This window comes from Rhodococcoides kroppenstedtii, assembly GCF_900111805.1.
Classification (GTDB): domain Bacteria; phylum Actinomycetota; class Actinomycetes; order Mycobacteriales; family Mycobacteriaceae; genus Rhodococcoides; species Rhodococcoides kroppenstedtii.
In genome coordinates this window covers 115343-291167 of record NZ_FOJN01000005.1, presented here as the reverse complement: position 1 = coordinate 291167, position 175825 = coordinate 115343, and the positions used below count along the sequence as shown (strand labels likewise).

The 175825-nt window shown below is 70.9% G+C and carries 166 protein-coding genes, 4 tRNA genes and 3 pseudogenes (1 of these 173 only partly in view); 109 read left to right on the top strand and 64 right to left on the bottom strand.

Annotation, left to right across the window (positions count from 1 at the left end; genetic code table 11):
• Positions 1-146: 146 nt before the first annotated feature.
• Both BMZ18_RS08550 and BMZ18_RS08545 read right to left on the bottom strand, forming a co-directional pair.
• Complete coding sequence (locus BMZ18_RS08550; RefSeq protein WP_068365453.1) at positions 147-794, bottom strand: thioredoxin-like domain-containing protein; 648 nt, start codon at positions 792-794, stop codon at positions 147-149.
• A 5-nt stretch (positions 795-799) separates the two neighbouring features.
• Positions 800-1591 carry a trans-aconitate 2-methyltransferase gene (locus BMZ18_RS08545; RefSeq protein ID WP_068365449.1) on the bottom strand — a complete coding sequence of 264 codons (792 nt, stop codon included), beginning with the start codon at positions 1589-1591 and terminating at the stop codon, positions 800-802.
• 74 nt (positions 1592-1665) lie between these two features.
• On the opposite strand from BMZ18_RS08545, the gene BMZ18_RS08540 reads away from it, so the two are divergent.
• The 5 genes from BMZ18_RS08540 to BMZ18_RS08520 are packed head-to-tail and all read left to right on the top strand — an operon-like array spanning position 1666 to position 7357.
• Positions 1666-2550: a DMT family transporter gene (locus BMZ18_RS08540; RefSeq protein ID WP_068365448.1), complete on the top strand. Its 885-nt coding sequence runs from the start codon at positions 1666-1668 to the stop codon at positions 2548-2550.
• Complete coding sequence (locus BMZ18_RS08535; RefSeq protein ID WP_068365447.1) at positions 2543-3766, top strand: winged helix-turn-helix domain-containing protein; 1224 nt, start codon at positions 2543-2545, stop codon at positions 3764-3766. Before BMZ18_RS08540 ends, BMZ18_RS08535 begins: the two co-directional genes overlap by 8 nt.
• Before the next feature lie 9 nt (positions 3767-3775).
• Positions 3776-4522 carry an FAD-dependent thymidylate synthase gene (gene thyX / locus BMZ18_RS08530; RefSeq protein WP_068100768.1) on the top strand — a complete coding sequence of 249 codons (747 nt, stop codon included), beginning with the start codon at positions 3776-3778 and terminating at the stop codon, positions 4520-4522.
• A gap of 40 nt (positions 4523-4562) precedes the next feature.
• Complete coding sequence (gene dapA, locus BMZ18_RS08525) at positions 4563-5513, top strand: 4-hydroxy-tetrahydrodipicolinate synthase (RefSeq protein ID WP_074922085.1); 951 nt, start codon at positions 4563-4565, stop codon at positions 5511-5513.
• The gene (locus tag BMZ18_RS08520; RefSeq protein ID WP_068365446.1) at positions 5510-7357 is read left to right on the top strand and encodes a ribonuclease J; all 1848 of its coding nucleotides are present in this window, start codon (positions 5510-5512) and stop codon (positions 7355-7357) included. Before dapA ends, BMZ18_RS08520 begins: the two co-directional genes overlap by 4 nt.
• A gap of 30 nt (positions 7358-7387) precedes the next feature.
• On the opposite strand, the gene BMZ18_RS08515 is transcribed toward BMZ18_RS08520, so the two are convergent.
• Entirely contained in the window at positions 7388-8164 is a 777-nt protein-coding gene (locus BMZ18_RS08515) for a sulfite exporter TauE/SafE family protein (protein WP_068365445.1), read from the bottom strand.
• A 36-nt stretch (positions 8165-8200) separates the two neighbouring features.
• Between BMZ18_RS08515 and BMZ18_RS08510 the strand changes: the two genes are divergently transcribed.
• From BMZ18_RS08510 to BMZ18_RS08500, 3 genes are all read left to right on the top strand, one after another.
• The gene (locus BMZ18_RS08510) at positions 8201-8821 is read left to right on the top strand and encodes a TIGR03085 family metal-binding protein (protein WP_068365444.1); all 621 of its coding nucleotides are present in this window, start codon (positions 8201-8203) and stop codon (positions 8819-8821) included.
• A gap of 60 nt (positions 8822-8881) precedes the next feature.
• Entirely contained in the window at positions 8882-11629 is a 2748-nt protein-coding gene (locus BMZ18_RS08505) for a DNA translocase FtsK (protein ID WP_170851470.1), read from the top strand.
• A gap of 273 nt (positions 11630-11902) precedes the next feature.
• Entirely contained in the window at positions 11903-12949 is a 1047-nt protein-coding gene (locus BMZ18_RS08500; RefSeq protein WP_082833807.1) for a TerC family protein, read from the top strand.
• A 61-nt stretch (positions 12950-13010) separates the two neighbouring features.
• Here BMZ18_RS08500 and BMZ18_RS08495 read toward each other — a convergent pair whose 3' ends face one another.
• Complete coding sequence (locus tag BMZ18_RS08495; protein WP_068365443.1) at positions 13011-13292, bottom strand: YciI family protein; 282 nt, start codon at positions 13290-13292, stop codon at positions 13011-13013.
• 52 nt (positions 13293-13344) lie between these two features.
• Positions 13345-13908 (bottom strand): amino-acid N-acetyltransferase, encoded by a 564-nt coding sequence (locus tag BMZ18_RS08490; RefSeq protein ID WP_206028145.1) that lies wholly within the window; start codon positions 13906-13908, stop codon positions 13345-13347.
• Positions 13909-14096: 188 nt separating this feature from the next.
• On the opposite strand from BMZ18_RS08490, the gene pgsA (BMZ18_RS08485) reads away from it, so the two are divergent.
• The 9 genes from pgsA (BMZ18_RS08485) to BMZ18_RS08445 all read left to right on the top strand — a co-directional run bounded on the left by pgsA (BMZ18_RS08485) (position 14097) and on the right by BMZ18_RS08445 (position 20625).
• On the top strand, positions 14097-14690 hold the full coding sequence (pgsA, locus tag BMZ18_RS08485) for a CDP-diacylglycerol--glycerol-3-phosphate 3-phosphatidyltransferase (protein WP_068100778.1): 594 nt from the start codon (positions 14097-14099) through the stop codon (positions 14688-14690).
• Between the two features lie 239 nt (positions 14691-14929).
• On the top strand, positions 14930-15265 hold the full coding sequence (locus BMZ18_RS08480) for a helix-turn-helix domain-containing protein (RefSeq protein ID WP_068100780.1): 336 nt from the start codon (positions 14930-14932) through the stop codon (positions 15263-15265).
• 162 nt (positions 15266-15427) lie between these two features.
• On the top strand, positions 15428-16243 hold the full coding sequence (locus tag BMZ18_RS08475; protein ID WP_068100782.1) for a PspA/IM30 family protein: 816 nt from the start codon (positions 15428-15430) through the stop codon (positions 16241-16243).
• A gap of 17 nt (positions 16244-16260) precedes the next feature.
• Complete coding sequence (gene pspM, locus BMZ18_RS08470; protein ID WP_068365442.1) at positions 16261-17031, top strand: phage shock envelope stress response protein PspM; 771 nt, start codon at positions 16261-16263, stop codon at positions 17029-17031.
• Between the two features lie 164 nt (positions 17032-17195).
• A complete protein-coding gene (locus tag BMZ18_RS08465; protein ID WP_068365451.1) occupies positions 17196-17381 on the top strand; it encodes a hypothetical protein in 186 nt (61 codons plus the stop codon).
• Positions 17382-17439: 58 nt separating this feature from the next.
• Positions 17440-18621, top strand: coding sequence for a glycosyltransferase (locus BMZ18_RS08460; protein WP_068365441.1), 1182 nt, complete (start codon positions 17440-17442; stop codon positions 18619-18621).
• Between the two features lie 71 nt (positions 18622-18692).
• Entirely contained in the window at positions 18693-18887 is a 195-nt protein-coding gene (locus tag BMZ18_RS08455; protein ID WP_068100788.1) for a DUF3046 domain-containing protein, read from the top strand.
• A 161-nt stretch (positions 18888-19048) separates the two neighbouring features.
• A complete protein-coding gene (recA, locus tag BMZ18_RS08450; protein ID WP_068100790.1) occupies positions 19049-20092 on the top strand; it encodes a recombinase RecA in 1044 nt (347 codons plus the stop codon).
• A gap of 2 nt (positions 20093-20094) precedes the next feature.
• The gene (locus BMZ18_RS08445; protein ID WP_068365440.1) at positions 20095-20625 is read left to right on the top strand and encodes a regulatory protein RecX; all 531 of its coding nucleotides are present in this window, start codon (positions 20095-20097) and stop codon (positions 20623-20625) included.
• A 19-nt stretch (positions 20626-20644) separates the two neighbouring features.
• On the opposite strand, the gene BMZ18_RS08440 is transcribed toward BMZ18_RS08445, so the two are convergent.
• From BMZ18_RS08440 to gluA, 4 genes are all read right to left on the bottom strand, one after another.
• Complete coding sequence (locus BMZ18_RS08440) at positions 20645-21574, bottom strand: amino acid ABC transporter permease (RefSeq protein WP_068100794.1); 930 nt, start codon at positions 21572-21574, stop codon at positions 20645-20647.
• Positions 21571-22251: an amino acid ABC transporter permease gene (locus tag BMZ18_RS08435; protein ID WP_068100796.1), complete on the bottom strand. Its 681-nt coding sequence runs from the start codon at positions 22249-22251 to the stop codon at positions 21571-21573. Before BMZ18_RS08435 ends, BMZ18_RS08440 begins: the two co-directional genes overlap by 4 nt.
• 105 nt (positions 22252-22356) lie before the next feature.
• Positions 22357-23190 carry a glutamate ABC transporter substrate-binding protein gene (locus BMZ18_RS08430; RefSeq protein ID WP_068365439.1) on the bottom strand — a complete coding sequence of 278 codons (834 nt, stop codon included), beginning with the start codon at positions 23188-23190 and terminating at the stop codon, positions 22357-22359.
• Between the two features lie 34 nt (positions 23191-23224).
• Positions 23225-23953, bottom strand: a complete 729-nt coding sequence (gene gluA, locus BMZ18_RS08425) for a glutamate ABC transporter ATP-binding protein GluA (RefSeq protein ID WP_139203890.1) — start codon at positions 23951-23953, stop codon at positions 23225-23227.
• A 193-nt stretch (positions 23954-24146) separates the two neighbouring features.
• Between gluA and miaB the strand changes: the two genes are divergently transcribed.
• Together miaB and BMZ18_RS08415 are read left to right on the top strand one after the other, a co-directional pair.
• Positions 24147-25679 (top strand): tRNA (N6-isopentenyl adenosine(37)-C2)-methylthiotransferase MiaB, encoded by a 1533-nt coding sequence (gene miaB / locus BMZ18_RS08420; RefSeq protein ID WP_068365437.1) that lies wholly within the window; start codon positions 24147-24149, stop codon positions 25677-25679.
• Positions 25667-26308 (top strand): Rv2732c family membrane protein, encoded by a 642-nt coding sequence (locus tag BMZ18_RS08415; protein ID WP_068365436.1) that lies wholly within the window; start codon positions 25667-25669, stop codon positions 26306-26308. Before miaB ends, BMZ18_RS08415 begins: the two co-directional genes overlap by 13 nt.
• Before the next feature lie 13 nt (positions 26309-26321).
• Here BMZ18_RS08415 and BMZ18_RS08410 read toward each other — a convergent pair whose 3' ends face one another.
• A complete protein-coding gene (locus tag BMZ18_RS08410; RefSeq protein ID WP_074922091.1) occupies positions 26322-27734 on the bottom strand; it encodes a DUF349 domain-containing protein in 1413 nt (470 codons plus the stop codon).
• A 130-nt stretch (positions 27735-27864) separates the two neighbouring features.
• Between BMZ18_RS08410 and BMZ18_RS08405 the strand changes: the two genes are divergently transcribed.
• The 6 genes from BMZ18_RS08405 to BMZ18_RS08380 all read left to right on the top strand — a co-directional run bounded on the left by BMZ18_RS08405 (position 27865) and on the right by BMZ18_RS08380 (position 33843).
• Entirely contained in the window at positions 27865-28578 is a 714-nt protein-coding gene (locus BMZ18_RS08405; protein WP_068366029.1) for a class III extradiol ring-cleavage dioxygenase family protein, read from the top strand.
• Positions 28575-29498, top strand: a complete 924-nt coding sequence (gene miaA / locus BMZ18_RS08400) for a tRNA (adenosine(37)-N6)-dimethylallyltransferase MiaA (protein WP_139203888.1) — start codon at positions 28575-28577, stop codon at positions 29496-29498. Before BMZ18_RS08405 ends, miaA begins: the two co-directional genes overlap by 4 nt.
• Positions 29495-30349 (top strand): TrmH family RNA methyltransferase, encoded by an 855-nt coding sequence (locus tag BMZ18_RS08395; RefSeq protein WP_068366035.1) that lies wholly within the window; start codon positions 29495-29497, stop codon positions 30347-30349. Before miaA ends, BMZ18_RS08395 begins: the two co-directional genes overlap by 4 nt.
• Positions 30350-30357: 8 nt before the next feature.
• Positions 30358-31248: a diaminopimelate epimerase gene (gene dapF, locus BMZ18_RS08390; RefSeq protein ID WP_068366050.1), complete on the top strand. Its 891-nt coding sequence runs from the start codon at positions 30358-30360 to the stop codon at positions 31246-31248.
• Positions 31249-31328: 80 nt separating this feature from the next.
• A complete protein-coding gene (hflX, locus tag BMZ18_RS08385; protein ID WP_068366036.1) occupies positions 31329-32786 on the top strand; it encodes a GTPase HflX in 1458 nt (485 codons plus the stop codon).
• Entirely contained in the window at positions 32779-33843 is a 1065-nt protein-coding gene (locus BMZ18_RS08380; RefSeq protein ID WP_068366037.1) for a YjiK family protein, read from the top strand. Before hflX ends, BMZ18_RS08380 begins: the two co-directional genes overlap by 8 nt.
• A gap of 77 nt (positions 33844-33920) precedes the next feature.
• On the opposite strand, the gene BMZ18_RS08375 is transcribed toward BMZ18_RS08380, so the two are convergent.
• From BMZ18_RS08375 to BMZ18_RS08360, 4 genes are read right to left on the bottom strand one after another with little or no spacing between them, the layout of a single operon-like run.
• The gene (locus BMZ18_RS08375) at positions 33921-34178 is read right to left on the bottom strand and encodes an HPr family phosphocarrier protein (protein WP_068100811.1); all 258 of its coding nucleotides are present in this window, start codon (positions 34176-34178) and stop codon (positions 33921-33923) included.
• Between the two features lie 50 nt (positions 34179-34228).
• Positions 34229-36313 carry a PTS fructose transporter subunit IIABC gene (locus BMZ18_RS08370; protein ID WP_170851469.1) on the bottom strand — a complete coding sequence of 695 codons (2085 nt, stop codon included), beginning with the start codon at positions 36311-36313 and terminating at the stop codon, positions 34229-34231.
• A gap of 4 nt (positions 36314-36317) precedes the next feature.
• Positions 36318-37313 (bottom strand): 1-phosphofructokinase family hexose kinase, encoded by a 996-nt coding sequence (locus BMZ18_RS08365; RefSeq protein WP_068366041.1) that lies wholly within the window; start codon positions 37311-37313, stop codon positions 36318-36320.
• Entirely contained in the window at positions 37310-38077 is a 768-nt protein-coding gene (locus tag BMZ18_RS08360; RefSeq protein ID WP_068105554.1) for a DeoR/GlpR family DNA-binding transcription regulator, read from the bottom strand. Before BMZ18_RS08360 ends, BMZ18_RS08365 begins: the two co-directional genes overlap by 4 nt.
• A gap of 195 nt (positions 38078-38272) precedes the next feature.
• Here BMZ18_RS08360 and BMZ18_RS08355 point away from each other — a divergent pair, with 195 nt between their 5' ends.
• The 3 genes from BMZ18_RS08355 (at position 38273) to BMZ18_RS08345 (ending at position 42614) form a co-directional block, all read left to right on the top strand.
• Positions 38273-39967: a putative PEP-binding protein gene (locus BMZ18_RS08355; protein WP_068366042.1), complete on the top strand. Its 1695-nt coding sequence runs from the start codon at positions 38273-38275 to the stop codon at positions 39965-39967.
• Positions 39968-40001: 34 nt separating this feature from the next.
• Complete coding sequence (locus BMZ18_RS08350; RefSeq protein ID WP_068366043.1) at positions 40002-41294, top strand: uracil-xanthine permease family protein; 1293 nt, start codon at positions 40002-40004, stop codon at positions 41292-41294.
• A gap of 177 nt (positions 41295-41471) precedes the next feature.
• Positions 41472-42614 (top strand): acyl-CoA dehydrogenase family protein, encoded by a 1143-nt coding sequence (locus BMZ18_RS08345; RefSeq protein WP_068100821.1) that lies wholly within the window; start codon positions 41472-41474, stop codon positions 42612-42614.
• A 68-nt stretch (positions 42615-42682) separates the two neighbouring features.
• On the opposite strand, the gene lexA is transcribed toward BMZ18_RS08345, so the two are convergent.
• The gene (gene lexA, locus BMZ18_RS08340) at positions 42683-43402 is read right to left on the bottom strand and encodes a transcriptional repressor LexA (RefSeq protein ID WP_068100823.1); all 720 of its coding nucleotides are present in this window, start codon (positions 43400-43402) and stop codon (positions 42683-42685) included.
• A 306-nt stretch (positions 43403-43708) separates the two neighbouring features.
• Between lexA and BMZ18_RS08335 the strand changes: the two genes are divergently transcribed.
• On the top strand, positions 43709-44122 hold the full coding sequence (locus BMZ18_RS08335) for a hypothetical protein (protein ID WP_139203878.1): 414 nt from the start codon (positions 43709-43711) through the stop codon (positions 44120-44122).
• 107 nt (positions 44123-44229) lie between these two features.
• Entirely contained in the window at positions 44230-44706 is a 477-nt protein-coding gene (nrdR, locus tag BMZ18_RS08330; protein WP_068366046.1) for a transcriptional regulator NrdR, read from the top strand.
• Between the two features lie 7 nt (positions 44707-44713).
• On the opposite strand, the gene hrpA is transcribed toward nrdR, so the two are convergent.
• Positions 44714-48640 (bottom strand): ATP-dependent RNA helicase HrpA, encoded by a 3927-nt coding sequence (gene hrpA / locus BMZ18_RS08325; RefSeq protein WP_068366048.1) that lies wholly within the window; start codon positions 48638-48640, stop codon positions 44714-44716.
• Here hrpA and BMZ18_RS08320 point away from each other — a divergent pair.
• Together BMZ18_RS08320 and BMZ18_RS08315 are read left to right on the top strand one after the other, a co-directional pair.
• Positions 48639-49928 carry an aminotransferase family protein gene (locus BMZ18_RS08320; RefSeq protein ID WP_074922083.1) on the top strand — a complete coding sequence of 430 codons (1290 nt, stop codon included), beginning with the start codon at positions 48639-48641 and terminating at the stop codon, positions 49926-49928. The genes hrpA and BMZ18_RS08320 overlap by 2 nt on opposite strands.
• An 89-nt stretch (positions 49929-50017) precedes the next feature.
• Positions 50018-50590, top strand: coding sequence for a dihydrofolate reductase family protein (locus tag BMZ18_RS08315; RefSeq protein WP_074922081.1), 573 nt, complete (start codon positions 50018-50020; stop codon positions 50588-50590).
• Here BMZ18_RS08315 and BMZ18_RS08310 read toward each other — a convergent pair.
• A complete protein-coding gene (locus BMZ18_RS08310; RefSeq protein ID WP_074922080.1) occupies positions 50559-50798 on the bottom strand; it encodes a hypothetical protein in 240 nt (79 codons plus the stop codon). The genes BMZ18_RS08315 and BMZ18_RS08310 overlap by 32 nt on opposite strands.
• A 33-nt stretch (positions 50799-50831) precedes the next feature.
• On the opposite strand from BMZ18_RS08310, the gene BMZ18_RS08305 reads away from it, so the two are divergent.
• Positions 50832-51524, top strand: a complete 693-nt coding sequence (locus BMZ18_RS08305) for a hypothetical protein (protein WP_068366295.1) — start codon at positions 50832-50834, stop codon at positions 51522-51524.
• 322 nt (positions 51525-51846) lie between these two features.
• Here BMZ18_RS08305 and BMZ18_RS19135 read toward each other — a convergent pair whose 3' ends face one another.
• From BMZ18_RS19135 to BMZ18_RS08275, 5 genes are all read right to left on the bottom strand, one after another.
• Positions 51847-52542, bottom strand: coding sequence for a DUF4352 domain-containing protein (locus tag BMZ18_RS19135; protein ID WP_082895274.1), 696 nt, complete (start codon positions 52540-52542; stop codon positions 51847-51849).
• Between the two features lie 409 nt (positions 52543-52951).
• Positions 52952-53638 carry a PhzF family protein gene (locus tag BMZ18_RS08290; RefSeq protein ID WP_068366301.1) on the bottom strand — a complete coding sequence of 229 codons (687 nt, stop codon included), beginning with the start codon at positions 53636-53638 and terminating at the stop codon, positions 52952-52954.
• 31 nt (positions 53639-53669) lie between these two features.
• Positions 53670-56168, bottom strand: coding sequence for a DEAD/DEAH box helicase (locus BMZ18_RS08285; protein ID WP_068366313.1), 2499 nt, complete (start codon positions 56166-56168; stop codon positions 53670-53672).
• A 9-nt stretch (positions 56169-56177) separates the two neighbouring features.
• Positions 56178-57215 (bottom strand): alpha/beta fold hydrolase, encoded by a 1038-nt coding sequence (locus BMZ18_RS08280; protein WP_068366304.1) that lies wholly within the window; start codon positions 57213-57215, stop codon positions 56178-56180.
• A 103-nt stretch (positions 57216-57318) separates the two neighbouring features.
• Positions 57319-58269 carry a proteasome assembly chaperone family protein gene (locus BMZ18_RS08275; RefSeq protein WP_068100840.1) on the bottom strand — a complete coding sequence of 317 codons (951 nt, stop codon included), beginning with the start codon at positions 58267-58269 and terminating at the stop codon, positions 57319-57321.
• Between the two features lie 274 nt (positions 58270-58543).
• Here BMZ18_RS08275 and BMZ18_RS08270 point away from each other — a divergent pair, with 274 nt between their 5' ends.
• From BMZ18_RS08270 to BMZ18_RS08255, 4 genes are all read left to right on the top strand, one after another.
• Positions 58544-59629, top strand: a complete 1086-nt coding sequence (locus tag BMZ18_RS08270; RefSeq protein WP_068100842.1) for an S-(hydroxymethyl)mycothiol dehydrogenase — start codon at positions 58544-58546, stop codon at positions 59627-59629.
• A complete protein-coding gene (locus BMZ18_RS08265; RefSeq protein WP_068366307.1) occupies positions 59626-60258 on the top strand; it encodes an MBL fold metallo-hydrolase in 633 nt (210 codons plus the stop codon). The genes BMZ18_RS08270 and BMZ18_RS08265 overlap by 4 nt, the downstream gene beginning before the upstream one ends.
• 129 nt (positions 60259-60387) lie before the next feature.
• Complete coding sequence (locus tag BMZ18_RS08260; RefSeq protein WP_244516458.1) at positions 60388-61161, top strand: sensor domain-containing protein; 774 nt, start codon at positions 60388-60390, stop codon at positions 61159-61161.
• A gap of 10 nt (positions 61162-61171) precedes the next feature.
• Positions 61172-61930: a trimeric intracellular cation channel family protein gene (locus BMZ18_RS08255; RefSeq protein WP_068366310.1), complete on the top strand. Its 759-nt coding sequence runs from the start codon at positions 61172-61174 to the stop codon at positions 61928-61930.
• Here BMZ18_RS08255 and dtd read toward each other — a convergent pair.
• A pseudogene (gene dtd, locus BMZ18_RS08250) lies at positions 61914-62333 on the bottom strand (D-aminoacyl-tRNA deacylase); the annotation flags it as partial. The gene BMZ18_RS08255 and the pseudogene dtd sit on opposite strands and share 17 nt — an antisense overlap.
• Positions 62334-62478: 145 nt before the next feature.
• On the opposite strand from dtd, the gene BMZ18_RS08245 reads away from it, so the two are divergent.
• Entirely contained in the window at positions 62479-63546 is a 1068-nt protein-coding gene (locus BMZ18_RS08245; RefSeq protein ID WP_169817769.1) for a DUF4192 domain-containing protein, read from the top strand.
• A 2-nt stretch (positions 63547-63548) separates the two neighbouring features.
• Here the strand turns inward: BMZ18_RS08245 and galE are convergent, their stop codons facing one another.
• Together galE and BMZ18_RS08235 are read right to left on the bottom strand one after the other, a co-directional pair.
• Entirely contained in the window at positions 63549-64535 is a 987-nt protein-coding gene (gene galE, locus BMZ18_RS08240) for a UDP-glucose 4-epimerase GalE (RefSeq protein ID WP_074922078.1), read from the bottom strand.
• Positions 64536-64566: 31 nt separating this feature from the next.
• A complete protein-coding gene (locus BMZ18_RS08235; RefSeq protein WP_068105572.1) occupies positions 64567-65253 on the bottom strand; it encodes an iron-dependent transcriptional repressor DtxR in 687 nt (228 codons plus the stop codon).
• A gap of 93 nt (positions 65254-65346) precedes the next feature.
• Between BMZ18_RS08235 and BMZ18_RS08230 the strand changes: the two genes are divergently transcribed.
• Entirely contained in the window at positions 65347-66588 is a 1242-nt protein-coding gene (locus tag BMZ18_RS08230) for an acetoin utilization protein AcuC (RefSeq protein ID WP_068362222.1), read from the top strand.
• Entirely contained in the window at positions 66581-69301 is a 2721-nt protein-coding gene (locus tag BMZ18_RS08225; RefSeq protein WP_371828491.1) for a bifunctional acetate--CoA ligase family protein/GNAT family N-acetyltransferase, read from the top strand. The genes BMZ18_RS08230 and BMZ18_RS08225 overlap by 8 nt, the downstream gene beginning before the upstream one ends.
• 54 nt (positions 69302-69355) lie before the next feature.
• Here the strand turns inward: BMZ18_RS08225 and BMZ18_RS08220 are convergent, their stop codons facing one another.
• The 3 genes from BMZ18_RS08220 to BMZ18_RS08210 form a co-directional block, all read right to left on the bottom strand.
• Positions 69356-70324 carry a sigma-70 family RNA polymerase sigma factor gene (locus tag BMZ18_RS08220; RefSeq protein ID WP_068362221.1) on the bottom strand — a complete coding sequence of 323 codons (969 nt, stop codon included), beginning with the start codon at positions 70322-70324 and terminating at the stop codon, positions 69356-69358.
• Between the two features lie 150 nt (positions 70325-70474).
• The gene (locus tag BMZ18_RS08215) at positions 70475-71983 is read right to left on the bottom strand and encodes a DUF7782 domain-containing protein (RefSeq protein ID WP_068362292.1); all 1509 of its coding nucleotides are present in this window, start codon (positions 71981-71983) and stop codon (positions 70475-70477) included.
• A gap of 82 nt (positions 71984-72065) precedes the next feature.
• Complete coding sequence (locus BMZ18_RS08210) at positions 72066-72506, bottom strand: DUF3099 domain-containing protein (RefSeq protein WP_082833811.1); 441 nt, start codon at positions 72504-72506, stop codon at positions 72066-72068.
• A 93-nt stretch (positions 72507-72599) separates the two neighbouring features.
• Between BMZ18_RS08210 and BMZ18_RS08205 the strand changes: the two genes are divergently transcribed.
• A complete protein-coding gene (locus BMZ18_RS08205) occupies positions 72600-72839 on the top strand; it encodes a DUF3039 domain-containing protein (protein WP_068150753.1) in 240 nt (79 codons plus the stop codon).
• On the opposite strand, the gene BMZ18_RS08200 is transcribed toward BMZ18_RS08205, so the two are convergent.
• Positions 72812-73930 (bottom strand): YihY/virulence factor BrkB family protein, encoded by a 1119-nt coding sequence (locus tag BMZ18_RS08200; RefSeq protein WP_082894969.1) that lies wholly within the window; start codon positions 73928-73930, stop codon positions 72812-72814. The two genes, BMZ18_RS08205 and BMZ18_RS08200, sit on opposite strands and share 28 nt — an antisense overlap.
• Positions 73931-74169: 239 nt before the next feature.
• Here BMZ18_RS08200 and BMZ18_RS08195 point away from each other — a divergent pair, with 239 nt between their 5' ends.
• A complete protein-coding gene (locus BMZ18_RS08195; protein WP_068362220.1) occupies positions 74170-75912 on the top strand; it encodes a DEAD/DEAH box helicase in 1743 nt (580 codons plus the stop codon).
• 98 nt (positions 75913-76010) lie between these two features.
• Here BMZ18_RS08195 and BMZ18_RS08190 read toward each other — a convergent pair whose 3' ends face one another.
• On the bottom strand, positions 76011-76205 hold the full coding sequence (locus tag BMZ18_RS08190) for a DUF7455 domain-containing protein (RefSeq protein ID WP_068362285.1): 195 nt from the start codon (positions 76203-76205) through the stop codon (positions 76011-76013).
• 251 nt (positions 76206-76456) lie between these two features.
• On the opposite strand from BMZ18_RS08190, the gene BMZ18_RS08185 reads away from it, so the two are divergent.
• Complete coding sequence (locus tag BMZ18_RS08185) at positions 76457-77371, top strand: EamA family transporter (protein WP_068362217.1); 915 nt, start codon at positions 76457-76459, stop codon at positions 77369-77371.
• Positions 77368-77703, top strand: a complete 336-nt coding sequence (locus BMZ18_RS08180; RefSeq protein WP_068362216.1) for a DUF952 domain-containing protein — start codon at positions 77368-77370, stop codon at positions 77701-77703. The genes BMZ18_RS08185 and BMZ18_RS08180 overlap by 4 nt, the downstream gene beginning before the upstream one ends.
• A gap of 22 nt (positions 77704-77725) precedes the next feature.
• Here the strand turns inward: BMZ18_RS08180 and BMZ18_RS08175 are convergent, their stop codons facing one another.
• Together BMZ18_RS08175 and ppgK are read right to left on the bottom strand one after the other, a co-directional pair.
• Positions 77726-79066 (bottom strand): RNA polymerase sigma factor, encoded by a 1341-nt coding sequence (locus BMZ18_RS08175; RefSeq protein WP_068362215.1) that lies wholly within the window; start codon positions 79064-79066, stop codon positions 77726-77728.
• Between the two features lie 175 nt (positions 79067-79241).
• Complete coding sequence (gene ppgK, locus BMZ18_RS08170; protein ID WP_082833813.1) at positions 79242-80054, bottom strand: polyphosphate--glucose phosphotransferase; 813 nt, start codon at positions 80052-80054, stop codon at positions 79242-79244.
• Between the two features lie 118 nt (positions 80055-80172).
• Here ppgK and BMZ18_RS08165 point away from each other — a divergent pair, with 118 nt between their 5' ends.
• A complete protein-coding gene (locus tag BMZ18_RS08165; protein WP_371828490.1) occupies positions 80173-81090 on the top strand; it encodes an inositol monophosphatase family protein in 918 nt (305 codons plus the stop codon).
• Between the two features lie 33 nt (positions 81091-81123).
• On the opposite strand, the gene cei is transcribed toward BMZ18_RS08165, so the two are convergent.
• Entirely contained in the window at positions 81124-81804 is a 681-nt protein-coding gene (gene cei / locus BMZ18_RS08160; RefSeq protein ID WP_068362212.1) for an envelope integrity protein Cei, read from the bottom strand.
• A 533-nt stretch (positions 81805-82337) separates the two neighbouring features.
• On the opposite strand from cei, the gene BMZ18_RS08155 reads away from it, so the two are divergent.
• Positions 82338-82640, top strand: coding sequence for a DUF4193 domain-containing protein (locus BMZ18_RS08155; protein ID WP_068100871.1), 303 nt, complete (start codon positions 82338-82340; stop codon positions 82638-82640).
• A 129-nt stretch (positions 82641-82769) separates the two neighbouring features.
• Here the strand turns inward: BMZ18_RS08155 and BMZ18_RS08150 are convergent, their stop codons facing one another.
• Positions 82770-83273 carry a DUF3093 domain-containing protein gene (locus BMZ18_RS08150; protein WP_068105582.1) on the bottom strand — a complete coding sequence of 168 codons (504 nt, stop codon included), beginning with the start codon at positions 83271-83273 and terminating at the stop codon, positions 82770-82772.
• A 68-nt stretch (positions 83274-83341) separates the two neighbouring features.
• Here BMZ18_RS08150 and dut point away from each other — a divergent pair, with 68 nt between their 5' ends.
• Both dut and BMZ18_RS08140 read left to right on the top strand, forming a co-directional pair.
• A complete protein-coding gene (gene dut / locus BMZ18_RS08145) occupies positions 83342-83893 on the top strand; it encodes a dUTP diphosphatase (RefSeq protein WP_082894966.1) in 552 nt (183 codons plus the stop codon).
• A gap of 2 nt (positions 83894-83895) precedes the next feature.
• Entirely contained in the window at positions 83896-84756 is an 861-nt protein-coding gene (locus tag BMZ18_RS08140; RefSeq protein ID WP_068362209.1) for a DUF3710 domain-containing protein, read from the top strand.
• Positions 84757-84771: 15 nt separating this feature from the next.
• Here BMZ18_RS08140 and BMZ18_RS08135 read toward each other — a convergent pair whose 3' ends face one another.
• Positions 84772-85506: an alpha/beta fold hydrolase gene (locus BMZ18_RS08135; RefSeq protein WP_068362280.1), complete on the bottom strand. Its 735-nt coding sequence runs from the start codon at positions 85504-85506 to the stop codon at positions 84772-84774.
• A gap of 159 nt (positions 85507-85665) precedes the next feature.
• Between BMZ18_RS08135 and BMZ18_RS08130 the strand changes: the two genes are divergently transcribed.
• Together BMZ18_RS08130 and BMZ18_RS08125 are read left to right on the top strand one after the other, a co-directional pair.
• Positions 85666-86043: an OB-fold nucleic acid binding domain-containing protein gene (locus BMZ18_RS08130; RefSeq protein ID WP_068100877.1), complete on the top strand. Its 378-nt coding sequence runs from the start codon at positions 85666-85668 to the stop codon at positions 86041-86043.
• Between the two features lie 53 nt (positions 86044-86096).
• On the top strand, positions 86097-86792 hold the full coding sequence (locus tag BMZ18_RS08125) for a DUF3159 domain-containing protein (RefSeq protein WP_068100879.1): 696 nt from the start codon (positions 86097-86099) through the stop codon (positions 86790-86792).
• On the opposite strand, the gene BMZ18_RS08120 is transcribed toward BMZ18_RS08125, so the two are convergent.
• Both BMZ18_RS08120 and BMZ18_RS08115 read right to left on the bottom strand, forming a co-directional pair.
• The gene (locus BMZ18_RS08120; RefSeq protein WP_068100881.1) at positions 86760-87425 is read right to left on the bottom strand and encodes a potassium channel family protein; all 666 of its coding nucleotides are present in this window, start codon (positions 87423-87425) and stop codon (positions 86760-86762) included. The genes BMZ18_RS08125 and BMZ18_RS08120 overlap by 33 nt on opposite strands.
• A 46-nt stretch (positions 87426-87471) precedes the next feature.
• Positions 87472-88134, bottom strand: a complete 663-nt coding sequence (locus tag BMZ18_RS08115; RefSeq protein WP_068100883.1) for a potassium channel family protein — start codon at positions 88132-88134, stop codon at positions 87472-87474.
• Positions 88135-88241: 107 nt separating this feature from the next.
• Between BMZ18_RS08115 and BMZ18_RS08110 the strand changes: the two genes are divergently transcribed.
• Positions 88242-90251: an APC family permease gene (locus BMZ18_RS08110; protein WP_068362206.1), complete on the top strand. Its 2010-nt coding sequence runs from the start codon at positions 88242-88244 to the stop codon at positions 90249-90251.
• Positions 90248-91504 carry a class I SAM-dependent RNA methyltransferase gene (locus BMZ18_RS08105; RefSeq protein ID WP_068362203.1) on the top strand — a complete coding sequence of 419 codons (1257 nt, stop codon included), beginning with the start codon at positions 90248-90250 and terminating at the stop codon, positions 91502-91504. The genes BMZ18_RS08110 and BMZ18_RS08105 overlap by 4 nt, the downstream gene beginning before the upstream one ends.
• A gap of 6 nt (positions 91505-91510) precedes the next feature.
• Here the strand turns inward: BMZ18_RS08105 and BMZ18_RS08100 are convergent, their stop codons facing one another.
• On the bottom strand, positions 91511-92353 hold the full coding sequence (locus tag BMZ18_RS08100) for an ABC transporter permease (protein WP_068362200.1): 843 nt from the start codon (positions 92351-92353) through the stop codon (positions 91511-91513).
• A gap of 2 nt (positions 92354-92355) precedes the next feature.
• Positions 92356-93360, bottom strand: coding sequence for an ATP-binding cassette domain-containing protein (locus tag BMZ18_RS08095; protein ID WP_068362197.1), 1005 nt, complete (start codon positions 93358-93360; stop codon positions 92356-92358).
• 291 nt (positions 93361-93651) lie between these two features.
• Here BMZ18_RS08095 and BMZ18_RS08090 point away from each other — a divergent pair, with 291 nt between their 5' ends.
• The gene (locus BMZ18_RS08090) at positions 93652-94314 is read left to right on the top strand and encodes a sigma-70 family RNA polymerase sigma factor (protein WP_068362278.1); all 663 of its coding nucleotides are present in this window, start codon (positions 93652-93654) and stop codon (positions 94312-94314) included.
• 52 nt (positions 94315-94366) lie between these two features.
• Entirely contained in the window at positions 94367-95146 is a 780-nt protein-coding gene (locus BMZ18_RS08085; RefSeq protein WP_082894964.1) for an anti-sigma factor, read from the top strand.
• A gap of 14 nt (positions 95147-95160) precedes the next feature.
• Here the strand turns inward: BMZ18_RS08085 and glsA are convergent, their stop codons facing one another.
• On the bottom strand, positions 95161-96987 hold the full coding sequence (gene glsA, locus BMZ18_RS08080; RefSeq protein ID WP_068362192.1) for a glutaminase A: 1827 nt from the start codon (positions 96985-96987) through the stop codon (positions 95161-95163).
• A 130-nt stretch (positions 96988-97117) separates the two neighbouring features.
• Between glsA and dxs the strand changes: the two genes are divergently transcribed.
• Complete coding sequence (dxs, locus tag BMZ18_RS08075) at positions 97118-99007, top strand: 1-deoxy-D-xylulose-5-phosphate synthase (RefSeq protein ID WP_074922075.1); 1890 nt, start codon at positions 97118-97120, stop codon at positions 99005-99007.
• 23 nt (positions 99008-99030) lie between these two features.
• Here the strand turns inward: dxs and BMZ18_RS08070 are convergent, their stop codons facing one another.
• The 5 genes from BMZ18_RS08070 to BMZ18_RS08050 all read right to left on the bottom strand — a co-directional run bounded on the left by BMZ18_RS08070 (position 99031) and on the right by BMZ18_RS08050 (position 105680).
• On the bottom strand, positions 99031-100044 hold the full coding sequence (locus BMZ18_RS08070; RefSeq protein WP_068362189.1) for an iron-siderophore ABC transporter substrate-binding protein: 1014 nt from the start codon (positions 100042-100044) through the stop codon (positions 99031-99033).
• 320 nt (positions 100045-100364) lie between these two features.
• The gene (locus BMZ18_RS08065) at positions 100365-102503 is read right to left on the bottom strand and encodes a 3-hydroxyacyl-CoA dehydrogenase NAD-binding domain-containing protein (RefSeq protein ID WP_068362273.1); all 2139 of its coding nucleotides are present in this window, start codon (positions 102501-102503) and stop codon (positions 100365-100367) included.
• Positions 102504-102508: 5 nt separating this feature from the next.
• Positions 102509-103732: a thiolase family protein gene (locus tag BMZ18_RS08060; RefSeq protein WP_068362186.1), complete on the bottom strand. Its 1224-nt coding sequence runs from the start codon at positions 103730-103732 to the stop codon at positions 102509-102511.
• Positions 103733-103810: 78 nt separating this feature from the next.
• Complete coding sequence (locus tag BMZ18_RS08055; RefSeq protein WP_371828489.1) at positions 103811-105127, bottom strand: HRDC domain-containing protein; 1317 nt, start codon at positions 105125-105127, stop codon at positions 103811-103813.
• 1 nt (position 105128) lies between these two features.
• On the bottom strand, positions 105129-105680 hold the full coding sequence (locus tag BMZ18_RS08050) for a DUF3000 domain-containing protein (protein WP_206027527.1): 552 nt from the start codon (positions 105678-105680) through the stop codon (positions 105129-105131).
• 133 nt (positions 105681-105813) lie between these two features.
• Here BMZ18_RS08050 and hemE point away from each other — a divergent pair, with 133 nt between their 5' ends.
• Together hemE and BMZ18_RS20035 are read left to right on the top strand one after the other, a co-directional pair.
• Positions 105814-106896, top strand: a complete 1083-nt coding sequence (gene hemE / locus BMZ18_RS20040; protein ID WP_068362183.1) for a uroporphyrinogen decarboxylase — start codon at positions 105814-105816, stop codon at positions 106894-106896.
• Complete coding sequence (locus tag BMZ18_RS20035; RefSeq protein WP_068362181.1) at positions 106893-108254, top strand: protoporphyrinogen oxidase; 1362 nt, start codon at positions 106893-106895, stop codon at positions 108252-108254. The genes hemE and BMZ18_RS20035 overlap by 4 nt, the downstream gene beginning before the upstream one ends.
• Before the next feature lie 8 nt (positions 108255-108262).
• Here the strand turns inward: BMZ18_RS20035 and BMZ18_RS08035 are convergent, their stop codons facing one another.
• Positions 108263-109186 (bottom strand): ABC transporter substrate-binding protein, encoded by a 924-nt coding sequence (locus BMZ18_RS08035; protein ID WP_068362265.1) that lies wholly within the window; start codon positions 109184-109186, stop codon positions 108263-108265.
• A 119-nt stretch (positions 109187-109305) separates the two neighbouring features.
• Between BMZ18_RS08035 and hemQ the strand changes: the two genes are divergently transcribed.
• From hemQ to BMZ18_RS08020, 3 genes are all read left to right on the top strand, one after another.
• A complete protein-coding gene (gene hemQ / locus BMZ18_RS08030; RefSeq protein WP_068362178.1) occupies positions 109306-110001 on the top strand; it encodes a hydrogen peroxide-dependent heme synthase in 696 nt (231 codons plus the stop codon).
• Complete coding sequence (locus BMZ18_RS08025) at positions 109998-110696, top strand: HAD family hydrolase (RefSeq protein ID WP_068100913.1); 699 nt, start codon at positions 109998-110000, stop codon at positions 110694-110696. Before hemQ ends, BMZ18_RS08025 begins: the two co-directional genes overlap by 4 nt.
• 68 nt (positions 110697-110764) lie before the next feature.
• Positions 110765-113053, top strand: coding sequence for a molybdopterin-dependent oxidoreductase (locus tag BMZ18_RS08020; protein ID WP_068362175.1), 2289 nt, complete (start codon positions 110765-110767; stop codon positions 113051-113053).
• On the opposite strand, the gene BMZ18_RS08015 is transcribed toward BMZ18_RS08020, so the two are convergent.
• The 5 genes from BMZ18_RS08015 to BMZ18_RS07995 are packed head-to-tail and all read right to left on the bottom strand — an operon-like array spanning position 113044 to position 117671.
• Positions 113044-113502 (bottom strand): MaoC family dehydratase, encoded by a 459-nt coding sequence (locus BMZ18_RS08015; protein ID WP_068100920.1) that lies wholly within the window; start codon positions 113500-113502, stop codon positions 113044-113046. The genes BMZ18_RS08020 and BMZ18_RS08015 overlap by 10 nt on opposite strands.
• A 36-nt stretch (positions 113503-113538) precedes the next feature.
• Complete coding sequence (gene msrB, locus BMZ18_RS08010; RefSeq protein WP_068100923.1) at positions 113539-113973, bottom strand: peptide-methionine (R)-S-oxide reductase MsrB; 435 nt, start codon at positions 113971-113973, stop codon at positions 113539-113541.
• A gap of 9 nt (positions 113974-113982) precedes the next feature.
• Positions 113983-115281, bottom strand: a complete 1299-nt coding sequence (locus tag BMZ18_RS08005) for a glycosyltransferase family 87 protein (protein ID WP_082894962.1) — start codon at positions 115279-115281, stop codon at positions 113983-113985.
• A gap of 21 nt (positions 115282-115302) precedes the next feature.
• A complete protein-coding gene (locus BMZ18_RS08000) occupies positions 115303-116883 on the bottom strand; it encodes an alpha/beta hydrolase (protein WP_068362259.1) in 1581 nt (526 codons plus the stop codon).
• Positions 116884-116912: 29 nt separating this feature from the next.
• On the bottom strand, positions 116913-117671 hold the full coding sequence (locus tag BMZ18_RS07995; protein WP_082894961.1) for a pyrimidine reductase family protein: 759 nt from the start codon (positions 117669-117671) through the stop codon (positions 116913-116915).
• A gap of 26 nt (positions 117672-117697) precedes the next feature.
• Between BMZ18_RS07995 and zapE the strand changes: the two genes are divergently transcribed.
• Positions 117698-118708 carry a cell division protein ZapE gene (gene zapE / locus BMZ18_RS07990; protein ID WP_068100929.1) on the top strand — a complete coding sequence of 337 codons (1011 nt, stop codon included), beginning with the start codon at positions 117698-117700 and terminating at the stop codon, positions 118706-118708.
• A 15-nt stretch (positions 118709-118723) separates the two neighbouring features.
• On the opposite strand, the gene BMZ18_RS07985 is transcribed toward zapE, so the two are convergent.
• Together BMZ18_RS07985 and BMZ18_RS07980 are read right to left on the bottom strand one after the other, a co-directional pair.
• The gene (locus tag BMZ18_RS07985; RefSeq protein ID WP_068362172.1) at positions 118724-119260 is read right to left on the bottom strand and encodes a GNAT family N-acetyltransferase; all 537 of its coding nucleotides are present in this window, start codon (positions 119258-119260) and stop codon (positions 118724-118726) included.
• Positions 119257-119580: a hypothetical protein gene (locus tag BMZ18_RS07980; protein ID WP_139203876.1), complete on the bottom strand. Its 324-nt coding sequence runs from the start codon at positions 119578-119580 to the stop codon at positions 119257-119259. The genes BMZ18_RS07985 and BMZ18_RS07980 overlap by 4 nt, the downstream gene beginning before the upstream one ends.
• Before the next feature lie 139 nt (positions 119581-119719).
• Between BMZ18_RS07980 and BMZ18_RS07975 the strand changes: the two genes are divergently transcribed.
• On the top strand, positions 119720-119959 hold the full coding sequence (locus BMZ18_RS07975) for a hypothetical protein (protein WP_068362165.1): 240 nt from the start codon (positions 119720-119722) through the stop codon (positions 119957-119959).
• A gap of 82 nt (positions 119960-120041) precedes the next feature.
• On the opposite strand, the gene BMZ18_RS07970 is transcribed toward BMZ18_RS07975, so the two are convergent.
• The 3 genes from BMZ18_RS07970 to BMZ18_RS07960 form a co-directional block, all read right to left on the bottom strand.
• Positions 120042-120116, bottom strand: a tRNA-Val gene (locus BMZ18_RS07970).
• Between the two features lie 30 nt (positions 120117-120146).
• Positions 120147-120217 (bottom strand) — tRNA-Cys (locus BMZ18_RS07965).
• Between the two features lie 40 nt (positions 120218-120257).
• Positions 120258-120330 (bottom strand) — tRNA-Gly (locus BMZ18_RS07960).
• A 244-nt stretch (positions 120331-120574) separates the two neighbouring features.
• Here BMZ18_RS07960 and BMZ18_RS07955 point away from each other — a divergent pair.
• From BMZ18_RS07955 to pdxS, 10 genes are all read left to right on the top strand, one after another.
• Positions 120575-120646 (top strand) — tRNA-Val (locus BMZ18_RS07955).
• A gap of 78 nt (positions 120647-120724) precedes the next feature.
• Entirely contained in the window at positions 120725-121174 is a 450-nt protein-coding gene (locus BMZ18_RS07950; protein WP_068362162.1) for a TIGR02611 family protein, read from the top strand.
• A complete protein-coding gene (locus BMZ18_RS07945; protein WP_068362160.1) occupies positions 121153-121905 on the top strand; it encodes a hypothetical protein in 753 nt (250 codons plus the stop codon). The genes BMZ18_RS07950 and BMZ18_RS07945 overlap by 22 nt, the downstream gene beginning before the upstream one ends.
• Before the next feature lie 109 nt (positions 121906-122014).
• On the top strand, positions 122015-124084 hold the full coding sequence (thrS, locus tag BMZ18_RS07940) for a threonine--tRNA ligase (protein ID WP_068362157.1): 2070 nt from the start codon (positions 122015-122017) through the stop codon (positions 124082-124084).
• On the top strand, positions 124045-124629 hold the full coding sequence (locus BMZ18_RS07935; RefSeq protein WP_082894972.1) for an ATP adenylyltransferase: 585 nt from the start codon (positions 124045-124047) through the stop codon (positions 124627-124629). Before thrS ends, BMZ18_RS07935 begins: the two co-directional genes overlap by 40 nt.
• A gap of 4 nt (positions 124630-124633) precedes the next feature.
• Positions 124634-125314, top strand: a complete 681-nt coding sequence (gene pgsA / locus BMZ18_RS07930; protein WP_068100955.1) for a phosphatidylinositol phosphate synthase — start codon at positions 124634-124636, stop codon at positions 125312-125314.
• Positions 125311-126222 (top strand): phosphatidylinositol mannoside acyltransferase, encoded by a 912-nt coding sequence (locus BMZ18_RS07925; RefSeq protein ID WP_068362151.1) that lies wholly within the window; start codon positions 125311-125313, stop codon positions 126220-126222. The genes pgsA (BMZ18_RS07930) and BMZ18_RS07925 overlap by 4 nt, the downstream gene beginning before the upstream one ends.
• Positions 126219-127343 (top strand): glycosyltransferase family 4 protein, encoded by a 1125-nt coding sequence (locus BMZ18_RS07920; RefSeq protein WP_068362148.1) that lies wholly within the window; start codon positions 126219-126221, stop codon positions 127341-127343. The genes BMZ18_RS07925 and BMZ18_RS07920 overlap by 4 nt, the downstream gene beginning before the upstream one ends.
• The gene (locus tag BMZ18_RS07915) at positions 127340-128353 is read left to right on the top strand and encodes an NUDIX hydrolase (RefSeq protein WP_068362145.1); all 1014 of its coding nucleotides are present in this window, start codon (positions 127340-127342) and stop codon (positions 128351-128353) included. Before BMZ18_RS07920 ends, BMZ18_RS07915 begins: the two co-directional genes overlap by 4 nt.
• Before the next feature lie 116 nt (positions 128354-128469).
• Positions 128470-129405, top strand: a complete 936-nt coding sequence (pdxS, locus tag BMZ18_RS07910; protein WP_074922073.1) for a pyridoxal 5'-phosphate synthase lyase subunit PdxS — start codon at positions 128470-128472, stop codon at positions 129403-129405.
• A 9-nt stretch (positions 129406-129414) separates the two neighbouring features.
• Here pdxS and BMZ18_RS07905 read toward each other — a convergent pair whose 3' ends face one another.
• Positions 129415-130026, bottom strand: a complete 612-nt coding sequence (locus BMZ18_RS07905; RefSeq protein ID WP_068362142.1) for a nucleoside/nucleotide kinase family protein — start codon at positions 130024-130026, stop codon at positions 129415-129417.
• Between the two features lie 97 nt (positions 130027-130123).
• On the opposite strand from BMZ18_RS07905, the gene BMZ18_RS07900 reads away from it, so the two are divergent.
• From BMZ18_RS07900 to BMZ18_RS07845, 12 genes are all read left to right on the top strand, one after another.
• Positions 130124-130975, top strand: a complete 852-nt coding sequence (locus tag BMZ18_RS07900) for an acyl-CoA thioesterase (protein WP_068362139.1) — start codon at positions 130124-130126, stop codon at positions 130973-130975.
• Positions 130972-131637 (top strand): pyridoxal 5'-phosphate synthase glutaminase subunit PdxT, encoded by a 666-nt coding sequence (gene pdxT / locus BMZ18_RS07895; RefSeq protein ID WP_068362136.1) that lies wholly within the window; start codon positions 130972-130974, stop codon positions 131635-131637. Before BMZ18_RS07900 ends, pdxT begins: the two co-directional genes overlap by 4 nt.
• 41 nt (positions 131638-131678) lie before the next feature.
• Positions 131679-132434, top strand: a complete 756-nt coding sequence (locus BMZ18_RS07890) for a YebC/PmpR family DNA-binding transcriptional regulator (RefSeq protein WP_068100974.1) — start codon at positions 131679-131681, stop codon at positions 132432-132434.
• A gap of 113 nt (positions 132435-132547) precedes the next feature.
• Entirely contained in the window at positions 132548-133144 is a 597-nt protein-coding gene (gene ruvC / locus BMZ18_RS07885; protein WP_068100976.1) for a crossover junction endodeoxyribonuclease RuvC, read from the top strand.
• Positions 133145-133744, top strand: coding sequence for a Holliday junction branch migration protein RuvA (gene ruvA, locus BMZ18_RS07880; RefSeq protein WP_068362133.1), 600 nt, complete (start codon positions 133145-133147; stop codon positions 133742-133744).
• The gene (gene ruvB / locus BMZ18_RS07875; RefSeq protein ID WP_068362130.1) at positions 133741-134826 is read left to right on the top strand and encodes a Holliday junction branch migration DNA helicase RuvB; all 1086 of its coding nucleotides are present in this window, start codon (positions 133741-133743) and stop codon (positions 134824-134826) included. Before ruvA ends, ruvB begins: the two co-directional genes overlap by 4 nt.
• 107 nt (positions 134827-134933) lie before the next feature.
• Entirely contained in the window at positions 134934-135326 is a 393-nt protein-coding gene (gene yajC, locus BMZ18_RS19130) for a preprotein translocase subunit YajC (RefSeq protein WP_082833819.1), read from the top strand.
• 155 nt (positions 135327-135481) lie between these two features.
• Positions 135482-137269 carry a protein translocase subunit SecD gene (gene secD / locus BMZ18_RS07865; RefSeq protein WP_170851468.1) on the top strand — a complete coding sequence of 596 codons (1788 nt, stop codon included), beginning with the start codon at positions 135482-135484 and terminating at the stop codon, positions 137267-137269.
• Between the two features lie 3 nt (positions 137270-137272).
• The gene (gene secF, locus BMZ18_RS07860; RefSeq protein ID WP_074922072.1) at positions 137273-138544 is read left to right on the top strand and encodes a protein translocase subunit SecF; all 1272 of its coding nucleotides are present in this window, start codon (positions 137273-137275) and stop codon (positions 138542-138544) included.
• Between the two features lies 1 nt (position 138545).
• Positions 138546-140237 carry an ABC transporter substrate-binding protein gene (locus BMZ18_RS07855; RefSeq protein ID WP_068362127.1) on the top strand — a complete coding sequence of 564 codons (1692 nt, stop codon included), beginning with the start codon at positions 138546-138548 and terminating at the stop codon, positions 140235-140237.
• Positions 140234-140776, top strand: a complete 543-nt coding sequence (locus BMZ18_RS07850; RefSeq protein WP_068362125.1) for an adenine phosphoribosyltransferase — start codon at positions 140234-140236, stop codon at positions 140774-140776. Before BMZ18_RS07855 ends, BMZ18_RS07850 begins: the two co-directional genes overlap by 4 nt.
• Positions 140777-140821: 45 nt before the next feature.
• Entirely contained in the window at positions 140822-143218 is a 2397-nt protein-coding gene (locus tag BMZ18_RS07845; RefSeq protein WP_068362244.1) for a RelA/SpoT family protein, read from the top strand.
• Positions 143219-143222: 4 nt separating this feature from the next.
• Here BMZ18_RS07845 and BMZ18_RS07840 read toward each other — a convergent pair whose 3' ends face one another.
• A complete protein-coding gene (locus BMZ18_RS07840; protein WP_074922071.1) occupies positions 143223-143501 on the bottom strand; it encodes a helix-turn-helix domain-containing protein in 279 nt (92 codons plus the stop codon).
• Here BMZ18_RS07840 and BMZ18_RS07835 point away from each other — a divergent pair.
• Positions 143440-143847 (top strand): annotated as a pseudogene (locus BMZ18_RS07835) (M24 family metallopeptidase); the annotation flags it as partial. The gene BMZ18_RS07840 and the pseudogene BMZ18_RS07835 sit on opposite strands and share 62 nt — an antisense overlap.
• 33 nt (positions 143848-143880) lie before the next feature.
• Here the strand turns inward: BMZ18_RS07835 and BMZ18_RS07830 are convergent.
• Positions 143881-144747 carry a peptidylprolyl isomerase gene (locus tag BMZ18_RS07830; protein WP_068100992.1) on the bottom strand — a complete coding sequence of 289 codons (867 nt, stop codon included), beginning with the start codon at positions 144745-144747 and terminating at the stop codon, positions 143881-143883.
• Positions 144748-144882: 135 nt separating this feature from the next.
• Here BMZ18_RS07830 and BMZ18_RS07825 point away from each other — a divergent pair, with 135 nt between their 5' ends.
• Genes BMZ18_RS07825 through BMZ18_RS07815 form a run of 3 tightly spaced genes read left to right on the top strand, consistent with a single transcriptional unit; the run spans position 144883 to position 147519 of the window.
• Positions 144883-145554, top strand: coding sequence for an MBL fold metallo-hydrolase (locus BMZ18_RS07825; RefSeq protein ID WP_068100994.1), 672 nt, complete (start codon positions 144883-144885; stop codon positions 145552-145554).
• Between the two features lie 52 nt (positions 145555-145606).
• Complete coding sequence (gene hisS / locus BMZ18_RS07820) at positions 145607-146887, top strand: histidine--tRNA ligase (RefSeq protein WP_068362123.1); 1281 nt, start codon at positions 145607-145609, stop codon at positions 146885-146887.
• Between the two features lie 5 nt (positions 146888-146892).
• On the top strand, positions 146893-147519 hold the full coding sequence (locus BMZ18_RS07815; protein ID WP_068362120.1) for a hypothetical protein: 627 nt from the start codon (positions 146893-146895) through the stop codon (positions 147517-147519).
• A gap of 29 nt (positions 147520-147548) precedes the next feature.
• Here BMZ18_RS07815 and BMZ18_RS19125 read toward each other — a convergent pair whose 3' ends face one another.
• On the bottom strand, positions 147549-148043 hold the full coding sequence (locus tag BMZ18_RS19125) for a DUF3237 family protein (protein WP_068362117.1): 495 nt from the start codon (positions 148041-148043) through the stop codon (positions 147549-147551).
• Positions 148040-149299: an FAD-binding domain-containing protein gene (locus BMZ18_RS07805; RefSeq protein ID WP_068362115.1), complete on the bottom strand. Its 1260-nt coding sequence runs from the start codon at positions 149297-149299 to the stop codon at positions 148040-148042. The genes BMZ18_RS19125 and BMZ18_RS07805 overlap by 4 nt, the downstream gene beginning before the upstream one ends.
• Before the next feature lie 109 nt (positions 149300-149408).
• Between BMZ18_RS07805 and BMZ18_RS07800 the strand changes: the two genes are divergently transcribed.
• Positions 149409-150440 carry an Rv2578c family radical SAM protein gene (locus tag BMZ18_RS07800; protein WP_068101004.1) on the top strand — a complete coding sequence of 344 codons (1032 nt, stop codon included), beginning with the start codon at positions 149409-149411 and terminating at the stop codon, positions 150438-150440.
• A 10-nt stretch (positions 150441-150450) separates the two neighbouring features.
• On the opposite strand, the gene BMZ18_RS07795 is transcribed toward BMZ18_RS07800, so the two are convergent.
• Positions 150451-151287, bottom strand: coding sequence for an MBL fold metallo-hydrolase (locus BMZ18_RS07795; RefSeq protein ID WP_082894959.1), 837 nt, complete (start codon positions 151285-151287; stop codon positions 150451-150453).
• Complete coding sequence (gene ypfJ, locus BMZ18_RS07790; protein ID WP_068362113.1) at positions 151284-152201, bottom strand: KPN_02809 family neutral zinc metallopeptidase; 918 nt, start codon at positions 152199-152201, stop codon at positions 151284-151286. Before ypfJ ends, BMZ18_RS07795 begins: the two co-directional genes overlap by 4 nt.
• 146 nt (positions 152202-152347) lie before the next feature.
• Between ypfJ and aspS the strand changes: the two genes are divergently transcribed.
• The 15 genes and pseudogenes from aspS to aroB all read left to right on the top strand — a co-directional run bounded on the left by aspS (position 152348) and on the right by aroB (position 171244).
• Positions 152348-154162, top strand: a complete 1815-nt coding sequence (gene aspS / locus BMZ18_RS07785; RefSeq protein WP_068362110.1) for an aspartate--tRNA ligase — start codon at positions 152348-152350, stop codon at positions 154160-154162.
• A gap of 8 nt (positions 154163-154170) precedes the next feature.
• Positions 154171-155091, top strand: coding sequence for a DUF389 domain-containing protein (locus BMZ18_RS07780; protein WP_068362106.1), 921 nt, complete (start codon positions 154171-154173; stop codon positions 155089-155091).
• A 9-nt stretch (positions 155092-155100) separates the two neighbouring features.
• On the top strand, positions 155101-155859 hold the full coding sequence (locus BMZ18_RS07775) for a 1-acyl-sn-glycerol-3-phosphate acyltransferase (protein WP_068362103.1): 759 nt from the start codon (positions 155101-155103) through the stop codon (positions 155857-155859).
• A 25-nt stretch (positions 155860-155884) separates the two neighbouring features.
• Complete coding sequence (locus tag BMZ18_RS07770) at positions 155885-158332, top strand: circularly permuted type 2 ATP-grasp protein (protein WP_068362100.1); 2448 nt, start codon at positions 155885-155887, stop codon at positions 158330-158332.
• Positions 158329-159267, top strand: a complete 939-nt coding sequence (locus BMZ18_RS07765) for a transglutaminase family protein (RefSeq protein ID WP_068362097.1) — start codon at positions 158329-158331, stop codon at positions 159265-159267. The genes BMZ18_RS07770 and BMZ18_RS07765 overlap by 4 nt, the downstream gene beginning before the upstream one ends.
• Before the next feature lie 178 nt (positions 159268-159445).
• The gene (locus BMZ18_RS07760; RefSeq protein ID WP_068362238.1) at positions 159446-160609 is read left to right on the top strand and encodes a phosphotransferase family protein; all 1164 of its coding nucleotides are present in this window, start codon (positions 159446-159448) and stop codon (positions 160607-160609) included.
• Between the two features lie 89 nt (positions 160610-160698).
• Positions 160699-162012 (top strand): replication-associated recombination protein A, encoded by a 1314-nt coding sequence (locus tag BMZ18_RS07755; RefSeq protein WP_244516461.1) that lies wholly within the window; start codon positions 160699-160701, stop codon positions 162010-162012.
• A gap of 10 nt (positions 162013-162022) precedes the next feature.
• The gene (gene alaS / locus BMZ18_RS07750) at positions 162023-164689 is read left to right on the top strand and encodes an alanine--tRNA ligase (RefSeq protein WP_068362236.1); all 2667 of its coding nucleotides are present in this window, start codon (positions 162023-162025) and stop codon (positions 164687-164689) included.
• Between the two features lie 2 nt (positions 164690-164691).
• Positions 164692-165267, top strand: coding sequence for a Holliday junction resolvase RuvX (gene ruvX, locus BMZ18_RS07745; protein ID WP_068362094.1), 576 nt, complete (start codon positions 164692-164694; stop codon positions 165265-165267).
• A gap of 48 nt (positions 165268-165315) precedes the next feature.
• Entirely contained in the window at positions 165316-166629 is a 1314-nt protein-coding gene (locus tag BMZ18_RS07740) for an endolytic transglycosylase MltG (protein WP_068362091.1), read from the top strand.
• Positions 166630-166645: 16 nt separating this feature from the next.
• On the top strand, positions 166646-167476 hold the full coding sequence (locus BMZ18_RS07735; RefSeq protein ID WP_068362228.1) for a shikimate dehydrogenase: 831 nt from the start codon (positions 166646-166648) through the stop codon (positions 167474-167476).
• An 82-nt stretch (positions 167477-167558) separates the two neighbouring features.
• Positions 167559-168143 carry a prepilin peptidase gene (locus BMZ18_RS07730; RefSeq protein ID WP_082894958.1) on the top strand — a complete coding sequence of 195 codons (585 nt, stop codon included), beginning with the start codon at positions 167559-167561 and terminating at the stop codon, positions 168141-168143.
• A gap of 13 nt (positions 168144-168156) precedes the next feature.
• Positions 168157-169344, top strand: a complete 1188-nt coding sequence (gene aroC / locus BMZ18_RS07725; protein WP_068105626.1) for a chorismate synthase — start codon at positions 168157-168159, stop codon at positions 169342-169344.
• Positions 169341-169889: pseudogene (locus BMZ18_RS07720) on the top strand (shikimate kinase); the annotation flags it as partial. The gene aroC and the pseudogene BMZ18_RS07720, both read left to right, overlap by 4 nt.
• A gap of 191 nt (positions 169890-170080) precedes the next feature.
• Positions 170081-171244: a 3-dehydroquinate synthase gene (aroB, locus tag BMZ18_RS07715; protein ID WP_068101023.1), complete on the top strand. Its 1164-nt coding sequence runs from the start codon at positions 170081-170083 to the stop codon at positions 171242-171244.
• A gap of 4 nt (positions 171245-171248) precedes the next feature.
• On the opposite strand, the gene BMZ18_RS07710 is transcribed toward aroB, so the two are convergent.
• Positions 171249-171785, bottom strand: a complete 537-nt coding sequence (locus BMZ18_RS07710) for a B-4DMT family transporter (RefSeq protein ID WP_074922070.1) — start codon at positions 171783-171785, stop codon at positions 171249-171251.
• A 91-nt stretch (positions 171786-171876) separates the two neighbouring features.
• Between BMZ18_RS07710 and BMZ18_RS07705 the strand changes: the two genes are divergently transcribed.
• The 5 genes from BMZ18_RS07705 to BMZ18_RS07685 all read left to right on the top strand — a co-directional run.
• A complete protein-coding gene (locus BMZ18_RS07705) occupies positions 171877-172971 on the top strand; it encodes a M24 family metallopeptidase (protein WP_068362087.1) in 1095 nt (364 codons plus the stop codon).
• Positions 172972-173085: 114 nt separating this feature from the next.
• Complete coding sequence (efp, locus tag BMZ18_RS07700) at positions 173086-173649, top strand: elongation factor P (protein ID WP_068101031.1); 564 nt, start codon at positions 173086-173088, stop codon at positions 173647-173649.
• The gene (gene nusB / locus BMZ18_RS07695) at positions 173650-174234 is read left to right on the top strand and encodes a transcription antitermination factor NusB (protein WP_068362083.1); all 585 of its coding nucleotides are present in this window, start codon (positions 173650-173652) and stop codon (positions 174232-174234) included.
• Between the two features lie 100 nt (positions 174235-174334).
• Positions 174335-174937 carry a bifunctional pyr operon transcriptional regulator/uracil phosphoribosyltransferase PyrR gene (gene pyrR, locus BMZ18_RS07690; protein WP_068362080.1) on the top strand — a complete coding sequence of 201 codons (603 nt, stop codon included), beginning with the start codon at positions 174335-174337 and terminating at the stop codon, positions 174935-174937.
• Positions 174934-175825 carry the 5' portion of an aspartate carbamoyltransferase catalytic subunit gene (locus BMZ18_RS07685; RefSeq protein ID WP_068362077.1) on the top strand. It continues 53 nt past the right edge of the window, so the window shows 892 of its 945 coding nt (coding positions 1-892); the start codon lies at positions 174934-174936; the stop codon falls past the right edge of the window. The genes pyrR and BMZ18_RS07685 overlap by 4 nt, the downstream gene beginning before the upstream one ends.

Here is a 175825-nt window from a genome sequence, read left to right as displayed (position 1 = left end):
GGAACCGTCGAATGTCGTTCGGCGACAACCCGTCACCGGCAAGCAGTTGGTCCACGTGAATCCCCCCGAATTCGTGTCACCGACACCATGACACAAGGGTCCGACACGAAAATTTCGTCGACCGGTCGATCTGGACGCCGACGGCCCTACTCCGGCACCGTCAACGGCGAGTCCGGATCGGCCGGCTCCGCGACGAAGGGCGGCGGGTCGGTCGGGTCGAAGGAGCTCGGGAGGGTGGCGCAGGTGGCGCCGGGCTCGGGAAAGGTGTTCGGGTTCAGACGAAGTGCGCTGACGAATCGGTCGATGCGCTCGTCGTCGGTGTCGTCGACCTGGAGCCGGTGACCCCAGGACTGCAGGGAGATCGGTCGGTCCAACCCCGGATAGGGGGAGAGCATCGTGTACGGCACCCCGTCGACGCGTCGAGCCAGGTCGGCCACGGCGTCGTCACCCAGGGACTCGGGGTCGTAGGCAATCCAGACGGCCCCGTGCTCGAGCGAATGCACCATGTTCTCCGTGCGCACCGGAACGGAGTAGACCACCCCGGTGCAGGTGGCCCACGCACCGTCGTGCCGACCGCCCATCGGTGGTGAATAGGTGTACGCGACACGGTAGTTCGGCAGCACGTGCAGGGCGGGCGGATACTCCACCACCTCGATTCCGTCCAGCGCCAGAGACGGGTCCGGATTGTCGGCGGTCGGGACCCACGCGTCGGGAACCGCCCGGCCGGCCACCTCGGACCCGCACGCCGTCGAGGCGAGCAGGGTGACGGCCAGGAGCGCAGCGGCGCGGTGCATGCCGTTCACCCTGCCAGGTCGGTCGCCCCGGAGGCGGCACCGACCGTGGCGACGCAGAACACTCGACGGAACGGGAAGAGGGTGACCCCGTCGGGTCCCGCCGGATACGCCTCGCGCAGCCGCGCCGCCAGCTCCGCCTCGAACGCTCGCTGCCCGTCGTCGAGCGCGTCGAACACCGGGGTCAGGGCGGTGCCCCGCATCCAGTCGAGCACCGGGTCGGTACCGGAGAGCCGGTGCACGTAGGTGGTCTCCCACGCGTCGACGGCGCATCCGTGCGCAGCGAGGAGCGTGGCGTAGTCGCTCGGGTCGTCCACGGCGTCGTCGTGACGCAGCAGGCCGACGGGGAGCCGATCGACCCACGGGGCGGAGCCGGCGACCTCGCGGAGAGCGCGGTGCGACGGCGCCCCGAAGTTGCCCGGCATCTGCACGGCGATCACGGCGCCGCGGGGGAGTGCGCGGGCCCACGCGGCGAGGAGCTCCCGGTGCTCCGGAACCCACTGCAGGAGTGCGTTGCTCACCACGAGGTCCGTGTCCTCCGCGGGCGTCCAGTCGCGCACGTCGCCCTGCTCGGCCGCGAGCCCGTTGCGGCGTGCGGCGGAGACCATCTCGGCGGACGAGTCGAGGGCGTCGAGCGCAGCGTCCGGCCAGCGATCCGAGAGCAACCGGGTCGAATTTCCGGGCCCGCATCCGAGGTCGACGATCCTGCGCGGCGCGTCGAGGTCCACCCGCGCGACGAGGTCGACGAACGGTCGATGACGATGGTCGGCGTACTGCAGGTACTGCGACGGGTTCCACATGGGCACCTCCGTGGGGTCGATCCACCCTTGCAGTACGAGCGTACTGTAAACCACGGTTCGGAAGGAGGCGTTCGGTGACGACGTCCGGAGTGCCGGCGCTGGTGACGGCCGGCCTGCTGTGGGGCACCGGCGGCGTGCTCGGGACCGCCTTCGGCTCCGCCGCCGGGCTGCCGCCCACTGCGGTCGCGGCCTGCCGCCTGGGCGGCGGCGGGCTTCTCCTGGTGGCCTACGCGATCGCCGGTGGGACCGGACGTCCCACGGGCGCTCCTGCGCTCCGACGCATCGCGGTCATCGGCGTCCTTGCCGCCGTGTTCCAAGGTGCGTACTTCGTCGCCACCTCCCTCCTGGGCGTGGCCGCGGCAACCCTCATCGCCATCGGTTCGGCGCCGGTGGTGTGCGTCGCCGTGGAATCGGTCGGTGCCCGACGACGTCCCGACCCGGTCGCGGTGCGCACCGTGGCGGTCGGGCTCGTGGGCCTGGTGTTCCTGGTGGGGGCGCCCCCCGACGTGGCGGCGGGCACCGCGCTGCTCGGGGCGCTGACGGCGTTGCTGTCGGGGTCGTCGTTCGCCGCGATCACGCTGGTGGGTCGACGCCCGGTGGTCGGGCTGTCCGAATCCGCGATGACCGGATGGTCGTTCCTGCTGGGCGGGTCTCTGCTCGTAGTGGGATTCACGATGGCCGGGGGCTCACCCACCCCGACCGTCACCGCCGCGAGCATCGCGTTGCTGGTGGCCCTGGCGGTGTTTCCCACGGCCGCCGCCTACACGTTCTGGTTCCGCGGCCTCCGTACGTCCCCCGCGTCCACGGCCGCCGTGATCGGGTTGCTCGAACCCCTCACGGGTACGGTCCTCGCCATGATCGTGCTGGGCGAACGACTGACGGTGGTCGGCCTGATAGGAGCCGCGCTGTTGTTGGTGGCCGTCGTCGACACGAGCCGTCCGCGGACCGTCCGTGCGTGAGCTTCCGGCCGCGACCGCCCGGCGGATCGCGGTGGCGGCGCAGGGATTCGGCCGGCTGAAGCCCACGTCGTCCGGCCGGCGCGCCGTGTCGTCGGTGCTCGCCACGACCCGGCTGTTGCAGATCGATTCCGTCGCGGCCGCCGTTCGGGCGCACTACGCGCCCGTGTTCAGTCGCGTCGGCTCCTACGACCGAGCGGCTCTGGACCGCGCGGCCTGGTCCGACACCGCGCGTTCACCACGTCTGATGGTCGAGTACTGGGCGCACGAAGCCGCGTTCGTCCCCGTCGAGGACTGGCCGTTGTTGCGGTGGCGAATGGATCGCTACATCCACGGTCGGTGGGGCGGTGCGCGGGATGTCGCCGAGCGACACCCGCGGTTGGTCGACGACGTGCTGGACGCGATCCGTGACGGCGGCCCTGCCACGGCGCGCGAACTCGAGGTGGCCCTGGACCGGCGGCGGCCCGGTCCGAAGGGCCCGTGGTGGGACCACAGCGACGTCAAGGTGGTGTGCGAGCAGCTCTTCGCCAGTGGCGTTCTCACGGTGCCGCGGCGAACCAAGTTCGCTCGGGTCTACGACCTGACCGAGCGCGTCCTCCCGCCGGACGTCGCGTCGCACCGCATTCCCGAGGACGACGCGGTACGTCGTCTCGTCGAGCAGTCCGCCGCGGCGATGGGCGTCGCGACCGCCGCCGACCTGCGCGACTACTACCGGCTCTCCGCGGCGCAGACTTCTCGCGCGCTGGCCGAGCTCGTCGAGGCGGGCCGCGTGGTGCCGACGACGGTCGCGGGCTGGAAGGACCCGGCCTACCTCCATGTCGATGTACGCCGACCCCGCACTGTCGACGCGGCGGCCCTGCTGTGCCCGTTCGACCCGCTGATCTTCGGCCGCGCCCGCACGGAGCGGGTGTTCGATTTCCACTACCGCATCGAGATCTACACCCCCGAGGCGCAGCGACGGTACGGCTACTACGTGTTCCCGTTCCTGCTCGGAGACGAGCTGGTCGCGCGCGTCGACCTCCGTGTGGATCGAGCCGCGGGGTTGCTGACCGTCCCCGGCGCGTTCAGCGAGGACTCGGTCGACGCGCAGGGTCGACGCGGCGAGGTCGCGGCGGCCCTGGCGGGCTCGGTGCGCGCGATGGCGGAGTGGTTGGACGTCGACGTCGCCGTGGGTGAGCGCGGCGACCTGGCCGGCGATCTGCGCGTCGCCGTCTCCTAGGCTCGGCGGGTGCACACCGCTCCGCTGTCCGTCTCGCTGATCGCGCTCACCGATTTCGTCCGACCCGACGACGTGCCGTGGGAGACGGACGCCGAGGGCGGCGAGGCGCTGGTCGAGTTCGCCGGGCGGGCCTGCTATCAGAGCTGGGACAAGCCGAATCCGCGCACGGCCACCAATGCCGGCTACCTACGTCACCTGTTGGCGGTGGGCAACTTCTCGGTGCTCGAGCACGCCACCGCGAGTTTCTACGTCACCGGCATCTCGCGTTCCTGCAGCCACGAGCTGATCCGGCACCGCCACTTCTCGTTCTCGCAGCTCTCGCAACGCTCGGTCAGCGAACGCGACGCGCGCATGGTCGTGCCGCCCGCCATCGACGCGGACGAGACCCTCCGTGACCTCTTCCGCGAGGCGACGGACGAGTCGCGCGCGGCCTACGACCGGTTGCTCACCGCCCTCGAGGCCGCGGCCGGGCCGGACGCACCTGCCGTCGTCGCCGGCAAGCAGGCGCGCCAGGCCGCGCGGTCGGTGCTGCCCAACGCCGTCGAGACCCGTGTGGTGGTGACCGGAAATTTCCGCTCGTGGCGCCACTTCGTCACCATGCGCGCGACCGAGCACGCCGATCTGGAAATCCGCCGACTCGCCGTCGCCTGCCTGCGCCGACTCGCCGAGGTGGCGCCCGCCGTCTTCGGTGACTTCGAGATCCGGACGCTGCCGGACGGAACCGAGGTGGCGCGCTCGTCGTACCCGGGGGAGTGAGGGACGGAACCGCCCCGGTCGGCGGGTAATCTTCCGGACCATGATCACCGGTGACCCCGCCACGGCTGCGGGAACTGTGCGCCCCGACCACACGACCGTCGCCGCGGGTCCGAAGTTGCCGTTCGGTGCCGTCTCCGTCGCGATGGTGACACCGTTCACACCGGCCGGCGCGCTCGACATCGACACCGCCGTGTCCCTGGCCGCCCACCTCGTCGACTCCGGCTGCGACGGTTTGGTGATCTCGGGTACCACCGGTGAGTCGCCCACCACCTCCGATCGTGAGAAGGCCGACCTGCTCCGCGCCGTCGTCGACGCCGTCGGCGACCGTGCCCGCATCGTCGCCGGAGCCGGGACCAACGACACCGCTCACAGCGTCGCGCAGGCCCGCCTGGCCGCGGAGTCCGGCGCCCACGGTCTGCTCGTCGTCACGCCCTACTACTCGCGGCCCCCGCAGGCGGGTCTGCACGCCCACTTCGCGACCGTCGCCAACGCGACCGATCTGCCCGTGATGCTCTACGACATCCCGCCGCGGTCGGTGGTGCCCATCGAGAGCGACACCCTGCGACGCCTCGCCGAGCACCCGAACATCCTCGCGGTCAAGGACGCCAAGGGCGACCTGGCCGCCGGCGCCGAACTCATCGCGGAGACCGGCCTGCAGTACTTCTCCGGCGACGACCCGCTGAACCTCCCGTGGCTCAGCGTCGGCGCGGTCGGATTCGTCAGTGTCATCGGCCATCTCGTCCCCGGACCGCTGCGTGATCTGCACGCCGCGTGGGCCGCCGGAGACGTGGCCACCGCGCAGCGGATCAACCTCCGTCTGCTCCCCATCGTCCGATCGGTCGCGCGACTCGGCGGCGTCACCGCGTCCAAGGCCGGGCTTCGCCTCGTCGGCATCGACGTCGGTGATCCACGCCTGCCGCAGGTCGCGCCGACCACCGAACAGATCGACGCGCTCGTCGTCGATCTCCAGCACGCAGGAGTTCTCACATGACCCGACCGCCCCGGCGGCGATCCGCCTCTCGACGCGCCGGCCCGCCGGCGCCGCCGACGGCACCCCCCGCGTCCCGGCCGGCGGCGTCCGCGCCGCGCGTCCCGCAGAACTCTGCTGCGACGCAGCGGCCGGATTCGCGCAGCACGGTCGACCACAGCGGCCGCCTCGGCACCCCGCCCAAGGCCCCCAAGAAGGGTCTGCGCGTCGTGGCCCTCGGCGGCATCGGCGAGATCGGCCGCAACATGACGGTCTTCGAGCACCAGGGCAAGTTGCTCATCGTCGACTGCGGTGTGCTGTTCCCCGAGGATCAGCAGCCCGGTGTCGATCTCATCCTTCCCGACTTCCGGCACATCGAGAACCGGATGGACGACGTGGTCGCCCTCGTGCTCACCCACGGGCACGAGGACCACATCGGAGCCGTCCCGTTCCTGCTGCGCCTGCGGCCCGACATCCCGGTGATCGGCGCGAAGTTCACCCTCGCGCTGCTCGCCGCAAAGTGCCGCGAGCATCGGCAGCGGCCCAACCTCGTGGAGGTTCGCGAGGGCGATTCCACCCAGCACGGGCCGTTCGAGCTGGAGTACTTCGCGGTCAATCACTCGATTCCCGACGCCCTGGCCGTCGCCATCCGCACCGACGCGGGCGTGGCGCTGCACACCGGCGACATCAAGCTCGACCAGCTTCCCCTCGACGGCCGGCTCACCGACCTCGGCGGATTCGCTCGCCTCGGCGACGAGGGCGTCGACCTGTTCCTGGTCGACTCCACCAACGCCGAGGTGCCGGGCTTCGTGACCCCCGAGCGCGAGATCGGCGGCGTTCTGGACACGGTGATCGGCAAGGCGAAGAACCGCGTCATCGTGGCGTCGTTCGCCTCGCACGTGCACCGCATCCAGCAGGTCATCGACGTCGCCGCCCGGTACGGCCGCAAGGTCGCCTTCGTGGGCCGCTCCATGGTGCGCAACATGGCGATCGCGCAGGAACTCGGCTACCTGACGTTGCCGGACGGCGTCGAGGTCGACATGGACACCGCCACCAAGCTGCCCGACGACAGACTGGTGCTGATCTCCACCGGTTCGCAGGGCGAACCGCTCTCGGCGCTGTCCCGCATGGCGCGCGGTGAGCACCGTCAGATCAACGTGCGCGCCGACGACCTCGTGGTGCTGGCCTCGTCCCTCATCCCCGGCAACGAGAACTCCGTGTTCGCCGTCGTGAACGGTCTGGCCAAGCGCGGCGCCAAGGTGATCACGCAGCAGAGCGCCAAGGTTCACGTCTCCGGCCACGCGTCGGCCGGCGAACTGCTCTACCTCTACAACGCGGTGCGGCCGACCAACGCGATGCCGGTCCACGGCGAATGGCGGCATCTGCGGGCCAACGCGGCACTCGCCGCCGCGACGGGCGTCCCGGAGGACCGCATCGTTCTCGCGGAGGACGGCGTCGTCGTCGACATGGTCGACGGGCTGGCGAAGGTCGTCGGTCAGGTCCCCGTCGGCCACGTCTACGTGGACGGGCTCTCGGTCGGCGACGTGGGCGACTCGACGCTCTCCGATCGTCTGGTCCTCGGCGAAGGCGGGTTCATCGCCATCACCATGGCGGTCGACTCGGCCACCGGTCGGTCGGCCGGAACCCCGGAGGTCTCCGGGCGCGGCTTCTCCGACGACCCGGCCGCCCTCGAGGAGGCCGCGAAGTTGGTCGAGGCCGAGCTGGTGCGTCTCGCGGGCGAGGGTGTCAAGGACACGCATCGCATCGCGCAGGCCGTCCGCCGAGTCGTCGGGCGTTGGGTGGCGGACAAGTACCGTCGTCGCCCCATGATCGTGCCGACGGTTCTCGAGGTGAACACCGACCAGTGACGCCGGGTCGGGTGGGGCTCGGGCGCTCTCTCAGGATGCGAGGAGCCGCCAGAGTCCCACCAACCCGATCGCGACGATGCACAGTCGCAGGGCGGTGGGGGAGAGACGTCGGCCGTACTTGGCCCCGACCACTCCGCCGACCAACGAGCTGACGGCGATGAGTCCCGCTGCGGCCCAACTGATTCGGTCGAACGCGAGCAGTGTGAAGGACAGCGCGGCGACGATGTTGACCACCAGCGACAGCAGGTTCTTCGCGGCGTTCATCCGCTGCATGCTCTCCGGGAGCAGCGCACCCATCACGCCCATCAGCAGAATGCCCTGGGCGGCGGTGAAGTAGCCGCCGTAGACGCCGACGGCGAACGTGCCGACGATCAGGAGCCCGAACCGTCCCCGGCCGAGGCCGGTCTCGGTGCTGCGCTCGGACCGCTGTTGGGCCCACCGCTGGATACGGGGGCCGGCCAGCACGAGCACCAACGCCAGGATCAGCAACACCGGGACCACGGCGGTGAACGTCTTCTCGGGCAGGTGACGCAACAACCACGCGCCGAGAATTCCGCCGAGCAGCGATCCGGGCAGCTGCCACTTCAGCCGACCCCACTGGCCCTTCAGTTCTTCCCGATAGCCCCAGGTTCCGGAGGCCGATCCCGCCACGAGGCCGATGGCGTTGCTCATGGTCGCGGTCACCGGCGGGTAGCCGAACGCGATGAGCGTCGGGAAGGTGACCAGCGTTCCGGACCCCACGATGGCGTTGATCGCGCCCGCCGCGAAGCCCGCCAGGAGGATCAGGACGATTTCGGTGACCGGCACGACTGGGACGCTACGACACGGCTAGATTCGTCTCGCATGAGCCTTGCCCGCGACGAACGCCTCCGCCTGGTCGACACCATGAGCTCGGCCGGCCCCGACGCCCCGACCCTGTGCGGGGAGTGGACGGTGCGCGATCTCGCCGCCCACCTCGTCGTCCGCGAGCGTCGGCCGGATGCGTCCGTCGGGATCCTCCTTCCGCCCCTGGCCGGCTACACGCAGTCGGTGCAGGACGGCGTCGCGACGCGGCCGTTCGACGAATTGCTCGACGACGTGCGGTCGGGTCCGCCGATCTGGTCGCCGTTCAAGGTGCTCGATCCCGTGGCCAACCTCGGCGAGATGTTCGTCCACCACGAGGACGTGCGGCGGGGGGACGGCGTCGCGACGCCCCGCGACCTCGACCCCCGGCTCGAGAAGGCCCTGTGGGGGCTCGGCGGCCTGATGGGGCGCAAGGCGTACCGGTCGGCCCCGGTGACCGTGGTGTGGGAGTCGCCGGAGTTCGGGACGCGCTCGTTCGGATCCAGGTCGCGTCGGGTGATCCTGCGCGGACCGGCGTCCGAACTGGCTCTGCATGCCTTCGGTCGCGACGCCGTCGCGCTGGATTTCGACGGGGACGAGGCCGACGTCGCCGCGGTGAAGGCGCTCGACCGGTCGTTCTGACGGCATGGTGCTCGTGTTGCGGATGGTCCTGGTGAGGTTCGACCGACTAACCTGAGCGGTATGGCAGGCAAGACGAGTACGCGCGCGTCCCGATCCGGTACGACCGGATCGTCCCGGTCGACCGCCGCGCGCGGCGGGTCGGGCGGCCGCACCGTCACCACTCCCCGCAAGCCGACCGCTCCGCGCAAGGCCGCCGGGTCGAGCAGAGCCGGTGGCTCCAGCAAGGGGACCGGTTCACGCAAGCCCGCCGCGTCCCGCGGCGGTGCCGGTCGCGCACCCGCACGCAGGACCAACTCCGGCTCGTCGGCCGGCGGCAACGCCGCCCGTGCCGTCGGTCGCGGGATCGCGTCCGGATGGGCCCTCGCCGCCAAGGGCGTCGGCGCGACCACCCGCACCGTCGGCCGCGCCGGCGACATCGAACACGGTCACCGCCGTGACGGCCTCGCGCTGGGCGCCCTGGCGATCAGCGTCGTGGTCGCGGCCGGGCTGTGGTTCTCCGCCGGCGGGCCGGTGGGGGAGTGGATCGAGATCGGCCTGCGCGCGGTGGTCGGCAGCGCGGCGATGGTGCTCCCGCTGCTCGGCGTCACCCTCGCCGTCGCGCTCATGCGGACGGAGCCGAAGCCCGACGACCGGCCCCGACTGATTCTCGGCTCGCTGCTGGTGGGCCTGCCGCTGCTGGGCCTGTGGCACCTCGGCGCGGGCTCGCCGACGGACGCCGACGGGCGTGCGTCCGGCGGCGGTGTCCTCGGATTCGTCGTGGGCGGCCCGCTGGCCGACGGAGTGACCGTGTGGTTGGCGGTCCCGCTTCTCCTGCTCGCGATCCTGTTCGGCGTTCTCCTGCTCACCGGAACGACGGTGCGGGACGTACCTGCTCGCCTGCGGTCGCTCTTCGGGACCGCGAGCGGCGGCGAGGAGTACGACGACTACGCGGCCGACGGTTTTTACGGCGACGATCCCTACGGCGACGATCCGTACGGTGCGGCGTCGTACGGCACCGACCCGTATGCGGCACCGAGCGCGTACGGCGATCCGCTCGACGTCGCGACGCGCTTCGATCTCGACGAGCCCGCCGCGCCCGGGCCGACACGTCGTCGGCGCACCCCGTCCCGGTCCGTCGAGACGCCCGCCGATGCCGCCCCGGACACCGGGGCGCCGGACGAGAGCGCCACCGAGTACGTCCCCGTCACTCCGCCCGCGCGTCGCCGTGCGGCGGCGACGGCGAAGCCCGACCCGGTCCCCACGCCCGATCCGTCCGACGCAGCCGGCCCGGCCGATTCCGACGCGGACCGGATGGTCGTCGACCGGGTGGTGGACGGCGACTACGTGTTGCCGTCGCTGTCGCTGCTGGTCGAGGGCGACCCGCCGAAGACGCGGAGTCAGGCCAACGACGCGATGATCGAGGCGATCTCCGAGGTCCTCGAGCAGTTCAAGATCGACGCCGCGGTCACCGGATTCACCCGCGGGCCGACCGTGACCCGCTACGAGGTGGAGCTGGGTCCGGGCGTGAAGGTGGAGAAGATCACCGCCCTCGCGCGCAACATCGCCTACGCGGTGGCCACGGACAACGTGCGTCTGCTGGCGCCCATCCCCGGCAAGTCCGCCGTGGGCATCGAGGTGCCGAACTCCGACCGCGAGATGGTGCGCCTGTCCGACGTGCTCACCGCGCCCAGCACCCGGAAGGATCACCACCCGCTGGTGATCGGGCTGGGGAAGGACATCGAGGGCGACTTCGTCAGCGCCAACCTGGCCAAGATGCCCCACCTGTTGGTGGCCGGGTCGACGGGCTCGGGCAAGTCGTCCTTCGTCAACTCGATGCTGGTGTCGCTGCTCGCTCGGGCGACGCCCGAGGAAGTGCGAATGATCCTCATCGACCCGAAGATGGTCGAGCTGACGCCCTACGAGGGCATCCCGCACCTCATCACCCCGATCATCACGCAGCCGAAGAAGGCGGCGGCCGCGCTCGCGTGGCTGGTCGAGGAGATGGAGCAGCGCTACCAGGACATGCAGGCCAACCGCGTACGCCATGTCGACGACTTCAACAAGAAGGTGCGGTCCGGCGAGATCACGGCTCCACTGGGCAGCGAGCGGGTCTACAAGCCCTACCCGTACATCCTGGCGATCGTCGACGAGCTGGCGGACCTCATGATGACCGCGCCTCGAGACGTCGAGGAAGCGATCGTGCGCATCACGCAGAAGGCGCGTGCCGCGGGTATCCACCTGGTGCTCGCGACGCAGCGTCCCTCGGTGGACGTCGTCACCGGTCTGATCAAGACCAACGTGCCGTCGCGTCTGGCCTTTGCCACGTCGTCGCTCACGGACTCGCGGGTCATCCTCGATCAGCAGGGGGCCGAGAAGCTCATCGGTATGGGCGACGCGCTGTTCCTGCCGATGGGGGCGGGCAAGCCGACCCGCCTGCAGGGCGCCTTCATCACCGACGAGGAGATCACCGCCGTCGTCGACGCCGCCAAGAACCAGGCGGAGCCGGAGTACACCGAGGGCGTCACCACGCAGAAGGCCGCGGAGAAGAAGGACGTCGACGCCGACATCGGCGACGATCTCGACGTGCTGCTGCAGGCCATCGAACTGGTGGTCACCAGCCAGTTCGGCTCCACGTCGATGTTGCAGCGCAAGCTGCGCGTCGGCTTCGCCAAGGCGGGCCGGCTCATGGACCTCATGGAGACGCGGGGCGTCGTGGGGCCGAGCGAGGGCTCGAAGGCCCGCGACGTTCTGGTGAAGCCGGACGAGCTCGACGGACTGCTGTGGTCGATCAAGGGCGGCGACCCCGCGGAGGGTGGAGACGACGAGTAGGCCGGTGGCCGACGGCTTTCCGTGACGCTGATCTCATTGCGCTTCTTTACGGGCGTTTTACCGTCTGTCGATGACTCGTTGGGTCGCTCCACACCGTCTCTGTGGCATCATTGTCAGCGGAGGGGAGTATCCCCAACTCGCGACGGACCCGTCAGCACGATCGAGCCCTGACTCGATCCGGGTCCCCGGTCGACGTGCGCTGTACCCAACGGCGACGATGCGACGGGAGAGACCTCCGGAGCCCAACGCTGGCCTACCGGAGGTAGCGAGTACATGAACGTGTCCACCACCGTTTGGATCGTCACCTGTGTGGTGATCCTCGGTCTCTTCGTCTTCGACTTCTTCGCCCACGTGCGCACGCCGCACGAGCCGACGTTCAAGGAATCGGCCACCTGGTCCGCGGTCTACATCGGACTCGCCGTCGTCTTCGGCGGCATCGTGTTCTGGCAGTACGGGTCGACCTACGGCGGCGAGTACTTCGCGGGATACATCACCGAGAAGGCCCTGAGCGTCGACAACCTGTTCGTCTTCCTCATCATCATGACGACCTTCTCGGTCCCGCGGCAGTACCAGCAGAAGGTACTGCTCATCGGCATCGTGATGGCGTTGGTTATGCGCGGCGGCTTCATCGCCCTCGGCGCCGCGGCGATCAACAACTTCAGCTGGGTCTTCTACCTTTTCGGTGCCTTCCTCATCTACACGGCCTACAAGTTGATCAAGGAGGCCGGCCACGAGGAGGAGAACGAGGTCGAGCAAGAGACCAAGATCATGCGCTTGGTCAAGAAGGTGCTCCCCACCACGGAGGAGTACCACGGTGACCGCCTGACGGTGAAGATCGACGGCAAGCGCGTGGTCACCCCGATGTTGATGGCGCTCGTGGTCATCGGCTTCACCGACATCCTCTTCGCGCTCGACTCGATCCCGGCCATCTACGGCCTCACCACCGAGCCGTACATCGTCTTCACCGCCAACGCGTTCGCCCTGATGGGTCTGCGTCAGCTGTACTTCCTCATCGGCGGACTGCTCGACCGCCTGGTCTACCTGTCCTACGGCCTCTCGCTGGTGCTCGCGTTCATCGGCGTCAAGCTCGTCCTGCACGCCCTGCACGAGAACGAGCTGGGCTTCATCAACGGCGGCGAGCACGTCGCGGTCCCCGAGATCACCACGGGCCTCTCGCTCAGCGTCATCGTCGGCATCCTGGCCGTGACCACGGTCGCCAGCCTGATCAAGACGCGCGGGAAGTCGGCGGAGGACGTCGACAAGGCCGCGACGGTCGACGCCGGCACCGCGTCCGAGATCGATCGGGACTCCACGCGCTGATCCGACCCCGGACAGCACACGGCCCGGCGGAGCACCTCCGCCGGGCCGTGTCGCGTCCGGATCAGGCCAGGGCGCCGAGAACCGGCTTCCACTCCTGCACCGCGATCGCCTCGACGAGCTCGTCGCGGACGAACGGATCGTCGGCGAACAGGTCGCGCACGTCGGCCTCGTCCGTTCCCTGCGCGACGATGGTGGCGCCGCTGTCGTCGGGGTACGGACCCGCGGTCACCACGCGGTCCTGCGCGATCTGCTCCCGCAGCCAGTCCCGGTGCTCGGCGCGCACGCGGTCGCGGCCTTCGGCGGTGCTGGGCGAGTAGGTGTAGTGGACGAGGAAGTGCGGCACGGGGGCTCCGTTCGGGTCGAGTGTGTCGGTCCGGTGTGGCGGTTCTTACGAATCAAAGCGTCAACAGCATGCGCGTGTTGCCCAGGGTGTTCGGCTTGACGTAGCTGAGGTCGAGGAACTCGGCGACACCGGTGTCGTAGGACCGGCACATCTCGGCGTAGACCTCCGCGGTGACCGGGGTGCCCTCGATCTCGGAGAAGCCGTGTCGCGCGAAGAAGGACACCTCGAAGGTGAGGACGAACAGTCGCGACAACTGCAGTTCGCGGGCCACGTCGATCAGGGTGGTGACCACCAGATGACCGACGCCGTGGCCCTTGACGGCGGGGTCCACGGCCACCGTGCGGATCTCGCCGAGATCGGCCCAGAGCACGTGCAGCGCGCCGCATCCCGCCACGACGCCGTCGACCTCGGCGACCCAGAACTCCTGCACCGCCTCGTAGAGCGTGACCAGGTTCTTCTCCAGCAGGATGCGACCGGCGTAGATGTCGATCAACCGCTTGATGTCGGGGATGTCCGAGGTCCGCGCACGGCGAATGCGGACTCGCTCCGTGGACGGCGACGCCGGGTCGGGCGTGTCGTGGCCGACGCCGGGGTCCGGATCGAGCTCGGATGTCATGGGGGAGACAGTAGTGCCCGGCGGTACCGATATTGTGAGCCTGTGCCCAGTGCCGCAGCGTTGTCGCCACCCCGCCGAGCGGGCTGCCCGACGTGAGCGCGGAGTTCGACACTTCGCCGGGCGCGCCGGGTGGCAGTGTCCCGGGAGGGCACGGCGGAGGCAGCGCCGCCGCTCCTCGAGAGGACGGCGTGGCCACGGCCGGTGCGGTCCGTCCGGCGCCGCTGCTGAACATCGCCAACGTGCTGACCGTGCTGCGCATCCTGCTGGTCCCGGTGTTTCTCTGGGCCCTCTTCGTCGACGGCGGACAGAGCGTCGGGTGGCGGTGGGCGGCGTTCGCCGTGTTCGCCATCGCCGCCATCACCGATCGCATCGACGGCCAGCTCGCCCGCAAGCACGGTCTGGTGACGGACTTCGGGAAGATGGCCGACCCGATCGCGGACAAGGCCCTCATCGGTGCGGCCCTGGTGGGGCTCTCCATGCTGGGCGTGCTGCCGTGGTGGATCACGGTGGTGATCGGTGTCCGCGAGGTCGGGATCACGCTCCTGCGGTTCGCCGTGCTGCGGCACGGCGTCATCCCGGCCGGTCGCGGCGGGAAGCTGAAGACCCTGGTGCAGGGTGTCGCCATCGGGCTCTACGTGATGCCCCTGCCGGCCGCCGTGGTGCCGGCGGCCATGGCGCTCATGTGGGCCGCGCTGATTCTCACCGTCGTCACCGGGGTGGACTACGTCGTGTCGGCGATGCGGCCGCGGGTCGCCGGTGCGGCCGACGCGCGCGCGACGTGACCGACACCGTCCGCTCGACACGGTGGTGGTGGCGTTAGGGTCGATCACCCGGCGCGAGTGGGGTGCGTTCACCCCGGCAGGGCTGGGTAACCGAATTGTCGAGGGGAGTCGGGAACCCTTCGGTCGGTGTCGGCGTTGGACGAAGAACGGGATTGTTCGGTCGAGGCGGTGACGCTCTCGATCCGGCGGCGGTCGACGCCTCCGGCAGTCCCACCGCACGAGAAACGAGGAGAGGCCACATGATGCTTCTGCGTGAGGCACTCGGCGACAGTCTTCGCCGCACTCGGGTCGCACAGAGCCGCACGCTGCGTGAGGTCTCCACCACGGCCAGGGTGAGTCTCGGGTACCTGTCCGAGGTCGAGCGGGGCCGCAAGGAAGCGTCGAGCGAGCTGCTCAACGCGATCTGCGAGGCGCTCGACGTTCCCCTGTCCGACGTGCTGTCGGACGTCAGCGTGGCGCTGGCTCCCGCGCCCGCCGAGGATCGGGCCGTCACGGCCGCACCCGGGGTGCGGGTGGACGACGGCACTCGGGTCGTCATTCCGGCACCGACCGCGCGGGCACTCGCGGCGGCATGACGTGCCGCGCGGCCGCCCGGGTTCGGTAAGCGGACCGCGGGTGAGACCCGAAGGTTCGAAATCGGGCGGCGCGCGTGGAACGATGGTCGATGAACAGCGGCCGGTGACCGTCGCCGGCCGGGTCGCGTAGCGGCGGATTCCACATGGAGGCAGGAAGAACCGATGGCCAATCCTTTCGTCAAGGGCTGGAAGTATCTGATGGCCCTGTTCAACTCGAAGATCGACGAGAAGGCGGACCCGCAGGTCCAGATCCAGCAGGCCATCGAGGACGCCCAGCGTCAGCACCAGGCCCTCTCGCAGCAGGCGGCCTCGGTGATCGGCAACCAGCGCCAGCTGGAGATGAAGCTCAGCCGCCAGCTCGACGAGGTGGAGAAGCTCAACGCCAACGCGCGCCAGGCCGTGACTCTGGCCGACCAGGCCAATGCCGCCGGTGACACCGAGAAGGCAGTGCAGTACACCAATGCGGCCGAAGCCTTCGCAGCGCAGCTGGTCACCGCCGAGCAGGGCGTCGAGGATCTCAAGGTTCTGCACGATCAGGCTCTGCAGGCCGCCAGCCAGGCCAAGAAGGCCGTCGAGCAGAACGCGATGACGCTGCAGGCCAAGGTCGCCGAGCGCACCAAGCTGCTCAGCCAGCTCGAGCAGGCCAAGATGCAGGAGCGCGTCTCGGAGAGCCTTCGGTCGATGGACTCCACTCTGTCGGCCCCCGGCAACACGCCGAGCCTCGACGCCGTGCGGGACAAGATCGAGCGCCGGTACGCCAACGCCCTCGGGTCCGCCGAGCTGGCGCAGAACTCCGTGCAGGGCCGCATGATGGAGGTCCAGCAGGCGAGCGTCCAGATGGCCGGCCACAGCCGTCTCGAGCAGATTCGCGCGTCCATGAAGGGCGACGCGATCACGTCCGGGCCCACCGCCGATCCTGCCGCCGCACCGAAGAATCTGTCGCCGCAGGCGAATCCGGAACGGCCGCAGGCCAACTGACCGCCGGACCGAACGTCATGCGAGATCGACTCCAGGGCCGCGCCGTCACCGTGGCGCGGGCGGCGGGCCCCCTGATCGAGTCCGCTCGCACGTGGAACGATCCCCGGCGGCGTGCCGAGCGCAAGATCCGCCGGACCCGACGCCGCGCCACGTTCTTCGGTGCGGCGTCGGGGTCCAGCGCCGTCGGTACCGCCATGGTGGCGGTCGCCGCTGCCCCCGAGTGGGTGATCGTCGGCGGCGCCGGTGCCACCGCGCTCCTGGCCGTGCCGTCGGTGGCGGCACTGGCGGCCTACCGCCGACTACGCGGCGAGTTGTTGCCGGCTGCGCGGCCCGCGCCGCGCACCCTGCCTCCCTACGGATCGGCGGCCCGTGAGCCGATCGATCGGTTGCGTCGGTCCGAACAGAGCCTGCACGAATTGCTCGGCATCGTGTCCCGGTCGGGAACGGTGGCCGAGGACGACGTGCAGGACACCTCCCGTATCGCTGCGGCGGCTGCCGCGTCGCTGACCGCTGCTGCGGACGATGTCGTGGCCATGGAGCGGGCCGCCGAGGGCAGCGAGGCCGCCGCCGCGCACCTGCGCTCCGCCATCGCGTCCACCGCCGCCCGGCTCCGTGACGGTGTGGAGCAGTACGACGGGTTGGTCGCCGCCGCGGCCCTGTTGACCGCCCCGGCGTCCGGATCGGCCGCCGGCCCGGCGTCACGACGTGACGCGCTGCAGTTCGCCACGGACCGGCTCGAAGGGTGGGCGTACGGCCTGGACCGGCTGGACCGATCGAACCGTCCCTGACCTCGGGGCCGGACCCCGGCCGCGTCGTCACCGGGATGGGTGACCACCCTGAGTTCCACCCTGAAATCGCTGTTCGGAGGGGGTTTTCGCACCCGACGTCTGCCACGATCGAGTGCAGGTGATCGGCGAGTAGCGTCCGACGCCGACGACGAGAGGTGGACGTCATGTTCTGGAAGATTCTCGCGGCGATCGTGCTGGTCTGGCTGGCCGTGGTGATCCTGGGCGCCGTGCTGAAGGCACTCTTCCCGCTCCTGGCACTCGCGGTGGTCGGTGCCGGTCTGTACTTCCTCTACCGGTCGATGACGGGGGAGAAGGACCGGACCGACAAGACCGTCGACTCCGTGTTCTGACGCCTCGCTGTTCCGACGGCTCGCGGTTCCGACGGCCCCGGCTGGCTACGCTGACCCGGTGCGAGTGGTGCTGATCGCCGGCCCCGACGCCGGTCACGCGTTTCCGGTGATGGCCCTCGCCGAGCGGTTCCGCTCCGCGGGTGACGAGGCCGTGGTCCTCACCGGCGAGCGGTGGTGGCAGGCGGGCCGTGCGGCGGGACTCGACGTGCGCCCCCTGCCCGGTCTGGAACCGCGGCCGGAGGACGACGACGCCGATGCCGGTCAGCGCATCCACGGCCGTGCAGCCCACATGTCGACGCAGGTGATGCCGGTGCTGACCGACCTCGCACCCGACCTGGTGGTAGCGGACGTGCTGACCGCCGGCGGCGGCATGGCCGCCGAGCGGTGCGGGATTCCGTGGGTGGAGCTCTCGCCGCATCCGCTCTACCGCCCGTCTCGCTCCCTGCCTCCGCTCGGCAGCGGTCTGGCGCCGGGGTCGGGGGTGCGCGGGCGTATGCGGGACGGCGTGATGCGTCGACTCACGGCTCGCTCGGTGCGAGCCGGGACGGCGCAGCGGTCGGCGGCGCGGATCTCGGTGGGACTGCCGGCGCTCGATCCCGGGCCGGCTCGGCGACTGATTGCGACGATCCCCGCGTTGGAGGTGCCGCGGGTCGACTGGCCGTCGGAGGCGCGCCTGGTCGGCGCGTTGCTGTGGGAGCCCACCGACACCGTGCTCGACCTGCCGCCGGGGAACGAGCCGTTGGTGGTCGTCGCTCCCTCCACGGCCGCGACCGGTGAGGCGTCCACGGTGGACGTGGCGCTGTCGGCGGCGGCCCGGTCGAGGGCGTCGGGACTGCCGGTGCGGGTGGCGATCAGCGCGCTCGAGGTGCCGGGGCGGCAGGGGGATGCCCTGCCGTCCTGGGCGGTTGCCGGCTCGGGTCGGCAGGACGTCCTCCTGCGCTCGGCGTCGGCGGTGGTGTGCGGTGGTGGCCATGGAATGTTGGCGAAGACCCTGTCGTCGGGAGTCCCCGCGGTGACGGTGCCCGGCGGCGGCGATCAATGGGAACTGGCGAATCGCGCGGCGCGGCAGGGCAGTTCGATTCCGGTGTCCCCGCCCGACGTCGATGCGCTGGCTCGGGCGTTGGCGCGCGTGCTGCGGGAACCGTCCTTCCGCCGAGCCGCGCGGCGCGCGGCGGCCGGAGCCGACGCGGTCCGCGATCCCGTGGCCGTCTGTCGGAGTGTGCTCGCCGGTCGTGCGTGAGTCGGGCTCGGGCGATCCGGGCCAGGGCGCGCGGATGTGTTCGGCGCTCGTTCCCCGGGTACGGTGAGACGGTGCGTCTGACCGAATTCCACGACCTCGTCGCCGAACAGTTCGGCACGGTGTACGGCGATTCCATCCTGGTCGACCACGTGGTGCTGTCCCTCGGCAATCGCACCGCGGCCGACGCCATCGAGGCGGGGGAGGACCCCAAGGACGTCTGGCGCGCACTCTGCGCCGAGTTCGACGTGCCGCGTTCGCGGTGGTGACCGCCTCCGGTCCGGCGTGTCGCCTGTCCGTCGAACAGGTGTTCGCTTAGAGTAGGTCCCAGTGACGACGTGGATCGGCTCGCCGAGCGGTTCTTGTCGGTGCCCCCCTCTACCTTGTCGACAGACATGCAGGGGACGAGAACGTCGAGAAGGAGACCATCATGGCGGCAGCAGCGTACGACAGGGACAAGGCCCTCGATCTGGCACTCGCGCAGATCGACAAGAACTTCGGCAAGGGCTCGGTGATGCGCCTCGGGGACGAGGCTCGCGCACCGATCGCCGTCATTCCGACCGGCTCCATCGCGCTGGACGTGGCGCTGGGTATCGGCGGTCTGCCGCGCGGCCGGGTCATCGAGATCTACGGACCGGAGTCCTCGGGTAAGACCACCGTGGCTCTGCACGCGGTGGCCAACGCGCAGGCCGCCGGCGGCATCGCGGCGTTCATCGACGCCGAGCACGCGCTCGATCCGGACTACGCCGCGAAGCTCGGCGTGGACACCGACGCGCTGCTGGTCTCCCAGCCGGACACCGGTGAGCAGGCCCTCGAGATCGCGGACATGCTGATCCGTTCGGGCGCACTCGACATCCTCGTGGTCGACTCGGTGGCCGCCCTCGTGCCGCGCGCGGAGATCGAGGGCGAGATGGGTGACAGCCACGTGGGTCTGCAGGCGCGCCTCATGAGCCAGGCACTCCGCAAGATCACCGGTGCGATGAACAACTCCGGCACCACCGTGATCTTCATCAACCAGCTGCGCGAGAAGATCGGCGTCATGTTCGGCTCGCCGGAGACCACCACGGGTGGTAAGGCGTTGAAGTTCTACGCCTCCGTACGCATGGACATCCGCCGCATCGAAACGCTGAAGGACGGCACGGACGCGGTGGGCAACCGGACCCGCGTCAAGGTGGTCAAGAACAAGGTGTCGCCGCCCTTCAAGCAGGCGGAGTTCGACATCCTGTACGGCAAGGGCATCAGCAAGGAGGGCTCGCTGATCGACATGGGCGTGGAGCACGGTTTCGTGCGCAAGTCCGGCTCGTGGTTCACCTACGAGGGCGATCAGCTCGGCCAGGGCAAGGAGAACGCCCGCAAGTTCCTGCTCGAGAACACCGACATCCGTGACGAGATCGAGAAGAAGATCAAGGAGAAGCTCGGTATCGGTGCCGACGTCCGCACCTCCGACGAGGCTGCGGCGCCCGTCGAGTTCTGACGATGACCGGTGACGGCGGCGCGGGCGGGGGCACCGCGGAGCAGGCACGTGATGCTGCTCTGCGGTTGCTCACCGACCGGGCTCGGAGCCGCCATGAGCTGACCACGCGGCTGACCGACAAGGGGTTCGCCCCGGCGGTCACCGCGTCGGTGCTCGACCGGCTGACCGAACTCGGTCTCGTGGACGATCGCGATTTCGCCCATCAGTGGGTCAGGTCGCGGCACGCGTACTCCGGCCGCGGCAAGCAGGCGCTGCGAAACGAGTTGCGCACCAAGGGCATCGATCCCGCGGTGGCCGCCGAAGCGCTGGAGACCATCGACCCCGAGGACGAGCGGGACCGCGCGCGCGAGCTGGTGGTGAAGAAGCTGCGGTCACCGTCGGTGCGCGCGACAGCGTCGACCGACCGGGACAAGGTGCTGCGGTCGCTCGTGGGCATGTTGGCACGGCGGGGGTTTCCGCAGGGCATGGCGTTCGAGATCGCCAAGAGCGAGCTCGAGGCCGTCGGTGCGGACACCGACGGCCTCGAGAACTGACGCAGTTCTGGGCGCAGACCTACGTGCTCAGGCCCTGCTGGGTCGCATCACCGGCCAGCACCACGCCGGTGCTCTTCTTGCCACGTCGCAGTCGCTTCTCCAGGGCGGTGGCCAGGTAGGTGAGCAGCGAGTTCAGTGCGATCATGATGATGGCCACGATGATGAGGGCCGGCAGGTAGTTGCCGTAGAAGGCGCCCACCTGCTGCCCGGACCGCACCACCTCGACATAGCCGATGATGTAGCCGAGCGCCGAGTCCTTCAAGGCCACCACCATCTGGGACACGATGGCGGGGAGCATGGCCGTCACCGCCTGGGGCAACAGGATCATCCGCATGATCTGGCCCTTGCGCAGGCCGATGGCCTTGGCCGCCTCGGTCTGCCCCTTGGGCAGCGAGTTGATGCCGGACCGCACGATCTCCGCGATCACCGAGCCGTTGTAGAGCGTCAGGCCCGTGACCACCGCCGCCAAGGCGAGGTACCGCGACTTGAACACGGCGTACTCGGCGTAGAACTGGTACAGGAAGATCATGAGGATGAGCACCGGGATGGCGCGGAACAGCTCCACGACGAATCCGGCGATCACCCGCACGGGCTTGTGGTCGGACAATCGTGCGATGCCCAGCACCGCACCGAGTATCAGCGCGAACACGATCGACAGGCCGGCCGCGACGATGGTGCCCTGGATGCCCGGGATCAGATACGTGGTCCAGGTGGTGGATTCCGTGAACGGCTCCCACTTGGCCGACGTCAGCTGACCCTTCTCGTCGAACTTCACGTAGACGAAGTACGCACCGAACAGCAGCACCGCCAGCACGACACCGGACAGGATGTTGTTGCGGACCTTGGCCTTCGGGCCCGGCGCGTCGTAGAGGACGGTGGCGCGGTCGGCGGGTGCCTTCCGGGACTTCGGCGCGTCGGCGCCGGGCGTGGGAGTCTGCACCGTGGTCATCGGGCCACCGCCAATCGGTTGGACAGCCAGCCGAAGAACAGGCCGGTGGGAAGGGTGAGGATCACGAAGCCGAGCGCGAAGATGCCGCCGACCACGAAGATGGCGGCCTCGTTCTCGATCATCTCCCGCATGAGAATCGCGGCTTCGAGCACACCGATGGCCGCGGCCACCGTGGTGTTCTTGGTGAGCGCGATCAAGACGCTGCCCAGGGGCGCGATGACCACGCGGAACGCCTGCGGCAGCACCACGTAGCGCACGTTCTGGGAGAACGTCAGGCCCAGCGACCGACCGGCCTCGGCCTGGCCGACGGGCACGGTGTTGATGCCGGACCGCAACGACTCGCACACGAAGGAGGCCGTGTAGACGCTGAGACCCAGCACGGCGAGCCGGAAGTTGTTGTCGGCCTGACCCGTCGGCGACTGCTGATCCGCGAGCGCGACGCCGAGGGTCTGGAAGAGGCCGAACGAGCAGAACAGCAGGATCAGCGTGAGCGGGGTGTTCCGGAAGATGGTGACGTACGTGGCGCCGATCCACCGTGCGACGGGCACGGGGGAGACCCGCATGGCCGCGAGAATCGTGCCGAGAATCAGCGCGCCGATCGCGGAGAGCACGGCCAGCTTGATCGTCATCCAGAAGGCGTCGAGCAGTTGGGGTGCGTAATCAAGGAAGATGTCCACCGACGACTCCTCGGGGGTGGGGACGATGTGCAGGGGGCGAGCCGACGCGCCGAGCGGGCGGTTCGACTGGTGCGAACCGCCCGCTCGGCGTCGATCGGGACTCGATCAGTAGCGGTCGACGGTCGGCTGTGCGGGCAGCGGGTAGCCGGACGCGCCGACGGTGTCCTCGAAGGCCTTCTGCCACGAGCCGTCGGCGATCATCGCGTCGATGGCGTCGTTGATCTTGGCGCGGGTCTCGTCGTCACCCTTGGCCAGGCCGATGCCGTAGCGCTCCTCGGTGAACGGCTCGCCGACCACCTTGAGCTCGCCCGGGTACTGCGCGGCGTAGCCGGCCAGGATGATGTCGTCCGTGGTCACGGCGTCGACGGCACCGTTGCGCAGCGCCTCGACGCACGCGGAGTAGGTGTCGAACTCCTGCAGCTGCACGTCCTGTGCGTACTGGTCCTTGACCTTCTGCGCGGGGGTGGAACCGGACACCGAGCACAGACGCTTGCCGCCGTTGAGCGAGTCCGGGCCCGTGATGTCGGTGTTCGAGGAGCTCACCAGGAGCGATTGGCCGGCGACGAAGTACGGACCGGCGAAGTCGACCTTCTCCTTGCGGGCATCGGTGATGGAGTAGGTGGCCACGATGTAGTCGACCTCGCCGTTCTCGATCAGCGTCTCGCGCTGCGCCGAGGGCGACTCCTTGAACGTGATGTTCTCGGGGGTCACGCCGAGCTTGCCGGCGACGTACTTGGCCACCTCGACGTCGAAGCCGCTGAAGGAGCCGTCGGGGTTGCGCAGGCCCAGGCCGGGCTGGTCGAACTTGATGCCGACGGTGAGGTTGCCGCTCTCCGCGCTCTGCGAGGCGCTGGTGGCCTCGTCGCCGCCGCAGGCGGTGGCGGCGAAGGCGACGGCGAGAACCGCGGCGGCGGCGCGGGCGGTACGGGTGAAACGCATCGAATGTCCTCCGATAAGTGGGTGAGTGGAAGCGTCAGTGACTGAGGATCTTGCCCAGGAAGTCCTTGGCGCGATCGGATTTCGGTGCGGTGAAGAAGGTTTCGGGATCGGTGTCCTCGACGATCTGACCGTCGGCCATGAAGATCACGCGGTCCCCGGCGCGGCGGGCGAAGCCCATCTCGTGGGTGACCACGACCATGGTCATGCCCTCCTTGGCCAGCGAGGTCATGACGTCGAGCACCTCGTTGACCATCTCGGGGTCGAGCGCGGACGTCGGCTCGTCGAAGAGCATGACCTTCGGGTTCATCGCGAGGGCGCGGGCGATGGCGACGCGTTGCTGCTGGCCGCCCGAGAGCTGGGCCGGGTACTTGTCGGCCTGGTTGGCGATGCCGACGCGCTCGAGCAGGCGCTGCGCGGTCTGCTCCGCCTCCTCCTTCTTCGTCTTTCGGACCTTGGTCGGTCCGAGCATGACGTTCTCACGAATCGTCTTGTGCGCGAACAGGTTGAAGGATTGAAAGACCATGCCGACGTCGGCACGCAGGGCGGCGAGCGCCTTGCCCTCCGACGGCAGGGGATTGCCGTCGACGGCGATGGTGCCTTCGTCGACGGGCTCGAGGCGGTTGATGGTGCGGCAGAGCGTGGACTTGCCGGAGCCGGACGGGCCGAGGACGATCACGACCTGTCCGGCGGGAACGTCGAGTTCGATGTCCCGGAGCACGTGCAAGTCGCCGAAGTGCTTCTGCACTCCGTGCATCGCGATCATGGGGGCGGTGGACGAGCCGGACACGCGCTCGCCGTCGGGGTGGGTCATGGCGATGACCCTAGAGGTAGTTTTCCCCGCCACTGTCCGTTTTCGTGGTGGGTCGGCAGTTATGTAATGGAAACTTTACCGCCCCCGGAATCCCCTCCCGGGCGCTCCGACGGACCGTTCTCGTGGTCGCCGTACCCTGGAGGCCGTGGACACGATCGACCTTCCGACCCGGGCAGAGGGGGCGCGGACCTACCAGGTGCGCACTTTCGGATGCCAGATGAACGTGCACGACTCCGAGCGCCTCGCCGGGCTGCTGGAGGACGCGGGCTACGTCCCGGCCGCCGCGGGCGACTCCGCGGACCTGGTGGTCTTCAACACCTGCGCCGTGCGGGAGAACGCCGACAACAAGCTCTACGGCAACCTCGGCCAGCTCCGGCCCGCCAAGGACGCCGACCCGTCGATGCAGATCGCCGTGGGGGGATGCCTGGCCCAGAAGGACCGCGACGTCGTGGTGCAGAAGGCGCCCTGGGTCGACGTGGTGTTCGGCACGCACAACCTCGGGTCGCTCCCGGCGCTGCTCGATCGCGCCCGGCACAACAGGCGTGCCGAGGTCGAGATCCTCGACTCGCTCGACGCGTTCCCCTCGACGCTGCCGGCCAAGCGCGACTCGGCCTACGCGGGGTGGGTCTCGATCTCCGTCGGCTGCAACAACACCTGCACGTTCTGCATCGTCCCGGCGCTGCGCGGCAAGGAAGTCGACCGGCGCCCCGGCGACGTGCTCGCGGAGGTGCAGGCGTTGGTGAACGAGGGCGTACTCGAGGTGACGCTGCTCGGGCAGAACGTCAACGCCTACGGCGCGTCGTTCGCCGATCCGGACACCCCTCGCGACCGCGGGGCGTTCGCCGCCCTCCTGCGGGCGTGCGGAACCATCGAGGGCCTCGAACGGGTGCGCTTCACCTCGCCGCACCCCGCCGAGTTCACCGACGACGTCATCGACGCCATGGCCGCCACCCCGAACGTCTGCCCGACGCTGCACATGCCGCTCCAGTCCGGGTCCGACCGCATCCTGCGGGCCATGCGGCGGTCCTACCGCCGCGAGAAGTTCCTCGGCATCCTCGACCGGGTGCGCGCCGCCATCCCGCACGCGGCGATCACCACCGACATCATCGTCGGCTTCCCCGGTGAGACGGAGGAGGACTTCCAGGACACCCTCGACGTCGTCCGGCGCGCGCGCTTCGTCAGCGCGTACACCTTCCAGTACTCGATCCGGCCGGGGACTCCCGCCGCCGAGATGGCCGATCAGGTGCCCAAGGCCGTCGTCCAGGAACGCTACGAGCGCCTCATCGCCCTCCAGGAGGAGATCGCGCTCGAGGAGAACCGCCGCGTCGTCGGAACCGAGGTCGAGTTGCTCGTCGCTGCGGACGCCGGCCGCAAGAACGCGGTGACCGAACGCATGAGCGGACGGTCCCGGGACGGTCGCCTGGTTCACTTCCGACCCGAGGGAGCGGTGGACGGCACCGTGCGTCCCGGCGACGTCGTCACCACCCGCGTCACCGACGCCAAGCCTTACCACCTCGTCGCCGACACCCCGGTGCTGACGCATCGGCGCACCGTGGCGGGCGACCGTCACGAACGCGGACTGCGACCGACCACCGCGCCGGTGGGAGTGGGCCTCGGCCTGCCCCGCATCGGCGCCCCGGCTCCCGAGCCGGCCCCGACGATGGGATGTGCACTGTGACCGAACCGAACGAACCGGACCGGGAGCGGTCGGAGCCGATGGACCGCGAGCGGTCGGCGGCCGACCTCGCCGCCGCCGAACGCCGCATCTCCGGACGCATCGATCCCGGTATCCGGGCCGTCGTGGTCGCCGCCGCCGTCCTGCTGCTCCTGCTCACGTTCGCGCTGCCGCACAGCGGCGCGGCGAACGGGTGGGACGTCGTCGCGTTCGACGAGGACGCCGCCGCGGAATCGATCGCGCTGCCGTCCCGGATCTTCGTGTGGTTGGCGCTCGTGTTCGCCGTCGGAGTCTCCGCGCTCGCGCTGGTGACCCAGCGGTGGGCACTCGCGTGGATCGCCCTCTACGGCAGCGGCGTGGCGTCGGTGCTCGGGATGCTGGCGATCTGGTCCCGCCAGACCGTCCCGTCGAACCTCAGCGGCGCCGGCCCCGGCATCGGCCTGATCGTCGGGTGGCTGCTGGTCCTCGTGCTGGCGTTCCATTGGTTCAAGGTGGTGTGGAACCGCTCCACACAGCAGTGGGCGGCCGCCTCGGCGCGCCGGGACGCGGCCATTCTCGACGAGGCCGCACGCGAGACCGTGCTCGATCGGACCCGCCGCGACGGACGTCGGAACGCCCGCCGCGACGGCTGAGTCGACCGTTCGATCAGCGCTCCTCGAGGGCGCCCTGAGCGGCATCCGCCCACTCACGCCACTGCTGCGCCTGCGCGCGGTACTTCTCGGCGTCCTTGGTCTTGCCCGCCGCGTCGGCCTTCCGTGCCTGGTCCTCGAACTGCTCCACGCGCTCACGGAACTGGGCGGCGCGGGCCATCGCCTCGGGGTCGGTGCGGCGCCACTCGGAATCGGCCGCGTCGCGCACCCTCTTCTCGATCGCTCGCAGCTTGCCCTCGAGGTCGCCCATGCGCTCCCGCGGCACCTTGCCCGCAGCGTCCCACTTGTCCTGCAGCGTGCGCAGGGCGGTGCGCGCCCCCTCGAGGTCGGCGGCCGGGTCGATGGACGGCCCGTACTGCTCGAGCAGCTGTTCCTTCACGCGCGCGTTCTCCTCGAACTCGGCGTTCTGCTCGGACTGCGCGGCGTTGCGCGCCGCGAAGAACACGTCCTGCGCGCCCTTGAACTTCTGCCACAGAACGTCGTCGGCATCGCGGGGTGCGCGCCCGGCGGCCTTCCACTCCGTCAGCAGATCGCGGAAGACGTGCGCCGTCTCGACCCAGTCGGTGGAGGAGGACAGAGCCTCGGCGCGAGCGACCAGCTCCTCCTTGCGCACCTTCGCCGCTCCGCGTTCGCGGTCGAGATCGGCGAAGTGGGCACCGCGACGTCGGTTGAAGGCCTCGCGCGCCTTGGAGTAGCGCTTCCACAACGCGTCGTCCACCTTGCGATCGACGCCGCGGATGGTCTTCCACTCGTCGAGGATCGCGCGGAGTCGGTCGCCCGCCGCCTTCCACTGCGTCGATTCGGCACCGATCTCCTCGGCCTCCGCCGCCAGGGCCTCCTTGCGCGCCGTCGCCTCCGATCGCTGTGCGTCGCGGGTACGACGATGCTCGGCGGCGACCTCGTCGGAATGGTCGATGACGGCGCGAAGCCGCGCCGCGAGAGAGTCGACGTCACCGATCACCGCTGCGGTCGGCAGCGTCTCCGCGAGCGCGACGGCGGCGGCCTTGGTCTTCTTGGCGTCCCCCGCGCCGGAATTGAGCCGAGCTTCGAGCAGGGCGACCTCCGTCGCGAGATCGTCGTACCGACGTCCGAAGTGCGCGAGGCCTTCCGCGGCATCGCCGGCCTGCCACGAGCCGATCACGCGCTCGCCGTCGGCGGTTCGTACCCACGCGGTGCCGTCGTCGTCGACGCGGCCCCACTCGGATGGGTCGGTGACCACGGGAACGATCGCATGGGGATGGGACTCGTGCGCGGCCTCGGCGGGTGCGGCGGCGGACGGAGAGACGGGCGACGGGGCGGGCGGTCGGTGTCCGGGCACGGGGCCCGGGCGAGGGCCCGGACGGGGGCCGGGACGGGGAGCGGCGGTGCCGGTGGTGTCGGTGTCGCTGCTGCTCTCGCGGTCGGTCATGGTCGCTCCGTCTCTGCCGCGCGTCACGGCTGCCTGATCGTTGTCGAGCCCATTCAACCCCCTCCCGCCGCCCGCGACCATCGAAACCCGTGCGGCGAGGCTCCCGGGTGGTCTCGACTACCGTGGCGGCGTGCTGTCCGCCGTCGCCTTCGTTCCCTCGCCGCCGCTGCTGGTTCCGGAACTGATGGGCGCGGCGAGCGACGAGGTGACCGAGCTGCGGGACGCCGCGCTCGGCGTGGTGCGTGACCTGGCCGACCGCAGCGACGTCCTGCTCGCGGTGGGTGTCGACACGCACGCGGGACTGCTGCGCTCGGTGGTGGGGACGTACGCGGGCTGGGGCGTCGACGTGGTCGTACGGACCGCGCCGGACGCAGACGGCCCACCGGATCCGGAGCTCCCCCTGGCCGCGTCGACCGTCGGCTGGCTGCGGGAGCGGGCCGCGCCGACGAGCGCGATCGACGTGATGCTGGTCGCGGTCGATGCAGATGCGGATGCCTGCGCGTCCGTCGCCCGGGACATCGGGGACCGACTGAGCGGGTCGGACCGGGTGGGCCTGCTCGTCGTCGCGGACGGCGCGACCACACTGACCGCCGGGGCGCCGGGAGCGTTCGACGACCGCGCCGAGGGCGTCCAACAGCGAGTCGACGACGCCCTCGCGGCCGTGGACACCGCGGCGCTCCGATCGCTCGATCCGGCCCTGTGCGCCGAGCTGGGTGTCTCGGGACGCGCGGCCTGGCAGGTGGCGGCGGCGGTGGCCGACGCGTCGGGACGACGGTTCACCGGGCGGACGTGGTACCGCGCGGCGCCGTACGGCGTCGGCTACACGGTGGGGACGTGGACGTGACCGGCGCGTCGGTGCCCGTCGCCGTCGTCGGTCCTACGGCCACGGGAAAGTCCGCGCTCGCGCTGGACCTGGCGGAGCGGTTCGGCGGCGACATCGTCAACGTCGACGCGATGCAGCAGTACCGCGGTATGGACATCGGGACGGCCAAGACCCCGGTGGACGAACGGCGGGGTATCCCGCATCACCGCCTCGACGTCCTGGACGTGACCGAGACGGCCACGGTCGCCGCGTACCAGGAGGCAGCGGTGGCGGAGATCGACGAGGTGCTCGCGTCGGGTCGGCGCCCGGTGATCGTCGGCGGCTCGATGATGTACGTGCAGGCTCTGCTGGACGACTGGCGGTTCCCGGCCACCGATCCGGACGTGCGGGCCCGCTGGGAGTCCCGGTTGGCGGCCGACGGCGTTGCCGCGCTGCACGGCGAACTCGCGCGGCGCGATCCCGCCGCCGCCGAGTCGATCCTCCCGACGGACGGTCGACGCATCGTCCGTGCGCTCGAGGTGGTCGAGCTCACCGGGCAGCCCTTCGCGGCGTCGGCACCCACCATCGGGGAGCCGCGGTGGGGGACCGTCGTGCTCGGGATCGACCGCGACACCGACGAGCTGGACGCCCGCATCGACGCCCGCACCGACGCGATGTTCGCCGACGGGTTCGTGACGGAGGTGACCGCGTTGATCGAGAGCGGCCTGCGCGACGGGGTCACCGCCCGCCGCGCGATCGGCTACGCCCAGGTGCTGCAGTACCTCGACGGGGATATCGACCGCGCGCGGGCGCGCGAACTGACCGCCGCGGCTACACGGCGCTACGTCCGTCGTCAACGGTCGTGGTTCGCGCGGGACCCCCGCATCACCTGGCTGCGCGGGGAGGACCCCGACCTGCTCGGCCGGGCACTCGCCGCCGTCGCGGACGGAGAGCAGACGTGAGCCGCGTGCTGAGCCGGAACGCGCGGTTCCAGCAGTGGCAGTCGTACCTCACCACGCGCGCCAAACGGACCAAGACCGGGTTGTTCGTCGTGCAGGGCGTACGGCCGGTGTCGATGGCGCTGGGCCGCGGCTGGCCCGTCGAGGCGGTCCTCGTCCGCAGCGAGGGTGCGTTGTCGACGTGGGCGGGCGACGCCGCCGAGCAGGGCCGTCGGTCGGGTGCGGAGATCGTGTCCGTGGCGCCGGACCTCATGGCCGAGCTGGGGGAGCGTGCCGACCAGCCGCCCGAGGTGCTCCTGGTCGCGCGCACGCGGCTGCTGGACCTCACCGACTGGACTCCCGACGCACCGGCGCCGGTGATCGTCGTCGTCGACCGGCCGTCGTCACCGGGCAATCTCGGGACGCTGATCCGGTCCGCCGACGCGTTCGGAGCATCCGCCGTCGTCGTGACCGGACACGCCGCGGACCCCTTCGACCCGGTGGCCGTACGGGCCACCACCGGATCGCTGTTCGGCATCCCCGTGGCCGCCGCGGCCGGGCCGACGGACGTGCTGGCCGTGGTCGAGCGGCTCCGCGCGGCCGGGACCGAGACCACCGTCGTCGGCACCGACGAGACCGGTGACCGCGTGATCGACGAGCACGATTTCCGGACGGGGACCGTGCTGGTCGTCGGCAACGAGACCCGCGGCATGTCCGCGGCCTGGCGGGAGGCGTGCGACGTCACCGTCTCCATCCCGATCGGGGGGACGGCCAGTTCGCTGGGCGCACCGTCCGCCGGGGCGGTGGGACTCTACGAGATCGCCCGTCAGCGTCGACCGGGTCAGCGTTCGGTCGTGGGAGACTCGTCGTCATGACCACCGGCATCGCCTTCGCGAAGGGCCACGGCACCGAGAACGACTTCGTCGTGCTGGAGGACCCCGACGCGCGGCTCGACCTCACCGAGGAGCGGGTGCAGACGCTGTGCGATCGCCGCGCGGGCCTCGGCGCGGACGGCGTGCTGCGCGTCGCCACCGCCGGCGCCCTGCGCGAGCGCGGGGTGCTGAGCGCGCTGCCGGACGGGGTCGCCGCCGACGACTGGTTCATGGACTACCGCAACGCCGACGGGTCCGTCGCGGAGATGTGCGGCAACGGAGTCCGAGTGTTCGCGCACTACGTGCGCTCCGCCGGGCTGTCGGCCGCGGACCGCTTCGTCGTCGGATCGCGGGCCGGCGCCCGCCCGGTGATCGTGCACGACGTGGGCGACACCGACGCGCAGGTGACGGTCGACATGGGTCCCGTGCGCATCACCGAGGCGTCGTCCGCGGTGCTGGGTGGGCGCCGCTGGAGCGGAACGGGCATCGACGTCGGCAATCCGCACCTGGCGTGCGTGTCGACCGACCTCGACGCCGACGGACTGGCCGCGCTGGACCTGTCACGGGCGCCCGAGTACGACCACGCGGTGTTCCCGCACGGCGTGAACGTCGAGTTCGTCACCGCCGCGCGGGCGGATCGTGTCCACATGCGGGTGTTCGAACGCGGTGTCGGGGAGACCCGCTCCTGCGGGACCGGGACCGTCGCCGCGGCCGCCGCCGCCCTGCGAGCCGACGGGCGCACCGACGGCGAGCTGACCGTCACCGTGCCCGGCGGCGACGTCGTCGTCCGGGTCGCCGACGGCCGCGCGACGCTGCGCGGACCGTCGGTACTGCTCGCCTCGGGGACGGTGTCCGCCTCCTGGTGGGCCGGGCTCGAGTCCCGCGCGGCGCACGCGTCGTAGCGTGCCGGTGACCGACGCCGTCCGTGTCACACCGAAATGCCCGTGCACACGGCGCTGCGTTCGTGGATCATGGACGACGTATGACGACAACGAATGCACATCCCACGCGCAGCGAGACTCCACGCGCCGACGCGGACGAGGCACACGAGAACACCTGGTCCACCGGCGAGATGCAGCTCGAGGACCGGAGCGCACTCCGGCGCGTCGCCGGTCTGTCCACCGAGCTCACCGACATCACCGAGGTCGAGTACCGGCAGTTGCGCCTCGAGCGCGTCGTGCTGGTGGGGGTCTGGACCTCCGGATCCGCCGAGGAGGCGGAGTCCTCGATGACCGAACTCGCGGCGCTCGCCGAGACCGCGGGATCCGAGGTCCTCGAGGGCCTCGTCCAGCGGCGCGATCGGCCCGACGCGTCCACTTACATCGGCTCCGGCAAGGCGAAGGAACTGCGCGAGGTGGTGATCGCCACCGGTGCGGACACCGTCATCTGCGACGGTGAACTGACCCCGGCGCAGCTGACGGCGCTGGAGAAGATCGTCAAGGTCAAGGTGATCGACCGCACCGCCCTGATCCTCGACATCTTCGCCCAGCACGCCTCGTCCCGTGAGGGCAAGGCGCAGGTCGCCCTGGCCCAGATGGAGTACATGCTCCCGCGGCTGCGCGGCTGGGGCGAGTCGATGTCCCGGCAGGCCGGTGGCCGCGCCGGCAGCAACGGCGGTGTGGGTCTGCGTGGTCCCGGTGAGACGAAGATCGAGACCGATCGCCGTCGCATCCGCGAGCGGATGGCCAAGCTCCGCCGCGAGATTCGCGGCATGAAGCAGGCGCGCGACACCAAGCGCGAGCGGCGACTGCAGGGCAACGTGCCGTCCGTCGCGATCGTCGGATACACCAACGCCGGCAAGTCCAGCCTGCTCAACGCCCTGACCGGATCGGGCGTGCTGGTGCAGAACGCACTGTTCGCGACGCTGGATCCGACCACGCGCAAGGCCACGCTGGACGACGGCCGCGAGTGCGTGCTCACCGACACCGTCGGTTTCGTGCGTCACCTGCCGACGCAGCTGGTCGAGGCCTTCCGGTCGACGCTCGAGGAAGTGGTGGACGGCGACCTGCTCATGCACGTGGTCGACGGGTCCGACGCCCTGCCGATCGGGCAGATCGAGGCGGTCCGCGAGGTGATCGTCGAGGTGATCCGCGAACAGAACGCGGCCGCGCCCGAGGAACTGATCGTGGTCAACAAGATCGACGCCGCCGACCCGGTGACGCTCACACAACTGCGCGGCCTGCTGCCCGGTGCGGTCTTCGTCTCCGCGAAGACCGGCGAGGGCATCGACGAGCTGCGGACTCGCCTCGGCGAACTCGTGCGTCCGCCGGAGGTGTCCGTCAGCGTGCTGGTGCCCTACGACCGCGGAGACCTGGTGTCGCGCATCCACGCGGACGGTCGGATCGCGTCGACGTCGCACGAGTCGGGCGGCACGCGGATCGACGCGACGGTACCCACCGCGCTGGCGTCGCAGCTCGCTCGATACGCCCACAGTGCGTAGGGCGGCGCTGCCCGTCGCGGTCGCGGTGGGAGCCGCGGTGCTCGCGCCGGGCATTGCTGTGGCGCAGGGCGAGGCTGCGGCGCAGGGCGAGGCTGCGGCGCAGGGCGAGGTGTACTGCACGCCCACCGATCCCGGTCTGGCCGAGCTTTCCGGCCTCACCGTGATCGGGGAGACGGTATACGCCATCGGGGACAGCGGGGCGGACGACCGTGTGGCGCAATTGGATCCGTCCTGCGCCGTCACACGGTGGATCCCGAACCCCGTCGACCCCTACGACGTCGAGGATCTCGCGTCCGTCGACGGTCGGCTCGTTCTCGCCGACATCGGCGACAACGACCGCCGACGCGACACGGTGGGCCTGGTCCGCCTCGACCCCGAGACCGGGGCGGGCGACCTGGCGCGGCTGACGTACCCGGACGGGGCGCACGACGCCGAAGCGCTGCTGATCGGCGGCGACGGACGCCCGGTGATCGTCACGAAGGACGGTGCCGGCAGCGGCGTCTACTCCACCGACGTCGCCGTCGCGGACCTACCGAGTCCGGGACCCACCGCGCTGCGGCGGGTGGCCGAGTTCGTTCCCGACGACACCGGGACCGCCGGTGGGCCGCCCTTGCTCGCCGGGTCGAGTCTGGTGACCGGCGGCGCCGTCACCGCGGACGGAACGCTCGCGGCGCTGCGGACCTACACCGACGTCTACCTGTGGTCGGTCTCGGACGGCGACGTCGCCGGTGCGCTGGGCCGGCCCGCGGACCGAGTGGTCGCCGCTCCCGCTCGGCCCCAGGGCGAGGCCGCGGCGTTCACCGCCGAGGGGGATCTGCTGCTGGCCTCCGAGCAGGGCCTCGATCCGGCGGCCCCGCTGCCGCCCGTCGACGTCCTGCGCGCGGCCGACATCGCACCGGCCCGGACGTCGGATCCGACGCCCGTGGCCGACACCGAGGAGGCCCCGGCCGAGCCGACGTCGTCGATTCTCGTGCCGCTCGTCGTGGCCGCGGCGTCGGTGCTGGTGATCGTCGGGGTCACCGCCCTGCTCGTCGTGCGGGTGTTCCGCCGCCGCTGATCGGACCCGCAACGCAGAAATCGGGTGCAGTAACCCACCGTGACGGTGGGTTACTGCACCCGATTCTTCTCGGACGGTCAGGCGTCGAGGTCGGAGGCGACCAGCGCCGCGATCTTGTCGACGGTGGCCTGATCGTCGGCGGTGACGGTGACCTCGGTGCCCTTGGTCGCGCCGAGGGTCATGATCATCAGCGCGGACCCGCCGTCCACGGGCTCGGCGTCCGCGACCTCGAGCGTGACGTCCACGCCGGAGTCGGCGACCGCTTCGGCGATCACGGCGGCGGGGCGGGCGTGCAGGCCGATGGCGGATCCGACGGCGACGGTGGTGCTGGGCATGAACTGCTCCTCGTGTGTCGTGCGTGTGATGGGGTCGATCGTGTCAGGAATCAGGCTGCGACGGCGACGCGATCGTCGACCAGCTCGGAATCCTTCTTACCGGCGAACTGCTTGGCGGTGGTGACCAGCACGGCGGACACCACGGCACCGATGGCCAACGCGAGGAGGAACAGCAGGATGTTGTTCATCGCGAAGGCGACGAAGATGCCGCCGTGGGGGGCGCTGAGGGTGACCCCGAAGGCCATGATCAGCGCGCCGGTCACCGCACCACCGGCCATCATCGACGGGATGACGCGGAGCGGGTCGGTAGCCGCGAACGGGATGGCACCCTCGGAGATGAACGCCGAACCCAGCAGCCAAGCGGCCTTGCCGTTCTCGCGCTCGGCGGCGCTGTAGAGCTTCGGGCGCAGCACCGTCGAGGAGATGGCCATGGCCAGCGGGGGCACCATGCCGGCGGCCATGACCGCGGCCATGATGCGCAGCGACGCCTCGTTGTCGATGGCGAGGCCCGCGGTGGCGAAGGCGTAGGCGGCCTTGTTGACCGGGCCACCGAGGTCGAAGCACATCATCAGGCCGAGGATGATGCCGAGGATGATGACGGACGAGCCGGACAGGCCGTTGAGCCAGTTGGTGAGGCCGGAGGTGATGGCGGCCAGCGGACGGCCGAGCACCAGGAACATCAGGCCGCCGACCACGAGGGTCGCGCCGAGCGGGATGATGACGACGGGCATGAGGCCGCGCAGCCACGACGGCACGGAGATGCGGCTGATCCACAGGGCGACGAAGCCGGCGATGAGGCCGCCGACCAGACCGCCGATGAAGCCCGCGCCGACCAGGACGGCCACGGCACCGGCGGTGAAGCCGGGTGCGATGCCGGGTCGATCGGCGATGGCGAAGGCGATGTAGCCCGCCAGCGCCGGGACGAGGAACGAGAACGCCAGACTGCCGAGCTGGAACAGGACCGCGCCGAGGTAGGTCGCGAGACCCCCGTCCGGCAGGTTCTGCAGGCTGTTGTTCAGGACGACGTCCTCGGCGACCTCGGTGATCTGGTAGCCGCCGAGCAGGAAGCCGAGCGCGATGAGCAGACCGCCCGCCGCGACGAACGGGATCATGTAGCTCACGCCGGTCAGCAGGATCTGACGCAGGCGCGTGCCCCAGCCGAGGCCACCGGTGGACGCGGCGGCGCCCGCGGCGGGAGCGGAGCCCGACACGCGGGCCGCCGACGGATCGTCACCGGCACGCAGGGCCTCGGCGACCATCGTGTCGGGCTCGTTGATGGCGCGCTTGACGCCGGACTCGATCACCGGCTTGCCGGCGAAGCGCTCGCGGCCCTTGACGCCCACGTCGGTCGCGAAGATGACGGCGGTGGCCGAGGCGATCAGCTGCGGATCGAGGGCGGTGGAGCCCGACGAGCCCTGGGTCTCGACGTGCACGGTGACGCCGGCGCGGTCGCCGGCATCCTTCAGCGAGTCGGCCGCCATGTAGGTGTGGGCGATACCCGTGGGGCACGCGGTGATGGCGACGATGTGCTTCGGCGCCGACGACGACGTCGCGGCGGCGGTGTCGGGGGTCCCGGACTTCGCCGTGCTCACCGGGGTGGAGGCTGCGGTGGCCGAGGCGGCGGACGCGGCGGTGGCCGTGGAGGTGCCGGCCGGCTTGGGGGCGAGCACGTCCTGGACGAGCGTCACCACCTCGGCCGGGGTGCGGGCCTCGCGCAGCGAGGTCACGAAGGCCGGCTTGACCAGCGCACGGGCGAGCGAGGAGAGCAGCTTCATGTGCTCGGCCCCGGCGCCCTCGGGGGCCGCGATGAGGAAGACCAGGTCGGCATCGCCGTCGGGGGCGCCGAAGTCGACCTTCGGCGACACCCGGGCGAACCCGAGGGACGCGGTGGTGACCGCGGCCGATCGGCAGTGCGGGATGGCGATGCCGCCGGGCAGTCCGGTCGCCGACTGCGCCTCGCGCGCCAGGGCGGCGTCGAGCAACGCGGCGGAGTCGGTGGCTCGACCGGCGTCGGCGAGGACACCGGCCAGCCGCTCGATGACGGCGTTCTTGTCGGCACCGAGATCGGCGTCGAGAAGAATCAGATCCTCCGCGATGATGCCGGGTGCATCCGTGGTGGGAGTGGACATGTTCATTTCCTCAGGAGGTGTGTCGAGCGAGGGTGGACGAGCCGGGCAGGGAAAGCGATCGAACGGGAACGGCGTCGACGTGGACGTCGGTGGGAGTGGGGAGGCGGGTGCCGGGCAGAGCGGCGGCTGCCGATCCGTAGGCGACGGCCCGGGCGAGTCGCCCGGCACCGTCCGCACCGTCGAGGTCGGCCAGCACGTACCCGGCCAGGGACGAATCGCCCGCGCCGACGGTGCTGCGCGGGGTGATCGGGGGAGGGGTGGCGAACCAGGCGCCCGTCGCGGTGACCAGGACGGCACCGGAGGCGCCCAGGGTCGCGAGCACGGCGCCGACGCCGCGGTCGACGAGAATCCGGGCGGCCTCGACCGTGGGCATCGGATCGCCCTGTGCTGCAGCGTGTTCGAGGACCTCGCCGTCGCGTCCGGTGAGCTGTCCGAGCTCCTCGGCGTTCGGCTTGATCAGGTCCGGCGCGGTCCGCGGGAAGCCTGCCGCGAGTGCGAGCAGGGGAGCGTCCGAGGTGTCCACGGCGACGCGCGCCGACGTCTCGCGTACCGCCGCCACCAGGTCGCCGTACCACCCCGCGCCGACGCCGGGCGGGACCGAACCGGACAGCACGACCCACTGGGCGCGCTGCGCGAGTTCGCGCACCGAGGCGGTGAGACCGGCGACGGTCTCGGGGGCGAGCGCCGTGCCGGGCTCGTTGATCTTGGTGGTGGTGCCGTCGGGTTCGCTCACGGTGAGATTGGTGCGAGCGAGACCCGTCGTCGGGACGGCGTGGTAGCGCACGCCCAGGGCGCCGAGCGCCCCGAGCAGGGGGTCCGAGCCGGTTCCGGGCAGTACGGCGGTGCACGGCCGGCCGGCGGCGGTGAGGACGCGGGCGACGTTGACACCCTTGCCGCCGGGATCGGTGGTCGTGGTGGTGGCGCGATGGACGGCGCCGCGCTGGAGCGCCGCGTCGAGCGTGACGGTGCGGTCCATGCTGGGGTTGGCCGTCAGGGTGAGGATCATGCGACCACCACCTCCAATCCGTGTTGCTGCAGACGGGTGCAGTCGGCATCGGTGATGCCGTCGTCGGTGACCAGGACGTCGACGCCGTCGAGTGCGGCGAAGGACATGAAGTACTCGAGGCCGATCTTGGCGGAGTCCGCGACCACGACCACGCGGTCGGCGGCGGCGGCCATGGCGCGCTTGACCGCGGCTTCCTCGGTGTCCGGGGTGGACAGGCCGTGGGCGACGCTGAGGGCGTTGGTGCCGAGGAAGGCGACGTCGACGCGCAGGGTCGTGAAGGTACGCACCGCGTCCTCACCGACCGTCGCCTGCGTGACGCCGCGGACGCGCCCGCCGGCGAGGTGGAGCGACAAGGACGGGACCGTGGCGAGGCGCTGGGCGATGGGCAGGGAGTTGGTCACGACGGTGAGTTCGACGTCGACCGGGACCAGTGCGGCGAGGCGTCCGGTGGTGGTGCCGGCGTCGAGCGCCACGCTGCCGCCGGCGTCGGGAAGGAACCGGACGGCCGCGGCCGCGATGCGGTCCTTCTCCTGTGTCCGCGTGTGCTCGCGTTCGGCCAGGCCCTTCTCGACGGTCGCGATGGTGGTGACGGGAACGGCGCCGCCGTGGACCCGGCGCACGACGCCCATGCGATCGAGCGCAGCCAGATCGCGCCGCACGGTCTCGGTGGTCACGCCGAAGGTGTCCGCGAGGTCGGCGACGGATACGCGACCGCGCTGGCCGATGAGGCCCGCGATGGCGTTCTGCCGCTCTTCCGCGTACATGGTCGTGGTCACCTCCGCCCCTCCGATCCGTGGGTTTGTTGTTGGTTTATGTTGTTTTACGCCCGTCTTTGTTGACATGTCAAGAGGTTCGCGTAATCTCGATCACACCAGTCGCGAGCCGAGACGCGACGCACACAGGTTTCGACGGTGTTCGTCCACGGCAACAGCACACAGACACACAGCAGGAGGAACGACATGACGGGATCCACCACCGTGACCGACTCGCGGACCGACGCGCGCACGCTCCACGGGACCCCCGTCGTTCCCGGCGTCGGGTACGGGCCCGTCGTCCGCCCCGCCCCACGCCCGACTCGCCCCGAAGCGCCGCGCGAGATCGGCGAGGACGCCCGCGAGGCCGAGGTGGAGCGTTTCCGCGCCGCGGCGAAGGCCGTCGGCGCCCGTCTGCAAGCCCGCGCCGCGCTCGCGACCGGCTCCGCGTCCGAGGTCCTCGCCGCCAACGCGGCCATGGCCGAGGACCGCGGCTGGCTCGGCGCCGGCACCAAGACGATCAAGGGCGGCGCCGACGCCGCCTATGCGGCCGTGGCCGCCACCGACCAGTTCGTCGCGATGTTCGCGAAGCTCGGTGGGCGCATGGCCGAGCGCATCACCGACCTCATGGACATCTGCGACCGCGTACTCGCCGAGCTCTCCGGCCTGCCCGAGCCCGGGGTGCCCACGCCCGCGCAGCCGTCCGTGCTGCTCGCCGAGGACCTCGCCCCCGCCGACACCGCCGGCCTCGACCCGACGCTCGTCGTCGCGCTGGCCACCTCGCTCGGCGGCCCCACCAGCCACACCGCGATCATCGCCCGGCAACTGGGCATTCCCTGCGTCGTCGCGGTGGCCGGCCTCGACGACGTCGCTGCCGACACCGCGATCATGGTGGACGGCACCACCGGACTCCTCTCGGTCGATCCCGACGCCGACGAGGCCCGTCGCGCCGTCGACGAGTCCGCCGCCCACCTCGCCCGCGTAGCCGAGTGGACGGGCCCGGGCCGGACGTCCGACGGCCACCACGTCGACATCCTCGCCAACGTGCAGGACGGTGCCGGTGCCCGCGCGGCCCGCACGACCGCCGCGGACGGGGTGGGTCTGTTCCGCACCGAGCTGAGCTTCCTCGACCGCGACGTCGAACCGACCGTCGCCGAGCAGGCCGACATCTACGGCGAGGTGCTCACCGCGTTCGAAGGCCACAAGGTCGTCGTCCGCACGCTCGACGCCGGATCCGACAAGCCACTGCGTTTCGCCACCCATCCCGACGAGGCCAACCCGGCGCTCGGCGTGCGCGGTATTCGCATCGCCGCCGCCGACCGCGGCATCCTGCATCGCCAGCTCGACGCCATCGCCGCCGCCGCCGAGGCCACGTCGTCGTCGCCGTGGGTGATGGCCCCCATGATCGCGACCGCCGACGAAGCGAAGGCCTTCGCCGCGGACGTGCGCGAGCGCGGTCTGACCCCCGGCGTGATGATCGAGGTCCCCGCGGCCGCGCTGCTCGCCGACCGCATCCTCGAGCACGTCGACTTCCTGTCGATCGGCACCAACGATCTCGCGCAGTACACGATGGCCGCCGACCGGATGTCCGCCGACCTCGCCGCCCTGACCGACCCGTGGCAGCCCGCGGTGCTCGCTCTCGTCGCCCGCGCCGCCGAGGCCGGAGCTGCCGCGGGCAAGCCGGTGGGCGTCTGCGGTGAGGCCGCCGCGGACCCGCTGCTCGCCTGCGTCCTGGTCGGGTTCGGCGTCACCAGCCTGTCGGCGGCGTCGGCCGCGGTGGCCGGAGTCGGTGCTCGGCTGGGGCAGGTCACGCTCGAACAGTGCCGCGAGGCCGCCCGCGCGGTCCTCGGCACCGCAGGACCCCTGGAGGCGCGGGAGGCGGCGTCGGCCGTCCTGGGCTGAGCCCGGGGGCCGGTCCGTGTCATCATGACGACTCGTGACCGCACCCCGCGCCTCGTCGCGCTCCCGCCTCGTCCCCCGGTGGACCCTGCACGGTGACGGCCGGAGCGTGGCCGCCGACGGTGTCGTCGCCCCCGACGAACGTCTGTCCTGGCCGCGCACCGTCGGCATCGGCATGCAGCACGTCGTCGCGATGTTCGGTGCGACGCTGCTCGTGCCGACCATCACCGGCTTCCCGGTCACCACGACGCTGTTCTTCTCCGGCCTCGGCACCGCGCTGTTCCTGCTGATCACGCGGGGCCGGGTACCGAGCTACCTCGGCTCGTCGTTCGCCTTCATCGCGCCGCTCGCCGCCACCGCGGGCGACGGTCCGGCGGCCCAGCTCGGTGCCGTGCTGGTCGTCGGTGTCGCTCTCGCCGCCGTCGGCGTGCTGGTCAAGGTGGCCGGGAGTCGTGCGCTCGACGCCGCCATGCCGCCCCTGGTCACCGGCGCCATCGTCGCGCTGATCGGACTCAACCTCGCCGGCACCGCCGTGACCTCCTACGAGTCGCAGCCGCTGGTCGCCACCGTCACGCTCGTGGCGATCCTGCTGGTCACCGTCGCTGTCCCCGGCCTGATCGGGCGGCTCGGCATCCTGGTCGGCGTCGTCGTCGGCTGGGTCTTCGGCGCACTGACCGGCGCGCTCGATCCGGCCCGTGTCGACGCGCTGCAAGAGGCCGCGTGGGTCGGTGTCCCGACGTTCACCGGGCCGTCGTTCCAGCTCTCCGCCGTGCTGGTCGCTCTGCCCGTCGTCGTGGTCCTGGTCGCCGAGAACGTCGGTCACGTCAAGGCGGTCGCCGCCATGACCGGCCGCTCGCTGGACGACGTCGCCGGCGACGCCCTCGTGGCCGACGGGGTCGCCACCGCGCTCGCCGGCGCCGGCGGTGGTTCGGGCACCACGACCTACGCCGAGAACATCGGCGTCATGGCCGCCACCCGCGTGTACTCGACGGCCGCTTACTGGGTCGCGGCCGCGACGGCGCTGGTCCTGGCGTTCTCGCCGAAGTTCGGCGCACTGGTCTTCACCGTGCCCGGCGGCGTCATCGGTGGCGCGACCCTGGTGCTCTACGGGCTCATCGGACTGCTCGGCGTGCGGATCTGGCAGGAGGCGAACGTCGACTTCACCCGGCCCGTCAACCTCATGGTCGCCGCGGCCGCGCTGGTCGCCGGGATCGGCGATCTGACGCTGACCATCGGGTCCGTCGAGCTCGGCGGCATCGTCTGGGGGTCGGTGGGGATCCTGGTGGGCTACCCGATCCTGCGGGCGTCGGCGGGGCGCACCGCTCGCTGAGTCGCCGCGCCGTCCGCCGTCACGCCGATCGGGTGCAGTGAGCGGTGCTGTACGCCGTCCACTGCACCGGATCGGATCGGGTCGGGGGTGGTCACCGAACGCGCTCGCACAGGTCATCGACGCCCTTCGTGCTCCGACCTACCGTGAAGTGGTAACTCACGTCACACGAGGAGAGTCATGAAGCGCACGTTGTTCGAGCCCGAGCACGATCTGTTCCGCAGCTCGTACAAGAAGTTCCTCGAGCAGCACGTCGCACCGCATCACGCGGAGTGGGAAGAGCAGAACATCGTCGACCGCGGCGTGTGGGTCGAGGCCGGCAAGCAGGGCTTCCTGGGCATGGCCGTGCCGGAGGAGTACGGCGGCGGCGGCGTGAAGGACTTCCGCTACAACGCGATCGTCACCGAGGAGACCACGTTCGGCGGCTACAGCGGCATCGGGTTCACCCTGCACAACGACGTCGTCGCGCCCTACCTGATCGAGCTCACCAACGAGGAGCAGAAGCAGCGCTGGCTGCCCGGATTCTGCTCGGGCGAGCTCATCACCGCCATCGCGATGACCGAGCCCGGCACCGGCAGCGACCTGCAGGGCATCAAGACGCGCGCCGTCCGCGACGGTGACGACTGGGTGCTCAACGGCTCGAAGACGTTCATTACCAACGGCATCAACGCCGATCTGGTCCTCGTCGTGGCCTGCACCGATCCCGAGAAGGGCGCCCAGGGATTCAGCATCTTCGGCGTCGAGCGCGACATGCCCGGGTTCGAGCGGGGCCGCAACCTCGACAAGATCGGCATGAAGGCCCAGGACACGGCCGAGCTCAGCTTCACCGACGTCCGGGTGCCGGCGGCGAACATGCTGGGCGAGGAGGGGATGGGCTTCATCTACCTCATGCAGAACCTTCCGCAGGAGCGGCTGTCCATCGCCGTGGTCGCGGCCGCTGCCATCGAACGCTCGATCGAGATGACGGTGCAGTACTGCAAGGACCGCAAGGCGTTCGGCAAGCCGATCGGGAAGTTCCAGAACACCCGGTTCGTCCTGGCCGAGTGCGCCACCGAGGCCACAGCTGTCCGCATCATGGTGGACAAGTACATCGAGCAGCTCAACGCGGGCGAGCTCACCGTGCAGGAAGCCGCCATGGCCAAGTGGTGGACCACGGAGAACCAGGTCAAGATCATCGACCGGTGCCTGCAGCTCCACGGTGGATACGGCTACATGAAGGAATACCCGATCGCCAAGGCGTACATGGACTCTCGCGTGCAGACCATCTACGGCGGCACCACGGAGATCATGAAGGAGATCATCGGGCGCGGCCTGGATCTCTGACCCTCGCGGACGAACGATGAGAGCCGGCACCGAGAACGGTGCCGGCTCTCGCCGTCGTCGGGGGACGATCAGAGCTTGCGCATCACGGTGACGACCTTGCCGAGGATCACGGCGTCGTTGCCGGGAATGGGTTCGAAGAGCGGGTTGTGGGGGAGCAGCCACACGTCACCGCCGGTGCGCTTGAACGTCTTGACCGTGGCCTCGCCGTCGATCATGGCGGCGACGATGTCTCCGTTGTCCGCGACGTTCTGCTGCCGGACGACCACCCAGTCACCGTCGCAGATGGCCGCGTCGATCATGGACTCGCCGACCACCCGCAGCAGGAAGAGCGAACCGGAGCCGACCAGCTCGCGCGGGAGGGGGAACACCTCTTCGACGGCTTGCTCGGCCAGGATGGGACCGCCGGCTGCGATGCGCCCGAGAACCGGGACGAAGGTGGGCGCGGGCAGGGCGTCCGACTCGGCGCCGGCGTCGCGGGCGGCGGGCTCGACGGTGGGGGCGTCGCCCGTCGAGGCCACCTCGTCCGGCCGTCCGTTCTCGCCCGGCAGGCGGACGTCGACCGCGCGGGGCCGGTTCGGGTCGCGGCGCAGGAAGCCCTTCTTCTCCAGTGTCCGCAGTTGGTGGGCGACCGAGGAGGTCGAGGTCAGGCCCACGGCGTCGCCGATCTCGCGGATGCTCGGCGGGTAACCACGCTCGGTGACGGAGGCCCGGATGACCTCGAGAACGCGACGTTGCCGCTCGGTCAGGCCGGAATCGGTACTCGTGGCGGACGAGCTCTCGTCGGTCATGCTGTGAACCTCCATCGGTGGCCGGCCCGGGGCGGGCGGGTGCTGCTGGGCGCGCCGGACGGTGGTGCGGATGGGGCGTCTGGTGCCCCGGTGTCCGATGCGACGTCGTGAGTAGAAGTTAGACCGGATTCGACCGGTGATCAAACACCTGTTCGATCCGTGTCGCGATTTCGTGGACTGTGTCGGACCGCCCTGCTATACATCGAACATGCGTTCCTTCGAACGCGTGGTCGAACGGAACGGCCGAACGCCGGTGGGCGTTCAGCTCGCCGGGGTACCACCGCCTACCCACGAGGAGTGGTTGTCGTGATCAGTACCGAACTGCAGACCGTTCGCGGCGCTCGAGTCGGAGCGACCTCTCGCCCGTCCGTCGATCGCTGGACCTGCGACGACGAGTCCTACTGGGGTTCCGTGGCCACGGCCGAGCGCGTCGCGGCCCCCGCGCCGCGTCGGTCTGCTCCCGTACGCCGTCGTGCCGTCTCGCGCGACGTGCGTCGCCCGCACGCCGGCGCGGTCGAGTACGTCGGCCACTCGGTCGGGGTGTCGCGTGCACCGCACGTGTCTCGGCCGGTCCGGGGTCTCGCGTCGGTCGCCGCTGTGGTTCTGGTCACAGCGGCAACGGCCCTCGGGCTCGTCGGAGTGGCCAACCTGCGGGCCGCCGACGTTCCGCCGCAGCCGACCGTCGTGGAGCAGCTCGACCTCGGCGTGTCCCCGCGCTGATCGATCGTGGCACGGCCCTCGGTAGGCTGGTGCGCGGCGTCGGCGACGACGTCGCACCGTCCGTACGGAACGGAATCGTCCCGTGAGCACCGAGGGGTCACCGCCACATGCACTGCCCGTTCTGCCGTCACCCCGACTCGCGCGTGGTCGATTCTCGTGAGGCGGACGAGGGGCAGGCGATCCGCCGTCGGCGGTCGTGTCCCGAGTGCGGTCGCCGGTTCACCACCGTCGAGACGGCGGTGCTGTCCGTGGTCAAGCGGAGCGGCGTCAGCGAACCCTTCAGTCGTGACAAGGTGATCAAGGGTGTGCGTCGCGCGTGCCAGGGCCGCGACGTCGACAACGATGCTCTCGTCCTCCTCGCGCAGCAGGTCGAGGACACCGTCCGCGCCTCGGGCTCCGCGGAGATCCCCAGCAACGAGGTCGGACTCGCCATCCTCGGTCCGCTGCGCGACCTGGACGAGGTGGCCTACCTGCGTTTCGCGTCGGTCTACCGCTCGTTCAGCAGCGCCGAGGACTTCGAACGCGAGATCGACGAACTTCGCCGGCATCAGCGGGGCGAGGACACGGTGCCGAGCACGGCCTGAGCCGACGTCAGCGCCGCGCCGTGCGCACGGCGTCGATTGCTTTCAGGACCCGTTTCTCGGACACCGGGTAGGCAGTGCCGAGGGCCTGCGCGAACAGGTTGACCCGCAGTTCCTCGATCATCCACGCGATCTCCCGCACGTCGTCACCGGATCGGCGGGCGGACGGCAGGCTCTGGAGGAGTGCGTCGTACGCGGCGTAGACACGATCGAGGGCGTCCATACCCGCAGCGTCTCGGGTCGCGCTCGACGGCAGCGCGTCCAGCCGACGCCGCGCAGCCTTGAGGTAGCGCGGCAGATGGGGCAGGTGCGCCGTGCCCGTCTCGAAGACGAAGCCAGGGAAGATCAGGGCGTCCAGTTGCGCCCGCACGTCCTCGGCAGGGTCGCCGCTCGATCCCTCGAGTGCCAGTCGGACCGCTGTGGCCGCCGCGAGGACGGGTTCGACCAGCCGCAGGACCGCGGCCGTCCGTGACGCGAGGTCACGGCGGACGGCCGACTCGAGGGCGGCGAACGCGTCCGGCGAGGACACGGGACCGCCGTGCGCGGACATCAGATCGTCGACGGCCAACGCGCGACAATCGTCGAGCAGGGCCTCGATGCTGCCGTGCGGGTTCTGGCCGAGGTGCAGCCGCGCCGCCGGTGAGCGACCGGCCAGGAGGGACTTTGTCGAGACCGGGATCGCGTCGAGCAGCAGCCGCCGCGTCCCCTCCCGCATGGCCGCACGCTGTTCGGCCGCCGACCCGAGCACGCGGACGGCCACACCACCGCTCTCTGCCACCAGCGCCGGGTAGCCGGTGACGGCGCGGCCCTGCACGGTCCGGGTCACCGTCGGCTCCAGAGTGCCGATCGTCTCGGACGTCCACCGGCGGACGGGGCCCTTCTCGGTGTCCTTGGCCGCCGCCGACACGGCGGTGGCCGCGGCGCGTCCCAGCCTGGCCTTCAATGCCGACAACGACGGTCCGCGGCCCAGCTCGGTGGTGCCGTCGACGATCCGGAACGTCATCCGCAGGTGCCGGGGCAGCGCGTCGGGGGAGAAGTCCTCGGCCGCGATCGGGACACCACCCATGCGGGTGAGCTCGCGCGAGAGCGCCGTCGTGAGCGGTTCGGTGCGAGGTCGCATGGCGGCGACGGCGGCCGCGGCGTGATCGGGCGCGGGAACCACGGTGCGGCGCAGGTCCTTCGGCAGCGTCTTGATCAGCGCGGTGACGAGATCGAGGCGCATGCCGGGGACCAGCCAGTCGAAGCCGACGTCGGCGACCTGCGGCAACTGGTCGACCGGGATGTGGACGGTCACGCCGTCGTCGTCTCGGCCCGGCTCGAACTGATAGGTCAACGGGAACTGCCGCTCGCCCTGGCGCCACGCGTCGGGGAAGTCGCCGCCGGTGACCGCGGCGGCAGCCGGAGTGACGACGGTCGCGCGGTCGAAGTCGAGCAGGTCCGGCGTCGCGCGGGACGCCTTCTTCCACCACCGATCGAAGTGACGCGCAGAGACCACGTCGGCGGGCACGCGCTCGTCGTAGAACGCGTACAGGGCGTCGTCGTCGACCACGATGTCGCGGCGTCGGGCCCGCGACTCCAATTCCTCGGCGTCACTGCGCAATTGCTGATTGTGATGGAAGAAGCGGTGGTGGGTGCGCCACTCACCATGGACGAGGGCGTGACGCAGGAACAGATCCCGCGAGACCTCCGCGTCGATCGACCCGTAGGACACCGGCCGCTTGGCCACCAGCGGGACGCCGTACAGCGTCACGCGCTCGTACGCCACGGCGGCTTCGCGCTTGGTGGACCAGTGCGGTTCGGAGTACTGCCGCTTGAGCAGGTGGGGGGCGAGTTTCTCCGCCCACTCGGGCTCGATGCGCGCGGCCATGCGCGCCCAGAGCCGGCTGGTCTCCACCAGCTCGGCCGCCATCACCCACCGCGGTGGCTTCTTCGACAGCGACGAGCCGGGGAAGATCGCGAAGGTCGAGCCGCGTGCCCCGAGGAAGTCGCGCTTGTCGCCCTCCCGTAATCCGATGTGCGACAACAGGCCCGACAGCAGCGCCTGATGGATCGTGGCGTCCGACGCCGGGGTGTGCGCGTCGTGATCGGGCACGGTCCACCCCATGCCGCGGGCGATCTGCCGGAGCTGGCCGTGCAGGTCCTGCCACTCGCGAATGCGCAGGTAGTGCAGGAACTCGGTGCGACACAGCCGCCGGAACTGGTTGGAGGACAACGCCCGTCGCTGCTTGCCGAGGTAGGTCCAGAGTTCCCGGAGGGCGAGGAAGTCCGACCCCTCGACCGCGAAGCGCCGGTGCATCTCGTCGGCCGCCTGCTGGTGCTCGGCAGGACGCTCGCGCACGTCCTGGATGGACAGCGCTGCCACGATGACCAGCATCTCCGGAAGGCATCCGGAGCGGTGGGCTTCCACCAGCATGCGCGCCATCCGCGGATCGACCGGGAGGCCGGCGAGCTCGCGTCCGAGGGCGGTCAACCGCGGCCCGTCGTGGTCACCGGCATGCGGTGCGGTGTCCAGCGCGCCGAGTTCGGTGAGCAGTCCGAGCCCGTCCCGCACGCTGCGCGGGTCCGGCGGTTCGACGAACGGGAACTTTTCCACGGCCCCGAGGCCGAGCGAGGCCATCTGCAGGATGACCGACGCCAGGTTGGTCCGCAGGATCTCCGGGTCGGTGAAGTCCGGACGCGCGTCGAAGTCCTCCTCCGAGTACAACCGGATGCAGATGCCGTCGGCGACGCGGCCGCAGCGTCCTGCGCGCTGGCGGGCCGAGGCCTTCGAGATCGGCTCGATGGGAAGCCGTTGCACCTTCGTGCGCAGCGAGTACCGGGAGATGCGCGCGGTGCCGGGGTCGACGACGTAGCGGATGCCGGGGACGGTGAGGGACGTCTCGGCGACGTTGGTGGCCAGGACGATGCGCCGACCGGAGTGGCGCTCGAACACGCGATGCTGCTCGGCGGCGGACAACCGGGCGTAGAGCGGGAGCACCTCGACGCCGCGCAGGCGACGGTCCTTCAACGCGTCGGCGGTGTCACGGATCTCGCGCTCGCCGGAGAGGAAGACGAGGATGTCGCCCTCGGGCTCGCGCAGCAGTTCGTCGACGGCGTCGCACGTGGCGTCGACGGGGTCGCGATCGACGGTCTCGTCCTCACGGTCGACGGTGAGAGGGCGATAGCGCATCTCGACCGGGAAGGTGCGCCCGGAGACCTCGACGATGGGCGCGTCCCGGCCGTCGACCGCGAAATGCCGGGCGAACCGCTCGGGGTCGATGGTCGCCGACGTCACGATCACCTTGAGCTCGGGGCGCTGAGGGAGCAGGCGAGCCAGGTAGCCCAGGAGGAAGTCGATGTTGAGGCTGCGTTCGTGTGCCTCGTCGATGATGATCGTGTCGTATCGACGCAGCATGCGGTCCCGCTGGATCTCCGCGAGCAGGATGCCGTCCGTCATGAGCTTGATCAACGTGTCGTCGCTCGAGCGATCGGTGAACCGGACGGTGTAGCCGACGGCGTCGCCGATCTCCTGGCCCAGTTCCTCCGCGATTCGCTCGGCGACCGTCCGAGCGGCGAGACGACGCGGCTGCGTGTGGCCGATGGTGCCGAGCACGCCGCGGCCCAGTTCCAGACAGATCTTGGGAATCTGCGTCGTCTTGCCGGAGCCGGTCTCGCCTGCGACGATCACCACCTGGTTCTCGGCGATGGCGGCGGCGATGTCCTCGCGCCGGGCCGTGACCGGCAGGAACTCCGGGTACTCGAGCGCGGGGACGGCGGCACGCCGGTTCCGTACCCGCACCTCGGCGCGATCGATGTCGGCGGAGATCTTCGCGAGGTCCTCGGGTCGCCGACTGCGTCCGAGACGCCGACCGAGGCGATGGGCGTCGGTATGGGTGAGTCCGGCGAGGCGCGCGGTGAGGTCACTGCGCGTGGGGGAGGTGGAGGCAGGTGTCGACATGGCTGAGTCCAGCGTATCGGGCCGGTCTACGCTGACCGACGTGACCGATCACAGCTCAGCGTTCTGGCACGGCTTCTCCGACATGCACGCGGTCGAGTCGGGCGGGCGCTTCGTCGTCGCTCGGGGCGAGGGCGCGCGGATATGGGACACGGACGGTCGCGAGTACCTCGACGGCACCGCCGGACTGTGGTTCACCAACGTCGGCCACGGCCGGACCGAGATCGCGGACGCCGTCGCCCGACAGCTGAGCACCCTCGCGCACTACTCGACCTTCGGCGACGTCACCCCCGACGTGACGCTCGAGCTCGCGGATCGTCTGGCCGAGATCGCGCCGGTGCCGGGCAGCAAGATCTTCTTCACCTCGGGCGGATCGGACTCGATCGACACCGCGGCGAAGCTGGCGCGCCGGTACTGGCACCAGGTCGGCCGACCGGGCAAGTCGGTGGTGGTCGGTCGACAGAAGGCGTATCACGGCATGCACGTCGCCGGCACCGCGCTGTCCGGACTTCCGCTCAACCGGGAGAACTACGGCGAGCTCATGACCGACGCCCGCACCGTGGCGTGGGACGACGCCAAGGAACTGCTGGCGCTCATCGAGAAAGAGGGCGCCGACACCATCGCGGCGTTCTTCGCGGAGCCGATCATCGGCGCCGGTGGCGTCTACCTCCCGCCCGCGGGCTACCTCCACGAGGTGCGGCAGATCTGCCGCGACCACGACATCCTGTTCGTCGCCGACGAGGTGGTGACGGGCTTCGGACGCATCGGCGATGCCTGGTTCGCCTCGTCGAAGTTCGAGCTCGAGCCCGATCTGGTGACCACCGCCAAGGGTCTGACCTCGGGCTACGTGCCCATGGGCGCGGTGTTCGTGGCACCCTGGATCGCGGCGCCGTTCTACGAGGGCGGCTCGTGGTGGCGGCACGGCTACACGTACGGCGGACACGCGGGCGCGGCGGCCGCGGCCCTCGCCAACCTCGACATCATCGTCCGCGAAGATCTCCTGTCGCATGCGTCGCGGCTGGAGGCGTCGCTGCATCGGCATCTCGCGCCGCTCGCCGAGCACGACCTGGTCGGTGAAGTGCGGAGCGGCATGGGCGCCGTCGCCGCCGTGCAGTTCGCGGACCCGACGTACGCCATGCCGTTCGTGAAGACCCTGCGCCGCGAGGGTGTCTCGGCGCGGGCGGCGGGCAACGGTGCCATTCAGTTCTCGCCGGCGTTCGTCATGACCGACGAGCAGGTGGAGCAGATGGCCGCGGCCACCGCGCGCGCACTGGACGCCACGGTCGGCTGAGCGTGCCCGGAGCGGGCGAAAAGTCGTCGCGCCGCCGTCGGTCGATCTCGTAGCGTGGCGGGCCCACCCCGGTCGAGAGAGGTTCGCCAGTGCGAGAACTGATCTACTACGTCGCCACGAGTCTCGACGGGTTCATCGCCGCCCCCGACGGCACGTGGAGTGCATTCGCCGACGAGGGCGACCACATGGCGGTGGTGGTCGACGAATACGCGGACATGCTGCCCGATCACGTCCGCAGGGCGCTCGGCGTCACCGCCGACCCCACGCTCGTCGACACGGTGATCATGGGGTGGAACACGTACACCCCGGCGCTCGACGCGGGCATCGACAGCCCGTATCCGCACTTGCGGCAGATCGTCGCGTCCCGTTCGCGGCTGTCGACTTCGCCCGACGTCGCGGTGACGGCCGACCCCGTGGCGACGGTGCGGAATCTCCGCGGCGACGGGGGTGGGGGCATCTATCTGGCGGGTGGGGGAGCGCTCGCGGGGACGCTGATCGACGAGATCGATCGCCTGATCCTGAAGCTGAATCCGGTGGTGCTGGGGAAGGGAATGCCGCTGTTCGGTGGGGCGTCCTACGCCGATCGGCGGTTCCGGCCGACCCGCACGCGCACGTTCGATTCGGGGGTCGTCATCGCCGAGTACGTCCGCGCCGACGTGTGACAGGGTCGTCCGACGCCGCGGAGGTGGCCACCGCCAGTCGCTGGTGGAGCCGCTCGCGGATCTCGTCGGGCTCGTAGTCCCGACGCCGTCGCTCCGACCGTGCGACGACGACGCCCGTGGCGGCGACACCGACGGCGCCCGCGAGACCGGCGAACTTCAGCCAGGTCCGTGGTGAACCGAACCGGGACGATCCGCGAGACGAGCGCATGGTCGCACCCTAGCGGCCACTAGGCTTCCCTGCGTGAATGCCTCGGGACCGTCGTCGGTGGATCTGGATACGGCCGTGGACCTGACCCGAACGGGCGACCTGTGGATCTTCCGTGGCCGCTCGGCTGCGGACCGCGCAATTCAGACCCTCACCAACAGTCCGGTGAACCACGTGGGCATGGCCGTCGTCCTCGACGATCTGCCGCCGCTGATGTGGCACGCGGAATTGGGACAGTCCCTGCCGGACATGTGGACCGGGAAGCACCAGCGCGGCGTGCAACTGCACGATCTGCGGGCTGCCGTGGAGCAGTGGGGGCGTCGCTACGACCAGCGGGCGTGGTTCCGCCAATTGCAGACACCGGTCACGCGGGCGCAGGAGGACGCGCTCATGCGAACGATCGCGCGCCTGGACGGCACCGCGTTCCCCACGACGGCGAAGCTCGCCGGGCGGTGGTTCGCCGGTCGCCTCCCGGCCGTGGGCCGCGGGGACGATCGCGGCCTCGAGACGATGTACTGCGCAGAGGTGGTGGCCATGACCTACGAGGCCATGGGTCTGCTCACCGCGCGAGAATCGCCGACGCCGCTTAAACCCTTCGACAAGTTGGGCCTGAAACCGCCTCGGCGGCGGGCGAACTGGTACGACCCCGGCCGCTTCTGGAGCGGGGATCACCTGCCGTTGGCCGAGGGCGTGACCCTGGGCCGCGAGATCGCGGTGAGGTTCGACTAGACCGGCTGTGATTCCTCGTCGGGCACCGACCGTGTGTTCTCGGCGACCACCCGACCGCCGAGGTCGATCCACCCGTCGTCGCCGAGGGTGGTGATCAGCTGCGATCCGCGGCCCTGCTCGATGGCCAGGTCAACGTCGACGGTCGAGAGTGGCTCGATCTCGAACCCCGGCGCGCAGTCGGCACGCGCACGGACTGACGTCTAAGGCCTGCACCGCGGCTTCCCGGTGCGGATCTGTTGCAAAAGTCGTTACCGACCCCGCACCGGAACCGAAGCAAGTAGCTCAGGTCGCATCACGCCGCGAACACTGCGCTCAGAAAAACCTACCGTAGTGGGACCTTTACGCCGCCAGAGAAGACCGAGTCGTGCAGTTCCAGGTAGTCAGGAACGGCACCGCTCAAGACGAACGTGATCGCACCGGAGACGGACTGCCCGGGGTTGAGGTCCGCGAAAGCGAGATCCGAATCCCACTCGAACTCGGGTTCAAACCGCCGCTGCTGGACGTCGTACAGATATTGAGCCGAAATGGCGAACGACTGGGGCCGGTCTCCAATATTGGTGACTGTCAGCTGAGCTGTCTCGCCGTCCCATGCCGTGACGAGAAATTCAAATTTGCCGTCACGCACGGCTTCTCCGATACCCGCTTGAGATGGAGCATCTCTGGTCGGTTGCGCTGGCGGCACTTGCTGTTCCGCAGGCGCGACCGGGACTGGTGTAGGCCTGACTGACGGCGCGGTTATCGAGCGAGTGGACGATGTGGGGGCATTGTAAGGGTAACCCTGTACATTGTTGCTCCGAGTCCCCTCATCGCTCGCCGTTCCACCTATGGCCGCGAACAGAAACACCACGGCGGCTGCGACCCCACAGACGATCCACGTGACCCGTTTGGTCTTGTCCGGCGAAGCGCTGACGGTCATGGAATCTTTGTTTCGTGTTTGCGGCGTCCATTGCCTTCCATCCCAGAAGCGGTTGAGCTTGGGATCGACGGGATCGGGGAACCAGCCGGGCGGACTAGACACGACGTATGTCTATCAGACGGCCGGCGTTGTTACCCACGTTTCGCTGCCGACCGCTCGGACGAGAATGGACAACAAAGCATGTTTGTATTACGGCGCTTTCGTGGGTGTCCGTGGGTTTGCTTGGAGAAGGAGGGAGCCACGAGGGACTTGCCCCTTTCGGTTGACGCGTCGGGTTGAGCTAACCCGGCTGTGGTGCTCGGTGATACCTGGCACCGATCTGCGGTCCGTCGGGTGGACCATCGATAGCCGAAGGTCGAACTCACGCGAGCTTGATCGCCCCATCGGGCTGAGGGAGGCGTATACGTGAGAGACGGGTACCTCTCGGTTCTCGGTGCGGTTGTGGTGATTGCACCGACACGAAAGGTTTTAGCTATCGTCGTCGCCGCGCCGTCCCTAGTGTTCTTAGACCCTAGAGCTCGAGCTTGCGTGACGCGTCCGCGACCACCCGACCGCCGAGGTCGATCCACCCGTCGTCGCCGAGGGTGGTGATCAGCTGCGATCCGCGGCCCTGCTCGATGGCCAGGCTTCGTCCGAGGTGGGCGGTGATGCGCAACGCGGCCGCGCCCGTCGCCTCGTCCTCCGCGATACCCATGTCGGGAGCGAACATTCGAGATCGGATGCGCCCGGCCGACTCGTCGATCCACGCCCAGACGTAGTGGTGGCCGTCCGTGTAGCGGGTGGGATCGACGGCCAGAACGGCGTCGACGGTCGAGAGCTGCTCGATCTCGAACTCCGGTGCCCAGTCGGCACGCGCACGGACCGACACCTCGTCGCCGTCGATGCGGACCGCGACCGAACCGGCGGGCACGTCGAGGGCGGTGACGGGCGTTCCGCGCCGCGCGAGCCAGGCCGCCGTCCCCACCGTCGGGTGTCCCGCGAAGGGCAGTTCCGCGGCGGGGGTGTGGATGCGGACGGCCGTCGACTCGGTTGGCTCACCCGGCACGTCCACGAACACCGTCTCGCTGTAGTTCAGGCGACGAGCCAACTCCTGCCGGTCCGAGGCCGGCACGGCGGCGGCATCGACGATGCCCAGCGGGTTGCCGTGACGGCCCTCGGAATCGGTGAACACCCGAACCACGTGGACCTCGATCGCCATGGTGCGATGCTAGGTCCGGGCTCGGCCCGACTCAACCGGCCCGCACGACCATGTCCTCGAACACGACCTCGCCGGTCGCGTCCGATTCGGGCACGTCGACGAGGGCGATCAGGGCCCAGCCGTGGTCGCCCTCGGGATCGTCGATCACCTGCCGCGCCGTCGTGCCGTCGGCGTCGGTTACGAGCGAGAACAGTTGCGGGCCGCGGGCATTCGGGCCCGTTCCGATCTCGCCGTACTCGGCGAAGTACTCCTCGAGATCGTCGGCCCAATCGACGTCGTCCCCGAGTTCGTCCAGGTCGGACCAGCGTCGGCGCGCTGCGAGGTCGATGCGCTTGAAGAGGGCGTTGCGAATCATTACCCGGAACGCACGCGCGTTCGCCGAGATCGGTTTGGGGGTGTCGGCGCCGTACGGCACCACCGGTGCGTCGCCGTCCGTCGGCTGCGGGTCGGTGAGGTTCTCCCACTCGTCGAGCAGGCTGGAATCGACCTGGCGGACCGTCTCGCCGAGCCACTCGGTGATGTCGTGCACCTCGTCGGACCGGACCTCCGGCGGCACGGTCTGACGTAGCGCGCGGTACGCGTCGGCGAGGTAACGCAGGACGGAACCCTCGGAGCGGGAAAGGCCGTATCGGGAGATGACGTCGGAGAACGTCATGGCGCGCTCGACCATCTCACGCACCACGGATTTCGGGGACAGCGCGAACTCCGACAGCCAGGGATGGCCGGCGCGATAGACCTCGAACGCCGGACGTAGCACGTCGTCGAGCGGCTTGGGCCAGGTGATCTCCTCGAGGAGCTCCATCCGCTCCTCGTATTCGAGGCCGTCCGCCTTCATCTGGGCAACGGCCTCACCGCGCGCCGCGTGCTGCTGCGCCCAGAGAATCTGGCGCGGATCGTCGAGCGTCGCCTCGATGACGGAGACGACGTCGAGGGCATAGGTGGGCTGTTCGCGGTCCAGCAGTTCGAACGCGGCCAGCGCGAACGTCGACAGCGGTTGGTTCAGCGCGAAGTCGCGCTGAAGGTCCACGGTGAGGCGGGCCCGCCGACCCTCGTCGTCCGGCTCGTCGAGTTGCTCGACGATGCCGGCGTCCCGCAGCCCGCGGTAGAGCCGCACCGCCTGGAGAATGTGTCGGCGCTGCGCTGCGCGCGTCTCGTGGTTGTCCTCGAGGAGATGCCGCATGGCGTCGAAACAGCTTCCGGGCCGGGCGATCACGTTCAGCAGCATCGAGTTGTTCACCCGGAACCGTGACACGAGCGGCTCGGGACTCGCGGCGACCAAACGCTCGAAACTCGGCTTGCCCCAGGAGACGAACCCCTCGGGAGCCTTCTTGCGCTGAATCCGCTTGAGCTTCTTCGGGTCGTCGCCCGCCTTCGCCACCAGGCGCGCGTTCTCGATGTCGTGCTCGGGCGCCTGCACCATCACCGTGCCGAGCGTGTCGTACCCGGCCCGACCGGCGCGACCGGCGATCTGGTGGAACTCGCGCGCCCGCAGCTGACGGGTCCGAACGCCGTCGTACTTGGTCAGACCGGTGAGAAGCACCGTGCGAATCGGCACGTTGATGCCGACACCGAGGGTGTCCGTTCCGCAGATCACGGCGAGCAGACCGTCCTGCGCGAGCTTCTCGACCAGCCGCCGGTACCGGGGAAGCATGCCGGCGTGGTGCACGCCGATGCCGTGACGCACCAAGCGGGACAGCGTCTTTCCGAACCCCGTGGTGAATCGGAACCCACCGATGGCCTCGGCGATCGCGGCCTTGGTCTCCTTGGTCGAGACCTGGATCGACGTCAGTGCCTGGGCGCGCTCGAGAGCCGCCGCCTGCGTGAAGTGGACGACGTAGACGGGCGCGAGGTGCGTCGACACCAGTTCCTCGATGGTCTCGACGATCGGGGTGAGGCGGTACGAGAACACCAGGGGGACAGGCCGTTCGGATCCCTCGACGACGGAGGTCGGCCGACCGGTCCGTCGGGTGAGATCGTCGCGGAAGAAGGACACGTCGCCGAGCGTGGCCGACATGAGCAGAAACTGGGCGTGGGGGAGTTCGAGCAGCGGGACCTGCCACGCCCATCCGCGGTCGGGCTCGGAGTAGTAGTGGAACTCGTCCATGATCACCTGGCCGATGGAGGAGTCGGCTCCCTCGCGCAGCGCCATGTTGGCCACGATCTCGGCGGTGGCGCACACGATCGGGGCGGAGGCGTTCACGGCCGCGTCGCCGGTGATCATGCCGACGTTCTCCGCGCCGAAGATCTCGCACAGGGCGAAGAACTTCTCGCTGACCAAGGCCTTGATGGGCGCGGTGTAGAACGATCGGACGCCCGCCGCCAACGCGGCGACGTGCGCGGCCACGGCCACCATGGACTTCCCGGATCCGGTCGGGGTGGCGAGCACGACGTTGTTGCCCGAGACCAGTTCGATCACGGCCTCGTCCTGCAGCGGGTAGAGCTCGAGTCCGCGATCGGCGACCCAGGTGGTGAAGGCGTCGTACACCTCGTCTGCCGACGCGGAGCGGGGCACCATCTCGGTCAACAGCATCACTACAGGCTACGTAGCGGACCTCTCGTCCGAACCCATGGCACCCAGCACGGCCTGGCGGGTGGCCGGGCTGCCCGTGATCGTCGCCTCGCCGACTCCCTCGACGAGCAGTCTGCGCCACCGGGTCTCGTCGAAAACGAGGGGTGTCGTCGTGGCGACGAAGTCCTCCAGGACGCGGAGGAACCGCATCGGATCGTCCCGGTGCGGGAAGTGGCCCGCGCCGCGGAAGACGTCGAGGCGCGAGCCGGGCATCGCCGCGTGCGCGAGCGTGGCGTGGTCGACCGGGATGACCGTGTCGTGCTCGCCCCACACCAGCTGCACCGGCAGGTTCTCGGTGAGGTAGCACCGGTCGAGCATCGTGACGGCCTGGCCGCGCCAGTCGACCACGGCGCGCAGGGTCTTCCGATAGGCGTCGTACGCCGTGGAATCCAGCAGATTGGTGACCACACGCAGCAGGTCGGGCGTGTCGTGGAGCGCGGGGCCGGGGTGCAACGGTGTGCCGTCGAGGCGCTGGATCGCGGACCCGACCACCCGCAGGGTCTGTATCGCGCCGGGCAGCCGCAGCAGCTTGAAGACTTCGTTGACCACGGGGACCGACATGAGCCGCAGGGCGGGGTGGACGTCCTTGGTGACGCCGCCGGCCGACACCAGGACCAACCGTTGCACCATCTGCGGGTACTGGTACGCGAACTGCATGGCCACCCCACCACCCAGCGAGTGGCCCACCACGGTCACGGCGTCGATGCCCAAGGTGACCAGCAGATCGCGGAGGCCGTTGGCGTACGCGGCGACGGAGTAGTCCGCCCGCGGCTTGTCCGACAGTCCGTGACCGAGCAGGTCGGGCGCGATCACGGTGTGCGACGCCGCGAGGTGGGGGATGAGCTCGAGCCAGGTCTCGGAGCTGTCGCCGATGCCGTGGACGAGCAGCAGCGCCGGACCCTCGCCGGCCATCCGGAAGGCGCGGCGGTAGCCGTGCACCGTGCGGTGATGGAGGGTCGGCCGGGAGTCCGGCACGGGCCGCAGGGCGCGAGTGCGTGAGGCCGTCATGAGTCGTCGCTCCTCACAGATGGATCGGGCGACGCGTGCGCGTCGACCGGTCCAGTGTGGTCGGGGTGTGTGACGGTCACGCTACGTGGATGTGACGGCTCCGTCAGGCCCGGTCGTCGGGGTCGGTGCTGTCCTCGTCGAGCCCGGTCTGCTCGGCCAGGAACCGCTCGAACTCGGCACCGAGTTCGTCGCCGCTGGGCAGTTCCTCGTCCGAGGCCAGCAGCGTGGACTTCTGTTCCTGGGCGGTGACGAAGGTGTCGTACTGACGCTCGAGCGCTGCGACCACCGACCCGACCTCCGGGTTGCCCTCGACGTGCTCGTCCACCTGCTCCCGCACGCGGGCCGCAGCCGTGGTCAGCGCGGCGAGGGGCAGTTCCAGGTCGGCGGCGTCGGCCACCAGTTCCAGCAACTTCTCCGCGGCGCTGGGGTAGGCGGTCTGCGCGAGGTAGTGCGGGACGTGCACCGAGAAGCCCATGGACTCGTGTCCGTGCTGTGCCATCCGGTACTCGAGCAACGACGACGCGCTGCCCGGCACCTGCAGTTCGCCCGACCACTTGTGGTGATCGCCGACCAACTCGGAGTCGGAGGAGTGCGCCGTGACGCCGAGAGGGCGGGTGTGCGGGACGGCCATGGGTATGGAGTTGAGGCCGATCGTCCGCCGCACGCCCAGCTGCTCGGCCAGCAGCCGCACGGCGGTGGTGAACTTCTCCCACTTCAGATCCGGCTCGAGTCCGGACAGGAGAAGGAACGGCGTGCCGACCCCGTCCTGGACGGCGTAGAGATTGAGCACGGGCTCCTCGTAGTCGGAGAAGTGGTCCGCCTTGAACGTCATCATGGGCCGCCGGGAGCGGTAGTCCAGCAACTCGTCGATGTCGAACGCCGCCACGAGTTCCGTCTCGAGCGTCTCGCGCAGATGTGCCGTCGCCAGCTTCACGGCGTGTCCCGCATCGGAGTAGCCCTCGAGACCGTGCACGAGGACCGGGCCGAGGCCGTCCTCCGAGAGCACGCGCGGCGCCGGAAACTCGAGCTCGTACATTCCGGATTTCTCGTCCATGCCGTGTCCTCCCTCGTCGCGCCGATGCCGCCTTGACGGCTTCTGGTCGATTACCCAGTTTTCCACAGCGCGACGCGCTCACTTGCCGTCGTTCGTCGACGGTCCAACATCGCGTCGCGGCCCGGCATTCCCCGTGTACGCCGCGAGGATGCCTCGGACCCCGCCATGCCCGTATTCGCATGGATGCACCGATAGGGTCGACAACGCGCGCCGCGGTCCGTCGCGGGCGCACCGACCTCGGGACCGACGGACACACGACCGACAGGAGACTCACATGCCACAGCACGTCCGCGGCGTCGTCGCACGGAGCAAGGGCGCCCCGGTGACCACCGAGACCGTCGTCGTCCCCGACCCCGGGCCCAACGACGTGGTGGTGGCGATCCAGGCGTGCGGCGTGTGCCACACCGATCTCCACTACCGCGAGGGCGGCATCAACGACGAGTTCCCGTTCCTGCTCGGTCACGAGGCCGCCGGTGTGGTCGAGACCGTCGGGGACGACGTCACCCACGTCGCGCCCGGGGACTTCGTGGTGCTCAACTGGCGCGCCGTGTGCGGCCAGTGTCGGGCCTGCAAGCGCGGTGAACCGTGGTACTGCTTCGACACCCACAACGCCTCGAAGAAGATGACTCTGGAGGACGGCACCGAACTCACCCCGGCGCTCGGCATCGGAGCGTTCGCGGACAAGACGCTCGTCCACGAGGGTCAGTGCACGAAGGTCGATCCCGACGCCGACCCGGCCGTGGTCGGATTGCTCGGCTGCGGCGTGATGGCCGGTCTCGGCGCCGCGATGAACACCGGCAACGTCGGTCGCGGTGACTCCGTCGCGGTCATCGGATGCGGCGGCGTCGGCGACGCCGCGATCGCCGGCGCCCGCCTCGCCGGAGCGGGCACCATCATCGCGGTCGACCGGGACAAGGGAAAGCTGGACTGGGCCACCGAGCTCGGCGCCACCCACACCGTCGACGCGTCGTCGGTCGACGCCGTCGAGGCCGTCCAGGAGCTGACCGGCGGCCACGGCGCGGACGTCGTGATCGACGCCGTCGGTCGCCCCGAGACGTGGAAGCAGGCGTTCTACGCACGCGATCTGGCCGGCACCGTGGTGCTCGTCGGCGTGCCGACTCCGGACATGACCGTGGAGATGCCGCTCATCGACTTCTTCTCCCGCGGCGGGTCGCTCAAGTCCTCCTGGTACGGCGACTGCCTGCCCGAGCGCGACTTCCCGATGCTGGTCGACCTCTACCGGCAGGGCCGACTGCCCCTGGAGAAGTTCGTCACCGAGCGCATCGGTCTGGGGGACGTCGAGGCGGCTTTCGACGCCGCAGCGGCGGGCCGCGTCCTGCGATCGGTGGTGGTCCTGTGAGCGGCGACCTGCGCGTCGATCGCGTCGTCACGTCCGGAACCTTCGCTCTCGACGGCGGGGAATGGGACGTCGACAACAACATCTGGCTCGTGGGGGACGACTCGGAGGTGGTGATCGTCGACGCCGCGCACGATGCCGACCCCATCGTCGACGCCGTCGCCGGCCGAACCGTCGTCGCGGTGATCTGCACCCACGGTCACAACGATCACGTGACCGTCGCCCCGGAACTGGCGCGGCGTCTGGACGCGCCGATCCTGCTCCACCCGGCCGACGACGTGCTGTGGGAGCAGACCCACCCGGGCGTCGGCCACCGGGACCTCGCCGACGGCGACTCGATCGCCGTGGCGGGCACGACCGTGCAGGTGCTGCACACCCCGGGCCACTCGCCGGGGTCCTCGTGCCTGTACCTCCCCGAGGCCGGGGAACTCTTCAGCGGCGACACTCTGTTCTCCGGTGGCCCGGGAGCCACCGGCCGCTCCTACTCCGACTTCCCGACGATCATCGGGAGCATCCGTGAGCGGCTGTTCGCGCTGCCGCCGGAGACGACGGTGCGCACCGGGCACGGCGACGGCACCACCATCGGGACGGAGTCGCCGCACCTCGAGGAGTGGATCGCCCGCGGCTCCTGACCGGGGCCGGCGAGCCGCATAACGAACCGGACACCCCGCGGTGTGGGCGGGGTCGGCCGAGTGGTGCTCTGTGCGATGCTCGCCGGACCACCGGGCTGCGGCCGCACCCGGGCGAGGCGAGATGAGGACATGATGCTGCTGCGCAGGACCCGACTCGGAATCGCAGGATGCCTGGGAGCCGGTGCCGTTCTGCTCACCACGGCCTGCGGTGGCAGCACCGTCGAGGGCGTGCCCGAGGCCGCCGGGACCACCGCGCCGCCGGCGACGAGCTCGACGACGACGTCGGTGCCCCCCACGACGACGGGCGACAGCGCGACCCCGACGTCGAGCGCGGCCGCGTCGGCGCTCGCGGCCCTCACCCTCGATCCGTCGGTGTTCCCCGCCGCCTACCAGGCGGTGGTGTTGCCCCCGCAGGCGGTGGCGCAGGCCGCTCAGGACCTCGACGGCGTCGCCTCCGGCGCGTCGGTGGACCCGGCCGGGTGCAAGCCCGACCGGCCGACGGCCGATCCGGACGCGACGTCGCTGGTGGTCGGCACCGACCCGGTGAACCGCGCGACGGTGTCGGTGGAACTCGCCCGGGTGGACGACACGCTCGACTCCCTGCGCTCGCGGACCGAGGAATGCGGCACCGTCCGCACGACGGCCGGCGGGGTCACCGCGGAGGTGGTCAGCGAGCTGGTGCCGCCGCCGCCCCTCGGTGTGGACGACACGCTGGCCGTTCGCCGCACCGTCTCCTCCGGCGGCGGGGCGGACGAGATCACCCAGTCGATGCTCTCGCTCGTCGGGCAGGTCGACGACGTCCGCGTCACCGCCACGTACATGTCGTTCGGCGCGGGGGAGCCCGACACCGCGACGCTGGATCTGGTGTTCCGCGAGGCGGTGCAGAAGGTCAAGAACGGCTGATCGTGCGCCGATGTTCGATTTCGTGATCGGGACGGCGGATCTGTTCCGGGTCCTCGACCTCACCGGCGTGGTGGCCAACGCGCTGCTCGGTGGAGCGGTGGCCCGGGCCATGCGCTTCGACCTGGTCGGATTCTCGGTTCTCGCCGTGGTGTCCGGGCTCGGCGGCGGCATCATCCGTGACACGTTGCTGCAGGCCGGTCCGCCGGTCGCCCTCACCGACTACCGGTACCTGACCGCCGCGTTGCTCGGAGCGTTGGTCGCCTTCGCCGTGCGGTTCGAAGGACGCGGCTGGGACCGCATCTTCCCGTACGTCGATGCCCTCGCGCTCGGCTGCTGGGCGGCGGCCGGGGCTCAGAAGACCCTGGGCGTGGGGTTGGGGTGGCTGCCCGCGATCGGGCTCGGCGCCGTGACCGCCGTGGGCGGGGGAGCGGTCCGTGACATCGCCGTCGGCCGCGTCCCCGCCATCTTCGGCGGCAACACTCTCTACGCCACCTGCGCGCTGGCCGGCAGTGCGACCCTGGTGGTGGTCCAGTCCCTGATCGGCACCGACGCGGGCCTGGTGGCGGGCACGGTGGTGGGGGCCTCGCTGTGCGTGGTCGCACGGTGGCGCGGCTGGATGCTCCCCGAAGGAGTGTCCTGGTCCAGGCTGCCGAAGCCGACGCTGCCGCTCACCGCGCGGCGTCGGCGGGTGTCGACCCGCCGCCGGGCGCGCTCGACGACGGTCCGGCGGTGGTGGATCCGAATCCGGGGCTCTCGACGATCACGGTGACCGGTCCGTCGTTCACCGACTCCACCGCCATGTGAGCACCGAACACGCCGGTCGCGACGGTGATTTCCCGGGCGCGCAGGGTGTCCACCACGGCGCGGACCAGCGGCTCGGCGACGGGACCGGGCGCCGCCCCGTTCCAGGAGGGGCGTCGGCCCTTCCGCGTGTCGCCGTAGAGGGTGAACTGCGAGACCACGAGCACACCCGCGTCGGGAACCTCGGACACGGACCGCTCGTCCGGGAGGATCCGCAGCTCGGCGATCTTGCGGGAGACGTGCTCGACGTCGGTCGGCCCGTCGGACGGCGCGACTCCCAGCAGCACGAGAACGCCCGGACCGATCTCTCCGACCACGCGGGCGTTGACCCGCACCCTCGCGGACGAGACCCGTTGCAGCACTGCACGCATGGTGACGATGGTGGCACGTCGCACGGTGCCCCCTCGGACCGGTGTTCTCCCCGGGGCCCCGGCCATCCACAGGTTGGTTCGGGGCGACCCGTCGGCCCAGGTCACGCGGCGAGGGCGGTCGGCGGCGCGGCGCAGAGTGCGGCGTGTGACCAGACATCCGTACGCCGCCCACCGCCGTGACGACCACCCGCTCGACCCACCGCTGCGCGCCACCGTGGCCACGGTGGGCGACCTCCTCGCCGCCGTGCCCGCCCTGCTGGGCTTCGTGCCCGAGCACTCCATCGTCCTGATCTGCCTCTCGCGGGGGTCGACGACGACGGTGCGCATGACCGTGCGGCAGGACCTGCCGGACCCACCCGCGACGGGGGAGGTGTTCCACGCCATCGAGCGCTGCGCGCAGGTCTGCGACCGCGAGGCCTACGACGCGATCGTCGCGGTGCTCGTCGTCGGTGACCGCGCCCCGGCGCAGTTCGACTCGCTCGCGGACGACCTGCACGAGGTGTTCGACGCCCTCGACATCGAGGTCCTCGGCGTCCACGTGGTGCCGACGATCACGGCCGACGCCCCCTGGTCGAGCCTCGGCGGTGACGACCGCCACGGATCGTTGCCGGATCCGCTCACGTCGGCGGTCGCGGCGTCGACCGTCGTGAGCGGCCGCCCGATCCGGTCCTCCCGATCCGATCTGCTGACCGTTCTCGCCCCGGCGTCCGTCGACGACTGCGCGCGCTTCGAGCGGCACTGCGCCGAGGTCGCCGAGATCCTCGCGCCGCTGACGCCCGGAGAGCTACTGGCCGAGGTGGTCGACGACGTCGAGCTCCTCGATCTGTCCGGTGAGCTCGACTCCGTGTCGGCGGCGCGGGCGATGGCGGGTCTCGCGGTGCTGTCCATCCGAGACGCGCTGCTCGGACTCGCCGGCACTCGCCTGGACGCGACCGCGGGTGCGCTGTGGGTGGAATTGACCCGCCGGACGTCCGGCCCGCAGCGAGCGGCACCCGCCACGATGGTGGCCGTGTGGTTCTACCTGCGCGGAGACGGGCCGATGGCCGGGACGGCGCTCGAGGTCGCGCTGGCGGCCGACCCCGGGTACCGGCTGGCCGTACTGCTCGACGCCGCCCTGCAGAACGGTCTCGGCCCGGCCGTCGTGACCGACCTCGTGGACTCCGCCCGTGCCGTCGCGACGGGGCTCGGCGTGCGGCTGCCCGCCGACGGGTGAGGTCAGCCCCGACGCGCGGAGTGCGCGCGGTCGCCCAGGGAGAGCAGGAACTCCCACGCGTCGGCGACGATCGTGTCGAGGTCGGTGAGCTCGGGCGACCAGCCCAGCTCGTCGATCGCCTTCGCGCTCGAGGCGACGAGCACCGCGGGATCGCCGGGGCGACGCGGCGAATCCACCACCGGGATGTCCCGACCGGTGACCCGGCGGCAGGATTCGATCACCTCGCGGACCGAGAAGCCGGCGCCGCTGCCCAGGTTGAAGATCCGGTGCTGTCCGGGAATGCTCCGGTCGATCGCGCGCAGGTGCGCATCCGCGAGATCCCGCACGTGGATGTAGTCGCGGACCGCGGTGCCGTCGGGCGTGGGCCAGTCGGTGCCGAAGACCGAGATCGACGCACGGTGGCCGGCCGCGACCTGCAGCACCAGCGGGATGAGGTGGGTTTCCACCACGCGGTTCTCGCCGAGCCCGCCATGAGCGCCCGCGACGTTGAAGTAGCGCAGGCTGGTCGCCCCGAAGCCGTGCGCTGCGGTGTATCCCGTGATGGCGTGATCGATGGCCAGCTTGCTCGCGCCGTAGGGGTTGGTGGGGCGGGTGGGGAAGTCCTCGGTGATCGGGGTGCGCTCGGGCTCGCCGTAGGTCGCGGCGGTGGAGGAGAAGACCAGACGGGGAATGCCGTGCGCGACGACGGCGTCGAGCAGCGCCAACGCGGTACCGACGTTGCCGCGCCAGTACTTCTCCGGCTGCTCCACCGATTCGCCGACCAGCGACTGGGCGGCGAAATGCAGCACGCCGTCCACGCCGGCGCCCGCCAGGACGTCGTCGATGCAGTCGGCCACCGGGCCCTCGACGAACGTCGTGCCCTCGGGCACGCCGTCGCGATTGCCGGTGGTGAGGTCGTCGATCACGACCACCTCGTGACCGGAGTCCACCAGCACTCTCGCGCACACGGAACCGACATAACCGGCGCCGCCGGTCACCACGTACTTCACGGGACTCCTCGGATGATCTCGACCCGGACGGTCAGATGGTCTTGACCTGGACGGCGTGGGCCATCTCGACGGACAGGTCCACGTCGTCGTGCCCCGGCACCGTGATGGTCACCGCGCCCGGCTTCGGGCACACCGTCACGCGTGCGTCCGGCACGACACCGGCGTCCCGCAGCCGCGCGATCGTGTCCGGGTCCGACTGCACGTACTCGGCCAGACGCCGCACCACGACCGCCGTCGGCGTACCGGCCGGCAGGTCGGACAGCCGCACCAGATCCTCGACCGGGGTGCTGGGCCGCGACGAGCCGAGCTGGTCCAGGCCGGGGATGGGGTTGCCGTACGGAGAGGTGGTGGGGTTGTCCAGCACCTCGACCAGGCGCCGTTCGACTTCCTCGCTCATCACGTGTTCCCACCGGCAGGCCTCGGCGTGCACGTCCTCCCACCGCAGACCGATCACGTCGACCAGCAGGCGCTCGGCCAGCCGGTGCTTGCGCATCACCGCGACCGCGAGCTCGCGGCCCTTCTCGGTGAGCTGCAGATGGCGGTCACCGGCGACGAGCAACAGACCGTCCCGCTCCATGCGGGCGACGGTCTGGCTCACCGTGGGGCCCGACTGCTCGAGGCGCTCGGCGATCCGCGCCCGCAGCGGGACCACGCCTTCCTCTTCCAGGTCGTAGATGGTCCGGAGATACATCTCCGTGGTGTCCACCAAATCCTTCACAATCACACCCTTCGTCTTCTGTAATTCTACCGGTAGGGAATCGACGTCGTGGGTCGGCCGCGTCGGACAGATCGGACACGTAGGTTGAACGTCATGACCGTGCCGTCGACCACACCCGCGCTCGTCTGGAGTGCGGATTACCTCAAGTACCGGTGGAGCGACGACCACCCGATGAACCCCACTCGGCTGGCCCTCACGATGGACCTCGCGACCACGCTGGGTCTGCTCGACGACGCGGACACGGTACCGCCCCTTGCGGCCAGCGACGAGGATCTGCTGCGGGTGCACACGTCGTCCTACGTCCGCGCGGTCAAGCGCGCACCCGTCGACCTGCCGCTTGGCTCCCGCGCCACCGAACCCGTGCACGGACTCGGGTCGGAGGACAACCCGGTGTTCACGGACATGCACGAGGCGAGCGCCGTCGTCGCCGGCGGCACGCTCACCGCGGCGCGGGCCATCGCGTCGGGTTCCTCGCGCCGTGCCGTCAGCATCGGGGGTGGCATGCATCACGCCATGGCCGACTGGGCATCGGGCTTCTGCGTCTACAACGACGCGGCCATCGCCATCTCGTGGCTGCTCGACAACGGGTACGACCGCATCGCGTACATCGACGTCGACGCCCACCACGGGGACGGCGTCCAGGCCGCGTTCCTCGACGACCCTCGCGTGATGACGGTCTCGGTGCATCAGCATCCCGCGACGCTCTGGCCGAACACGGGCTGGTCCACCGAGGCGGGGTCGGGCCTCGCCGAGGGCACGGTGGTCAACGTGCCGGTGCTGCCCGGAACGGGGGACCGGCTGTGGCTGCGGGCCTTCCACGCCGTGGTCCCCGGGGCAGTGGCGGCGTTCCGACCCCAGATCCTGGTGAGTCAGTGCGGCGTGGACTCGCACCGGGAGGATCCCCTCGCCGATCTCGGCCTGACCGTCGACGGCCAGCGAGCGGCGTTCCTCGCCATGCGCGACCTGGCCGACCGGGTCTGCGAGGGCCGATGGCTCGCCGTCGGCGGAGGTGGTTACGGGCTCGTCCGCGTGGTGCCGCGGGCCTGGACGCACCTCATCGCCGCGGTGCTCGACCGCGACGTCGACCCGTCGACCGCACTGCCCGACGAGTGGCGCGAGCGCGTGCGCGGCGCCGCCCCCAGCATCGATCTGCCGTCCACCATGAGCGACGACGGCGACGTCGACTACGCACCCTGGGACGGCCCCGGCGGATCGCCCGCCTCCGGTGTCGCCACGGTGGACCGCGCGATCGAGCGCGTCGACACCGCGATCATCGCGACGCGTCGGGCGGTCTACCCCGCCCTCGGACTCGACCCGGAGGATCCTCGTGACTGACGAGACCGCGGACGCGGCCTCCCCGGCCGGCGAACCGCCGCTGTCGGAGGCCAAGGCACGCGAACGGGAGCAGGCGGAGAACTACCCGAAGCACTGGTCCGCCGACGTGCTCGCCAGCGACGGGCGCGTGGTGCACCTGCGGCCGATCGTGCCGTCGGACGCCGACGCGATCGTCGCTTTCCACGGCAAACTCAGCGAGCGCACCCGATACCTGCGCTACTTCGGTCCGTACCCGACCATGCCGCAGCGTGACGTCGTCAATTTCACGACCGTCGACCACTCGTCGCGGGTGGCGTTCGTCGCCACTCTGGGTGACGAGATCATCGCGGTCGGTCGCTACGAGCGTCTCCCGGACGGCGACGGCAACTCCGCCGAGGTGGCCTTCGTGGTCGCCGACCACCACCAGGGCCGCGGTCTCGGGCCGATCCTGCTCGAGCACCTCGCCGGGGCCGCGGCGGAGAACGGTGTCCGCCGCTTCGTCGCGGAGGTCCTCGCGGAGAACCGCAACATGGTGACGGTGTTCCGGCAGGCGGGCTACCAGGTGAGCCGCACGTTCGACGGCGGCGTGCTCAACCTCGACTTCGACATCGACCCCACCGACGCGCTGGTGCAGGTGCGCAACTCTCGGGAGCGGGCGGCGGAGGCGCGCAGCGTCCGCAACGTGCTCTCACCGCGGTCGGTCGCCGTGATCGGTGCCTCCACCGACCCCGAGAAGGTCGGCAACGCGGTACTGACCAACCTGCTGCGCGCGTCCTTCACCGGCCCGGTCTACCCGGTCAACGCCGAGCACACGTCGGTGCGCGGAGTCCGCGCCTACGCCAGCGTGTCCGACATCCCCGACGAGGTGGACCTCGCCGTCGCGGCGGTGCCGTCCGCCCAGATCGACGCCGTCCTCGACGACTGCCTGGCCAAGGGCGTGCGGTCGCTCGTCGTGGTGTCCTCCGGATTCGGCGAGACGGGGGAGGAGGGCCGGGCCAACGAGCGGCGGCTGGTGCGGGCGGCGCGCGCCCACGGCATGCGGCTGGTCGGACCCAACGCCCTCGGCGTCGCCAACCTCGACCCCGCCGTCTCGTTGAACGCCACGCTCGCCCCGGTGCTGCCGGGGCGAGGTCGGGTGGGGTTCTTCTGTCAGTCCGGCGCGCTCGGTATCGCGATCCTGTCCCAGGCCTCGAAGCGGTTGCTCGGACTCTCGACCTTCGTCTCCGCCGGCAACCGCGCGGACCTGTCCGGCAACGACCTGCTGCAGTACTGGGACCAGGACGAGAACACCGACGTGGTGCTGCTCTACCTCGAGAGCTTCGGCAACGCACGCAAGTTCTGGCGGATCGCGCGGCGCGTGGCGCGCACCAAGCCGATCGTGGCCGTCAAGAGCGGGCGCGGGGCGGTGCCGCCGGCCCTGGCCACGGGCTCGGACGTCGACGACACCGTCGTCCGCGCGCTGTTCGAGCAGGCCGGGGTCATCCAGGTCGACTCGATCACCGAGCTGTTCGACTGTGCCGTCCTGCTCGGATACCAGCCCCTCCCCGCAGGTCCGCGCGTCGCGGTGGTGGGCAACTCGACTGCGCTCGGAGTGCTGGCCGTCGATGCCGCGCGGGACAACGGCCTGCGGGCCGACGCCCCGGTCGACGTGGGCGCGCAGGCGACGCCGGAGGACTTCGCCGCCGCGGTGACCTGCGCGATGGACTCGCCGGAGGTCGACGCCGTGCTCGCCGTGTTCGTCCCGCCGGTCGCCGTACGTGTCGAGTCCTACGCCGAAGCCCTCGGCGGCGCGGTCCGCGGCCGTGACAAGCCGGTGCTCACCACGTTCCTCGCGGCCGAGGGCATTCCCGATCTGCTCGCCGTGCGCGACGACGACGGCAACCTCGTGCGCGGCTCGGTGCCGTCCTACCCGGATCCGGCGCGGGCGGTGCTCGCGCTCACCCGAGCCTGGCGGTACGCCGCGCGCCTCGGTCGGCCGGTCGACGACGTCACCCGGCCGGGCGGGATCGACACCGACTCTGCTCGGGCCCTCGTCTCGGGATGGATGGAGCGCAGCCCGGAGGGGCGGTGGCTGTCCGACGAGGAGGCCACGCAGTTGCTCGAGTGCTACGGGATCTCCGTGGCGGCGTTTCGCACGGTCACCGACGAGTCCGAAGCCGTCGCGGCGGCCGAGGAGCTGGGCGGACCCGTCGCGGTCAAGGCGACCGGCGAGCAGTGGCGACACCGCCCCGACCTGTCCGGGGTGCGCCTCGACGTCGTGGGCGCCGGCGCCGTGGGCCGGGCGTACCGCGACCTCTTCGCGGTGTCCGGCAACCCGGTCATGGTCGTCCAACGCATGGCGACCAAGGGGATCGGCTGCGTGGTCCGCGTGCAGGACGACCCGTCGTTCGGTGCGGTGGTGTCCTTCGGGCTGTCCGGCGCCCTGCCCGACCTGCTCGGCGATCGCGCGTACCGCGTGCTGCCGCTCGCGCCGCGCGACGCGGCGGAGCTGATCGAGTCCCCGCGCTCGGCGCCCATGCTCTCCGGCTACCGCACGGCGTCACCGGTCAACAAGAACGCTCTTATCGACCTGGTGCTGCGGGTCTCGACCCTGGCCGACGACCTCCCGGAGGTCCGGCACCTCATCTGCGACCCGGTGCTCGCGTCGGCCACGGGGGCGGACACCACCGACGCCCGCATCCGGATCGGCCCGGAACCGATGCAGGCCGATTTCGGACCGCGCCGCCTGCGCTGACCGCATACGACAGTGCCCCGGGCGGAAGCCCGGGGCACTGTCGTATGCGGTTCGTCAGCTGGCGTAGGACCGCAGCCGCTCGGCGCGGTCGCCCTGGCGCAGCTTGCCCATGACCTCGCGCTCGATCTGGCGCACCCGCTCGCGGGACAGTCCGAACAGCTTGCCGATCTGATCGAGGGTGCGCGGCTGACCGTCGTCCAGGCCGTAGCGCAGGCGGATGACCTGCTGCTCCCGCTCGTCGAGGGTGGCCAACACGCTGCGCACATCCGTGTGCAGCAGACCGGCGATGACGGCGTTCTCGGCGGAGGTGGCCTCCGAGTCCTCGATGAAGTCACCCAAAGGCGCTTCCTCGTCGCTGCCGACCGGCATGTCGAGGCTCACCGGGTCCCGGCTGTGATCGAGCAGATCGGCGATCTTCTCGACCGGGATGCCCGACTCCTCGGCCAGCTCGTCGTCCGTGGCCTCGCGACCGAGCTGCTGATGCAGTTCGCGCTTGATCCGGGCGAGCTTGTTGACCTGTTCGACGAGGTGGACGGGCAGGCGGATGGTGCGGCTCTGATCGGCCATGCCGCGGGTGATGGCCTGACGGATCCACCAGGTGGCGTAGGTCGAGAACTTGAAACCCTTGGCGTAGTCGAACTTCTCCATCGCCCGGATCAGTCCGAGGTTTCCCTCCTGGATGAGATCGAGCAACGGCATGCCGCGGCCGGTGTAGCGCTTGGCCAGGGACACGACGAGTCGCAGATTGGCCTCGAGCAGGTGTGCCCGGGCCGAGCGACCCTCGCGGACGATCGTGGCCAGGTCACGCTTCTTGGCGGCCGTGAGGCGTTTGCCGGTGGCGAGAACGTGGGCGGCATAGAGCCCCGCCTCGATCTTCTTGGCCAGCTCGACTTCCTCGGCAGCGGTGAGCAGTGCGGTGCGGCCGATACCGTTCAGGTAGACGCGCACGAGGTCCGCAGCCGGGCTCTGGGCATCGAGATCGGCTTCGCTCGGGCGCGGACGAACGGTGGTGGGGCTGGTCATGACGTGCCTCCTGATCGGTGGTGTCTCACCCGCTTCAACGTCGAGACACCTCCCGAAAGTTCCCACCGCGGCCGACCGTCAAACCATCTGGCCTGCGGATTCGCACCTCTCGCCCTGAGAAGTTGCTGAGAGAAAGGATCGGGCTCGCCGTCAGTGCGGTCGCGGGGAACCGGCCGGGCGCACGAGCCCGTGCACCACCAGTGCGGACACCAGAGCGACCGCGCCCGGCATCAGTTCCTCGGAGTCGACACCGCGCGCCGCGGCCAGGAGTTCCACCACGTCGGCCAGCGGCAGACCGTCCGCCCGCAGGCCGGCAAGCACCGCCGCACCGTCCGCGTCGATCTCGTGCTGCCAGGCCGGCCCGTCGCCGCGGTGGACCCGACGGACCACCGTCGACCACCCACCCTCGGGGTCGGGCAGGGCGACGTCCTCGTACGCGGTGGCCGGATGCACCGCATATCGCTCCTCGGCCACGTCGTGGGTGCGGAGCCAGTCGAGTCGGTCGAACACGTCGAGGGCCTCGTCGCCCAAGGGGTCTTCGAGGCCGTGGCGCAGATCCTCCGCGAGCACGGCCGTCGGTCGATCGGTCCGCCGCAGGTACACGAAGCCGAAGCCGACTCCGGTGACGTCGGCGTCCTCGAGGCGGGCGAGCCACCGCTCGGCCAGCGCGTCCGCCGCCGGTGTCCGGGGGTCGAGCCCGCCGTCGCGCAGCCAGGTCCCCACGTGCAGGGCGGGATCGGCGACGTCGCGTTGCACGATCCACGCGTCCACCCCGTGATCGGGCAGCCACGACGCGACTCGGGAGCGCCAGTCCTCCCCGTCGACGTGGATCCAGGCAGCGAGCAGGGTGGCGGTCCCGCCGAGTTCGAGGTGATCCGGCGCGGTGGACACGACCACTCGACTGGCCCCGTCGAGGTCGAGCCCGGAGTCGCGGTAGGAGTGGGTCACGTCCCCGGTGCCCACGACGAACGGGGGGTTGGCGACGATGCGGTCGAAGCGGCGGCCGGCCACCGGGTCGAACCACGGCCCCGCCATCACCTCGACCTCGAGGTCGTTCAGCGCCGCCGTCACGCGCGCCAGCACCACGGCCCGCGCGGACAGATCGGTGGCGGTGACCCGAGCGGCGTAGGCGCACGCGTGCACGGCCTGCACGCCGCATCCGGTGCCGAGATCGAGCAGCGTCACCGGCCCGTCGGTGCGCGTGGGGGTCGCCCGTACCAGGGACAGGGACGCGTGGCCGACGCCGAGCACGTGGTCCGCGCCGATGGCCACCTCGCGGGTGCTGCCGTCGATGTCCGAGACCACCCAGCGATTCCCGTCGCCGAGGTCGAGCGGCCGGACGTCGAGGAGAGTGCGGACGACCGAGCCGCTCGGGCGCGCGAGCAGTCCGGCGCGCTCGGCGTCGTCCGGGTCGACCGGTGCCAGTGCGGTCCGCGCCGCCTCGACGTCGACGTCGTCGGCCAGGAGAAACAGACGTACCAGAGCGCCGAGGTCACCCAACGTTCGGCAGCGGCGTCGTACCGGGGTCGGTTCACCTCGACCCAGCGCGTCGTGCACCTCGGTGCCCAATGCCGCCAGGATGCCGTCGGCCGTGAAGCCGACACGCTCGAATGCCTCGCGCAGCGGGGGCGCGAGGCGCAGGAGTGCGGACTCGTCGATCGGTGGGGAGTCGGCGGGACGCGTCGGGTCTGGTCCGGTCACGCGGTCGAGCGTAGCCAGGGTGCCGGACGCCGGACTTCGCTCAGGTGCCGACGGGTCCCGGCCGCTTCGCCGTGACCGCCGCGCGGGTCGCGGCCTCGGCAGTCGGCGTGTCGTCCACGTCCGCGTCGACCGTCACCACCGGGTGAGCGGACGACTCGATCGCCGTCGTGTTCTGCGCGCGCCAGCCGTACCGGCTGGGCTCGTCGTCGGAGCGCGGCGGGCGGTCGTTCGCGATCAGCACCGCCATCCACGGCAGCGGGATCGACGCGCCGACGATCGCCATCGCGATCCACGGGTTCTGCCACGCGGCGTACGCGAGCGCCGCGAGGACCAGCGCCGGGATGCGGAACGACATGATGAAGAGGTATTTGCGGACACGCGCGCGGTGTTGCTCCTCGACCGACGTGTGTGCCTCGGTGATCAGAACCGCCCGGCGAACGTCCTCTCGGGCGGACTGGCGTGAGGTGCCGTCTTGTGCCATGACTCCACTGTGTCACTGTTGAACGAACTGTGCAGTAATCCTGGTCGTGACATGTCCGACGCCGCCGTCGGGAACAACCGTCATAATCGAAGGATGAGCAGCACGCAGACCATCGAACGGCCCGACGTCACCACCGACGAGACCACCGACGACGACACTCCCAAGTTCTTCCACTACGTCAAGAAGAACAAGATCGCCGAGAGCGCGGTCATGGGCACGCACGTCGTCGCGCTGTGCGGGGAGGTCTTCCCGGTGACGAAGTCGGCCAAGCCCGGATCGCCGGTGTGCCCGGAGTGCAAGAAGGTCTACGACGGCTTGCGCAAGGGTGACTGAGCCGAGTCCGGCCGTGGTGATCCGGCCGTGTCCGGCCGGTTACCTCGGCCGTCCTGGCGACCGAGCCTGACGGGTCCGGTCGCCAGCCGCCCGAGGGCGCCGGTGGCCGGCTCGACGGCCTTGGTGTTCACCCAGTCCTTCACCTGCTCGAGCCGCGAGGCGCGGGCGGGCCAGAACTCCTGGACGGTCGCGTTGAACTCCGCGCCGAGGACCACGGCGAAGCCGAGGAAGAACGTGAAGAGCAGGAAGGCGATCGGCGTGGCCAGCGCGCCGTAGGTGTACCCCGTTCCGGTCACCCAGGACAGGTAGCCGCGCAGCACCGCGCTGGCGACCATGAAGAACACGCCGGCGAGCAACGCGCCGCCGAGCAGTCGATGCCACGGCAGCGAGGTGTGCAGCGCCACCTTGTAGAGCGTGGTCAGTCCGACGATGAGCAACAGACCCACGCCGGGGTAGTAGGCGACGTCGATGACGGTGGACCCGATCTCGTACCAGGACGACGGGAGCACGCGGCCGATCATCGACGGCCCGAGGGCGACGAGGGGCAGCACGAACACCGCCACGATCAGGAAACCCACGTAGAGGAGCAGGGCGAAGATGCGCTGCCACACGGGATTGCGCGCGTCCTGCTGCCCGTGCGCGGCGACTATCGAGTCCACGAACGTGGAGATCGCCGACGATCCCGCCCAGAGCGAGAGCAGGAAACCCACCGAGACCACCGGCCCGTGGCCGCTCGCGAGGATGTCCCGGACCGTCGGGCCGATGATTTCGTCCACGACGTTGTCGCTGAACAGCGTGCTGCTGAAGGTGAGAATCTTCGACTCGATGATGTCGAGGGTGTCCGGACCGAACCACGCCGCCACGGACGTGAGGCTGCCGAGCAGGGCCAGGATCAGCGGCGGCAGCGACAGCGTCTGCCAGAACGCGGCCGTCGCGGACTCGGAGAAGATCGAGTCGTCCCACGCCTTGCTCGCGGTGCGTGCGACGACCCGCCACGCCGTCGTCAGCGGCCGACCCGGTACCGGTCCGCGGGCGTCGGCCGTCGGCGTCTCGGGCGAGTCGGTCGGGTTCGGGTTCTCGGGCGCGGACATGGTTCTTCCAGCATGACGGACGGCGCCGAGAGATGCGGCGGTGCCGGGCGGCGTGTCACCGCGTCCTGGGGATTGGTCGGTCCGTCGCGCGGGCGGCTAGGGTTGCCCGCGGTGTGCAGGAGAGCGGTGTGTGCGAGCGGTGGGGACGAAGCGAGTGAGCCGGACGGGAGTTCCATGCCACGGACGGAGGGAGTTCTCGTGAGGCCGTTCGCCCCGTCGACCCGAGCCGGGGTGGGCCGATGACGGCCGGTGTCGACGACACGCCGCGCGGCGCCACCGGGGTGACTCTTCCCCCGCTGCGAGCCTGGCAGCGACGGGCCCTGACCAAGTATCTGTCCGCGGGTCCGCGCGACTTCCTGGCCGTCGCGACGCCGGGCGCGGGCAAGACCACCTTCGCGTTGCGCGTCGCCCTGGAGTTGCTCGGTGACCGCACCGTGGATCGAGTCACGGTGGTCGCCCCGACCGAGCACCTCAAGCATCAGTGGGCGGAGGCGGCGGCCCGCGTGGGTCTGGCGTTCGACTCCCGCTTCTCCAACAGCACGGGGTCGACGTCGGCGGACTACCACGGCATCGTCGTCACCTACGCCCAGGTGGCATCGCATCCGGCCCGGCACCGGGTCCGCACCGAGTCCTACCGCACGCTCGTCATCCTCGACGAGATCCACCACGGCGGTGACGCCAAGAGCTGGGGCGAGGGCATCCGGGAGGCCTACGGCGACGCGACGCGGCGTCTGGCGCTGACCGGAACGCCGTTCCGCAGCGACGACAGTCCGATCCCGTTCGTGTCCTACGAGCCCGACGAGGAAGGCCTGCCGCGCTCGCGACCGGACCACAGCTACGGCTACGCCGACGCGTTGGCGGACGGCGTCGTGCGTCCCGTGGTGTTCCTGGCGTATTCGGGGGAGGCGCGGTGGCGTAACAGTGCCGGCGACGAGTTCTCCGCGCGGCTCGGGGAGCCGCTGAGCGCCGAGCAGACCGCGCGGGCGTGGCGGACGGCGTTGGATCCGTCGGGGGAGTGGGTGCCGTCGGTGCTGACGGCCGCCAACACTCGCCTTCACCAGTTGCGCGCCGGCGGGATTCCCGACGCGGGCGGCCTCGTCATCGCCTCGGACCAGACCACGGCACGGGCCTACGCGGGCACCCTCGAGGCGTTGACCGGGGAGACGCCCACGCTGGTGCTGTCCGACGACCCGACCTCGTCGTCACGCATCGCCGAGTTCGGCGCCGGTACGTCGGCGTGGATGGTGGCGGTGCGCATGGTGTCCGAGGGTGTCGACGTGCCGCGTCTGGCCGTCGGCGTCTATGCGACCAGCGCTTCGACGCCGCTGTACTTCGCGCAGGCGATCGGGCGGTTCGTGCGGTCACGCCGCAAGGGCGAGACCGCGAGCGTCTTCCTGCCCTCCGTCCCGGTGCTGCTGGACCTCGCGAGCAAGCTCGAGGCTCAGCGAGACCACGTCATCGGCAAGCCGCACCGCGAGAAGGACGGTCTCGACGACGACCTGCTGGCGGACGCGAACCAGCAGAAGGACGAGCCCGGCGAGGAGGAGAAGGCGTTCACCGCGCTGGGCGCCGACGCCGAACTCGACCAGGTGATCTTCGACGGGTCGTCGTTCGGGACGGCGACGTTCTCGGGCAGCGACGAGGAGGCCGACTATTTGGGTCTGCCCGGTCTGCTGGACGGGGACCAGATGCGTGCTCTGCTGCGCAAGCGCCAGAGCGACCAACTCGCGGCGCCCAGTCCCACCCCGCCCCCGGCGCCGACTCCGGCTGCGCCCGCGGGTGCCGGACGGGCGGGGGACGCCGGAAAGCTGGCTGACCTCCGGAAGGAGCTGAACTCGCTGGTGGCGATGCAGCACCACCGCACCGGCAAGGCGCACGGCATCATCCACGGCGAGCTGCGGCGCACCTGCGGCGGACCGCCGACAGCCATAGCGACGGCCGAGCAACTCGCCGAGCGCATCGCCGCCCTGCGGTCCTGGTGACGCCGGCCCGGTGGATCGGCCGTGCCCGCGTCACACACGACGACGGCGGGCGACCACCTGAGGTGGTCGCCCGCCGTCGGGTCGGAGTAGTCGGGGCCTCAGGCCATCGCGTCGGCGTCGGAGACGATCGTCGCGTTCATCTCGCGGAGACGGTCTTCGTGCTCGTTGGCGTGGTGGCGGCAGAACAGGAGCTCACCGCCGGTGGCGAGGACGGCGCGCACCCGTGCGCCTGCGCCACAGCGGTCGCATCGGTCCGCCGCTGTGAGGGTCGTGTCTGTCATCAATCCGGGCATGACGCCTCCGTACTGACCGCGACTCACGGTCCTGGGATCGGTCCTCCGCGCCGGTGCGACGCGGTTCGTTCACTCTGTCAGACGTATAGCCGTCGTGCCTTGTTCCCACGCAGGACACGATGTGTTGTCACTAACACGAAACATGCTGGCCAGGGCCTCGGGGGCGGAGACGTTCGCTGAGGGCAGAACGTCGTGGCGGGGCTCGGACCCTCGACGACGGCCGGCCGCAGCTCCTCGCTAGCGTTCTCGGCGTGGCCCCCGACGAGACGCGCTCCGCGCCGCGCACCTTCCCCGGATGGGCGGTTCCGGGGGTCTTCGTCGTCGGTGCTGTGGCGCAGTACCTCGGCGCCGCCGTGGGTGTCTTCCTGTTCGACACGACGTCCCCGACGACGGTCGCCTGGCTTCGCGCCGCCGGCGCCGCCGTCGTCCTGCTCGCGTGGCGGCGTCCGTGGCGCATGCGGTGGACCCGACGATCGGTGATCGCCGCGACCGGCTTCGGCGTGGTGACCGTGGCCATGAATCTCGCGTTCTACGAGGCGATCGCCCGCATCCCGCTCGGGACGGCCGTGGCCATCGAATTCCTCGGACCGGTCGCGGTGGCCGCCCTGGGATCGCGACGTCCGCGGGATGTCCTCGCGCTCCTCCTGGTGGTCACGGGAGTGGCGCTGGCCGCGGGAGCGACCGGTGACGTCGGCGCCGTGGGAGTGGCCTTCGCGCTGGGCGCCGCCGCGCTCTGGGCCGCCTACGTGGTGCTCGGCACGGTGGTCGCCGACGCCGGGCGGGGGCTGGATTCCTTGGCCGTGGGCATGGGCGCCGCGGCGCTGGTCCTCGCCCCGATCGGACTCACCCCACAGCTGCTGGAGAATCCGAGCGTCTTCGCCCACCCCGCGACGTGGCTCCTGGGCCTGTGCATCGGACTGCTGTCGTCGGTGGTGCCCTACGCGCTCGATCAGGTCGTCCTGCGCTCGGTCGGCCGGGCGCGCTTCGCCCTCCTGCTGGCCCTGCTCCCCACCACGGCGACGGTGGTCGGGTTCCTGGTACTCCGTCAGCTCCCCACCGCGGGCGAGGCACTGGGCATCGCCTTCGTCGTCGTCGCGGTGGCACTCGGGGGCGTCGAGCGGCGACCCCGTCCGGATCTCGAACCCGCACCGAAAGGACGGACATGACGGATCTTCTGCACCTGTGCAGCGAGCAGGACTGGGCGACGTATCGCGCGGCCGGGGAGATCGTGCCGCCGTCTCTGACGACGGACGGATTCGTCCACCTCTCGACGCCGGAGCAGGTTCACCTGCCGGCGAACCGGCTCTTCCGGGGACGCACGGACCTCGTGGTTCTGCACGTGGATCCCGAGGCGCTGCCCGGCGAGGTGCGGTGGGAGCCGGGTGTGCCCGGCGATCCCGCGTCGATGCGCTTCCCGCACCACTACGCGGCGATTCCGGTGAGCGCCGTGCGCCGGGTGGAACCGTGTCCACCCGGCGACGACGGGCTGTTCGGCTGACGCCGAGAGGTGACTCAGGCGGTCAGTCCAGGTAGTCGCGCAGTACCTGGGACCGGCTGGGGTGGCGCAGCTTGGACATCGTCTTGGACTCGATCTGACGGATGCGCTCGCGCGTGACGCCGTAGACCTGGCCGATCTCGTCGAGTGTGCGCGGTTGACCGTCGGTGAGGCCGAAACGCAGACGGACCACACCGGCCTCGCGCTCGGACAGGGTCTCGAGCACGGACTGCAACTGGTCCTGCAGCAACGTGAAGGACACGGCGTCGACGGCGACCACGGCCTCCGAGTCCTCGATGAAGTCACCGAGCTGGCTGTCGCCCTCGTCACCGATGGTCTGGTCGAGCGAGATCGGCTCACGCGCGTACTGCTGGATCTCCAGCACCTTCTCCGGCGTGATGTCCATTTCCTTCGCCAGCTCCTCCGGCGTGGGCTCGCGGCCCAGGTCCTGGAGCAGCTCGCGCTGGATGCGGCCGAGCTTGTTGATGACCTCGACCATGTGCACGGGGATGCGAATGGTGCGGGCCTGGTCGGCCATCGCGCGCGTGATGGCCTGCCGGATCCACCACGTGGCGTACGTGGAGAACTTGTAGCCCTTGGTGTAGTCGAACTTCTCGACCGCGCGGATCAGACCCAGGTTGCCTTCCTGGATGAGGTCGAGGAAGGCCATGCCGCGGCCCGTGTAGCGCTTGGCCAGCGAGACCACGAGGCGGAGGTTCGCCTCCAACAGGTGGTTCTTGGCGCGGTTGCCGTCGCGGCAGATCCAATTCATGTCCCGGCGCTGCGCGACGGGGAGCTTCTCGCCCTTCTCGGCGGACTCGGCCATCAACTGCGTGGCGTACAGGCCCGCCTCGATGCGCTTGGCCAGTTCCACCTCCTCCTCGGCGTTGAGGAGGGCGACCTTGCCGATCTGCTTGAGGTAGGCACGGACCGAGTCGGCCGACGCGGTGAGCTCGGCGTCCTTGCGGGCCTGCCGCAGAGCCTCCGACTCCTCCTCGTCCCACACGAAGTCGCCGGAAGCCTTGTCCTCCGCGGTGGGCTCCGCCGTGGCGTCGTCCTCACCGTCCTCACCGACGGCGACGACCTCGACCACGTCGGACTCGGCGCCGAGCTCGCCTTCCGGAACGTCGAGATCGGCGATGTCGCCGGGGTTCTCGTCGGCGTCATCAACCGCGGGCGACGTGGCCTTCTTGGCCGGAGCCTTCTTCGCCGCCGTCTTCTTGGCAGCGGCGCCGCGCGGGGCGGCCTTCTTGGCGGGAGCCTTACGAGCCGCCTTCTTGGCGGGAGCCTTCGCAGGTGCGGCGACCGCAGCGTCCGCGGTGTCGGTCGCGGTCTCTACGGTCTGACGAATGTCGGTGGCTGCCACGTACGCCCTTTCGTGACGGTGTCGTGCGGCGTCACGCCAGAGTGTTCTTCCGGCGGAGAGGTCTGTCGGATTTCCCGGCATCGCAGCCGGGGCGTGGACCATTGTAACGACCGCGCGGGCGGTTCGAGACCGCGCGAGTCGAGCGGGCCGGTCCGACCGACCGGACCCCGCCGTGTCAGGGGGCGACGCGGGACGTCGAGGCAAGGGCCGCCCCGACGATGCCCGCCGTGTTGCGCAGGGTGGCGGGTTGGACGGGCGTGCGATTGGTCAGCAGCGGGATCCACTTCTCGGCCTTGCGGCTGATGCCCCCGCCGGCGATGAACAGGTCGGGCCAGAAGAGGTCCTCGATGCGTTCCAGCACGCGGGAGACCTCCTTGGCCCACTGCTTGTAGGAGAGGTCGTTCTCCTCCTTGATTCGCGACGCGGCGCGGTGCTCGGCCTCCTTGCCGTCGACCTCCATGTGCCCGAGTTCGGTGTTGGGCAACAGGACGCCGTTCTGCAGGATGGCCGAGCCGATTCCGGTGCCGAACGTGAGCAGGATGACCACGCCCTTGGTGTCCCGGCCACCGCCGAACTTGTCCTCGGCGATACCGGCGGCGTCCGCGTCGTTGAGCACGGTGACGTTGCGCCCGCCGAGGTGCTCGGCGAAGAGGGCACCGGCGTCCGTGCCGATCCAGGCCCGATCGACGTTCGCGGCCGTCCGCGCGACGCCGCCCGTCACGACGCAGGGCAGGGTGATGCCGACGTCCCCGGTCCAGTCGAAGTGATCGACGATGGCGCGGACCGTCTCCGCCACGGCCTGCGGCGTGGACGGCTGCGGGGTCTCGATCTTGTGCCGTTCGCCGATCAGCTCGCCGGTGGCCAGGTCGACGATGCCGCCCTTCACGCCGCTGCCGCCGACGTCGACGCCGAACCCCCGGCCCGACGGGGCGGTGCCGGTCCGGTCGGCGATGGACACGGGTCCGGGATCGGTGGGGCCGTTCGACATGCGTGCATCCTCCTCGGGCAGCGGGCGAGCGGAACCTGGCGCTCGCGGATCACCCTAGTTGCTCGGGACGGCCCGGGACGGGGCGGCGCGTCGGTCCGCGATGTGGTCGGATTGGGAGGTGACATCGTCGAGGGAAACCCCGCTGCCCGCCGACCGTTCTCGTGCCGACGACGACCCGGAGTCGCTGCAGCGCATCGCCGTCGACGTCGCGCGCGAGGCCGGTCGACACATCGCACGCCGCCGACCCGAGGTCTTCGGGCGCGGCGGCGCCCCGTCCGTGGCGGACGCCGTGCAGTCCAAGTCCACGCCCACCGACCCGGTCACCGTGGTGGACACCGAGACCGAGCACGTGGTGCGGGAGCGACTCGCCGAGCGACGGCCGAACGACGACGTGTTGGGCGAGGAAGGCGGGGGAGCGAGGCAGGCACCGTCGGGGGTGCGCTGGGTGGTCGACCCCATCGACGGCACCGTGAACTTCCTCTACGGCCTGCCCGCCTACGCGGTCTCGGTCGCCGCGCAGGTGGACGGTCGGTCCGTCGCGGGCGCCGTCGAGGACGTCGTCCGACGCCGGACGTACGCTGCCCGACTCGGCGGCGGCGCGTGGGTCAGCGACGACGGCGGGGAGTGGATCCGCCTGTCCGTCCGAGACGTCGACGACGTGTCGATGGCGTTGGTGGCCACCGGGTTCGGCTACGGCGCGGCCCGTCGCCGCCGCCAGGGCGAGGTGGTGGGCGCCCTGCTGCCGCAGGTCCGCGACCTGCGCCGGGTGGGCTCGGCGGCGCTCGACCTGTGCATGGTCGCGGAGGGGCAGGTGGACGCCCACTTCGAACACGGCCTCTCGCCCTGGGACTGGGCGGCCGGCGCGCTGATCGCGGCGGAGGCGGGTGCGCGGGTGCGCACCCCGTCGCCGCACTCGCGCAGCAGCGACGGCGAGGTCACCGTGGCGGCGGCGCCGGGTGTGGCCGACGCGTTCTCGGCCCTGCTGGACAGCCTCGGAGCCTTGGGTCCCATTCCGGACGGCGCCGGCGCGCAGTAGTCGTCTCGGCGCAGTCGTCGCGGCGACGCCGTCTCAGCAGTCGACGGTGCGCGCCGCCTGCAACAGGTCGAGGTCGAGGGCCGGTGCGGGCTGACCGGGCGGCACCTCGGCGAGCGTGCGGACCACTTCCTCGGCGTCCGTGTTGGGTTGCAGCGCACGGAAATTGGTGCCGAGCGCGAGATCGACCGTGTCGTCCGCGCGGTCGTCGCGCACGAATTCCGCGCACGGCGCGACGAGCGCGACGGTGCCGGCCGCGGCGACGCCGGCCTCCCCGAACCTGATCTGCGCGATGCACTGCATGTTCTGATCGACGTACACCGGGTCGTTGCCCACCTGGACGTCGGGAGCGCTGGCGTAGCCGTAGTTGTTCAGATCCGCCGCGATCTCGGCGGCCTGGCCGCCCTGACCGTTGGCGTTGAACACCCGCACCCTCGTGGCCGCGAGCGGGAGCGGCTGGGACTCGTCGACGACTCCGGCGTCGACCACCTCGCCCAGCGCGGCCGCCGTCGGTGCCGTCGGATCGGACGGCGGCTGGGGCGCGTTGCACGCCACCGCCTCGGTACCCGTCTCGGTGGCCGTCAGTACTCGCACCCACACCGCGGCGCCGGCCAGGGCAAGCACCACCAGCACGATCAGAATCGGAGCCGGGCGACGGCGGCGGAACGGCCGGCCGCGATCGTCGGTGGACGATCCCCCGGTGATGTACGAAACCACGTTGGCGGCTGCCCTTCCGTCGTCGGTCCCCGCCCGGGGCAGGTCCCGGAGGCGCCGGACCGGCGGGGTGTCGCGCTCACTGTAGTGGCCGCTGTCGCCCGACAGGGCGCAGGATCGCGCCCGGCGCCCGACAGGGCGCAGGATCGCGCCCGGCGCCCGACAGGGCGCAGGATGGCGCGGTGCTTTCGATCCGGTCGGGCGTCGGCTATTGTCTGGCGGCCCGGCCAGGAATGGCCGGCCCGCCCGCGCCATCGGCGGCGCAGGTCATCCGCAGCGGCCTCGGCTGCGAATGGACGTCGGACACGTTGCCCGAAGGGGCGGGAACGACCTATCGGGAACAACTCGACCCGAATGGCTGTTCGGCCACGAACACCGTTCGGAAGCACCGCGTGCGGTGCGACCGAGGATGTAGGAACGCGAGGAACGAGTTCGTCGAACAAGAAGCGGTCGACGTCTTGCACATCCCCCACGAAGGCGATCGAGAGGATCGGGGCACCCATCCCGGTCCTGCAGGAAGGTAAGGGGACACGGTCATGGCTACCGATTACGACGCACCACGGCGTACCGAATCCGACGACGTGTCGGAGGACTCGCTGGAAGAACTGAAGGCACGACGCAACGAGGCGCAGTCCTCCGTCGTCGACATCGACGAGACCGACACCGCGGAGTCGTTCGAACTGCCCGGCGCCGATCTCTCGGGCGAGGAACTCTCCGTCCGGGTTGTCCCGAAGCAGGCGGACGAGTTCACGTGTTCGAGCTGCTTCCTCGTTCATCATCGGTCGCGACTGGCCGAGGAGAACGGAGGCGCTCCGATCTGCCGCGACTGTGCAGCCTGATCGCCGGCGCGGCGGGCCGGCCTGATCGAGCCGTCTCGATCCGCAGGAATCACGTACCGGGCACCCGACCACGTCGGGTGCCCGTTGTCGTGTCGCGGGCGTGTCTTGCGGGGGACGGCGCGGGCGAGCTCAGCTGCCGTGGACGAGGGCCGCGACGACGTCGTCCGGACGGCGGCTGCTGACCAGCCAGTAGGGCGTCGGATCGTCCTCGTCGTCGAGGACCACCAGAACCATCGTCTTCACCCAGGACCGGTTGAGGACGAACGCCGCGGGATCGAGCTGACGGCCCAGTGCCGCGCTCTTCGCCGACGCAGGGACGGCGGCCGCCCGCGAGACGACGGAGGCCGGCAGGGTGGCCTTGCCCGCGAGCAGGTACCGCTCGCCGTCGCGCTCCACCACGCGCACGCGGGTGCGCCCCAGGCGCGCGACGATCCACACCGCGAACGGCACGAGGACCAGGTACGGCAGCCAGGCCGGGATGCCGGGCGATCCCAGGTGCACCTCGGCGGAAAGGATCGCGGCGACGCCGACACCGGCGAACCAGTACCAGAGCGGGACGCCGAGCCGCTCGTCGTGCAGGACGGTCTCGGCCGTGCCCGCCCGGTTCGGACGCTGCGTGTCGTTCTCTCCCACGGTCACCAGGGTAGTGCGTGCGGTGCGACGGTCCGCCGCGTGCGGGTTGCCGGGTAACGTCGTCGACCGTGACCGACCCCCATTCCGGACCCGACGACGGCGCATGGTCCGTGTCGTTTCGCCGGCTCGATCCGTCCGTCCCCGTTCCCACGCGCGCGCACGCGGGGGACGCCGGCGTGGACCTCACCGCCACCGAGGACGTCGTGATCGACCCGGGCGCGCGGGTACTGGTGGGAACCGGGATCGCCGTCGCGTTGCCCGTGGGAACGGTGGGGTTGATCCACCCTCGGTCGGGCCTCGCAGCGCGGACGGGACTGTCGGTGGTGAACACCCCGGGCACGATCGACGCGGGTTATCGCGGCGAGATCAAGGTATGTCTGATCAACCACGACAGGTCGACGCCCATCGAGTTGCGACGCGGCGATCGGGTGGCGCAGTTGGTGGTGCAGCGGGTGGAGTTGCCCCGATTCGTCGAGGTGGACACCCTGGACGAGACGACGCGCGGTCACGGCGGGTACGGCTCGAGCGGCGGTCATGCAGCGCTGGGTGATGCGCCGACGGTCCAGCGGACGTCGACACCCGGGGACGGCCCCGCCGCGAGCGCGAGCGAGAAGGAGTGAGCATGTTCGGCAGGAAGAAGAAGCGGGACCCGCACGACGAGGAGGCCGCGGCGGACGCGACGTCTCTCGCACCGGAGTCCGACGACCCGGGTCCCGACGCGAGTGGATCCGACGACGTCGATGCTGCCGACGGGACCGTCGATCCCGACAGCGGCCCGTGGTCCATCGAGGATCGTGAGGGCGAGCGCGAGGAGATCGCGCAGGGTCGCCTCGACCTCGGCTCGGTGTTGTTGCCTCTTCCGGCGGGCGGGCAGCTGCAGGTCGAGATGACGCAGCAGGGCACGCCGCAGGCGGTGCACATCGTCACCCAGCACGGGCGGATCACGGTGGCGGCGTTCGCGGCGCCGAAGTCGCCCGGGCAGTGGCGGGAGGTGGCCACGGAACTGGCCGACACCCTGCGGCGGGACAACGCGACGGTGTCGGTCGAGAGCGGACCGTTCGGACGCGAGGTGGTGGGTCTGACCGCCGGCGGCGAACTCCGTTTCATCGGGGTCGACGGGTACCGCTGGATGATTCGCGGGGTCGCGACGGGTCCGGCGGGGTCCGTCGGTGCCGAGTCGCCGTTGGTCCAGCAGGCGCGTGCGGTCGTGGCGGGCACCATCGTGGATCGGGGATCCGATCCGCACCCGGTGCGCACTCCGCTGCCGGTCACGCTCCCACAGGCGCTCGCGCAGCAGCTCGCGGCGGCGCAGCAGCAACAGCAGGCAGCGGCCCGGCAACAGGCCGCCCAGCAAGCGGCCGCCCAGCAGCAAGCAGCAGCTCAGCACCAGGCGGCCGGCCCGCAGCAGCCGTCCACCGAGGACCCGAACGCCGGTGGTGGTCGACGCGGCCCGTCCGGGTCGGCGATGCAGCAACTGGGCTGACCGGCCGCCGCCTCCTCAGGCGGACGCCTCGGACAGGACGGCCACGGCGTCCCGGGCGCACCGTCCGAGCACGGCGCTGTCCCGGCCGACCTCGTCGAGCGTCGTCGTCGTGATCGCGCCGCGCCGCGCCGCGGCCGTCCACGCCCGGGCGACCGACACCGGATGGACGGGATCGCCGTCGACCCCGACGACGGCCACCGGGACGTCGAGTGCCGCAAGATCGCTCGTCGTGGGCGACGGGTAGGCGGCCGCCTCGTCGAGGGCGTCCGGGAGCGCCGGCCACTGCGACCGCCAGGACGGCGCCAGCGTGCGTACCAGCCAGTCCGGGCTGGACGCGGCCATGCGGTCCAGGGTGACCTCGAGGCCGTCGCGGCGCAGCATCTCGGCCGAGCCGCGCGCCAGGACCGCGGCGGGGGCGGAGTCCGGGTCGCCCGTCCAGGCGGGCATCACGGCGATCACGCCGTCCACCACGCCGTCCGCGGCGCCGGATCGGGCGCGGTCGAGGAGCCAGCGCGCCGCCACCGCGGCCCCGATCGACACCCCGCCGACGAGCAGGCGCCCGCCTCGGTGTTCAGCCTCGCGGGCCGCGTCGTCGAGTGCGCGTCGATACCCGGCGATCAGGTCGGACGGGGTCGGATCGACCGCGACCGACGACCATCCCGCCGCCGCCGACGCGGGACCGAACGCCGCCCGGACGAACGCGGCGTCCGATCCGGTGCCCGGCAGCATCACGAGGGTGGTGTCCGTCATGGAGGCGGCTCCTTCGCGGTCCACTCGAGGTCGGTCGTCGGACGTGATTCAGCAGACGCTCGAGGGGTGTGGTGGGGCATGCGGTCGGGGTCTACAGTGGCGCTGACAGAAGCGAAACACCAGTCGCGGACGGCCCGCGCAAACGCTCCAGGAGCAACCATGGCACCCGCTGCCGCAGGATACTTCCGACGCATGGCTCGGAAGTTGACCGAGGACATCGACCAGCTCGATGCCGAGGACATGGAGTCGGAGTCCCGGGCGTCCGGTGCGCAACGCGCCTGCGACTGTTCCCGCGGTGACGAGGTCACCATGATCGGTCGCCTCCGCAGCGTCGAGGCGTGCAGCAAGTCCGCCAACGCCGCCGTCCAGGCCGAGTTCTTCGACGGCACCGACACGCTGTCGCTCGTGTGGATGGGTCGTCGCAAGATCGCGGGTATCGAGTCCGGCACGCAGCTCCTGGTCCGGGGACGGGTGGGCGAGCGCGACGGGCGCAAGGTCATCTACAACCCCTACTACGAGTTGCGGTCCGGAGACTGACTCCGTAGCACGGTCTCGGCGTTCCCCCGCCCCGTCTGGCAGGGTGAGCAGACATGAGCGACGCTCCGAAGATCGACACCGACGCCCCGCCGCCCACCGTGCTCGCCCAACTCGGCGGCGTCAGCGGTCTCGTGTTCTCGACGCTGCCGGTGCTGGTGTTCGTGCCCGTCAACGCGCTCGCCGGTCTCACGGCGGCCATCTGGTCCGCGCTGGGACTCGCCGTCGCCATCCTGCTCTGGCGCCTCGTGCGCCGCGATCCCGTCCAGCCCGCGATCTCGGGTTTCTTCGGCGTCGCGCTGTGCGCGTTCATCGCCCACCGCACCGGTGATGCCAAGGGCTACTTCCTGTTCGGCATCTACACCTCGCTCGTCTACGGCGGAGTGTTCCTCGTGTCCATCCTCGTGCGTCGGCCGCTGGTGGGCATCATCTGGGGCTACCTCAACGGCACGGCTCGGCAGTGGCGCGAGCATCGCCGTGCCGTGCGGGCGTACGACATCGCCACGGCCGCGTGGGTCCTCGTCTTCGTCGCGCGGTACCTGGTGCAGTCCCAGCTGTACGACGCCGACGAGACAGGGTGGCTCGCCGTCGCGCGTATTGCGATGGGGTGGCCACTGGCCGCCGTCGCGTTCGGTGTCACGTTCTGGGCCGTCCGCCGGGCCGATGCGATCGTCGCCGAGGCGGCCGACCCTCGACCGCGCGAGTCGGCGGAGCGGGAGTCAGGGTCGCGCGAGTCCCAGGCAGGCGCGTAGCTCGTCCTCGACGTCGACCGTGGTCACGAACAGCAGTTCGTCGCCGCCCTCGAGCGGATCGTCGGCCTGCGGCACGATCACGCGACCCCCGCGCAGGATGGTCACCAGCGCCGCGTCCCGCGGCAGAGTCACCTTCCGCACCGGCTTGCCCGCCAGGGGAGTGGTGGCCGGGAGCGTGATCTCGACCAGATTGGCCTTGCCCTGACGCAGGGTCATCAGCCGGACCAGATCGCCGACCGACACGGCCTCCTCGACCAACGACGCCAGCATCCGCGGGGTGGACACCGCGACGTCGACGCCCCAGGACCCGTCGAAGAGCCATTCGTTGCGCGGATCGTTGACCCGCGCGACGACACGGTCGATGCCGAACTCGGTCTTGGCCAGCAGGCTCAGCACCAGGTTGGCCTTGTCGTCTCCCGTCGCGGCGATGACGACGTCGTACGACTCGATGCCGGCGTCCTCGAGGGTCGCCAGCTCGCAGGCGTCGGCGTGCACCCACTCCGCGTCCGTCACCGACTCGGGGTCGACGTGGTCGAGCTTGCGTTCGATCAGCAGCACATGGTGGTCGGAACGCAGCAGTTCGCGGGCGATGGACCGTCCCACTGCGCCCGCTCCGGCGATGGCGACTCTCATACTCGGGTTCCTTCTCGGGTCGAGGTGCGACGGTGGGCGGCGGGCGTCATTCCTCGGGGGGCGGGCTGCTCGCGAGCGCGACGGCCTCGGCGACCATGCCGTCGACGGCGGCCACCCACACCTCGTCCTCGGCCTGCAGTACCGTCTTCCGGTCGGGGAGCAGCCCGCTGCCGAAGCGGATGAGAAACGCCACCCGGGTACCGGTGGTCTTCTCGAGCAGGGTGACGCTGCGCCCGACCCAGCCGTCGGCGAGGTCGAGGCGGGTGACCGCGACGTTGCCCGACGGGTCGCGCCACTTGGTCTGCTCGTTGTCGTGGATCAGGGTGTGCAGGAAGCGGTCCGTCGTCCACGGCACCGTCGCCACCGTCGGGATGCCCAGCCGTTCGTACACGCGGGCGCGCTTGGCGTCGTAGATCCGCGCGACCACCCGCTCGACGCCGAAGGTCTCCCGCGCGACGCGCGCGGAGATGATGTTGGAGTTGTCTCCGGAGGAGACCGCGGCGAGCGCGTCGGCGCGGTCGATCCCTGCCTCCACCAGGACGTCCCGGTCGAAACCCATCCCCGTGACCCGACGGCCGGTGAAGGCGCTGCCGAGGCGACCGAAGGCGGTGGGGTCGCGATCGATGACGGCCACCTCGTGCCCGAGGCGGGACAGGGCGGTGGCGAGCGACGATCCGACTCGGCCGCACCCCATGACGACGACGTACAACGACTGCTCCGTTCGGGGCGGAAGAAATGCGTGGGCAGGACCGACGCGCTCACGCTATCGGTCACCCTGCCCCCCGGTCGAGTCCGGCACGGCTTACGCTTCTGCCTGTGTCCAAGCTTTCGACGGCCACCAAGAGGCTGCTGCTGGGTCGGCCGTTCCGCAGCGACACGCTCGGCCACACGCTGCTGCCCAAGCGCATCGCGCTGCCCGTCTTCGCCTCCGACGCCATGTCGTCGGTCGCCTACGCGCCGGAGGAGATCTTCCTGGTGTTGTCGGTGGCCGGCATCACGGCGTACTCGTTCTCGCTCTGGATCGGCCTGGCCGTGGCCGTCGTCATGGCGGTCGTCGTCGCGAGCTACCGGCAGAACGTCCACGCCTACCCGTCCGGCGGCGGCGACTACGAGGTGGCGACCACCAATCTCGGCCCCACGGCGGGTCTGACCGTCGGCAGCGCGCTGATGGTCGACTACGTCCTCACCGTCGCCGTCTCCATCTCGGCCGCGGCGTCGAACATCGGGTCCGCGGTGCCGTTCGTCGCCGAACACAAGGTGCTGTTCGCCGTCGCGGCCATCGCGGCGATCACCGCGGTGAACCTGCGCGGCGTCCGCGAGTCCGGCACCGCGTTCGCGATCCCGACGTACGCCTTCATGATCGGCATGTTCGTCATGCTGGCGTGGGGGCTGATCCAGGTCTTCGTGCTGGGGGAGGACGTGTCGGCGGAGTCGTCGGCCTTCGACCTGCAGGCCGAGGACAGTCACCTCTACGGCATCGCGTTCGCGTTCCTGCTCGCCCGCGCGTTCTCGTCCGGCTGCGCGGCGCTGACCGGCGTGGAGGCGATCTCCAACGGCGTGCCGGCGTTCCGCAAACCGAAGTCCCGCAACGCCGCCACCACGCTGCTGCTGCTCGGCACCATCGGCGTCACCCTGCTCATGGGGATCATCGTGCTGGCCGAGAAGATCGGCGTGAAGTACGCGGAAGATCCCGCGACCCAGCTGATCGGCGCGCCCGAGGGGTACGAACAGAAGACGCTGATCGCGCAGCTCGCGGAGGCCGTCTTCCAGGGGTTCACCCCCGGCTTCTACTTCATCACCATCGTCACGGCGCTCATCCTGGTTCTGGCCGCCAACACTGCGTTCAACGGGTTCCCGGTGCTCGGCTCGATCCTGGCGCAGGACCGATTCCTCCCTCGTCAGTTCCACACGCGCGGTGACCGCCTGGCGTTCAGTAACGGCATCGTCTTCCTCTCGGCCGCCGCGATCACGTTCGTCGTGGTCTTCGGTGCCGAGGTGACCAAGCTCATCCAGCTCTACATCGTCGGCGTCTTCGTGTCGTTCACGCTCAGCCAGACCGGCATGGTGCTGCACTGGACGCGGCTGCTGCGCGAGGAGACCGACCCGGCGTCCCGTCGGCGCATGATGCGCTCCCGCGTGGTCAACGGCATCGGACTGGCCATGACCGGCGTGGTGCTGGTGATCGTGCTGATCACCAAGTTCCTGGCCGGCGCGTGGATCGCGATCGCGGCGATGTTGTTCATCTTCGGGCTCATGAAGCTGATCCGGAAGCACTACGACTCGGTGTCGGCAGAACTGTCCGACGTCGAGTGGGACGGCGTGCTGCCCAGCCGCACGCATTCGATCGTGTTGGTGTCCAAGCTGCACAGCCCGACGCTGCGCGCACTCGCGTATGCGCGCGCCACGCGGCCGGACACCCTCGAAGCGATCACCGTCAACGTCGACGAGGCCGACACGCGTGCGTTGGTGCGGGACTGGGAGAAGAGCGACGTCACCGTTCCGCTCAAGGTCGTCGAGTCGCCTTACCGGGAGATCACGAAGCCGGTGCTCGACTACGTCAAGCGCGTCAAGCGGGACTCCCCGCGGGACGTCGTCACCGTCTTCATCCCCGAGTACGTCGTCGGGCACTGGTGGGAGCAGGTCCTGCACAATCAGAGCGCCCTGCGGCTCAAGAGTCGCCTGCTGTTCCAGCCCGGCGTCATGGTGACCAGCGTTCCGTGGCAGCTCAACTCGTCCGAGCGGGCCAAGCGCGAGAGCCTGCAGAACGCGCCGGGTGGGTCTCGGCGCGGATACGAGTCTCCTCGCGAATCCGGCCCCGGCGCATGAGCGAGTCCTGGGCGGGCCGCGTGCTCGAGGTCGTGGTCGGCACGCCGGGGCACGGCGGATTCTGCGTGGCGCGATACGACGGCCGGGTGATCTTCGTCCGGCACAGCCTGCCGGGGGAGACGGTGCGCGCCCTGATCACCTATGACACCGGAGGCAGCTTCTGCCGAGCCGACGCCGTGGAGATCGTCGACGCCTCACCCGAGCGGATCGCTCCGCTGTGCCCGATCGCGGGGCCCGGAGCGTCCGGCTGCTGCGACCTGTCTCACGCGAGCGAGGCCGGCGCGCGGGCGTGGAAGGCGGCGGTGGTGTCCGAGCAACTGCGACGCATCGCCCGGGTCGAGACCGACGTCGACGTGGAGATGTGGGGCGAGCGGACCGGATGGCGGACCCGGCTCCGGCTCGGGGTGGGCGCCGACGGCCACGCCGGCTTCCACCGCGCGCGCAGCGCGGAGCTGGTCACCGACCTCGCCTGCCCCCAGTCGCCCGCCGTCGCCTACGACGGACTCGCCGATCGCACCTGGACTCCCGGTGCGGATCTCGTGGTGGCGCTGGACTCCGACGGCGCCCGGCACGTCGTCGAGATCGCCCCTCCCGGGTCGTCGTCGCGGGCCGGTGGTGGTGCGCGTCGGGCGGCGTCGTCCCGACGGGCTCGCCGGTCCGCACCCCGCGCCCATCGCGCCGTCGTCGGCTCGGGTCGAGCGCGCCAGCGCGTCGTTGATCGGGAGTGGACGGTCGACGCCCACGGCTTCTGGCAGGCTCACCGCCACGCCCCCGACCGGTACTCCGCGGTGGTGCGCGAGTGGGCAGACGTCCGACCGGGCGACACGGTGTGGGATCTGTACGCCGGCGCGGGGGTCTTCGCGGCCGCGGTGGCGGGCGACGCCGGAAGCAGCGGATCGGTCGTCGGCGTCGAGGCCGGGGCCGACGCCGTGCGCGACGGTCGCGCCGCGCTGGCCGACCTCCCGGCCGTCGACCTCCGAGCGGCGCCGGTGCAGCACGCGATCGCGGACCTGCCGGCCGACCCGGCGACCGTGATCCTCGACCCGCCGCGGGCGGGCGCCGGGAAGGCCGTGGTGGCCGCCGTCGCGGACGCCGGGCCGCGCCGCGTGGTCCACGTCGGCTGCGACCCGGCCTCCTTCGCCCGCGACGTCGGTCTCTACCTCTCGCACGGCTATCGCCTCGAGCACCTCAGGGCGTTCGATGCGTTCCCGCTCACCAGCCACGTGGAGTGCATCGCCGCCCTGGTGCGCTGAGCGGACCTACTTGCGGTTGTAGAGCCGCATGGTGATCGGTCCGAAGATCGCGAGCAGTCCCGCCGACCAGATGCCCGTCCACATCAGGGCGTGGGTGTCCACCGCGCCGTCGGACACGCTGCGCAGGGTGGTCACCAGATGGGACACCGGGTTGACCTCCACGAACGCCTGCAACCAGCCCGGCATGGTGGCCGGGTCGACGAAGATGTTGCTGGCGAAGGTGAGCGGGAAGAGCACGAGCATCGACACGCTCATCACGGCGGTCTCGCTGCGCATCATCAGCGCGAACATGGTCCACACCCACGAGACGCAGAACGAGAACACCAGCAGCAGCCCCACGGCGACCACCATTCCGAGCAGACCGCCCGCCGGCCGGAAGCCCAGCGCGAATCCGAGCGCCAGCACGATGGTGGACGCGAGGGTGTAGCGCACGACGTCCCCGAGGAGGGCGCCCACCAGCGGCGCCGGTCGCCACATCGGCAGGGACCGGAAGCGGTCGAACACGCCCTTCTCGATGTCCCGGTTCAGCGTCATGCCCGTGTACATCGTGATCATCACGACCGTCTGCACCAGGATGCCGGGCAGCAGGAACTGGATGTAGGCCCCCGTCGAGCCCGCCAGCGCTCCGCCGAACAGGAACGTGAACATCAGCGTGAACATGATGGGAAACATCGTCACGTCGAACAGCTGCTCGGGGACGTGCTTGATCTTGAGCAGCGCGCGCCAGCCGAAGGAGAGTGCCGTCGACGACGCCGTCGGGCGCGCGGGCCTCGGCCCGGACGACGCGAGCAGGTCGGCGACGGACGGGGTCGCGCCCGCCGTGCGGACGCCGGACTCGGTGGTGGTCATCGTCAGGACGCCTCCTGGTCGGTGGGTCGGCCGGTGAGGGCCAGGAACACTTCGTCGAGGCTCGGTTGCCCGAGCGCGTAGGTGCCGATCTCGACACCGGCCTCGTGCAGGGCGGTGAGGCCGCGCGCCACCGCGGCCGTGTCGTCGACGATGGAGGTGAGGGCGGCCGGATCCGGCTCCTCGATCACGTCCGTCCGCAGCGTCTCCCGCAGGATCCGCGCCGCCTCGGGACGGGTGGCGGACTCGACCACCCGGACGTGCAGGGAGCCCGAGCCCACCGAGGCCTTCAGCTGGCCGGTGGTGCCCTCGGCGATGACGCGACCGGAATCGATGACGGCGACGCGGTCGGCCAGCTGATCGGCCTCGTCGAGGTACTGGGTGGTGAGCAGGACCGTGGTTCCACCCGCGACCAGTGACCGCACGATCTCCCAGACCTGGTTGCGGCTGCGCGGGTCGAGGCCGGTGGTCGGCTCGTCGAGGAACATCAGTGCCGGTGTGACGACCAGGCCGGCGGCGATGTCGACCCGTCGCCGCATCCCGCCGGAGTACGTCTTGACCTGCTTGCTCGCCGCGGCCGACAGGTCGAAGACCTGCAGCAACAGGTCCGCGCGCTCGCGTGCGGCCGGTCGGCTGTAGCCGTACAGGCGGGACAACAGCACCAGGTTCTCCCAGCCGGTCAGGTCCTCGTCGAGCGACGCGAACTGTCCGGTCAGCGACACGGCCGACCGCACGGCGTCGGGTTCGGTGGCCACGTCGTGGCCGAGGACCCGGGCGGACCCGCCGTCGATGCTCGTCAGCGTCGCGAGCATGCGCATGGTGGTGGTCTTGCCCGCACCGTTGGGGCCGAGCACGCCGTAGACGCCGCCGCGCGGCACGGCGAGGTCCACGCCGTCCACCGCGACGGTGGACCCGAACGTCTTCGTGAGGCCGGTCGCCTCGATCGCGAGGTCGGTGGCGATGCCGTCGGCCGGGGCGAGGCGCGCCCCGTCGGTGATGGGGGGATTCATACCGGTGACGACTCCTGTCGGATCGAAAAGTCATCGCGGGTCGGGTGACGAACCCGGTCGATGCGCACACATCGTGCGCGCCGGCGCGCGTCGTCGCAACGGATTTGAATTCCGGCCGGTTCGGTTCCGGTCCGAGCGGTCCTCGGTACCGAATCCCCGATGACGGAACACAAGGTCTGTGTGGGGGGTGGACCACGACGAGTCGGCGCGGCCGGTAGTGAGGTGTGGACGATGACCACTAGTGTCGTGGTCGATGAACGACACATCTTGTTCCGCGTCGGATCGCGCGCGATGAGTGCGGACGAGTCGGACACGGTCGAATCGGGAGCGGTCGACGCAAGCGCGGTCGATGCGGCCTGCGTGGTGCCGACGTCCGACGTGAAGGCCCGGCGAGCCGCCGAGGCCGACGAGTTGCGCTCGCTGCTGTCCGCGTCCGCGACGGGTGACCAGGCCGCGTTCGGTCGGTTGTACGACCTCACCTCCTCCCGCGTCTACGGCATGGTGCTCCGTGTCCTGCGGGATCCGGGGTTCAGCGAGGAGACGACGCAGGAGGTCTTCCTGCAGATCTGGCGGTCCGCGGACCGCTACGACCCTGCGCAGGGCTCACCCCTGGCCTGGATGATGACGCTGGCGCATCGCCGCGCCGTCGACCGGGTGCGGTCGGAACAGTCCGGCACCGACCGCGAGGCGCTCTACGGCAGCAAGGCGCACAACCCCGCGCACGACGAGGTGCTCGAGTCGGTCACCCAGACCCTCGAATCCGAGGCCGTGGTGCGCTGTCTCGCCTCGCTCACGGAGACCCAACGTGAATCCGTCCGCATGGCGTACTACAACGGATGGACCTACCGCGAGGTGGCCGAGCGACTCGGAGTCGCCGTGCCCACCGTGAAGTCCCGCATCCGGGACGGATTGATCAAGCTACAGAAATGTCTGGGGGTGGACGGCGGTGAGTGACCCTGCCGGCCCCGGCCGACATCGGAAAGACGAGCTCGACCCCATGCCTTCCGTGCCTTCCCTGCCTTCGTCCCCGTCCGGCGACGCGGAACCTCGGGACCTGATCGACCTCGCGTACGCCTACGCGCTCGACGCCGTGGACGACGCCGAACGCGCCGACATCGACCGACGCGTGGCGTCGGCGCCCGCCGACCAGCGCGCTCGGTTCGACGCCGTCGTCGAATCGGTGCACGTCACCCTCGCACTCACCGCCGACGCGGATGCCAGTCCCGCGCCCGCGCATCTGCGGGAGCGGATTCTCGCTGCCGTCGAGCCCGAAACCGCGTCCGGTCCGCCGGACCCCGTCGCGGAGCCGTCCCCGGTGGTCTCGCTCGACGATCGTCGTCGCACACGCCGGTGGCGCCTCGCCGCCGCGGCCGCCGCTGCCGTCCTCGTGGTCGGCGTCGGGGGAGCCGTCGTGTCCCAGCAGTTCGGCTCCGATCCGGCCTCGCCGACCGCGACCGTGCTCGCCGCCGACGACGTCCAGCGCAGCACCGTGGCCGTCGAGGGCGGCGGCTCGGCCACCGTCGCGTGGTCGCCCACGCAGGACGCGGCCGTCGTCACGCTCGACGGGGTCGCCGACCCCGGCGACGGGCGAGTGTTCGAGATGTGGCTCATCGGCGCGGACCCCGCGCCCCGGCCCGCCGGACTCATCGAGGCCGACAGCGCCACCGCGGACCGGGAGCACCTGGTCACCGGATTGTCGGGCGCCACCACCTGGGCCGTCACCGTCGAGCCCGAGGGCGGGTCGGACGCCCCCACCGGCCAGCCGATCGTCGCGGTCACGTTCTAGTCGGCCTGCGACCGCTAGGTGGTCCGCTGCCTCAGCGCCCCCACGATCGTCTCCACCTGCTCGTAGGCGCGGTCCAGCAGCGTGATCACCAGATCCGCCGTCGCGGCCGGGTCCTCGGTGCGGAGTCGGTCGAAGTCGGCCGGCGCGAGAACGGCCACCTCGGTGTCCTCGACCGCGGTGATCCGCAGCCCGAACTCGCCGCGCCGGATCAGCGGGATCTCGCCGAAACTCATCCCCGCGGACAGCGTCGACACCGGGCGGACCACGTCGTCGTCGGAGACGAATTCCACGGTCACCCGACCGGACAGCACCAGGGCCAGCCCGAGTGCCGGGTCGCCGACGTCGGCGACGACGGTTCCCGGCGCGTGCCGGACGGTGGTGGTGAGCGCCATGATGCGGTCTCGGTGGTCCGGGGTCGCCGCCGCCAGCACCGGGTGCTCGGCGAGCGAGACCTCGGTGGCCTGGCGCGGCCCGTCGCACCACCGATCGAGGACGACGTCCTCGGCCCACCGGAGCGCCGAGTCCGGGGTCGCGAACACCCGGCCGGAGCCGTTCCGGTCGGCGAGCGTGGACACCGTGTGCGCCATGGTGCCGCGTGGATCGACCAACCCCGCGGCACACCCGGCGGTTCGAAGTTGATCGGCGAGCGCGTCGAGCATGGACCGCGCGACTCCGCTGACGTCGTCGACGCGGCGCATGTCCAGTACCACCGCATCCGGCGGGGTCTCGTCCGCGGCCGGTGTCACCGCACGCACGACCGACTCCGCGGCCGAGAACAACAGGTCGCCGTGCAGTTCGAAGATCCGTGCGCGCGAGCCCCGTTCGGCGAGGGTGCGCTGTTCGGATGCGGTGCGGCGGCGCCGCGACGGGGCGTCGACGAGGCTGTACCGGGCTCGGACCGCGCTGCGGGCGGCGCGTCCGACATGGAGGAAGTGGAGTTCGAGGCGGCGGGACAACTCACGGCACGCGAGGACGCCGCGCACGCTGTTGCCGTGCCCGTCGAGGCGGGGGGAGAAGACGGAGATGCCGAGCTGGCCGGGCAGGACGGCCATGACGGAACCGGCGACACCGCTCTTGGCGGGGAGCCCGACGCGGTTGACCCAGTCGCCCGCTCCGTCGTACATGCCGCAGGTGGTCATGACGCTGAGTACGCGCTCGGTCAGCACGGGGTCGGCGGCGACGACTCCGGTGCACGGGTTGGTGCCGTTGTTGGCGAGAGTCGCGGCCATCAGGGCGATGTCCCGGCCGGTGACCGTCAGCGAGCACTGCCGAAAATACAGGTCGACGGCCGCGTCGGGATCCGACTCGACCACGCCGAACGAGCGCAACATGTGTCCGATGGCGCGGTTGCGATGCCCGGTGGCGGCTTCCGAGGCGTGCACGGCGGCGTCCAGCTCGAGATCACGGCCCGCGAACCGGGAGAAGGACCGACGGATGCGCTCGAACTGCTCGCCGGGGGTGTCGCCCGCCACGAGCGACGCGGCGGTGATGGCCCCGGCGTTGATCATCGGGTTGCGCGGGCGTTCGGTGACGGGGTCGAGACTGATCTCGTTGAACGGCTCGCCCGACGGCTCGACGTCGATCTTCGCCGCCACCGCCTCCTCACCGCGGTCGGCGAGGGCCAGGGCGTAGGTGAACGGCTTGGAGACGGACTGGATGGTGAAGGGCACCCGGGTGTCGCCCACCTCGTAGACGTAGCCGTCGGCGGTGGTGAGGCAGATGCCGAAGCGCTCCGGTTCGGCGGACGCGAGCTCGGGGATGTAGTCGGCGACGGCGCCGGAGGTGTCCTGCGCGCACAGCGCGTACACGTCGTCGAGGATGTGCTGCACGACGTCGGTCATCGTTCTCGGTGCCTCGTTCCGTCGGTGCTCCCTGTGGCCCGTCGTACGGTAACGCGACGCTCGGTGACACGTAGACTGGCGTGACCGATCGGCGCGCCCCGGTCGGACCGTACGAGGGGAGACGATTTCGTTGGGTGTTCTGTCACGTGTGCACGAGCCCGGCGACCTGCGTGAGCTCTCCCTCGACGAGATGACCGAGCTCGCCTCCGAGATCCGGCAGTTCCTGGTGGAGAAGGTGTCCGCCACGGGCGGCCATCTCGGGCCGAATCTGGGCGTCGTCGAACTGACGCTGGCCGTGCATCGGGTGTTCGAGTCGCCCACCGACGCCGTGATCTTCGACACCGGTCATCAGGCCTACGTCCACAAGATCGTCACCGGGCGGGCCGACCGGTTCGACACGCTGCGCAAGGACGGTGGCCTGTCCGGCTACCCGTCGCGGGCGGAGAGCGAGCACGATTGGGTGGAGTCGTCGCACGCGTCCGCCTCGCTCTCCTACGCCGACGGACTCGCCAAGGCCTTCGCCCTCACCGGCCGGTCGGACCGGCACGTCGTCGCGATCGTCGGGGACGGCGCCCTGACCGGCGGCATGTGCTGGGAGGCCCTCAACAACATCGCGGCCGGCCAGGACCGCTCGCTGGTCATCGTCGTCAACGACAACGGTCGTTCCTATTCGCCGACCATCGGCGGTCTGGCCGATCACCTCGCCACCCTGCGTCTGCAGCCCGGATACGAACGCGCGCTCGACACGGGTCGTCGCGTCGTCCGGAACATCCCGGTGGTCGGTTCGCCCGCCTACGCGATGCTCCACGGCATGAAGGCCGGTCTGAAGGACGCCGTCAGTCCCCAGGTGATGTTCACCGACCTCGGCATCAAGTACCTCGGTCCGGTCGACGGGCACGATCAGTCGGCCATGGAGTCGGCGCTGCGCCGCGCGAAGGCCTACGGCGGACCGGTCATCGTCCACGCCGTGACCCGCAAGGGCATGGGGTACTCGCACGCCGAGAACGACGTCGCCGATCAGATGCACTCCACCGGCGTGATCGACCCGCTGACCGGCCGCGCCGTCGCCGTGGCCGCCCCCGACTGGACGTCGGTGTTCTCGCGTGAGCTCATCGAGCTCGCCGCCGAGCGCCCTGACGTCGTCGCCATCACGGCGGCCATGGCGGGACCCACCGGCCTCGCCGCGTTCAGCGACCGGTACCCGGACCGCTTCTTCGACGTCGGCATCGCCGAGCAGCACGCCCTGACGTCCGCAGCGGGCTTGGCCCTCGGCGGCCTGCATCCGGTGGTCGCCGTCTACTCGACGTTCCTCAACCGCGCGTTCGACCAGCTGCTCATGGACGTCGCGCTGCTGAAGCTGCCCGTGACGCTGGTGCTGGACCGCGCCGGGGTGACCGGATCGGACGGCGCGAGCCACAACGGCATGTGGGACATGTCGCTGCTCGGCATCGTGCCGAACATGAAGGTCGCCGCGCCTCGTGATGCCGCCACCCTCCGCGAGGAACTGGCCGAGGCGTTGGCGGTGTCCGACGGTCCCACCGCGATTCGCTTCCCCAAGGGGGCCGTGCCGGAGAGCACGGTGGCCGTGCGCCGCATCGACGACGTCGTCGACGTCCTCCACGAGACCGACGGGCCGGGCGACGTCCTGCTCGTGGCCGTCGGGCCGTTCGCGTCGTTGGCCCTCGACACGGCGGAGGAGTTGTCCGCGGGTGGCGTGCGTGCCACCGTCGTCGATCCGCGTTGGGTGCTGCCGGTGCCGCAGTCGCTGACCAAGCTCGCGGCGGACTATCGCCTGGTGGTCACGGTGGAGGACAGCGGCCTGCACGGCGGCATCGGGGCATCGGTGTCCGCGGCGCTGCGTGCTGCGGGTGTCGACGTGCCGTGTCGAGATCTCGGTGTGCCGCAACAGTTCCTGGACCACGGTTCGCGTGATCGCATCCATCGGGAGATCGGGCTGACCCCGGCCGACATCGCCGGTCGGGTGTTCGGGTGGCTCGGCCATCGGCCGGACGGCATCTGACCGAGCCACCGCCCGCGTCGCGGTCAGGCTGCCTTGCCGGCGGCGTCCTTCAACTGCGGCAGGATGCGCTCGAGCACCCACGGCGTCGACACCGGGTTGACGTTGCTCAGTCCGGCGATGACCTGCTCGTCGGTCATCGCGATCGCCGATCCGGACCGCACCGCGGGCAGGGTGGCCAGCGCGGGGACCGAGTCGAAGGTGAAGCCCTCCGGGGTGAAGGCGACCACGACGTCCGCGTCGAAGCTCTGGACGTTCTCGAGAGAGACCGTGGAGAAGAACGAGCCGGTGGTGTCGGCGTCGGCCAGCGCGGTCACGCCAGGCGCGTTCACGAAGCCCATCTCGTTGAGCACCTGCACCCGAGGATCGGTGGGCAGGTAGACGTTGGCCTGACCGCCGTCGGTGTCGAGGTTCACCACCGCGATCGTCTTGCCCGCGAACTCGGGGTTGGCCTCGGCCTCGGCGGCGAGCCGCTCACCCAGACCGTCGATGAGGTCCTGCGCCTCGGTGGGCTTGCCGACTGCCTCGCCGATCATCGTGGTCTGCTCCTGCCACGTGGTCTGCCAGGCGCCGCCGGGGTACGCGACGACGGGTGCGACTCCGCTCAGGGTGTCGTAGTAGGTCTGCGAGAAGCCCTCGTAGGGAGCGAGCACCAGGTCGGGCCCCAGCGCGGCGAGAGCCTCGACGTCCGGATCACCCGCCGCCGGGTCCTCGTACAGCGTGGTGGCGTCGGCGTCGTAGAACTCCTGGGCCCACGGCATCACGCCGTTCTCGTCGGCGCCGTACGTGTACCGCGGCTGTCCGACCGGGGTCACACCGAGCGCGCCGAGGATGTCCTGGGCGTTCCAGCCCATCGTGACGATGCGCTCGGGGGCGGAGGGGATCTCCGTGGATCCGAAGGTGTGCTCGATGGTGACGGGGAACGCGCCGTCGGCCGAGGCGCCCGAGGAGGTGTCGGGGCCGGTGTCGGACGAGCAGCCGGCCACGAGGGCGACGGCGGCCGTCGCGGCGACGAGGGGAACGAGGCGGGTACGTTTCACGAGGGTAGCCTAACCTACGCAATCCGGTTCTCAGGGGCGTGCCCGGGTGAAGGTGCTCAGGTTCCGGTCAAGTGCACTGGTTGTAGCCGGTGACGGTGGCGGGAAGCTGCGCAGGTGGAAAGTTGCTCCGGTTCCAGCAACCTGCTTCGGCTGTAACAGGAGCAGGTTGTGAGAACGGGAGCAGGTTCGAGTCCGGCCTCCACCTGCTCGGGTTCTGGTCAGGTGCACTGGTTGTAGCCGGTGAGGGTGGCGGGAACCTGCGCAGACGACGACACCTCCGGGCGGATGCGCGAGGCACCCACCCGGAGGTGTCGGTGGAACTAGAGGCTGGCTACGCCCTTGTCGAGGAAGCGGTGTCCGGTGACGGCCTCGGAGGTGCCGGTGCGGTCCAGGTACGGGGTGATGCCGCCGTTCCAGAATCCGAACCCGCCGCCGAGGATCAGGCACAGGTCGATGTCCTGCGCCGCGGCGACGACGCCCTCGGTGAGCATGATGTCGATCTCCTCGGCGAAGGCGCGGCGCGTGCGATCGAGGACCTGCTCGGACGTGGACGGCGAGTCGCCCTGCGGCCACAGATCGGCAACCTCCGGATCGACGGTCTTGGTGCCGTCGGCGCCGTAGGTCCACACCGCGGACTTCTTCGCGGCCACCATGGCCTGGAGGCCGGGGGAGTCGTGGAAGCGCTCCGGGTAGTACTCGGCCATCGTCTCGCCGGTGTGCAGCGCCACCGCCGGGCCGACGAGGGACAGCAGGGTCAGCGGGCTCATCGGCATGCCGAGTTCCCCGATGGCGTCGTCCGCGACGTCGAAGGGCGTGCCCTCGTCGATGGCGTTCATGACTTCGCCGAGGGCGCGGGTGAGCAGCCGGTTGAACACGAAGCCCGGCTTGTCGGCGACCAGCACGGCCGACTTCTTCAACGACTTGGCCGTGGCGAACGCGGTGGCCAGCGTGGCGTCGTCCGTCTTCTCGCCGCGGATGACCTCGAGCAGCGGCAGGACGGCGACCGGGTTGAAGAAGTGGAAGCCCACCACTCGCTCGGGGTGCTTCAGGTCGGCGGCCATGCGGGTGATGGACAGCGAGGAGGTGTTGGTCGCCAGGATCGTCTCGGGGGAGACGTACTCCTCGAGTTCGGCGAACACCTTATTCTTGACGTCGAGGTTCTCGAAGACGGCCTCGATGACCCAGTCGGTCTTCGCGAACGCGGCCTTGTCCAGCGAGCCGGACACGAGCGCCTTGAGGCGGTTCGCGGCGTCGGGCGAGAGTCGCTTCTTGCCCTGCAGCTTGTCGATCTCCGCGTGGACGTAGCCGACGCCCTTGTCGATGCGCTCCTGATCGATGTCGGTGAGGATCACCGGCACCTTCAACTGGCGCACGAAGAGCAGCGCGAGCTGGCTGGCCATGAGTCCGGCACCGACGATGCCGACGCCGGTGACCTTGCGGGCGGCCGACTTGTCGGGGGCGCCGGCGGGACGCTTGGCCCGCTTCTGGACCAGGTCGAAGGCGTAGAGGCCCGCTCGCAGCTCGTCGGCCATGAGGAGGTCGGCGAGCGCCTCGTCCTCGGCGGCGAACCCGCGGTCCAGCGACGCCGCATCGGCGAGATCGGTGTTCCGCGCCAGCTCGAGCAGTTCGACGGCCTTGACGGGACCCGGAGCGTGGTTGCGCGTCTTGCCGGCCACGATGCCCTTCGCGCGCGTGATCGCCTCGTCCCACGCCTGGCCGCGATCGATCTCGGGCCGGGCGGGAACGACGTCACCGGCGAGCACCGAGGCGGCCCAGACGAGCGACTGCTCGAGGAAGTCGGCGCCGCCGAGCACCGCGTCGGCGATACCGATCTTCTGCGCGTCGGCCGGCTTGAGCATGCGGTTCTGGTTGAGGGCGTTCTCGACGACCACCGTCACGGCGGCCGAGGGCCCGATGATGTTGGGCAGCAACTGCGTCCCGCCCCAGCCTGGGACGAGTCCGAGGAAGGTCTCGGGCAGGCCCAGGGCCGCAGCGTTGTCCGCGACGGTCCGGTAGTGGCAGTGCAGGGCCAGTTCCAGGCCGCCGCCGAGCGCGGCGCCGTTGACGAAAGCGAACGTCGGCACCGACGACTCACGGAGACGACGGAACACGGCGTGGCCGCGACGCCCCATCGTCAGGGCGACCTCCCGGTCGGCGATCTTCGGCACACCGTTCAGGTCCGCGCCGACGGCGAAGACGAACGGCTTGCCGGTGACGGCGACGGCGACCGGGTCGGCGGCGTAGGCCTCGTCGAGCGCCGCATCGAGCGCGTCGAGTCCGGCCGGGCCGAAGGTGGACGGCTTGGTGTGGTCGAAGCCGTTGTCGATGGTCACGAGCGCGACGGGTCCGTCGATGCCCGGGACGGTGAGGATGCGCGTGAAGGCGTGCGTGACGACCTCGTCGGCGAATGCGGCCGGGGCGGTGGTGGATTCCGCCGGAGCGGTGGTGGATTCGGTCATGATGGTCACTTGCTCCCGTCGAAGTTCGGGTTCTCCCAGATGACGCTGCCGCCCATGCCGAGGCCGATGCACATGGTGGTCAGGCCGTAACGGACGTCGGGGCGAGTGGCGAACTGACGGCTGAGCTGGGTCATCAGCCGAACGCCGGACGAGGCGAGGGGGTGGCCGCAGGCGATGGCGCCGCCCCATTGGTTGACCCGAGCGTCGTCGTCGGCGATGCCGAAGTGCTCGGTGAACGCGAGGACCTGAACGGCGAAGGCCTCGTTGATCTCGAACAGGCCGATGTCGCCGATCGACAGGCCGGTGCGTGCCAGCAGCTTCTCGGTGGCCGGCACCGGGCCGACGCCCATGACGGCGGGATCGACGCCGGCGAAGGCGAAGCCCACCATGCGCATGCCGACCTTCAGGCCGAGCTCGGCCGCGGTGTCCTCACCCGCGAGGATCGCCGCGGTGGCGCCGTCGTTCAGACCTGCGGCGTTGCCGGCGGTGACCCGGCCGGCCGGCCGGAACGGCGTCTTCAGTGCGGCGAGATTCTCCAGCGTGGTGCCGGGGCGTGGCGGCTCGTCCTCGGTGGCGAGGCCCCACCCGGCGGCGGACTTGGTGGCGACGGGCACGAGGGTCTCGCCGATGAGCCCGGCGCGCTTGGCGGCGTCGTACTTCTCCTGGCTCGCGACGGCGTAGGCGTCGGTGCGGTCCTTGGTGATGGACGGGTAGCGATCGTGCAAGTTCTCCGCGGTGTTGCCCATGACCAGCGCGCTGGGGTCGACGAGGCGGTCGGCGAGGAAGCGCGGGTTCGGGTCGACGCCCTCGCCCATCGGATGGCGGCCCATGTGCTCGACGCCGCCGGCGATTACCACGTCGTACTGCCCGAACCCGATGCCCGACGCGGTGGTGGTCACGGCGGTCATGGCGCCGGCGCACATGCGGTCGACGGCGAAGCCGGGGACGCTCTGCGGGAGTCCGGCGAGCAGCGCGCTGGTGCGACCGATGGTCAGGCCCTGGTCACCGGTCTGGGTCGTGGCGGCGATGCCGACCTCGTCGACCCGCTCGGGCGGCAGTTCCGGGTTGCGGCGCAGGAGTTCCCGGATGGACTTGACCACCAGGTCGTCTGCGCGGGTGTCGGCATACATCCCCTTGGGGCCGGCTTTGCCGAACGGGGTGCGGATGCCGTCGACGAAGACGACACCGCGGGCGGACGAGGCGGCAGCGGACGAGGACTGTTCGGACATGGTTCCTTCCGGCGAGCGCGAGGATCGGCGAGGATCGGCTCGGACGGTGGTCCGAGCACCGTCACTGTAGACCGTCTGCTACTCGTCGGTAACTTCGGGCACGTCCGCGGTGGCCAGTGCCTCCGTGACGACGGGACCGACCACCTCGCGCTGCCACGGACGGGCGCCGTGGGCGGTGAGAACGGCGTCCACGTGGGCCGGGAGGTCGTCGGTCGCGGGCGGTCCCGGCCATTCCCAGCAGAGGCGTCGCAGGGTGTCCGGGGCGCAGAGATTCTCGACGGGAACGTGCACCCGCTCCGACAGCGCCGCGACGGCCTCGCGCACGGCGGTCAGCCGTGCCGCGGCGGCCGGGTCGCGCCGGGCCCAGCGGCTGATGGGCGGGGGACCGGTGAACGGCTGGGCGACCGGGGGCAGCGCTGTGTCCGGCAGAACGCGGGCGCGTTCGAGGGCGGACATCCACACGTGCGATTGACGACGCTGCCGCGGGCCGCCGAACACCGGAAGCGACCGCAGTTCTCCGCTGGTCGACGGGTTCTGTTGCGCTGCAGCGGTGATGGCGGAGTCGGGCAGGACCCGGCTGGGGGCGACGTCGCGTTTGCGAGCGAGATCGTCTCGGGCGGTCCACAATTCGCGGATCGCCGCCAGGGTGCGGGCGTTCTTCACCGCGTGGATGCCGGACGTCCGCCGCCACCGGTCCGGCTTCGGCGCGGGCGGTGGGGCCAGGCGGATGTGTTCGAATTCCTGTGCGGCCCAGTCGGTCTTTCCCTGGTTCGCCAGCTCCTCGGCCATGGCGTCGCGCAGCTCCACCAGGACCTCGACGTCGAGCGCCGCGTAGTTCAACCAGGTGTCGGGGAGCGGACGGGTGGACCAGTCGGCGGCGCCGTGACCCTTCTGCAAGGACAGCCCCAGCACCCGCTCGACCATCGCCGCGAGACCCACCCGCTCGAACCCGGCCAACCGCCCGGCGAGTTCGGTGTCGTAGAGCGAGCCCGGGGTCAGACCCAGCTCGGCGAGGCCGGGCAGGTCCTGGTCGGCGGAATGCAGGACCCACTCGAGGTCGCCGATGGCGTCGGCGAGGGCGGCGAGGGCGTCGCGTCCGTCGTCCCCGGCCGCGACCACGGGAATCGGATCGAGCAGAACGGTGCCGACGCCGCGGCGTCGGAGCTGGATCAGGTAGGCCCGAGCGGAGTATCGGAAACCGGAGGCGCGCTCGGCGTCGACCGCGAGCGGCCCGGATCCGGCGGCCAGCGCGGCGGCGACGGCGCGGACGGCGTCGGGCGTGTCCGTCAGCGGCGGCACCCCGTCGCGCGGGGCGAGCAGCGGTGTCGGCTCGGGCCGGGCGGCGACGGCCGCTGTCGTCTCGGGCGTGTCGGAACTGTCGGGCACCTCGGCCACTCTAGGCGTCGGCGGTGCCGGCCGACCCGCGCGCACCGAGGCGGGTGATGCCCGCGGGCGGCAGACCGGCGGCGTAGGCGAGGACCTCGCAGAACGCCTCGACATGGACGGACAGCTCGTCGGTCAGTGCTGTCCAGGAGGAGCGCAGTTCCAGCTGGTGCGCGCGCGGGGGGCCGGCGATGTCGCCGAACCGCACGGAGCTGGTGGACGTCACGGTGCCGCCCAGGGCGGTGAGGGGCTCGCTCCGTGCCTCGAACGCGTCCACCAGCCAGGACCACGCCACGTCGGGAAGCAGCGGATCACCGGCGAGCGAGGCGTCGACGTCGGCCTGGATGTAGGCGACCAGGCGCATGGTGCCGTTCCAGGCCTCGTCGCCCTCGGGGTCGTGAAGGAGGATCAATCGGCCGAAGGCGTCGCCCTCGGTCTGCTCGGGAACGCCCTCCGAGTCCGGGTGGCGCACCTCGGCGCCGAGGGCGTAGCTGTACGGCGCGAGCCGCTGGGGTGGCCGGATCGGTCCCACCTCGATGCTCGGGTGCACCGTGGCACGGTGCATCGCCTCGATGGCGGCGCGGAACTGCGCGGGTTGCGAGGCATCGGGCGTGGTCACGAAATCGGACGTTAGCCCGGTCACGGGGCACAGGAGCGGAGGCGCGCCGGATCGCGGCGTTCTGGCAGCATGGAGGCCGATGAACACCACCTCGGCCCCCGCTTCCGGTCACGACGTCGCGCGTCGGACACTCCCCGACGCCCCGTTCCTCGCGGCGGCGACGGGCCGCACGCCGTCGCGGCGTCCGGTGTGGTTCATGCGTCAGGCCGGTCGGTCGTTGCCGGAGTATCGGAAGCTGCGCGAGGGCACCTCGATGCTCGCGTCGTGCTTCGACCCCGAGATGGTCTGCGAGATCACGATGCAGCCGGTTCGCCGGCACGGGGTCGACGCCGCGATCCTGTTCTCCGACATCGTCGTTCCGCTCAAGGCCGCCGGTATCGACCTCGAGATCGTGGCGGGCACCGGCCCCGTGGTGGCCGAGCCGGTGCGGTCGGTGGCCGACGTCCGTGCGCTCCCCGCGCTTGCTCCGGATCAGGTTCGGCCCGTCGCCGACGCGATCGGTCTGCTGCTCGCCGCACTCGGCGACGTTCCGCTGATCGGCTTCGCCGGGGCGCCGTTCACCCTGGCCTCCTACCTGGTGGAAGGGGGACCGAGCCGCAATCACGAGCGCACCAAGGCGCTGATGCACTCCGATCCCGACACCTGGCACGCCCTGCTCGGCAGCCTGGCCGACACCACGATCACCTTTCTCACCGCACAGCTCGACGCCGGCGTCGACGCGGTCCAGCTGTTCGACTCCTGGGCCGGTGCGCTCTCGCTCGCGGAGTACCGCGAGTTCGTCCTGCCGCACTCGACGCGCGTGTTCGACGCCGTGGCCGCGGCCGGCGTTCCCCGCATCCACTTCGGTGTGGGCACCGGCGAACTCCTCGGGGCGATGGGCGAGGCCGGTGCGGACGTCGTCGGCGTCGACTGGCGCATCCCGCTCGACGTCGCCGCGACGCGGGTGGGACCGGGCAAGGGTCTGCAGGGCAATCTCGATCCCGCGGTGCTGTTCGCCGGTCCCGACGCCGTGCGCCGCCAGGTCGAGCGCATCGTCGGCGAAGCCGACCGCGCCCTCGCGGCGGGAGCGACCGGGCACATCTTCAACCTCGGTCACGGCGTGCTCCCCGCCACCGATCCCGACGTGGTGACGTCGGTGGTGGAGCTGGTGCATTCGCTGTGACCGCCGTGGCCGTTCTCGGCGCGGGGATCAGCGGCCTGGTCGCGGCCTACCGATTGCGACGGACCCTCGGGCCGTCCGCCCGCATCCTGCTTGTCGACGACGCCGATCGGGACGGCGGCAAGCTGCGCACCGTGGACGTCGGGGACGTCCCGGTGGACGTCGGTGCGGAAGCGTTCGTCGCCCGCCGCCCGGAGATGCCGGCCCTGCTGGCGGAGCTGGGCCTGAGCGACCTGCTGGTGCGACCGTCGACGACGGCCCGTCCGCTGGTGCGGTCGGGTGGGTCCCTCCACGCGCTCCCGGTGGGGACGCTCATGGGCATTCCCGCGTCGGCGGAGTCGGTGGCGCACCTCGTCGACGCGGCGACCGTGGCGCGGATCGAGGCCGAGGCGACGACGCCGTTCCGATGGACGCCGGGCGACGACGCCTCCCTCGGTGATCTCGTGTCCGAGCGTTTCGGTCCGCAGGTCACCGCACGGAGCGTCGATCCGCTCCTCGGCGGGGTGTACTCCGGCCTCTCGGTCACCACCGGTGTGCGCGCGGCGCTGCCCGGTCTCGCCGCGGCGCTCGACGCGGGGGCCACGAGCCTGACCGACGCGGTACTGCGGGCGCGGCCCGCGCCGACGCCGGGCCCGGTCTTCGGCGGGCTGCGCGGGGGTTATCGTCCGGTCCTCGAGGCCCTGGCCGCCGAGGCCGACGCGGAGCGCGTCGTCACGCGGGTGGGATCCGTGACGAGGGCCGGTTCGGAATGGACCGTCGACGGCGTGGGCGTGGTGGACGCCGTCGTCGTGGCCCTCCCCGCACCCGCCGCCGCCGCTGCCCTCGCGACCTTCCCGACTCTCGCGGACCGCCTCGGCGCGATCGAACTCGCGTCGTCCGCCGTCGTCGCCCTGCGCTTCGACGGGGTGGACCTGCCCGACAACTCGGGCGTTCTCGTCGCGACCGGGGAGCTGCGTCACGACGGAGAGCCGTTGCGGGCCAAGGCGTTCACTCTGTCGAGTAGGAAGTGGCCGCACCTCGCCGACCGCGGCGGCGAGCTCGTCCGCGCGTCCTTCGGACGCTACGGCGACGCCGCGATCGTGGACGAGCCGGACGGCGTGCTGATCGACTCGGCGCGGCGCGATCTCGCGGACGTCCTCGGGGTGGACACCGCGCCGACCGCCGCCGTCGTCCAGCGGTGGTACGGCGGGCTGCCGCAGTATCGCCCCGGCCACCTCGACGTCGTGGCCGACCTCGAGGCCGCGGCGGCGGACCTGCCCCGGCTCGAACTCGCGGGTGCCTACCTGCACGGGGTCGGGGTGCCCGCCTGCGTCGCGGTGGCGAGCGCCGCCGCCGAGCGCACGGCGGCCGCGCTCGCCTGACCGCAGGCTCAGCGCGAGAGAATGCGCTCGAGATCGTCGAGAACGGCCTGGCCGCCCTTGGGTCCGACGCCGGTGATCCACGAGGCCTGATCGACCGGGTGAGGATTCGGGAACACGGCCGGGTTGGCGACGATCGGCGCCGGCAGCGGAGCGTCGGCCCCGGGGTCGACGGTGGTCACCAGCACCAGATCCGCCGCGGCCTGCGACACCAGCTCGGGGGAGAGGTCGACGCTGATCTCGTCGGCCCACTCCGCCCGAGGCGGTGTGGTGAAACCGGCGCATTCGAGCGTGCTGCCGGCGAAGGACAGCGGGCCGTAGAGGGTGAGAACGTCGTCGCGCGGGCGGATCAACTGGGCCGTCCGGCCGGCGGTGTCGTGCGCGGCGGCGACCTCCGCGCAGCGGGCGGTGTAGTCGCCGAGCACCTCCTCCGCGCGGTCCTCGCGGCCGAGTGCGCGGCCGACGAGCCGCACGTTGTCCTGCCACGGGTCGGACTGCGACGCCATGAAGACGGTCGGCGCGATCGCCGCGAGCTGGTCGTAGAAGTCCCCGTGCCGGGTGTCGGTGCCCAGGATCAGGTCGGGCTCCAGGGCGGCGATCGCTTCGAGGCGCGGTTCGGCCACCGTTCCCACGGTGGGGATCTGCTCCGCCTCGGGACCGAGGTACGCGGGAACGCCGGTGGCCTCGCTCAGCACGGAGGTACCGACGGGGATCACGCCGAGGGCGACGGCGGTGTCGAGCTCGACGGGCTCGAGGGTGATCACGCGGACGGGATCGGCGGGCACCTCGGTGGCGCCGCGGGCGTGGTCGACGGTGCGGGTGGCATCGGGTGCGCCGGCGTCGGTGTCCGGCGTCGAGCACGCGGACAGCACGAGCGCGGCGGCCGCGACGGCCGTGATCACGAGGGCGACGGGGCGCACGGAACTCCTGACGATCGGGGACGAGGCGGGGACAAGGCAAGGGGAGCCTAACCTCATGGCGGGGGCGAGTGGGCGGCCAGGTCGGTGACACTCCTGACAGTTCCGCCGCGACCCGTGGGTGGCACGATGAGGCCATGGCACGTCTGGACTTCGACAAGCTCAACTCGACCCTGCGGTACTCGATGCACTCGGTGTTCACCGCCACCCCCGGCGCCCTCGGCGACGACCGCGCGGCCGCCCTCGACGAGGCGCGCGCCTTCTTCGACGACCTCGCCGAGACGGACGTCGTGGTCCGCGGCATCTACGACGTGTCGGGACTGCGCGCGGACGCCGATTTCATGATCTGGTGGCACGCGGAGAAGATCGAGGACCTGCAGTCGGCGTACTCCCGATTCCGCCGCGCCACGCGACTCGGCCGCGCCAGCACGGCCTTCTGGAGCAACGCCGCGTTGCACCGTCCCGCCGAGTTCAACAAGTCGCACGTCCCGGCGTTCATCGCGAACGAGGAGCCCGGCGCCTACATCTGCGTCTACCCGTTCGTGCGATCCCTCGACTGGTACCTCCTGCCCGACGAGGAACGCCGCACCATGCTCGCCGACCACGGAAAGGCCGCCCGCGGGTACAAGGACGTCCGCGCCAACACCGTGCCGTCCTTCGCGCTCGGCGACTACGAGTGGATCCTCGCGTTCGAGGCGCCGGCGCTCGATCGCATCGTCGACCTCATGCGCGACCTGCGTGCCACCGAGGCCCGACGCCATGTGCGCGAGGAGATTCCGTTCTTCTCCGGACCGCGGGTGAGCCTCGAACAGCTGGTCGAGTCCCTGCCGTGACGCGCCCGCCCGACGCCGTTCTCTTCGACTTCTCGGGAACTCTCTTCCGGCTGGAGGAGGACGAGAGCTGGTTCGCCGACTTGCGTGTCGGCGACGACGAGGAGATCGACGGTCACTACCAGGCCGAGCTGATGCGCCGGCTCACCCAACCCGTCGGCGCGACGGTCACGTTGGACGACGAAGGTCACCGGGCGTGGGAACGTCGGGATCTCGACCCCGCCATGCATCGTGCGGCGTACCTGGCCGTGCTGGCGGCGTCGGGCGTCCATCGGCCCGAGCACGCCGAAGCGCTGTACGGACGCGTCGTCGACCCGGACTCGTGGACCCCCTACCCGGACACCGCCCGCGTGCTGCGCGGCCTGGCCGACCGCGGCATTCCCGTCGCGATCGTCAGCAACATCGCCTTCGACCTCCGCCCGGCGTTCGCTCGACTCGGGGTCGACGGCGCCGTCACGTCCTTCGTTCTGTCCTACGAGGTCGGGGCCATCAAACCGGACCCCGACATCTTCCGTGCCGCGCTCGGCGATCTCGGCGTCCCTGCCGAGCATTCCCTGATGGTGGGCGACAGCGAGGAGGCCGACGGCGGCGCTCGCGCCGTCGGCGCGGCCTTCGGGCTCGTGGACCCGCTTCCCACCGTCGACCGCCCGACCGCGTTGCTCGACGTGCTGGCCGCACACGGACTCGACCTGCGGTGACCGCCCGCTCGATTCCTCACGGCAACACTCGGTGCGTCCCGCACAGCAACGATTGGTGCGTCCCGCACATGGCCCATTACGGGCGCTTCTCCGTCGACACCGACGGCGCCGACGTCGTCGCCGTGCGGCCCGCCGCGGAGGACGGTGATCCGTCCCCGCTGATCGGCAACGTCCCCGGCTCGGTCACCCACCCGTCGCGTATTCGGCGGCCGGCCGTGCGACGCGGGTGGCTCGAGCACGGACCGGGCCCGACGGCGTTGCGCGGCAACGACTCCTACGTCGAGATGGACTGGGACGAGTTCGTCCCGCTTCTCGCGGGCGAACTCCGTCGGGTCATCGACCGGCACGGCAACGAGGCGATCTACGGCGGGTCCTACGGGTGGGGGAGCGCCGGGCGGTTCCATCACGCGCAGAGCCAGGTGCACCGCTTCCTCAACACGATCGGCGGTTACACCCGCTCGGTGGGCAACTACTCGCTCGGCGCCACCAACGTGGTGATGCCGCACGTGATGGGCAGCCATTGGAAGATGTTCTCCCGCTCCACGTCCTGGGACGTGATTGCCGAGCACACCGATCTGCTGGTGGCGTTCGGCGGCGTGCCGATCAAGAACACCTTCGTCAATCACGGTGGAACGAGCCATCATCCGACGCGCGACGCCCTGCATCGCCTACGAGCGCGCGGTGGGCGGATCGTGTCGATCTCGCCGCTGGCCGACGACCTCGAGGGGACCGCCGAGCGCCTCGCCCCGGTGCCCGGCTCGGACGTCGCGCTCATGATGGCGCTGGCCCACGTCCTGGCGACCAACGGATGGCACGACACGCGGTTCCTGGAGCGGTACACCGTCGGCTACGACCGGTTCGAGGACTACCTGCTCGGACGGACCGACGGGATGTCGAAGTCACCGGAGTGGGCCGAGGCCCTCACCGGCATCCCCGCGTCCGTCACCCGAGATCTCGCGCGCCGCATGGCCCGCAGCACCACGATGATCACGGTGACGTTCTCGCTGCAGCGCACCCGTCACGGAGAGCAGGCCCCGTGGATGGGCATGACGCTCGCCGCGATGCTCGGCGGAATCGGTGTTCCGGGAGCCGGTTTCGGCCACGGCTACGGCTCGATGAACGAGCCCGGCATCGGGCCGGTGCCGTACCCGTTGCCGACGCTGCCGCAGGGAACCAATCGGGTGCCGACGTCGATTCCCGTCGCGGCCGTGTCCGACATGCTGCTGAATCCGGGTGCCCCGTACGACTACGACGGCGAGCGTCGAACGTTCCCCGACATTCGACTCGTCCACTGGGCAGGCGGCAATCCCTTCCACCATCACCAGGACCTCGGTCGTCTGCGCGAGGCGTTGGGCCGCCCGGACACCGTGATCGTCCACGATCCGTTCTGGACGCCGATGGCCAAGCACGCGGACTTCGTCGTGCCGTCGACCACCTCGCTCGAGCGAGACGATCTGAGCTGCACGCGCAACGATCCGTGGTTGGTCGCGATGCCGGCCGCGGTGGCCCGGTTCGCCGACAGCAAGGACGACTACGAGACGTTCACCCTGCTCGCCCGCGAGCTCGGCATCGAGCAGGAGTTCACGGAGGGCCGCAACGCCGCGGACTGGCTGCGGCATCTCTACAAACCCTGGCGCGCGTTCGTCTCCGCCGCCGGCCGGGTCACTCCGCCGACGTTCGCCGAGTTCTGGCGGGACGGGGCGTTCCGAATGGACACCGAGGACGATCTGACGTTGCTCGCGGACTTTCGGGACGACCCCGCGCGTGCGCCACTCCGGACGCCGAGCGGCCGGCTCGAGATCTTCTCCGAGACCATCGACGGCTTCGGCTACGACGACTGCGCCGGGCATCCCCGGTGGTACGAGCCGCAGGAGTGGCTGCACGGCGAGCGTGCCGGTCGCTTCCCGCTGCACCTCGTCGCCAATCAACCGAGAACTCGCCTGCACAGCCAGCTCGACCACGGTGCCGTCAGCCAGGCCTCGAAGGTCCAGGGCCGGGAGCCGGTCCGCATGCATTCGGACGACGCGCGGGCGCGAGGGCTCGCCGACGGTGATGTGGTGCGGGTGTTCAACGATCGCGGCGCGTGCCTGGCGGGTCTGCGGGTCGACGACGGCCTCCGGCCGCGCGTGGTGCAGTTGGCGACGGGGGCCTGGTACGACCCCCTCGATCCCGCGGACCCGCGCTCGATGTGCGTGCACGGCAACGTGAACGTGCTCACCGAGGACCGGGGCACCAGCTCATTGGCGCAAGGCTGCACCGGGCAGCACGTTCTCGTCGAGATCGAGAAGTGGACGGGCGCACTGCCTCCCGTGCGCGCCCACCAGCCGCCCGAGTTCGCCGAGCGACCTCAGAAGTAGACGCGCGAGATCACCTGCGCGACGAGTGCGGGCTTGTCCACACCCTCGATCTCGATGGTGGAGTCCACCGTCATCTGCACGGCGCCGTCGGCCAGACTGTCCGCCGCTCCGAGGACGGCGACCAACCGGATCCGCGACCCCACCGGCACGGGGTGAACGTAGCGAACCTTGTTGCTGCCGTAGTTCACACCCATGCGGGAGTTCTCGACGGTGTACGTCTGCCAGGACAGCATGGGCAGCAGGGACAGCGTGAGGTAGCCGTGCGCGATGGGCCCACCGAACGGGCTTTCCTTCGTGGCCCGCTCGACGTCCACGTGGATCCACTGGTGATCGCCCGTGGCGTCGGCGAAGGTGTTCACCCGCTCCTGGGTGATCTCGAGCCAGTCGCTGGTCCCGATGGTCTCGCCGACCGCGCCGGTGATGTCGTCTGCCGAAGTGAAGGTACGCACCCCCGGGACCCTAGCGGCCCCGGTGGGTGCGCGGTGTCACTTCCCGTCCGGCACCAGGGTGAGCGAGATGGAGTTGATGCAGTAGCGCTGGTCGGTCGGGGTGGGGTAGCCCTCACCCTCGAAGACGTGCCCGAGGTGGCTGTGGCAGTTGCGGCACAGCACCTCGACGCGCTTCATGCCCATCGAGCGGTCCTCGCGCAGGATGACGGCGTCGGTGTCGGCCGGGTCGTAGAAGGACGGCCAGCCGCAGTGGGACTCGAACTTGGTGGTGCTGCGGAACAGTTCGGCGTCGCACGCGCGGCAGCGGTACACGCCCTCGGTGGTGGTGTCGGTGTACTCGCCGACGTAGGGACGCTCGGTTCCGGCCTTGCGGAGCACGGCGTACTCGGCGGCGGTCAGCTTGTCCCGCCACTGCTCGTCGGTGAGGTCGTAGGCCGGTCGATCGGTGTTCGTGTCACGAGCGGAAGTCATGCGACCACGCTAATGCGTCTCGGCGGCGTGCGCCGTCGTCGCTGGTGAGGGGGTGCGCACGGGCGCCCGAGCGGTGAGGAAGTCGGGATCGATGCCGGTGTCCAGGCGGCTCTCTCGCTTCGCGGTGAGGTAGCGGCCCACGAGCACGGCGAAGATCACCACGATGATCAGCGACCACCCCCACGTCACCCGCAGGTACTCGAGGGTGCGTCCGAACTCGGGGAAGCGGCCCACCAGCCAGCTGTCGTAGCTGAGGAACCCGTACGCCGCGAGCCAGGCCGGCCAGTTCCGCATCACCGAGTTGCGCAGCACCACCGACATCAGCAGCGGGAACAGCATCATCGAGTAGTACATCTGGCCGAGGGAGGCCAGCAGGAACGAGGCCACCAGCAGCAGGCCGCCGGCGGTGACGACGAAGAAGAGCTCGTCCTGGCGGTAGTACTTCCACAGCAGCCAGAGAGACACCGCGACCATGGCCGCGAACGCGGCCCGCAGACCGACGACGAGTCCGGTCGGCAGTCCGTAGTACAGGCCGTTGCCCACGATCGAGCTGTTGAAGTAGTCCCGCGTCTCGAGCAGGTAGGGCACGGTGTGCGAGACGAAGGCGAACGGGTCCACCGACAACGGGAGGGCCAGCAGAGTCAGGACCACCGGGACCCCGATCGCGGTGACGAAGACTCGCCATTCCTTCCGCACGAGCGGGAGCAACAGCAGCGGTGCCAGGGTGGGTTTCACCGCGATCGTCAGTCCGATCGCCGCGCCCGCCCAGTACTGCCGCTTCCGCAGCAGGAACATCATGAAGAGCACCTCGCCGAGCAGGAGCAACCCGTTGATGTTGGTGAAGACCAACGTATTGGTGACCGTTTCCGTCGAGAACGCCGCCAGAAGAACCGCAGGGGCGGCGACGGACGTGACCGACAGATCGAAGAGGCGAAGCAGGAGGTACAGCGCGGCGACGACGGCGACGGCGTTGATGCCGATGTACAGCCAGCGGGCCTTCTCCGGGTCGAGGACCGCGATGGGCGCGATCAGCAGGGTGCCGCTGGGCGGGTAGAGATAGTGGGGATCCACCGAGTCGAAGTCCGCCGTGTAGATCTCCCGACGGTTCAGGAACGCGAGTGCGGCGTTGTACACCGGGCGGAAGTCGTCGGTGATGTTGCCGTTGACGGCTTTGACGATCACCCGGTTGACGGCGGTGAGAATCGCGATGGGCCAGAGGGCGTAGGTGAGGACCTGCGCAGTGGTCCGCCCCGTCCTCGGTTCGAGGGCACTCAGTGCGGACGAGACCGGCGATTCACGGAAAGACACGAGGGGACGGTACCGCGAGCGTCAGGCAGGACAGGCATTCCCACCCGTCGGCACGTCGCCCGCGGAGAGGTACGTCGTCACCGCTGCGCGCCCGCAGGCCGAGCCCACCAGCACGGGGTGGCCGAGGCCGTCCCAGGTCACGGTGGCGGTCCGGGTCCCGGCCGACCCGAGGGCGCCGGTGACGGTCGGCAGCTGCTCGGTGCCGGAGACGGCGTCGCCCCGGCCGCTGAGGATCAGCACCGGAACGCCCGGCGCCGACGGCACCGGCGGGGGCGGCGACGACGGCCACGCGGAGCAGACGAGGAGCGAGCGGGCCGCCACGGCACCGAACGCGGGATAGAGCGACGACCACGCCGACGACAACTCGCGCACGCGGTCCGGACCCGGCCATTGCTGACCGTCGGTGCAGCGGCCGACGAACACGCCGTCCGTCGCGGTGAAGGACCGCGCCAGATCGACCTCGCGCGCGAGTGCGGTCGTGTCGCCGGACCGGGCCGCCGCCAGGGTGTCCGATGCCGTGCGGACCCGCTCGGCCGCGTCGGCGGTCCGGGGATAGGAGAGCAGCGTGACGACGGCGTCGCGCACGGTGGCGCCGGACAGCGGTGCGAAGTCGCCGGCGTCTGCCCGCGCGAGCAGGTCGACGACGGCGGCCCGCGGGTCCGCGCCCAACGAACACCCGAGCGCCGCGCACCGCGTCGCGAACTCGGTCAACGCGCTCTCGCGCGCACGGACCACCTGCTCGGCCGCCGGCACGGCGTCGGTGACGACGTTCGCGGGGGAGTCCAGCACGAGGCGCGCGACGTGGTCGCCGTAGGCCGAGGCGTAGGCGAGGGCGACGAGTGCGCCGTTGCCCGACCCCACGAGAGAGAGTGTGGTGACACCCCAGGCGCGGCGGAGCGCCTCGAGGTCGTCCGCGGTGTTCGGCAACGCGAACGCCAGCGCGTCGGGCTGGAGGAAGTCGGTACAGGCGATGGTCGCGTCACGGGCCAGCGCCGCGGTGGCCTCGACGGGATCGTCGCCGGGGGAGTACTGCCCGAGGTCGACGAGGGCGTTCCGGGTGGACGTCGCGCCGGAGTAGCAGTCGAACGGCGCCGAGTTGCCCGTTCCCCGGCGGTCGACACCGACCACCGGATGTGTGGCCAGCAGTGCGGTGTCCGGCTGGGCGGCCAGGGCGGCCACGTCGGCGAACGACGGTCGATCCGTTCCCGACGTGTAGACCACCGGAACGGCGTCCGCGGGGGTGGCGGTGGTTCGCACGCGTGTCACCGCCAGTTCGAACGTGCCGTCCGAGGCCACCTCGGTGTCGATCGGCGTCGTGACGGTGGCGCACTCCACCACGGTGTCCGGCGCAGCCGTGACCCCGACGGTCGCGGTCAGGCGGGCGGTGCAGTCGCTCCAGTTCAGATCGGTCACCGGAGCTTCCAGGGCCGGCGGTGCCGCCGGCGCGGCTGACGACGTGGGGGCCGTTCCCCCGTCGGTCCCGCCGTCCACGGCCACGTCCGGTCGCGCGGACGGGCCTGCACCGCACGCGCCGAGCAGGACGGCGGCGACCAGCACCGAACCGACGGAAGCGGGAAGCCGTCCGGCTCGGCGCGTCTGCATGCGCACCAGCGTGCCAGAGACCCGCCCGATCACCGGGTGCGGTCGCGCACCCACCGGACGAGCACGGTGCCGTCGTCGTCGAGGAGGACGTGGGCGGGGCTCATCGCCCGGGGCGTCGCCGACTCGGACGTCGCGATGCGCCCGGCGTCTCCGGCGGTGACCACCGGGCTCGTGGTGAGACACACCTCGTCGACGACGTCGTCCGCGAGCAGGGTGGAGAACAGTCCGGGGCCGCCCTCGCAGAGCACCCGCCGCAGCCCGAGGCGATCGAGCACGGCGACCACACCGTCGCCCGTGACGTCGCCGTCCAGCTGCTCGACCCGGGCGCCCGCGTCGCGCAGGGCCCGCACCCGGTCGGCGTCGGCCGCGGCGGAGACGACGACGACCGGGGGGACCTCGGTGTCGGTGATCACCGACCAGCCCGGTTCGACGGACGCCGACCCGCTCACGATCACCACGGGAGGCACCTCGGCCTGGCCGCGGTCCCGTCGCGCCGTTCGGGCCCGGTCGCTCACTTTCACACCGCCGTAGTCCTCGGCGGACACCGTCGACGCCCCCACCAGAACCGCGTCGGCGAGGTCGCGCAACGTGGTGAAGACGGCGTGGTCGGCGTCGGTGCCGAGACCACCGCTCCGTCCGTCGACGGACACGGCCCCGTCGATGCTCGAGACGAAGTTGACGCGGATGCGCACACGATCGAGCTCGGCCGGATAGGCGTAGAGCTGGACGAGGTCGTCGTCGGTCACTGTGAGGTAGGTCCCATTATCGATACGCTGCACAAAAGGCATCCCACCACGTCGTTAACCTCGTCGTCATGCCGATACGTCTGGTCGATCGCAATCCCGTGGTGCCCGCGGACCAGCTGATCGCCAACATGGTTCCGCCCACCATGTTCGACGACGTCAGTTTCGCTTCGTACATCCCCGATCCCGCCGAGCCCACGCAGGCCGAGGCCGTGGCCAAGGCGGAGGAGTTCGCCGGCAAGGTCGGCAAGATCCGGTCGGGCGGCAAGCGCGGCCTGTTCGGCAAGAAGACGCAGGCCACCGGGGCCGGGCTCTACCTCGACGGCGGCTTCGGTGTCGGCAAGACGCACCTGCTGGCGTCGATCTACCACGCCACTCCGGAGCCCAAGGCGTTCGGCACCTTCGTGGAGCTCACCCACGTGGTGGGCGCGCTCGGCTTCACCAAGGCGCTCGAGGAGTTCTCGAACCACAGCGTGTTGTGCATCGACGAGTTCGAGCTCGACGATCCCGGCGACACCATGCTCGTCTCCCGGCTGCTGACGGAACTGTCCGGCCGCGGGGTGTCCATCGTCGCCACGTCGAACACGCTGCCCGGTCAGTTGGGCGAGGGCCGCTTCGCGGCTCAGGACTTCCTGCGGGAGATCAAGAAGCTCGGCTCGATCTTCGAGGCGGTGCGCGTCGACGGTCCCGACTACCGGCATCGCGACCTGCCCCCGGCCCCGGACCCGTTGTCGGACGAGGACCTCACCGCGGCCGCCGAGCGCATCGAGAATGCCTCGCTGGACGACTTCGACGAGCTCGTGAAGCACCTGAGCACGCTGCACCCGTCGCGCTACGGCAAGTTGATCGAGGGCGTCGAGCAGGTCTTCGTCTCCGGCGTGCACGCGGCTCCCGATCAGTCGGTGGCGCTGCGCATCGTCGTGCTCGCGGACCGCCTGTACGACGCCGGCACTCCCGTCACCGTGTCGGGCGCCAAGCTCGACGAGCTCTTCACCGAGGAGATGCTGCAGGGCGGGTACCGCAAGAAGTACCTGCGCGCGACGTCGAGGCTGCTCGCGCTGTCGCGCTTCGCGTCGGTCTGATCCGGGGCTCTCGCTCTACAGGACGCGTTCGTAGACGAAGTCCTCGTGCAGGACGTCGCCGAGCGCGAAACGACGGTGTCCGACGGGCACGAATCCGCACTTGCGGTAGAACGCCTGCGCCCGAGCGTTGACGTGGTTGACGCCGAGCCACAGCGACGCCCGACCGAGTTCGCGCGCGAGGTTCACCGCCGCCTGCATGAGCGCACCGGCCGCGCCGCTGCCGTGCGCCGCGGGGTCGGCGTACATCTTGTTCACCTCGACGGCGGGAGTGTCGCGTACTGCGGCGCGCACGTCGGGGTCCTCGGACGGCCGGAGGCCCAGCATCGTGTACCCGACCAGAGTGCCGTCGCGCTCCGCGACCAGAACGCGGCGTCCGTCGTCCGCGAGATAGCCACGAAAGGCGTTCTCCGACAGCGCCGTCGACACGAAGTGCCGAATGTCGGCTTCCTCGGTGCCCGGTGGGCACGCGAGGGGGAAGGTGCGGGCCGCCAGGGCGGCGAGTTGGGGGATCTCCGACGGGTCGGCGGGGCGGACGGTGGTTGCGCCCGTCATGCCGCGCCGGGGTGGTCGGCGCGCGACGACACAGCGCCGTGGTGGCGGGCTTTGCGGGCGCCGTCCGTCATGGCGTCGACGGTGTCCTTGGCTTCGCGGAGCGGCATACCGGTCCGTCGACGCAGGAGCGCCATGGCTTCGGCGGTGCGGTGCTCGCCGACGAGGGCGGAGACCTCGGTCCGCGTCTCGGCGTCGACAGCGTGACCTGGTTCGCGGTTCACCGCGGCGGCCGCGGATCGGTGTCGCAGGGCGAACCACGTGACGACGACGGCGAGGTCGACCACGACCAGGGCGACCACGAACCACACCCAGCTCGACATGCTCTCCAGTGAACCACCTGTACAGGGGTGCTCCGGCCGAGTTCGGTCGATTCGAGCAGGCCGCGGGGTGTGAGTCCGCTTTCGTGGTGGGGTACAGGTGGCACAGACGACAATCAGGCAGGCCGACGGAGGAGTCGAGATGACGGACCGGATGACCGAGCAGTGGTTTCTCGCCCGCGCGGATCGGGTGAAGGCCGCGGTGCAGACGGCGGTCGACGAGGCCGGGGCGTACGGCAGCGACCAGCTCGTCGCCGACCACGAGTGGATTCGATACGTGCACGACCACGTGCACGTCGTCGAGGAGGACGGTCAGCGGGTGGTCGACGACGAGGCCACGACGCGCCGACTCGAGGAGTTGGCCGAGCGTTATCGGGTGTAGCCGGCGCCGGGATGGTGAACCGAGGCGACTCGGTTCGGAAACGACGAATGGCCCCCGGTGACGGGGGCCATTCGACGAACTCTGGTGCGCGATACTGGGATTGAACCAGTGACCTCTTCCGTGTCAGGGAAGCGCTCTCCCGCTGAGCTAATCGCGCGGGACCCGGTGGATCACGGACCGGGTAACGAGGTGGAGACGGGAATCGAACCCGTGTGCACGGCTTTGCAGGCCGTTGCCTCACCACTCGGCCACTCCACCGTGGTGACGGGATCCCTGAATCGAGATCTCGATACCCTCGAGCGGACGACGGGATTCGAACCCGCGACCCCAACCTTGGCAAGGTTGTGCGCTACCAGCTGCGCCACGTCCGCACGCTCCTCGGTGGCGTTGCCGCCTCCGTGGTGCGGTTCGAAACATTAGCCCACTGCGTCCGAGAGTCACAAATCGCCTGTTCACACGGCGTGTGCGACGGATTCGCGTCCCGTTCTCCGGGTTGCGGGGCAGCCGTGGATCGGGGCGTCAGGCCTCGGCATGCGCCGCTTTGGGAGAGGCGAACGGTGCGTGCTAGTGTTCCTCCTCGTTCGAGCGTCCGGTTCCGACCGGAAGCGCGTACGCGGTCCCGTGGCTCAGTGGAAGAGCGTCCCGTTCACACCGGGGAGGTCGCTGGTTCGAACCCAGCCGGGACCACCGCAGAACAGGCCCGCACCGACACCGGTGCGGGCCTGTTGTCGTCTCCGCGGCGGGTCGCGCCGGTAGTCTGGGCCCGTGCACAGCGACGACACCAGCGTTCGGCCCACCGCCGCGGCATCCCGGCGGACTCGTGAGCCGAGTGGCTACCGCCGGTGGCGTGACGGGCTTGCGTCCCGCCCCACCGTCGATCGGGCCTACCGCATCGGCGTCGGCGTCGTCGGGACCCTGGTCCTCGCGGTCGGCATCGTCGCCATTCCCTACCCGGGTCCCGGGTGGCTCATCGTCTTCGCCGGACTGGGCATCCTCGCCTCGGAGTTCGCGTGGGCCAAGAAGGTTCTCCGCTGGGTGCGGGCACGCTACGACGAGTTCATGGCGTGGTTCGAGAAGCAGAACCTCGTGGTCAAGGGCATCGGTGTGGTGTTCACGGCCGCCGTGGTCGTCGCCACCCTGTGGGTGCTCGGAGCGCTCGAGCTCGTCGGTGGGTGGGTCGGCCTGGACTGGGCGTGGCTCCAGAGCCCGCTCTGACTCCGCGTCCCGGCGCCGAGTCGACCGACGCAGGCGAGGTCGTCGCCGACACGTCGCGCGCCCTGCCGTGGACCGCGTCCCTGTCCTACGTCCCGCCCGGATCTCCGTCGCTACGTGGCCTCGACCTCGAGGACGTCCTGGAGCGTGCGGCGCAGCGATGGCCCGACGTGACGCCGGCCGTCCTGGCCACGCTGTGGTGGTACGGCTCGAGCTCGACACTCGCGACGGTGCTGACGGCGCAACTGGCCGTGACGGGCCGGTGCGTCGACCTCGCCCACGAGTCGGCCCGGGTCACGGTGGGGGAGACCGGGACCGTGGCGTCGTCGACCGCGGCGGTCACCGTCGACAGTTCACGAGCAGGGGCGTCGTTCGCCGATGCCGTGGAGGACCTGGTCGAGGCCGTCCGGCGTCGGGTCCCATCCGTCTCGGGAGCGAGTCTGTGGGCGATCGCGTCGGACAGCGTGGCCAACCGTGCTCTCGACGTCGCGTCCGCTCTGGATCGTGTCGACGACGCGCCGTGTTGGGCGGAACTGCTGACGAGCGAGCGCCGTCGGCACCCGTTTCCGGCTCCGCGATTCGTCGACGTCACGGCGAACGGGCGGTCGCGGCGGTTCCTGCGCCGCAGCTCGTGCTGCCGCGTGGTCGACGCCGGCGAGGACCTCTGCACCAGCTGCCCGCGACGCACGCCGGCGGACCGTGCGGCGCGCTGGGCGGCCCTGGTCGGGCGCTGACCACCCGCGCTCGCGACGCGCGGCGAAACCGGCGTCGGCCGGTGCCGATACGCTGTCACCGATCCATCCCGTCCGCCCTCCCAGTCCGTCAGTCGAGGAGCACATCACCGTGAGCATCACCGAGTCCGCTGGTCCCGCACCCCGCATCAGCGTGGCGGCCGGGACGACCGCCGGGACGGCGCTGCGTGACGCGGACCTCCCGAACAAGGGACCGGGAGCCATCGTGGTGGTCCGGGACGCCGACGGGCGCCTGCGCGACCTGTCCTGGGCTCCGGAGACCGACACCGTCGTCGAGCCGGTGCGCGCCGATTCCGAGGACGGGCGCAGCGTCATCCGCCACTCCGCCGCGCACGTGCTGGCCCAGGCGGTGCAGGAATTGTTTCCGCAGGCCAAGCTCGGCATCGGCCCGCCCATCGAGAACGGCTTCTACTACGACTTCGACGTCGCCGAGCCCTTCACGCCGGAGGACCTGGCGAAGCTCGAGAAGAAGATGAAGCAGATCGTCAAGAGCGGTCAGCGGTTCTCCCGGCGGGTGTACGAGTCCCTGGACGCGGCGAAGGCCGAGCTGCAGGACGAGCCGTACAAGCTCGAGCTGGTCGACGACAAGGGCTCGGCGGACGACCCCGAGGTCATGGAGGTCGGTGGGGGAGAGCTCACCGCGTACGACAACCTCAATCCCCGCACGGGCGAACGGGAGTGGGGCGATCTGTGCCGCGGCCCGCACGTCCCCACCACCAAGTACATTCCGGCGTTCACGCTGACGCGCAGCTCGGCCGCCTACTGGCGCGGCAATCAGGACAACGCCGGGCTGCAGCGGGTGTACGGCACGGCGTGGGAGTCGCAGGAGGCACTCGACGCCTACCTGGAACTGCTGGCCGAGGCGGAGCGTCGTGACCATCGCCGACTGGGGTCCGAGCTGGACCTGTTCAGCTTCCCGGACGAGTTGGGATCCGGCCTGCCGGTGTTCCACCCCAAGGGCGGCATCGTCCGCAAGGAGCTCGAGGACTACTCGCGCAGCCGCCACGTCGCCGAGGGCTACGAGTTCGTCTATTCCCCGCACATCACCAAGAGCACGCTGTACGAGGTGTCCGGTCACCTGGACTGGTACAAGGACGGCATGTTCCCGGCCATGCATCTGGACGCCGAGCTCGACGAGAACGGCGACGTGCGCAAGCCCGGCCAGGACTACTACCTCAAGCCGATGAACTGCCCGATGCACAACCTGATCTTCGACTCGCGCGGACGGTCCTACCGCGAACTGCCGTTGCGGCTGTTCGAATTCGGCTCGGTGTACCGCTACGAGAAGTCGGGTGTCATCCATGGCCTCACCCGCGTGCGCGGCATGACGCAGGACGACGCGCACATCTACTGCACCCGCGAGCAGATGCGCGGCGAGCTCACCCGCACGCTCGAGTTCGTGCTCGGACTGCTGAAGGACTACGGCCTCGACGACTTCTACCTCGAGCTCTCCACCCGGAACCCGGAGAAGTCGGTGGGATCCGACGCAGTGTGGGAGGAGGCGACGGCCACGCTCGCCGAGGTCGCGGAAGCGTCCGGGCTGCAGCTGGTTCCGGATCCGGGCGGCGCCGCGTTCTACGGCCCGAAGATCTCGGTGCAGGCCAAGGACGCACTGGGCCGCACGTGGCAGATGTCGACCATCCAGCTCGACTTCAACCTGCCCGAGCGCTTCGAACTCGAGTACACCGGTCCCGACGGCACCAAGCAGCGGCCGGTCATGATCCACCGGGCACTGTTCGGGTCCATCGAGCGGTTCTTCGGCGTGCTCACGGAGCACTACGCGGGCGCGTTCCCGGCGTGGCTGGCCCCGGTGCAGGTGGTCGGCATCCCGGTCGCCGAGGCGCACCAGGACCACCTGTTCGCGGTCGTCGGCGCATTGAAGGCCGCAGGCGTGCGCGCCGAGGTCGACGCGGGAGACGATCGGATGCAGAAGAAGATCCGCACCCACACCACGCAGAAGGTGCCGTTCATGCTCCTCGCCGGTGAGCGCGACGTCGAGGCCGGCGCGGTCTCCTTCCGGTTCCGCGACGGCACCCAGGTCAACGGCGTTCCGGTCGACACGGCCGTCGCGGCCGTGAGCGCGTGGGTCGCGGAGCGACGCAACGAGTCCCCCACGGCGGCATTGTTGTCGGACCTGGTTTCCGCGACGGAGTCGGCGTGAGCGGGCCCGACGGCACCATCGTCGACCACGGCGTCGGTGACGAGGATCGCCTGCAGCGGTTGTGGTCGCCGCACCGGATGTCGTACATCGCGACGGCGCCGGGCAGCGGCGACGACAAGGCCGTGACGGAACCGTTCACCCACATTCCGACGCTCGCGGACGAGGACGGCCTGGTGGTCGCCCGCGGCGAGCAGGTCTACGCCGTGCTCAATCTGTACCCGTACAACCCTGGTCATCTCATGGTGGTGCCCTACCGCAAGGTCGCGGCGCTCGAGGATCTGACCGACGCGGAGAGCATCGAGCTGATGCGGTTCACGCAACACGCGATCCGCACCATCAAGAAGGTCTCGCGGCCGCACGGGTTCAACGTCGGGCTGAATCTCGGTGCGCCTGCGGGCGGTTCGTTGGCCGAACACCTCCACCAGCACGTCGTGCCCCGATGGGGCGGCGACGCCAACTTCATCACCGTGATCGGCGGCGCGAAGGTGATGCCGCAGTTGCTGCGGGACACCCGCGCGCTTCTGGCCGACGCGTGGAAGGACTGACCACGTGCTGAGCATCTTCGGGCGGGCGTCGGCCTCCAAGGTCACCGCGCCGCTCGGCCGAGCGCTGAACAGCACCGGCCTGACCCCCGACTCGGTCACGATCATCGGCACCGTCGTCAGCGTCGTTGCGGCCGTCACGCTGTTCCCGAGCGACCATCTGCTGATCGGCACGCTCGTCATCTGGCTCTTCGTGATGTTCGACATGCTCGACGGGGCGATGGCGCGGGCGCGCGGCGGCGGCAGCAAGTACGGCGCCGTGCTGGACGCCACGTGCGACCGTGTGGCGGACGGCGCCATCTTCGCGGGGCTGTCCTGGTGGGCGATCTTTCACCAGAACGACCGACCGTTGCTCGCCGCGATGCTGGTCTGCCTGGTCACCTCGCAGGTCATCTCCTACGCGAAGGCGCGCGCCGAGGCCAGCGGTCTGTCCGCCGACGGCGGCTGGATCGAGCGGCCCGACCGCCTGGTCATCGTGCTGGTCGGGTCCGGCCTGACCGGAATCGGACAGCTCGCGTCGTGGGACTGGTTGCAGTTCGCCCTCCCCGTGGCGACGTATTTCCTGGCCGCCGCCAGCATCGTCACCGTCTTCCAGCGCGTTCTGGCCGTGCGGAATTCGGCGGGGGCACGCGACATCATCCCCATCCAGCCGGATCGGAATCGGATCGAACCCGGCGCGAACCCGTGAGCCTCGGCGAGCAGCTCGGCGCCGCAGGGTACGTCGCCGGGTGGCGGGTGGTCCGGGCGTTGCCGGACGGTCTCGCACGCCGACTCTTCGACGCCGGCGCGGATGTCGCCGCTCGCCGCGGCGGCGGCCCGGAGCAGCTGCGACGCAACCTCGCTCGGGTCCTGGGGACGGCTCCGGCGGACGTTCCGGACGAGATGATCCGGGCGTCGGTGCGGTCCTACGCCCGGTACTGGCGCGAGGCGTTCCGGCTGCCGTCGATGGACCTCGCCGCGCAGGCGCGCAGCATCGACGCCTCGGTGACCGGAAAAGAGCATCTCGAGGGCGCCCTCGCTGCGGGTCGCGGCGCCGTGCTCGCCCTCCCGCACAGCGGCAACTGGGACATGGCCGGGGTGTGGCTGACGCAGACCCACGGGCAGTTCACCACCGTCGCCGAGCGGCTGCGGCCCGAGTCTCTGTACCGGGAGTTCGTGGCGTACCGCGAGTCGCTGGGGTTCGAGATCTTCCCGCTGAGCGGCGGCGAGCGGCCCCCGTTCCCGCAGTTGCGCGACCGACTCGAGGCGGGCGGCGTCGTGTGTCTGCTCGGTGAGCGGGACCTCGCTCGACACGGGGTCCCGGTCACGTTCTTCGGTGAGCCGACCCGCATGCCGGCGGGACCGGCTCGGTTGGCGATCGACACCGGGGCCGCCCTGCTGCCCGTGCACTGCTGGTTCACCGAGACCGGGTGGGGTTTCTCGGTGGAGCCGCCCGTCGACGTCTCCGGCGGCGTCGAGTCGGCGACGCAGTCGCTCGCGGATCGCTTCGCTGCGAACATCGCCGCGCACCCGCAGGATTGGCACATGCTGCAGCCGCTCTGGTGGGACGACCTGTCCGAGGCCCGTCGGGCGCGGATGACGGGGGACACGGCGTGAGGATCGGCATCGTCTGCCCGTACTCCTTCGACGTCCCCGGCGGGGTTCAGGCGCACGTCGCCGAGCTCGCGGAGGTCCTCATCCAGCGTGGGCACAAGGTCAGCGTGCTCGCACCCGCGAGCGACGACACCGAGCTGCCGGACTTCGTCGTCTCCACCGGCAAGGCGCTGAGCTTCCCGTACAACGGGTCGGTGGCGCGCCTGGCGTTCGGCCCGGTCACCTACAGCCGGATCAAGGCGTGGATCGACAAGGGCGAGTTCGACGTGCTCCACATCCACGAGCCCAACGCGCCCAGCCTGTCGATGCTCTCGCTGAAGATCGCGGACGGTCCCATCGTGGCCACGTTCCACGCGTCCACCACGAAGTCGTTGTTGCTCAGCACCTTTCAGGGTGTTCTTCGGCCGTACCACGAGAAGATCGCCGGCCGGGTCGCGGTGAGCGAACTCGCCCGCCGCTGGCAGGTCGAGGCTCTGGGCACCGATGCCGTCGAGATTCCCAACGGTGTCCACGTGCCGGCGTTCCGCGAAGCGCCGGTGCTGCCGGGTTATCCGCGAGAGGGCCGGACGATCCTGTTCGTGGGGCGGTACGACGAGCCCCGCAAGGGCATGGCGACTCTGCTCGCCGCGCTCGGTCGGATCGCCGCCGCGCATCCGGACGTCGAGGTGCTCGTGGTCGGCCGGGGCGACGAGCAGAAACTCCGTCACGAGGCCGGCCCGTCGGCACGGCACTTCCGTTTTCTCGGCCAGACCACCGACGCGGAGAAGGCGTCGGCACTGCGCTCGGCGGACGTCTATTGCGCCCCCAACACGGGCGGCGAGAGCTTCGGCATCGTCCTGGTGGAGGCGATGGCGGCCGGTGCGCCCGTCGTCGCGTCCGACCTCGATGCGTTCCGCCGTGTGCTGCGCGGCGGCACCGCCGGGGCGTTGTTCCCGGTGGGCGACGCCGACGCCCTCGCCGACGAGGTGATCTCCCTGCTCGACGACGACGTGCGCCGGAGGACGCTCGTCGCGGAAGCGTCGCGCGTCGTCGTGAATTACGACTGGCCCGTGGTCGCCGAGCAGATCGTGCGGGTCTACGAGACCGTGGCGGTCCCCGGCCGGGTCGTGGGGGTGGCGGAGTGACCACGACGCTCGTCGCGGTCGGGCTCCTGCTCGCCGTTCTCCTCGTGCTCGCGGCTCTGTGGTCGTACTCCACGGCGCATCGACTCGACCGACTGCACGTGCGCTACGACCGTGCCTGGCAGTCCCTCGAGGCGGCGCTGGCCCGGCGCTCCGTCGTCACGCGCGCGGTGGCCGCGACCCTGGACGGGCCGGACACGCCCGCGCGGACGCTGACCTCGCTGGCGGATCGGGCCGAACGCGCGGACCGACCGGACCGGGAGAGCGCCGAGAACGCCGTGTCGGTGGCCATCGGCCGGATCGATCTCACGCGGCTACCCCCGCAACTGGTGTCGGAACTGGCGGACGCCGAGGCCCGCGTGCAGATCGCCCGCCGCTTCCACAACGACGCGGTGCGGGACACGCTGGCGCTGCGGTCGCGTCGCCCGGTGCGGTGGTTGAAGCTCGGGGGCACGGCGCCGATGCCGACGTACTTCGAGATCACCGAGCGCGACACCACGACGGCGCCGGTGGCCGCGGCGCGGACGCGCACCTCGGCGCGCGTGGTCCTCATGGACGAGCGGGGGCGCGTCCTGCTGCTTCGCGGCCACGATCCGCAGGTGCCCGAGGTCCACTTCTGGTTCACGATCGGCGGCGAGGTCGAGGTCGGGGAGACGCTCCGCGACGCCGCCGTCCGAGAACTGCAGGAGGAAACCGGCCTGCAGGCGTCGCCCGACGAGCTGCGCGGGCCGATGTGGCGCCGGACGGCGACGTTCACGTTCGACGGCCGGGTCATCAAGTCCGAGGAGCTGTTCTTCGCCCTCCGCGCCGAGGCGTTCGAGCCGGTCTCGACCGGTTTCACCGATCTCGAACGTCGCGTGGTCGTCGACCACCGGTGGTGTACGGCCGACGACATCCGCCGCGTCGCGGCCTCGGGCGAGGCGGTGTACCCGCGGGCGATGGCCGAGCTGCTCGACGAGGCGGACACGGTGCTCGCGATGCGGACGGACCCCGACGTGCGCGCCATCGCCTGAGCGGCGGGCAGGCCAGCCGACCGCGACTGGTTACTGCGAAGGGGTCCAGTCGGTCCTACTGTCGGTCGTGTTCTCGGCACCTCGTGTGCCGCGTCGACGTGACAAGGAGTTCGTTCGTGACCACCGCAGCAGCCCCCGAGCGCAACGGAGCCACCCACCGGTCCGACACCCCGGAGACGGGAACGGCCCGGGTGAAGCGCGGCATGGCGGAAATGCTCAAGGGCGGCGTCATCATGGACGTGGTGACCGCCGATCAGGCGAAGATCGCCGAGCAGGCGGGCGCCGTCGCCGTCATGGCCCTCGAGCGCGTTCCCGCGGACATTCGCGCGCAGGGCGGGGTCTCGCGCATGAGCGACCCCGACATGATCGACGGCATCAAGGCCGCGGTCTCCATCCCCGTGATGGCCAAGGCCCGCATCGGCCACTTCGTCGAGGCCCAGATTCTGCAGAGCCTCGGCGTCGACTACATCGACGAGTCCGAGGTTCTGACCCCCGCCGACTACTCCCACCACATCGACAAGTGGCGCTTCACCGTGCCGTTCGTGTGCGGTGCCACCAACCTCGGCGAGGCCCTGCGCCGCATCACCGAGGGCGCGGCCATGATTCGCTCGAAGGGCGAGGCCGGCACCGGCGACGTCTCCAACGCGACTACGCACATGCGAACCCTGCGCGACCAGATCCGGCACCTGACCTCGCTGCCCGAGGACGAGCTCTACGTGGCGGCCAAGGAGCTGCAGGCGCCGTACGACCTGGTCGTCGAGGTGGCTCGCGCCGGCAAGCTGCCGGTGACGTTGTTCACGGCCGGCGGCATCGCCACTCCCGCGGACGCGGCGATGATGATGCAGCTGGGCGCGGAAGGCGTGTTCGTCGGCTCGGGCATCTTCAAGTCCGGCAACCCCGAGCAGCGGGCGGCGGCCATCGTCAAGGCCACCACGTTCCACGACGACCCCGACGTGCTCGCCGACGTCTCCCGCGGGCTCGGCGAGGCCATGGTGGGCATCAACGTCGACGAGATCCCGCAGCCCCATCGGTTGGCCGAACGCGGCTGGTGACCCGCGCGCTCAGGACTCACGCAGCGCCGGGCGATCGGGGTGGTCGACCTTCACCTCGACGTCCGGCGTCTCGCCGTGCCGGTCGGCGTGGGTCAGGAGCGCGTCGACGGTCCAGCGATCGTCCTCGGGGGTGAGGCGTCGCAGGGCCGCCGGTGACAGGGTGAGCGCCACGGTGAGGTCGGTGCGCAGACCCCGGCCGAGCAGCATCGGACCGGCGACGATCAGAACCTGATCCGGACCGGCGTCGACGGCGCGGAGCCGCGCCGAGCGGTCGGACTCCGCGTCCCAGATGGCGGGTAGCCAGTGGCCGCGGTCGTGCAGCGCGGCGACGACTTCTCGTGCGACGCCGTCGTAGTCGAACCATGCCGTGCGGTAGGACAACTCGTCGGTGCAGCCGTATTCGAGCCGAAGCGACGCGGGCCGGACCCACCCGCGGAGGTCGACGACGTCGGCGGCGCGGCCGTCGGTGCGCAGTCGCTCGGCCACGCGTGCGGCGAGGTCGACGGGGCGGGCCGCGTCGGCTCCGTCGATCAGCACCACCCGACGACCCGCGAGTGGTCGAAGACGGTCGGTCACGGCCTCGGCGACGCCATCCGGGGTGACGGGGGAGTAGGTCGGCATCGGTTCGATTGTCCCCCTCGGCGAGCGCTCTGGAACACTGTCGCGCAGTGTCGGTCGGGTCGAGGGCCCGGCCGGTCCGATCGTCAGAAAGGCAGCCATGGCCGGCATCGAAGAAATTCTCGAACTCGAGCGCATCGAGAACGACATCTACCGGGGCAGTTTAATCCCCAGCGAATTGCAGCGGACCTTCGGCGGTCAGGTGGCGGGTCAGGCTCTGGTGTCGGCGGTCAAGACGGTCGACGCCGCGTTCCGGGTGCACTCGCTGCACGGGTACTTCCTGCGGCCGGGCAACCCGAACGAGCCGACGGTGTTCACTGTCGACCGCATTCGCGACGGCCGGTCGTTCGCCACGCGCCGAGTGACCGGCATCCAGGACGGCAAGGCGATCTTCACCATGTCGGCGTCGTTCCACGTCGAGGACGAGGGCATCGAGCACCAGGATCGGATGCCCGCGGTCGTGGGGCCGGAGGAGTTGCCCGATCTCGCCGACGACGAGTCGTCCGCCCGCAAGCTCTTCTTCCGCGAGTGGAGCCGGTGGGACGTCCGCCTCGTCCCGTCGGAGAAGCTGACGCGGAGCGCGAGTCTCGCTGCGCAGCAACAGGTCTGGATTCGCTACCGGGACCCGCTGCCGGACGATCAGGTGTTCCACGTCTGCGCGCTGGCGTACATGTCCGACATGACGCTGTTGGGGTCGGCGAAGGTCCCGCACGAGGACGTCGCCACGCAGACGGCGTCCCTCGACCACGCGTTGTGGTTCCTGCGTCCGTTCCGTGCCGACGAGTGGTTGCTCTACGACCAGACCTCGCCGTCCGCCGGGCTGGGTCGGGCGCTCACCCAGGGCCGGATCTACGACCGGGAGGGACGGATGGTCGCGGCCGTGACCCAGGAGGGACTCATGCGATTCGACCGCACTGCCACTCACACGCCGGGCCTGGACGCCGAGCGATGACCGACCCGGTCGTCGGTGTTCTCGCGCTGCAGGGGGACGTGCGCGAGCATCTGGCGGCGCTCACCGCGTCGGGCGCGCGGGCGGTGCCGGTGCGGCGGCCCGCCGAGCTCGCGGCCGTGGACGGCGTGGTGATTCCCGGCGGTGAGTCCACCACGATGGGGCTGCTGCTGCGCACGTTCGATCTGCTGGAGCCGCTGCGCGCGGCCGTCGCGGGCGGCCTGCCGACCTACGGCTCCTGCGCCGGGATGATCCTGCTCGCGTCCGAGATCCTCGACACGCGGCCGGACGCCGTGCATCTCGACGGGCTGGACGTCACCGTGCGGCGCAACGCCTTCGGCCGTCAGGTGGACTCCTTCGAGGCCGACCTCGAGGTGACCGGGGTGCCCGGCGAGCCGGTGCACGCGGTGTTCATCCGGGCGCCCTGGGTGGAACGCGTCGGCCCGGAGGTCGAGGTTCTCGCGACCGTTCCCGCGGGTTCGGCCGCGGGCCGCGTGGTCGCGGTGCGCCAGAACTCGGTGCTCGCGACGTCGTTCCATCCCGAGGTGACGGGTGATCGACGCATCCACGCGATGTTCGTCGACATGGTGCGAACGGCGGTGGCGCGCGCGGAGCCGGCCGGCAGCACGGCGCGGGCCGACGGTCGGCCCTCGCTGTCCGCGTAAGCTGGATCCGTTCTCCGCCGGTACGAAAGGGGCATTTGCCGATGAGCGGCCACTCCAAATGGGCTACGACCAAGCACAAGAAGGCCGTCATCGACGCCCGTCGTGGCAAGTCCTTCGCCAAGCTGATCAAGAACATCGAGGTCGCCGCGCGGACCGGCGGCGGTGACCCGGCCGGCAACCCGACGCTCTACGACGCCATCCAGAAGGCGAAGAAGACCTCGGTGCCGAACGACAACATCGAGCGCGCACGCAAGCGCGGTGCCGGTGAAGAGGCAGGCGGCGCCGACTGGCAGACGATCATGTACGAGGGCTACGGGCCCAACGGCGTGGCGGTGCTCATCGAGTGCCTGACCGACAACCGCAACCGCGCCGCCGGCGAGGTGCGCGTGGCGATGACCCGCAACGGCGGCAACATGGCCGATCCCGGATCCGTCGCCTACCTGTTCTCGCGCAAGGGCGTGGTGACGCTCGAGAAGAACGGTCAGAGCGAGGACGACGTCCTCATGGCGGTGCTCGACGCGGGCGCCGAGGAGGTCAAGGACAACGGCGACACCTTCGAGGTCGTCTCCGAGCCGACCGACCTGGTGGCGGTTCGGTCCGCGCTGCAGGAAGCGGGCATCGACTACGACTCCGCCGAGGCGAGTTTCCAGCCGTCGGTCAGCGTTCCCGTGGACGCCGAGGGTGCGCGCAAGGTGTTCAAGCTCATCGACGCGCTCGAGGACAGCGACGACGTGCAGAACGTCTACTCGAACGTCGACATCAGCGACGAGGTCATGGCGGAGCTCGACGCCGAGTAGCGCGCCGTGTCGCTCGCCGGTCACTTCCGCCCCGGGCGTTACAGTATCGAACAACAGTTCGTAGGTACCCGGCTCGTGTCCGGTGCCCGCCCGGCGGAAGGAACGGTGTCCGGTTGCGTGTCATGGGTGTCGATCCGGGTCTGACCCGGTGCGGCCTGAGTCTCGTCGAGGGCGGGGCGGGACGCGCCGTGACCGCGCTCGACGTCGACGTCGTCCGCACGCCGGCCGATCTGGACCTGGCCGAGCGGTTGCTCCTGATCGCGGAGTCGGCGGAGTACTGGCTGGACACCCATCGACCCACCGTCGTCGCCGTCGAGCGGGTGTTCTCCCAGAACAACGTGCGCACCGCGATGGGCACCGCGCAGGCCGGCGGGGTCATCGCGCTCGCCGCCGCCCGGCGGGGGATTCCGGTCGCGTTCCACACCCCGAGCGAGGTGAAGGCCGCGGTGACGGGCAACGGTTCGGCCGACAAGGCCCAGGTCACCGCCATGGTGACCCGCATCCTGGGGATGCAGCGGGCACCGCGACCGGCCGATGCCGCCGACGCACTCGCCCTGGCCATCTGTCACTGCTGGCGAGCCCCGATGCTCGCGCGCATGGCCGCCGCGGAGAAGCAGGCCGCCGCTGCCAAGGCGGCGTACGAGAAGAAGCTGGCCCAGCAACGTGCCGCGCACCGGGCGCGCACCATCACTCCGGGAGCGACGCGCTAGATGATCTCCTCCGTCCGCGGCACCGTGCTGGACATCGCCCTCGACCACGTCGTCGTGGAGGCGGGTGGCCTCGGCTACCGCGTCAACGTCACCCCGGCCACGCTCGCGTCGCTCACGCGCGGAGCCGAGGCCACGCTGGTGACATCGATGATCGTGCGCGAGGACTCGATGACGCTCTACGGGTTCACCGACGGCACGTCACGTGACCTGTTCGGACTCCTGCAGACCGTGTCGGGCGTGGGTCCGCGGCTCGCCATGGCCGTGTTGGCCGTGCTCGAACCCGACGCGCTGCGCACCGCGCTCGCCGACGGCAACACCTCCGCGCTGACGCGGGTACCGGGAATCGGCAAGCGCGGCGCCGAACGCATGGTCGTCGAACTCCGGGACAAGATCGACGGCGTGGTCGCGGCACCGCCGACCGCCGCCGGTCCCGCCGGCACGGGGGCGGTCCGCGATCAGGTGGTCGAGGCGCTGGTCGGTCTCGGTTTCCCGGTCAAGCAGGCCGAGACCGCCGTCGACGCGGTCCTCGCGGACACGCCCGATGCGACCACCGCCACCGCACTCCGATCGGCCCTGTCGACGCTCGGACGGTCGCGATGACGGACGTGGATCGGCCCGAGGACCCCTCGCCCGTCACCGCCGAGGTCCGGCCCGACGACGGTGATCTGGACGCGAGCCTGCGCCCGAAATCCCTCGACGATTTCATCGGTCAACCGCGGGTGCGCGAGCAGTTGCACCTGGTGCTGCAGGGCGCGACCCAGCGCGGCGGCACACCCGATCACATCCTGCTGTCCGGTCCGCCCGGCCTCGGCAAGACGTCCATGGCCATGATCATCGCGGCCGAACTCGGCAGCGCCCTGCGGCTGACCTCCGGGCCGGCGCTCGAGCGCGCGGGCGACCTGGCGGCGATGCTCAGCAATCTGGTCGAGGGCGACGTGCTGTTCATCGACGAGATCCACCGCATCGCCCGGCCGGCCGAGGAGATGCTCTATCTGGCGATGGAGGACTTCCGCGTCGACGTCGTCGTCGGCAAGGGGCCGGGAGCGACGTCCATTCCGCTCGACGTCGCGCCGTTCACGCTCGTCGGGGCCACCACTCGATCCGGCGCCCTCACGGGCCCGTTGCGCGACCGTTTCGGCTTCACCGCACACATGGACTTCTACGACCCGCAGGAACTGCAGCGCATCCTCACGCGCTCGGCCGGAATCCTGGGGGTGCGGATCGACGCCGACGCGGCCGCCGAGATCGCGGGCCGCTCCCGCGGGACGCCGCGGATCGCGAACCGGTTGCTGCGCCGCGTGCGCGACTACGCGGAGGTCCGCGCCGACGGTCGGGTCACGCTGGCCGTGGCGCGCGCGGCACTGGACGTGTACGACGTGGACGAACTCGGGCTCGACCGTCTCGACCGGGCGGTACTCGGGGCCTTGGTGCGCAGCTTCGGCGGCGGACCGGTGGGGGTGTCGACGCTCGCCGTGGCGGTGGGGGAGGAACCCGCCACCGTCGAGGAGGTGTGCGAGCCCTATCTGGTGCGCGCCGGGATGATCGCCCGAACCCCGCGGGGACGCGTGGCCACGGCCGCGGCGTGGGAACGGCTGGGCCTGGTTCCGCCGCCGGACCTGGCCGTCGGCGGCATCGCCGTGCGCGTCAACGAGCCCCAGCGGACCCTGTTCGACGAGTCCTGATCGCCCGAAACGGGCATCGTCGTGGCACACTGGACACGCGGTGGGCAGCCGTTCCCACGGTCGAACCCGCCACCATTCACCCCCGATCACGAGGATTGACGTTTCCGATGGAACTGCTGTTTCCCCTTCTCATTCTTGCGCTCCTGGTGCCCATGTTCATGGGTATCCGCCGACAGAAGAAGGAGATGGCGAAGGTCTCCGAGCTGCAGCAGTCCCTGAGCGTCGGTGACCGCGTGATCACCACCGCCGGACTGCACGGCCTGGTCGACGATCTCACCGACGACACGGTCGATCTGGAGATCGCCCCCGGCATCATCACCACGTGGTCGCGTGTCGTCGTGCGCGAGGTCGTGGCCGACGAGGACGAGACCGACGAGCTCGCGGAGACCGCCGGCATCGACCACGACGAGACCGTCGACGCCGGCGCTCGGGTCGACGCACTCGAGAACGGCCGCACCACGGACCCCGACGCCGCGGCGCCCCGCCTGACCAAGGACTGAGCGGCCCCATCGAACCACCCACCGCCCCCGAGGACGTCCTCGGGGGCGGTGGCGTGTCCGCGAGAGGGTACGGTCGATCGGGCTCCGGACCCCCGTTCCCAGCCGACCCGTGTCGTTTCGACACCGACCCGAGCATCCGAGGAGAAGCAGCAATCGTGGCATCGTCCAGCGGATCGTCGTATCCGGTGCGGTATCTCGCCCTGTTCGGGGCGTTCGTCGCACTGATCTACGGCCTGGTGTTCCTCACCGGTGACAAGTCGCCTACCCCCAAGCTGGGCATCGACCTCCAGGGCGGTACCCGCGTCACGCTGACCGCACGCACCCCGGACGGCAGCGCGCCGAGCCAGGACAGCCTGCGTCAGGCGCAGCAGATCATCGAGACGCGCGTCAACGGTCTCGGTGTGTCCGGCTCCGAGGTGGTCATCGACGGTCAGAACCTGGTCATCACGGTGCCCGGCGACGACTCCTCGCAGGCGCGCACGTTGGGTCAGACGGCTCGCCTCTACATCCGGCCGGTCATCCAGGCGACGTCCCCGACGCCGCCCGGAACCCCCGCGGCCACGGATCCCGGTGCTCCGGTCGATCCTGCGGCCCCGGTGGACCCCGCTGCGCCGGTCGATCCTGCGGCCCCGGTGGACCCCGCTGCTCCGGCCGACCCCGCTCCGCAGAACCGACCGTTCCCCGCGCAGGATCCGACGGACCCTGCCGCGCCGACCGACACGGCGCCGACGGACACCGCGCCGGCCGAGGAGCCGAGCGAGCAGGACGCCGGCTCCGAACCGGGTGCCGCGCCGACCGAGTCGAGTCCCGACGAGACCGCGAATGCCATCGCCGAAGCCAAGGCGCTGCGTCAGAGCGCGGATCCAACCGTCCAGCAGCAGGCCGCGGCCACCATCGACTGCTCGGCGCCGGACCCGCTGCAGGGCAACGACGATCCGGCCCTGCCGCTCGTGGCCTGTTCGACCGACGGCACCGCGGTGTACGTGCTCGGACCGTCGATCATCGACGGTCAGCAGATCGCCGACGCGTCGTCCCAGTTCGACACGCAGCAGTCCCGCAACGTCGTCTCCCTCAGCTTCGACGCGGCCGGTGGAGACACCTGGGCGCAGTTCACGGCGGCGAACATCGGTCAGCAGGCCGCGTTCACGCTCGACTCCAAGGTGGTGAGCGCGCCGGTCATCCAGGGTGCGACGCCGTCGGGCAGCGCCACCCAGATCACCGGCAATTTCACCGCCGACAGCGCGCGGGAACTCGCGAACACCCTCAAGTACGGGTCGCTGCCGCTGTCCTTCGCCGCGTCGGAGGCGGAGACGGTGTCCGCCACCCTGGGTCTCGCCTCGCTCGAGGCGGGACTGATCGCGGGCGCGGTCGGCCTGGTGCTGGTCCTGCTCTACTGCCTCCTCTACTACCGCATGCTCGGCATCCTGACCGCGCTGTCGCTGGTGCTGTCCATGGCCGCGATCTACGGCATCCTGGTGCTGCTCGGTCGGTGGATCGACTTCACGCTCGACCTCGCGGGTATCGCCGGCCTCATCATCGGCATCGGCATGACCGCGGACTCGTTCGTCGTCTTCTTCGAGCGCATCAAGGACGAGATTCGCGAGGGACGTAGTTTCCGGTCCGCCGTGCCACGAGGGTGGGCCCGAGCACGGCGCACCATCCTGTCCGGCAACGCGGTGAGCTTCATCGCCGCCGCCGTGCTCTACGTCCTCGCCGTCGGACAGGTGCGCGGCTTCGCCTTCACCCTGGGTCTGTCCACGCTGCTCGACATCGTCATCGTGGTTCTGGTGACGTGGCCGCTGGTCAACCTCGCGTCCCGGTCCGAGTTCTGGTCCCGGCCGTCGATCAACGGCCTCGGTGCCGTCCAGGAGATCGCCCGGGCCCGCAAGCGTGCCGCCGCCGCCAAGACCGCTGCCGCCGCCGGCGCCGAGAAGGAGGCCTGAATCGTGGCCGACACCACCACCCTCACCGACACCGCCCCCGAGCCCGCCGAACAGGGACGTGGCCTGCTCTCCCGGCTGTACACCGGCACCGGCGCGTTCGACATCATCGGTCGTCGCCGGCTCTGGTACATCGTCACCGGCGTCCTTGTCGCGGTGTCGCTGCTGTCCATCCTCGTGCGCGGCTTCACCCTCGGCATCGACTTCGAGGGCGGCACCCGCGTGCAGTTCCCCGCCGCCGACGGGGTCGAGACCTCTCAGGTCGAGCAGATCTACACCGACACCCTCGGTGCCGACCCGGTGGCCGTGCAGACCGTGGGAACCGGCGCCGGGGCGACCATTCAGATCCGCTCCGAGACGCTCGACGCCGGGCAGGCGTCGTCTCTGCAGACCGCACTGTTCGACGCCTTCGCGCCCCAGAATTCCGCGGGCGAGTCCACCCCGGACGCCGTGACGTTCACCGACGTCAGCGAGACGTGGGGATCGCAGATCACCGAGAAGGCGCTGATCGCACTCGCGGTCTTCCTGGTGCTGGTGAGCGTCTACATCGCGATCCGGTACGAGCGCGACATGGCGATCGCCGGCATCACCGCGCTCTTCTTCGATATCCTCGTGACCGCCGGCGTCTACTCCCTGGTGGGCTTCGAGGTCACGCCGGCCACCGTCATCGGCCTTCTCACCATTCTCGGCTTCTCGCTCTACGACTCCGTGGTGGTGTTCGACAAGGTCGAGGAGAACACCCGCGGCATCCTCCACCTGAACCGGCGCACCTACGCCGAACAGGCCAACCTCGCCGTCAACCAGACCCTCATGCGCTCGATCAACACCACCGTCATCAGTGTGCTGCCGGTGCTCGCGCTCATGGTCATCGCCGTCTGGCTCCTCGGCGTCGGCACTCTCAAGGACCTCGCGCTGGTCCAGCTCGTGGGCATCGTGGTCGGCGCGTACTCGTCGATCTTCTTCGCGACGCCGCTGGTGGTGTCGCTCAAGGAGCGGTGGGGGCCGGTCGCCGCCCACACCCGCAAGGTTCACGCGAAGCGCGCGGAGGCCGCCGAGCGCCGCGCGGCCGCCGGAGCGGGTGACGCCGCGCCGGTCTCGGTCCGCAAGGACCAGGTCGGTTCGGATGGGCCGCGTGGGGGCGCGCGGGGCGGTGCCGATGGGCCGCGCGCGGGCGCGCGGAGCGGTGCCGATGGGCCGCGCGCGGGCGCGCGGAGCGGTACCGATGGGCCGCGCACGGGCGCGCGGCCGACGGGCAAGCGGGCCAAGAAGAGGCGCTGACATGACCCGGGGAACGAGACGTCTGGTCGCCGGAGCGGCCGCGGTCGTCGTCGCGGTGTCCGCGGCGGCGTGCAGCACAGAGGAGGATCGCGTCCCGTCCATCGGTTACGCCGTGAACGGGCCGATCACCACCTACAACGCGGGCTCCACCGAGGGCGCGTATTCGGCGGCGCGTCAGGCGCTCTCCCGCGTTCTCCCCGGGTTCTCGATGATCGGGCCGGGGGGAACCGCGGTCGCCGACACCGACATCGGCACCGTCACCGAGGTTCCCGGCCAACAACAGGTCCTGACCTACGCGTTCGCCCCGGCAGCCGTCTGGTCCGACGGGGTCCCCATGACGTGCGACGACCTGGTGCTCGCCTGGGCGGCGCGACGCGGGACCACCGAGGGGTCGGGCACTGCGTTCGACGCCGCCGAGACCGCCGGTTACTCCGACATCGAGCGCATCGACTGCGTGCCCTCGCAGAAGGAGGCCACGGTCACCTTCCGGGCCGATCGGCCCCTCGTCGACCGCGAATCCCTGTTCGGTCCCGGCACCATCCTTCCGGCGCACGTCGCCGCGCGGACCGCGGGCGTGCCGGACGTCACCTCGACTCTCGCGGGCGGCGACGCCGACGCCGTCGGCCGCCTCGCCGAGGCCTGGAACACCGGATGGACCCTGCCGTCCGGCGCGGTCGACCCCGCCGTGTTCGCCGCGTCGGGTCCGTTCCGCGTCGAGTCGTTCTCCGCGGACGACGGTCTGGTCCTCGTGCCCAACGACAACTGGTGGGGCGTCCCGGCCCAGACCGACCGGATCGTGGTGTGGCCGTCCGGGATCGACCTGGCCGAGAAGGCGAGCTCGGGCGACGTCGAGGTGGTGGATCTGCCCGGAGGCGCCGCCGCACCCGACGGGTTCGCCGCGGCGGCCCAGCCGAGCTTCGGCGTCGAGCAGCTGATCTTCGCGACGTCGGGAGTGTTCGTCGACCCCGCCGCCCGCCGCGCCGTCGCCTCGTGCGTGCCGCGCACGGCGTTGTTCGACGCCCACGGGCACCCCGGCTACGACGCCGAGACCGGCCGCGGATCCGGTGTCGTCGACAGCCGGGTGATGCTGCCCGGCACGCTGCCGTACCGCAGTGTGGCCGCCGTGGCCGCCGACCGGTACCGCACCACCGACGTCGCCGCCGTGACGGCCGGTCTCGCGCAGGCCGGGCTCACCGACCCGACCGTGCGCATCGGCTACCGCGGACCCGACTCGCGTCGTGCCGCGATCGTGGCCGACATCGCCGCCGCGTGCGGACCGCTGGGAGTCGACGTCGTCGACGCCTCCTCGGACACCCTCTCGCCGCTCGCTCTGCGCGCAGGCGAGGTCGACGTGCTGCTCGCCGGGACCGCCGGCGGGTTCGGCCCGACCGGCACCGCGACGCCGGGGTCCGCTCGGACGGCGCTGCTCGGCGGGCAGAACGTCAACCTCGGCGGGTATGCGAACGGGCGTGTCGACGAACTGCTGAACCGTCTCGCCGTGGACGGCTCGGACGCCACGGCGCTGTCGGCGGGGACGGACGTCGAGAGAATCCTCTGGGACGACCTGCCGACGTTGCCGCTGTGGAACGTGCCCGTCGTCACCGCGACGGCGTCCGGCATGCGTGGGGTCGACGCCAATCCGTGTGTCGCCGGAGCAGGATGGAACATGGACAAATGGGTCTTCGTCCGATGAGCGACTCGACGGTCTCGCCCGCCGGTCTCGCGGTGGAGCGTCTCACCCGGTGGGCCGACGACTTCCCGACGCCCGGCGTCCGGTTCGCCGATCTCACCCCGGTGTTCGCGGACGCGGAGGGACTGCGGCTCGTCATCGACGCGCTGGCCGAGGCCGGTCGCGACGCCGACGTGGTCGCCGGGATCGATGCCCGCGGCTTCCTCCTGGGGGCCGGTGTGGCGCTGGCTCTGAACACGGGGGTCATCGCCGTCCGTAAGGCCGGCAAGCTGCCGCCGCCCGTCCACCGGCAGTCCTACGCGCTCGAATACGGCACCGCCGAGCTCGAGATCTCGGCCGACGGCATCGCGCTCGCCGGGCGTCGCGTTCTCGTCGTCGACGACGTCCTCGCCACCGGTGGAACACTGGAGGCGGCGGCGGAGCTGCTCACCCGCTGCGGCGCCGAGGTGGTGGGCGCCGCCGTGGTGCTGGAGGTGGAAGCTCTGGGCGGCCGGAAGCGTTGGAATCATGGTTCGCTCACCACACTGGGCTCCGTCCAGTGAATTCCGTCTAGGCTGAGCGAGCCGGAACTGCGGGAGGTGGTCGAGATGACGCGCTACATCGGACAAACGCCGACGGACGCCGAGCCCAGCGCTGTCCCCGATACGCCCGCCGCGACCGAGTCGAGTGCCGCCGACGCCGCTGCCGACACCCAGCAGGTACCGACCCCACAGGCGCCGACCCCGCAAGCACCGTCGTCCGCCTCGCGGCGAGTGCGGGCCCGCCTCGCCCGTCGCATCACCGCGCAGCGCAGCACCGCGGTCAAGACCGTGCTCGAGCCGCTCGCCGGCACGCATCGGACGCTCTATCCCAAGGCGGACCTGGGGCTGCTGCAGCGTGCGTACGACGTGGCCGAGGAGCGCCACGCCTCGCAGATGCGCAAGTCCGGGGATCCGTACATCACCCACCCGCTGGCCGTCGCGAACATTCTCGCCGAGCTGGGGATGGACACCACGACTCTGGTGGCCGCGCTCCTGCACGACACCGTCGAGGACACGGGCTACTCCCTCGATCAGCTCCGCGCCGAGTTCGGCGACGAGGTCGCCCACCTCGTCGACGGGGTCACCAAGCTCGACAAGGTGGCCCTGGGCACCGCGGCCGAGGGCGAGACCATCCGCAAGATGATCATCGCGATGGCGCGCGACCCGCGGGTCCTGGTCATCAAGGTCGCCGACCGGCTGCACAACATGCGCACCATGCGCTTCCTGCCGCCCGAGAAGCAGGCGCGCAAGGCGAAGGAAACCCTCGAGGTCATCGCGCCGCTGGCCCATCGCCTCGGCATGGCGACGGTCAAGTGGGAGCTCGAAGACCTCGCGTTCGCGATCCTGCACCCCAAGAAGTACGACGAGATCGTGCGGCTCGTCGCCGACCGTGCCCCCTCACGCGACACGTACCTGGCCAAGGTGCGGGCCGAGATCAACAGCACACTCACGGCGTCGCGCATCGGCGCCGTGGTCGAGGGTCGCCCCAAGCACTACTGGTCCATCTATCAGAAGATGATCGTCAAGGGCCGCGACTTCGACGACATCCACGATCTGGTCGGCGTCCGCATCCTGTGCGACGAGATCCGCGACTGTTACGCCGCCGTCGGCGTCGTGCATTCGCTGTGGCAGCCGATGGCGGGACGGTTCAAGGACTACATCGCTCAGCCGCGCTACGGCGTGTACCAGTCGCTGCACACCACCGTGGTCGGCCCGGAGGGCAAGCCCCTCGAGGTGCAGATCCGCACGCGGGACATGCACCGGACCGCCGAGTTCGGCATCGCGGCCCACTGGCGGTACAAGGAGACTCGCGGCAAGCACTCCGGCGACGCCGCCGAGGTCGACGACATGGCGTGGATGCGTCAGCTGCTCGACTGGCAGCGTGAGGCGGCGGACCCGGGGGAGTTCCTCGAGTCGCTGCGGTACGACCTGGCGGTCAAGGAGATCTTCGTCTTCACCCCCAAGGGCGACGTGGTCACCCTCCCCGCCGGATCGTGTCCGGTCGACTTCGCGTACGCCGTCCACACCGAGGTCGGGCACCGCTGCATCGGGGCGCGGGTCAACGGCCGACTGGTAGCGCTCGAACGCCGGCTCGAGAACGGCGAGGTGGTGGAGGTCTTCACCTCCAAGGCGCCCACGGCGGGGCCGAGCCGGGACTGGCAGACGTTCGTCGCGTCCCCCCGGGCGAAGACGAAGATCCGTCAGTGGTTCGCCAAGGAACGGCGGGAGGAAGCGCTCGACGCCGGCAAGGACGCCATCGCGAAGGAAGTGCGTCGCGGCGGACTTCCGTTGCAGCGCTTGATGAACGGCGAATCCATGTCGGCCATCGCGCACGAGTTGCGGTACGTCGACGTCTCCGCGCTCTACACCGCGGTGGGGGAGAACCACGTCTCGGCGCAGCACGTCGTGCAGCGGCTCGTCGCGCATCTCGGCGGCGTCGGCGACGTCGAGGAGGAACTGGCCGAGCGGTCGACGCCGTCCACCATTCCCACGCGGCCCCGCCGGGTCGGTGACGCCGGCGTCCTGGTGGCCGGGGCGGACGGTGTGGTGGCCAAGCTCGCCAAGTGCTGCACGCCGGTCCCGGGGGACGACATCCTGGGCTTCGTCACGCGCGGCGGCTCCGTCAGCGTCCACCGCACCGACTGCACCAACGCCACGTCGCTGCAGCAGCAGGCCGAACGGCTCATCGAGGTGGAGTGGGCGCCGTCGCCGTCGTCGGTGTTCCTCGTCGCCATCCAGATCGAGGCGCTCGACCGCCACCGTCTGCTCTCGGACGTCACCAAGGCGCTGGCCGACGAGAAGGTCAACATCCTCTCGGCGTCGGTGACCACGTCGGGCGATCGCGTGGCGATCTCCAAGTTCACGTTCGAGATGGGTGACCCCAAGCATCTGGGGCACGTGCTCAACGTCGTCCGCAACGTCGAGGGCGTCTACGACGTCTACCGGCTGACGTCGGCGGCCTGACCGACTAACCGGCCAGGTCGTCGCGGTCCGATCCCGGCGCGTCCCACACCGCGGCCGCGTCGGCGACGGGGATGTCGAGCGCCGCGCACAGTCGGACGACGGTGCCGAAGCCGGGGCTCGGGATGCGACCGGTCTCGATCTTGCGCAGGGTCTCCGCCGAGATTCCTGCTGCGGCCGCGACCACGGTCGTCGTGACCCGCCGCGATGGTCGCGGGGCGGCGACCGCCGACCCGCAGGACGTCGCGCTGATCGAGTCGACGCGCCGCGCACTCGACGCGGGCATCGCGGCCGCCGTCGCGGGCGCCCGGCTCGGTGACGTGTCCGCGGCGATCGGTGCCGTGGCTGCCGAGGGCGGCTATCGCGTCAGTACGGAGTTCGGTGGGCACGGTCTCGGCCGCACGATGCACGAGGACCCGCACGTGCCCAACCTCGGCCGACCCGGCCGCGGCATGGTGCTGCGGCCGGGGACGACCCTGGCCCTCGAGCCGTGGTGGGGCCGCGGAACCGAGCGGCTCGTGGTGGACGGCGACGGGTGGACCCTGCGGTCCGCCGACGGCTCGAGGACGGCGCATTCGGAGCACACCGTGGCGATCACCGAGGACGGACCGCGGGTGCTCACGGCCGGGTAGGCCTCGATGTCACCGCTGTCTGGGTTCCGGGCGTCAGACCAGGTCGAGCCGGACGGAGTTCAGCGTCGTCGCCGCCGCGGGCGGACCGTCCTGGCCGCCGCCCTCGACACCGGCCGCGGCGATGGTGTCCAACGTCGCCAGCCCCGTCTCGTCGATGGTGCCGAAGACGGTGTAGTTCGGCGGCAGCTGCGAGTCGCCGTAGACCAGGAAGAACTGGCTGCCGTTGGTGTCGGCGCCGGCGTTGGCCATGGCGATCGTGCCGCGCGGGTAGAGCACCGGCGACTGCAGGCCGGCGGGATCGTCGCCGTACTGATCGGTGGGGAACTCGTTGGCGTACTGGTATCCGGGGCCACCGGTGCCGGTGCCGGTGGGGTCACCGCACTGCAACACCTTCAGGCTGTCCGCGGTGGTGAGACGGTGGCAGGTGGTCCCGTCGAAGTACTGCTGCCCGGCGAGGGAGGCGAAGCTGTTCACCGTGCACGGGGACTCGGTGGCGTTCAGGGACAGCCCGATGTTGCCCTGAGTGGTTTCCATGCTGACGCTCACGTTGTCGTCCGTGGTGGGGACGTTCTCGGTCTGCGGGGCGGTGTTGGGCTTGGCGGCCTCGCCCGCGGCCGGGTACGCGCAGCTCACGGTCTCCGTAAGCGGAGTGGAGCGGCCGGCGGGCAGCTGACCCTCGGGCGTCGGGGTGGACGAGGTCTCGGCGGCCTGCGTGGTGGCGTCGTCTCCGCCGCGCGTCACGCCCACCGCGACTGCGATGCCGCCCAGGACGACGACCGCCGCCACGGCGATCCCCGCGATGGTGGTCTGCTTGCGGCGGCGGGCACGGGCGGCGCGGTTGGCCAGCTGGCGGTCGAGCTTGCGCTTGGCGGCTTCACGACGCTGTTCGTTGGTCGGCACGAGGCGCGGTCCTACTCTCGTCTGGGGATCGGTCGGGGCGACAAGAGTCTGCCAAACCCACCTGAGAAGAGCCCGAGGCGGTGCGGAGCCTAGAGTGGAACGACCTCTCCGTCGCCGACATCAGGAGTCCTGCTCGTGCGCGTCACCGGATTCCCCGCCGGTCTCTTCCAGACCAACTGCTACGTCGTGGCCCGCGACGGGTCGAGCGACTGCCTCGTCGTCGACCCCGGTCAGGACGCGGCGGGTCCGCTGACCGACTTTCTCACCGAGTCCGCACTGACCCCCGCCGCCGTGTTGCTGACACACGGTCACCTGGATCACATGTGGGATGCCACGCCGATCTGCGAGCGGTACGGCGCTCCGTTGTACGTGCACCCGGGGGACCGGCACCTGCTCACCGACCCGGCCGCCGGCATCGGGCCGACTCTGTCGCCGCTGATCGCGGGCGTGCAGTTCGTCGAGCCGTCCGTGGTGCACGAACTCGGGCACGGCCACGACGTCGAGGCGGCGGGCATCACCGTCACCGTGACGCACACTCCCGGCCACACGCAGGGGTCGGTGGTCTTCGGCGTCGACGCCGGCGCGCAGCGCCTCGTGTTCTCGGGCGACACGCTGTTCGCCGGTTCCATCGGCCGCACCGATCTTCCGGGCGGCGATCACGGTCAGCTGCTGCGGTCGATCGCGGACCGGCTCCTGCCGCTGGCCGACGACGTCGCTGTTCTGCCCGGGCACGGCGAGGCGACCACCATCGGCGCCGAGCGCGCCGGCAATCCGTTCCTGGTCGGGTTGCGGACCGAGCACGCGTGAGTCGCGTCCGCTCCCGGCACACCGCACCGACACTCCAGCCTCGAGGACACCGATGAGCAAGAACGACCGGACTTTCGCCGCCCCGAAGGGCGTGCCGGACTACCTTCCCCCGGACTCGGCCACCTTCGTGGCCGTCCGCGACGGCCTCACCGCCGCGGCGCGGGCCGCCGGCTACGGGCACGTCGAGTTGCCGGTCTTCGAGGACACCAGTCTGTTCGCGCGCGGCGTGGGCGAGTCGACCGACGTGGTCAGCAAGGAGATGTACACCTTCGCGGACAAGGGGGACCGCAGCGTCACCCTCCGCCCCGAGGGGACCGCCGGTGTCATGCGCGCGGTCATCGAGCACGGGCTCGACCGGGGTGCCCTGCCGGTGAAGGTCGCGTACTCGGGACCGTTCTTCCGCTACGAACGGCCCCAGGCGGGCCGATACCGCCAGCTCCAGCAGGTCGGGGTGGAGGCCATCGGCGTCGACGACCCGGCGCTCGACGCCGAGGTCATCGCGATCGCGGACGCTGGCTTCCGGAGCCTCGGGCTCACCGGGTTCCGGCTCGAGGTCACCTCGCTGGGTGACGACACCTGCCGACCGCAGTACCGAGATTTGTTGCAGCAGTTCCTGTTCGATCTGCCGCTGGACGAGGAGACGCGTCGGCGGGCCGAGATCAACCCGCTCCGGGTGCTCGACGACAAGCGTCCGCACGTGCGCGAGATGACCGCCGACGCACCGCTGATGGTCGATCACCTCTCGGACTCCGCGCGCACGCACTTCGACACGGTGCTCGCCCACCTGGACGCGATGGGTGTGCCCTACACGCGGAACCCGCGCATGGTGCGCGGGCTCGACTACTACACCAAGACCACCTTCGAGTTCGTCCACGACGGTCTCGGTGCGCAGTCGGGCATCGGCGGCGGCGGCCGCTACGACGGGCTCATGGCGCAACTGGGCGGACAACCGTTGTCCGGCATCGGCTTCGGTCTCGGTGTCGATCGCACGGTGCTCGCTCTCGCGGCGGAGGGCGTCACGCCGGCGGACACCGCGCGGTGCCAGGTCTACGGCGTGCCGCTCGGCGACGAGGCGAAGGTGCGCCTCGCCGTCCTCGCGCACCGATTCCGTGCGGCCGGGGTGTCGGTCGATCTCGCCTACGGTGACCGCGGGATGAAGAGCGCGATGAAGGGTGCCGATCGGTCCGGTGCACGGGTCGCCCTCGTCCTCGGCGACCGCGACATCGAGGCCGACGAGGTCGGGGTGAAGAACCTCGCCACCGGAGAGCAGGAGGCCGTCCCGACCGCGGACGTCGTCGCTCGCGTGACGGCCCTGCTCGGCCGGGACGCCTGAGCGCCGTGCCGGACCGGAGCGCGGTCGCCCTCGACCTGGTGCCACCCGAGCTGATCCTGCCGCGTCTGCGCGTCGCGGCGGGGATCTTCGCCGGCTTCGGACTCGTGCTCGGGGTCGTCGCGGCGCTCCTGCTGACCCCGGAGGTCGGACTCGCGCTGGCGCTCGCCCTCGTGGCGTCGGCGGTGTGGGCCGTGATCTCCGGTGGGCGCCGTCGACTGTGGATCGACCACGGCGTGGTCTCGAGGCGCGGGGCGCTGCGCACCCGGCGAGTCAACGTCACCGACGCGACGAGCGTGGAACTGGTGGTCCGGGTCGCTCGGGTCAGTCAGGTGGTGCTGCGGGTGGGGGACGACGGCACGACGGTGACCGTGCCGCTCGCGCTCTACACCGGTGACAGCGGACGCGAACTGGGCCCGGTGGCCCTGCGCGCGATCGCCGACGCGTTGGCGCGGTCCTCGACGGCTCCGGCGGCGGCGATGGCGTCGGTGTTGATCACGCAGCTGCGGGCGGAGGCGCGCGACGCCGGTGCGGCCGAGCGGCCGCTGCATCGCGCCGTCGGCGTGATCGAGCGGGCCGGCCGCGCGCCGGTCGGGACGCTCACCGACAGCGAGGTCGCGAGCCTCGTCGACTGAGCGGCGACCGAGCGTCGACCGATGGGAGTCTAGGTGGCCAGGAAGGCGTCGAACACCGTGTCGGAGCCGTGCCGTGCGCCGGAAGTGACCACCAGAGCGCGGTTCAGGTATCCCAGGGTGCGCGATGCCGTCGACACGTCGAGGGTTCCGCGGAAGTAGTAGGTGGCCGAGTCCACCTCGTCGCCGCGGTCGAGCGCGCCGATCACCTCGGCCGTGCCGAAGAGGAACCCCCGCAGCGTCAGGCGCATCACGTTGCTGCCGCCGTCCGCCGCCGCCACCAGATCGATGGCGTAGGAACTCGATCCGTCCGCCCGCACGAGACGGGACTCGGTGCCGACGGGCTGCACCACCGCGTCGATGCCGGGGCCCGTGAGCAGCCCGCCGGACACGGCGGCCACGGTGTGCGCCCCGGCCGGTGTCTCGCCCACCGACACCGGTTCCGCGGTACGGATCACGAGACGGAACAGCGGTTCGAGGGTGGGGGAGACGGGATCGAGCGGCGAGGGGCCATCGGCTGCGTTCACGCGCCCGACGCTAGCGGACCTCGATGGCTGCGGCGCCACGCACTGAAGGAGCGCACCGACTCGGTGCCGGGCCGCACGAGCCAGGGCCAGGGATGGACCTCGACGGGCGCGAGCGCCGCGGCACGACGGGCGAAGCCGGGTACCGGCGCGTGCGTGACGGCCAGGGACCGCCCGGCCAGCTCGTCGGTCACCGTCCCGCGACGGACCTCGACCTCGCGGGTGTCGCCGAGCTCGCCCAGCGTCTCGGCGAGGAACACCAGCCGCTTGCCGGACAGGCGGAGCCGACGAAGCAACGGTTCGTCGAAGACGAACACCGCCGGGCGCGTGTCGTTCGCGGCGAGCGCCGGGTCCTGCTCGCCCAACGATTCCGCGGTGAGCCACACCTGCTCGGCGGACTCCCCGTCCACCTCGGCCGGGCCGGCCGGTACCGACCCCGAACCGAGATCGGGCCCGTCGACCCGGGGGCCGGCGTCGGCGTCCGGCCAGTCCTCGACGGGGCAGGCCGAGTTCAGGGCGCAGTCCCGACACAATGCCGGGGCCCGCTTGCGGACCTGCCAGCGACTGAACCCGTAGACCTTGCCGCCTCCGGTTCCCACCGTCCACTGCCAGCCCAGCCGATTCGCGGCGCGGGACCCGTCGAGCAGGTGCGAGAACATGCGATCCTCGCCGTCCCGCCAGTCCGCGCCGGCTCGGACGGCCCACTGCGACGCCAACCACATCCGGGTCTGGTTGACCAACCACCCGTCGTCGTGCAGCTCGGTCACGGTCTCGTCCATGCAGCGCATCGCGGCCGGCCAGGGATCGTCCGCCCACACGTCCGACGGGCGGCGCGGAGGGCGAGGCTGCTCACGGACCAGCGTCGAACCCAGCGTGGTCCCCACCCGGGCGTAGAGGTGGCGAGCGAACTCCTGCCAGAGCAACTCGTCGCGGTACTTGCCGCGGTCGCGGGCCGGCGCGTCCGCGACGGCGTCCCACACCTCCCGCAGCGAGAGCAGACCGTGCCGGATGTAGGGCGACATGCGGCTCGCTCCGCGACGTGCTCGGGGGAGGACGGTGCTGCGATCGCGCGCGTAGCCGGTCACGTCGAGCAGCGCGAGAGCGGAATCGGCGGCGCTCTGCCCGCCGCGGATCGCTCCGGCCGCGACGTCGGACGGGTCCTCGAGGGCGAGGTCGCCGAGGTGCTCGGCCACCCACCGGACGACGTCGGCGGGGTCCGCACCGGCAGCGAGGCTCGGTGGGGTCGGAAGGCGCGTCATGACTCGACAGTACGGGTCGCCGGACAGGCGCGGACGAACATCTGTTCGACGTGGGCCCGCGTGCCGCGGTAGAGTCCGCTTCGACCATATGTTCGGACGGAGGCCTCGAATGCGATGGGACGCGCAGACGCTCGACGCACCCGACGGCGCGTTGCCGGGGTTGGAGCGGTCCGGCCTGGTGCGCGCGGGCCTGGTCCGCACCGTGCGCACCCCGCAGTTCGAGGGCATGACCTTCCACGAGGTGTTGTGCAAGAGCGCCCTGAACCGGGTGCCCGAGCAGTCGCGGCTGCCCTATCCGTGGACGGTGAACCCGTTCCGCGGATGCACCCACGCCTGCGCGTACTGCTTCGCTCGGCCCACGCACGAGTACCTCGACCTGAACGCGGGCCGAGACTTCGACTCGCAGATCGTGGTGAAGACCAACGTGGTGACCGTGCTGCGCCGCGAACTCGCCCGCGCGTCCTGGAAGCGCGAACCCGTGGCGCTGGGTACCAACACCGACCCCTATCAGCGCGCCGAGGGGCGGTACGAGCTGATGCCGGGCATCGTGCGCGCCCTCACCGAGTCGGGCACGCCGTTCTCGATCCTCACCAAGGGCACCATGCTGCGCCGTGATCTGCCGTTGCTGGCCCTCGCCGCGCAACAGGTGGACGTCCGCGTCAGCGTGAGTCTGGCCGTTCGCGACCCGGACCTGCAGTCGTCGCTCGAACCCGGTACGCCGTCGCCGCGGGCGCGCCTGGATCTGGTGCGGGCGATCACCGAGGCGGGGCTCGGGTGTCACGTGCTCATCGCACCCGTCGTGCCGTTCCTCACGGACAGTCCCGCGCAGTTGGACGCCCTCATGGCGGACCTGCGTGACGCCGGGGCCACCGGGGCGACGGTGATGCCGCTGTACCTGCGGTCGAGCACGCGCGAGGTGTTCCTGGCCTGGCTCGGGGAGAATCACCCCGCGTTGCTGCGGCGGTACCGGACGCTCTACGGCCGCGGCGCGTACGTCAGCGAGGAGTACACGTCGTGGTTGCGCGGCAAGGTCGAGCCGCTTCGGCGCAAGCATGCGCTGACCGGCGTGGACCCGCTCGCGGCTCGGCCCCGGCCGGCGCCGCGCCGCCCGGCCGACACACCGCAACCCACCCTGTTCTGACGGTCGGACGTCAGAAGTCGGGCGTCAGGCCCAGGTGTTCGAGATACCGCCGCGCGGATCGCACCACGGCGCCGCTCCCGTCGGACTCGACCACCTTGCCCCACCAGGCGCCGTGGACGGTCTCGAACTCGAGGTCCCGCAGCAGGCGGACGGTGCGGCGCACCGTGTCGGGGTGTTCGGGAATCAGGTTGGGGTAGCTGTACATGAAGGACACCCACCGTCGGTCCGCGACCACCTGCACGATGTCGCCGGAGCAGAGGTCCCCGCGTCCGTCCGGGCCGGGCCAGTGCAGGACGGTGCCGCCGGCGAAGTGCACCCGGGTGTTGATCAGCGTGCGCCCGGGCAGGATCTCGAGGGTGTCCCCGTCCCAGGTCCGAACGGATCCGCGGCGGGGGATCCACCGCCGGTCATCGGCGTGCACGTAGATCGGGGCACCGCCGAACGCATCGCTCCACTCCACCATGGCGCTGTAGTAGTGCGGGTGGGACACGGCGATCGCCGCGACGCCGCCCAGCTCGGTCACGCGGGCAATCGCGGCGTCGTCGATGCTGGACACGCTGTCCCACAACACGTTTCCGCCCTCGCCGGGCACCAGCAGGGCCCGCTGGCCGATGGCGAAGCCGGGCTCGGTACCGATTCCGGTGAGGCCGGTGATCTCCGGACGCACCACCGTGCGGTGCTCGGCGGAGACCTCGGCGACGGTGGTCCACCGTTGTCCGCCCGCACCCACGTACTGCCGATCGTCGGTGCAGATCGGACAGACCTCGGGATCGACCTCGTCGTACTGGACCCCGCACGTCGTGCAGACGGGCAACCTCGTGCGGGTGGAGTCGCCCGGGCCGGTCACCGGATCGACGACGGGTCGTCGAGGTCCCGGGCGGAGTAGGTGTCGCACGCCGCGACCTGCCCGGTGCGGTAGCCGGCGGTGAACCAGGCCTGTCGCTGCGCGGACGAGCCGTGCGTCCACCCCTCGGGGTTCACCCGGCCCGACGACGCCTGCTGGATCCGGTCGTCGCCCACCGACGACGCGGCGGACAGCGCATCCGCGACGTCGCGGTCGGTCAGCGGCTCGAGCAGTGGTTCCGAGCCGCCCGGCGCGGGCTCGTCGTCCGCGCGGTTGGCCCACACCCCGGCGTAGCAGTCCGCCTGCAGTTCCGTGCGCACCGCACCCGACTCGGCACCGGCCGGATCCGCCTGTGCCCGTCCGATGTCGCCGAGCTGGTTCTGGATGTGATGGCCGAACTCGTGCGCCACCACGTACTCCTGTGCGAGAGGGCCGCCGCTCGAGCCGAAGCGGTCCACGAGCACCTGGAAGAAGTCCGTGTCGAAGTACGCCGTGGAGTCCGCCGGGCAGTAGAAGGGGCCGACCTCCGAAGTCGCGTTCCCGCACCCGGTGGAGACGGATCCGCGGAAGATCTGCACGTCCGGCTGCACGTAGGCGACGCCCGTCTGTGCGGCGAGCTGGGCGTCCCACACCTGGTCGAGACTCTGCACGGTGGCGGTGACGCGGCAGTCGACGTTCGCGTTGGCGTCCGCGCCCGTCTCGCAATTCTCGATGGTGCCGTTGCCGGATTCCTGCGTCGTCCCCGCGTCGCCCCCGAGCCCGCCGAGGACCTGCGACGGATCGCCGCCGAGGAGCAGCGCGATCACCACGACGACGATGCCGCCGAGCCCGCCGCCCACGGCGATGCCTCGGCCGCGCCCGCCCGAGGACCGCTGCACGCGGGAGGAATCGATTTGTGCATCGGGGTCGAAGGTCATCGGTCACCACTTTCTCGAGGCGTGTGCGGTTCACAGCTTCGCACGGGGCCTTCCCCCGACACAGCGCTGTTTCTCCCGGCGTCGAGGTCACCGCGCGTGGTCCGTAGGATCGTCCCCTGTTCCCGTTCATCCCCGGAAGGACTCCAGTGCTGCGCACGCACCTCGCAGGCTCGCTTCGAGCCGAGCACGCGGACCGACAGGTCACACTCACCGGATGGGTCGCGCGTCGCCGCGACCACGGCGGGGTGATCTTCATCGATCTCCGCGACGCGTCGGGTGTGGTGCAGGCCGTGTTCCGCGACGGACCCGCGGCCGAGCAGTCCCACCGTCTGCGCGCCGAGTTCTGCGTCCGCATCACCGGCACCGTCGAGATCCGCCCCGAGGGCAACCAGAACTACGAGATTCCCACCGGCGCCGTCGAGGTGAACGTCACCGAGCTCGAGGTGCTCGGGGAGAGTGCGCCCCTGCCGTTCCAGCTCGACGAGAACCCGGGCGAGGAGGCGCGCCTGAAGTACCGCTACCTCGACCTGCGCCGCGAGGGGCCGGGCAAGGCGATCCGGTTGCGTTCGAAGGTCAACGCGGCCGCCCGCGAGGTGCTGGCGCACCACAGCTTCGTCGAGGTCGAGACGCCGACGCTCACGCGGTCGACGCCCGAGGGCGCCCGTGACTTCCTGGTCCCCGCCCGCCTGCAGCCGGGCAGCTTCTATGCGTTGCCGCAGAGCCCGCAGCTGTTCAAGCAGCTGTTGATGGTCGGCGGCATCGAGCGGTATTACCAGATCGCGCGCTGCTACCGGGACGAGGACTTCCGTGCCGATCGGCAGCCGGAGTTCACCCAACTCGACGTCGAGATGTCGTTCGTCACCCAGGACGACGTGATCCTCCTGGCCGAGGAGATCCTCACCGCGCTGTGGAACCTGGTGGGCCACGAGATCAGCGGTCCGATTCCGCGAATGACCTACCACGAGGCGATGCGTCGCTTCGGCTCCGACAAGCCCGACCTCCGGTTCGGCGTCGAGCTCGTGGAATGCACCGACTACTTCGCCGACACGCCGTTCCGGGTGTTCCAGGCGCCCTACGTCGGTGCGGTCGTCATGCCCGGCGGGGCCTCCCAGCCGCGTCGGCAGCTCGACGCGTGGCAGGAGTGGGCCAAGCAGCGCGGGGCCAAGGGTCTGGCCTACGTGCTGGTCCAGGAGGACGGCACGCTGGGTGGCCCCGTCGCCAAGAACCTGTCGGACGCCGAGCGCGACGGACTCGCCGCCCACGTCGGCGCGCAGCCGGGTGACTGCGTCTTCTTCGCCGCCGGACCGGCCAAGGCGCAGCGCGCCCTGCTCGGTGCGGCGCGCGGTGAGATCGCCCGCAAGCAGGGCCTGATCGACGAGGACGAGTGGGCCTTCGTCTGGATCGTCGACGCGCCGCTGTTCGAGCCGGCGTCCGAGGCCACCGCCAGCGGTGACGTCGCCGTCGGGTCCGGCTCCTGGACCGCGGTGCACCACGCGTTCACCTCGCCGAAGCCGGAGTCGATCGACACCTTCGACACCGACCCGGGGTCCGCCCTGGCCTACGCCTACGACATCGTCTGCAACGGCAACGAGATCGGCGGCGGCTCCATTCGCATCCATCGCAAGGACGTCCAGGAACGCGTGTTCGCGATGATGGGCATCGACGCGGAGCAGGCACAGGAGAAGTTCGGGTTCCTGCTCGACGCCTTCGCCTTCGGCGCGCCCCCGCACGGCGGCATCGCTTTCGGCTGGGACCGCATCACGGCGCTGCTGGCCGGGGTCGATTCGATCCGCGAGGTCATCGCCTTCCCCAAGTCCGGCGGCGGCGTCGATCCACTGACCGACGCCCCGGCGCCCATCACGGCCCAGCAGCGCACCGAGTCGGGTATCGACGCGAAGCCCGTCGTCCGCGGCGAGAAGGGCGCGTCGAACACGGGTGACGGGGGCACTGCCGCCACGTAGGGTGCGGCATGCAGAACCTCCGGGTGATCAGTCCCGCCGACCGCACCTCCGACGTGCTGCGGATGCTCGACGACACCGCGGGCGTGGCGACGGTCTCGGTGATGCGCGACGCCTCCGTCACGCCCGCCGGTGACGTCGTCGACGTCCTGCTCGCGCGCGAGTGCACCGACGCGGTGATCGCCGACCTGCGCCGGCTCGGACTCACCCACCAGGGTGCGATCGCGTTGACCTCGGTCGAGACGGTGCTGGCCGACGCGGCCCGCGAGGCCGAGAAGCGCGCCCCCGGCGAGCCCGACGACGCCATCGTCTGGGACGAGCTGATCGCCCGGACCCGCGAGGAGTCGAGTCTCAACGCGACGTTCCTGGCGTTCCTCACCATCGCGTGTCTGCTGTCGGCGATCGGGGTGGTCCTCGATTCCCCGGTCACCATCGTCGGTGCGATGGTCGTCGGCCCGGAGTTCGGTCCGTTGGCCGCGCTCGCCGTCGGTTTGGTGCGGCGGCGCGGGTCGATGATCCGGCGTTCGCTCCTCGCGCTGACGGTGGGCTTCCCGCTGGCCATGGTGGTGACCGCTCTCGGCGCCCTGGCCGCCGAGGCCGTCGGATGGGTGCGCCCGGACTCCATCGACGATCTGCAGCAGGTCGACTTCATCTACCAGGTGGGGCCGTTCTCCCTGGTGGTCGCGCTGCTCGCGGGTGCGGCGGGCATGTTGGCGCTCGTGTCGTCGAAATCCGCTGCCCTGGTGGGTGTCTTCATCTCGGTGACCACGGTCCCGGCCGCGGGGTTCGCGGTGGTGGCGGCAACCGTGGGGTCGTGGCGGATCGCAGTGCTCTCGGCGGGGCAGCTCGGCAGCAACCTGGTGGGCATCGTGGTGGCGGCGTCGATCGTGTTGTTGCTCCATCGGCGGTCTCGTCGACTGCGAGTCAATTAACATGCGGGCATGGACGCCGTGCCGAAGCGCATTCTGGGGACGGCGGTCGCCGTGGCCCGCCTCTACCACCGGATGGAGACCGACATCCGCGCACCGCTCCCCGCGGGACCGGTTCTCTTCGTCGCCAACCACGGGTTCGGCGGCGTCTTCGATCTCAACGTTCTCGCCTTCTACTCCGCGTACGAGCGCATCGACGGTCGCCGGAGAGTTGCCGTCCTGACGCACCAGATCGCGTGGACCCTCAAGGTGGGCCGACTGGTCGAGTTGTTCGACGCCACGCCGGCCAACCATCGCAACGCCGTGAACGCGCTGCGCTCGGGCAGCCACGTGCTGGTCTTCCCGGGTGGCGACATCGACGGCTTCAAGCGGTGGAGCGACCGTAACCGGGTGCTGTTCGCCGGCCGCACCGGCTACGCGCGGGTGGCCGTGGAGGCGGGGGTGCCCATCGTCCCGGTCGTGACCGCGGGTGCCGGGGAGTCGCTCGTCGTGCTGGCGGAGGGCAAGCGCCTGGCCCGGTGGACACGCGCGGACAAACTCCTGCGGGTCAAGACCGTGGCCACGTCGGTGTCGATTCCGTGGGGGCTGAACGTGGGTCTGGTCGGCCTCCTGCCCTACTTGCCGTTGCCGTCGAAGATCTCCACGACCGTGTTGCCGGCGATGGAGCCGGCGGACGGCGAGTCCGTCGAGGACTTCGCCGCACGCGTCCACCGTGCCATGGACGACGAACTGCAGGCGATGACGACGGAGAGGACCCCGATCGTCGGCTGACCCGCGCCCGGTAGGTTCCTCTGTCGTGGACCGAGCAGCGGGGAGCGCGACCGAGCACCCGTTCGCGACGCACGACGACGCACGCCTGCGCGCCGCGCAGGCGCGGGTCACCCGCGCCGTCGACGAACTCGGGGTGACGTTCGGCGGCGGGGACACGGCGCCGGTGGGTCGGTGGGAACTCGACACCGTGCCCCTGGTCCTGGACGCCGACGAGTGGGCTCGTCTCGATGCGGGCGTCACCCAGCGGTCGCGGCTGCTCGACGCCGTACTGACGGATCTCTACGGCGAGCGCACCGTGCTCCGGCGCGGTCTCGTGCCGCCCGAGGTGGTGTTCCGGCACCGCGGCTATCTCCGCGCCGCCCACGGCGTGACCGTGCCCGGACCCCATCGGCTGTTCTTCCACGCCGTCGACCTGGTGCGGGACGCCGGAGGCGAGTTCCGCGTCCTGTCCGATCGCACGCAGGCGCCGTCGGGCGCCGGATACGCCCTGGCCGATCGGTCGATCCTCGCGCGCGCGGTGCCGGGCGAGTTCCGCGCGGTGAACCCACGTCCCGTCGGCACCTATGTCGGCGCCGTCCGTGTCGCGTTGGTGGAGGCGGCGCCCCCCGCGGCGGAGGATCCGACCGTGGTGGTGCTCAGCCCTGGCGCCGGCTCCGAGACCGCCTTCGATCAGGCGCACCTCGCCTCGGTCCTGGGGTTCCCTCTGGTGGAATCGGCGGACCTGGTGGTGCAGGACGGCGCGGTGTGGATGCGCTCGCTCGGGCGACTGCGTCGTGTCCACGTGGTGGTGCGGCGCGTGGACGACGACCACGTCGATCCCCTCGATCTGCGTCCGGAGTCCCGACTGGGCGTGGTGGGCCTGCTGGACGTGGCGCGCCGCGGCGCGGTCACCGTCGTGAACACCGTCGGCAGCGGCGTGCTCGAGAACCCGGCCCTGGCCGCAGCCGTGCCCGAGCTCACGCGCGCGCTGTTGGGGGAGGAGCCGCTGCTGCCGAGCGTTCCGACGTACTGGGCGGGCACGGACGCGGTGCGCTCCCATCTGCGCGCGACGGTGTCGAGCCTGGTCTTCCACCACGCGACCACGGGAGAGGCGGTGGTCGGAGCCCGCCTCACCGCCGCCGAGTCCGCGGACCTGCTCGCCCGCGTGGACGCCGACCCGACGGCGTGGTCGGCCCGGGAGATTCCGGACCTCGGGGCCTCTCCGGTCGGGCCGGCCGGGCACCGTCGGCCGGGCGTCGGCCTCGACGCGCGTCCGGTGGGACTGCGGGTGTTCGACGTCGCCACCCGCGCCGGGTACGTCACGATGACCGGCGGTCTCGGCCAGGTCCTGGTCACCGACCCGCTGACGGAGCCGATGACCAGTACCGCCGCGCAGGACGTGTGGGTCTCGCCCGGCCGCCGCGACTCCGACACCGCGACGTCGGTCCGTCGGGACGACGGCCCACGGACCGCACGCCGTCGTGAGACCGCCGATCCGGTGTCGAGCCCCCGTGTGCTGAACGATCTGTACTGGATGGGGCGGTACGCCGAGCGGGCCGAGAGTGTCGGCCGGTTGCTCGTCGCGGGCAGCGGCTGTGTACGGGAGTACGGCGTGGAGTCGCCCGCGTCTCGCGTGGTGCTCGCGGCCATCACCCGGGTGTCGGGCACCGAGCCCGGGTTCGCGGCGGCGGGCACTCGGGCCGACGTCATCGCCGAGTTCCGCTCGCTCACCGTGGACCCGCGACGCCTCGGGTCGGCGGCGCAGTCGGTGGCCGCCCTCGCACGCTGCGCACGAGCGGTGCGGGACCAGCTCGGCCAGGACACGTGGGCGGTACTGCACCGGGTCGATCAGGTGCTGGCCGAGGCCGCCGTCGCCTCCGTCGCCGACGAAGCCACGCTCTGGGCGACCCAGAGTCGCGTCGTCGGCTCGATGCTGGCCGTCGCGGGACTGACCGCCGAGTCGATGGTCCGCGATCCCGGATGGCACCTGATGGACCTCGGACGCCGACTCGATCGCGCCGCCGCGATCACCGCCCTGGCGGCCGCCGCGATCGAGGGGGACCACCCGCCCGACGTCACCGAGATCGTGCTGTCCGCGGTGCTGGCCGCCGCGGACTCGTCCGTGACCTATCGGCGTCGGTACCGGGGCGTCCCGACCCTGGGCGCAGTGATCGATCTCGTGCTCGCGGATCCGATCAATCCCCGGTCCATCGTGTTCCAGATCGACCGGATCGCCGCGGACCTGGCGGCATTACCGGGAGCGGAGGTGACGTCGCGTCCGATGCGGGCACTCGACGTCCTCCGGACGACCGTCCGCCGCCTCGAACCGGGCGACGTCGACACCGAGAGCGGTCGCGCGGACCTGCGCGTCGTCCTCGACAGCGTGCTCGGCGATCTGACTCGGCTGGCGGACGCCGTGGTCGAGACGCACCTCTCCGGGCCCGGCGGCACCCAACCGTTGTCGGGCCACGGCGCCGGGCGGGTGCTCTCGTGACCGCGGTCCCGGTCGCGCCGCCGCATCCCGACGTGCGGTGGTACGCGATCACGCACATCACCAACTACCACTACTCGGCCCCGGTGACGTCGTCGTACGGGCGCGGGCACGTCTTCCCCCGCACCACCGCGACGCAGCGGTGTCTCGACGCCACGGTGACCGTGTCGCCGACACCGACGGACGCGTCGTCGGGCGTCGACGTCCAGGGCAACGAGACCGTCTTCTTCCACGTGACGACGCCGCACGAGCATCTGCGGGTCACGGCGCGGTCGCTGGTCGCGGTGACGGCGCCGGATCCGTCGCTGCGCGCCACCGGCGCCGCCGCGGCGCCCTGGGAGCAGTCGCGGCCGGGCGGTCGACCCGACGCCGCGCTGGACGTCGAGTTCGCGCTGGATCTCGACCCGCCCGAGATCACCGCGGACGTCCGCGAGTACGCCGCCGTGTCGTTCCGGCCGGGGCGTCCGCTCGCGGAGGCGGTGTTCGACCTCCAACACCGCATCCACGAGGACTTCACGTATCTGTCGGGTTCGACCACGACGACGACCACCGTCGCGCAGGTCATGGCCACGCGGACCGGCGTGTGTCAGGACTTCGCCCGGGTGGCGGCGGCGTGCCTGCGTTCGCAGGGTCTCGCCGCGCGCTACGTCTCGGGCTATCTCTCGACGACCCCGCCGCCGGGCAAGGAACGGCTGGTGGGCGTCGACGCCAGCCACGCCTGGGTGTCGGTGCGCTCGGCGGACGGGCGCTGGTTCGACATCGACCCGACCAACGACCAATGGTGCGACGATCGCTACGTCACCGTGGCCCGCGGCCGCGACTACGACGACGTTCCGCCGCTGCGGGGAATCATCTACACGGACTCCGCCCGCAGCCGTATCCACGTGTCGGTGGACGTCGCACCCGTGACGGCCCCCACGGCACCGGCGGTGCGATAGGGTCGAGGAAACAGCACGAACGGGTTGTTTTCGCGCGCCCGTTTCGGGGAACGACACAGTGTTCGACAACGTGGTGGGACCGCGCCTGACCGAAGAACGGCGACATTCGCCGCACCAGACGACGGAAACGAGGAATGGCCCGGTGGGTTCCGCGCAGGACCGACCGGTCGACACACCGATGACGGCAATGCTGGCAGACCCGATCACCGAGGCCGTCGCCGCGGCCACGGAGCTTCTCACCCGCCGCACCGGAGCTCCGGTCACCCTGGTCGACCCCGTGGACCTCGGGGGCAGCGGACGCACGGTCGTTCTCCGGGTGCGCGTTGCCGAGAACCCGTTCCTGCTTCCGCGCACACTCGTGATCAAGCAGGTACGCGTGAGCGCCCACGAGTCCGTGGCCCGGACCGGCCTCGGCGCCGGAGACGATTCGGCGTTCGTGCGTGAGGCCGCGTCCTATCAGTTCGCCACGGCACTGGCCACCGATTCCCGCCCCGGTCCGGCCCTCATCGCCTACGACCTCACCGAGCGCCTGCTCGTGCTGAGCGATCTGGGCGACAGCGCGCCGTTCGCCGCCTTGCTGGGGCAGTCCGATCCGGCCGCGGTCACCAACTCGTTGATGGCGCTCGCTCAAGCTCTGGGCCGGATGCACGCCGCCACCGTCGGCCGCGAGGAGGACTTCGGTGCCCTGCTCGCCCGCGCCGGTGTGACCCAGACCGGCGCAGGATTGGGCGATCAGGTCAGCGCGGCGGAGGCCGCCGTGCCCGGCCTCCTGGCCGATCTCGGGGTCGCCGTGCCCGCGGCCGTGACCGACGCGATCGGCCGCGCGGGTCGTCTGTTCGGCACCGGCGGACTGCGCGCCTTCTCGCCCTCGGACCTGTGTCCGGACAACATCATCGTCAACGACGAGGGCGTGCGGTTCCTCGACTACGAGTGGGGTGGTTTCCGGGACGCGACCCTGGACATCGCCTACACCGTGATGTCGTACCCCGGGTGTCTGTGCCGGCTCGAGCTGTCCCCGGAGCGCGCCGAGGCGATGGTCGAGGCCTGGCGTGCCGAGGTGGTCGGGATGTGGCCGCACCTCGCGGACGACGCCGTGCTGCACGCCAAACTGCTCGACGCGCAACTGATCTGGGCGTGGCTCACCACCTTCTGGTTCGTCCCGGACGACGACGCGCGCAACGCCGCTCTGCGTCGACACAACCTGTCCGTGCCGCGGGCGGTCGCGCTGACGACGCGCTGGACCATCCTGGCCGACTACGCGCGGTCGGTGGGCCACACCGACCTGGCCGACTTCGCCGACGAGGTCCGAGACGCCCTGGGATCGCGGTGGGCGGCGTCCTGAGCCCGGACGGTGCTCCGGGCGGTGGCCCGGACGACGGGGGTTTGTTCGAGCCCGCCGGCGCGGCGCCCGACGACGATTCGCCGACGGCGATCCCGGCACCGGTCCCCGGCTCGGGCGGCCCGCTGCCGGTCCGGATGCGGCCGGCCACGCTCGACGAGGTCGTCGGTCAGCAGCACCTCCTCACACCGGGCGCGCCGCTGCGTCGTCTCGTCGAGGGGTCCGGCGCGGCCTCGGTGCTGCTGTACGGCCCACCCGGGACGGGCAAGACCACCCTCGCCTCGCTCATCTCCGGCGCCACCGGCCGCCGATTCGAGGCGCTGTCGGCGCTCTCGGCGGGGGTCAAGGACGTCCGGGCGGTCATCGACCTGGCCCGTCGCCGTGCGGCACACGGCGAGCAGACGGTGCTCTTCATCGACGAGGTCCACCGGTTCTCCAAGACGCAGCAGGACGCGCTGCTCGCCGCCGTGGAGAACCGCATCGTCCTCCTGGTCGCCGCGACCACCGAGAACCCGTCGTTCTCCGTCGTCTCGCCGTTGCTGTCCCGGTCGCTGGTACTGCAGTTGCGGCCCCTCACCGACGACGACGTCCGGGCCGTGCTGACTCGCGCCGTCACCGACCCGCGCGGCCTGAACGGCAGCGTCACCGTCGACGACGACGCGCTCGACCACCTGGTCCGTCTCGCCGGAGGCGACGCCCGCCGCGCGCTGACGGCGCTCGAGGCCGCGGCGGACACGGCCGTCGGCCTCGCGGCGCAGGACCCTCCCGTGGTCGACCTGACGGCCGTCGAGACCAGCGTCGATCGGGCCGCCGTGCGCTACGACCGCGACGGCGATCAGCACTACGACGTCGTCAGCGCATTCATCAAGTCCATCCGCGGATCCGACGTCGACGCGGCTCTGCACTACCTGGCGCGCATGATCACCGCCGGCGAGGATCCGCGGTTCATCGCACGGCGGTTGGTGGTGCACGCGAGCGAGGACGTCGGGATGGCCGATCCGACCGCGCTGCTGTCGGCCACCGCTGCCGCACAGGCGGTCGCGCTGATCGGCATGCCCGAGGCGCGGCTCGCCCTCGCCCAGGCGACGGTCCACCTGGCGACGGCACCGAAGTCGGGCGCGGTCACCGCGGCGCTCGGGGCGGCGATGGCCGACGTCGCGGCGGGCAAGGCCGGTCCGGTCCCGCCGCATCTGCGCGACGGGCACTACGCGGGCGCCGCCGCGCTGGGCAACGCGCAGGGGTACGCCTTTCCCCACGACGACCCCGACGGTGTCCTGGCGCAGCAGTACCCGCCGGACGAGTTGGTCGGCGTCGACTACTACCGGCCGACGACCCACGGCGCGGAGCGCGATCTGGCGACGCGGGTGGGCAAGCTCCGACGGATCGTGCGGCGGTCGTCGCGATAGGGTGACCGTCGTGCAGACCCACGAGATCCGTCGCCGCTTCCTGGACCATTTCGAGAAGTTGGGCCACACCCCGGTGCCCAGCGCCTCGCTGGTTCTCGACGATCCGAATCTGCTCTTCATCAACGCCGGCATGGTCCAGTTCGTGCCGTACTTCCTGGGTCAGCGCACGCCGCCGTTCGATCGCGCCGTCAGCGTCCAGAAGTGCGTGCGCACCGGGGACATCGAGAACGTCGGCGTCACCACGCGGCACAACACGTTCTTCCAGATGGCCGGCAACTTCTCGTTCGGCGACTACTTCAAGCGCGAGGTCGTCGGGTTCGCCTGGACGCTGCTGACGTCGCCCGTGGAGGAGGGCGGCTACGGCTTCGATCCCGAGCGCATCTGGGCCACCGCCTATCTCGACGACGAGGAGGCCATCCAGATCTGGAAGGACGTCGCCGGCCTGCCCGACGAGCGTATCCAGCGGCGCGGGATGGCGGACAACTACTGGTCGATGGGCATTCCCGGTCCCTGCGGACCGTGTTCGGAGATCTACTACGACCGCGGTCCCGAGTACGGCCGCGACGGGGGTCCGGAGGCGGACGAGGACCGCTACATCGAGATCTGGAACCTCGTGTTCATGCAGAACGAGCGCGGGCAGGGGACCGGCAAGGACGACTTCGAGATCCTCGGGCCGCTGCCGCGCAAGAACATCGACACCGGCATGGGTGTCGAGCGCGTCGCGTTCCTGCTCCAGGAGGTCGACAACGTCTACGAGACCGACCTGGTGCGTCCGGTGATCACCGAGGCGGAACGGCTCTCCGGTCGCACCTACGGCGAGAACCACGAGGCGGACGTGCGCTTCCGGGTCATCGCCGACCACGCCCGGACCGCGGTCATGCTGATCGCCGACGGCGTCACCCCCGGCAACGACGGGCGGGGATACGTGCTGCGTCGGCTGCTGCGCCGCATCGTGCGCAGCGCTCGACTGCTCGGCGCCACCGATCCGTCGATGTCCCGGTTCGTCACCGTCGTGCGCGACACGATGGCCGAGTCCTACCCCGAACTGGTCGAGGACTTCGCGCGCATCGAGTCCGTCGCCGTGGGGGAGGAGCGGGCGTTCCTCACGACCCTCAGCTCGGGATCCAAGCTGTTCGAGAGCGCGGCGCAGTCGGTCACCGCCGCCGGCGGAAGCCGCATCGGGGGCTCCGAGGCGTTCGTCCTGCACGACACCTACGGGTTCCCGATCGACCTCACGCTGGAAATGGCCGCCGAGGCGGGCCTCGAGGTCGACGAGGACGGCTTCCGCACGCTGATGGCGGAGCAGCGCAGTCGCGCCAAGGCCGACGCGCGGGCGCGCAAGCACGCACACACCGACCTGTCGGTGTACAAGGAGTTCGTCGATCGCGGACCCACCGAGTTCACCGGGTTCGACGAGCTCGACACCGAGGCCTCCGTGCTCGCCCTCATCTCCGGTGGTGTCCGCGTCCCCACCGCGGCCGCCGGGGAGGACGTCGACGTGATTCTCGACCGCACTCCGCTCTACGCCGAAGCCGGCGGTCAGCTCGCGGACATCGGCACCATCACCGGTCCGGGTCTGCGCGTCACCGTGCGTGACGTGCAGAAGATCGCCAAGACCGTGTGGGTGCACAAGGTCACCGTCGACGAGGGACAGCTGACCGAGGGCGACGCCGTCACCGCGCACACCGATCCGCAGTGGCGCCGCGGCGCCACGCAGGGCCACTCCGGCACCCACCTCGTCGGTGGTGCGCTGCGGCAGATCCTCGGCCCGAACGCGGTGCAGGCCGGGTCGCTCAACAAGCCCGGTTATCTTCGCTTCGACTTCACCTACCAGGGCGCGCTGAGCGAGTCCCAGCGCGAGGACATCGAGGCGGTCACCAACGACGCCGTCGGGTCCGACTACGCGGTGAACACGTTCACGACCGGTCTCGACGAGGCGAAGGAGATGGGCGCGCAGGCACTGTTCGGGGAGAACTACGGCGACGAGGTCCGCGTCGTCGAGATCGGCGGCCCGTTCTCCCTCGAGCTGTGCGGCGGAACCCACGTGCAGCACTCGTCGCAGATCGGCCCGGTCACCATCCTCGGCGAGTCCTCGGTGGGCTCGGGGGTGCGCCGCGTGGAGGCGTTCGTCGGACTCGACTCGTACAAGTACCTCGCGAAGGAACGGGCGCTGCTCGCCGGTCTCGCGACCTCGCTGAAGGTGCCCACCGACGAGGTGCCCGCTCGGGTGGAGAACCTCGTCGAACGGCTGCGCGTCGCCGAGAAGGAACTCGAGGCCACGCGCGCCGCCGCAGTGCTGTCCTCCGCCGGGTCGTACGTCGACGCGGCGCGGACGGTCGGAACGGTGCGCGTGGTCGCCGCCCCGGCACCGGCAGGTGTCGCCGCGGGTGACCTCCGCACCCTCGCACTGGACATCCGTGGCCGATTCGGGTCCGAGCCTGCCGTGGTCGCGCTGTTCGGCGACGTCGACGGCAAGGTGCCGTTCGTCGTCGCCACCACCTCCGGTGCCCGCGACCTCGGGATCGCCGCCGGTGAGCTGGTCTCGTCGTTCGGCCCGTCCATCGGTGGACGCGGCGGCGGCAAGGCCGACGCTGCCCAGGGGTCCGGTTCCGACGCGGCCGGTATCCCCTCGGCGATCGACGCCGTCGTCGCGCGTATCGCCGAGATCGCGTCTTGACCGTGCCGGAAGCACCCCGATCGGGGGTTCCGGACCGGCCCGGAGCCGACGATCCGGGACGGGGACGTCGGCTCGGCATCGACGTGGGCAGCGTCCGCATCGGCGTCGCGTCGTCCGATCCCGACGGCGTCCTCGCGACGCCGGTGGAGACCGTGGCGCGCGCCCCGAAGACCCACCCCGACGCGTCCGACGTGCGACGCATCGTCGCGCTCGCCGAGGAGTACGAGGCCGTGGAGATCGTCGTCGGGCTGCCGCGCACGCTGCGAGGGGAGCGCGGGAAGGCCGCCGACATCGCTGTCCGGTTCGCCCGAGTTCTCGGGCGCGCCCTTCCCGGCACGCCGGTTCGCCTCGCGGACGAACGCTTGACTACGGTGAGTGCGGCGCGCGGACTTCGCGACAGCGGCATCCGGGCCCGGAACCAGCGGTCGGTGATCGACCAGGCCGCTGCCGTGGCGATCCTGCAGGGGTGGCTCGACGAGCGTCGGCGGCCCGGGCGCGACGAGACGACCGCGCCGAACGAGACGGAGGGGGCACCGATGCCCGACAACGGTGACGACGGCGCGGGAGCCACGCAGTGAACAACGGCGCAGGAGCCACGCAGTGAACAACGGCGCAGGAGCCACGCAGTGAACGACGAGTGGGACACCGACCGCATCCCCGTGGTTCGCGACGGACGAGCGCGGGACGGCCGAGCACGCGACGGTGCGCGGGAAGGCCGGCCACGACCGGTGGGTGATCGAGGCGCGCCCGCACCGGAGGCCGGCCGGGCCGGTGCCCGACGCCGCCGGGCCGCGGAGGGCCGCAAGCGTCGCGCACGGATCGTCGGAGGTCTCGCGGTGATCGCACTCGTGGTGCTCGTCGGCGCGGCCGGAGTGTGGGCGTTCTCGGCGTTCCGGGGTGGCGCCGAGCCCGCGGCGGACTTCGCCGGACCCGGCGGCGCCACCGTCGTCGTCGCGGTCCAACCCGGAGACACCGCGGAGCAGATCGCGGGGGAGATGGCCGACAAGGGTGTCACCGCATCGTCCGCCGCGTTCTACGAAGCGGCACTGCAGAATTCGGCGATCACCGCGGTCCAGCCGGGTTACTACCGGTTGCAGGAGGGGCTACCGGCCGCGGATGCGGTGGCCACGCTGGTGGACCCCGCCGCGCGTGTGGGTCAGATCCAGATCGCCGAGGGGCGGCAGCTGCACGACACCACCGACGTCAACACCGGCGCGGTGCGCAAGGGCATCTACACCCTGATCTCCGAGGCGAGTTGCGCTGTGGGCGAGGGTGTTCCGTGCGTGACCTATCAGCAGCTCGACGAAGCCGGGGCGGGCGATCCCGCCGAGCTCGGTGTCGCCGACTGGGCCCGCGACGCCGTCTCTCGCGTCCCCGATCGCGATCGCCAGCTCGAGGGGCTCATCGCTGCCGGCACCTGGAACGTCGACCCCAGTGCCTCGCCCGCGGAGATGATCCGTCAGCTGGTCACCGAGAGCGCCGAACTCTACGAGAGCACCGGACTGCTCGAGACCGGCGCGAACTCCGGCCTGGACCCCTACCAGGTGCTGGTCGCGGCGTCGCTCATCGAACGCGAGTCCCTGCCACAGGATTTCGCCAAGGTGGCCCGCGTCATCCTCAACCGGCTGGCCATCGGGCAGAAGCTCGAATTCGACTCCACCGTCAACTACGCGCTGGACACCACCGAGGTGGCCACCACGGACGTCGACCGCGGCACGGTGACCCCGTGGAACACGTACGCGAGCGAGGGTCTGCCGGCCACCCCGATCTGCTCCCCGGGCGTCGGCGCCGTGCAGGCCGCCGAGAATCCGGAACCGGGCAACTGGCTCTACTTCGTGACCATCAACGCGCAGGGCGACACGCTCTTCACGGACAACTATCAGACCCACCTGGACAACATTCAGAAGGTCGAAGGCGGGTTCCTCGACAGTGGCCGATGAACCGGTTCCCGCGGAGGTGGCCGATGACCCGGGTGCCCGTCGAGCGGCCGTTCTCGGATCGCCGGTCGCCCACTCCAAGTCGCCGATCGTGCACCGGGCCGCGTTCGCCGCGCTGGGCCTGACCGGCTGGACCTACGAGCGCATCGAGTGCACCGCGGACGACCTCGCGCCGCTTCTGGATTCGTTCGGCCCCGAGTGGGTGGGGGTCTCGGTGACCATGCCCGGCAAGTTCGCCGCTCTGGCGTACGCCTCGGAGCGCACCGCACGCGCGGACGCGGTGGGGTCGGCCAACACCCTGGTCCGCACCTCCGACGGATGGCGCGCGGACTGCACGGACGTCGACGGCGTGACCGGCGCGCTCGGCACCGTCGGGGTCACCGATCTCACCGGTGCATCGGTCGTCGTCGTCGGGGCGGGGGGCACGTCGCGGCCCGCCCTGGTCGCGGCCGCGGACCGCGGCGCCGCGTCCGTCACCATCGTCTCCCGCGACCGCGGCCGTGCCACCGGAGCACTGGACTGTGCGGCGCGCTGCGGCCTCGACGCCCGGTGGGCCGACTTCGAGGACCCGCGGCTCGCCGACACCTTCGCGGGTGCCGCCGCCGTGATCTCCACCGTGCCGGCGGACGGAGCGGAGGCGTTGGTGCCCGTGGCCGGGCACGTGGCGGTGCTGCTCGACGCCATCTACGACCCGTGGCCGACGCCGTTCGCCGCAGCCGTCGACCGCGCCGGCGGAACCGTGGTGGGCGGGGTGCAGATGTTGCTGCACCAGGCGTTCGGCCAGACCGAGCAGTTCACCGGCCGTCCGGCGCCGCGCGAGGTGATGACCCGAGCACTGCTCGGCGACTGACCGTTCGTCCCCGGGCGGGCGGCCGTCCCCGGGTCGAGATGCGCGGCCGTGCCGCGGGGCGTCGAGGTGCGAGCGTCGGTCCGTGACCGACTCCGTTCCGCTCTGGCTCGTCGTGGCGACCGCCGCGGCTCTGGGTGCTCTCGCCGTCGCGACGATCGGCCGGTGGACGCGCCCCACCCCGACAGACCACGCGGCGATCGCGCTCGCGTGCGGGTGCGCCGCCGCGGTGAGCGCCGGTTCCGGGATCGCGGACACGGCCGCCGTCGTCGCCCTCACGTCGTGGGCCGGGGTGCTGTGCATCGTGGACGGCCGTCTGCTCCGCTTGCCGGACGAGCTGACCCTGCCGGCCGCCGGGGCCGTGATGGTCGCCGCGCAGCACCCGAGTGCGGCGATCGTGGGGGCGGCCGCGTACGCGGGACTGCACTGGCTGGCCGCCGCGGCGGTGCCGGGTGCGATCGGCGGCGGTGACGTCAAGCTGTGTCTGACGCTCGGTGCCGTGGGTGGGCAGGCGGGTGTCGAGGTGTGGGTGTCCGCGGCGGTCCTGGCGCCGGTCCTCGGACTGGTCGCGGCGGCCACCACGGCAGCGGTCGGCGTTCGTGGCCGGTTCCCGTACGGACCACCGCTCTGTGCGGCGACCCTGGTGGCGTGGCTCGGCGCCGCGGCGTGAAAAGATGGGGCTCGTGTTGCGATGGATCACGGCCGGCGAATCCCACGGCCCTGCACTGGTGTCGGTTCTCGAAGGCATGGTTGCCGGGGTCGAGGTGACCAGCGAGGACATTGCCGCCCAGCTCGCCAGGCGGCGGCTCGGGTACGGCCGCGGTGCGCGCATGAAGTTCGAGGCCGACCAGGTGACGGTGATCGGCGGCGTGCGGCACGGCCGCACCCTCGGCGGACCGGTCGCGATCGAGGTCGGCAACACCGAGTGGCCCAAGTGGGAGCAGGTCATGTCGGCCGATCCGGTCGATCCGGACGTCCTGGCCGACCTCGCCCGCAACGCGCCCCTGACCCGTCCCCGCCCGGGTCATGCCGATTACTCCGGCATGCTCAAGTACGGATTCGACGACGCCCGTCCGGTTCTGGAACGTGCCAGCGCACGGGAAACAGCCGCGCGTGTCGCGGTGGGTACCGTCGCGCGCGGCTTCCTGCGCCAGGTCCTCGGCGTGGAGGTGCTCTCCCACGTCGTGTCGATCGGCGCGTCGGAGCCGTACGTCGGCCCCGAGCCGCAGCCCGGCGATCTCGACGCCATCGACGCCAGCCCGGTTCGCGCTCTGAACTCCGAGACCGAGCAGGCGATGATCGCCGAGATCGAGGCCGCCAAGCGCGACGGCGACACGCTCGGCGGTGTGGTGGAGGTGGTGGTCCACGGACTTCCCGTCGGACTCGGCTCCTTCGTCACCGGTGACAGCAAGCTCGACGCCCGGCTCGCCGCGGCGCTCATGGGTATCCAGGCCATCAAGGGTGTCGAGGTGGGCGACGGGTTCGAGACGGCGCGTCGGCGCGGCAGCGCCGCCCACGACGAGATCGCGCCGGGTGACGACGGCATCGTCCGCTCCACCAACCGCGCCGGCGGTCTCGAGGGCGGCATGACCAACGGGGCGCCGCTGCGCGTCCGGGCGGCGATGAAGCCCATCTCGACGGTGCCGCGCGCGCTGTCGACGGTGGACATGTCGACGGGCGAGCAGGCCGTCGCGATCCATCAGCGCAGCGACGTCTGCGCCGTTCCGGCGGCCGGCGTGGTCGCCGAGACCATGGTGGCCCTGGTGCTGGCGCAGGCGACCCTCGAGAAGTTCGGCGGCGATTCGGTCGCCGAGACCGCGGGCAACGTGCGTCGCTACGTCGAGAACGTGTCCCAGCGCCCCCCGCGATGACCGGCGAGGCCGGGGGGCGGTCGGATTCGCTGCCGGGGGTTCGGCCGCGGGTCGTGTTGATCGGGCCGCCGGGGGCGGGGAAGTCGACGATCGGCCGTCGCGTGGCGAAGGCCCTCGGCGTGGAGTTGTACGACACCGACGCCGCCATCGAGGAACGCACCGGCCGGACGATTCCGGACATCTTCGCCGTGGACGGCGAGGCGGCGTTCCGGGAGATCGAGGAGCAGGTCGTCGTGGAGTCGCTGCACTCGCAGTCGGGTGTGGTGTCGCTCGGCGGGGGTGCGGTGCTGTCTCCTCGGACCCGCGCCGCGCTGCAGGGCCACACGGTGGTCTACCTCGAACTCGGTGTCGGGGAGGGGCTGCGTCGGACGGGCGCGCTGAACGCGAACACGTCGCGCCCGTTGCTGACGGGCGTGGATCCGAAGGCGAAGTACCGGGAGCTGATGCGGATTCGCCGTCCGCTGTATCGGGAGGCGGCGTCGATCCGGGTGCGGACCGACGGGCGCAGCCCGTCCCGGGTCGTGGCTGCGGTGCTGGACCGGTTGGGTGCACCGCGCGAGCCGGCGGAGACCCGACCGGAGCGGCCCCGGCGGACCGGAGCCCGTCGGCGGTCGCGCCGGGGAGCCGGGCGTTCCGCGTCGCCGCGTTCGGGTGCGCCGCCACCCGGGGCGATGCCCGCACCCGATCAGCCGACCACACCTTCGGGGCGACCCGCCCCTCGATCACAGGAGCCGACATGAGCCCGGACACCGACGGCCGCAGCGACACCGAGACCGGAACGGTCGTCGGCTCCGAGCCGGTGACGATCACCGTGAACTCGGCCGATCCGTATCCCGTCGTCATCGGCCGCGGCCTGCTGACCGAGCTGGTCGATCAGCTGCGCGGGACGCGGACGGTCGCGATCTTCCACCAGCCGCCGCTCGCCGAGACGGCGGAGGTGGTGCGGGCGGCCCTGGCGGAGACGGGCGTGGACGCGCATCGCATCGAGATTCCCGATGCGGAGGACGGCAAGGAACTGCCCGTTGCCGGCTTCTGCTGGGAGGTGCTCGGCCGGATCGGACTGACCCGCAGCGACGCCGTCGTCGGGCTCGGCGGTGGCGCCGCGACGGACCTGGCCGGCTTCGTCGCCGCCACGTGGATGCGCGGGGTGCGGGTGGTGCACGTGCCGACGACGTTGCTCGCGATGGTCGACGCGGCCGTGGGCGGCAAGACGGGCATCAACACCGACGCAGGCAAGAACCTGGTGGGCGCGTTCCACGAACCGTCCGCGGTCCTGGTGGACCTCGCGACGCTCGAGACGGTGCCGCGTCACGAGATCGTGGCCGGAATGGCCGAGGTGATCAAGACCGGGTTCATCGCCGATCCGGTGATCCTGGATCTGATCGAGGCGGACCCGGAGGCGGCTCTCGATCCGACCGGCGACGTGCTGCCGGAGTTGATCCGGCGGTCCATCGAGGTCAAGGCCCGCGTGGTGGCGGCGGACCTCAAGGAATCGGACCTGCGCGAGATCCTCAACTACGGGCACACTCTCGGCCACGCCATCGAGCGGCGCGAGAAGTACCGGTGGCGCCACGGCGCCGCGGTGTCGGTGGGCCTGGTGTTCGCGGCGGAACTCGCCCGCGTGGCCGGTCGCCTTTCCGACGAGGTGGCCGACCGCCATCGGCGGATTCTCGAGCTGGTGGGCTTGCCGGTCGGTTACGACGGCGACGCCTTCGGCCAACTCCTCGAGGGGATGCAGACCGACAAGAAGAACCGCAAGGGGCTGCTGCGCTTCGTCGTCCTCGACGACCTGGCGAGGCCGGGACGACTCGAAGGCCCGGATCCGTCGCTGCTCGCCGCGGCGTACTCCGCGATCGCGCGCGACGCGGGCCCGGCGGGCTCGACGACCGTCCTGCTCTAGATCGTCAGGACCGGTCGCGGGCCGGCGCGAAGACCTCGGTGTCGGCGGTGTCGTCGCCGGCGCCGCCGGAGGAGTCGGCGCGACGCTCGTCGGGGTCCGCGGAGCGGCGGCGGGGGCCGTCGTCCACCCCGCGCCGCGCCCACCACCGGCCGATCGCGACGGCGATGGTGGCGGGGACGAACACCAGCAGCACCGTGAAGGCGGCACCCGCGGTGATCTCGAAGATCAGGGAGTTGGCGCTGACGGCGAGGTTCGCGACGGCGGTGAACAGCCAGGAGAGGAACCCGGCGCCGACGCCGGCGACCAGCGAGGCCTTCAGCCAGACCATGGTGTGATCGGTGGCGTCCGCCTCACCGCGTCGACCGGCGGCGATGCCGTCGAGGGCACCCCAGACGATCGCGACGAGCAGCACCGCCACCAGGGTCAGCATCTGCAGCATCGACCCGCGAGTGGGCGCGGCGGCGACGGCCAGAGCCAGCACCACCCGGGCCACCACGTGAACGAGCGCCATCCCCACACCGCGTACCACCCAGCCAGTCATGGAGGACACAGTAGCCACCTCGCCGTGACGCCGGGCGTACACCGGTCAGGTCCGTACCGGTCACGGCGCGGCCGAGCGGTACGTTCGGGTGATGCCCACCGCCGATCATGCCGCCCGCCGCGACGCCCTCCGTTCCCTCGTCCGCACCGCGGGATGGGACGCGATGCTGGTCACCGACCTGCTGAACGTGCGCTACCTGACGGGGTTCACGGGGTCCAACGCGGCGTTGTTGGTCTCGGCGTCCGACACGGCGGCGGGGGAGGACGGCACGGTGATCTGCACCGACGGCCGGTACGTCATCCAGGTGGCGGGCCAGGTGCCCGATCTGCGGGCGGTGATCGACCGGGCGGGTCCGGTGCGCCTGCTGTCCGACACGCCCGCGCGCCGGGTGGGTTTCGAGTCGCACGTGGTGTCGGTGGACGACCACGCCCGGTGGACCGAACGGACGGACGTCGAGTTGGTGCGTGCGGCGCGGCCGGTCGAGCAGCTGCGTGTCGTCAAGGACGAGTCCGAGGTCGCGCTGCTCCGTCAGGCGTGCGGGGTGGCCGACCGGGCGTTGGCCACCCTGATCGAGCGGGGCTCGCTCCGGCCGGGACGGACGGAGAAGGAGGTCGGGCTCGAGCTCGACCACACGATGCTGGGGCTGGGGGCCGACGGCATCTCCTTCGAGACCATCGTCGCGACGGGCGCCAATTCGGCTGTCCCGCATCACCGTCCGGACGCCACGGTCCTCCGGCACGGCGACCTGCTCAAGCTGGACTTCGGCGCCGAGGTGGGCGGTTACCACTCCGACATGACCCGCACCTACGTGCTCGGCGCGGCACAGGAGTGGCAGCGCGAGCTGTACGAGCTCGTGGCGCGGTCCCAGGCCGCGGGGCGGGCGGCGCTTCGGCCGGGCGCCGAGGTGCGGGCCGTCGACGGCGCGGCCCGCGCCGTCATCGACGAGGCCGGGCACGGCGAGCTGTTCCTGCACGGTCTCGGGCACGGCGTCGGTCTGGAGATCCACGAAGCGCCGGGAATCGGCGCCACCGGCACCGGTACACTGCTTGCCGGTGCAGCGGTGACGGTGGAGCCCGGCGTGTACTTCTCCGGTCGCGGAGGCGTACGGATCGAGGACACGCTCATCGTCCGTGAGGACGAGCCGGAACTGCTCACGCTGACCAGCAAGGAGTTCACCGTCCTCTGACGGCCCCCATCCCGTGCCCTCCGCGGCGCGCGGTGCGGTGCGCCGGACGGCGAGTCCGACGCGGAAGTGCACCACCGAAGAGTTTCCACCGCGACACGAGGAGATGCGAAGCACGTGGCTTCCACCAGTGATTTCAAGAACGGGCTCGTCCTGAACATCGACGGCCTGCTCTGGTCGATCATCGAGTTCCAGCACGTCAAGCCGGGCAAGGGCCCCGCCTTCGTCCGCACCAAGCTCAAGAACGTGACCTCGGGCAAGGTGGTCGACAAGACCTTCAACGCCGGCGTCAAGGTCGAGACCGCGACGGTGGACCGCCGCGACATGACGTACCTGTACCACGACGGCAGTGACTACGTCTTCATGGACGGCGACACCTACGACCAGATCTCGATCGGCGAGGCCACCATCGGTGACGGCGCACGGTTCCTGCTCGAGAACATGACCGTGCAGGTCGCGATGCACGAGGGTCTGCCGCTGTACGTAGAGCTGCCCGTCACCGTCGAGCTCGTCGTCCAGCACACCGATCCCGGCCTGCAGGGTGATCGTTCGACCGGCGGCACCAAGCCGGCGACCCTCGAGACCGGCGCCGAGATCAACGTGCCGCTGTTCATCAACACCGGCGACAAGCTCAAGGTCGACTCGCGCGACGGCAACTACCTCGGGCGTGTGAATTCCTGAGTGAGCGAGTCCGCGAAGACCGGTCGCCCGGCACCGAAGAAGCTCGGCGCGCGGCACAAGGCGCGCAAGCGCGCTGTCGATTTCCTCTTCGAAGCGGAGGCGCGTGACCTCGACCCCGTGGCCCTGGCCGCGGACCGTCGTGCGCTCTCCGCGGAGGACGACGCCGTCGCTCCCGTCAACGCTTACACCGACACTCTGGTCGCCGGCGTGGCGGAGAGCCTGGACCGCATCGACTCGGTCATCTCCGACCACCTGCACCAGTGGACCCTGGCGCGTCTGCCGGCCGTCGACCGCGCCATCCTGCGCGTCGCGGTCTGGGAGTTGCTGAACGCGACCGACGTGCCGCCGGTGGTGGCCGTCGACGAGGCGGTGGAGTTGGCCAAGCAGCTCTCCACCGACGAGTCGCCGTCGTTCGTCAACGGGGTGCTCGGGCAGATCGTGTCGGTGGCGCCGCAGGTGCGTGCGGCCGCCGCCGCTCGGCCGGTGGCAGAGCAGACAGCCGCCGCTCGGCCGGCGGCAGAGCAGACAGCCGCCCGGCCCGCGGCGGAGCAGCAAGCCGACGACGCGGGGGACCGCACCGACTGACACCGAGCGCGGTGAGCGGTCGCGCGCGTTGCTAGACTCTGCTCGTTCGACATCCTTTAACGATCCGTCCCGTGAGGCGGAGAAGGAGGTCCCGTTTCTCGTGTCCGACGACGAGAACGCTACCCAGCACAGCCGCGAGCTGTTGTCCGCCGCCGACGTCGGCCGGACCGTCGCGCGCATGGCGCATCAGATCATCGAGAAGACCGCCGTCGGCTCCGACGGCGCGCCGCCACTGATCCTCATCGGGATTCCGACGCGGGGGTCGACTCTCGCGCAGCGGCTCGCAGCCCGCATCGAGGAGTTCGCCGGCACCCGGCCGCCCGTGGGGTCGCTGGACATCACGCTCTATCGGGACGACCTGCGCAGCAAGCCGCACCGCGCGCTCGAGCGGACCTCGGTGCCGGACACGGGCGTCGACGGCGCCCTCGTGGTTCTGGTCGACGACGTCCTGTTCTCCGGCCGCTCGGTCCGCGCCGCGCTCGACGCGCTGCGCGACCTGGGTCGGCCCCGCGCGGTGCAGCTGGCGGTCCTGGTGGATCGCGGGCACCGCGAACTGCCGCTGCGCGCGGACTACGTCGGCAAGAACGTGCCGACGGCGCGGTCCGAGGACGTGTCGGTGCTACTGGTCGAGCACGACGGCCGGGACGGCGTCGAGCTCCGGTCGGCCGGGTCGCCGGGGTCGGCGGGGGAGGACCTCCGATGAGCCGGCACCTGCTGACCACGGCCGCCCTGAGTCGCGTCGAGGCCACCGAGATCCTGGACGAGGCGGAGCGCTTCGAGCAGGCCTTGCTGGGCCGGGACGTCAAGAAGCTGCCGACTCTGCGCGGCAAGACGGTCATGACGGTCTTCTACGAGAACTCCACCCGCACCCGCGTGTCGTTCGAGGTCGCCGGGAAGTGGATGAGCGCCGACGTCATCAACGTCAGTGCGTCGAGTTCGTCGGCGTCCAAGGGTGAATCGTTGCGGGACACCGCGCTGACCCTGCGCGCGGCGGGTGCCGACGCCCTGGTGGTCCGGCATCCGGCGTCGGGGGCCGCGCACCGGATCGCCGACTGGACGGCGAACGCCGACGGCACGGGTCCCGCGGTGATCAACGCCGGGGACGGTACGCACGAACACCCGACCCAGGCGCTGCTCGACGCCCTGACGTTGCGCCAGCGCCTCGGCGACATCGAGGGCCGTCGTGTCGCGATCGTCGGCGACGTCCTGCACAGCCGCGTCGCCCGGTCGAACGCCACGTTGCTCGCGACCCTCGGGGCCGAGGTGGTGGTGATCGCGCCGCGCACGCTGCTGCCGGTCGGCATCGAGACCTGGCCGGTCACGGTGGCGTCGTCGCTCGACGCGGAGCTGCCCGCCCTGGACGCGGTCATGATGCTGCGCGTGCAGGCCGAGCGGATGAACGGCGGGTTCTTCCCGTCCGCGCGGGAGTACTCGATCGGCTACGGACTGAATCAGCGCCGGTTCGAGCTGCTCCCCGAGCACGCGGTGGTGCTGCACCCCGGCCCGATGCTGCGCGGCATGGAGATCGGCTTCTCCGTCGCCGACGCCCCCGAAACCGCTGTCCTGCAACAGGTTCAGAATGGAGTTCACG

Bases quoted from the DNA above. Each gene is read 5' to 3' on its own strand.
- BMZ18_RS08550 (WP_068365453.1), bottom strand. From the start codon at position 794: ATGCACCGCGCCGCTGCGCTCCTGGCCGTCACCCTGCTCGCCTCGACG.
- BMZ18_RS08545 (WP_068365449.1), bottom strand. From the start codon at position 1,591: ATGTGGAACCCGTCGCAGTACCTGCAGTACGCCGACCATCGTCATCGA.
- dapA (WP_074922085.1), top strand. From the start codon at position 4,563: ATGATCACCGGTGACCCCGCCACGGCTGCGGGAACTGTGCGCCCCGAC.
- BMZ18_RS08520 (WP_068365446.1), top strand. From the start codon at position 5,510: ATGACCCGACCGCCCCGGCGGCGATCCGCCTCTCGACGCGCCGGCCCG.
- BMZ18_RS08510 (WP_068365444.1), top strand. From the start codon at position 8,201: ATGAGCCTTGCCCGCGACGAACGCCTCCGCCTGGTCGACACCATGAGC.
- BMZ18_RS08505 (WP_170851470.1), top strand. From the start codon at position 8,882: ATGGCAGGCAAGACGAGTACGCGCGCGTCCCGATCCGGTACGACCGGA.
- BMZ18_RS08500 (WP_082833807.1), top strand. From the start codon at position 11,903: ATGAACGTGTCCACCACCGTTTGGATCGTCACCTGTGTGGTGATCCTC.
- BMZ18_RS08490 (WP_206028145.1), bottom strand. From the start codon at position 13,908: ATGACATCCGAGCTCGATCCGGACCCCGGCGTCGGCCACGACACGCCC.
- BMZ18_RS08480 (WP_068100780.1), top strand. From the start codon at position 14,930: ATGATGCTTCTGCGTGAGGCACTCGGCGACAGTCTTCGCCGCACTCGG.
- BMZ18_RS08475 (WP_068100782.1), top strand. From the start codon at position 15,428: ATGGCCAATCCTTTCGTCAAGGGCTGGAAGTATCTGATGGCCCTGTTC.
- pspM (WP_068365442.1), top strand. From the start codon at position 16,261: ATGCGAGATCGACTCCAGGGCCGCGCCGTCACCGTGGCGCGGGCGGCG.
- BMZ18_RS08465 (WP_068365451.1), top strand. From the start codon at position 17,196: ATGTTCTGGAAGATTCTCGCGGCGATCGTGCTGGTCTGGCTGGCCGTG.
- recA (WP_068100790.1), top strand. From the start codon at position 19,049: ATGGCGGCAGCAGCGTACGACAGGGACAAGGCCCTCGATCTGGCACTC.
- BMZ18_RS08445 (WP_068365440.1), top strand. From the start codon at position 20,095: ATGACCGGTGACGGCGGCGCGGGCGGGGGCACCGCGGAGCAGGCACGT.
- BMZ18_RS08440 (WP_068100794.1), bottom strand. From the start codon at position 21,574: ATGACCACGGTGCAGACTCCCACGCCCGGCGCCGACGCGCCGAAGTCC.
- BMZ18_RS08430 (WP_068365439.1), bottom strand. From the start codon at position 23,190: ATGCGTTTCACCCGTACCGCCCGCGCCGCCGCCGCGGTTCTCGCCGTC.
- gluA (WP_139203890.1), bottom strand. From the start codon at position 23,953: ATGATCGCGATGCACGGAGTGCAGAAGCACTTCGGCGACTTGCACGTG.
- BMZ18_RS08415 (WP_068365436.1), top strand. From the start codon at position 25,667: ATGTGCACTGTGACCGAACCGAACGAACCGGACCGGGAGCGGTCGGAG.
- BMZ18_RS08410 (WP_074922091.1), bottom strand. From the start codon at position 27,734: ATGACCGACCGCGAGAGCAGCAGCGACACCGACACCACCGGCACCGCC.
- hflX (WP_068366036.1), top strand. From the start codon at position 31,329: ATGACGACAACGAATGCACATCCCACGCGCAGCGAGACTCCACGCGCC.
- BMZ18_RS08375 (WP_068100811.1), bottom strand. From the start codon at position 34,178: ATGCCCAGCACCACCGTCGCCGTCGGATCCGCCATCGGCCTGCACGCC.
- BMZ18_RS08370 (WP_170851469.1), bottom strand. From the start codon at position 36,313: ATGAACATGTCCACTCCCACCACGGATGCACCCGGCATCATCGCGGAG.
- BMZ18_RS08365 (WP_068366041.1), bottom strand. From the start codon at position 37,313: ATGATCCTCACCCTGACGGCCAACCCCAGCATGGACCGCACCGTCACG.
- BMZ18_RS08360 (WP_068105554.1), bottom strand. From the start codon at position 38,077: ATGTACGCGGAAGAGCGGCAGAACGCCATCGCGGGCCTCATCGGCCAG.
- BMZ18_RS08355 (WP_068366042.1), top strand. From the start codon at position 38,273: ATGACGGGATCCACCACCGTGACCGACTCGCGGACCGACGCGCGCACG.
- BMZ18_RS08345 (WP_068100821.1), top strand. From the start codon at position 41,472: ATGAAGCGCACGTTGTTCGAGCCCGAGCACGATCTGTTCCGCAGCTCG.
- lexA (WP_068100823.1), bottom strand. From the start codon at position 43,402: ATGACCGACGAGAGCTCGTCCGCCACGAGTACCGATTCCGGCCTGACC.
- nrdR (WP_068366046.1), top strand. From the start codon at position 44,230: ATGCACTGCCCGTTCTGCCGTCACCCCGACTCGCGCGTGGTCGATTCT.
- BMZ18_RS08320 (WP_074922083.1), top strand. From the start codon at position 48,639: ATGGCTGAGTCCAGCGTATCGGGCCGGTCTACGCTGACCGACGTGACC.
- hrpA (WP_068366048.1), bottom strand. From the start codon at position 48,640: ATGTCGACACCTGCCTCCACCTCCCCCACGCGCAGTGACCTCACCGCG.
- BMZ18_RS08310 (WP_074922080.1), bottom strand. From the start codon at position 50,798: ATGCGCTCGTCTCGCGGATCGTCCCGGTTCGGTTCACCACGGACCTGG.
- BMZ18_RS08290 (WP_068366301.1), bottom strand. From the start codon at position 53,638: ATGGCGATCGAGGTCCACGTGGTTCGGGTGTTCACCGATTCCGAGGGC.
- BMZ18_RS08285 (WP_068366313.1), bottom strand. From the start codon at position 56,168: ATGCTGTTGACCGAGATGGTGCCCCGCTCCGCGTCGGCAGACGAGGTG.
- BMZ18_RS08280 (WP_068366304.1), bottom strand. From the start codon at position 57,215: ATGACGGCCTCACGCACTCGCGCCCTGCGGCCCGTGCCGGACTCCCGG.
- BMZ18_RS08275 (WP_068100840.1), bottom strand. From the start codon at position 58,269: ATGGACGAGAAATCCGGAATGTACGAGCTCGAGTTTCCGGCGCCGCGC.
- BMZ18_RS08270 (WP_068100842.1), top strand. From the start codon at position 58,544: ATGCCACAGCACGTCCGCGGCGTCGTCGCACGGAGCAAGGGCGCCCCG.
- BMZ18_RS08260 (WP_244516458.1), top strand. From the start codon at position 60,388: ATGATGCTGCTGCGCAGGACCCGACTCGGAATCGCAGGATGCCTGGGA.
- BMZ18_RS08255 (WP_068366310.1), top strand. From the start codon at position 61,172: ATGTTCGATTTCGTGATCGGGACGGCGGATCTGTTCCGGGTCCTCGAC.
- BMZ18_RS08230 (WP_068362222.1), top strand. From the start codon at position 65,347: ATGACCGTGCCGTCGACCACACCCGCGCTCGTCTGGAGTGCGGATTAC.
- BMZ18_RS08220 (WP_068362221.1), bottom strand. From the start codon at position 70,324: ATGACCAGCCCCACCACCGTTCGTCCGCGCCCGAGCGAAGCCGATCTC.
- BMZ18_RS08210 (WP_082833811.1), bottom strand. From the start codon at position 72,506: ATGGCACAAGACGGCACCTCACGCCAGTCCGCCCGAGAGGACGTTCGC.
- BMZ18_RS08205 (WP_068150753.1), top strand. From the start codon at position 72,600: ATGAGCAGCACGCAGACCATCGAACGGCCCGACGTCACCACCGACGAG.
- BMZ18_RS08200 (WP_082894969.1), bottom strand. From the start codon at position 73,930: ATGTCCGCGCCCGAGAACCCGAACCCGACCGACTCGCCCGAGACGCCG.
- BMZ18_RS08195 (WP_068362220.1), top strand. From the start codon at position 74,170: ATGACGGCCGGTGTCGACGACACGCCGCGCGGCGCCACCGGGGTGACT.
- BMZ18_RS08190 (WP_068362285.1), bottom strand. From the start codon at position 76,205: ATGCCCGGATTGATGACAGACACGACCCTCACAGCGGCGGACCGATGC.
- BMZ18_RS08180 (WP_068362216.1), top strand. From the start codon at position 77,368: ATGACGGATCTTCTGCACCTGTGCAGCGAGCAGGACTGGGCGACGTAT.
- ppgK (WP_082833813.1), bottom strand. From the start codon at position 80,054: ATGTCGAACGGCCCCACCGATCCCGGACCCGTGTCCATCGCCGACCGG.
- BMZ18_RS08155 (WP_068100871.1), top strand. From the start codon at position 82,338: ATGGCTACCGATTACGACGCACCACGGCGTACCGAATCCGACGACGTG.
- BMZ18_RS08140 (WP_068362209.1), top strand. From the start codon at position 83,896: ATGTTCGGCAGGAAGAAGAAGCGGGACCCGCACGACGAGGAGGCCGCG.
- BMZ18_RS08135 (WP_068362280.1), bottom strand. From the start codon at position 85,506: ATGACGGACACCACCCTCGTGATGCTGCCGGGCACCGGATCGGACGCC.
- BMZ18_RS08130 (WP_068100877.1), top strand. From the start codon at position 85,666: ATGGCACCCGCTGCCGCAGGATACTTCCGACGCATGGCTCGGAAGTTG.
- BMZ18_RS08125 (WP_068100879.1), top strand. From the start codon at position 86,097: ATGAGCGACGCTCCGAAGATCGACACCGACGCCCCGCCGCCCACCGTG.
- BMZ18_RS08120 (WP_068100881.1), bottom strand. From the start codon at position 87,425: ATGAGAGTCGCCATCGCCGGAGCGGGCGCAGTGGGACGGTCCATCGCC.
- BMZ18_RS08105 (WP_068362203.1), top strand. From the start codon at position 90,248: ATGAGCGAGTCCTGGGCGGGCCGCGTGCTCGAGGTCGTGGTCGGCACG.
- BMZ18_RS08100 (WP_068362200.1), bottom strand. From the start codon at position 92,353: ATGACCACCACCGAGTCCGGCGTCCGCACGGCGGGCGCGACCCCGTCC.
- BMZ18_RS08095 (WP_068362197.1), bottom strand. From the start codon at position 93,360: ATGAATCCCCCCATCACCGACGGGGCGCGCCTCGCCCCGGCCGACGGC.
- BMZ18_RS08090 (WP_068362278.1), top strand. From the start codon at position 93,652: ATGAGTGCGGACGAGTCGGACACGGTCGAATCGGGAGCGGTCGACGCA.
- glsA (WP_068362192.1), bottom strand. From the start codon at position 96,987: ATGACCGACGTCGTGCAGCACATCCTCGACGACGTGTACGCGCTGTGC.
- BMZ18_RS08065 (WP_068362273.1), bottom strand. From the start codon at position 102,503: ATGACCGAATCCACCACCGCTCCGGCGGAATCCACCACCGCCCCGGCC.
- BMZ18_RS08060 (WP_068362186.1), bottom strand. From the start codon at position 103,732: ATGTCCGAACAGTCCTCGTCCGCTGCCGCCTCGTCCGCCCGCGGTGTC.
- BMZ18_RS08050 (WP_206027527.1), bottom strand. From the start codon at position 105,680: ATGCACCGTGCCACGGTGCACCCGAGCATCGAGGTGGGACCGATCCGG.
- hemE (WP_068362183.1), top strand. From the start codon at position 105,814: ATGAACACCACCTCGGCCCCCGCTTCCGGTCACGACGTCGCGCGTCGG.
- hemQ (WP_068362178.1), top strand. From the start codon at position 109,306: ATGGCACGTCTGGACTTCGACAAGCTCAACTCGACCCTGCGGTACTCG.
- BMZ18_RS08020 (WP_068362175.1), top strand. From the start codon at position 110,765: ATGGCCCATTACGGGCGCTTCTCCGTCGACACCGACGGCGCCGACGTC.
- msrB (WP_068100923.1), bottom strand. From the start codon at position 113,973: ATGACTTCCGCTCGTGACACGAACACCGATCGACCGGCCTACGACCTC.
- BMZ18_RS08000 (WP_068362259.1), bottom strand. From the start codon at position 116,883: ATGCAGACGCGCCGAGCCGGACGGCTTCCCGCTTCCGTCGGTTCGGTG.
- BMZ18_RS07995 (WP_082894961.1), bottom strand. From the start codon at position 117,671: ATGCCTTTTGTGCAGCGTATCGATAATGGGACCTACCTCACAGTGACC.
- zapE (WP_068100929.1), top strand. From the start codon at position 117,698: ATGCCGATACGTCTGGTCGATCGCAATCCCGTGGTGCCCGCGGACCAG.
- BMZ18_RS07985 (WP_068362172.1), bottom strand. From the start codon at position 119,260: ATGACGGGCGCAACCACCGTCCGCCCCGCCGACCCGTCGGAGATCCCC.
- BMZ18_RS07980 (WP_139203876.1), bottom strand. From the start codon at position 119,580: ATGTCGAGCTGGGTGTGGTTCGTGGTCGCCCTGGTCGTGGTCGACCTC.
- BMZ18_RS07975 (WP_068362165.1), top strand. From the start codon at position 119,720: ATGACGGACCGGATGACCGAGCAGTGGTTTCTCGCCCGCGCGGATCGG.
- BMZ18_RS07905 (WP_068362142.1), bottom strand. From the start codon at position 130,026: ATGCCGACCTACTCCCCCGTCACCCCGGATGGCGTCGCCGAGGCCGTG.
- BMZ18_RS07900 (WP_068362139.1), top strand. From the start codon at position 130,124: ATGGCCGGCATCGAAGAAATTCTCGAACTCGAGCGCATCGAGAACGAC.
- pdxT (WP_068362136.1), top strand. From the start codon at position 130,972: ATGACCGACCCGGTCGTCGGTGTTCTCGCGCTGCAGGGGGACGTGCGC.
- BMZ18_RS07890 (WP_068100974.1), top strand. From the start codon at position 131,679: ATGAGCGGCCACTCCAAATGGGCTACGACCAAGCACAAGAAGGCCGTC.
- ruvA (WP_068362133.1), top strand. From the start codon at position 133,145: ATGATCTCCTCCGTCCGCGGCACCGTGCTGGACATCGCCCTCGACCAC.
- ruvB (WP_068362130.1), top strand. From the start codon at position 133,741: ATGACGGACGTGGATCGGCCCGAGGACCCCTCGCCCGTCACCGCCGAG.
- yajC (WP_082833819.1), top strand. From the start codon at position 134,934: ATGGAACTGCTGTTTCCCCTTCTCATTCTTGCGCTCCTGGTGCCCATG.
- BMZ18_RS07855 (WP_068362127.1), top strand. From the start codon at position 138,546: ATGACCCGGGGAACGAGACGTCTGGTCGCCGGAGCGGCCGCGGTCGTC.
- BMZ18_RS07850 (WP_068362125.1), top strand. From the start codon at position 140,234: ATGAGCGACTCGACGGTCTCGCCCGCCGGTCTCGCGGTGGAGCGTCTC.
- BMZ18_RS07845 (WP_068362244.1), top strand. From the start codon at position 140,822: ATGACGCGCTACATCGGACAAACGCCGACGGACGCCGAGCCCAGCGCT.
- BMZ18_RS07840 (WP_074922071.1), bottom strand. From the start codon at position 143,501: ATGCCCGCGTCGAGTGCGCGGCGCGTCGACTCGATCAGCGCGACGTCC.
- hisS (WP_068362123.1), top strand. From the start codon at position 145,607: ATGAGCAAGAACGACCGGACTTTCGCCGCCCCGAAGGGCGTGCCGGAC.
- BMZ18_RS07805 (WP_068362115.1), bottom strand. From the start codon at position 149,299: ATGACGCGCCTTCCGACCCCACCGAGCCTCGCTGCCGGTGCGGACCCC.
- BMZ18_RS07800 (WP_068101004.1), top strand. From the start codon at position 149,409: ATGCGATGGGACGCGCAGACGCTCGACGCACCCGACGGCGCGTTGCCG.
- ypfJ (WP_068362113.1), bottom strand. From the start codon at position 152,201: ATGACCTTCGACCCCGATGCACAAATCGATTCCTCCCGCGTGCAGCGG.
- BMZ18_RS07780 (WP_068362106.1), top strand. From the start codon at position 154,171: ATGCAGAACCTCCGGGTGATCAGTCCCGCCGACCGCACCTCCGACGTG.
- BMZ18_RS07775 (WP_068362103.1), top strand. From the start codon at position 155,101: ATGGACGCCGTGCCGAAGCGCATTCTGGGGACGGCGGTCGCCGTGGCC.
- BMZ18_RS07760 (WP_068362238.1), top strand. From the start codon at position 159,446: ATGACGGCAATGCTGGCAGACCCGATCACCGAGGCCGTCGCCGCGGCC.
- aroB (WP_068101023.1), top strand. From the start codon at position 170,081: ATGAGCCCGGACACCGACGGCCGCAGCGACACCGAGACCGGAACGGTC.
- BMZ18_RS07710 (WP_074922070.1), bottom strand. From the start codon at position 171,785: ATGACTGGCTGGGTGGTACGCGGTGTGGGGATGGCGCTCGTTCACGTG.
- BMZ18_RS07705 (WP_068362087.1), top strand. From the start codon at position 171,877: ATGCCCACCGCCGATCATGCCGCCCGCCGCGACGCCCTCCGTTCCCTC.